Source organism: Flavobacterium sp. 2 (assembly GCF_049949195.1).
GTDB lineage: Bacteria > Bacteroidota > Bacteroidia > Flavobacteriales > Flavobacteriaceae > Flavobacterium.
On record NZ_CP188206.1, the window covers coordinates 4,902,072 to 5,132,757 of the forward strand.

The 230,686-nt window shown below is 34.2% G+C and carries 156 protein-coding genes (2 of these 156 only partly in view); 91 read left to right on the forward strand and 65 right to left on the reverse strand.

What is annotated here, in order from left to right:
* The 3 genes from ACNFIH_RS21330 to ACNFIH_RS21340 all read right to left on the reverse strand — a co-directional run.
* Positions 1-555 carry the 5' portion of a hypothetical protein gene (locus ACNFIH_RS21330; RefSeq protein WP_426484690.1) on the reverse strand. Its footprint begins 357 nt before the window's first position, so the window shows 555 of its 912 coding nt (coding positions 1-555); its start codon is at positions 553-555; its stop codon lies beyond the left edge, outside the window.
* Positions 556-994: 439 nt separating this feature from the next.
* Entirely contained in the window at positions 995-1,429 is a 435-nt protein-coding gene (locus ACNFIH_RS21335) for a DUF6526 family protein (protein WP_426484691.1), read from the reverse strand.
* Positions 1,430-1,685: 256 nt separating this feature from the next.
* Positions 1,686-2,180, reverse strand: a complete 495-nt coding sequence (locus ACNFIH_RS21340; RefSeq protein WP_426484692.1) for a DNA-deoxyinosine glycosylase — start codon at positions 2,178-2,180, stop codon at positions 1,686-1,688.
* Between the two features lie 196 nt (positions 2,181-2,376).
* Between ACNFIH_RS21340 and ACNFIH_RS21345 the strand changes: the two genes are divergently transcribed.
* Positions 2,377-3,384: a helix-turn-helix domain-containing protein gene (locus ACNFIH_RS21345; RefSeq protein WP_426484693.1), complete on the forward strand. Its 1,008-nt coding sequence runs from the start codon at positions 2,377-2,379 to the stop codon at positions 3,382-3,384.
* Between the two features lie 81 nt (positions 3,385-3,465).
* Here ACNFIH_RS21345 and ACNFIH_RS21350 read toward each other — a convergent pair whose 3' ends face one another.
* From ACNFIH_RS21350 to ACNFIH_RS21445, 20 genes are all read right to left on the reverse strand, one after another.
* The gene (locus ACNFIH_RS21350) at positions 3,466-4,665 is read right to left on the reverse strand and encodes an NAD(P)/FAD-dependent oxidoreductase (protein WP_426484694.1); all 1,200 of its coding nucleotides are present in this window, start codon (positions 4,663-4,665) and stop codon (positions 3,466-3,468) included.
* Positions 4,662-5,201: a low affinity iron permease family protein gene (locus ACNFIH_RS21355; RefSeq protein ID WP_426484695.1), complete on the reverse strand. Its 540-nt coding sequence runs from the start codon at positions 5,199-5,201 to the stop codon at positions 4,662-4,664. Before ACNFIH_RS21355 ends, ACNFIH_RS21350 begins: the two co-directional genes overlap by 4 nt.
* 7 nt (positions 5,202-5,208) lie before the next feature.
* On the reverse strand, positions 5,209-8,028 hold the full coding sequence (locus ACNFIH_RS21360) for an AsmA-like C-terminal region-containing protein (RefSeq protein ID WP_426484696.1): 2,820 nt from the start codon (positions 8,026-8,028) through the stop codon (positions 5,209-5,211).
* Between the two features lie 12 nt (positions 8,029-8,040).
* Positions 8,041-8,871 (reverse strand): MlaD family protein, encoded by an 831-nt coding sequence (locus tag ACNFIH_RS21365; protein ID WP_426484697.1) that lies wholly within the window; start codon positions 8,869-8,871, stop codon positions 8,041-8,043.
* Between the two features lie 22 nt (positions 8,872-8,893).
* Positions 8,894-9,673: an ABC transporter ATP-binding protein gene (locus tag ACNFIH_RS21370; protein ID WP_426484698.1), complete on the reverse strand. Its 780-nt coding sequence runs from the start codon at positions 9,671-9,673 to the stop codon at positions 8,894-8,896.
* A gap of 1 nt (position 9,674) precedes the next feature.
* Positions 9,675-10,433, reverse strand: a complete 759-nt coding sequence (locus ACNFIH_RS21375) for an MlaE family ABC transporter permease (protein ID WP_426484699.1) — start codon at positions 10,431-10,433, stop codon at positions 9,675-9,677.
* A gap of 262 nt (positions 10,434-10,695) precedes the next feature.
* Positions 10,696-12,966 (reverse strand): glycosyltransferase, encoded by a 2,271-nt coding sequence (locus ACNFIH_RS21380; protein WP_426484700.1) that lies wholly within the window; start codon positions 12,964-12,966, stop codon positions 10,696-10,698.
* The gene (locus ACNFIH_RS21385; RefSeq protein WP_426484701.1) at positions 12,947-14,026 is read right to left on the reverse strand and encodes a pesticidal protein Cry7Aa; all 1,080 of its coding nucleotides are present in this window, start codon (positions 14,024-14,026) and stop codon (positions 12,947-12,949) included. The genes ACNFIH_RS21380 and ACNFIH_RS21385 overlap by 20 nt, the downstream gene beginning before the upstream one ends.
* 510 nt (positions 14,027-14,536) lie before the next feature.
* Positions 14,537-15,004, reverse strand: coding sequence for a DUF1440 domain-containing protein (locus ACNFIH_RS21390; RefSeq protein WP_426484702.1), 468 nt, complete (start codon positions 15,002-15,004; stop codon positions 14,537-14,539).
* A gap of 34 nt (positions 15,005-15,038) precedes the next feature.
* Positions 15,039-15,548, reverse strand: coding sequence for a DinB family protein (locus tag ACNFIH_RS21395; RefSeq protein ID WP_426484703.1), 510 nt, complete (start codon positions 15,546-15,548; stop codon positions 15,039-15,041).
* Positions 15,549-15,568: 20 nt separating this feature from the next.
* Positions 15,569-15,943, reverse strand: coding sequence for a VOC family protein (locus ACNFIH_RS21400; protein WP_426484704.1), 375 nt, complete (start codon positions 15,941-15,943; stop codon positions 15,569-15,571).
* Between the two features lie 72 nt (positions 15,944-16,015).
* Positions 16,016-16,225: a hypothetical protein gene (locus ACNFIH_RS21405; RefSeq protein WP_426484705.1), complete on the reverse strand. Its 210-nt coding sequence runs from the start codon at positions 16,223-16,225 to the stop codon at positions 16,016-16,018.
* Between the two features lie 12 nt (positions 16,226-16,237).
* Positions 16,238-16,618: a DoxX family protein gene (locus ACNFIH_RS21410; RefSeq protein WP_035650975.1), complete on the reverse strand. Its 381-nt coding sequence runs from the start codon at positions 16,616-16,618 to the stop codon at positions 16,238-16,240.
* A gap of 258 nt (positions 16,619-16,876) precedes the next feature.
* Entirely contained in the window at positions 16,877-17,608 is a 732-nt protein-coding gene (locus ACNFIH_RS21415) for a GNAT family N-acetyltransferase (protein ID WP_426484706.1), read from the reverse strand.
* Between the two features lie 69 nt (positions 17,609-17,677).
* A complete protein-coding gene (locus ACNFIH_RS21420; RefSeq protein WP_426484707.1) occupies positions 17,678-18,283 on the reverse strand; it encodes a Crp/Fnr family transcriptional regulator in 606 nt (201 codons plus the stop codon).
* Positions 18,284-18,609: 326 nt separating this feature from the next.
* Entirely contained in the window at positions 18,610-20,028 is a 1,419-nt protein-coding gene (locus ACNFIH_RS21425; protein ID WP_426484708.1) for a TolC family protein, read from the reverse strand.
* Positions 20,029-20,152: 124 nt separating this feature from the next.
* Positions 20,153-23,317 (reverse strand): efflux RND transporter permease subunit, encoded by a 3,165-nt coding sequence (locus tag ACNFIH_RS21430; protein ID WP_426484709.1) that lies wholly within the window; start codon positions 23,315-23,317, stop codon positions 20,153-20,155.
* A gap of 10 nt (positions 23,318-23,327) precedes the next feature.
* On the reverse strand, positions 23,328-24,545 hold the full coding sequence (locus tag ACNFIH_RS21435) for an efflux RND transporter periplasmic adaptor subunit (protein ID WP_142452161.1): 1,218 nt from the start codon (positions 24,543-24,545) through the stop codon (positions 23,328-23,330).
* 248 nt (positions 24,546-24,793) lie between these two features.
* Entirely contained in the window at positions 24,794-25,387 is a 594-nt protein-coding gene (locus ACNFIH_RS21440; protein ID WP_035650984.1) for a TetR/AcrR family transcriptional regulator, read from the reverse strand.
* 314 nt (positions 25,388-25,701) lie between these two features.
* Positions 25,702-26,613 carry an SMP-30/gluconolactonase/LRE family protein gene (locus ACNFIH_RS21445; protein WP_426484710.1) on the reverse strand — a complete coding sequence of 304 codons (912 nt, stop codon included), beginning with the start codon at positions 26,611-26,613 and terminating at the stop codon, positions 25,702-25,704.
* A gap of 429 nt (positions 26,614-27,042) precedes the next feature.
* Between ACNFIH_RS21445 and ACNFIH_RS21450 the strand changes: the two genes are divergently transcribed.
* The 3 genes from ACNFIH_RS21450 (at position 27,043) to ACNFIH_RS21460 (ending at position 30,435) form a co-directional block, all read left to right on the forward strand.
* Complete coding sequence (locus tag ACNFIH_RS21450) at positions 27,043-28,461, forward strand: gluconokinase (protein ID WP_426484711.1); 1,419 nt, start codon at positions 27,043-27,045, stop codon at positions 28,459-28,461.
* Between the two features lie 267 nt (positions 28,462-28,728).
* Positions 28,729-29,172 (forward strand): cupin domain-containing protein, encoded by a 444-nt coding sequence (locus ACNFIH_RS21455; RefSeq protein WP_426484712.1) that lies wholly within the window; start codon positions 28,729-28,731, stop codon positions 29,170-29,172.
* 285 nt (positions 29,173-29,457) lie between these two features.
* On the forward strand, positions 29,458-30,435 hold the full coding sequence (locus ACNFIH_RS21460; RefSeq protein ID WP_426484713.1) for a 3-keto-disaccharide hydrolase: 978 nt from the start codon (positions 29,458-29,460) through the stop codon (positions 30,433-30,435).
* A 121-nt stretch (positions 30,436-30,556) separates the two neighbouring features.
* Here the strand turns inward: ACNFIH_RS21460 and ACNFIH_RS21465 are convergent, their stop codons facing one another.
* The 8 genes from ACNFIH_RS21465 to ACNFIH_RS21500 form a co-directional block, all read right to left on the reverse strand.
* Positions 30,557-30,901 (reverse strand): cupin domain-containing protein, encoded by a 345-nt coding sequence (locus tag ACNFIH_RS21465; protein WP_426484714.1) that lies wholly within the window; start codon positions 30,899-30,901, stop codon positions 30,557-30,559.
* A gap of 16 nt (positions 30,902-30,917) precedes the next feature.
* Positions 30,918-31,343: a DoxX family protein gene (locus tag ACNFIH_RS21470; RefSeq protein ID WP_426484715.1), complete on the reverse strand. Its 426-nt coding sequence runs from the start codon at positions 31,341-31,343 to the stop codon at positions 30,918-30,920.
* A 222-nt stretch (positions 31,344-31,565) separates the two neighbouring features.
* Complete coding sequence (locus tag ACNFIH_RS21475; RefSeq protein ID WP_426484716.1) at positions 31,566-32,360, reverse strand: helix-turn-helix domain-containing protein; 795 nt, start codon at positions 32,358-32,360, stop codon at positions 31,566-31,568.
* A 477-nt stretch (positions 32,361-32,837) separates the two neighbouring features.
* A complete protein-coding gene (locus tag ACNFIH_RS21480; RefSeq protein WP_426484717.1) occupies positions 32,838-33,821 on the reverse strand; it encodes a DUF2931 family protein in 984 nt (327 codons plus the stop codon).
* 67 nt (positions 33,822-33,888) lie between these two features.
* On the reverse strand, positions 33,889-35,538 hold the full coding sequence (locus tag ACNFIH_RS21485) for a T6SS phospholipase effector Tle1-like catalytic domain-containing protein (protein ID WP_426484718.1): 1,650 nt from the start codon (positions 35,536-35,538) through the stop codon (positions 33,889-33,891).
* Between the two features lie 390 nt (positions 35,539-35,928).
* Positions 35,929-37,017 carry an efflux RND transporter periplasmic adaptor subunit gene (locus tag ACNFIH_RS21490; RefSeq protein WP_426484719.1) on the reverse strand — a complete coding sequence of 363 codons (1,089 nt, stop codon included), beginning with the start codon at positions 37,015-37,017 and terminating at the stop codon, positions 35,929-35,931.
* On the reverse strand, positions 37,007-40,291 hold the full coding sequence (locus tag ACNFIH_RS21495; protein WP_426484720.1) for an efflux RND transporter permease subunit: 3,285 nt from the start codon (positions 40,289-40,291) through the stop codon (positions 37,007-37,009). Before ACNFIH_RS21495 ends, ACNFIH_RS21490 begins: the two co-directional genes overlap by 11 nt.
* 11 nt (positions 40,292-40,302) lie before the next feature.
* Complete coding sequence (locus ACNFIH_RS21500; protein ID WP_142452173.1) at positions 40,303-41,688, reverse strand: TolC family protein; 1,386 nt, start codon at positions 41,686-41,688, stop codon at positions 40,303-40,305.
* A gap of 164 nt (positions 41,689-41,852) precedes the next feature.
* On the opposite strand from ACNFIH_RS21500, the gene ACNFIH_RS21505 reads away from it, so the two are divergent.
* The 3 genes from ACNFIH_RS21505 (at position 41,853) to ACNFIH_RS21515 (ending at position 44,164) form a co-directional block, all read left to right on the forward strand.
* Positions 41,853-42,890 (forward strand): sensor histidine kinase, encoded by a 1,038-nt coding sequence (locus ACNFIH_RS21505; RefSeq protein ID WP_035651006.1) that lies wholly within the window; start codon positions 41,853-41,855, stop codon positions 42,888-42,890.
* Positions 42,890-43,588 carry a LytR/AlgR family response regulator transcription factor gene (locus tag ACNFIH_RS21510; protein ID WP_035651009.1) on the forward strand — a complete coding sequence of 233 codons (699 nt, stop codon included), beginning with the start codon at positions 42,890-42,892 and terminating at the stop codon, positions 43,586-43,588. Before ACNFIH_RS21505 ends, ACNFIH_RS21510 begins: the two co-directional genes overlap by 1 nt.
* Before the next feature lie 171 nt (positions 43,589-43,759).
* Positions 43,760-44,164 carry a hypothetical protein gene (locus tag ACNFIH_RS21515; protein WP_238568004.1) on the forward strand — a complete coding sequence of 135 codons (405 nt, stop codon included), beginning with the start codon at positions 43,760-43,762 and terminating at the stop codon, positions 44,162-44,164.
* Between the two features lie 140 nt (positions 44,165-44,304).
* Here the strand turns inward: ACNFIH_RS21515 and ACNFIH_RS21520 are convergent, their stop codons facing one another.
* From ACNFIH_RS21520 to ACNFIH_RS21545, 6 genes are all read right to left on the reverse strand, one after another.
* Positions 44,305-45,069, reverse strand: coding sequence for an SDR family oxidoreductase (locus ACNFIH_RS21520; protein ID WP_035651014.1), 765 nt, complete (start codon positions 45,067-45,069; stop codon positions 44,305-44,307).
* 139 nt (positions 45,070-45,208) lie between these two features.
* Complete coding sequence (locus ACNFIH_RS21525; RefSeq protein WP_426484721.1) at positions 45,209-45,931, reverse strand: SDR family oxidoreductase; 723 nt, start codon at positions 45,929-45,931, stop codon at positions 45,209-45,211.
* 168 nt (positions 45,932-46,099) lie between these two features.
* Complete coding sequence (locus ACNFIH_RS21530; protein WP_426484722.1) at positions 46,100-47,023, reverse strand: helix-turn-helix domain-containing protein; 924 nt, start codon at positions 47,021-47,023, stop codon at positions 46,100-46,102.
* A 93-nt stretch (positions 47,024-47,116) separates the two neighbouring features.
* Positions 47,117-47,680, reverse strand: coding sequence for a 2'-5' RNA ligase family protein (locus ACNFIH_RS21535; protein ID WP_426484723.1), 564 nt, complete (start codon positions 47,678-47,680; stop codon positions 47,117-47,119).
* Positions 47,681-47,705: 25 nt separating this feature from the next.
* Positions 47,706-48,020 (reverse strand): hypothetical protein, encoded by a 315-nt coding sequence (locus tag ACNFIH_RS21540; protein ID WP_142452182.1) that lies wholly within the window; start codon positions 48,018-48,020, stop codon positions 47,706-47,708.
* A 469-nt stretch (positions 48,021-48,489) separates the two neighbouring features.
* Positions 48,490-49,422: an alpha/beta hydrolase gene (locus tag ACNFIH_RS21545; protein ID WP_426484724.1), complete on the reverse strand. Its 933-nt coding sequence runs from the start codon at positions 49,420-49,422 to the stop codon at positions 48,490-48,492.
* Between the two features lie 375 nt (positions 49,423-49,797).
* Here ACNFIH_RS21545 and ACNFIH_RS21550 point away from each other — a divergent pair, with 375 nt between their 5' ends.
* The 9 genes from ACNFIH_RS21550 to ACNFIH_RS21590 all read left to right on the forward strand — a co-directional run bounded on the left by ACNFIH_RS21550 (position 49,798) and on the right by ACNFIH_RS21590 (position 61,101).
* On the forward strand, positions 49,798-51,393 hold the full coding sequence (locus tag ACNFIH_RS21550; protein ID WP_426484725.1) for an MFS transporter: 1,596 nt from the start codon (positions 49,798-49,800) through the stop codon (positions 51,391-51,393).
* 44 nt (positions 51,394-51,437) lie between these two features.
* Complete coding sequence (locus ACNFIH_RS21555) at positions 51,438-52,754, forward strand: MFS transporter (RefSeq protein ID WP_426484726.1); 1,317 nt, start codon at positions 51,438-51,440, stop codon at positions 52,752-52,754.
* Between the two features lie 100 nt (positions 52,755-52,854).
* Positions 52,855-53,694: a 5-dehydro-4-deoxy-D-glucuronate isomerase gene (kduI, locus tag ACNFIH_RS21560; RefSeq protein ID WP_426484727.1), complete on the forward strand. Its 840-nt coding sequence runs from the start codon at positions 52,855-52,857 to the stop codon at positions 53,692-53,694.
* 4 nt (positions 53,695-53,698) lie between these two features.
* On the forward strand, positions 53,699-54,490 hold the full coding sequence (locus tag ACNFIH_RS21565; RefSeq protein ID WP_426484728.1) for a gluconate 5-dehydrogenase: 792 nt from the start codon (positions 53,699-53,701) through the stop codon (positions 54,488-54,490).
* 25 nt (positions 54,491-54,515) lie between these two features.
* Positions 54,516-55,919 (forward strand): glucuronate isomerase, encoded by a 1,404-nt coding sequence (uxaC, locus tag ACNFIH_RS21570; RefSeq protein ID WP_426484729.1) that lies wholly within the window; start codon positions 54,516-54,518, stop codon positions 55,917-55,919.
* A 178-nt stretch (positions 55,920-56,097) separates the two neighbouring features.
* Positions 56,098-57,120, forward strand: coding sequence for a PfkB family carbohydrate kinase (locus ACNFIH_RS21575; protein ID WP_426484730.1), 1,023 nt, complete (start codon positions 56,098-56,100; stop codon positions 57,118-57,120).
* 9 nt (positions 57,121-57,129) lie between these two features.
* Positions 57,130-57,801, forward strand: coding sequence for a bifunctional 4-hydroxy-2-oxoglutarate aldolase/2-dehydro-3-deoxy-phosphogluconate aldolase (locus ACNFIH_RS21580; protein ID WP_426484731.1), 672 nt, complete (start codon positions 57,130-57,132; stop codon positions 57,799-57,801).
* A 213-nt stretch (positions 57,802-58,014) separates the two neighbouring features.
* Complete coding sequence (locus ACNFIH_RS21585; RefSeq protein WP_426484732.1) at positions 58,015-59,463, forward strand: tagaturonate reductase; 1,449 nt, start codon at positions 58,015-58,017, stop codon at positions 59,461-59,463.
* 18 nt (positions 59,464-59,481) lie between these two features.
* Complete coding sequence (locus ACNFIH_RS21590; RefSeq protein WP_426484733.1) at positions 59,482-61,101, forward strand: UxaA family hydrolase; 1,620 nt, start codon at positions 59,482-59,484, stop codon at positions 61,099-61,101.
* 269 nt (positions 61,102-61,370) lie between these two features.
* Here the strand turns inward: ACNFIH_RS21590 and ACNFIH_RS21595 are convergent, their stop codons facing one another.
* Positions 61,371-62,399: a LacI family DNA-binding transcriptional regulator gene (locus ACNFIH_RS21595; protein ID WP_426484734.1), complete on the reverse strand. Its 1,029-nt coding sequence runs from the start codon at positions 62,397-62,399 to the stop codon at positions 61,371-61,373.
* A gap of 287 nt (positions 62,400-62,686) precedes the next feature.
* On the opposite strand from ACNFIH_RS21595, the gene ACNFIH_RS21600 reads away from it, so the two are divergent.
* The 12 genes from ACNFIH_RS21600 to ACNFIH_RS21655 all read left to right on the forward strand — a co-directional run bounded on the left by ACNFIH_RS21600 (position 62,687) and on the right by ACNFIH_RS21655 (position 84,706).
* On the forward strand, positions 62,687-64,126 hold the full coding sequence (locus ACNFIH_RS21600; RefSeq protein WP_426484735.1) for a glycoside hydrolase family 28 protein: 1,440 nt from the start codon (positions 62,687-62,689) through the stop codon (positions 64,124-64,126).
* A gap of 211 nt (positions 64,127-64,337) precedes the next feature.
* Positions 64,338-65,273 (forward strand): alpha/beta hydrolase fold domain-containing protein, encoded by a 936-nt coding sequence (locus tag ACNFIH_RS21605; protein ID WP_426484736.1) that lies wholly within the window; start codon positions 64,338-64,340, stop codon positions 65,271-65,273.
* A 41-nt stretch (positions 65,274-65,314) separates the two neighbouring features.
* The gene (locus tag ACNFIH_RS21610) at positions 65,315-66,535 is read left to right on the forward strand and encodes a glycoside hydrolase family 88/105 protein (RefSeq protein ID WP_426484737.1); all 1,221 of its coding nucleotides are present in this window, start codon (positions 65,315-65,317) and stop codon (positions 66,533-66,535) included.
* Positions 66,536-66,705: 170 nt separating this feature from the next.
* The gene (locus tag ACNFIH_RS21615; protein WP_426484738.1) at positions 66,706-68,304 is read left to right on the forward strand and encodes a glycoside hydrolase family 43 protein; all 1,599 of its coding nucleotides are present in this window, start codon (positions 66,706-66,708) and stop codon (positions 68,302-68,304) included.
* Between the two features lie 212 nt (positions 68,305-68,516).
* A complete protein-coding gene (gene pelA / locus ACNFIH_RS21620) occupies positions 68,517-70,517 on the forward strand; it encodes a pectate lyase (RefSeq protein ID WP_426484739.1) in 2,001 nt (666 codons plus the stop codon).
* Between the two features lie 25 nt (positions 70,518-70,542).
* Entirely contained in the window at positions 70,543-71,892 is a 1,350-nt protein-coding gene (locus tag ACNFIH_RS21625; RefSeq protein ID WP_426484740.1) for a glycoside hydrolase family 28 protein, read from the forward strand.
* Positions 71,893-71,961: 69 nt separating this feature from the next.
* Positions 71,962-72,705 carry a rhamnogalacturonan acetylesterase gene (locus ACNFIH_RS21630; protein ID WP_426484741.1) on the forward strand — a complete coding sequence of 248 codons (744 nt, stop codon included), beginning with the start codon at positions 71,962-71,964 and terminating at the stop codon, positions 72,703-72,705.
* A gap of 452 nt (positions 72,706-73,157) precedes the next feature.
* The gene (locus ACNFIH_RS21635; protein WP_426484742.1) at positions 73,158-74,072 is read left to right on the forward strand and encodes a PorP/SprF family type IX secretion system membrane protein; all 915 of its coding nucleotides are present in this window, start codon (positions 73,158-73,160) and stop codon (positions 74,070-74,072) included.
* Between the two features lie 271 nt (positions 74,073-74,343).
* Positions 74,344-79,824 (forward strand): hypothetical protein, encoded by a 5,481-nt coding sequence (locus ACNFIH_RS21640; protein ID WP_426484743.1) that lies wholly within the window; start codon positions 74,344-74,346, stop codon positions 79,822-79,824.
* A gap of 606 nt (positions 79,825-80,430) precedes the next feature.
* On the forward strand, positions 80,431-81,756 hold the full coding sequence (locus ACNFIH_RS21645) for a gliding motility-associated C-terminal domain-containing protein (RefSeq protein WP_426484744.1): 1,326 nt from the start codon (positions 80,431-80,433) through the stop codon (positions 81,754-81,756).
* 34 nt (positions 81,757-81,790) lie between these two features.
* The gene (locus ACNFIH_RS21650) at positions 81,791-82,702 is read left to right on the forward strand and encodes a PorP/SprF family type IX secretion system membrane protein (RefSeq protein WP_426484745.1); all 912 of its coding nucleotides are present in this window, start codon (positions 81,791-81,793) and stop codon (positions 82,700-82,702) included.
* A 69-nt stretch (positions 82,703-82,771) separates the two neighbouring features.
* Complete coding sequence (locus tag ACNFIH_RS21655; protein WP_426484746.1) at positions 82,772-84,706, forward strand: OmpA family protein; 1,935 nt, start codon at positions 82,772-82,774, stop codon at positions 84,704-84,706.
* Between the two features lie 78 nt (positions 84,707-84,784).
* Here ACNFIH_RS21655 and ACNFIH_RS21660 read toward each other — a convergent pair whose 3' ends face one another.
* The 4 genes from ACNFIH_RS21660 to ACNFIH_RS21675 all read right to left on the reverse strand — a co-directional run bounded on the left by ACNFIH_RS21660 (position 84,785) and on the right by ACNFIH_RS21675 (position 89,617).
* Positions 84,785-85,777 carry a helix-turn-helix domain-containing protein gene (locus ACNFIH_RS21660; RefSeq protein ID WP_426484747.1) on the reverse strand — a complete coding sequence of 331 codons (993 nt, stop codon included), beginning with the start codon at positions 85,775-85,777 and terminating at the stop codon, positions 84,785-84,787.
* Positions 85,778-85,813: 36 nt separating this feature from the next.
* On the reverse strand, positions 85,814-86,794 hold the full coding sequence (locus ACNFIH_RS21665) for a helix-turn-helix domain-containing protein (RefSeq protein WP_426484748.1): 981 nt from the start codon (positions 86,792-86,794) through the stop codon (positions 85,814-85,816).
* 401 nt (positions 86,795-87,195) lie between these two features.
* On the reverse strand, positions 87,196-88,518 hold the full coding sequence (locus ACNFIH_RS21670; RefSeq protein ID WP_426484749.1) for a sigma-54-dependent transcriptional regulator: 1,323 nt from the start codon (positions 88,516-88,518) through the stop codon (positions 87,196-87,198).
* A gap of 7 nt (positions 88,519-88,525) precedes the next feature.
* Positions 88,526-89,617 carry a sensor histidine kinase gene (locus tag ACNFIH_RS21675; protein ID WP_426484750.1) on the reverse strand — a complete coding sequence of 364 codons (1,092 nt, stop codon included), beginning with the start codon at positions 89,615-89,617 and terminating at the stop codon, positions 88,526-88,528.
* A 386-nt stretch (positions 89,618-90,003) separates the two neighbouring features.
* On the opposite strand from ACNFIH_RS21675, the gene ACNFIH_RS21680 reads away from it, so the two are divergent.
* From ACNFIH_RS21680 to ACNFIH_RS21690, 3 genes are all read left to right on the forward strand, one after another.
* Positions 90,004-90,549 carry a YcxB family protein gene (locus ACNFIH_RS21680; protein ID WP_426484751.1) on the forward strand — a complete coding sequence of 182 codons (546 nt, stop codon included), beginning with the start codon at positions 90,004-90,006 and terminating at the stop codon, positions 90,547-90,549.
* A gap of 151 nt (positions 90,550-90,700) precedes the next feature.
* A complete protein-coding gene (locus ACNFIH_RS21685; RefSeq protein ID WP_426484752.1) occupies positions 90,701-91,246 on the forward strand; it encodes a hypothetical protein in 546 nt (181 codons plus the stop codon).
* A 213-nt stretch (positions 91,247-91,459) separates the two neighbouring features.
* Entirely contained in the window at positions 91,460-91,909 is a 450-nt protein-coding gene (locus ACNFIH_RS21690) for a hypothetical protein (protein ID WP_426484753.1), read from the forward strand.
* Between the two features lie 95 nt (positions 91,910-92,004).
* On the opposite strand, the gene ACNFIH_RS21695 is transcribed toward ACNFIH_RS21690, so the two are convergent.
* From ACNFIH_RS21695 to ACNFIH_RS21710, 4 genes are read right to left on the reverse strand one after another with little or no spacing between them, the layout of a single operon-like run.
* Entirely contained in the window at positions 92,005-93,810 is a 1,806-nt protein-coding gene (locus tag ACNFIH_RS21695; RefSeq protein ID WP_426484754.1) for a prolyl oligopeptidase family serine peptidase, read from the reverse strand.
* Positions 93,794-96,760: a glycoside hydrolase family 2 protein gene (locus ACNFIH_RS21700; RefSeq protein WP_426484755.1), complete on the reverse strand. Its 2,967-nt coding sequence runs from the start codon at positions 96,758-96,760 to the stop codon at positions 93,794-93,796. Before ACNFIH_RS21700 ends, ACNFIH_RS21695 begins: the two co-directional genes overlap by 17 nt.
* Entirely contained in the window at positions 96,760-97,884 is a 1,125-nt protein-coding gene (locus ACNFIH_RS21705) for a glycoside hydrolase family 88/105 protein (RefSeq protein ID WP_426484756.1), read from the reverse strand. The genes ACNFIH_RS21700 and ACNFIH_RS21705 overlap by 1 nt, the downstream gene beginning before the upstream one ends.
* A gap of 22 nt (positions 97,885-97,906) precedes the next feature.
* A complete protein-coding gene (locus tag ACNFIH_RS21710) occupies positions 97,907-100,705 on the reverse strand; it encodes a glycosyl hydrolase (protein WP_426484757.1) in 2,799 nt (932 codons plus the stop codon).
* Positions 100,706-101,153: 448 nt separating this feature from the next.
* On the opposite strand from ACNFIH_RS21710, the gene ACNFIH_RS21715 reads away from it, so the two are divergent.
* The 14 genes from ACNFIH_RS21715 (at position 101,154) to ACNFIH_RS21780 (ending at position 125,757) form a co-directional block, all read left to right on the forward strand.
* The gene (locus tag ACNFIH_RS21715; protein ID WP_426484758.1) at positions 101,154-104,309 is read left to right on the forward strand and encodes a SusC/RagA family TonB-linked outer membrane protein; all 3,156 of its coding nucleotides are present in this window, start codon (positions 101,154-101,156) and stop codon (positions 104,307-104,309) included.
* Between the two features lie 41 nt (positions 104,310-104,350).
* Positions 104,351-106,453: a RagB/SusD family nutrient uptake outer membrane protein gene (locus ACNFIH_RS21720; protein ID WP_426484759.1), complete on the forward strand. Its 2,103-nt coding sequence runs from the start codon at positions 104,351-104,353 to the stop codon at positions 106,451-106,453.
* 453 nt (positions 106,454-106,906) lie between these two features.
* On the forward strand, positions 106,907-110,026 hold the full coding sequence (locus ACNFIH_RS21725) for a SusC/RagA family TonB-linked outer membrane protein (protein ID WP_426484760.1): 3,120 nt from the start codon (positions 106,907-106,909) through the stop codon (positions 110,024-110,026).
* Between the two features lie 19 nt (positions 110,027-110,045).
* Positions 110,046-111,989: a RagB/SusD family nutrient uptake outer membrane protein gene (locus ACNFIH_RS21730; protein WP_426484761.1), complete on the forward strand. Its 1,944-nt coding sequence runs from the start codon at positions 110,046-110,048 to the stop codon at positions 111,987-111,989.
* 315 nt (positions 111,990-112,304) lie between these two features.
* Positions 112,305-113,843: a sialate O-acetylesterase gene (locus ACNFIH_RS21735; protein ID WP_426484762.1), complete on the forward strand. Its 1,539-nt coding sequence runs from the start codon at positions 112,305-112,307 to the stop codon at positions 113,841-113,843.
* A gap of 222 nt (positions 113,844-114,065) precedes the next feature.
* The gene (locus ACNFIH_RS21740) at positions 114,066-115,085 is read left to right on the forward strand and encodes a family 43 glycosylhydrolase (protein ID WP_426484763.1); all 1,020 of its coding nucleotides are present in this window, start codon (positions 114,066-114,068) and stop codon (positions 115,083-115,085) included.
* Between the two features lie 2 nt (positions 115,086-115,087).
* The gene (gene rhaM, locus ACNFIH_RS21745; protein ID WP_035651080.1) at positions 115,088-115,417 is read left to right on the forward strand and encodes an L-rhamnose mutarotase; all 330 of its coding nucleotides are present in this window, start codon (positions 115,088-115,090) and stop codon (positions 115,415-115,417) included.
* Between the two features lie 42 nt (positions 115,418-115,459).
* Positions 115,460-116,728 carry a DUF4861 domain-containing protein gene (locus tag ACNFIH_RS21750; protein WP_426484764.1) on the forward strand — a complete coding sequence of 423 codons (1,269 nt, stop codon included), beginning with the start codon at positions 115,460-115,462 and terminating at the stop codon, positions 116,726-116,728.
* Between the two features lie 30 nt (positions 116,729-116,758).
* Positions 116,759-118,108 carry a glycoside hydrolase family 88/105 protein gene (locus ACNFIH_RS21755; protein ID WP_426484765.1) on the forward strand — a complete coding sequence of 450 codons (1,350 nt, stop codon included), beginning with the start codon at positions 116,759-116,761 and terminating at the stop codon, positions 118,106-118,108.
* Positions 118,109-118,286: 178 nt separating this feature from the next.
* Positions 118,287-119,621 carry a hypothetical protein gene (locus ACNFIH_RS21760; RefSeq protein WP_426484766.1) on the forward strand — a complete coding sequence of 445 codons (1,335 nt, stop codon included), beginning with the start codon at positions 118,287-118,289 and terminating at the stop codon, positions 119,619-119,621.
* A gap of 80 nt (positions 119,622-119,701) precedes the next feature.
* Entirely contained in the window at positions 119,702-121,063 is a 1,362-nt protein-coding gene (locus tag ACNFIH_RS21765; RefSeq protein WP_426484767.1) for a family 43 glycosylhydrolase, read from the forward strand.
* Positions 121,064-121,245: 182 nt separating this feature from the next.
* Positions 121,246-122,574, forward strand: coding sequence for a rhamnogalacturonidase (locus ACNFIH_RS21770; RefSeq protein WP_426484768.1), 1,329 nt, complete (start codon positions 121,246-121,248; stop codon positions 122,572-122,574).
* Between the two features lie 341 nt (positions 122,575-122,915).
* Complete coding sequence (locus ACNFIH_RS21775; protein ID WP_426484769.1) at positions 122,916-125,357, forward strand: glycosyl hydrolase 115 family protein; 2,442 nt, start codon at positions 122,916-122,918, stop codon at positions 125,355-125,357.
* A 223-nt stretch (positions 125,358-125,580) separates the two neighbouring features.
* Entirely contained in the window at positions 125,581-125,757 is a 177-nt protein-coding gene (locus ACNFIH_RS21780) for a histone H1 (RefSeq protein WP_026729959.1), read from the forward strand.
* Between the two features lie 139 nt (positions 125,758-125,896).
* On the opposite strand, the gene ACNFIH_RS21785 is transcribed toward ACNFIH_RS21780, so the two are convergent.
* The 3 genes from ACNFIH_RS21785 to ACNFIH_RS21795 form a co-directional block, all read right to left on the reverse strand.
* Positions 125,897-127,405 (reverse strand): rhamnogalacturonan acetylesterase, encoded by a 1,509-nt coding sequence (locus ACNFIH_RS21785; RefSeq protein WP_426484770.1) that lies wholly within the window; start codon positions 127,403-127,405, stop codon positions 125,897-125,899.
* 182 nt (positions 127,406-127,587) lie between these two features.
* Positions 127,588-130,455, reverse strand: coding sequence for a glycoside hydrolase family 2 TIM barrel-domain containing protein (locus ACNFIH_RS21790; protein ID WP_426484771.1), 2,868 nt, complete (start codon positions 130,453-130,455; stop codon positions 127,588-127,590).
* Between the two features lie 21 nt (positions 130,456-130,476).
* Entirely contained in the window at positions 130,477-131,853 is a 1,377-nt protein-coding gene (locus tag ACNFIH_RS21795; RefSeq protein WP_426484772.1) for a rhamnogalacturonan acetylesterase, read from the reverse strand.
* Positions 131,854-132,106: 253 nt separating this feature from the next.
* On the opposite strand from ACNFIH_RS21795, the gene ACNFIH_RS21800 reads away from it, so the two are divergent.
* The 3 genes from ACNFIH_RS21800 to ACNFIH_RS21810 all read left to right on the forward strand — a co-directional run bounded on the left by ACNFIH_RS21800 (position 132,107) and on the right by ACNFIH_RS21810 (position 139,930).
* Positions 132,107-135,511 (forward strand): DUF4450 domain-containing protein, encoded by a 3,405-nt coding sequence (locus ACNFIH_RS21800; protein WP_426484773.1) that lies wholly within the window; start codon positions 132,107-132,109, stop codon positions 135,509-135,511.
* Positions 135,512-135,738: 227 nt separating this feature from the next.
* Complete coding sequence (locus tag ACNFIH_RS21805) at positions 135,739-137,865, forward strand: hypothetical protein (protein ID WP_426484774.1); 2,127 nt, start codon at positions 135,739-135,741, stop codon at positions 137,863-137,865.
* Positions 137,866-138,082: 217 nt separating this feature from the next.
* Entirely contained in the window at positions 138,083-139,930 is a 1,848-nt protein-coding gene (locus tag ACNFIH_RS21810; RefSeq protein ID WP_426484775.1) for a rhamnogalacturonan lyase, read from the forward strand.
* 263 nt (positions 139,931-140,193) lie between these two features.
* On the opposite strand, the gene ACNFIH_RS21815 is transcribed toward ACNFIH_RS21810, so the two are convergent.
* Positions 140,194-141,234 carry a GntR family transcriptional regulator gene (locus tag ACNFIH_RS21815; RefSeq protein ID WP_155102371.1) on the reverse strand — a complete coding sequence of 347 codons (1,041 nt, stop codon included), beginning with the start codon at positions 141,232-141,234 and terminating at the stop codon, positions 140,194-140,196.
* Between the two features lie 386 nt (positions 141,235-141,620).
* On the opposite strand from ACNFIH_RS21815, the gene rhaT reads away from it, so the two are divergent.
* The 9 genes from rhaT (at position 141,621) to ACNFIH_RS21860 (ending at position 152,778) form a co-directional block, all read left to right on the forward strand.
* Positions 141,621-142,691: an L-rhamnose/proton symporter RhaT gene (gene rhaT, locus ACNFIH_RS21820; RefSeq protein ID WP_426484776.1), complete on the forward strand. Its 1,071-nt coding sequence runs from the start codon at positions 141,621-141,623 to the stop codon at positions 142,689-142,691.
* Between the two features lie 26 nt (positions 142,692-142,717).
* Positions 142,718-144,859, forward strand: a complete 2,142-nt coding sequence (locus tag ACNFIH_RS21825) for a bifunctional aldolase/short-chain dehydrogenase (protein ID WP_426484777.1) — start codon at positions 142,718-142,720, stop codon at positions 144,857-144,859.
* A 180-nt stretch (positions 144,860-145,039) separates the two neighbouring features.
* Entirely contained in the window at positions 145,040-146,314 is a 1,275-nt protein-coding gene (locus ACNFIH_RS21830; protein ID WP_426484778.1) for a TIM barrel protein, read from the forward strand.
* A gap of 97 nt (positions 146,315-146,411) precedes the next feature.
* Positions 146,412-147,773, forward strand: a complete 1,362-nt coding sequence (locus tag ACNFIH_RS21835) for an FGGY-family carbohydrate kinase (RefSeq protein WP_426484779.1) — start codon at positions 146,412-146,414, stop codon at positions 147,771-147,773.
* Between the two features lie 123 nt (positions 147,774-147,896).
* Entirely contained in the window at positions 147,897-148,634 is a 738-nt protein-coding gene (locus ACNFIH_RS21840; RefSeq protein WP_426484780.1) for a (Fe-S)-binding protein, read from the forward strand.
* Positions 148,635-148,762: 128 nt separating this feature from the next.
* The gene (locus ACNFIH_RS21845; protein WP_426484781.1) at positions 148,763-150,133 is read left to right on the forward strand and encodes a glycoside hydrolase family 28 protein; all 1,371 of its coding nucleotides are present in this window, start codon (positions 148,763-148,765) and stop codon (positions 150,131-150,133) included.
* 39 nt (positions 150,134-150,172) lie between these two features.
* A complete protein-coding gene (locus tag ACNFIH_RS21850) occupies positions 150,173-151,576 on the forward strand; it encodes a lactate utilization protein B (protein WP_426484782.1) in 1,404 nt (467 codons plus the stop codon).
* Positions 151,566-152,153, forward strand: coding sequence for a LutC/YkgG family protein (locus ACNFIH_RS21855; protein WP_426484783.1), 588 nt, complete (start codon positions 151,566-151,568; stop codon positions 152,151-152,153). The genes ACNFIH_RS21850 and ACNFIH_RS21855 overlap by 11 nt, the downstream gene beginning before the upstream one ends.
* Before the next feature lie 181 nt (positions 152,154-152,334).
* Positions 152,335-152,778, forward strand: a complete 444-nt coding sequence (locus ACNFIH_RS21860; RefSeq protein ID WP_426484784.1) for a hypothetical protein — start codon at positions 152,335-152,337, stop codon at positions 152,776-152,778.
* A gap of 391 nt (positions 152,779-153,169) precedes the next feature.
* Here the strand turns inward: ACNFIH_RS21860 and ACNFIH_RS21865 are convergent, their stop codons facing one another.
* The gene (locus ACNFIH_RS21865) at positions 153,170-154,384 is read right to left on the reverse strand and encodes an MFS transporter (RefSeq protein ID WP_426484785.1); all 1,215 of its coding nucleotides are present in this window, start codon (positions 154,382-154,384) and stop codon (positions 153,170-153,172) included.
* 94 nt (positions 154,385-154,478) lie between these two features.
* Positions 154,479-155,060: a TetR/AcrR family transcriptional regulator gene (locus ACNFIH_RS21870; RefSeq protein ID WP_426484786.1), complete on the reverse strand. Its 582-nt coding sequence runs from the start codon at positions 155,058-155,060 to the stop codon at positions 154,479-154,481.
* A gap of 179 nt (positions 155,061-155,239) precedes the next feature.
* Here ACNFIH_RS21870 and ACNFIH_RS21875 point away from each other — a divergent pair, with 179 nt between their 5' ends.
* The 14 genes from ACNFIH_RS21875 to ACNFIH_RS21940 all read left to right on the forward strand — a co-directional run bounded on the left by ACNFIH_RS21875 (position 155,240) and on the right by ACNFIH_RS21940 (position 182,020).
* The gene (locus tag ACNFIH_RS21875; protein ID WP_426484787.1) at positions 155,240-155,812 is read left to right on the forward strand and encodes a hypothetical protein; all 573 of its coding nucleotides are present in this window, start codon (positions 155,240-155,242) and stop codon (positions 155,810-155,812) included.
* A 192-nt stretch (positions 155,813-156,004) separates the two neighbouring features.
* Entirely contained in the window at positions 156,005-156,571 is a 567-nt protein-coding gene (locus ACNFIH_RS21880; RefSeq protein WP_426484788.1) for a hypothetical protein, read from the forward strand.
* A gap of 889 nt (positions 156,572-157,460) precedes the next feature.
* On the forward strand, positions 157,461-161,501 hold the full coding sequence (locus tag ACNFIH_RS21885) for a two-component regulator propeller domain-containing protein (RefSeq protein ID WP_426484789.1): 4,041 nt from the start codon (positions 157,461-157,463) through the stop codon (positions 161,499-161,501).
* Positions 161,502-162,139: 638 nt separating this feature from the next.
* Entirely contained in the window at positions 162,140-163,537 is a 1,398-nt protein-coding gene (locus ACNFIH_RS21890) for a hypothetical protein (protein WP_426484790.1), read from the forward strand.
* Between the two features lie 42 nt (positions 163,538-163,579).
* Complete coding sequence (locus ACNFIH_RS21895) at positions 163,580-166,591, forward strand: SusC/RagA family TonB-linked outer membrane protein (protein ID WP_426484791.1); 3,012 nt, start codon at positions 163,580-163,582, stop codon at positions 166,589-166,591.
* 11 nt (positions 166,592-166,602) lie between these two features.
* Positions 166,603-168,204: a RagB/SusD family nutrient uptake outer membrane protein gene (locus ACNFIH_RS21900; protein WP_426484792.1), complete on the forward strand. Its 1,602-nt coding sequence runs from the start codon at positions 166,603-166,605 to the stop codon at positions 168,202-168,204.
* Between the two features lies 1 nt (position 168,205).
* Positions 168,206-169,843: a glycoside hydrolase gene (locus ACNFIH_RS21905; protein WP_426484793.1), complete on the forward strand. Its 1,638-nt coding sequence runs from the start codon at positions 168,206-168,208 to the stop codon at positions 169,841-169,843.
* Positions 169,844-170,051: 208 nt separating this feature from the next.
* Entirely contained in the window at positions 170,052-171,635 is a 1,584-nt protein-coding gene (locus tag ACNFIH_RS21910; RefSeq protein WP_426484794.1) for a glycoside hydrolase, read from the forward strand.
* 131 nt (positions 171,636-171,766) lie between these two features.
* On the forward strand, positions 171,767-174,187 hold the full coding sequence (locus ACNFIH_RS21915) for a sugar-binding domain-containing protein (protein WP_426484795.1): 2,421 nt from the start codon (positions 171,767-171,769) through the stop codon (positions 174,185-174,187).
* Between the two features lie 160 nt (positions 174,188-174,347).
* Positions 174,348-175,718: a glycoside hydrolase family 27 protein gene (locus ACNFIH_RS21920; RefSeq protein WP_426484796.1), complete on the forward strand. Its 1,371-nt coding sequence runs from the start codon at positions 174,348-174,350 to the stop codon at positions 175,716-175,718.
* Positions 175,718-178,279 carry an alpha-L-arabinofuranosidase C-terminal domain-containing protein gene (locus ACNFIH_RS21925; protein ID WP_426484797.1) on the forward strand — a complete coding sequence of 854 codons (2,562 nt, stop codon included), beginning with the start codon at positions 175,718-175,720 and terminating at the stop codon, positions 178,277-178,279. Before ACNFIH_RS21920 ends, ACNFIH_RS21925 begins: the two co-directional genes overlap by 1 nt.
* A 31-nt stretch (positions 178,280-178,310) precedes the next feature.
* The gene (locus tag ACNFIH_RS21930; RefSeq protein WP_426484798.1) at positions 178,311-180,248 is read left to right on the forward strand and encodes a family 43 glycosylhydrolase; all 1,938 of its coding nucleotides are present in this window, start codon (positions 178,311-178,313) and stop codon (positions 180,246-180,248) included.
* A gap of 189 nt (positions 180,249-180,437) precedes the next feature.
* Entirely contained in the window at positions 180,438-180,929 is a 492-nt protein-coding gene (locus tag ACNFIH_RS21935; RefSeq protein WP_426484799.1) for a hypothetical protein, read from the forward strand.
* Between the two features lie 62 nt (positions 180,930-180,991).
* Entirely contained in the window at positions 180,992-182,020 is a 1,029-nt protein-coding gene (locus tag ACNFIH_RS21940) for a hypothetical protein (RefSeq protein WP_426484800.1), read from the forward strand.
* Positions 182,021-182,083: 63 nt separating this feature from the next.
* On the opposite strand, the gene ACNFIH_RS21945 is transcribed toward ACNFIH_RS21940, so the two are convergent.
* Positions 182,084-182,416 carry a YegP family protein gene (locus tag ACNFIH_RS21945; protein WP_426484801.1) on the reverse strand — a complete coding sequence of 111 codons (333 nt, stop codon included), beginning with the start codon at positions 182,414-182,416 and terminating at the stop codon, positions 182,084-182,086.
* Between the two features lie 169 nt (positions 182,417-182,585).
* On the opposite strand from ACNFIH_RS21945, the gene ACNFIH_RS21950 reads away from it, so the two are divergent.
* The 3 genes from ACNFIH_RS21950 (at position 182,586) to ACNFIH_RS21960 (ending at position 184,932) form a co-directional block, all read left to right on the forward strand.
* Entirely contained in the window at positions 182,586-183,071 is a 486-nt protein-coding gene (locus tag ACNFIH_RS21950; RefSeq protein ID WP_426484802.1) for a copper resistance protein NlpE, read from the forward strand.
* A 138-nt stretch (positions 183,072-183,209) separates the two neighbouring features.
* The gene (locus tag ACNFIH_RS21955; RefSeq protein ID WP_426484803.1) at positions 183,210-184,334 is read left to right on the forward strand and encodes an XdhC family protein; all 1,125 of its coding nucleotides are present in this window, start codon (positions 183,210-183,212) and stop codon (positions 184,332-184,334) included.
* Positions 184,312-184,932: a nucleotidyltransferase family protein gene (locus ACNFIH_RS21960; protein WP_426484804.1), complete on the forward strand. Its 621-nt coding sequence runs from the start codon at positions 184,312-184,314 to the stop codon at positions 184,930-184,932. Before ACNFIH_RS21955 ends, ACNFIH_RS21960 begins: the two co-directional genes overlap by 23 nt.
* A gap of 99 nt (positions 184,933-185,031) precedes the next feature.
* Here the strand turns inward: ACNFIH_RS21960 and ACNFIH_RS21965 are convergent, their stop codons facing one another.
* Positions 185,032-186,168 (reverse strand): cysteine desulfurase family protein, encoded by a 1,137-nt coding sequence (locus ACNFIH_RS21965; protein ID WP_426484805.1) that lies wholly within the window; start codon positions 186,166-186,168, stop codon positions 185,032-185,034.
* A gap of 322 nt (positions 186,169-186,490) precedes the next feature.
* Between ACNFIH_RS21965 and ACNFIH_RS21970 the strand changes: the two genes are divergently transcribed.
* The 9 genes from ACNFIH_RS21970 to ACNFIH_RS22010 all read left to right on the forward strand — a co-directional run bounded on the left by ACNFIH_RS21970 (position 186,491) and on the right by ACNFIH_RS22010 (position 198,255).
* A complete protein-coding gene (locus ACNFIH_RS21970) occupies positions 186,491-187,129 on the forward strand; it encodes a (2Fe-2S)-binding protein (protein WP_426484806.1) in 639 nt (212 codons plus the stop codon).
* A complete protein-coding gene (locus ACNFIH_RS21975) occupies positions 187,126-188,106 on the forward strand; it encodes an FAD binding domain-containing protein (RefSeq protein WP_426484807.1) in 981 nt (326 codons plus the stop codon). The genes ACNFIH_RS21970 and ACNFIH_RS21975 overlap by 4 nt, the downstream gene beginning before the upstream one ends.
* Before the next feature lie 7 nt (positions 188,107-188,113).
* On the forward strand, positions 188,114-190,315 hold the full coding sequence (locus tag ACNFIH_RS21980; RefSeq protein ID WP_426484808.1) for a xanthine dehydrogenase family protein molybdopterin-binding subunit: 2,202 nt from the start codon (positions 188,114-188,116) through the stop codon (positions 190,313-190,315).
* A gap of 138 nt (positions 190,316-190,453) precedes the next feature.
* Complete coding sequence (locus tag ACNFIH_RS21985) at positions 190,454-190,945, forward strand: DUF4280 domain-containing protein (RefSeq protein WP_426484809.1); 492 nt, start codon at positions 190,454-190,456, stop codon at positions 190,943-190,945.
* 11 nt (positions 190,946-190,956) lie between these two features.
* Positions 190,957-193,413, forward strand: coding sequence for a glycoside hydrolase family 19 protein (locus tag ACNFIH_RS21990; RefSeq protein ID WP_426484810.1), 2,457 nt, complete (start codon positions 190,957-190,959; stop codon positions 193,411-193,413).
* Positions 193,410-194,573 (forward strand): tetratricopeptide repeat protein, encoded by a 1,164-nt coding sequence (locus ACNFIH_RS21995; protein ID WP_426484811.1) that lies wholly within the window; start codon positions 193,410-193,412, stop codon positions 194,571-194,573. Before ACNFIH_RS21990 ends, ACNFIH_RS21995 begins: the two co-directional genes overlap by 4 nt.
* Positions 194,574-194,682: 109 nt before the next feature.
* The gene (locus ACNFIH_RS22000) at positions 194,683-195,717 is read left to right on the forward strand and encodes a hypothetical protein (RefSeq protein WP_426484812.1); all 1,035 of its coding nucleotides are present in this window, start codon (positions 194,683-194,685) and stop codon (positions 195,715-195,717) included.
* 539 nt (positions 195,718-196,256) lie between these two features.
* Entirely contained in the window at positions 196,257-196,895 is a 639-nt protein-coding gene (locus ACNFIH_RS22005; RefSeq protein ID WP_426484813.1) for a hypothetical protein, read from the forward strand.
* 133 nt (positions 196,896-197,028) lie between these two features.
* Positions 197,029-198,255: an SH3 domain-containing protein gene (locus tag ACNFIH_RS22010; RefSeq protein WP_426484814.1), complete on the forward strand. Its 1,227-nt coding sequence runs from the start codon at positions 197,029-197,031 to the stop codon at positions 198,253-198,255.
* 153 nt (positions 198,256-198,408) lie between these two features.
* On the opposite strand, the gene ACNFIH_RS22015 is transcribed toward ACNFIH_RS22010, so the two are convergent.
* The 10 genes from ACNFIH_RS22015 to ACNFIH_RS22060 all read right to left on the reverse strand — a co-directional run bounded on the left by ACNFIH_RS22015 (position 198,409) and on the right by ACNFIH_RS22060 (position 214,493).
* Complete coding sequence (locus tag ACNFIH_RS22015; protein WP_035651182.1) at positions 198,409-198,972, reverse strand: DUF2911 domain-containing protein; 564 nt, start codon at positions 198,970-198,972, stop codon at positions 198,409-198,411.
* 95 nt (positions 198,973-199,067) lie between these two features.
* Positions 199,068-200,903, reverse strand: a complete 1,836-nt coding sequence (locus tag ACNFIH_RS22020) for a glycoside hydrolase family 2 protein (RefSeq protein WP_426484815.1) — start codon at positions 200,901-200,903, stop codon at positions 199,068-199,070.
* Between the two features lie 275 nt (positions 200,904-201,178).
* Positions 201,179-203,593 carry a glycoside hydrolase family 2 protein gene (locus tag ACNFIH_RS22025; protein ID WP_426484816.1) on the reverse strand — a complete coding sequence of 805 codons (2,415 nt, stop codon included), beginning with the start codon at positions 203,591-203,593 and terminating at the stop codon, positions 201,179-201,181.
* A gap of 99 nt (positions 203,594-203,692) precedes the next feature.
* Positions 203,693-204,871, reverse strand: coding sequence for a glycoside hydrolase family 88 protein (locus tag ACNFIH_RS22030; RefSeq protein ID WP_426484817.1), 1,179 nt, complete (start codon positions 204,869-204,871; stop codon positions 203,693-203,695).
* 396 nt (positions 204,872-205,267) lie between these two features.
* Positions 205,268-209,377 carry a two-component regulator propeller domain-containing protein gene (locus ACNFIH_RS22035; protein ID WP_426484818.1) on the reverse strand — a complete coding sequence of 1,370 codons (4,110 nt, stop codon included), beginning with the start codon at positions 209,375-209,377 and terminating at the stop codon, positions 205,268-205,270.
* 115 nt (positions 209,378-209,492) lie between these two features.
* On the reverse strand, positions 209,493-211,124 hold the full coding sequence (locus ACNFIH_RS22040; RefSeq protein WP_426484819.1) for a DUF4955 domain-containing protein: 1,632 nt from the start codon (positions 211,122-211,124) through the stop codon (positions 209,493-209,495).
* A 228-nt stretch (positions 211,125-211,352) separates the two neighbouring features.
* Positions 211,353-212,537 carry a mannonate dehydratase gene (uxuA, locus tag ACNFIH_RS22045; protein ID WP_426484820.1) on the reverse strand — a complete coding sequence of 395 codons (1,185 nt, stop codon included), beginning with the start codon at positions 212,535-212,537 and terminating at the stop codon, positions 211,353-211,355.
* 17 nt (positions 212,538-212,554) lie between these two features.
* Positions 212,555-213,367 carry an SDR family oxidoreductase gene (locus ACNFIH_RS22050; protein ID WP_035651201.1) on the reverse strand — a complete coding sequence of 271 codons (813 nt, stop codon included), beginning with the start codon at positions 213,365-213,367 and terminating at the stop codon, positions 212,555-212,557.
* Between the two features lie 8 nt (positions 213,368-213,375).
* Positions 213,376-214,041: a bifunctional 4-hydroxy-2-oxoglutarate aldolase/2-dehydro-3-deoxy-phosphogluconate aldolase gene (locus ACNFIH_RS22055; protein WP_426484821.1), complete on the reverse strand. Its 666-nt coding sequence runs from the start codon at positions 214,039-214,041 to the stop codon at positions 213,376-213,378.
* A 2-nt stretch (positions 214,042-214,043) separates the two neighbouring features.
* Positions 214,044-214,493: a YhcH/YjgK/YiaL family protein gene (locus ACNFIH_RS22060; RefSeq protein WP_426484822.1), complete on the reverse strand. Its 450-nt coding sequence runs from the start codon at positions 214,491-214,493 to the stop codon at positions 214,044-214,046.
* Positions 214,494-214,934: 441 nt separating this feature from the next.
* Between ACNFIH_RS22060 and ACNFIH_RS22065 the strand changes: the two genes are divergently transcribed.
* The gene (locus tag ACNFIH_RS22065; protein ID WP_426484823.1) at positions 214,935-216,056 is read left to right on the forward strand and encodes a LacI family DNA-binding transcriptional regulator; all 1,122 of its coding nucleotides are present in this window, start codon (positions 214,935-214,937) and stop codon (positions 216,054-216,056) included.
* 121 nt (positions 216,057-216,177) lie between these two features.
* Here ACNFIH_RS22065 and ACNFIH_RS22070 read toward each other — a convergent pair whose 3' ends face one another.
* Positions 216,178-217,347 carry a DUF4861 family protein gene (locus tag ACNFIH_RS22070; protein ID WP_426484824.1) on the reverse strand — a complete coding sequence of 390 codons (1,170 nt, stop codon included), beginning with the start codon at positions 217,345-217,347 and terminating at the stop codon, positions 216,178-216,180.
* Positions 217,348-217,677: 330 nt separating this feature from the next.
* On the opposite strand from ACNFIH_RS22070, the gene ACNFIH_RS22075 reads away from it, so the two are divergent.
* The 7 genes from ACNFIH_RS22075 to ACNFIH_RS22105 form a co-directional block, all read left to right on the forward strand.
* The gene (locus ACNFIH_RS22075) at positions 217,678-218,598 is read left to right on the forward strand and encodes a YybH family protein (RefSeq protein ID WP_426484825.1); all 921 of its coding nucleotides are present in this window, start codon (positions 217,678-217,680) and stop codon (positions 218,596-218,598) included.
* A 48-nt stretch (positions 218,599-218,646) separates the two neighbouring features.
* The gene (locus ACNFIH_RS22080) at positions 218,647-219,111 is read left to right on the forward strand and encodes an NUDIX domain-containing protein (RefSeq protein WP_035651217.1); all 465 of its coding nucleotides are present in this window, start codon (positions 218,647-218,649) and stop codon (positions 219,109-219,111) included.
* 93 nt (positions 219,112-219,204) lie between these two features.
* Entirely contained in the window at positions 219,205-219,852 is a 648-nt protein-coding gene (locus ACNFIH_RS22085; RefSeq protein WP_426484826.1) for an HAD family hydrolase, read from the forward strand.
* A 300-nt stretch (positions 219,853-220,152) separates the two neighbouring features.
* Positions 220,153-223,080 carry a triple tyrosine motif-containing protein gene (locus ACNFIH_RS22090; RefSeq protein WP_426484827.1) on the forward strand — a complete coding sequence of 976 codons (2,928 nt, stop codon included), beginning with the start codon at positions 220,153-220,155 and terminating at the stop codon, positions 223,078-223,080.
* Between the two features lie 208 nt (positions 223,081-223,288).
* Positions 223,289-227,245 carry a family 16 glycosylhydrolase gene (locus tag ACNFIH_RS22095; protein WP_426484828.1) on the forward strand — a complete coding sequence of 1,319 codons (3,957 nt, stop codon included), beginning with the start codon at positions 223,289-223,291 and terminating at the stop codon, positions 227,243-227,245.
* A 115-nt stretch (positions 227,246-227,360) separates the two neighbouring features.
* Entirely contained in the window at positions 227,361-230,018 is a 2,658-nt protein-coding gene (locus ACNFIH_RS22100) for a beta-1,3-glucanase family protein (protein WP_426484829.1), read from the forward strand.
* 181 nt (positions 230,019-230,199) lie between these two features.
* Positions 230,200-230,686: the beginning of a glycosyl hydrolase family 18 protein gene (locus ACNFIH_RS22105; RefSeq protein WP_426484830.1), read on the forward strand. The gene runs 1,154 nt beyond the window's last position; the window shows 487 of its 1,641 coding nt (coding positions 1-487); its start codon is at positions 230,200-230,202; its stop codon lies off the right edge, out of view.

Genomic DNA, 230,686 nt, shown 5'->3' on the forward strand with positions numbered 1-230,686 from the left:
CAGACCAACATCTATTAACATTACGTGAGCACCTATTAAGGCACCTATTTCATAAGTTGGTTTTGACACAAACGCGTAGCCATAATATATTCTAATAATCTGATTGTCAAAAAATGCTGAAACACGCCCATCAACTGGATAAGTATGATCACCAAATTCGATATCTTTTTGAAGGGTTTTTGTTGATGTTCTGTCTAAATAATAATATTCAGAACCTAGTCTTGATCTTCTTGAAATTCGCCACTCAAAAGCAGCAGCAAATGATTGGGTGTTTTTTTTAAAACCGAGATCTTTTTCAAAATCGATCATATTTCCAAAATTACCATTATTGCTTCCTACTTCAACTTGGGTATTATTTACAGGAAAAAATGCTCCGGCTGTAAATTTAAAACGTCTTGCATGCCAAGGCAAATCTTCGGGATCATAATTTTGAAAATCTTCGTCTGAATTATTGTGTACGGAAGGCAAAGTATCAGATGGAATTTCGGCGGTAATTTGTGCATTGGCTGAAAGACAAGAGAAGCAAACTATCATAAAACAAATTAATTTTTTCATCGGATTTAATTTTAGAGTTTTTGATAAATTTTTAACACTTAAAGTTAACAAAAAAAATCATTCATTTAATTTTTTACCGTTTAATATTTAGACAATTCTGTTGATTATCAGTTTGATAGCTTTTTATGGTTTGTAAAATCGAAAAATATCTCTTGAAAACGAGTGCCGCGTGAGGGATAGGAGTATGCTACCGAAGTAGCACGGATAGCCCGACAGCTTTTAAAAAAAGGCCTCAATACGCACAAAGCATATTAAGGCCTTTTTTTAAAAGGTGGCACGCCCTTATTGTATAAGTTATGAATTATGAATTATGAATTATGAATTATGAGTTATGAGTTATGAGTTATGAGTTATGAGTTATGAGTTATGAGTTATGAAATGTAAAATGATGACATATAGTGTGAATTCATAATTCATAATTCATAACTCATAACTAAAATTAAACTCTATCATAATCCGCTTTCCAGTGAATGATGGCTTTTTTGATGGCATCGCCGGTAAGGTTGTTTTTTAAAGCGTCTTCAAGCAAGGGCAAAAATTCATTGTCTGGCGCAAAACGAAGCGCGAAAATTTGATCATCAGTTAATTTGTATTCGAATTCTTCAAGTCTTTTTCCAGTTAAAGTGAAGTAACGGTAACGAAGTTCTAAGCGTACGATTCGGTTTTGCAAAATCAAGGCGTAATGCTGACGAAGCATGAAAGCCAGACAAAAAAGAAATATAAAGCAAACGCTTATAAATGACCAGATTAGCGCGTCGTTTGTATTGCAGGCAAAATAGATGCTGCATAGTAAAAAAACAGTTAGAATAGGATAATATACCAAATGATGAGGTGTGTAAAATCGTATGTGGTTGTAATAGGTTTGAACTTTCATAATTGTTGTTTTTGGTATTAATTAAAAAAACAAAGCTACCCTAAAAATTAGAATAGCTTTCTTTCTCAAAATAAACTAACATAACCAATGTTTCCTTTATACTTTAAACTTTTTAAAGTTTGTAATTCTATTTATTTGAAAAAAGCCTTCATTTCTGTCTTAAATCCTTGTTGCTATGGCTTTAATTTCTTGATAGTAAAATTAATACGTGTGGGATTTTTTTTGTTATACTTTAAGTTCAAATTGTTATAAAATTTCAACTATTGTTTTGTAAATCGGCAATAATTTTCCATTCGGATAATTTTGAGTCGAAAGTTTTTCCAGCATTGGCGGGACTTGTCGACGGAAGTGTGTAAAGTTGATAAGGATTTTTCAGATGTACGTATTTTTTGAAAAAGGCATGCGCTTTCTGGCCATTGAAAAGTATGGTTTTAATGTTTGGATGCTGTTTTAAAAAGCTTTCAAAATCGTTGGCAATTTCATTTTTAATGGCAGTGTCCAAACTTCCTATTCGTTCGCAGTATTGAAGAACGTCCCAAACTGCAATTTTATTTTTTTTAAGTATTTCTTTTCGGACTTCATAATCAGTGGAGAAATCTTCGTTTAGAATTATGAAAATGAATTTCCAGAAATTATTTTGTTTGTGCCCGTAATATTGATTTAGCTCTAATGATTTTGTACCAGGCATCGTTCCGAGAATCAGAATTTCAGAGTCGTTTGTTGATATTGGAGCGAATGAAAAGCTTTTCATTTTTTTTTTTGAATTAAGAAAATTTTTGTTTGAGTTAAATTTTTAATTCCGAAGTAATTATAAAACAAAACGCCAAAATTATATAACATTTTTGATCAATCGTTGACCGAACTTTGGAATATTGATTTATAAAACAAAAGAATTTGTTTTTTGCCTGAAATATGAAATAAAAATACCGAATCTAAATATAAGCAAAATGAAAATAGTTACCATACATACAGAGCAAATCCAAACAGTGTTTGAGGAATTAAATAATAATTTAGACGGAACAATAACTTTTGATTTCGATGAATATGCTTTAGAAATCAACAATAGTTTTGCTAAAGGAACTATAACGGGAGCTTCTTTCAACGATAATATTTCGTACGTTCAATTTGATATGACGTTTTCGACAGCGGTACGAATGGATTTTTTGAATGTAGTATCAACGCCTGTTTATTTTGCGTATTGTTCAAAAGGCGGTTTGTCACACAGTTTTGGAATTAATGGCGAAGAACGTAAGTTTCAGACTTTTCAAACTGCGATTTTGGCTTCAAATCAAAATCAGGATAATGTTTTGTTTTTTGAAAAAGATGTGAATACTAAACTGACTCTGATTATTGTAGGAACTGAGACAGAATCACATTTAATGCCTTCTTTGAATCAAAAAGTAAAAGAAACTTTTTTTGAAAATAATGCACTTCAGAACTTTTTTTATATGGGTTCATACAATTTAAAAATTGCTGAAAAAATCGAACAACTAAACGCTGTAACTCAAACCGGAATAGTTAGAAATTTGCTGAAAGAAGGAATTCTGAAAATTATTCTGGCAATGGAAATCCAACAACACAGCGACGATTTAAATGCTTTTCCGAAAGATGCAAATTGTCTGACTTTAAAAGAAATGGAAGAAATAAAAGAACTTTCAGAATTTATAAAATCAAGTCCAGAAGAACCATTTACGATAAAATCACTGAGTAAAAAATCGGGTTTATCGCCAAATAAACTTCAGGAAGGATTTAAAATGATTCACGACAGAACGGTTAATGATTACATCACGCACATGAGGGTTTTGAAAGCCGAAATTTTAATGCGTACATCTGATTTAAATATTTCTGAAATCGTATACTGCATTGGTTTTACGAGTAGAAGTTATTTCTCTAAAATCTTCAAACAAAAATTCAATTGTAGTCCAAAAGAATATAAGTTTAATTTAAGTTGCTAAGATACTAAGTTGCTAAGGTTCTAAGCTATATTGAAGCTGAGCTTAGAACCTTAGCAACTTAGAACCTCAGTACCTTTTTTCTCAACGCCCAAAGCGATAATATTCTAAATCCATATTGCTTTTATTATTTATCGAATCCAAAATTGAATTCATCCCGATGATGCTGAATGTGATTCCGTTGCCGCCAAAACCTAAAACGTAATGTTCGTTTTTTTTAGGATCTGGTTTTCCAAAGTAAGGCAAACCGTCTTTTGTTTCGCCGAATGTTCCCGCCCAGGAATAATCTAGTTTAAAATTAATGTTTGGAAATTTTCTTTTGAAAGAGCGCATCAAAAATTGTTCTTTTTTCGGAATTAATTTATCACGTTTTTTTGCGTCTAAAAATTCTTCATCACCTCCGCCTATAATCAATCTGTTGTCTGAAGTAGCTCTAAAATACAAATAAGGATTTGAAGTGTCCCATAAAATTGAGTTTTTGAAGACCGCAGGCAAATCAGGTAAACTTTCAGATGCAATGACATAAGTACTTTTTAAATCGACCACTTTTTCTTTTAGGGTTTCAGTGCTTTCATAACCAGAACAATGTATTATGTGCTCTGCCGTAATAAGATTTCCACTTTCAGTTTTAGCAATAGATTTGCCGCCATGATTACTTATCGATTCAATATTTGTGCGGTCAAAAATTTCCATTCCTTTGTCGCGGCAATAGATAAGTAAATCCTGCGCCAAATGATAAGGATCTACAACAGCGGCCGTTTTGGATTCTATACCCGCAATTGCTTTTAATCCCATTGTTTCTAATTCGGCTTTTCCAAGCCAGTTGACATCAAATCCGTGTTGTTTTCTAACCTTGAATTCATTTTTTAGAAAAGAAATATCTTTTTTAAGCGTACAGAAATAAATACTTTTTTTAAACTCAAATCCGCAGTCGCTTTGTATGGTGTCTATAATAGTTCGCAAATCAAAAATCGCTTTTTTCCCGTTTCTATAGCTGTTTATGGCACAATCAGCGCCACGCATTTTGATGAGTTCATGCAACGAAACATCAATTTCATACTGAAGCAATGCGGTGCTCGCGGCGGTGCTGCCATTACAAATATCGCGTCGGTCCACGAGAACAACCTTTTTTCCGTCATTAATCAGTTTATAAGCAATCAATGCGCCTGTAATCCCTCCACCAATAATCAGAATCGGGGTTTCGATATCTGAATTTAAAGAAGGATAACTTGCTTTCATTTCGTTTTTTAAAGGCCAAAAAGTTTCGGTTGAGCGTAGTTTCATTTTTTAGCGGTTTTTGAGGAAGTTGTCGAATTTGGTTTTTTTGCAGTTTTCGGTTTAAGCTTATTCTGCATTTTATTTTCGGTTCTATTTTTATTTTTTCGCGAATGTTGCTCATGTGCTTCAGCAATAGAATGGGATGTTCTTATGGTTTCATCTTTTTTGGCGAGCTCGCTTAACCTGCGATAATATTTTTGAACGATTTCCATTTCTTCTTCTGTCATGCTTTCAATATCAACCAAACTGTTGCTGGAAAATTCGCTTGACGCAACCAATTCATTAAGTTTTAACTGAATCGCCAGCGAATCTTTGTTTTGAGCTTTCTGAATTAGAAAAACCATCAAAAAAGTGATGATTGTGGTTCCGGTATTAATAACCAATTGCCAGGTTTCGGAATAATCGAAAAATGGCCCGGAAACTGCCCAGACTACAACAATTAAAAAAGCGATAATAAAGGCCGGAGTGCTTCCGGTGGCTTTGCAAACAGCACTTGCGAACTTTTCGAAAGCACTATTTTTATTTTGAGTTTTTGTTTTCATTAGAAATTTACTTTTTGGTTTTACTTACTTTTTCTTCCTTGATTACTTTGTTGTGTTTTTCATCATAAACAGCTTCATCAATTTTTTGTCCTGTTTTGCTGAAAATTTTAATTTTTGGATCTTCATGTGTTCCGGTGATGACAATTGGAAATCCAATTATTCCAAACGGCGGAAGTCCTAAACGCATTCTTAAATCCAATAAACCATCAAAACTCGTAGTACCTTTAATCGTTGGTCTAAAACTGGCAACGGAAAAAGTAAAAGGTTCTATAAATATTAAGTTATTGTCAATGGTAGAATTGATTTCGATTCCTTTCATATCTGGATTATCTAAACCTTTTTGTCCTGTTTTTGAGCTGATTCCATCAAATAATTTCAATCCTTTAACCTGAACATCACGTAAGTTTATGGTTCCACCACCTTCAAGTGATTCATAAATTGGCCCCATATTTCCGTTTAAATCGCCTTTCACTTTATAATCCACAGAAATAATTCCCTGCGCTTTTTCGGCAACGGTTACCATATCATGAAACATCGGAATTTCTTTGTACGCACGCTGAACGCTAAAATCTTTGGCCGTAAAATGAGCATCAAAATGTGCCGAAGTTGGTGATTCATCTTTATAAGAAGCATCAATTCCAAGGATACAGTCGATGATATTAAAAGTGGCTTTTTCTAAATAAAAACCTTCTTTTGCTATACCCACTTTTCCCGAAAGTTTGTTTAAAACCAATCCGTTGTATTCCACTTTATCGGCATTGGCGTTAAGCGAAACATTTAGGTTTTTAGGAACAATTACAACACCGCTCATTTTCGGATGATCTTCTTTAGCATATTCGACTTCAATATTTCGGTCTTTATTTTCGCCTTTTTCAAGTGCCATAAATTCATCAACATTAATCAGTTTTGATTTCATGTTGAAATTCCCGCTCAAAGTTCCGTGTGATTCAAGGAAATAGTTGATGGTGTTTAAAAGATATCCATTAATATCAAAATCTGATTTTCCATATGAAGCATTGAATTTCTCAAACCACATTTTTTCATTTTGAAAGCGGAAATTTCCTTGTTTGATGAAGAAAGCCTTCGGAAAAAGTTCTGATGTTGCTTTAATGTTTTTCAGCAAAAGTGTTCCTCGATTGTCCAACTTATCATATTGTCCGGTCGTCGCATAACTTTGTTTTCCTTTAAGTGAAAGATCAGCTTTTGCATAACCAGTAACGTCAATTCCTTTTTGAGAGAAAACCTGATAAATTCGGCCAACATTCAGCTCTCCTTTGATTTTTGCATTGTAAGCCAAATCATTAAAATCAGAAAGCGTTGCGTTTACATACATCGGATTTCCCTCAAAAACAAAGGATGCCGGCGCAACTGCCACAATTAAATCCTGATATGTTCCCGCTTTATTGAGCACATTGGCCACAAAAGTGATATCAGTAATTGGGTTAGGATAGGAGTCGGTTTTGAGCCAGCCGTTATGTAGTGCGATACCGCCAATGGTTTTTGGAAATAGTTTTTTTGAAGTGCTGAAATGGCCTTTAGCCTGAATATTAGTTTTTAAAATTCCTTTTAATTCAAGAGAATTCAAGCCTAATGCGGCGTCAACAACAGCGAGATCCAATGCGCCTTTTACGCTTGCATCAATCATCATTTCATTAAAACCTTTGCTGTGTAAGTAAGCATTGAAATAATCTTTTTCGCCTACTTTAAATTTAAAAGTTCGAAGATTGACCAATAATTGCTCCATGTCTAGTTCAGGCAAAATCGCATTCAGATCCATTTGAAAATCAGTCAGCGGAACAGGAGCATTTTTATAATTTACAGCGCCATTATCGATTTTTAGATTGAAAGCTAAATTTGGTTTTTGTTTTTTGGCGACATTGTAATTTCCTTTAAATGTGAAAAGCAAATCGCTTCGACCGGAAACTTCAGTTTTTTCCAGCCAGGTCAAATATTCCGGAGGCATTACAGATAATAAATCTTTTACGGTAGTATTTTCTGAAGCGGCTTTAATATTGATTTTATAGCCATCTTTTAAAATCGTAAAAAGCCCTGTAAATTTTAAGGGCAGTTTATTGATATGAAGTTCATTTTTTTGAAGAATAAACGAAAGAGCGTGCGTATTGATTCGGGTGATTAAATCGGCGCTGACATTTTTTCTTCGTAAATAGCCGGTCCGATCATAAAAGAAATCGAGATTGTCAATTTTTGCATTTGTATTTAAATCAAAAATATCTTCGCTCAGATTTCCTTTTCCGATATAATTAAAGCCTTTCGCATCAACTAAAATCTTCGCCGAACGATCATTGTATTTTACATGACAGTTTTTAAGATCAATTCTTTCTAACCGAATTGCAGTTCCTTCTTCAGGTGCATTTGGATCATTTTTTTCATCTTTTCGATCTTCTGGCGCGATATAAATATTGTAGTTGGCTTGTCCTTTTTGGTTGACCATTATATTAATTAAAGCATCAGTAACGTACAATTTGTTGATTTTAACTTCATTGTCAAAAATCAATCTTTTCAGGTTTATTCCAAATGCAACTTGTTCGGCTTTCAGTAAAGTATCATTGCTGAAAGGAGCTGATCCTGTCATCGATAAATCATCTAATGAAACAGTCAATGACGGAAAATGAGTAAAAAAAGAAAGTTTAGATTTCGAAAAATCCAATTTGGTATCTAAACGTTCATTGGCAATTTTTTTAACTTCAGAGGCAACTTTTCCAGGGAATAAAAGCGGAATCAAAAACAACAATAACAAAACTCCTGCTATGGTTATTCCTGTCCATTTTAAAATTTTAAGGCTTATATTTTTATACGAAGTTTTCATGGCGTAGAAATTTTATTGTTTTTTTTCAGGCTCTTTTTTAGCTTCTTCGGCTTTTTGTTTTTCCTGTTTTTCTTTTTCTTCTTTAGCTTTTTCTTGCTTTTCTTTTTCTTCTTTCGCAGCTTTTTCTTGCTGTTCTTCCTGCTTCTCTTTAATTTCTTCTTGCTTTTTAGCTTTTTCTTTCTCTTTTTTCTTGAAGTAGCCTCTAAAAAGGAAATTGCTTTTTGCAGCTTCCATATTTTCGCTGAAACCTTTAGTGCCACTTTCTAAATTTGAAAGCGTATTTGTAACACTATTTGCCATTTTATCATCTCTTACTAATCTTGCTAAAGCACCATTTCCGTTGTTCATACTGTGGCTGAAAATGGCTAATTCTTCAGAAATTACGCCAACATTATCAACGCTTTTTTTGACGCTTTTCATGATATCATTCATTTCTATACCATCAATTGATGCTATGGCGCCGTTGTCTTCAATGATTTTTGTTGATTTGGGACCTGGAGAAATTGTCAGTACTTTGTCGCCCATTAATCCGTCTGATCCAATGCTAGCGCGAGCATCGGTTTTTATGAATTTGCGTATTTCATCTTTTATAACCATTGAAACAACAACAGAAGAATCGTTTATAATTCTGATTTCTTCTACAGTCCCAATGTTGATTCCGGAAAAACGAACATTGTTCCCAACTTCTAAACCGCTTACCGTTTTAAATTTTGAGCTAATGTGAAAAGTTTGGCCAAATAGATTTTTTTGTTTTCCAATAAAATAAATGGCCATAATAAACAGTAGCAGACCAACTGATACAAACATTCCTAATTTCCAAGTATATCCAGATTCCTTTTCCATGATTTCTACAATTTATTTTGCTTTATTCAAAAAATGAGCGTACCCATTCGTCCTCGTCTTTTTCTAATTCTTCATAAGTTCCTTCAGCATGGATAACACCATCTTTTAAAACCATAATTCTGTCTGCAGTCATTTTGGCGCAGGCCATATCGTGCGTAATTATTATCGATGAAGTTTTTTGTTTGTGTTTTATATCCAGAATAAGTTCGCTTATTTCTCGCGACGTAATTGTGTCTAATCCTGTAGTCGGTTCATCGTATAGAATGATTTCCGGTTTTAAAATCAGTGTTCTTGCTAAACCAATTCTTTTTCGCATTCCGCCAGATAATTCGGCAGGCATTTTATCAATTGCATCGCCTAAACCAACACTGTCAAGGGCTTCTATAACTTCATTTTCAACTTCTTCTTCGGTTAAATCTCTTCTATGTGCACGTAATGTAAAAGCCAGATTTTCTCTAACCGACATTGAATCGTAAAGCGCACCGCTTTGAAATAAAAAACCAATTCGAACCCGCATTTTATTTAATTCTTCTTTTGAGAGATCCAGTAAATTTTCATCAAAAACAGTTATTTCGCCCTGATCAGGTTCAATCAAGCCCACAATACATTTTATTGTAACTGATTTTCCAGAACCAGAACGGCCTAAAATCACCAAATCTTCACCTTTATTGACGGTAAGATTCACGCCTTTCAGAACTTCGTTGTCTTTGCCAAAAGTTTTGCGCAGATTCTTGATCTCAATGATTGGAGTCTGTTTTTTCTCTTTTGATTTTGTGTCGATATTTTTCTTTTCCTTAATCATCTTAAAAAAATAAATCGGTTATCTGTACGGCCACCATATCAATAATAAATATGCTTAAAGAAGCTGTAACTACTGCTGAGTTTGCTGCTCGTCCCACACTTTCAGTTCCGTTTGCGGCATTAAATCCTTTAAAACAGCCAATCATTCCGATGAAAAAACCGAAGAAAAAAGTTTTGATTGTTGCCGGAATTACATCTAGAAATTCTAATGATTGTATAATCTGCGTTAAATAACGACGGAAAGTCACATCGCCATGAATATTGATTCCCGCATAACCGCCCACAATTCCAACCGCATCTGCAAAAAATACCAATATTGGAACCATTAACGTACAGGCTAAAATTCGCGTTACAACTAAATAATTATAAGGATTGATTGCCGAAACTTCCATAGCATCTATTTGTTCTGTCACTTTCATCGAACCAAGTTCAGCACCAATTCCGGATGAAATTTTTCCGGCACAAATTAGAGCCGTAATCACGGGTGCAATTTCACGAATCAAGGAAAGTGCAACCATTCCAGGAAGCCAGCTTTCGGCACCAAAAGTTACTAAAGTAGGTCTTGACTGAATGGTTAAAACCAAACCCATTATAAAACCTGTTATAGCAACCAAAGGCAATGATTTGTAACCAATGACATAACATTGTTTTAAGAACTCTTTTCCCTCATAGGGAGGAATTATAAGCTCCTTAAAAAAACGCGATGCAAACACGGTTGCATTTCCAATTTGTGCGAATGTATTTTTTAAGCTGAGAATCAAAATAATGTCGTTTTAGAGTTAAAACATATTGCAAATCAGTTTTTTAACAGTTTTATATGCCTTTTGTAATTATACATGAAAGTTACCCTAATACTTGTTAAAATCTTTTACACAACTTTTTTGGAAGCTTATATAATTTTCATTAGAATACAATAATTCGCTGGGAATGACGTTTTTGAGGCCTTAAAACAAAAAATCCCTTTCATTGAGAAAGGGATTTTAAGGGTTTAAAAAGAATTTTGGTCAGCTTTGCTGTTTGAATTTATGAGTTGATTGCGATTCCAGTTCTCGATTTCATAAGCGGAATAACTCGGGACTGCGACAAAGCTAATTTTTCCATTAATAATCTTGCCGTAAGAAAACATACAGTTGATTCTGCACCTTGATTTAAGTTAACATTTTCTTTTTCAAGTCCGTCATAACCACCACCGCTCACCGGATTGTACATAATTTGATTTAAATGATTTTTGCCTAAAAACCAGTTAAAGGCGGCTTTCATTTTCTTTTTGTAATGCGGTGTTTTAAAAGCGTTATAGAAAGTGTTTAATGTTTGAATTGTATATGTAACATCAATAGGCTGTTCTCCATATTCATGCGGTTCAGAACCTTTATGATGCCAGCTTTGATTTGAAATTGCTTTAAAATTGCCATTTGCAAATGTTTTAGAAATCAAGAAATCTAATGAGTCTAATGCTACTTTTTTGTAGACAGGTTTATTTGTGATTAAATAGGCATAAAGCATTGATTCTGGCAGAATTCCATTTCCGTATGTTAAATAATTTTCAAACCATTGCCACTCTTCAGTTGCTGTGTCTTCATAATTTGCCAGCAATTTTGCATTTAGTTTATTGATTATGGCTGCTACATATAAATTAGGAATTGCAGTGTGATACAAATACAAACCTTTAGTAGCAAATCCAATAGAACGTGGTGACTGAATAGTTTCTGCCCATTTTAATGAATTCAATAAACATTTTGTTGCTTTTTTAATAATAGCTTCCGGAAGCATATCTGAAAGAGAAACTACAGTTCCTAACGCCCAGATTGCTCTTGCATTCGAATCTTCTAAATTAACTTCGGCATTTTGTTCAATATGCTCTCGGTTTTCCTGATCGACATAATTGATGAAATCTCCTTTTGGTTTTTGACAACGCTGAATAAAATCTAAATAGATTAAAATATAAGGTAAATCATCTTTATCCTGAGTCAGTTTATAATGCATGCAAAAAGCAATTAATGCTCGTGCATTATCATCTAAAGTATAGCCTGAATCTAAATCGGGAACAGAAATTTTGCTGAACTGAATAATACCAAGTTCTGTAGTCAGTTTTTTAATATGATTCAAACGAATTTCAGGATAACTGTATTTGATTTCCGATGGATTTTCTATTAATTTTTTATAGGTATTAATGTGCGTAATGGCGGCATTTTCCCAAGAAGAAGCGCGCATTTTAGTAAACGATTGGATTCCCATTTCGTTTCTTAAATTTTCATCCGAAATCAGTTTTATTGCTGCTTCGGCAAATTGATCGACATTTCCAATATCAACTAATATTCCTGAATCTGGCGTTAAAACTTCTCTTGTATGCGGAATTTTTGAAGCAACAATCGGACAAGCACAGCTCATCGCATAAGCAAATGTGCCACTTACTGCCTGATTTGGATCTTTAGAAGTAAACATGTAAATATCTGTTGCTTTTAGATAATCTAAAAGTTCATCAGTATCTAAATATTGGTTAATGAAACGAACGTTGTTTTCAAGTTTTAAATCCGCAACAATTGCTTCAAGTTTATCTCGGTAAGTATCTACGCCATCTTTAATTAAATTTGGGTGCGTTTTTCCAATTATTAAGTAAAGCGCATTTGGTGCTTTTTCAATAATTTTTGGAAGCGCCTGCAATCCCGTTTCTATGTTTTTTCCTTCCCCTAAAAGGCCAAATGTAGAAAGCACTAATCGATCCTGAATATTTAATTTTTCTTTTGCCTGAGCTGGAGTTTCATAAACCACGATATGAGTTCCGTGTGGTACGTAGGTGATTATTTTTTCATCGATTTCATAATCCTCAATCAAAATTTCTTTTGATTTATTTGTCATTACAAAAACCGAATTGCTGTAACTCAATAGCAGTTTTACAAACGTTTTTAAATCATTATTCGGATTTGGAATTACACTATGAAAAGTAAAAGTAACCGGTTTTTTAATCGCATTTAAAAAGTCTAAAATATAATCTCCATAATTCCCTGAAAACAAACCAAATTCATGTTGAATATGAACTAATTTTACTGCTTCATCTTTATTGATTTCTTCAGCTGTTTTAGCATATTCCTCTCTGTTTTTTGTGTTTAAAGTAAATGCCTGTGTAGGTTTTTCTTTTGGTTTATCAACAAGCTCACATATTTCGCATTTGATTGATTTACCATAAACATCTGTGATTCCTTTAATTGTATCTTGTGTATAAGTTGCTATTCCACATTGAGTTGGAGGAAAAGTAGAAAGAAAAACTATTTTCGATTTATTTGATATCGTCTTCATGGGGATTCTGTTTTAATTCGGTTAATAAGTCGTTCAAGTTCAGTGAAGCCACCGCAATTTTGTCATCGGCAGCACCGTAATAAATATATAGAAGGTCATCAAAAATGGCTGTTCCGGTTGGAAAAACTACATAATTTACATAACCGTGTCGTTCGTAATGTTCTGAAGGCGTAATGATAGGTTTTGTCAATCTTGACAGCACTTTTGCCGGATTATTAAGATCCAATAAAGCAGCGCAGGCATGATATACCAAACCTTTTTCTCGTCTTTCAGCTGCATGATAAATCAGCAGCCAACCATCTTTGGTTTCAATTGGTGGGGCGCCTGGACCAATATGACTGGTTTCGTGGTCAAATTTTGGTTCCAGAATAATATGGTCTGGTAAGTTTTTGATGTATTCTTTCCAGAATTCAACTGTCAAGTCACTTTTTTTCTCAAAAGAGACAATCTGAATGGAAGGAAACAATCTGTGTAAAGCTATAAATTTTCCACCAATTTTCTTAGGAAAAAGGACTACATTTTTATCCCAAACAAACAAATTTTCCTTCATTGTTTCCGTTAGGGGATAATTTCTTGCTGTATTGAAAGCTAATATTCTTGCTATACTTGGGTTTTGTAAGTGTCTTCTAATCAGATTTGTAAAATCGTGTAAAATAAATTTAGGCGTTATTATTCCTTTTTTTTTGAACTTGATTAAATCTTTTGATGTTGCCAAAGCGCCACATGCATTTATTCCGTCGTATGTCACATACGTCATATAAAACGTATCATCAATTTTTGTAATTCTGGGGTCTTCGACGCCGTGGATTTCATAAATATATTCAGGAACAAAAATTGGCTCTGTATGGCGCTCCACTAATGTTTTTGGTCCCTCAAATCTGCAATATCCAATCGTTGAAAAGTTACCTCTTTTTGCAGCTCTGTAAAACATATGAATGTTATTTCCATCTTGATAAATAGCAGGATTTAAAACACCTAATTCTTCAAAAGAGCGTTCCGTTTTTTCTAAAATGATGCCATGTTTTGTAGCTGTAATGCTTTGAACCGTTGCTATTTCCATAGTACTAAAAAATTTTATCTAAAATTACTTTAGGAACTAAGCGACGATTAATCCAATCGATCAAAAAGTTAACTCAAAAACATTTGTGTGGGAATTTTGTAACAGCTATTCGTGAATTGTAAAACGTTTTGAGCGAGTATAGTAAAATCCTAATGCGTTAATAAAAAAACTTTTAGAGTTAATGAAAATCTGTTCAGAAATTACCTTTGAAAAATAATAAAAAGACTATGAAAATTTTATTAACAAATAAAATCATGAAGTATGACACATTGGACAGTTACTTTTGTTGTACTCGCTTTAATAGCGGGAATCTTGGGATTTGGGACAATGGGAAATGATCAATCCTTGTTTTGCCAGGCGCTGTTTATTGTATTTTCAATATTATGCTATATAACCGTAATAATTGGAAAGATAAAAATAACGCATTAAAAAAGTTGTAACTAGAAAACAAAAAAGCGAAACCTAAATTATTAGGTTTCGCTTTTTTTAATTTTATATTTTGTTGTCAAGCTATTGTCGAAATGATAGATATTTTTTGTGAAGGAAGGCTATCGGAATTCCAATGCAGCAGATCAAAATTATCATGGATAAGAATAACGGAAAATCTAAATGTTTTTCTGGCAAAACTGGAAATACAACCGGAAGAACTACAAGATTCATTATAATCCAAACAAAAATGCCGTAAACAATTCCAGATATTATTGTGTTTTTTTTCAAAAATGAAAAATAAGGGTAAACAGTAAAATAAAACCAAGTAAAGGTAAAAGCTATAAAATAATGCAATAATAACCCATATAATGCCATTTGTGAACCTCCAGAATAGGCTTCTTTTTTAAAGATACCGCTTGCAATGGATTGTAAAATTTTAACTCCGGTCGTTTTGTTGAGAATTCCGGCATAAATAGTAATTGCAGCAACAACGTCGAGAGTTCCGGTAATTAATCCTGTAATAAAAATTGCTCCGCTTTTTGATTTCATATAAATAGGTTTTGGTTGATTTGAAGCTTTGGAATTATATTTTGGTCAGCATTTTAAAAATAGAATTTAATTGGTGTGTATGTCTTTGCGTATGTACGAGTGCAAAATGAATCCATTCATAAATCGTGAAATTTTCAAAACCCGGAACATGAAAATCCAGACAAGTTTGGGTTAAATCATGCTTTTCAGTTTCCTCAAGCAAATCCGATTCTATTTTTAAGATGGATAAAGTTAATGAATTTTTATTGTAATCTTTTTTTTCGGGTATAAGAAACTCTGGAGAGCTCATTTTAGTATTAAAATTGAGAAAAATAGAATCCAATTGCGATACAAATTCATCATATTTTCGAATAGTTTTTTCTTTATTTCCCCCAAATAACTTTGGATAACCAGAACAGGCAAGTATAATATGTTGCGTTGTTTGTCCTGCGGTCCAGCCGTCTTTATAAGGAATTGTGTTAAATTCTTCTTCTGAAAAAGAAGAAACTATTTCGTTTAATTTTTTGAATGTTTCAACAATATTCTTTTGAACTTCGGTTTTCATATTATTGATTTTTAAGTTAATCAATTTACTGATGTAATCCACCAGACATTTCCAAACGGATCAGTTACGCCACAGGTTCTTCCATAATCCTGATTGCTTAATTCCATTAAAGAAGTGGCTCCGTTTTCTAAAGCTTTTTTATATGTTTCATCAGCATTTGGAACATAAACAAACAAGTTTGCATTTTGTTTCGCCCAGTCTGTTGTTTCATCGGTAATCATTATGGTGCTTCCGTTGAGTGTAATTTCGGCGTGCATAATGGTTCCGTCTTCGCGAAGGGATTTGGAACTGGTTTCAGCTGCTCCAAAGACATTTTTTGTGAAATCTATAAATTTAGATGCGCCTTGCAAAATTAAATAAGGCATTATCGTTTGGTGTTCTGCTGGAATATTCATTTTTTCAAAAAATTAAGTAAATTAAAATTACAATTTTATTTTTAATATTTTGTAATTCAGTTAATTATGAATTTAAAGAAGTGTTTCGCAATGGTATCCGCAGGAATTTAGAAGTTCAATTACGCTGGTATTGCAAATGGATGATGCTTGAATACGAAGAATTTTATCGCAATCTTCTAAATCAAAATTGATAATGCTGTTTGGAAAATGTTCAAGAAGTTTCCCCACAATCAAATTAGATTGTTCAACTTCCTGAACATTTGTTTTGAAAACCTCAATCATCACAACACAAGGTTATAAGGCTATATTTTTATAACGCTCAATTTTATGATAATAGATATATGAAATGGCTAAAATCAGTAAAATGATCAATGGGAAGAAACTTTGAAAGTTCACTCCATCAACTGCAAAATGGCTGATTGAAGCAAAGATAAAATCGAATCCGAATCCGGCGTATGCCCATTCTTTTACATTTTTTGGAACTTGAGGAATGACTAACGCTAAAACGCCCAATACTTTGAAAACGACTAAAGCATTTCCAAAATATTCCGGATAACCTAAATGTCTGATTCCTTCTTTCGCCAATTCAGTTTGCGAAGTAAGTGCGGGCATAACTCCTTCGAATAAGAAAATTAGAATTGTCGTTGTCCAAAAAATAATTTTTGCTTTTTTCATGTGGTTTTGTTTTTTAAATAGTTATTAGTTAATGTCTTACAAACTTAATAAACTTATTTTTCTCCGAAATACACATTTACGACTATTTTAGGGGCATTTGAGACAATTCAAAGGCTCAAAGGCTCAAAGTGACAAAGCTTCAGAGGCTTTTTATTGTTGTGTTAGAGTTTTATAATTAAAAAAACCTTTGTCAAAGTTTTAAACTTTGACAAAGGTCAATCATAAGTATATTGGAATTTGGATTTTAAAATTTGGAATTTACATATGTTGATAATTCGTAATCCTAAACAAATCTTCAAAACCTAATCTGCTGTAAATGTTTTTTCCTAAAGCTGATGCTTGTAATTGTGCATATTCGCAATCAGCTTCAATAGCTTCATTGATGGCAAATTTCATGATTTCTTCGGCAAAACCTTTTTTACGCATTTCTGGAATAACACCAACTCCGTGAATTCCCATGACATTTTCAGTTTGAAAAAGCGTAAGGGTTCCGATTGGTTTTTCTTCGAAATGAACGAGATAAAATTTTACATTTTGATAATTTGAAACCAATGTTTCTTTACTGATTACATAATTAAAAGATAACGGATAAATATCTGACCACGTTTTGGCATCTTCTTCCTTTAAAACTCTTTTGAAAGTAAGCTTGTTTTCAAGTTGAAATTTTTCATCCAATTTTAAAGCCATTGCTACAAGTTGGTTTCGAATTTCAAATCCGTTTTTCTCAAGAATTTCATTTGAATTACTTTCGAAAATATCCCAATACGGAATCACTAAACCTGGATTTTTTTCAATTGTTTCCAGAATTTGCGGAAGATTTTCTTCTGTAATATCTTCTCGAAACCATAATCGGTTTGGCCAGCCTGAGTTTTTTATTTGGCTAAATTCAAAAGGATCATTTTTATGGTAAGAAAGGAGCGGAGTAGCAACCGTTTTCCAAAGCGTTGTAAGATTGTCAATGTTATCTTTGATGCGTTTTATATTTTTCATTTTAATATCAAATTAATTATAAAACAAAGATAAACGGGCAATGTGAGGAAAGCCTTTACATATGTTGATTTACAAAACTTTTTCAAGATTTTTTCTAATTCGGCTTAATTGTGTTGGTGTAATGCCTAAATGCGAGGCAATATGCAATAATGGAACGCGATCTGCAATAGTGGGATGCTTCTCTAAGAAACTTAAATATCTTTCAGTTGCATTTTGCATAACCAGAGCAATCTCTCTTTGTTCTTTTTCAATAATCCAGTTTTTTTCCAAATAGGCAATATAGAAGGTTTTAAGATCATCATTTTCATTAATCAACTGGGTATATTTTTTGTAATCAAGAGTGATTAAAATACAATCTTCTAAAGCTTCGATCGTAAAGCTGGAAGGAGTTTGCAGTATTGATGAAACTTTAGAGCAGGCAAGTTTGTTTTCGAAAAAAAGGTTTTTGTTATAGAAATTTCCTTGTTCATCGGTAATAAAAGTTCGCAGAATTCCTTTTGCAATAAAATAAAGATTTTTGCAGATTTCCCCGTTTTCTAATACTATTTCCCCTTTTTTGATGGTCTGGAAATGTGTCAGGTTTTCAATCAATTTCCATGACTTTTCAGAAATAGGGGCATAACTTTCGAAGTATAGTTTTAGATTGTTGAGGTAATTCTGTTGATCAGATGTCATTTTATTTTTGCTTTTTCGATAGACTAAAATTAAACAAGTTTTTTGTTTGATGCAAGGTAGATTAATAGCTCTCGCAATCCCGATAGCTATCGGGAGGAAAGACGCAAAGTTATTTAAGTATTTATTTCACGCAGATTCTACGTGAAAAATAAACCTTTGCGACTTCGTGACTTTGCGAGAAATTCAAAAAAGCTTTTGCGTTCTTTGCGTATCCCGATAGCTATCGGGATTGCTCCCTTTACGGTTAAAAACAAAAAAACGCCATGAAACTAAAAAGTCTCACAGCGTTTTCATCTCAAAAAATAAATAATTAACGGGTATGGGTATTATTTCCAGCCGCCTCCGAGTGCACGATACAGTTCCGTATTGGCTGTTAATTGTTGTCTTTTTATGTCTGCTAATTCTAATTCGCTTTGTAATAAATTAGCCTGTGCAGTCAAAACTTCAAGATATTCTGCCATTCCGTTTTTGAAAAGCAGATTAGCATTTTTAATAGCTTGTTGCAGTGTTTTCACTTTTTCCTGAAGAAAAGTTTCCTGTTGTTGCAATTTTTCGTTTACAACCAAAGCATCAGCAACTTCGCTTACAGCAATCAAAACCGATTGTCTGAAATTTAAAACTGCTTTTTCTCTTTCGGCAACAGCGATATTATATTGCGTTTTTAATTTTTTATTGTTTAATAAAGGTTGAGTCAAACCTCCGGCAACGGTTCCAAACAAAGAAGCTGGAATTGTAAACCAACTGCTGGTTTCAAAAGAATTCACTCCGCCTTGCGCTGTAATTCTCAATGTCGGATATAAATCGGCTTTAGTGATTCCAACGTTTGCATTTGCAATTTTCAAAGCCAATTCAGCACTTTTAACATCAGGTCTTCTGCTTACTAATGAAGATGGAATTCCAACTGCATTGTTATTTTTAACCGGAACTGAACTTAAAAGAACTGTTCTTTGTTTTGATGTTGGAAACGAACCAGTTAAAACACTCAAAGCATTTTCCTGAATCGCAATATTTTGTTCCAATAACGGAATCAATTGCGCCGAGTTTAATTTCTGCGCTTCAGATTGCTGAATTGCCAATGATGTTGTTTGTCCAGCATCATATTTTAATTTGATGATGTTGGTTGTACTGTCATTTAATTTCAGATTTTGTCTTGCAATATCCAATTGTGCATCCAACATCAAAAGATTATAATATCCTCTTGAAACATTGGCAACTATATTTGTTTGCAAAGCTTTTTTCACTTCTTCAGACTGAAGATATCCAGCAAAAGCACCTTTTTTCTGATTTTTGATTTTCCCCCAAATATCAGCTTCCCAAGAAAGCGTTGCTCCAGCCGAATAATCATCGATATGTTTAGCACCCAAAGCCTGATTTAAGTTCATTCCCGTAAAACTATTATCTGAAGGATTGCTTGAACTTGCATTTACAGCTAAGTTAATCTGAGGAATATTTCCCCATTTTGACTGCGTGAATCGGTATTGTGCAATTTCAATGTTTTTAGTAGCAATCTGCAAATCATTATTTCTTGCGATGGCGCTGTCAATCAATTGAACAATATCTTTTTCGGTATAGAAATTTTTCCACTCCAAATCGCCAATACTTGCCGTATCTTTTGAAACAGCTGCATTCCTGAAATTCTCAGGAAATGCATCTTTTGGTGTTTCAATATCCTTTGATACCTTACAGGATATTAAGGTCGTGATCAGAATGGCGAAGACCACGATTTTGGTTATATGATTTTTCATTGTCTTTTTATTAGATTTCTGTACAAGTATCTTTTCTAGTTTCAAGATCTTTTGAGATTCTGTACGATATATAAGCGATGCCAACTATTATGGTCACCAAGATTGTCGTTATATAGTTTTCCATTTATTTTTCTTCGTTATGAATTACTGCTACTGGTTTTCCAGTAACTTTTTCTTGTAAATGTTGGAATACGATGAATAAAACCGGAATAATAAATAATCCGAGAATTACTCCAGAAAGCATTCCGCCCGCTGCTCCAATACTGATCGAATGATTTCCTTGAGCCGATGGTCCTTTGGCACTCATCATTGGCACTAAACCAACCACAAAGGCTAGGGAAGTCATGATAATTGGTCGCAAACGTAATTTTGCTGCGTCGATTGAAGCTCGTACTAAAGCTTGTCCTGATTTTCGTTTTTGGACCGCAAATTCCACAATCAAAATGGCATTTTTCGCTAGAAGTCCAATCAGCATGACAAGTGCAACCTGAACGTAAATATTGTTTTCGATTCCAGTTAAACCAATAGCTACGAATACTCCAAAAATACCTGCAGGGATTGATAAGATTACAGCCAATGGCAGAATATAACTTTCATACTGTGCGGCAAGTAAGAAATAGACGAATATCAAACACAGTAAGAAAATCGTTGCCGACTGTCCTCCAGAAGAAATCTCTTCGCGAGTTTGTCCTGAAAATTCATAACCATAACCTGCAGGCAATTGTTGTGCTGCAACTTCTTCAATTGCTTTAATAGCGTCTCCAGAACTAAATCCAGGTTTCGGAATCGCATTAATCGAAATTGAGTTGAATAAGTTGTAACGTGAAGCGGTTTCAGAACCATAAACACGAGTCAGTTTTACTAAAGTGTTTATCGGAACCATTTCGCCTGTTTTGTTTTTTACAAAAACTCTGTCAATTGATGATGGATCAGCTCTGTCAGCAATATCAGCCTGAACTACAACTCGGTAATATTTTCCGAATCTATTAAAATCGGAAGCCTGAGCACTACCAAAATAAGTCTGCATCGTTTGTAAAATGTCTTTTACATTTACGCCTAACTGATTTGCTTTTTCATCATTAATATCCAATTGTAATTGTGGATAATCGGCTTTGAAACTCGTAAATGCTACAGCAATTTCTGGACGTTTCATTAATTCTCCAATGAAATTCTGAGAAATTCCGCTGAATTTATCCAGTTTTCCTCCGGTTTTATCCTGAAGCACTAAATCTAAAGCTTCAACATTACTAAATCCAGGAACAGTCGGGAAACTGAAGACGAAGAAACTTCCGCCTGAAATACTACCCAATTTACCACGAACCTGATTCATGATTTCGTCGATGTTTTTCACTTCGCCTCGGTCTTCATTTGGTTTAAGCAATACGAAAACTACTGCTGAAGAAGGGCTTGTAGAATTTGTCAATAAGTTGAAACCTGAAATTGCGGTTACAAATCGTGATGCATCTAAACCTCTTAAAGTATTTTCTGCTTCCGTCATTACTTTTTGAGTTCCGTCAAGAGATGTTCCAGATGGCGTGTTTACTGCAATCGCAATAAATCCTTGATCTTCAGTTGGAATAAATCCTGCTGGAGTTGTTTTTACCAATATAACAGTTGCTATTGTAATTGCAGCTAATCCACCTAAACTCAACCATTTTTTTCTGATTAAGAATTTAATTCCGCCTACATAACGATTCGTAAGCGATTCAAAACTGCTATTGAAAGCGGTAAAAAATTTCTCTTTAAATCCTTTTTTCACATAAGGTGCATTTGCATCGTGAGCACCGTGATTATCTTTCAAAAATAATGCAGCAAGTGCCGGAGACAACGTCAAGGCATTAACAGCCGAAATTACAATTGCAATTGCCATAGTAAAGGCAAATTGACGATAGAAAACTCCTGTTGAGCCTTCCATAAAACCAACCGGCAGGAATACAGCAGCCATTACCAGCGTAATCGAGATAATAGCACCCGTTATTTCGTGCATTGCTTCATGTGTGGCTACTTTTGGAGATAAATGTTTATGCTCCATTTTCGCATGCACGGCTTCTACGACGACAATCGCGTCATCCACCACAATACCAATCGCTAGAATTAATGCGAAAAGCGTTAGAAGGTTGATCGAGAATCCGAATAACTGCATGAAGAAGAACGTTCCTAAAATTGCTACAGGTACAGCAATAGCCGGGATTAATGTTGATCTAAAATCCTGAAGGAAAATAAATACCACAATAAATACTAGTATAAAAGCTTCTAATAAAGTGTGCTCAACCTGTTCAATGGATTGATCCAGCGATACTTTTGTACTATAGAAAATATTATGTTTTATTCCTTTTGGGAAATCTTTAGAGGCTTTTTCCATCATTTTATTGATGGCAATCTGAATATCATTTGAGTTGGATCCCGCTAACTGAATAACTCCAATTACAACTCCTTTTTTACCATTTAAACGAGTCAAACTGTTATAAGAATAAGCACCTAATTCAACTCTTGCAACATCTTTTAAGTGAAGAACAGAACCATCAGGATTAGAGCGAATAGCGATATTTTCATAATCCTCTGGTTTGGTTAATTTTCCTTTGTATTTGATTACATATTCAAAAACTTCTTTGCTTCGTTCACCAAATTTACCCGGAGCAGCTTCCAAACTTTTATCCTGAATGGCGCTCATGATTTCGTTTGGCGTCACTTTATAAGTTGACATTTGCGTTGGATTTAACCAAACACGCATAGAATAATCTTTTACACCACCAAAAATACTGGCAGAACCAACACCTGGAATACGTTTTAATTCCGGAATAATATTAATCTGTGCATAATTGGCAACAAAAGTCTGATCGTATTTCGATTCATCTTCGGTATACATACCAATCGCCATGATGAAACTGTTTTGTTGTTTCGCCGTAATAACACCTTGTTGTACAACCTCTGCAGGAAGTTGGCTGGTTGCTTGAGCAACTCTGTTTTGAACGTTAACTGCAGCCTGGTCGGCATCTGTTCCTAATTTGAAGAAAACAGTGATAGCCAAACTACCGTCATTACTCGCGGTAGAACTCATGTAAGTCATGTTTTCTACACCATTTATAGATTCTTCCAAAGAAGGTGCAACAGAACGCAAAACAGTTTCTGCGTTTGCTCCCGGATATACCGCCGTTACCAAAACCGATGGAGGCGCAATATCAGGAAATTGCTGTAAAGGCAATTTAGTCAAGCCAAGTACTCCCAGAATTACCAATAAAATGGAAATAACGGTTGCCAGTACAGGCCTTTGTATAAATATTTTGAACATTGTCGTTTTATTATTTTTGATTAATTACTTGGGCAACTTTAGTTGATTTCTCAGGCTGAATAACCTGTCCTTCCTGAAGTTTGTCAATACCGCTCAAAACGATTTGATCTCCCGATTTTACACCATCTTTAATCAGATAGTTAACACCGCTTTTACCAGCAATCGTGATAGGCATTTTGCTTACTTTATTGTCTTTGCTTACAGTGAATACAAATATTTTATCCTGCATTTCAACCGTAGCCGATTGTGGTACTAAAATCGCATCGTCGTGCTGCACACCTAAACGGATTCTTCCTGTATTTCCAGAACGTAAAATTCCGTTTGCATTTGGGAAAGTTGCTCTTACCGTAATCGCTCCGGTAGTTTTGTCGAACTGACCGTCAACCATATCAATTTTTCCTGTTTGAGGATACGCATTGTTATCTGCCAAAACTAAAGTTACAGGAGGCAATTTTCTGATTTTATCGCCGATAGTATTTCCTGCATATTGTGCTTTGAAGTTGATGAAATCAGTTTCTCCAAGAGAGAAATAAGCAAAAACTTCATGAACATCTGATAGGTTTGTCAAAGGTTCAACATCTGTAGCTGAAACCAAACTTCCTTGTTTTTTAGGTAATCTTCCAATGTAGCCACTTACAGGAGCAGTTACTGTAGTATATCCTAAATTGATTCTAGCCGAACCCACCATTGCTTTTGCTTGTTCGATATTTGCAGCAGCAATTTTTTGTGAAGCTTTAGCCGTTTTTAATTGATAGTCTGAAACTACTTTATTTTGAACTAACGGAGTCAATTTGTCAACTTCTAAATTAGCGTTGATTAAAGCCGCTTCTGCTGCGTGAAGATTTGCTAAAGCATTATTCAATTGTTCGCGGAAAGGGCGTTCGTTTATTTTGAATAAAGTTTGACCTTTTGTTACATAAGCACCTTCGTCAACATAAACTCTTTCAAGGTTCCCGCTTACTTGCGGACGAATTTCAACGTCAACAGTACCTTGTATAGAAGCAGGATATTCAGCGTCAGTAGTTGTGTTAGCGCTTGTAATTGCTGCCACAGGTAAAACCGGTGGAGGCGGAGCAGCAGGCGTCTGATTTTTATCAGCACAGCTGCTTAGTACTAATGCCAGAATAAAGCTGGTTATAATTACATTTTTCATTTTCATATTGGTTTTAATTTGTTGGACATTCATTTGTTTTAAAATCTTTTGCATTCTGACATTCTCAGGATTCATAATTAATTTAATTAAATTATCTAACGTTGTTAAGTTTAAGTGCGCAATTTTCTTATTGTAAGCTGTTTTTTTTGATTCTGCTTTAAATCGGTATTAAATCATTTATCACTGTTAAGTAAAAGAGTAAAAAAAAGCTCTAATTACGTTAATTAAATTTTCTAACAGTGTTAAGTGAAACTTCTAAAAAAAAGGATTTTTAAATTGTCCTTAAATTATTTTACACTGTTAAGTGAAATTGAAATTTTTTTTTATTGTATTGATTTGATAATACCGCCAATAGCGTCTTTCAAAATTTGATTGTTGATACTTTCCAAAGCTCCATTTCTGTTGATGATGTTGATAGCAATCAAACCATGAATAATAGAAAAGAAAGTAAAATACTTTTGTTTAATAATTTCCGGATCCGGATTGCTGCTTTTCATGACTTCAGCAATAACTGCCGTGAACATCATATAAGGCGAATCTGAAAGCGAACATTGTTGCGAACAGCAGTTCATCTGAACACCAAACATTACCTGATACATTTCAGTATCTGTAAAGGCAAAATCCCAATACGCCATCCACATGGCTTCTAATTGTTCTTCTGGTTTTTCAAATTTTGCTTTCGCTTTTTCTAATTCTTTTGCCAGTTTAATAAACCCTTGACCAGTCAATTCAGTCAAGATAGCATCTTTATTAGAAAAGTATTCATAAATAATAGGGGCAGTATATTCAATTCTGTCAGCAATTTTGCGCATACTCAAACCATTCCAGCCGTCTTCTTTTACGATGTCATAAGCAGCCCCAAGAATGTTACTTCTTGTCTCTTCTTTTTGTCTTAAAATTCGATCTTTACTAGCCATTTTGATTTAGTATTAAATTGTTTAACACTGTTAGGCAAATGTATGGCAGTTTTTCTGATAATGAAATATTTTTATCATAATATTTTCTTATTGAATCATAGAGAGTATTAAAATACTAGAAAAATAAGGCATTTCGAAAGGTTTTGTGTTTTTGCAAAATTTCATTTTAAGCAAAATTGAAACCAAATTCGAATCAAATTAAGATGATTTTGAAGTTTTTTGATTCTGAAAAAAGTCTGATTTTCTCATTAACGAATAAAATTTCAATCAAAATTCTGATTATTGCTAAAAATAAACAAGAGAAATAGGAACGATTATTTCATTCCTCGAACATTCATTTCTATCGTATAAACACTTTTACTGGCAGTAATAAATAATGTTTTAAATTTTTTTCCTCCAAAACAAACATTAGCTGTCCAAGGTTCAGGAACATCAATATGGGCTATTTTTTCTCCTTTTGGATTGAATACGGTAAGTCCTTTTCCGCATAAATAAATATTCCCGAATTCATCTATTGTCATTCCATCTGAACCTGATTCAGTAAAAAGCATTTTTTTGCCTAAAGAACCATTACTTTCGATGGTATAAGAATACGTTTTATTTGCACCTATATCCGCTACGTATAAGGTTTTTCCATCCGAAGTTCCAATAATACCATTCGGTTTTACAAGGTCATTACCAACGTTGAAAATTTTGGATTTATCCGGAGATAAATAGTAAACACATTCTTTCTCAATTTCTTTGGAGGTATGTTTCCAATAATCCCTTTGGTAAAAAGGATCTGTAAAATAAATACCGCCTTTTGGGTCAACCCAAAGATCATTGGGACCATTAAGTCTTTTCCCTTCGAAGTTGTTTAATAGTACTGTATAATTTTTGTTCTGGTCAATTTTCCAAAGTTCATTTTTTTCATCGGCGCAAGCCAAAAGGTTGCCTGCGTGATCAAAATACAAACCGTTCGCCCTTCCCGCATTTTCCATAAAAACAGAAAGTTCGCCATTTACCGACCATTTCATGATTCTATTATTAGGCTGATCCGTAAAATAAATATTTCCTTTCTTGTCTGTTGCAGGGCCTTCCGTAAAACTGAATTGATCGGATAGTTTTGTGAGAACTGCGCCTTTTGCAATTAAATTATGGTTTTTTTGAGCGTATATAAAATTTGTAAAAGTTAAAGTAATAACAAATAAGAGAAGTGATTTTGTTTTAAGTTGGCGTTGATTCATTATAAAAAAGTTGCTTTTGAAGTGGTTTTAAAAGTAGTTTTTATTTCTGATATTCTGCAAAGTTGGGTTAAGATTCTTTTCAGGAACAGAAATTCCGTTTTCAAAAGAACGTTTAGTCCTGCTCTCCACTATATTCCCGATAAACAAAAACTACGGCTAAAAAGCCTTGTTTTTCTAAATCGGGAGATGCCGTTTCTCCCGATAGCTATCGGGAAGGGCTAGACGAGAAGGTCTCTTTTTCATAATTTTCCTAAGCAACTTTAAATGAATTTATTTAACATATTAAATTTGAAATGAGGACTTTTAACGTGTAGAAAGTGATAATTTTACGAGACAAATTCAAAAACAATTAATCAATAATTTAAGTATGTGGCGCTACACAGCGAAGCGATTCTGTTATACTTTAAATTTATAGATCAAATAAATAATATGGAAGCATTGTATATTGGCATTGACATAGGAACAACAGCCACAAAAGCCGTTTGTTTTGATAAACAGGGAAATGTGCTTCGACAAATTGCTAAGTCGTACGAAATGTATCATCCCAAGCCGGAATGGAGTATTCAAAAACCGCACGAAATTTTGCTAACCGTAAAGGAATGTATTAACGAGATTACAAACGGAATTCAGCCTCAATTTATCAGTTTTAGCTCGGCTATGCAAAGCGTTATTGCAATTGATGAAAATGGAAAACCACTGACAGATGCTATTTTATGGGCAGATAACAGAGCGACGGGAATTGCCGAAAAACTTAAAAATTCAGATCAGGGAAAACACTTTTATCAAAAAACTGGAATACCAATTCATCCTTTTTCTCCTTTGACAAAAATTGCCTGGTTCAAAGAATTTGACTCTGAACTATTTTCCAAAACCTATAAATTCATCAGTATAAAAGAATATGTTTGGCATTATTTTACTAATGAATATTATACAGACACTTCAATGGCGTCCGGAACTGGATTACTAAACATTCATACTTTAGATTGGGATGAGGAAGTCTTGGATTTCTTAAACATAAAGCCACATCAATTATCTAAAGTTTGCGAAGTCACACATCAATGCAAAGGAATTTCAGATGATTTTCTTTATATAATTGGCGGTGGTGATGGTGCGTTGGCCAATCTCGGAACAGGCGCCATGAACAAAAATTGTATTGCTTTAACTATTGGCACGAGCGGAGCAGTTCGAATGCCCATTGACAAACCGTATCTTGACGACCAAATGCGCACGCAGTGTTATCATTTAATGGATAATCAATATCTTACTTTAGGTGCGGTCAATAATGGTGCGATAATTTTACAATGGCTGAAAGAAACTTTACTAAGAACAGAAAAATCTTTAGAAGTTCTTGTTGAAGAAGCCGCAAAAATTCCTGCAGGTTCTGATGGACTGCTTTTTGTACCTTATTTATTGGGAGAACGAGCGCCAATCTGGGATGCCTCGGCTCAAGGAAGCCTTTTGGGAATGCAGATTACGCATACACAAGCGCACTTGGTACGAGCCACTTTAGAAGGAATTTTATTTGGATTGTTCCAAATCACAGAAATTTTAATTCCGGATCCCGATCATAGAAAAGAAACAAAAGTTATGGCCAGCGGCGGATTTGGTAAAAGCGAACTGTGGCTCCAAATGGTTGCTGATATTTTTCAGATGCAGGTTGAAACCTCGCAAACTATTGAAGGATCTTCCTGGGGTGCTGTTCTTATAGGTTTAAAATCACTCGGCGAGGAGATCACAATTGATAACAAAACAGGCCAAATCTATTTTCCTAATACGGAACATAAAAGTGTATATGAAGCTGCGTTCAATAAGTTTAAAAAAGTATATCCTTTACTGAAGGATTTTTAAGTACTAATATGAATTTGTATTAGAGCTTTAAAACATAAAAATTAATTATTGGTGTTGTAAAGCTAGTTGCGGACCCTTTTTAGAGGGAATTATGATGGAATTATTTCCATTATTAAACTGGACTGAAGTCCAGCTCTACAAAATAGCTCGAGCCTTTGGCTCTTTTTTTGACGGAATAAAATTCCGAAGGAATGATCCATATTGTAGGGCTGGACTTCAGTCCAGTTTAAACGAAACGGATTTTTTCGTAACATTACATCAAAAATAATGACACCAACAAGAATCATAAAAACCACATTAGCTGTTCTGTTTTTCCATCAGATTAGCTTTTCTCAAGAAGTAAAAAAAGAAACGACTTCAACAGAACCAAAATACACAATCGAAAACTGTGTCAATCACTTTGATTTAACCAAAGCCACCAAAACCAAAGTAGGCTATCAATATTGGTTTGCCGATAAAAATTTCACTCAGGAAAACACACTCAAAATGAGTATCGTTGAACCCGGAAAATCAACACACGCGCCGCATCACCATCCCGAAGAAGAGTTTTTCTACATCTTAGAAGGAACAGCCGAATTTTTCCTTGACGGAAAAACCGTTACAGCCGGACCAAATACCAGTTTTTACTGTCCGCCAAATGCTGAACACGGAATTAGTAATGCTGGAAAAACCGATTTAAAATATTTAGTTATTAAGAAGGATTTGAAGTAAATATATTGCAGATATAAATAAAAGTTTAAAAAGTAAATTTCATTTTTTCATAAAATAAAAAACAAAAATTCCGAAGGAATGATTCATATTGTAGAGCTGGACTTCAGTCCAGTTTAGATAATGATTTTTACAAAACAAATTTTCACGTTAATGCATTCGTTTTAAACTGGACTGAAGTCCAGCTCTACAAGATTGGCCGAGCCTTTGGCTCTTTTTTCAGTCTTAAAGATTTGACTGCAAATAGATTTCTTTTGAAAATTAATTATCTTTAATATCAAAAAAGATATGAACCAGAAAACCAAAACCACAGCATTTCCAAATTTCCGTAACCACATTTTGATAGTTGGCCTGTTATTCACTCTTTTTGCTAGCCAAATCAGCAACAATCTTTATGCAGTTGAAAAAGATACTTTAAAAGGCCATTGGGACATAACAATTGATGTTGACGGAAAATCTGCACCAGCCTGGCTTGAAATCAGACGATCGGGACCAAAAACACTCGTAGGACAATTTATGTGCGTAGTAGGCAGCGCCAGACCAATATCTGAAATTCATGTTCAGGATCGAAAATTTAGCTTTTCAATACCACCGCAATGGGAGAAAGGAAGCAACGATCTTCGTGTAGAAGGCGAAATTGAAGGTGAAAAAATATTCGGAACCTTGCAAACTGTTGATGGAAAAACCCAAACCTGGACTGGTGTTCGTTCGCCTGCACTTCGTCGCACTGCTGCACCTGTGTGGGGTAAACCGATTCATCTTCTCAATGGTAATTCAATCAAGGATTGGCATACTGAAGGAACGAATCAATGGACTATCGAAAATGGTATTTTGCGAAGTGCAAAATCGGGTGTTAATTTAGTGACCAACGAAAAATTTAATGATTTTAAACTTCATATAGAGTTTCGTATTCCAAAACACAGTAATAGCGGTGTGTATCTTCGCGGTCGTTATGAAGTACAGGTGACAGATGGCAAAGGAATGGAACCTGCTTTAGATCAAATGGGAGCAATTTATGGACTGCTGATTCCAAATGAAATGGTTGCCAAAGAAGCCGGCGAATGGAATACGTACGATATTACCTTGATTGGTAGAATGGTAACGGTTGTTGCCAATGGTAAAACAGTAATCAGCAATCAGAATATTCCCGGAATTACTGGCGGCGCTATAGACAGCAACGAGGCCGAGCCTGGACCTATATTCCTTCAGGGAGACCACGGACCTGTGGAGTATCGCAATATCATTATAACTCCAGCGAAAAATTAAAAACTTTAAAGAGGATTTAGGTAGAAATCAGGAGGCTTTTATTTCGTTTTGAAATTTTAAGATTATTTAAAAAAAACGCAAAGTCGGGAGACTTTGCGTTTTTTTTAATAACTCATTTTGTTTACTTCAAAATCTCAACCTCCTCAGGCACCATAAACAAAAGTGTGCAGCCAGTTCTGGAAAATACTGAATGCGTACTTCCAGGAGACATATACAAATAATCGCCTGCTTTTAGTTCGTCTTTTCCGGAGCGTACTTCGCCTTCAAGAACATAGATTTCTTCGCCGGCAGGATGCACGTGATTGGGATACGACGCGCCAGGTTCAAATTTTAAAAGAAAAGTAGGAGGTCGGTTGGTGGTTTTGTCGAAGCGTAATACTTTAGCATAAATTCCGTCTGTTTTTATGCCTTCTTCCTGAAGCGGTTTCCATTCTAATTCATTGCTTTTTGTGATTCTAGTTTCCATAATTTATTCAATTTAATTAGTTAATTTTTAAAAGGTATTCGTCTAAACTCCATCGATATTTGTCGGCGGTTGCTAAAAGAAAAGCAGCCATAGAAAAGACAAAAACCGAATAATCAAGAGGTTCTTTGATTCCGAAGGAATACGTCATTGCCAGCGCAAACAAAAAAGTTAGAATTGAAGCGCCAATAGCAGTTTTTCTTGTTTGATATCCAACCAACAATAAAACAGCAAATAATGATTCCAAGAAAGTGCTGAAGATTGCAATTGACGGAATAAAACTTTTAGGCAAAAAAGAATTGACTTGTTCGGCGTAAGCCAGAAAATTTTCCCATCCTGAAGATTGTTTCCCCAACAAACCCAACCGACTTAAAACGGCGGATAAAAATCCAACAGCCATTGCAATTCGTAAAAGCAAAGTGGCAAAATCCTGATATCTTTTCATAAACTATTTTATTAGTAATTAATCAGATACAAAGATCGGGCGGTGGTACTTTTTAAAGAATAGAGAATTCTGGAAAAAGCATGTAATTATGTGGGTGTATCATTAAATAGACCACAGATGGCACTGATTGAGCAGATTTACGCTGATAATTTTTTGCAGCAGCATGCAATAGAAAATCTGTGATAACCTGTTCAATCCGCGTTATCAGCGAGCCATTTTAAATCAAAGGCTAACCAATTTTTCTTTATAAGATTTTGGAGAAATATTAGTGTGCTTTTTGAAGAAGTTCGAAAAATAAAAAGGATCATTAAAACCCAAAGCATAAGCCGTTTCTTTAACCGATAGTTTCTCGTAAGTAAACAAACGTTTTGCTTCAGAAATAATCAATCCGAAGATGATATTTTGAGCGGTTTTATTGCAATGCAGTTTGGAGAGTTCATTCAATTTGGCTTCGGTAGTTCCAATTAAATTGGCAATTTCAGCAACCGAAAGGTTTTTGTCAAAATTCCCGCGAATCGCTTCCAGAAAATGAAGAAACAAAGCATCGGGTTTATAGATTTCTTCTCCGAGTTTTATTTTAGAACGATTGATTTCAATTAAAATCAATTGGATTCTGGAATGAATAGAGATGAGGTATTGATATGGTTTTTCTGCAATTTCCTGCTGAATAAGTTGTAGTGAATCAACAACCAATTTGTCGTCATCAACTTGAATTACTTCGTTCATTGCAAAATGACAGAACAAGCTGTTGTGAAAAATCAATTCAATATCATTATCATTTTTGCAGAAAAAATCATAAGTAAATTCAAGAACAAATCCGGTTGCTTTATTATTGTTTTTTATATAATGTATTTGACCAGAAGTTATGGTAATGACTGAATTTTTGGTAATAATATATTCATTTTCATCTACAGAAAGCGTCATTTCTCCCGATGTACAAAATAGAAGTACATATTTTAATACGCGTCTCGGATTTTGTAAATCTTCTGCTTGATCAAATGTTTTTATATCAATCATTTGTGATTCCGTTTTCTCAAAAATAGCGCTTTTTTATTTCAGATTTAAATTATTTATTACATAGTAATGCTGGCGCGAGCATCTCGCTCGTGCATACAGTCATGAACACACACTTTTTAGTAAACTTTAGTTTTCCAAATTTTAATTTTGTAGTTTGGTTGTAGCTGCTCTTTGCGTTCACGAGCGAGACGCTCGCGCCAGCAGGGGGGAAATCACACACGTTGATCGACAAAGATTGGCGACATACTTTGCGGAGTTTCTAGTGTGATCTCCCTTCGGTCGAAATGACAAACTAAACGTAATGACTCATTGCGTTCACGAGCGGGGGGCGGCTGAGTTTATTCTGTATTCGATAGCGCGGATTTGTAATCCGTGCCCGCAAAGATTGGTTATACCTGCATTATGTAAAACTGTTGCGAGCACGGATTGCAAATCCGCGCTATCGGGTATTCTGTTTTTAAAATTGTTATAAAAATTTTATTTATAAGATTCTTTAAATTCCCTGTCAGTTGTAAAAATTCTTTTACTAATCGTTTCTAAAGGCTTACCATTTAATGAAACTTCAAAATCTCTATTGTCAGCATCAATTTTTATTTGAATTTCATTGTCGTTATTATCTTGATTTTTAAACTCTTTATTGGTTTTCTCCCAATTAAAGAAAGCTCTTCCTTCGTATTTCTTCCCTTTACCAGTTTCCCAGAAAAAAGTAATAAGACTTGGAATAGCCCTTTCTTCTTTTTTAGGATGTAATACCATAGGTCTAAGCTTGCTTTCAAATTCAGCATTAAAATATTCTGTCAATACCCAGAAAAGCTTAAAGTTTTTATTTTCAGAAGTAATGATTGGTTTCCAAAAATATTTTATACGGTAGTTGTCCCATTTTTCTGGACTTGCATCTCGAATTAACGACATTTTTCTAACTTCTGGTCTTTTCATTGACCATGAAGCAAAAAGGTTAGCTTCTAAAGCCTGATCGTCTTGAACTCTTTCTGATTGGTAACGCCCAAGTTCTTTTTGAGTGCCACCAAAATTCAACCAAACGACCACCATTCCTTTTGGAGCAAAGCCGAAGATAAGATCATTAAATTCGTCATAAACTCTTTTTTGAGACGATTTTCTATCATAAATATATTCCTGAAGCTCTTCGTTGTTTTCTTCAATTTCTACATTTGAATAGAATCTTTTCGTCCAGTCTCTTATAGTGTCAATTGGAAAATCTGCATTTAAATGATAAAAGGCATCTTCATAACCTGCATAGTAAGTGATATCAGCGCCAATTGGAGTTCCATGTTGTGCTGTCCATACTTTGCGTGATTCTCCCCATTCACCAGAAGTACCACCATATGGTAATCCTGCCCTGACACCTTCAAGTGTCCTTATGCTGTCAGATACAAATTCAATTCTATATTTATTTTCGGGATGGGATATTTGTACGTGAAATTCAGGCAGTTCTTTTTTCATTTGGCAGTTTGTTAATGAATTAAATAAAATAATTAATAAAATAGAATCTAAAAGTTTATATCTGTTCTTACCCATGATGAATTTCTCTTTTTCTATATTGTTGTTCTAAGGCTCCTTCCTTTGATGGCGCCTGGCTTTCTCTTGATCCTAGACCAAATTGATTTGCTTTAACAGACCAATGCAGGTATTCGTTTCGTAGTGTCTTTAAATCTTCAAAATCAATATAATCTAAATAGGATATTTGTCTTAGTTCAGCCAAATATTTTTCAGAATCCCAGGAGTTTTGTTTCACATAACTATTGCGTAAATCATTGCAGGCTACCATATAGTTTAAAAGCTGATTGTATACGTTTTGTAAAAATGGGTCTTCAATTTCGTGCAGTTTTTTACTTAGGATATCATCATAAATAACTCCGAACTGTTTGGAGTAAAAGAACATTTTTTTGAGCGGGATTTTATCATAGGTGTTTCGCATTTTCCGTGAGCCTATTACACTGTAATAGGTATCTTCCATATGTTCAAATTTTTCTTTTTCCTTTTTTGTATTAATGAAGGATTGAGGAAATACCCCGGCTTTAATTTGATAATCCTTGTACCAGCCTTCCTTTATAACAATTTCTTTAAATTTGGCTACTTCTTCTTTAGAATTATGGATCATTTCATTGTAGAGTGACTCTTTTTTGTAATACAAAATGGCTGTTTCAAAAGCACGATCCTTATAAGAACCACCTATATCAGAGTGTACACCAGGCAGTGTATATTCAAGTCCGTTGATACCGGCACTGGTAATATCGGTCAAATCAAAATTTTCACGATATTCATCATTTGCTGCCAGCTGAAAAACAAAATGAGCTTTTTCTACTCCATCCAAATGCAAATCTTTAACATCGTTGCCATGATAAACTCCGTGTGAGGAAACGGTATCATATAATCCTACAAAATTGAATTTGATTTTTTTCGGTTTTATATCATTATTTAAAAGACAGGCAGCAAAATATCCATGTGCATGTACAAGAGGTTCATCTCTTTTTATTTTTATGTAGTCAGGATTTGTATCGCTTTCAAACGGAGGAACTGCATATGCATGTTCCCGATCTATCAATTGTAGTTTAGCAGGACTATTAGCGACATGCAAAAAATGTCTTGCTGCTGCGGCCCCACGACTAAACCCAAATACATTTACTTTTATTTCATCTATTTTTTTATCCCGATATTTTTTCTGTTTAAACTTTTTTCCAGCCTCGACACAAGCTTTTGTTACTTTAGCAACAATTCCACGGCTTCCTATGCCCATTGCCACGTCGGGTACAATGTCATCTTTTTTTAGATCCTCAGTAGCAATTCCTTCTATATAAACTGATACTTGATTAAAAACAGTAGTATCAATAGAATCATAACCGCGTGCTATATTGCTATAGTCATTAGTATAACTGTCATCTTCATGATTTGAAGTTTCATGGTCTTTTCCTACTTCAGTGTTCGTTTTATTGTTTTGTGTACCATCAAAGAAAATGTTTAAAGTGATATCTATTTCATTCGCCAATGAATCTGCAGGATGTAATGGCTCATAATCGTGATAAAAAATGCCATTTTCTTCTCCATGCCAAATGTTATGTTTAGCAGCATGGATGTTAAGATCTCCATTTGTTGCATGTATTTCTATATTACCAGTTGCAGTTATTGTGAGTTTTCCTTCAACTATTGTTGTTTTGCTCATAGCCTATAGTTTGGTTTTTATAAATTTTAACGTTGATTATTTGTTATGTTTTAGTAAGATCTTCTAAATTTTTATTTAAATAGAGTGGTAATAAATTTGGGTTATAGAAGTAAATATAGGTAGAGTGTTATCTTATAAATAGTTAGTATAAGACATAAAAATAACAGAATAGGCTTGAATTATGGGGTTATTATGAAGATATCAGTAATCATGTCTAAATTTTATGAACAACAGCATATAAAAAAGAGCGGCACTAAAAATAGTACCGCTCCCTTTTCAAAATAAATTTAATTTTGCATTTTAAAACCAAATCAAATTTTAAAATGCCGCATTCATAAATAAATGCGTACAGTTTTTGGGTAATCTACTAAAAAGAAGACTAAACGCAGGTTATTCGTTTATTATATCGCCTTCCTTAGTTTCTTCGCTGGCAATTTTTACCAGTTTATCTTTTAGAGTCAAATCACCGAAAATTTCAATTTTATCGTCGATTTCTCTTCCTTTTTTAATGTCAACTCTTGTGGCTTTGTGGTTTACCACTTTTACCACATAAATTCCTTCTGCAGAACTTACTACCGCTGATTTTGGCACTACAAATGTGCTGTCTTTCGCGTTAAGCGGTAATAAAACTTCGGCAACCATTCCTGGCAACAAATCGCCTTTTGTGTTGTGAACGTCCATTTCGACTCTTTCAGAACGTAATTTTAAATCCAAAGCGCCAGACATTCTTGTAATTGTTGCTTTAAAAGTTTCTGGCAATGATTTTACGTTGAAACTCATTTCGTCGCCTTGGCGCAAATATCCTGTGTACAATTCCGGAACCGAAACTGCTAAACGCAATTTGTTTTGCTCCTGAATTGTCAATAAAGGCAAATCAGAACCTTTTCCTGACGGACCAACAAATGTTCCTAAATTTACATTTCTAGCCGCTACAACACCGTCAAACGGCGCACGAATTTCTAAATAACCTCTTATAATCGAAATTTCTTTGTGCGCTGCAATCGCGGCTTGATATTGTGCGTAATCAGAGTTTTTCTTTCCGTTTGCCATTTCTAAATCATTTTTAGAAATAGTTCCTTCCACTTTGCTCGTTTCATACAAACGGTTGTACGTGCTTTTGCTGGTTGCATAAATAGCTTCCATCGATTTTAATCTCGATTCGGCTGCAGCCAATTGTGAACTGATTTCAGGCGCTTCCAAAACAATTAAAAGCTGCCCTTTTTTTACTTTGGAACCAATATCAACTTTTAAATCTTTTACGAAACTGCTCACTTTTGCATATAAATCTACTTGTTGAAAACCAGTTAATTCGGCTGGTAAACGCAATTCGGTAGTCAGTTTTTCTTTTTCTAAAAGAAAAGTTTCTGTTTTAGGTTCGATTTCTGCCGTAACAACTTCTTCTTTTTTAGAATTACAGCTGTTCAGGAAAAATAATGCTGAAAAAAACAGCGCGCTATATTTTATAATTTTAGTGTTCATTTTTTGGTTTTAAAGATGAGATATAATGGATGCTTTCTTCGTCTTCAGGATCTAAAGAAACAGATTGTGTTGTTGTTTTTTCTTGTGCCCACGCAAATATCTGCGGAAGGATTAAAAGTACGGCAAAAGTAGAAAATAATAATCCACCGATAACCGCTCTTCCTAACGGAGAAACCTGATCGCCTCCTTCGCCGTGTCCAATCGCCATTGGCAACATTCCCATAATCATCGCAACTGATGTCATGATAATCGGACGAAGACGCAATGCCGCAGCTTCACGTGCCGATTCTAATGCATTTCCGTTTCGCTTACGCAATTGCTCGGCATTGGTAACCAATAAAACCGCATTGGCAATCGAAACCCCAACCGACATGATGATTCCCATGTACGATTGTAAATTCAATGTTGAACCAGTCAAGGTCAGCATTATTAAGGCTCCCAAAACTACCGCCGGAACGGTTGTTAAAATTACCAGTGAAACTTTGAATGACTGGAAATTAGCGGCTAACATTAAGAAGATTACAAAAATGGCAACCAATAATCCTACTTGTAAACTGCTTAATGTTTCTTCCAATACTTTACTCAAACCGATTGGCGTAATGAATAACCCCCTAGGTAATTCTCCCAATGAATTTATAGTTGCAGCAACATCTTTTGACGCGGTCCCCAAATCGGTCTGGTTGATGTTTGCTGTAACGGTAATGTACGGCATTGCCCCTAAATTGTCATTTTCACCGCTGACAAAGCTTGGTGTAATTTTAGCAACGTCACTTAAAACTGGACGAAGAGAGTTTTTCAATACTGGAATTTCTCCAATATCGGTTTTGCTTTTCATTTTGTTCAATGGCACTTGCACCTGAACGTTATATGATAATCCGGCTCTTTCATCGACCCAAGTATTTTTCTCGGTATATCTTGATGATGAGGTTGAAGCCACAAGTGATCTCGAAATATCGTTCATATCAACGCCTAATTCGGCGGCACGAGTTCTGTCAATATCAATATTCATTGCTGGATAATGAATTGGCTGACCAATTTGAACGTCTCTGAAATAGGAAATTGCTTTTAGTTTTTCAACAATCTGATTGGCGTATAATTCATTTCTTTTTTTGTCTTTTCCTGCAATTCGAACTTCGATTGGAGTAGGAGAACCTTGGCTTAAAACTTTATCAGTCAATTCGATTGGTTCGAAAGAAAGTTTAGTATCAGGCAATACTTTTTTTAGTCTTGCTCTAAATTCATCTTTAAAGTCATCCATGTCTTCGTGATATTCTTTCAAACTCACTTGGAAAACTGCTTCGTGAGAACCTGCCATGAATAAATAAATTGGGTTGATTGAGAATAGAGAAGGGTGCTGGCCGACATAAACAGAGGAGATTCCGATATGTTCTTTCCCAACCATTTTTTCCAGTTCTTTCAAAACAATTCTCGCTTGTTCTTCTGTTCTTTCTAAACGCGTTCCGTCAACAGCGCGTATTCTCAATTGAAACTGACTTGAATTGGTTCTTGGGAAAACATCTTTTCCAATAAAAGTAATTAATAGAATAGCTAATGCCGTAGCAGAAATCAAATACGTAATACTTGTTATTTTTTTATGAACGAATAAACGATCCAGCAATTTCATAAAGCGGACTTTGAATCGCTCAAACGGACTTATTTTTCCGTTTTGATCGGTATCCAATCTTTCAACCATTACTTTTTTCTGCGTAATCAAATCTTGTTCAGATTCTGGCGTCAATCCGCAAGCGTTAAATTCTGCTTCATCATCTGTGATTTCAGGTGTATGTTCGTGTTTTTCATGTCCTTTCATCAACCAGTTTGCCATTACAGGAACAAATGTCTGAGATAATAAGAATGAAATTACCATTGAAAAACCAATTGCTAAAGCCAAAGGCAAAAACAACGCTCCTGGAATACCAACCATTGTAAATGCTGGTGCAAATACGGCCAAAATACAAAGCAAAATCAATAATTTAGGCAACGCAATTTCCTGACAGGCATCCCAAATGGCGAGTGCTTTTGGTTTTCCCATGTCAAGATGCTGGTGAATATTTTCAATTGTTACGGTACTTTCATCCACCAGAATACCAATTGCCAAAGCCAATCCTGATAATGACATCAAGTTGATTGTTTGACCGAATAATTTTAGGAATAAAACTCCAGAAATAATCGAAATCGGAATTGTCAAGATTACGATCAAAGCCGCACGACGGTCGCCAAGGAATAATAAAACCATTAATCCGGTTAAAACTGCTCCAATAATTCCTTCAGTAATCAAACTTTTTACCGAGTTGATTACATAAACAGATTGGTCAAATTCGTATGATAATTTTACGTCTTCAGGAAGTGTGCTCTGGATTTTTGGCAATTCAGCTTTTAATTTCTGAACCACATCCCAAGTCGAAGCATCTCCCGCTTTTGCAATACTGATGTAAACCGAACGTTTTCCGTTTACCAAGGCATAACCCGCAGTAATATCGGCACCGTCTTTTACAACTGCTACATCACCTAATTTTAGGTTTTGAACACTTCCTTTAAATAGCGGAATATTTTCAAAATCTTTAATTTCTTTAATCGTATTGTTGGTTGGCGTAATATAGTTTTTGTCGCCCATACGAACGTTTCCTGATGGCGCCGTCTGGTTATTTAAACGAATCGCCTCTACGATTTGATCTGGCGTCATATTGTGAGAACGCAATAAATCGGGATCTACGTTAATCTCAATAGTTCTTGGACTTCCTCCAAACGGAGCTGGAGATAATAAACCAGGAATTGAGGTAAATGAAGCACGAACATAAACGTTGGCCAAATCCTGCAATTCATTGTTTGATCTGATTTTACTGCTCAAAACCAATTGTCCGATTGGTAATGAAGAAGCATCAAAACGAATGATAAACGGAGGTTGTGTTCCTGGAGGGAAAACCGCCTGGATTCTGTTTGAAAGTGCACTCAACTCGGCAGCAGCCTGAGCCATATTTGTACCTTCGTAATAGGTTAATTTCATAATCATTAACCCTTGAATGTTTTTGGTTTCTACTGATTTTATACCATTCGAGAAAGGTAAAACATTCACGTAGTTTTTGGCAAAATAAGCTTCCATTTGGTCTGGCGTATAACCTCCAAACGGATGCGCAATATAAATTACCGGCAAGTTCATTTTTGGCAAAATATCTACCTTAATGTCCTTGATGGCACCAATTCCGAAGAAAAATAGACCCGCAACCAATACTAAGATGGAGATGGGCTTGCGGAGTGCAAAACGTATTAAATTCATTTGGCTTTTAATTAAAATTCATTTATAAATAAGTCAAAATTGCCCGTTGCAGCAACTTTCAGCAAAAACGACTGCCATACATTATTGTTGACGATATCACGGTCGATTTCGGCGCGGTTTAACGTAAACATGGTTTGAGTTAAATCGGTTAAATCAGTTAAGCCGTTTTTGTACAAAGTCGATTTCTGAATATAAGCACGTTGTGCGGCATTGACCTGAATTGGCGCTTCGGCATAATTTTCCAAAGTGATTTTTATTTTGTCCTCGGCAAAAGTCAACTGCGATTGCAATTCTCTGCTCGCCTGATTGTATTCTTCCTGCAAAGCCTGAGAAACAAATTTTTGAGACGTTACTTGTTTGTTGGCTCTAAAAGGCGTCGTCAAATTCCAAGTAATTCCAACTCCAACCAAATAATTAGAGCGATCCGGATTTACGCCATCCCAATAATTTCTACTGAAGTTTGACTGATCTACTGCATAACCTGTTTCAAAACCCGAGGCTCTGGTTTGTAAAACACCAAAAGCGCTCATCGTTGGATAATAAAAACGTTTGTATAATTTAACTTGTTGATTGCTGTAATCAATCTTCGTTTTATAAAATTGCAATAAAGGATGCAAACTATCAGTTGAAGCCGTTGATCTTAAAACCTCTTTCGGAATTTGATTTACGAATAAAGTATCTGCAATAAAATCCTGAGGCGCAACGCCCATTAAATCAACTAATTTATTGTTTTGTTCTTTTACAAAATTTCGCGCAAGATTCAAGGCGATTTTTGCTTTTGAAACTTCAGCAGTTGCTAAGGTCGAATCAACTCCAGCCAATAATCCGTTTTTAACTCGGGCAACAGCTGTCTTTTTGAAAACTTCTGCACGGCTTAAATTCTTTTGCTGTGAAATCAGTAACCTTTGGCTTGCCAATAAATTCAAATAAGCAGCCGAAATTTTAATTTTCTGCTGAAACATTTCCTGCTCTAAATCTTTTTCTTTTGCCTGAACATCAACTTTTGCTAAATTGATTTTTTCCTGAGTTTTTCCGAAAGTAAAAAAGTCCCAGTTCATGTTCACTAAATATAAAGCACCGAATGCAGAATTCCAGTTTTGTTCTGGTAATGCTGGTCCGGAAGAAGCTGTTCCTAAACCATTAAATCCGTAAAGCGCACCATTTTGGCCATTAATAGTTCCATAATCTTGTTGTGCGGATAAATTAAGATTAGGAAGATAATCACGTCGAGATTGTTTTAATGTCTCTTTTGAGGCACTGGCGTAATTGTTTTTTGCTTTGATCGAACCATAGTTTTCGAGACCTGTTTTTATTGCTTCTTTTAAAGACAAGGTTTGTGAATAACCATTTGAGGCTAAAATCAAGAAAAATAATAAAGTAATTTTTTTGAAATACATAAAACTCAAAGTGTGAAATTAAAGCGCAAATTTATTTCTCTTATGCTGATAAAGCTCAGGTTAAGTGATGTACTGCACTGATAAATGACCAATTCAATTTGTCATTTTTTGGAAAAAATAATTAAATATTTGTCCGTACTTTGTACACTATTTAAGTTTTAAAAATGAATAAAAAGATTGATAATATTTTGGATAACAAGTGGTGGCAGGAAATTGCTGTTGTCCTTTTTTCATTTACAATTTATACGTTAAAAAATGACTGGATGCTTTTCAGCTCCGTTACTTCCATTTTAATGGGGATTTTTTTCTATTTCATTTTGTACATGCATGCGCAGTTCAATCGGTTTTTTCTTCTTCCTATATTATTCAAAACCCAGCGTCCTTTAACTTATATTTTTCTGACTCTTTTCGGGGTTTTTGTGTTCTCTGTTATTTTGTATGAAATCACAATGCTGGATATGTTCAGTAATTGCCGTTTGTATCAGAATTCGCATCAAAGAAGTTATGTGTACCAATTGGCGAGTGTTTTAGGAACTTTGGTTTGTATTTTAAGTCCGATTATTGTTTTTAAATTCTACAGAATCCATAAAAGAAGAACTGACGAAACTTTGCTGTTTAATCAAATGCAGTTGAATTCCTTAAAAGGGCAATTGAATCCGCATTTTTTATTTAATACCTTTAATACGCTTTACGGAATCAGCTTGGAATTCCCCGATCGAACTCCAGATTTGATTATGAAAGTATCGCAATTAATGCGTTATCAGCTCGAAAGCAATAATAAACAATGCGTATCTTTAGAAGATGAATTGGAATTTATAAACAGTTATGTGCAGCTCGAAAAGGAACGAGTAGGTTATCGTTGTGATATTACTTTTGACAGTAAAGTGGATAATGAAAATGCCTATAAAATTTCGCCGATGCTATTGATTGCTTTTATTGAAAATGCGTTTAAGCATGGAACCTGTGCGATTGAAAAATGTTTTGTCCGAATTTTTATTACGGCTGAAAACGGATACCTTCATTTGCACGTTGTCAATTCAATTCCGACAAAAAAAACAGATGTGGTTTCGACTAAAATTGGTTTAAAAAACACCATCGAGCGTCTGAATTTAATTTATGGGAAAGACTATAAATTAGATATTCAGGATGAAAAAAATACCTATATAATTGATTTGAAATTGCAGTTGAAAAAGTTTTTATAATGAAAGAGCCAAAAAAATGTATAATTGTTGATGATGAGCCGGCGGCGCATTATGTTTTGGCGAATTATATCAAACAGAATCCGCAATTAGAATTGGTTTTTCAAGGATATAACGGAATTGAAGCAATGGATTATCTGCGTGAAAATCACGTCGATTTAATGTTTTTGGATATCAATATGCCTGAGATTTCAGGAATGGAATTATTAAAGATTATTCCAAATCATCCGAAGACAATTTTAACGACAGCTTATTCTGAATTTGCTTTAGAAAGTTACGATTACGGTGTAATTGATTATTTGCTGAAACCTATTTATTTTCCAAGATTTTTAAAAGCAGTTGACCGATTTTTCTCTACAGAAACATTAAAAGTAAAAGAAGAAGAAACTATTGTAAACTCAATAAGCGTTAAAGTCGATGGTTATTTTATTGATATAGAATTAGATCAACTTTTGTACGCACAGAGTTTTGGAAATTACGTTAAACTTCACACCATTAAGCGTACGTATCTGGCTTCAATAACTACGACTGAATTAGAGAAATGTTTGCCAGAAAAAAGCTTTATTCGAATTCATAAATCGTATATCGTTGCGCTTGATAAAATTGAAGAAACAGAAAAAGATTTTGTGGTCATCAAACACGAAAAATTACCAATTGGAATTACATATAAAAGAGAATTATCAGACCGTTTAAAAAGATAAGAAATTGTTGATAATTTTTTTGAAGGCCTTCATTTAATCTTCATTTAAAAGTAGTAATTTTAATACGATATTTCAAGGCTATTAATTTGTAAATGAGGAATTATGAGAAATTTTTTGCTGATTGTTCTTTTTTTATTCAATGGTTTTCTTTTTGCGCAAGAAGGCATAAACATGAAGAAAGTAATAACGCCTCCGGAAAAGGTACGATTTGCTTTTGAGAAAGAATATCCCGGAAAAACTGCGGTTTGGTCTGAAGAATATGTTGGCGATGATGATGACGAAGTTCGTTATGAAGCGAAATTCAATAAAGATAAAAACACAAAAGCAGTGGCAATTTATGATAATTCAGGAGTTTTGAAAGCGTTCCAACTTCAAATTCCTTTAAGTAAACTGCCAATTAATGCGCAGACTTATTTAAAGAAGAATTATTCGCCAAAAGCCATTAAAGAAATTGCGGTTGTTGTTGATGATAAAAATAAAACAACGTATGAAGTTGGAGTTACTAAAGACTCAAAATTTTATGATGTTGTTTTTGATAAAGATGGTGACTTTAATGTCTCTATCGAGAAAAATTGAAATATACTTGCTTACTAATTCAATATATTTAAAAAGGCAAACCCGGCAGTTTTTAACGACTGTCGGGTTTTGTTTTTTATAATGAGTTATGAGTTATGAGTTTGATAATTAACCATCAACCATGAACAATTAACCATTAATTAAAGCATCATTCCGCCTGAAGCTTCAATACGCTGTGCGTTTACCCAGCGTGCATCTTCGGTACATAAAAATGCAACAACGCCACCAATATCGTCTGGTAAACCAACTCTTCCTAAAGCAGTCACAGAAGCAATTTGTTGATTCATTTGTTCATTATCGCGAACAACGCCTCCGCCAAAATCAGTTTCGATGGCGCCTGGAGCCACAACATTTGCTCTGATTTTTCTTGCGCCCAATTCTTTTGCCTGATATTTGGTTAAAGTTTCAATCGCACCTTTCATAGAAGCGTAGGCTGCGTAACCAGGGAAAGAAAATCGTGCTAAACCAGTTGAAATATTTACAATTCCGCCACCGTCATTCATTACATTTAATGCTTTTTGGGTCAAGAAAAACGGACCTTTAAACTGAATATTAGTCAATTGATCAAACTCAGCTTCAGTTGTTCCAATGAATGAATTGTGAATCCCGATTCCTGCATTATTCACCAAAAAGTCAAATTTGTCCGTTTTGAAAGTATTTTTTAACGCGGTTTTTACTTCTTCAAAAAAAGAATCAAAAGTCCCAGAATCAGCAACATTCAATTGAAGTGAAGCTGCTTTTTGCCCTAAGTTTTCAATTTCTTTAACTACTGAATCAGCTTCTTCTTTTTTGCTGTTGTAAGTTATGATTACGTCGATTCCTTTTTTTGCAATTGCAATTGCCATATTTTTCCCTAAACCTCTGCTTCCTCCTGTAACCAGAGCTATTTTTGTATTTACTGCCATGTTTTTTTAATTGTTAATTATGAATTGTTAATTATGAATTGTTAATTGTGAATGGTTAATTGTGAATGGTTAATTGTGAATGGTGAAATGTCAAATGCTTTATCTTTTTAATTAACAATTTACCATTTATCATTTACCATTAATTATGCATTGCATTGAAATGATTTCTTAAATCTTCTGCGCTAGCGTTTAATCTTGTTTCGCTGGTTCCAAAAGTAAGTTCTGATCTTCCTTCTTTTAGTTGTTCAAAGATTGATTCAATAAAACTGCTTACGCTTGGGTGCGCGTCATGTAGACCAATTCCGCCTAAATCTGTGTTTAATGCTGGTGGAATAATTTCAATTACTTCGATATTTTTCGCTTTTAGCAAATGACGAAGTGAAAGTGTAAACGAGCGGAAAAATGCTTTTGTAGCCGAATAAACCGGAACTTTCGCAAAAGGAGAAAATGCCAATCCAGAAGTTACATTCATTACAGTTGTCAATGATTTCAACTGAATAAATAAAGACGTTAAATGTAATGGAGCTTCAATATTAGTGGTAAGCTCTGATTTCATACTTTCGTAGAACTCAGCATCTGTAACTGAAACCCATTTCTGAATTCCTGCATTATTGATTAAAACGTTTAAATCTGGATGATTTTCAGAAATCCATTCATAAAGTGCAATACGCTCTTTTTCTACAGATAAGTCACAAACTTTGGTAATAACTGAAGGAAATTTAGCTTTCACTTCATTTAAAACCGATTCTCTTCTTCCGCAAATTATAACAGTATTGTTTTCCTGAATAAATCGTTCGGCAAGCCCAAGCCCGATACCGCTTGCACCGCCTGTTATTAAAATTTTGTTGTTTGATAAATTCATCTTTTCGATCTTTTAAATTGATAAGACAAAGGTAGGAGTGAAGTAGATGTGGAGAATTGTAAATATCAAACCGATGTTTGCAAAATTCAAATCACGTATTAAATTTTTAATTTATAGATTTCAAACCTGAAACCTGAAACCTGAAACCTGAAACCTGAAACAAAACAATTAAGACCTAAAAGCCAAAGGCGTCAAAGAAGTTTGCTTTTTAAAAAAGTTAGAAAAATGCGCCAATTCTTCAAAACCAAGTGAATAAGCGATTTCAGAAATGTTCCAATCCGTTTGTTTTAAAAGGATTTTGGCTTCGTTGGTCAATCTTGAACTAATTAATTCGGTTGTGGTTTTTCCTGTATTTTCTTTTAAAACCTTATTTAAATGATTGACGTGAACGGATAATCGGGCTGCAAAATCTTTCGCAGTCCTTAATTCTAATTTCTGATGCGGAGATTCAATCGGGAATTGTCTCTCTAATAATTCGGCAAATAAAGAGGAAACTCGTGCTGCAGAATTATGTTTAGAATACAATGCCGTAATAGGTTGTAATTTTTGTCCAAAGTGAATTAATTCCGCAACATAATTTCGGATTAAATCGTATTTATAGATATAATCCGAATTGATTTCTTTTTGTATTTTATTGAAAATCAATTCAACTTCAGAAACTTCTTCGTCTGAAAGCTGAAAAATTGGATAACCATCTGAAGCAAAAATTGGAAGCTCATCTAAGTCAATTCCGCTTTTATTTTTGGATAAAAATTCACTGGTAAAAACACAAAATTGTCCACCTTGATTGGTGTCTTGCGGTAAATAGTTATACGGAATTTTTGGAGTGGCGAACAACAATCCCTGTTTTTCTATTTCAATTACTTTATCAGCATATTCAGCTTTGTTGTGACCTCTAATAAGACTTATTTTGTAATAAGCTCTTCTGTCATAAGGCATTCCAGGTTTTCCTTTCATACGTTCCAGAAGCTCTTTAATATCAAAAACATTAAAATGACCAATTTCTTTTTGGATATCATTTGGCAACAATGAATTTGGTTCAACGCTTGAGCCTTCAGTAATGTCTTTATAAAATGAATCTAGAGATTTCATATTGTTATGAATTGTAAAATTCAAATATACGAAAAATATAAGTTTGTTTTTTTTAGTTTTAAGTTTCAGGTTTCAAGTTTCCTTTTTTTGTGGTTAAAAAAGACTTCCCTGAACAAATTCAAGTTCTGGATTATTACCAAAGGGAATTGTGTCAATTACAAAAAACTGTTTTACTATGGGATCAAATTCTCTTAAAACAATTTCGTTGCATTCAAATTGAAGATCAATTGTGGTAAAAAGTTCAGAAGCTATTTTAAGGTTTTCTGGAGTTAATCTTCTTCCAATAGATAAATGCGGCTCATCACTTTTTTTTAGCTTTAAAGATTTCAAAGTTTCATGAATCTTTTTCATGATGGGTTTTAGATTGTTTTTTGAATCTTCAGTTGGAGCAATAAAAAAAGCACCACTGTTTTCAAAGCTTGAAAAATGATTTAGACTTACTTGAAAAGGAGTAAATGTGTCACAAGTTTTTAAAAGTTTTTTGGTGTAAATGCTAAGTTGTGATTCCTCGATTGTGAATTCGCAAATTGTAATATGTGCTACAGAATTGCAACTGTTGTACCATTTGATTTTACTTCTTAAAAAATCCTTCATTGTCTTGATAGCATCAATAACTTCTGGTGAAGGATGAAATACAACAGAATATGTTTTCTCCATTTTTAAGGCTTTGGTTTGAACAAATTTAAAGTTTTCCCTTTAAATATAATCGATGCATAATTTCAGATTTCAATAAACCGCTTCCACCGCCAAAATGCTCAATTACTTCAACATTTGGTTGTTGTTTTAGGCAAAATGAAGTAAATTCTTTTTCGACATGGTCTTCGATTCCAGAACTTAAAAGAACAATATCAATTTTATGATTTTGAAAATATTCCTGTGCTTCTTTTTCATTGTTAAAAGCAACAGCATTCCAATTTTCATCTGCATTTACTAATCGAAGCAAAATAGCTAAAATGGCTTCGTTTTTTCCGAGCAATAAGAATTCAAGCGTTTTCATAGTATTTCAGTTTTCAAAGCAAATTTATTGGTTAAATCGTGATTCCAACTTAATCTAGAATAAGAAATAATGTAAAGAAAAAGTTAAGTTTTGTATTTTTTTTGAATTTTTATAAGTTAAAATTTAAAACGTTAGTTCTTTGTTTTCAGTGTTTTAAATAAAATACGAATGTTAAAAATAAAAATATTTTTTTAGAATGAGGAAAACCGTAATGTTTTAGCAAATCATGAAAGTAAATTTGTCGCATAGAAATAGAGATTTATGGTGTTTTTGCCTTTTTTAATCATCATTTAAAGATTTCTATTGATTGTTACTAGTTTTTGGAGAAACACAGTAAGTTGAAATTTGACACATTCATTTGATCGTGGGTACTTGTATAAATTTGCAAGATAAATACAAGAAGTCAAAATTTTTATCGGGTTTTTAGATTTGGTTACACGTTAGCTGAATTTAAAAACCCTTTTTTTATTTAATAATATCCATGACTTTTAAGCCATTCTTCGCAGTCTTTTGTCCAGTTTTTGCTGGTATCTTTAATGCCTAAGCCAAAGCCGTGACCGCCATTTTCATATAAATGTAATTCTGATGTAACATTATTTTTTTTGAGTGCTAGATAATAATTAATACTATTTTCGGGTAAAACGGCTGTATCATCGGTAGCATGAACTAAAAAAGTCGGAGGCGTTTGTTGTGTCACTTTTTTATCATTGGAAAAAGAATCAATTATTTCCTGTGATGGATTATTTCCCAATAAATTGGTTTGTGAACCTTTGTGTGTGATGTTATTTTCCATAGAAATAACGGGATAAATTAAAAGAGAAAAATCTGGACGCGCACTTATTTTTGAAACAGATTCATATGTTTTCTCATCATAATGTGTTGCCAAAGTTGAAGCTAAATGTCCGCCAGCCGAAAACCCAATTGTACCAATTTTATTGCTGTCGATATTCCATTTTGCTGCATTTTCACGCACATAGCGAATAGCTTCCTGAGCATCTTGCAACGGACCAATATTTTTGTTTTTCATAATTAAATCGCTTGGTAAACGATACTTTAAAACAAAGGCAGTAATGCCTAAACTATTCAGCCAGTTTGCGACTTTTGTTCCTTCTTTATCCATTGAAAGGTGCGAATATCCTCCACCTGGGAAAATAATTATAGCGGTCTGATTTGGTTTTACATCTTTTGGAATAAAAATACTTAGAGTTGGTATTGTAACAAAACTTGTGCTTTGAAGGATCCCATCTTTTATAGTTTGCTTTTCCTGGTAATCTGCAGAAATAATTTCATCTGGGATTTTACTCCATAAAGGAATTATTTGGTTTTGGGCCTGCAGTTGACAAATAGTTAATGTAAACAAAGTGAGCAGGATGAATGGTTTTTGATAAAAAATGGCTTTCATTTTTTTTGATTTAGAATGTAATAGTTTGATATAGTTTACGGTAAGGAAAAACAACGTAAGAATAGGGGCAAATATTCATTTTTGCTTCAGGACAATTTTCGTACTTTAAACGGATGAATTTAGCACTTTGATATTTAACAAATATATTGTTTAATATGTAATATTGTGGTATTTTTTTTATTCGATATGTTTATTTATTCGAATAAAATAATTTTTTATATAATTTATTTGGATTATAAAGATTAAAAACTATATTTGTGCAATCGATTACATTAATTTGTTTTATTTGTATTAAATCCTTGTTTTTTAGTGCTTTTAAATTCGAATTGAGAGATAAAACTAACTAACTAAAAAACATAAATTTTTATACTAACCATGAGCCAAAAAGATTCAGTTACTACCAGCCAAAGCAGCAAATCAATAGGGAAATATCGATGGAGCATTTGTGGATTGCTATTTTTTGCCACAACAATCAATTATTTAGATCGTCAAGTTCTTTCTTTAACCTGGAAAGATTCTATTGCTCCAGAATTTCACTGGACAAATAGTGATTATGGAGATATAACTGCTTTGTTTTCGATATTTTACGCTGTTTCATTATTATTTGCTGGTCGATTTGTAGATTGGTTAGATACAAAGAAGGGGTTTTTGTGGGCAATTGGAGTTTGGTCTATAGGAGCTTGTCTTCATGCTTTTTGTGGTATTGCTACTTCTGGAATAATTACAGGAGATTGGTTTGTGGGCTTTCATGGATCAAAAGAAATAATAAGTACTGTTCAGGATACTGCCTTGGTAATTAATGTAAGTGTTACTTTATTCATTTTTGCACGTTTTGTTCTGGCTGTCGGAGAAGCAGGAAACTTCCCAGCTGCTATTAAAACTACGGCAGAATATTTTCCAAAAAAAGACAGAGCTTTTGCAACTAGTATCTTTAATGCTGGCGCAACGGTTGGGGCTTTGGCGGCGCCAGTTACAATTCCTTTTATAGCTAAAGCTTTTGGCTGGGAAATGGCTTTTATTATCATTGGAGCTTTAGGATTTATTTGGATGGGATTCTGGATATTTATGTATGATAAACCAGAAAAGCATAAAAATGTATCTGCTGAGGAATTGGCTTATATTCAGCAAGATGATATCGCTGAAAGTAAATTAGAAGGTTTTGTTCCAGAAACTTCTTCAAAGGTTTCTTTTAAAGAATGTTTTAAATACAAACAAACATGGGCTTTTGCATTTGGTAAATTCATGACTGATGGTGTTTGGTGGTTCTTTTTATTCTGGACTCCGGCTTATTTGAGTTCAGTTTATGGAATGGATTCTGCACAGGCAGCTTGGCCATTGTTTGTTCTTTATGCTATTACGTTGTTGTCAATTATCGGAGGGTGGTTGCCGACTTATTTTGTAGAAAAAAAAGGTATGAATCCATATGAAGGAAGGATGAGAGCGATGCTTATTTTTGCCTTTTTCCCTTTATTAGCTTTAGCTGCTCAGCCTTTAGGTTATATTAGTTATTGGGTGCCGGTTATCATTATCGGAATCGCAGGTGCAGCACATCAGTCGTGGTCAGCAAATATTTTTACTACAGTTGGAGATATGTTTCCAAAGAAAGCAATCGCAACGATTACAGGTATTGGAGGATTAGCAGGAGGAATTGGTTCGACAATTATAAACAAAGGATCTGGCGTATTATTTGATTTTACGCAAAGAAATTGGAGTACTATAAATGGTCAGCCATTATTGGAAAAATATCCGCAATTTCAAAATGCAGTTACAGAAAAGGCTTTTTTGGCTGAAAAAGGAGCAGGAAATTTAGAAGAGTTCTTAAAGTTACTAACAACAGAAGGACAAAATGTTGTAAATGGAATAAACACTGGATATATGATTATTTTTTCAATCTGTGCTGTTTGTTATTTGGCAGGCTGGTTAGTAATGAAATCATTGGTTCCAAAATATAGCCCAATTAAAGATCTTTAAAAAGATTTATACTGACTAACCAACCAACTTAAACCAAACCAACCATGAATCAAGCTAATGCAGCAATAGGAAAATACCGCTGGACTATTTGTAGTTTAGTTTTTTTTGCAACGACTGTCAATTATTTAGACAGAAATGTAATAAGTTACCTTAGGCCTTTTTTAGCAGAAGCTTTTCATTGGACGCCAGAACAAGAGGTTATTGATTATTCGAATATTGAACTTGCATTTAAAATTGCATATGCTCTGGGAATGCTGGTTGCAGGTGGAATCATTGATAAATTGGGTACAAAATTAGGTTATGCAATTGCAACAGGATTATGGAGTTTAGCAGCAATTGGCCATGCATTGGCAACTGGAACGGGAGGTTTTTTAATAGCGAGAGTATTTTTAGGAATTACAGAAGCAGGAAATTTTCCGGCAGCGATAAAAGCAACAGCTGAATGGTTTCCACAGAAAGAAAGGGCTCTTGCAACAGGGATTTTTAATTCAGGAAGTAATATTGGGGCAATCATTGTACCGCTTACAGTTCCTCATATTGCAGAAAAATACGGTTGGCAATGGGCTTTTATCTTAACAGGGATTGTTGGTTTTGTTTGGCTTTTATTATGGTTTTTATTGTATGAAGTGCCTCAAAAACAAAAGCGTTTGTCTCAGGCTGAATTAGAATATATTACTTCAGATCAAGTTGAAGTTGCTGAAGAGAATTCAACGGAAAAAGTTTCATGGATAAAACTCTTATCATTTCGTCAGACATGGGCTTTCGCAATTGGAAAACTGCTAACAGACCCAGTTTGGTGGTTTTATTTATTCTGGCTTCCTGACTTTTTAATGAAACAATACAAACTAACTGCAACTGAAATTATTTGGCCTTGTGCACTTGTATATATGATTGGAAGTGTTGGAAGTATTGGCGGTGGCTGGCTTCCGTTAAAATTAATAAATAATAATTGGCCGGCTTATAAAGCTCGTAAAACAAGTATGTTGCTCTATGCGTTTGCAGTTTTGCCGGTTTTATTTTCGCAATATCTTGGAACGATAAATATGTGGTGGGCAATTTTAGTTATTGGTTTGGCAGTTTCTGCACATCAGGCATGGAGTGCCAATATTTTTACTACAGTTTCGGATATGTTTCCAAAAAAAGCCACAGCATCTGTTACAGGAATGGGAGGGATGTTTGGTGCGCTAGGCGGTATATTGCTGACCTTGCTGGTTCAAAAAAACATGTTCGTTTATTATACTAAAATTGGTAAAATTGAAACGGGATATTTCATTATGTTCTGCATTTGCGGATTCTCTTATTTATTAGCGTGGCTCATCATGCATATATTGGTTCCGAAAATGAAAAAAGTAGAATTATAAAGAAAAAACAACGCTAAGTGAAATATTTTTTTGGTTTCAATTATGGTATTTCAATATAAAAAATTAAATTTGTGCAATCGATTACATTAATTTAGAAATTATGACAAAATATAGTTCAAGATACGCATCAAGCCCCGAAGCAGTAAAAAAATATGATACACAACAATTGAGAGAAGAATTCTTAATTGACGACTTAATGCAAGAAGATGAAGTGGTGTTGGTTTATTCTCATTACGATAGATATATTGCTGGATCGGCAGTTCCTGTAAAAGGAGATTTGGCTCTGGAAACAATTGATCCGTTGAAAGCGCCTTATTTTTTAGAAAGAAGAGAATTAGGTATTATTAATGTTGGTGGAAGCGGTTCTGTTGTTGTTGAAGGAACAACTTATGAGTTAGGTTTTAAAGATGCTTTGTATATTGGAAGTGGAAATAAAGAAGTGATTTTCAAAAGTGCTGATGCTAATAATCCAGCTAAGTTTTATCTTAATTCGGCGCCAGCTCATACAACTTATCCAACGGTAAAAGTAAGTTTAGCTGAAGCAAACAAATTAAACTTAGGTGCAGTAGAAACGGCAAATCACCGTACAGTAAATCAAATGATTATTGGAAGCGTGGTTACAACTTGCCAATTGCAGATGGGAATGACGGAATTAAATACAGGAAGTGTTTGGAATACAATGCCGGCGCACGTACACGATCGCAGAATGGAAGTTTATTTCTATTTAGATATTCCAGAAAATCAAGCAGTTTGTCACTTTATGGGACAGCCACAAGAAACAAGACATATCTGGATGAATAATCATCAAGCCGTTATTTCTCCACCTTGGTCAATTCACTCTGGTTCAGGAACTAGTAATTATACTTTTATCTGGGGAATGGCAGGTGAGAATTTAGATTACGGAGATATGGATGTTTGTAAAATCACAGATTTAAGATAAGAAAATGACAAATTTATTTGATATACAAGGAAAAGTTGCCCTTATCACAGGAAGTACACACGGACTGGGTATGGCAATGGCAAAAGGATTAGGTCAAGCGGGAGCGACAATTGTGGTGAACGGAAATTCTTCTCAAGAAAAAATTGACAATGCGGTTAATGAATTAAAAAGTGAAGGAATAAATGCTGTAGGATATAAATTCAATGTAACCGAAGAAAAAGAAGTTGCAGAAGCAGTTCAAAAAATCGAAAAGGAAGTTGGACCAATCGCTATCTTAATCAACAACGCCGGAATCATTAAAAGAATTCCGCTTCTAGAAATGGAAGTTGCTGATTTCAGAGAAGTAATTGATATTGATTTGGTAAGCCCGTTTATTGTTTCGAAGCATGTTGCAAAAGGTATGATCGAAAGAAGACAAGGGAAAATAATCAACATTTGCTCAATGATGAGTGAATTGGGAAGAAATACAGTTTCTGCTTACGCTGCTGCAAAAGGTGGTTTGAAAATGCTGACTAAAAATATGGCAACAGAATGGGCAAAATACAATGTTCAGATCAACGGAATTGGACCAGGTTATTTTGCTACAGAACAAACAAAACCGATTAGAGTTGACGGACATCCGTTTAATGATTTTATCATCAGCAGAACTCCGGCAGCAAAATGGGGTGATCCAAGTGATTTGGCTGGAGCAGCAATATTTTTGTCTTCAAAAGCAAGTGATTTTGTAAACGGTCACATTTTATACGTTGATGGTGGTATTCTTGCTACTATCGGGAAACCATCAAACGAAGAATAATTCTCAATTTTTACTTAAGAAAGACATGAGCGCGAATACATTCATAAACGATAATTTTTTACTAGAAAATAAATTTGCTGAAGAATTATATCATAATTATTCTAAAAACCAGCCAATTATTGATTACCACAATCACTTAAATCCGCAGTTTATTGCTGAAGACAAAATCTTTGACAACATAACTCAGGTTTGGATTAACGGAGATCACTACAAATGGCGTGCAATGCGTACATTAGGAATCAACGAGCAATTTGTTACTGGAAATGGTTCAGATAAAGATAAATTCTTAAACTGGGGAAAAACAGTTCCGTACACAATGCGTAATCCTTTGTATCACTGGACGCATTTAGAATTGGCTCGTTATTTTGATATTTATGACCTTTTGAATGAAAAATCGGCTGAGAAAATTTATATCGAAACGTCTGAAAAAATAAATTCGCAAGCATACAGCACGCAAAATCTTCTTAAAAAAGTAAATGCTGAATTGGTTTGTACAACTGAAGATCCAATCGACAATTTGGAGTTTCATAAAAAACTGATTCAAAATCCAATTGGAACTAAAATGAGTACAGCTTTCAGACCTGATAAAGCGATTTTAATTTCAAATGACGGATATAACGCCTATGTAGATACTTTAGGAGAAGTATCTGGCATCGCGATTGAAACTTATACTGATTTACGCGCAGCACTGAGAAAAAGAATTGAATTCTTTAATGCAAATGGATGTAAATTAAGTGATCATGGACTTGATCAAATTTATTTTGAAAATTTCACTGAAAATGAAGTGAGCGCAATTTTCAAAAAGAAAAGAGAAAACGGAGAATTATCTCCAGAAGAAGCATTGAAATTCCAAAGTGCTGTTTTATTATTCTTATCTGAAACATATCATGAATTTGGATGGGTACAGCAGTTTCATTTAGGTGCTTTAAGAAACAATAATGCGCGTATGCACAGAATTTTAGGCCCAGATACTGGATGGGATTCTATTGGAGATTATCCGCAGGCGCAAAAATTGTCTAGCTTTTTAAATGCGTTAGACAGCAAAGATAAATTATCAAAAACGATAATCTACAATCTAAATCCTGCTGACAATGAAGTAATGGCGACGATGATCGGAAATTTCAATGACGGAAGCGTTCGTGGAAAAGTACAATTTGGTTCAGGATGGTGGTTTTTAGATCAGAAAGACGGAATGACTAAACAGTTGAACGCGCTTTCAAACATGGGCTTAATTAGCTGTTTTGTTGGAATGTTGACCGATTCTAGAAGTTTTTTGTCGTTCCCAAGACATGAATATTTCAGACGTATTTTATGTAATCTTCTTGGAGACGAAATCAAACGCGGAGAGCTTCCAAATGATATGGAATGGATTGGAAAACTAGTTTCTGATATTTCATATAACAATGCTAAAGAATATTTCAAATTTTAAAAAGTTTTTTGAACCATTAAGATATTAAGGAAATTAAGTTTTGAGCTTAAAATTAATTTTTAAGAATAAAAGATAATGAAGCAGAAATGCTTAATAAACTTAATTTTTTAAGTATAGAATTTAAAAATAAAAACTTAATTTCCTTAATATCTTAATGGTAAATAATAAAAAATATAATATGAGTAGAGTAGTTTCATTTGGAGAAATTATGCTTCGTCTATCGACAGAAAGACATTTGCGTTTTTCGCAATCTACAGCATTTGGTGCTACGTACGGAGGCGGAGAATTTAATGTAGCTGTTTCTTTAGCAAATTATGGCGTGAATGCAGAATTCGTTACAAGATTACCGGAAAATGAAATTGGTTTTTCGGCATTAAAAGAAATCCGAAAAATGAATGTCGAGTCTAAAAACATTGTTTACGGAGGAGAACGTTTAGGGATTTATTTTCTTGAAACAGGTGCAGGAACTCGCGGAAGTAATGTAGTTTACGATCGTGCGCACAGTTCGATGGCAACTATTCAAAAAGGAAATATTGACTGGGATAAAGTTTTAGAAGGTGCCGAATGGTTTCATTGGAGTGGTATAACACCAGCTATTTCTGAAAGTGCCGCCGAAGCTTGTTTAGAAGCGATTAAAGTCGCACACAAAAAAGGAATTATGATTTCCTGTGATTTAAACTACAGATCAAAATTGTGGCAGTATGGCAAAACGCCAAGTGAAGTAATGCCAGAAATGCTGAAATACAGCAATGTTATATTGGGGGATATTGATACGGCCTATTTTATGTTAGGAATTCCTAAAGTAAATCCGAATTATCAAGACGAAAAAACACTTCCAGTGGTATATGATAAATTGTTCGAATTGATTCCGAGCTTAAAAGTTGCAGCAACGACACTTCGTTATTCTGTCAGCGCTTCACACCAAAGAATTGGTGGAATTTTATATGACGGTAAAGCAATTTACAGCGCTGCAGTTAAAGAAGTAACGCCTGTAGTTGACCGTGTAGGAAGCGGAGATGCTTTTATGGGCGGTTTAATTTATGGTTTACTGCAATATCAAAATAATAATCAAAGAGCTTTGGATTTTGCTGTTGCTGCTTGTTGCTTAAAACATACAATTGCAGGTGATTATAACTTGGTAACATTAAAAGAAGTTGAAAATATGATTGATGGCGATGGTTCGGCATTAGTTTCAAGATAAAAAATAAAAATGGCAAAATATTCAAGAATTGAAGTAGCACAGCAAATGAAAGAAAACGGAATGGTTCCGCTATTTTTTCATTCTGATATAGAATTAAGCAAAAAAGTACTGAAAGCTTGTTACGATGGAGGCTCACGTTTAATGGAATTTACAAGTAGAGGTGATTTTGCTCATGAAGTTTTCGGTGCCTTAAATAAATATGCTTTGGCAGAATTGCCAGGAATGATGCTTGGCGTTGGTTCAATAACAGATGCAGCTTCAGCTTCACTTTATATGAGTTTGGGCGCAAATTTTATTGTAACTCCAGTTTTTAGAGAAGATATTGCAATTGCTTGTAATCGTCGTAAGGTATTGTGGTCACCAGGCTGCGGTACACTTACTGAAATTGCAAGAGCAGAAGAATTAGGTTGTGAAATTGTAAAGTTATTTCCAGCTGATATTTACGGACCAGAGTTTATCAAAGCGATAAAAGGACCATGTCCATGGACGAACATTATGCCAACGGGAGGTGTTTATCCAACGGTTGAAAGTTTGAGTTCATGGCTGAATGCCGGTGCAACTTGTGTTGGTTTAGGTTCGCAGTTAATTTCAAAAGATATATTGGATAAACAAGATTTTGACGGTTTACAGGCTAAAGTAAGTCAGGTTTTGGAGATCATTAAAAATATTAAAAATAAATAGGGAATAATCATACCAGTTCCTTATTTGGCATGCGGTTTTTTTTAGAGTTTTAGATGTTGTAATTGAACATTACGCTTGCAAAATAAATCTTGTCACTCCTCACAGCAGGATTTATTTTACTCTTTCAGGTGTAATGTTTCTTTTACAATATAGAGCCGAGAAAAAATGAATAAGGTATTGAATGGTTATTTATAACGCTCAAATGAATTTATAATGGAAAAAATTAACAGATCAAATACGGAGTTTTCACATAGACTTCCGATAAAAATAGTGCAGTTTGGAGAAGGAAATTTCTTGAGAGCTTTTGTAGAATATGCTTTTCAGGAATTAAACAAAAAAGCAGATTTCAATGCTGGAATTGCAGTTGTACAGCCTATTGACAGAGGATTAGTGAACATGATTAATGATCAGGATGGTCTGTATACTTTATTCATGAAAGGCGTTAAAAAAGGTGAGGAAATTCAGGAAAAAGAATTAATTACTAATATTGTAAAAGCGGTTGATCCTTATGCTTCTTTTCAGGAATTTTTGGCTTTAGCCAAAGAAGAAGAATTAGAATTTATTATCTCTAATACTACTGAAGCTGGAATCGAATATATCGAGTCTGATAAACCATCTATGCAACCTCCAGTTTCTTTTCCTGCAAAATTAACTGTACTTTTGCATGAAAGATTTAAACATTTCAATGGTGATAAATCTAAGGCTTTGACAATTATTCCTTGTGAATTAATTAATTATAATTCAGATACTTTAAAGGAAATTGTTTTGAAATATAGCAATGATTGGAATCTTGGAGAAGATTTTAAATCATGGCTAACTAACGATTGTTCTTTTCATAATACTTTAGTTGACAGAATTGTTCCGGGGTATCCAAAAGACCAAATCGAAGAATACAACAGTCAGCTTCTTTATAAAGATGATTTGATTGTAAGTGCTGAAAGTTTCTTTTTATGGGTAATTGAAGGTGATGATAAATTAAAAGCAAAACTTCCGTTTGAAAAAACAGATTTAGATGTAAAAATTGTGGCTGATATGCAGCCGTACCGTACGCGTAAAGTTAGAATTTTGAATGGTGCACATACTGCAATGGTGCCGTTTTCATTGCTTTACGGAAATGAAACTGTAAAAGAAACTGTTGATAATGCCTTTACAGGCAAGTTTGTAAACAAAGCAGTTTTTGATGAAATTAATGAAACTTTAAACATGGATAAAGAAGAACTAGCTAGTTTTTCTGAAGAAATATTAGATCGTTTCAGAAACCCATTTATTAAGCATTTATTATCTTCAATTGCTTTAAATTCTATTTCTAAATTTAAAGTTCGTGTATTACCAAGTTTAACGGGTTATGTTGATGTTCATCATAAATTGCCTGCTCATTTAACTTTTGCATTTGCGTGTTTAATTCGTTTTTATAAAGGTACTTGGAAAGGTGAAAGCTTGCCAGTTCAAGACAGTGAGGATATTGTTTCGTTCTTTAACGGACTTTGGACATCAGATGATTATAATAAAATAGCGAGATTGACTTTGCAAAATAAAAATTTCTGGGATGAAGATTTGACTGAAATTCCTTCTCTTACCGAATCGATTGCAAAAGCTTTAGAAGAAATTGATGCAAATGGTGTGGAGCAAGGCTTCATCAATTTTCAAAAACAATTAAATTAAGAATTACATACAATAGTTATGGCAACTCAAAAAAAATTAATAAAAGTCAACCCGGCAGATAACGTAATTGTCGCTTTAACCGATTTGGTACAAAACGAACAAATTATGTTTGAAGGATCCACTGTCTCGCCAACAACTGATGTTAAAGCAAAACATAAAATCACTGAGAAAGATTTTGCAATTGGTGATGATATTATAATGTACGGCGTTTTGGTTGGAAAAGCTGCTAGACCTATAAAAAAAGGAGAAGTAATTACCACCGAAAATGTTAAACATCAAAGTGAAAAAGTTTTTGGTAAAAACGGAAATTTAGGTTGGACTCCACCAAATGTAGATCGTTGGAAAGACAAAACTTTCAACGGATACCACCGTACTGATGGACAGGTTGGAACCAAAAACGTTTGGTTGTTTTTTCCATTGGTTTTTTGCGAAAACAAAAATATCGAAAAACTGAAAGATATTTTTGAAAACGAATTAATGCCCAAAAAAGAAGTTTCTTATAAAAATTTGTTACGCTCTTTAATTGAAGAAAAAAGCGTAGAAGAAGTTTCGAATAAAAATTTAAATGAAAATCTTTTAGATAATGTCGAAGTAAAATTCATCAATCATCAAGGTGGTTGTGGAGGGATTCGACAAGATTCAGAATTGTTGGCAAAACTGCTTGCAGGATATGTGAACAACCCAAATGTTGCAGGTGCAACTGTTTTAAGTTTAGGTTGCCAAAATTTGCAAGTTGATATTTTTAAAAAGGCATTGAAAGAAATGAGTCCGAATAGTGATAAAGAAATTTTGATCTATGAGCAACAACAAATTGGAACTACTGATCAAATGTTTCAAATGGTGATTAAAGATTCTTATGAAGCCATTAAAAGAGCCAACAAAATTGAACGCAAACCTGCTCCTCTTTCAAAGCTAAGTATTGGTTTAGAATGTGGAGGGTCTGATGGATTTTCAGGAATTTCTGCTAATCCGGCATTAGGAGTTGTTTCAGATATTTTTGCAGCTTTGGGAGGGAAAACAATTTTGGCAGAGTTTCCAGAATTATGTGGCGTTGAGCAAGAATTGATGAATAGATGTGTGGACGAAGAAAAAGCAGATAAGTTTTTAACTCTAATGAAAGCTTTTGAAAAATCAGTTGTAGATGCAGGTTCAGGGTTTGATATGAATCCATCTCCGGGAAACATCAAAGACGGATTAATTACAGATGCAATGAAATCTGCTGGTGCAGCTAAAAAAGGTGGAACTTCACCTGTTGTAGATGTTTTAGATTACGGAGAATATATTTCAAAACCAGGATTAAATCTTTTAAATACGCCAGGAAATGACGCAGAATGTACCACAGGATTGGTTGGATCGGGCGCAACAGTTGTTTTATTTACCACAGGTTTAGGAAATCCGATGGGAAATCCGATTGCACCCGTTGTAAAAATTTCTTCGAACACGGCATTAATTAATAGAATGTCTGATATTATCGATGTAAATGCCGGAACGGTGATTACTGGTGAAAAAACCATTACCGAGGTTGGAGCAGAAATAGTAGATTACATTATAGAATTGGCGAGCGGAAATGTGGAAACAAAAGCAGACCAGTTGAAACAAGATGTATTTATTCCTTGGAAAAGAGGAGTTTCTTTATAAGATAAAAAAAAGACACATACATGTAGAGACGCACAGCAGTGCGTCTCTTTTTTTTGTCATTTCGACCGAAGGGAGAAATCACACTAGAAACTCCATTTGCATTGTCGCCAATCTTTGTCGATTTTCTAGTGTGATTTCTCCCTTCAGTCGAAATGACAACAAAAAAGCAGTTCTTTTAGAACTGCTTTTTTGCTAAACTGTAGTTATATAACTAAACTGTAGTTATATAACTAAACTGTAGTTATATAACTTATATGGTATAAAAAAAATTAAGAATTGCTTCTTGAAGAAGACTTGCGAATATGCAATTCCGGAGCAAGAACTACCTTTTTCTCAATTTTGATTGTCTCTGTTTTGTCTACTTGTTCTAAGAAAACTCGGGCTGACATTTTACCCATTTCAAGAGGCGATTGATCAACAGAAGTAATCGATAATTCCATAAACTTAGTAAAAGGTTCGTTACTGAAACCCGCAACACAAAACTCTTTAGGAATGCTGATATTTCTTTCTTTAAGCTCTTGAATCGCTCCCAAAGCAGCAAAATCACTGGCAGAAAATAAAGCATCGGGAGGAGTGTCTAACGCTAATAAAGTATCAATTGCTTCTTTTCCGGCATCAACACTACTCTTTGTATGAATTACATATTCTTCTTTAAAAGTCATGCCATTGTCTAATAAGGCTTGCTTATAGCCTAAAAACCTGTTTTTAAAAATCTCAAGAGACTGATCTCCTGAAAAATGTGCAATTGCACGGCATCCTTCATTTATTAAATGTTTGGTGGCAACATATCCTCCTTTAAAATCATTAATAGTGACAGAACTTACACCATCTATATGTTTGCTTCGGTCAAAAAAGATTAATGGTACATTTTTTTCTAAAACATAATGAAAAGCACCGTCGTTTTCATCGGTAACATCAGTAACCGACATCATAATACCATCAACTTGTGCATCGATTAAAGTATAAAGATTTTCATTTTCCCTTTTTGGACTTTCGTGCGTCTGGCAAATGATAACCTGATAACCATGTGGATGAAGTTCTTCTTCAATTCCTCTAATGACAGATGCGAAAAAGTTGCTGTCAATACGAGGAACAATAACACCGATATTATTGCTTCTTCCGCTTTTTAATGCTAAAGCAAGTTTGTTTTGCTTATAGTTCATTGATGCAGCGGTTTTAATAACCAGTTCCCTTGTGCTTTCCTTTATTTTTGGATTATTATTTAAAGCTCTGGAAACAGTGGCAGCAGTGATATTCAATTTCTTGGCAATATCATAAATCGTTATTTTTTCGCTCATTCAAAAAGGTTTTCAGAATTAATTTAAGACAAAAATACATTTTTTTTATATATCTCAATATTTTTTGTTATCGATTACATAATTAATAACTAAAACGTTTGCAGCACTACAATGATAAAAAATTATGCTTTTTTTTAGCATAACTGTAATTATATTTGCAAATAAAAATTAAATATATAAATTATTTCTAAATAAATTTGTTCTGTAGAAACAAATTTTATACTTTCGTGTAATCGATTACATAATACATGGCTATTTGCTGGCTTAAATTATAAATTACTGCGTAAATGATTACAAATAAGAATATACCGTTAAAAACAATCTCCTTTCTTGGAGTATTTTCTTTGTTTTTGCTATCATGCGGAAAACAAGTTTCAGCCGTTTCTGAAACTGATCCATGGAAAAAGATGGAATTAATTATAAAAAGTATACCGGAAACGCACTTTACAAATAAGACTTATAATATTGACGATTTTGGAGCTGTTGCAGACGGAAAAACGATGAATACGCTTGCATTTGAAAAAGCAATTAAAGAATGCTCAGCAAATGGAGGTGGAAGAGTTGTAGTTCCAAACGGAAAATACTTAACTGGGCCAATTCATTTAGAAAGCAATGTGAATTTGCATTTAGAAGATCAGGCAGAAATTCTTTTTAGTACAAATCCCAAAGATTATCCTTTGATTCATACTTCGTGGGAAGGAACAGAATTAATGAATCATTCACCGCTGATTTATGCAAAAAATAAAACCAATGTTGCCATAACAGGAAAAGGAACCTTGAACGGTCAGGCTAACAATACTAATTGGTGGCCTTGGTGTGGAAGTAAAAGATATGGTTGGGACAAAGGACAGCCATCGCAGCATGATCCATTGAATCGTGATAATTTGGTTGAAATGGCTGAAAAAAATGTTCCGGTTGCAGAACGTGTTTTTGGCGAAGGACATTATTTGCGCCCAAATTTTATTGAGTTTTTCGAATGCAATACAGTTTTAGTAAAAGATATCACCGTCGTTAATGCTCCATTTTGGATTTTGCATCCGCTAAAATCGAATAATGTAATTATTGATGGCGTTACAGTAAACAGCCATGGACCGAATAACGACGGCTGTGATCCTGAATATTCTCAAAATGTAATTATTAAAAACTGCACTTTCAATACTGGTGATGATTGCATAGCAATTAAATCGGGTAGAGATGCAGATGGAAGACGAGTTGGAATTCCGAGTAAAAATATTATTGTTCAAAATTGTAAAATGATTGATGGTCATGGCGGAGTTGTTATGGGAAGCGAAATTACAGCTGGAGTAAACAATGTCTATGTTGAAAATTGTGTGATGGATAGTCCGGAATTGGATCGTGCCATAAGAATCAAAACAAATTCGAAACGCGGTGGAACGACAGAAGATATTTATGTTAGAAATATTGAAGTTGGGACTGTAAAAGAATGTGTTTTGAGAGTGACAATGTTTTATGATATATACGGCAGTCAAGTTGGGAATTATATTCCAGCAATTAAAAATATAAGCCTTGAAAATGTCAAGGTTAAAAATGGCGGAAAATTTGGGATTTTGGCCGATGGCTACAAAGAATCTCCAATTGAAAACATAACATTTAAAGATGTTACAATCGCAAAAGTAGATTCTGTTTATTCTCTGAAAAATGTGAAAAAGGTAAATTTTATAAATACCTACATCAACGGAAAAAAAATGGAATCCATTAAAAATTAAACCACTTAATTATACTTTATAACCAAACCAATTTGTAAACTTTCAATAATTATCAAATGAAATAAAAAGCAGTTTTGTTTTTTTATTTTTCGAAAATCTTGGTTAGTAATGATTTGATAATTTTTTCGAAAGTTGTTTTTTGAAGTTGTTAAAAAAGGAGTTTGGTCAAGTACCGAACTCCTTTCTTAACTAAAAAAATAGAAGCTTAGAAATGAAAAAGAAAATATTGTTTTTATTACTGCTTTTAAATGCTGTGACGGCTCAGAGCCAATACAGTATAGATACTTCATATACGGTTAAAAGTACTTACAATAAATTGATTAAAAAGTATCCTTTTATCACAATCGCGACTGAAAAAAAGGATCAAAAGGTTAGCAGGATTAATGATCTTGTTTATAATCAAATAGAGAAAAGAGCTTTGCATTTAGATGCTTATTTTAATACTTCAAAAAAAGCAAATCCGGCTGTAATTATGATACATGGCGGTGGTTGGAGATCTGGAAATAAAAGTCAAATGCAAATTATGGCGCAGGAAATTGCAGCAAAAGGATATTCATGTTTTCCGGTTGAGTACAGATTATCTTTAGAAGCAAAATATCCAGATGCGGTTTATGATGTAAAAAATGCCATAAAGTTCATAAAAGATAATGCGAAAAAATTCCATGTTGATCCCAATAAGATAGCAGTTTTAGGATGTTCTTCAGGCGGTCAAATGGCGGCTTTGATTGGTACAACAAACAACAATACAGCTTTTGAAGATTCAGTTTTTAAAAGTAAATCTTCTTCAAAAGTAAATGCCATTATTAATGTTGATGGAATTCTGGCTTTTAAGCATCCAGAATCTCAAGAAGGAGAAATGGCATCGTTTTGGTTAAAAGGAACTTATGAAGAAAATCCTGAAAACTGGAAAAACGCTTCAGCTCTAACTCATACAGATAAAAATACGCCTCCAGTTCTTTTCATAAACAGCAGTTTTGATAGATTTCATGCCGGAAGAGATGATATGATTGCGATTCTAAATCAGAATAACATTTATAATGAAGTAAAAACTATTAAAGATTCTCCACATTCATTTTGGTTTTTTCAGCCTTGGTTTGATGAGATGATGAATTATACAATACCATTTTTAGACAAAATATTTAAATAATAATAAAACGAATGATAGCAAAAATTAAAATATATTTTAAAATGGAAAATAATAGAAAACTTAAATATTTAGCCTCGACAGCAATGGCTTGTTTTATGCTTTTTACAAGCTCTAAAGCAATTTCGCAAGAAACAATTGCCAAAGATATTGTGATTTCAAAAAACGCAAAATGGTCAGATAAAATGGCTTTGACTTTGATGAAGCGCCATCCAGAAGCATATATGATTGATGATTCAAAAGCGCCGAAATGGGATTATGTACACGGTTTGGTTTTGCATGGTTTTGAAGAACTTTATAAAAAAAATCCAGATCCAAGATATCCAATTTATGTAAAAGGATATGTTGATGCATTAGTTCAAAATGACGGAACGATTAAGTCGTATGAATTAGATAAATATAATATTGACATGGTTGTTTCTGGCCGTCTGCTTTTTAATATTTATGAAACAACAAAAGAAGAAAAATATTTAAAAGCGATGCAACTTCTTCGCAAACAATTATCAGAACAACCAAGAACACCAGAAGGCGGATTTTGGCATAAAAACATTTATCCAAACCAAATGTGGCTTGATGGTTTATATATGGGTGAACCATTTTATGCACAATATACGGTTACTTTTGAGAACGGAAAATATTTAGATGATGTTGCAAAACAATTCGAAGAAATACAGCTTCACGCTACAGATCTAAAAACAGGATTATTATACCACGGCTGGGATTCAAGCAAAAAAATGCCATGGGCAAACAAAGACACTGGAAACTCTCCAAACTTTTGGTCAAGAGCTTTAGGATGGTACGTTATGGCACTTGTTGATGTTTTAGATTATTTCCCAAAAGAGCATCCAAAACACAAAGAATTAGTTGGATATCTTAATAATGCTTCAGCAAGTATCGCAAAATTTCAGGATAAATCTGGTTTATGGTATCAAGTGACTGATAAAGGAAATAAAGAAGGAAATTATCTTGAAGCTTCTGGATCTTCAATGTTTGCTTATGCTTTTGCAAAGGGAGCAAATAAAGGTTATTTGCCAGCAAAATTTAAAAAAATCGCCAATAAAGCTTTCGACGGATTAACTACAAAATTAATAAAAGTTGATGCCGATGGTGGTATTACTTTGACTCAGGCTTGCCAGGTTGCTGGTTTGGGAGGAACCCCTTACAGAGATGGTTCTTATGAATATTACGTGAAAGAGAAAAAGAAAGAGAATGATCCAAAAGCAACCGGACCATTTATTTTAGCAGCTTTAGAGTTAAATAGATAATACAAAACAATCAGTTTTTTAATAATAAGGAGCTGTTTCCCGCTTTCGCCTATATCTTTTTGTCCCGCTATCGCGGAACAAAAAGGATACCGGCTCTATCGGGGCTAGGGCTTTCGGTTTCAAAAGAAAGTTTTTGAATTCAAAAGATGCATCAAAAAATCATATTAAAAATGAAAAATATAAAATTCCTCTTTCTTTTATTATCGGCCATGTCTGCGCAGCAAAATTTTTCGCAGGTTTGGATACCTGACAATGGAGACGGAACTTATACAAACCCAATAATTCATGCTGATTATTCAGATCCAGATGTAGTAAGGGCAGGAGATGATTTTTATATGACGGCATCGTCGTTCAATTGTATTCCCGGATTGCCAATTTTACATTCTAAAGATTTGGTAAACTGGAAAATTATTGGGCATGCGCTTATCAAACAAACGCCAACAGAAACTTTTGATAAAGTACAGCATGGAAACGGTGTTTGGGCGCCAAGCATAAATTTTCATAACAATGAATTTTATATTTATTACCCTGATCCAGATTTCGGAATTTACATGATTAAGGCCCAAAAAGCAGAAGGCCCTTGGTCAGAACCGGTTTTAGTTAAAGCCGGAACAGGACTTATAGATCCGAGTCCGCTGTGGGATGACGACGGCAAAGTTTATTTAGTTCATGCTTTTGCCGGAAGCCGTGCAAAAATTAAAAGTTTGCTCGTAGTTTGCAGCATGAATGCCGAAGGAACAGCTACAAACAATGATGAAGTCATGGTGATTGACGGTCATGATGGAGAAGGAACAATTGAAGGCCCAAAGTTTTATAAGCGAAACAATTATTATTACATTTTTGCGCCAGCAGGAGGAGTTTCTACAGGTTGGCAGACGGTTTTAAGATCAAAAAATGTTTTTGGCCCGTATGAGAAGAAAAAAGTTTTAGAACAAGGCAAAACCAATATAAACGGTCCACATCAAGGAGCATGGGTGCAGACGCAAACCGGTGAAGATTGGTTTATACATTTTCAGGATAAAGGTGCTTACGGGAGAATAGTTCATTTACAGCCAATGAAATGGGAAAATGATTGGCCAGTTATGGGGCAGGATTTTGATAAAAATGGAATTGGCGAACCCGTAACGACTTTTAAAAAACCGAATGTAGGAAAAAAATATCCTATTGAAACTCCAGCAGAATCAGATGAGTTTAATTTGCCAAAATTAGGCTTGCAATGGCAATGGCAGGCAAATGCTCAAAATAATTGGGGTTTTCCAACAAGTTTAGGTTATTTAAGTTTGTACTGTGTTCCAACAATTAAAGACAGTAAGAAAATTTTTGAAGCGCCAAATTTGCTTCTTCAAAAATTCCCTGCGGAAGAATTCACCGCAAAGACAAAAATAACTTTCAACACAAGATTAAATGGCGAAACAACCGGTTTGATCATTATGGGATTAGATTACAGTTATTTGAATTTAAAAAATGATAATGGTAAATTGTATTTGAATCAGAAAACAGGAACTTTTGATAAGAAAATTGAGGAGACGGAAACAAATCCAGTTTTGATTCCGAACAATACAATTTATTTGAGAGTCAAAATTAAAAAAGGAGGAATCTGCAGTTTTTATTATAGTTTGGATGATAAAAAATATCAAGCAATAGGAAATGATTTTATTTCAAAAGAAGGAAAATGGATTGGCGCTAAAGTTGGTCTTTTTGCCTTGAGTGAAAAAATTACAAATGATTCAGGAAATGTTGCGGTCGATTGGTTTCGAGTAACAAAATAAAAAAGTGTTAAAATGCATTTTTTTCGAATTTTCAAAAAAATGACCTACATAAATTGTTTTTAAGAAAGAAACTAAAAAAAGTAATACCAGAATATATTTTGTAAGAAAAAGATTTCTTAAAATATATTTAAAATGTTTTTTGGAATTTTTTGTTCTTCAAAAATCAATATTTCGGCGTTGAAAATAAATAATAAGAGTTAAAACAGATTAAAATGATTCAACTAAAAAAAATAGCGGTACTTTTTGTGTTAGGTTTTAGCATTGCGCTAAATGCTCAAAATACGTTTAAAAACTGGCCTGATATTATTCGTAAAAATGAATCATCTTGGTTTGGTTCAGAGGAGGCAAAAAAAATTGCCGAAAACGTTTTGCTTTATCAGAGAAATATTGGCGGATGGCCAAAAAATATTCAGATGCAGAATGAACTTTCTCCAGCTCAGAAAAAAGATTTAATTGCTCTTAAAAAAACAGCTGTAGAAACCACAACTGATAATGGTGCTACGTGTCAGGAAATGCTTTTTATGTCCAGAATGTATGCTCAGATAAAAGATGAACGTTATAAAGAATCATTTTTAAAAGGAATAAATTATTTATTAGAAGCACAATATGCAAACGGCGGCTGGCCTCAGTTTTATCCATTAAAAAAAGGATATTATACCCATATTACTTACAATGATGATTCGATGGTAAACATTTTGAATGTTATGAAACAAATTAGTGAAGAAACTGATTTTTATAGCATTAAACCATCAAAAGAAATTATTGAAAAATGCAAAAAAGCATTTGATAAAGGAATTGACTGTATTTTGAAAACACAATACAAACAAAATGGTGTTTTAACGGCTTGGTGCGCACAGCATGATGAGATTACTCTTGCTCCTGCAAATGCAAGAGCATTTGAATTAGCTTCATTAAGCGGCTATGAATCTACAAAAATAGTATTACTTTTAATGTCAATTGAAAAGCCTTCAAGAGAAATTGTTACCGCAGTAAAAAGCGCTGTAGCTTGGTTTGAAAAGACAAAAATCACAAATTTAGAAGAAAAGAGAATTTTAAACGACGAAGGAAAAATTATAGATAAAAAGATGATTCCAGCCACAAATGCTGGGCCAATTTGGGCAAGATTTATGGATTTAGAAACTAATGAACCGTTCTTTTGCGATCGCGACGGAATCAGGAAAAAATCGTTAGATCAAATTGGTTCTGAAAGGAGAAATGGCTATTCCTGGTATTCTGACGCACCAAAAGAAGTACTAAAAAAATATCCTGCTTGGGCAATTAAAAACGGAACAAAAGTTTTTTCGGCAGATAAAAAAAATGTTACACTGATTACCGTAGCACAAGATGGTTCAGGAGATTTTACTAAAATTCAGGATGCCGTTTATGCTTGTCCGGCCTTTCCTTATGAAAGAGTAACCATTGCGGTAAAAAACGGAATTTATAATGAAAAAGTCCGAATTCCTGAGTGGAATACAAATGTGATGCTGCAAGGTGAAAGCAAAGAAAAAACCATTATTACTTTTGATGATAATTTTTCGAAAATCAACTTAGGACGTAACAGCACTTTTTATACTTATACTGTTTTGGTAGAAGGAGATGATTTTTCTGCATCAAATCTTACGATTAAAAATGCTTCCGGTGATAATGGCCAAGGAATTGCTTTATCAGTTGTTGCCAATCGTGCCAAAATTTCAAACTGCAATATTCTTGGAAATCAGGATACTTTATATTTATCGGGAAAACAAGCAAATCAATATTTTGTAAATTGTTATATCGAGGGCACAACAGATTTTATTTTTGGAAGTGCAACTGCCTTTTTTGAAAATTGTGAAATTCACAGCATAAAAAATTCCTATATAACTGCCGCTTCAACGCCTGAAGGAACTCCTTTCGGGTTTGTTTTTAAAAATTGCAAATTAACTGCTGAACCATCTGCAGATGCGGTTTATTTAGGAAGACCTTGGCGTATTTATGCTAAAACTGTTTTCTTGAATTGTGAACTGGGTAGACATATTAAGCCAGAAGGTTGGGAAAATTGGTCAAAACCTGAAGCTGAAAAAAAAGCTTTTTATGCCGAATACAATTGTAGTGGTGAAGGATTTCAGCCAACAAAAAGAGTTCCCTGGGCGCATCAATTAAATAAAAATGAAGTTGACAGATATACATTGGAAAATATTTTGAAAGATGATATGCCAAATTGGTATTCAAAATAAAAATCCAATTTAAAATACAATTGCGATGAAGTTAAAATACCTTGTTTTTTTCCTGATTTCAACATTTTCCTTTGCTCAAAACAGCGAATTTCCATCTACAAAAGTAGATTCGATTGTGAAAAGAATTCAGTTGCCAGTTATTCCGTATTATCAGATTAATGTCCTAAAACTTGGAGCAAAAGGAGATTCAGTTACAAACAATAAATCTTTTTTTGATAAAGCAATGTCATTATGCAAAAAGAATAATGGTGGAACTATTATTGTACCAAAAGGAATTTATAAAATTAACGGCCCAATTCATTTTGTCAGCAATGTTAATCTTAAAATAGAAAAAGGGGCAAAAATAAAATTCAGTGATAACCCGAAAGATTATCTTCCAATGGTTTTAACAAGTTGGGAGGGTACAATGTTGTATAATTATAGTCCGCTTATTTATGCTTATGAATGTTCAAATATTGCAATTACAGGCGAAGGAACTATTGATGGTGAAGGAGGAAATATTTGGAAAAGTTATAAAGCAAAAGAAGAAGTAGGCAAAAATAGAAGTCGTGAAATGAATCATAATAATGTCGCATTAAATGATAGAGAGTTTGGTGAAGGCTACTTTTTGCGTCCGCAAATGATTCAATTTTTTAATTGCAAAAATGTATTAGTTGAAAATATCAGAATTGAGAATTCCCCATTTTGGTGCCTACACTTGTTAAAGTCGCAAAGTATTACAATTCGTGGAATAAGTTATAAATCCTTAAATTATAATAACGACGGTATTGACCCGGAATATTCTAAAAATATTTTAATTGAAAATGTAACTTTTAATAACGGTGATGATAATGTAGCTGTCAAAGCAGGTAGAGATCATGAAGGGCGTGCAAATGCAGCAACACCAAGCGAAAATATTATAATCAGGAACTGTAACTTTAAAGGACTTCACGGTGTTGTGATAGGCAGTGAAATGTCGGCTGGAGTTCAAAATGTATTTGTAGAGAATTGCAAAACGATTGGTTATTTAAAAAGAGGTATTTACTTGAAGACAAATGCAGACAGAGGAGGTTTTATCAAAAATGTTTTCGTTCGAAATATTCAGTTGGATGAAGTAGAAGATTGTCTTTATATAACAGCCAATTATCATGGAGAAGGAAGCGGTTTTCAATCGGATATTTCAAATGTGCATTTCTCTGATATTACTTGTAATAAAGCATCAGAAAGCGGAATCGTAATTCAGGGATTTCCAAATAAAAAAATTAGAAACATATCTTTAAAGAATATCGAAATTAAATCAGCTAAAAATGCATTATCAAACGAAAACGCTGAAAATGTTTTAATGACAGATGTTTTCATTGGAAAAAAAGCAACAGTGCCAACGGCAGCAAAATAAGTTTTAAAGACGTTAAGATTCTAAGGTACTGAAATCCTCACATGCTGGCGATAATTAAAAATAACAAAAATGAAAAAATATCTTCTTATAGCATTCCTAATCACATCGGTAAGTTTTGGACAAAAATCAACGCTTTATTGCATTGGCGATTCAACAATGGCAAATAAAAAAGATCCAGATCGTAATCCAGAACATGGCTGGGCTCAGGTTCTGCAATCTTTTTTTAAGGATGATATCAAAGTTGTAAATAAAGCAGTAAACGGTCGAAGCTCTAAAAGTTTTATTAACGAAAAACGCTGGGATTCTATTTATAAAAAACTTAAAAAAGGAGATTATGTTTTTATAGAATTTGGACATAACGATGAAAAAATTGAAGATTCCACTCGCTACACAAATCCGCATACTGCTTATCGATATAACTTAATTAAATTTATTAATGAAAGTAGGGAAAAAGGAGCGACCCCAATTTTATTGACATCAATTGCCAGACGTAATTTTAACGAGAAAGGTGTTTTGGTACCTACACACGGTGATTACCCATTAGAAACTCGATTGGTTGCTCAAGAATATAAAGTACCTTTCATAGATTTAGAATATTATACAGAACTGTTGGAACAATCATATGGCCCAGAAAAATCAAAATTGCTCCATTTGCATTTTAAAGCTGGAGAAGTTCCTTATTATAAGGATGATAAAAATGATGATACCCATCTCTCTTTATTGGGTGCAAATAAAATTGCGCAAATTGTAATAAATCAGATTAAAACTTTAAAAGATTCCTCTCTCATTACACTTCAAAAAGGAATAAAATAATATTCCGTTCTTCTTTTTTGTAAAAATCAATAAATTATCCTTTGTAATTTATTGATTTTCAGTAATTTTGATAGATGTTCGGATTTTTATTCTGAATTGTATATTTCTATCTGCTCCTAAATTAACTGCTTTTTTTAAAGCAGTTGGATGTATTCTATTATAAGCCCTATGAGTTTATATCTTCATGAAACAAGTATCTCACATATTTGTTTCATTATTAATTGCCTTTATTTTCATTTTAGTTTCGAATAATCAAAAGATGCCTTCAAAGTCATTTGATGGGTGATTTTTTTAAGGCCTAAATTTTACTATTTATGGCTTTTATATTTGTTGTATATGCAGACCCCATTGTAATAAAACCTATTGTTGTGTTATTATAAAGCTTCTGATCCATTTAAAAGTGCTTAATGGACAAAGACGGGGCACTTTTCAGATAATTCTAAACAGCAATTATGAATCAAAAAATACTTCTAATTTTGATTTCGTTATGTTTTTTTCCATGTTTTGCCCAACAGCAATCGCAGTATACACAGTATATGTACAATACGATGAGCATTAATCCGGGCTACATAGGAACACGCGGTGTGCCAAGTGTATTCGGGCTCTATAGAGCACAATGGGTAGGATTAGAAGGTGCTCCTGAAACGGCAAATTTTTCAATTCAGAGTCCTATCGCACAAAATGGGCAAGGTGTTGGGCTGTCTATTATTAATGAACAGATTGGACCTTCTACAGAAACCATATTTTCAATTGGTTATTCACGCCCCATACAACTTTCAGAATCAATCACAATGTCTTTAGGTGTTAGTGGATCAATTGATTTCTTGCAAGTTGACTTCAATAAACTAAATGTTTATGACCCTGACGATCCATACTTTACAGGAGTTCTGAGTGAGGTTTCCCCTAATATAGGTGCAGGTGTTTACTTTCATTCTGATAAATGGTATTTTGGTTTGTCTATTCCTCAAATCTTAGAAACTAAATTTTATGATGATGTTAAAATATCAGTTGCATCACAAAAAATGCATTTTTATGTGATAGGCGGATACGTTTTTAAATTGAATGAAAATATTCAGTTTAAACCGGCTACAATGGTTAAGGCAGTAAACGGCGCACCCCTTGCCGTAGATGTTTCTGCTAGTTTTCTTTTTATGGATAAATTAACACTCGGAATAGCCTATAGATGGGATGCAGTAGTAAGTGGAATGGCTGGGTTTCAAATCAGCCAAAGTCTTAATATAGGATATGCTTACGATTATGATGTAACTAATATTGGAAATTATAATGGTGGCTCTCATGAAATTTTTCTTCGTTTTGACTTGTCTGGCAGAACTAAATATAGAATAATCTCACCAAGATTTTTTTAATCAAGGGCCTTATAAGTTTATTTATTCCAAAAGCATATCTAGAATGGTTTTTCTGATAAGTGATAAAGATGTTCTTTTCTCTTTTATATTATTTTAATTATTGATAATAAGTGGTTTAGAAGATAAAAACCATATATACCCTAATCTATAAGTTTTAAAACTTTTGCAGGTAGAAATAAATCTATTTTCAAAAGAACTTTGCACCTTCAAATTTAGATGTTTGAATTCTAAAGACTTAAGAAAAAAAGTAAACACATAATAATTAAATGTTATGAAAAATAGATTACTCCCTTTGTTTGTTGTTTTAGGATCCTATTCAGCTTATTCACAGGTTGGTGTTGGAACAATAAAACCAAATGCATCTGCTCAGTTAGAGGTAACTGCAAAGGATACTGATCCTTTTAAGAAAGGTATTTTAATACCTAGGGTTAGTTTGACAAGTAGTAAAGATGTTACTACTGTTATGAAAAGCGATGACCCTAATCAACAGCCTTATGTAAATAGTTTATTAGTTTTTAATACGGCAACAATTGCGGATATTAAACCAGGATACTACTATTGGTATGTTGATAAATGGAGAAGAATTGCGGTTTCTGGTGAAGATGGTTCAGGAACAGGTAAAGATGGAAGAAGTATTACTTCTGCAGTTGTAGATCCTGTAAATGGAAATTTGATTATTACATACAGCGACGGAACAACTGAAAATGCAGGTACTGTAAAAGGAGCTGATGGAAAAAATGGAACAAACGGAGTTGACGGAAAAAGTATTGCTACTACTGTAATTGATTCAACTACTGGAAATTTAATTATTACTTATACAGACGGTACAACTTCAAATGCAGGAGGTGTAAAAGGTGCTGATGGAGCTAATGGAACAAATGGAGTAGATGGAAAAGATTTCAAATATACCGATTTCACTCCAGAGCAATTAGCCGGTCTTAAAGGAGAAGCTGGGACTAACGGAACAAACGGAGTTGACGGAAAAAGTATTGCTTCTACTATAATTGATCCAAGTACTGGAAATTTAATTATTACTTATACAGACGGTACAACTTCAAATGCAGGAGTTGTAAAAGGCGCTGATGGAACAAACGGAAAAGATGGAGTTGATGGAAAAAGCATTGCTTCCACTTCGGTTGATCCAACCACTGGAAATTTGATTATTACTTATACAGATGGAACATCCTCAAATGCAGGAGTTGTAAAAGGAGCTGACGGTACTAATGGAACAAATGGAGTTGATGGAAAAAGCGTTGCTTCTACTTTAGTCGATCCAACTACCGGAAATCTCATTATAACTTATACAGACGGTACAACTTCAAATGCAGGAGTTGTAAAAGGAGCTGACGGAAGCAATGGAAAAGATGGAGTTGATGGAAAGAGTATCGCTTCTACTTCAGTTGATCCAAGTACTGGAAATTTAATTATTACTTATACAGACGGTACAACTTCAAATGCAGGAGTTGTAAAAGGCGCTGATGGAACAAACGGAGTTGATGGAAAAGATTTCAAATACACTGATTTTACTCCAGAACAGTTAGCAGGCCTTAAAGGAGAAACTGGGACTAATGGAACAAACGGAGTTGATGGAAAAGATTTCAAATACACCGATTTCACCCCAGAGCAGTTAGCAGGTCTTAAAGGAGAAACTGGAGCAGCTGGAATGAACGGAGTTGATGGAAAAGATTTCAAATACACCGATTTCACCCCAGAGCAGTTAGCAGGTCTTAAAGGAGAAACTGGAGCAGCTGGAACGAACGGAGTTGATGGAAAAGATTTCAAATACACCGATTTCACACCAGAGCAGTTAGCAGGTCTTAAAGGAGAAACTGGAGCAACTGGAATGAACGGAGTTGATGGAAAAGATTTCAAATACACAGATTTTACACCAGAGCAATTAGCAGGTCTTAAAGGAGAAACTGGAGCTGCAGGTACTAACGGTACAAATGGAGTTGATGGGAAAGATTTCAAATACACTGATTTCACCCCAGAGCAGTTAGCGGGTCTTAAAGGAGAAACTGGAGCAGCTGGAACGAACGGAGTTGATGGAAAAGATTTCAAATACACCGATTTCACACCAGAGCAGTTAGCGGGTCTTAAAGGAGAAACTGGAGCAGCTGGAACGAACGGAGTTGATGGAAAAGATTTCAAATACACCGATTTCACACCAGAGCAGTTAGCAGGTCTTAAAGGAGAAACTGGAGCAGCTGGAACGAACGGAGTTGATGGGAAAGATTTCAAATACACAGATTTCACACCAGAGCAGTTAGCGGGTCTTAAAGGAGAAACCGGAGCTGCAGGTACTAACGGTACAAATGGGGTTGATGGAAAAGATTTTAAATACACCGATTTCACCCCAGAGCAGTTAGCAGGTCTTAAAGGAGCTGATGGAAACAATGGAGTTGACGGAAAAGATTTCAAATATACTGATTTCACGCCAGAGCAATTAGCTGGTCTTAAAGGAGAAGCTGGGACTAACGGAACAAACGGAGTTGACGGAAAAAGTATTGCTTCTACTATAATTGATCCAAGTACTGGAAATTTAATTATTACTTATACAGACGGTACAACTTCAAATGCAGGAGTTGTAAAAGGCGCTGATGGAACAAACGGAGTTGATGGAAAAGATTTCAAATACACCGATTTCACCCCAGAGCAGTTAGCAGGTCTTAAAGGAGCTGATGGAAACAATGGAGTTGACGGAAAAGATTTCAAATATACTGATTTCACGCCAGAGCAGTTAGCGGGTCTTAAAGGAGAAACTGGAGCAGCTGGAACGAACGGAGTTGATGGGAAAGATTTCAAATACACAGATTTCACACCAGAGCAGTTAGCAGGTCTGAAAGGGGCTGATGGAACTAATGGAACAAACGGAGTTGATGGAAAAGATTTCAAATACACAGATTTCACACCAGAGCAGTTAGCAGGTCTTAAAGGAGAAACTGGAGCAGCTGGAACGAACGGAGTTGATGGGAAAGATTTCAAATACACAGATTTTACACCAGAGCAATTAGCTGGTCTTAAAGGAGAAACTGGAGCAGCTGGAACGAACGGAGTTGATGGGAAAGATTTCAAATACACAGATTTCACACCAGAGCAGTTAGCAGGTCTTAAAGGGGCTGATGGAACTAATGGAACAAACGGAGTTGATGGAAAAGATTTCAAATACACAGATTTTACTCCAGAGCAGTTAGCAGGTCTTAAAGGAGAAACTGGAGCAGCTGGAACGAACGGAGTTGATGGAAAAGATTTCAAATACACAGATTTTACACCAGAGCAATTAGCAGGTCTTAAAGGAGAAACTGGAGCAGCTGGAACGAACGGAGTTGATGGGAAAGATTTCAAATACACAGATTTCACACCAGAGCAGTTAGCAGGTCTTAAAGGGGCTGATGGAACTAATGGAACAAATGGAGTTGATGGAAAAGATTTCAAATACACAGATTTCACACCAGAGCAATTAGCGGGTCTTAAAGGAGAAACTGGAGCAGCTGGAACGAACGGAGTTGATGGAAAAGATTTCAAATACACCGATTTCACACCAGAGCAGTTAGCAGGTCTTAAAGGAGAAACTGGAGCAGCTGGAACGAACGGAGTTGATGGGAAAGATTTCAAATACACAGATTTCACACCAGAGCAGTTAGCGGGTCTTAAAGGAGAAACTGGGGCAGCTGGAACGAACGGAGTTGATGGAAAAGATTTCAAATACACCGATTTCACACCAGAGCAGTTAGCAGGTCTTAAAGGGGCTGATGGAACTAATGGAACAAATGGAGTTGATGGAAAAGATTTCAAATACACCGATTTCACACCAGAGCAGTTAGCAGGTCTTAAAGGAGAAACTGGAGCAGCTGGAACGAACGGAGTTGATGGGAAAGATTTCAAATACACAGATTTCACACCAGAGCAATTAGCGGGTCTTAAAGGAGAAACTGGAGCAGCTGGAACGAACGGAGTTGATGGAAAAGATTTCAAATACACCGATTTCACACCAGAGCAGTTAGCAGGTCTTAAAGGAGAAACTGGAGCAGCTGGAACGAACGGAGTTGATGGGAAAGATTTCAAATACACAGATTTCACACCAGAGCAGTTAGCGGGTCTTAAAGGAGAAACTGGGGCAGCTGGAACGAACGGAGTTGATGGAAAAGATTTCAAATACACCGATTTCACACCAGAGCAGTTAGCGGGTCTTAAAGGAGAAACCGGAGCTGCAGGTACTAACGGTACAAATGGGGTTGATGGAAAAGATTTTAAATACACCGATTTCACCCCAGAGCAGTTAGCAGGTCTTAAAGGAGCTGATGGAAACAATGGAGTTGACGGAAAAGATTTCAAATATACTGATTTCACGCCAGAGCAATTAGCTGGTCTTAAAGGAGAAGCTGGAGCAAAAGGAGACCAGGGAGAAAAAGGAGATCAAGGTATCCAAGGAGTTGCCGGAGCAAAAGGAGACCAGGGAGAAAAAGGAGATCAAGGTATCCAAGGAGTTGCCGGAGCAAAAGGAGACCAGGGAGAAAAAGGAGATCAAGGTATCCAAGGAGTTGCCGGAGCAAAAGGAGACCAGGGAGAAAAAGGAGATCAAGGTATCCAAGGAGTTGCTGGAGCAAAAGGAGACCAGGGAGAAAAAGGAGATCAAGGTATCCAAGGAGTTGCCGGAGCAAAAGGAGACCAGGGAGCAAAAGGAGATCAAGGTATCCAAGGAGTTGCCGGAGCAAAAGGAGACCAGGGAGCAAAAGGAGATCAAGGTATCCAAGGAGTTGCCGGAGCAAAAGGTGACCAGGGAGAAAAGGGAGATCAAGGTATCCAAGGAGTTGCCGGAGCAAAAGGAGACCAGGGAGAAAAGGGAGATCAAGGTATCCAAGGAGTTGCCGGAGCAAAAGGTGACCAGGGAGAAAAGGGAGATCAAGGTATCCAAGGAGTTGCCGGAGCAAAAGGAGACCAGGGAGAAAAAGGAGATCAAGGTATCCAAGGAGTTGCCGGAGCAAAAGGAGACCAGGGAGAAAAAGGAGATCAAGGTATCCAAGGAGTTGCCGGAGCAAAAGGAGACCAGGGAGAAAAGGGAGATCAAGGTATCCAAGGAGTTGCCGGAGCAAAAGGTGACCAGGGAGAAAAGGGAGATCAAGGTATCCAAGGAGTTGCCGGAGCAAAAGGAGACCAGGGAGAAAAGGGAGATCAAGGTATCCAAGGAGTTGCCGGAGCAAAAGGAGACCAGGGAGAAAAAGGAGATCAAGGTATCCAAGGAGTTGCCGGAGCAAAAGGAGACCAGGGAGAAAAAGGAGATCAAGGTATCCAAGGAGTTGCCGGAGCAAAAGGAGACCAGGGAGAAAAAGGAGATCAAGGTATCCAAGGAGTTGCCGGAGCAAAAGGTGACCAGGGAGAAAAAGGAGATCAAGGTATCCAAGGAGTTGCCGGAGCGCAAGGTCCACAAGGTGTAGCAGGAATTGGAGGTAAAACAACAGCAGGTACAAATGTCAGTATAACTGGGGTCGGAACTGATGCTAGTCCTTATGTTGTAAATGCAATTGGCCCTGTACAGCAAATTGATGAATTTACTGCATCTGCAAATCAAACAGCTTTTGCATTATCAGGAACGCCTTCGACCTTATCTAAAGCGAAATTGTATATCAATGGTGTTAGAATTGATAATGATGCAGTTTCTGTTAGCGGAAGCACTCTAACATATACTGCTTCTAAAAATGGGTCTTATAACTTGATGGCAGGTGATAATATAATGATTGATTATTCAAAATAATCTCTAAAATATAGAAAGAAGTAACACGCTCTTTGGTTTTAAAGAGCGTGTAGACTTCAATTATTTTATTGTGCTTTGACTTATTTTTAATATAGATAAGATTTGTAGAAGTAATGTTAATTATTTGTCATTAATACCTTTACATAAAATTTAGAACAGTTTTTAAAGATGTTATTTACTTATTGATTTTATTTGTAGTTGCTACAAAACAAAAAAAGTAAAATAATTTTTCGGGTAATTATACATAAAAAAAGAGGGAGATAAACTCCCTCTTTTTTTATGTATAACTCATAATCAAATTGATGTAAAAAGATTGCGTAGTAGTTAATTTATTGATTATAAATATCTTAATATAAAATTCTAAAAACTTTTATAGATAAAAATAGAGATTATTGTGTTAGAATTTTGCAGCGTAAAATGAAAAATGTTAAAGTTTATGAATTTTAGAGTTTCATTACTATCTGATTTTGATAGCTAACTTAAGGTGAAAAGTGTTTTTATCTTATTGTGTTAGACAAAAGACTTTGAGAGGCTATCTGACTTTTAATCGCGAGGTAATTTTGCACCATAATTTTGTAATGTGATTTTGCACAAAAAAAAATAGAAATGAAAAATAATATTTTATATAAAGTAAGTAATCAAAGAGATATCAGTCGTTTTCTAAAAAACAGATCGATTTATAGTTTTTGTTTTTTAGTTGTTTTACTTATTTCTCAAAAGAGTCATGCCCAGTTTGTAAATCAAGGACAGGTTATTGTAAATGATGAAACAATATTCTCTGTTTATGAGGATTACCAAAACACGGATTCTGGCGTATTTACAAATGATGGTCAGGTTTATATTTTTAAAAACTGGAACAACGATGGTGTGGTGAATTTTACCAATGTTACTAGTGGAGGAAAAACTTTTTTTAATGGTTTAGAAGGACAGTTTATTGAAGGTAAAAATCAGTCGGATTTTCAAAATGTTCAATTTAAAAATGCTTTCGAAAATGCTCCTTTTTATTTAGGAACTAAAATTTCGGTTAATAAAAAAGCAGAATTTGTTGATGGAATTGTAAATGGAGTTGATTTACCAGGTGCTTTAGTGGTTTTTAATGAAAACGCTATACATGAAAAAGTTGGAGATCACTCATTTGTTGATGGAAAGGTTCAAAAAAAAGGAACTGCACAGTTTCAATTTCCTATAGGATCAGATAAATACTACAGGCCTTCAGAACATCGCGCAGGAAGAGAAAACAGTATTTATACAACGCAATATTTTTATAAAAATTCTGATTTCGATGGACAGCATTCTCATGAAAGTAAAGATCCAACAATTCTTGAAATTAATGATAAAGAATATTGGGAAGTAAAACAAAATCAAGGTACAGAAAAAATTGTTTTAAGTCTTACACTTGATCATGATACCACTCCATATCAATTTTTTGATCAAAAACCAGGTACCAAATTGGCTATCGTACGTTGGGATGAAACAAAAAACATTTGGGTAAATGAAAGTGGAGAACTTAGTAATACTATCAATGATGAAGCTTATTCTAATTTATTAACCTCAAAAGTTACCGGAGTAAGTGGTTATGGTTTGTTTACAATGGCATTGGTTAAGAATACTGAGGATATCGATAGTGATGGTTTAGTTATATATAATGCTGTTTCTCCAAATGGTGATGGCTTGAATGATACTTTTCGTATTAAGGGAATAGAGAGTTTCCCAGATAATACAGTAGAGATTTATAATAGATGGGGTGTAAAAGTTTATGATGCAAAAGGATATAATGAAACTAATGTAATGTTTGCGGGATATTCAGATGGACGTGCTACAATTAATAGAAATGAAAAATTGCCTACAGGTACTTACTTCTACATATTGAAATATAATAATGGCGAAAAAGTGAAAGAGAAAGCAGGGTACTTATATATAAATAATCAATAATTCTAAGATTTAAGAATTACTAAATAGTTAAGTAATGAAAAATATATATCATATAGTAATAATATTGCTAGCAGGGGTTTTCAGTGCTTCTGCTCAACAAGAATCTCAGTATTCGCAGTATATGTATAACACAATGACTTTTAACCCTGGCTATACAGGTTCAAGAGAGATTCCAACTGCGATGGCATTATACAGAACTCAATGGGTAGGTCTGGAAGGAGCACCTAAAACAATGAATTTCTCTATTCAGAGTCCAATAAGTGAACGTTCGGGTTTAGGTATAAATGTTGTAAGTGACCAAATTGGACCTGTTAAAAATACTGGAGCAATGCTGAATTATTCTTATACAATTTTAGGCAGTACAGATGTAAAATATTCATTTGGTGTTGCTGGAGGTTTTGATAATTTTAATGTTGATTACAACAGATTGAAACCTGAAAATCAAGATCCTTATATGACAGGACAGATTTCGCAGTTTTCTCCGAACGTTGGAGCAGGTTTTTATGTGCATTCATATAATTGGTATGTTGGTTTATCAGCTCCAAAATTACTGAAAACATCTTATTATGACGATGTTAAAGAAACTACTTATTCTCAAGCTTCACATTTTTATTTGATAGGAGGCTATGTGTTTGATCTTAATCCCTACCTGAAATTTAAGCCGGCAGCTTTGTTAAAAGCGGTTTCCGGTGCACCATTAGCAGTTGATGTTTCGGCGAACTTTTTAATCAACGAAAAACTTACTCTTGGAGCTGCCTATCGTTGGGATGCTTCTTTAAGCGCTTTGGTTGGTTTTCAGGTTACCGATGGAATTCAGGTTGGATATGGATATGATTATGATACGACAAATCTTGGGAATTATAATCGCGGGTCTCATGAGCTTTTTTTAAGATTTGATTTAATCAACAAATCTAAATCAAGAATAGTGACCCCAAGATTCTTCTAATAACAATTAATACAAAATATTATGTGTAAAAAATTAAATAGAGCTTTTATTTTTCTAATGGTTTGTATTGTGAACATTAGCCTTGCAGGAGCCCAAGATAAAAGACTTGAAAAAGCAAATGCTGCTTATAGTAAATTTGCTTTTATTGAAGCGATCAAGTTGTATGAAGCGCAAATTAGTAAAGGCAATACGACTATGGAAGTTTACACTAAACTAGGCGACAGCTATTATTATAACGGAAATTATGCGCAAGCGGCAAATGCATATTCTCATATTATGAATTCTTCAAATAGTGTAAATTCCGAATATTATTTTAGATATGCTCAGGCATTAAACAGCAGCCAGAATTATAAAAGAGCAGAAGCTGTTATGAAAGAATATTACAAAAGAGCCGGGAAAATTGATAGCAGTGACAAATGGAACGAATCTAAACTCTTAGCAGCAATTAAAGAACAGTCCGGGCGTTATACAATTAATCCTTCAACTGAGGTAAACACACCTTTTTCTGATTTTGGGACAGCATTTTATGGTAAGGACAAAGTGATTTATGCTTCGGCTAAAGATACTGGAGTGATCATAAAACGAAAACACAATTGGAACGAAAAATCTTTTTTAAAATTATATTCGGCTGATATTGCAGTTGATGGCGGACTACAAAATCCGGTTGTAATAAAAGGGAATGTAAATACAAAATACCATCAAAGTACACCGGCAATCACAAAAGACGGCAAAACGATGTATTTTACCCGAAATAATTATACTGATGGAAAGTTAGAAACAGACAAAGAGGGAACATCATATCTTAATATTTATGTCGCTGAAAATGTTAAAGGAGAATGGACGAATATAAAAAAATTAGCTTATCCGATAAACAGTGACGGTTTTTCTTCTGCACATCCTGCTTTAAGTGCTGATGAATCTGAGCTTTATTTTGTATCAGATCGAAATAATAAATTTGGTAATTCAGATATTTATGTAGCAAGCCTTAAAAAAGGAGGTTTTGTTGGTAATGATGTAAAAAAACTTGGAGATGAGATTAATACTTTAGGGAGAGAAAGTTATCCTTTTGTAGACGCAGCAGGAGTGTTATATTTTTCTTCAGATGGGCATCCGGGACTTGGAGGTCTGGATGTATTTGCTGCGATTAAAGATGGAGATGGTAAATATCACGTTGTAAATCTTGGTGAAGAAATTAATAGCAATGCCGATGATTTTGGTTATATTATTCAGGAAGATACTAAAAAAGGGTATTTTTCATCAAATAGAACAGGAAACGATGATATCTATAGCTTCACAGAACATAAACCAGTAGTATTTGATTTTAATATTAATCCTGTGGTATTTGGAACATTAAAATATATATCAGGGCCTCCAATTGAAGGTATAGCGGTCGAAATATATAATTCTGAAAATGTATTAGTAAATACTATTTACAGTAATATAGATGGTAAATATACTGCTGATTTAGAGCCGTACAAGGAATATAAGTTAGTATATAAAAAGAAAGGATTAACGGAAAAAACACAAATTGCACCACAGTTTAAGCCTGCTGAAAAACGTGAATATTCTTTTGAATTTAGTAATGAATTGGAAGTGATTGTTAATGGTGAAACCAAAGAGATTACTGATGGAAGTGATTTGAATCATATATTAAATCTGAATCCTATTTATTTTGACTATAACGGGTTTAAAATCAGAGAATCTTCTAAAGTTGAGTTAGATAAAGTTGTAGCGTTATTAAAAGAGAGACCGAGCCTTTTATTGACAGTAAATTCTCATACGGATAGTAGAGGACGTGATGAATTTAATATGAAATTATCTGAAAACAGAGCTAAATCCACGGTAGATTACATCGTAGCGCACGGAATTGATGCTAGCAGAGTTTCTGGAAAAGGTTACGGTGAAACACGTTTAATTAATAGATGTTCAAATGGAGTAAATTGTACTGAGGCAGAGCATCAGTTAAACAGACGTTCAGAATTCATTATTCATATTGATAAGTAAATAGATAATCAAAATTAAATAAAAAAGGATATACAATCATGTATATCCTTTTTTATTTACGATTAGAAAAATGAAAGTTTAACGTGATTTTTTTTGAAGGTCATCAATTGGCTTATGGTTAAAAAGCTCAAAGTATTTAGAGGTAAAATAACTTAATTTGCTATATGATAACTCATACATTACTTCGGTTAGAGAGTTGTACTGTCCGCTTCTTAGCAGCTCTCTTGCAAGACTCATTTTTTCTTTAATAAAAAAGTTGTTTGGTGTTGTATTAAAGCATTTTTTAAATGCCGATTTATATTTTGACTCTGACATTCCAGCCATTGAAGCTAAAAATATTACGGATGGAAATGGTCCATATAGATTTGCCAACATATAATTTTTTGTTTTGTTAATTGAATCGTTTTCAGCGTGCGTTAATCTATTATTGTCACTATCAGAATCGTTAAACTTGCTAAAAAAGTTACCTAAAAGTTTTAAAGATATTCCTTTTAACAGTGATTCAAAATACAAATCGTAAATCGACATGTCTTTAATAGATTGAATTAATAAGGTACTATTGCTGTCAGTGCTGCCATAATGGTAGAAAACTTCTTCACCTGGATATATCTTTTTCTTTGGATTTTCGTTCAAACTGTTTCTTGCTATAAAATCATGTAGCAATTTTTTGTGTACCAGTATTCTTATAGCAATAGTTCTACGGTTTATTGCTGGTTTGAAGGAACTCTCAATTTGATTATCAATAATGGCAAGTTCTAATTTATCATATGCGCCAATTTTATAATCTTCATTGTTAATTTTAATAAGATTGGTATATTCACTCAAATCAAAGTGAAAGATATATAAGTCGTTGTCTGAGGGCTGTCTGCAAATTTTTATCTCATTTTTGACTACTGCATTCATGAATACTACCGAAATATTAGGCATGATTTGTGTAAAATAGGAGTGTCCTTCAGCAATTTCGGGTGGAAAAATGATTATTTTGTTGTCAATGATTTCGGCATTAAGTTGCTTAACAAAATCATGTTGCCACTCAGGTGTTAAACTATAGTAATGAAATATTTTTTTCATATGATATTATTCTTTTAGAATATTAAAAAGCAATTATTATAAATCTCTTACAAAAGATTTAGGTGATAGCCCGAAATGTTCTTTGAATTTTGAAGCAAAATAGGAATTGTTAGTAAAATTTAGTTTGTCTGAAATCTGAGAAATACTAAGCTGTTTTTTTTCTAATAGTTCTTTTGCGAGAAGTAATTTATTTTGAGAAAAGAAAGCATTAGGGCTAGTTCCTGTAATTTTGTTAAACAGGTTTTTAAATTTGGATTCAGACATGTTTGCTTTTTCAGCAAGAAATTTAATACTAGGAAATTGTTCGAAAATATTTTCAATCAGATATGTTTGGGTGGCAATGATGCTTTTTAAATCGTCTTGATTGACCGTTTGAATGATGATACGTTTACTTGCTATTTTTTTTAAATAATTTGAAATCAGTAAATGAACCGTGCCTGTTAAATTCAGATCAAATATTGGGCCTCCAACTTTCTTTTTTCTTAAATCATTCAAAATGTGGAAACTGTCGCTACTCATTCGGTCAAATCGTACTATCGTATTTTTTGCAGGATCTATTAATTGATTGATATTAGGGAAAACAATATCATGTTGTTTAGCGTATGATTCAATAATATCTTTTCTAATAAATATTACCAGGGCAAAAGTTTTGCTCCCTTTTGTTACATGATAGTCTGATTCGAGAGTTCCGTCAATAACAGATAAATTGTATTGCCATCTACTGACATCATATACAAAATTATGAGTTGATACTATAGCTTCTCCTTCTGTAAGATTGTAGTAATAGCCAACAAAGTTCGGATTAGTATTTTTTTGAATTAGATGCAGGTTTTTTTTATATTCTACATCTATATAATAAGCGACAATTCCATCTTGGCATTGCAAGAAATAACGAGTTCCGGTTTGTATATCTTCAGGAACAATAATAAAATTTCCTTCAACTTTTCCTCCAAATTGGTGGGCTAAATTTTCTACCCAATCTAAATCTGCGCTATAGAAATGTTCAATTGTTTTCACAGTGTAGTTATTTTGCATGTTAAAGTTAAGTATTTTTCTGTTAATTTGCTGATAATTAAGTTGTTTTAGTGTTTTTGTTTAAAAAAAAACATGGTTTAATTGTTAATTTGCTGGAATTTCATTTTTAAAATTCCCCATAAGTTTCAAATTATAAAACTTATTTTGTTATTTATTTGCCTTATTGGTAGGCAAAGAATGTGCCTGATACTTGTACTTTTATAAAGTAGCCTGATAGTCAAGTAGTTATTTTCTATTAGGTTTTATCTGTAGCTTTTTTTCAATAGGAATTTATCCCTATATAGGGATAAATTCCTCATTTTTCAATACCGTTGTTTATGTTTTTAAAATGGAAAAAGGAGATTAATCTCCTTTTAATTCTATTTTTTTTTTTAGAAATGAAGTTATTTTAGAATTTTTTGATTCAGTGTTTTACGATCTATTTTTAAAATTTTTGCCGCTTTAGTTTTATTATTGTCAACGGCATTTAAAATTTTTACAATGTGTTCTTTTTCAGATTCTTTTAATGATTTAAGAAAATCAGTTTGTTGCGGAATATGATATTTTAGATAATCAGGAACGTGCTGAAGTGTTATTACTTCATCGCTCATGATAATCATTCTCTGTATTATATTCTCAAGTTCTCTTACGTTGCCAGGCCAGGAATGGCGTAATAATACATTTGAAACCTTGTCGTCCATTTTAATTTCAGGTTTGTTGTATTCTGTTGCATATTTTTTAATAAAGCTTTTTGCAAGTAATAAAATATCTTCAGGTTTGTCACGCAAAGGTGTTGTATGAATGTTTATAACATTAATACGATAATATAAATCTTCCCGAAAAGTGCCTTTTGTAACCATTTCAGTTAGATTATTATTTGTAGCACAAATTATTCGAACATTTATTTTTTCGCTATTTGTACTGCCAATGCGTGTAATTTCCTTTTCCTGAATGACTCTTAAAAGCCGGGTTTGAACTGTCATTGAAGCATTCCCGATTTCGTCCAGAAAAATTGTCCCTCCTGAAGCAGCCTGAAACAAACCAATTTTTGATTCGGAGGCGCCAGTAAAGGCACCTTTTACATATCCAAATAATTCAGATTCTAATAAATTTTCAGGAAGCCCTCCACAATTAACGGCTATGAAAGGCATTTTTGCTAATGTGCCCTCATAGTGAATCGCTTTGGCAATAAGTTCTTTGCCTGTACCGCTTTCGCCCTCTATTAAAACACTTACTTTATTATCTTGAACTCGTTTTATTACATCGATTAGATTTTTGAATTGTGAAGATCGACCAATTATTCCGGCATAGCTTTCTTGTTCTGTATTTGAAAAATAATCGGATGCTATTTTTACATTTTTTTCAAGAGAACTTTTAATAGCATTAGATAGTTCATTTGAAGTAAAAGGCTTTATAAGATAATCTAATGCACCTGATTTTATTGCATTTACAGCACTGTCAATCGTAGACACTCCACTTACTACTAATTTTGCTGCGTTTGGAAAATGCTCTTCAGTATATTTTAGTAATTCTATGCCATTTATTTCAGGCATGTTTAAATCTGTTATTAATAAATCTATAGAATGACTTTTTAGAACTTCAATCGCTTCATTAACTGAAGAAGCCTTGTAAGTATTATAATTTAATGCTTTTACAGTACGCTGAAAAAGGTTCAGCATTTCGTAATTATCATCTACAATAAGTATATTTTTTTTTTTGAAATTCATTTTGATATTAGCTGATAGGTAAACGTATTATAAAAATTGTGCCTTTTGGAAAATTGTTCTTTACGGTTATTTCGCCATGATGATTTTTTACAATTCCATGAACAACACTAAGTCCTAAACCAGACCCATTTTTTGAAGTTTTTGTTGTAAAAAATGGATCGAAAATTTTTTGCTTTATTTCTTCAGGTATCCCATGGCCTTGATCTTCTATTTTTACGAAAATATTTTCAGCATCATTTTCAATAATGGTTTTAATTGTGCTCTTTTCTGGAGAAGCATGAATGGCATTAATTAATAAATTAAAAAGAAGCTGTGTTATTTGAACGGCATCAATTTTTGCCTCTGAAATAGTGTTGTTGAAATACAACTCGCTTTTTATTTCTTTTTTCTGAAAATTTTGTTTTAGAATAGATAAAGTAAAAGTTACAATCGGATTGAATTTTTGAGTTTTTGACATAGGAGGCATTTCGCATGAAAAAAACATTAATTTCTTTACAATTTCGCGTGTATAAATCACTGAATTAATAATTGTTGAAATATCTGAATCGATCTCAGGATTATTGTTTGTGATTTTGATCAATTCAGCATAACCTAATATATTTCCAAGTGGATTGTTAAGGTCATGTGCAATCCCGGCAATTGTTTCGCTGAGAATAGCCAAGCGATCGATATGTTCAAGTGTTGTTCTTAAAGATGCTTCCTTTTCTAAAATCTGAAATTTCTCCATATAAGCCTCAATTTCGTGAGCAACCATATCTAGAAGTTTTTGTTCATCAGGAAGAAAATGATTTTGTTTAAATTTCTCTGATGGATAATGAACTTTTATAAATCCTGACTCTGCATAGGGAAGTTTGATAAAACTGACCTGAAATACACTGTTTTCCGGAACTGTTGTTGTTGTAAAATGATAATTTCCAGCCTGAATCTCAACTATTGCATCTTTACTAAATTGCCATGCCTTTTTGATGCTGTGAATTGCTTTTTTTAGAACTTTTTCTTCAAATAAATTCGACTTAGAAATTGTTTTAGAAATTTCATATAAACAAGTTAATTCCTTGATTCTTTCTTTGAGTTTTTTTTCGATCTTTTCGGCTTTCATTTTAAAGGAAATTAACTGTAAATAATTTTAAACGCGGCCAAAAGTAAATAAAAAACAAACAAATAATTATAAAGATTTGTTATAGTTAACTATTTGAAAATAAAATAAATAGAACGTTGTTTTTGTGCCTTAATCTGTTGTTTTTATGTCTTATTGGAGTCATTTTCAAAACGGTTTTTGGTATAAAAAAAACAGGTGTTTTAAATAAATTGATTAAAACATGCAATAAGGAGTTTTTGTAGCTTTTTTATTAAAATAAAAAGATGTCTTATTTTAATATATTAATGACTTAATAGCTTCGTTGGTCAATCAGTGTTAGATTAATTTTGTCTGTTCATTTAAAATGAAAGAAACAAAAAATCTAAAAAATTAATTTGATCTTAAATATGAGCGATTCTCATTTTTCTCTTGAATTCGAATTAAATGCCACTGAAATACGAAAGCTAAATAAAATGTATTTTAAAAATTTATGGGAAGGAAGAATTCGGATTCTTTCAGGCATGATTTTAATCGGTGCCATTTTTTTTAATTTTTTTTATTTAGACAGAAACAGTGATTATATTATATGGATCATTAGAAACCTAATCTTTATTATACTCTTTTTACTGTTTCAGTATTCATTTGTAAATACTATCTGCAGTCTCATTTTTCAACTGATCAAGAAGCTTCTGAAGTTTGACAAATTTATTTCAAAATATAAATTAAATTTTAATAGTTCCATTATACATATCCATTCGCCTTTAGGGGAAATAAGTCATAAATGGAGTCAAATTGAAAAAGCAATTTTGACCAAAGACTTTTTTCTTCTCTATGTAAAAGAGCGAAATGGATACATAATTTCAATATCTAATAAATGTGCAAAAAACAGGAATATGAAAGAGTTGATTGCCTTTGTTGAAGATAAAGTGACACCTATCACTAAAATTTGCTAAAAAAATATTTTGATTTTAGAAAATACTATTAAAACTCTGACTCTTTATTTTTTCATTGCCTTAAAATCTATTTTACAACTAACGATAATTGTAAGCTCTCAGATGTTTTAAAAACAAATTTGCATGTGAAAAGAAGAATAACAATAATTAAATGAATACAATTTTTTTTGATACGAGAAATTACCTTATTGACAAAAAAAGAAAAAGTTCTGGTAATCAAGTTAGGATTTATAACGATAGGCGCGAGTGCATTGGTTTTATTGCGCAAGGAAAGACTGCTTTACAAAAAAATAAAGGACTGAACATTTTTTCTGCTGTATTTGAAATACGAAATGCAGATGGAGTTTTGAAAGTGTCATTATCTCGCTGCCGACCTATTTTCTGTTCAAAAATTATTATCAAAGATGCCGATGGAAAAAAAGTAGGAAGTATTGAGCAGCAGTTTTCCTTTTTTAAGCGCAATCTTAAGGTATTGAATGCCTCTAATGAAGTTATAGCAGTAATTTATGGTAATAAAAAAAATCTATGTTTTACTATTGTTAATATTAGCGAAAATGAAATTGGAGAAATAAAGCGAAGAGAAGATTCAATTAGGTCAAGTGGTACATATGATATAATAATCGATGAAATTTGCACCAGTTTTGAAGATAAAATAGCTATTTTATCTAGTGCTCTTGCTATTAATATGGTTTTCTAGATAGTTCTTATAAAATCATGAAATTTACTTTTCATGATTTATCCTAATTATTAATATAAAGCTTAAAGTAGTTGTTTTTTGTCTTATCGTGTAAATAACAATAATTTCCTGTGTTTAACTTTGTAAAGTTATTTAAGTGTTTGATTGTTAATTAAATGAAAGCTTTTTTAATGGCTTTGAAATTATCAAATAATAACAAAATTTTATTGAATTATGAAGAAGGAAAAAGTTTTAGTACGCGATAATAAAGGCATCTTTTTAAAAATGTTTAAAAGAAAATTCAAAAATGAGTTCGATTTTTCAGAAGAATCTTTTTTGTTTAATAATGAAAAAGACTTAATTAAATATGATCGTTCAATATTCGTTGTTTATGAAAAAAACGAATTATTAGAATTTTTAAAGATGGATAAAAAAGGGCGAAATGTTTTGGTTTGCCTGTTCAATAAACAGTTATATAGTAGTTTATCTTTTTTAGATGAAATTAACAATTTAATTGTTTTGGATAATGAAAAAACAAGACCTGAGATAATTAGTGAGCTAAAACAGCATCTTACCGAAAATTCAAAATCTAAAGATAAAAATAAGGAAGAGAACTTTTTTAACAGTTCTATTTTTCAAACCCAATTTAATAACTTTTATAAAGGACTATTTTTTTTGATGTAATTAAAAAAATACAAAAAATTATATTAATTCATTTTTTTTAAAGCAGGATATATGTTGCTCAATATCCTGCTTTTTTATTTTCAAATAAATAAATGTTATTCTTTTTTCAGCGCATTGATTTCTTCTGAAGAAACTTTTATAACTGTTCCATGACGTGTTCCTATCGGAAAAATTACTTGCTCTGAAATATCTTCCCAGCCTTTTGAAGTTTCTTTAACAGCTCCATATTTTTTTTGGGTGTATTTATCAAAATAAACAATCCAATTGTTGTCTATTTTTACTGCTGTGGGGCCTTCTGCCCAGTAATCACCGGTAATGGCTTTGCTTGCTGAACTATATGGGCCGGTCAAATTTTTGCTGAATGCAATTTTGATATTTTTCTGAACTGGGTTTCGTGTTTCATCTTTTAAATACATAACAAATTGCTGACCTTGCTTTACAATTGTAGCATCAATTACATTAAAACCAGGTTCGTATAGTAATTTAGTTTTTGCAAATTTTTTAAAATCCTTGGTTGTGGTATAATAAATTCGATGATTATATCCTTTTTCTTCCTCTAATTTTGTTTCCAAAAATTTACCTTCGATTGTAGAAGCCCAATAAATCATATATTCTTTTGATTTTTCATCATAAGTAATTTCTGGTGCCCAGGTATTTCTAGCTTTTTCTTCGTAAGCCATTACAGGAATAAATTCTTGTTTTGACCAATGAATTAAATCTTTTGAAGAAGCGTATCCAATGCCTTTATCAGTCCAGCTAACCGTCCAGACCATATGATATAAACCATCTCCGCCTTTGATAACGCATGGATCTCGCATTAATTTGTCTTTTCCTACTTCTGGCGTTAAAAATGAAGTGTCGTTTTTTAAGGCATTCCATTTATAGCCATCTTCGCTGTAAGCCATATGTAATCCGTCTTCACCATTTCCTTTAAAATAGGTGAATACATAACCATCTGGTTTTAAAGTGTAATTGTTTGCTGTTAGCCATTTTTCGCAGTCTTTTGGCCAGTTTGCATTTGTTCCTTTTACACCTAATCCAAAACCATGTCCTCCGTTTTCATATAAGTGCATTTCTGCCAGAACTTTTTCTTTTTTCAGTGCTAAATAGTAATTAATACTGTTTTCAACAGGAACAGCTTTGTCATCTGTTGCATGAACTAAAAATGTTTTTGGTGTCTCGTTAGTTACTTGCTTTTCATTTGAATACTTTTCGGTTAATTCAGAGTTGGAACTTTTTCCTAGTAAGTTATCTTTAGAACCTTGATGTGTAATGCCTTCCTGCATGGAAATTACAGGATAAATTAAAATAGAAAAATTTGGTTTGGCACTGGTTGTATCTAAAGGGGTATAAACTTTATCATTATAATGTGTTGACAATGTAGAAGCTAAATGGCCTCCCGCAGAGAATCCCATGATCCCAATTTTATTTGGATTCAGTTTCCATTTTGAAGCATTTCTTCTAACAAGTCTTACTGCTTGTTGCGCATCTTGAAGTGGAGCAACGGTTTTGTTTTTCATGATTAAATCGCTTGGCAGTCTGTATTTCAAGACAAAAGCATTTATTCCTAAACTATTAAACCATTCGGCAACTTTATAGCCTTCTTTATTTATTGCAAGCATTCCGTAACCGCCTCCGGGGCAAATAATAACAGATGTTCCGTTTGATTTTTCTGGATCTGCTAAATAAACAGTTAGAGTTGGCAACGTTACTTTTCTAACTCCTTCTGAAAGTTCGTTTTTGTGATCTACTTCTTCAGAATATTCTTTTGATACAATTTCATCTGGAATTTTATCCCATAACGGAATTTCTTTTTTCTGCGAAAGCGCCGTAATTGTCAGTAATAAAGAAATGAAAAGCAATGAAGCTTTCAGACGGCTTAAATTATTTGATTTTTTCATAAAATTCTATTTCAACAATGCGTAATTGACCGGCTGCATCGACCGATGTTTTATCTTTATATAAATCTAATTCTTTTGTTGGATCTACTTCAACTATTTTAGAAAATCCATCCTTTTCGGTATTGGCACCAATTAATTCAATTGTGATTTTTTCGGCTAAAATTGGTTCCAGCGGAATCGTAATATATCCTAAACTTTGCGTTGTATTTCCTTTAAAAACTTCTTTTCCATCAGCCAAAATTCGGATTGGATAAATTTTAGTTCTCCAGCCTGTAAATTTTATAACAGCTTCATTTACAAGTGAAGGTTTTGAAAGCGTGTAAGTTATAGATCCTGTAACAATGTTTCCATCATTTCTCCATTCCGTTAATTCGTTGTCGTCATAACTTTTGTATGTATCATTATTATTTGAAGGAGAAATGGCATTTAAGATATTTACCGGAATTCTTTTTTGTGTATATGATGGTGTTTTTGGAGTTGGTCCGCGTTCTAAATTTGAAGGAAGATTTTTTCCAGGCAATTCTTCAGAAAGGCCATTTACAGAATTTACATCTTTAGTTTCAAACGATAATTCTGCTGATTTTAATCCGTCAGATTTTGCTGAAATATTTATTTTTCCGGCTTTCGCCAAAGATTGAATCAAAACACGATTAACGCCATTTTCAACTGGAATTTCTTTAGATAGAATATAATTTTTTGGACCTTGAGCAATACCGCCAAGCCAAGTTGCTGGACCGCTCACCGAAAATGAAATCATATTATTACTTATTGGACAGCGATTTCCATCTTTGTCAATTACTTCAACATCAATTAATGCAGTATCAGCACCATCAGCAATCATTCCTTGCGGTTGGGTAATTAATTTTAATTTGATTTGAGATGGTTCTCCCGCAGTTCTTTTTTCACCTTGACTTAAAATACTTCCATTTTCATCGTAACCAACCGCTTTTATTGTACCCGATTTCCAAGCAATATTTCCGAAAGTAAATAAAAATTCACTGCTTCTTTTTCCAAAACCTTGGGAAATTTCGTTTACAAAAAGTTCCACTTTTGGAGCAGTTGAAACTACATAGATATTCTTTACAACATTGTCAGTATAATCCCAATGTCCAAGAATATGAGTTCGCTGTTTTTCAATATCAACCCAGCCATCCCACATAACTTGGTGGGCCCAGTAACCATCTTTTGGAATACGCATGGCATCAACTTCACCGCTGGTTCTGTAGTTTGATTCGCCTCGATGATGTGTATTTGAATCAGAGAAAATAATATTTACACCTCCAGAGTTTACTCTTTTTCCGGTTCCGGGTCTTTCTCTGTAATAATCATACCAACGAACTACATTTTCAATAGCATGACGGTCTTGATTGTGATTATAATCTGATGCTGAAGCGCCGCGATATAAAGGTCCGTCGCCTTCTTTATGAAATGGAGGTGAAAATTCGTCCCAATATTTACGCATACCTTCGTCTCTTGAATATTCGGTTGCCCATAATGGTTTTCGTGCACTTTTGTTGATATATAGCATTTCCCCACCATATTCAGCTTCTTGGCTGTCCAGCATTTCGCGAGAACCAATTGCTCGCCCACCAAAAGGATCATAAGTATCTCTTAGGCTTTTCATTTCGTGCATGTGAGCTTCGCTGATTGATTCGTTGCCACTTTCATAAAAAATAATACTCGGATTATTTCTGTTGTAAATAATAGCATCACGCATCAGGTTTACACGTTGTTTCCATGTATCGCCTTGTGCATCTTTTTCGGCATCACCTGCTGGCATCGCTTGTAATAATCCAACTCTGTCGCAGGATTCAATATCTTGTTTCCATGGTGTAACGTGCATCCAACGAACTAAATTCCCATTTCCTTCGACGATTAATTTATTGCTTAAATCGCTCATCCAAGCAGGAACTGACATTCCAATTGCAGGCCATTCGTTGCTGGTTCTTTGCGCGTATCCTTTTACTTGTAAAACTCTGTCATTTAACCAAAATTGACCTTCGGCGAAAGCTGTTTTTCTAAAACCGGTTTTAGTTGAAACTTCGTCAACAATTTTTCCATCGATTTTTAAAATGGTTTTTACGGTGTATAAGTAACCGTATCCCCAACTCCAGAAATGAAGATTCTTTATTAAAGAATTAGCTTTTAAAATTTTAGTTTCATTCGGAGCAATTGTTGTTTTTTCTCCAGAAAAAGACGCAATTTTTTTGCCTTCTAAATCTTCTACAATTACATCATATTCAACTGTTTTTGCAGATTCAAATTCGTTACGGATTTCAGTTTCGGCATTGACAACAGCACTTTCTGTCTGAATATTAATTTTAGAAGGATAAATATAAACTCCAGTAGTTTTTAGATTGGAATAGAGTGGAAGTGTCTGATATAATTTGCTGGTTATATGAAGAAAAACATTTTTTGGAATTCCGCCATAATTAGCATTAAAGTTGATGTTATTCCATTGATAAGGAGCTCCAGTTGCCTGTTCTTTGTATTTCCAGTCATTGTCAATTCGTAGAGCAACAATATTTTCTTGTGGAAAAGGCTTAATTAAATTTGAAATATCAAAACCAAAAGCCATTACGCCATTTTCATGCATTCCAACTTTTTGTCCATTAATGTAAATGATTCCGGCTTGTCTAATTCCTTCAAATTCTAAAAAGATTTTTTGGTCTTTGATTCCTTTTGGGAGTTTAAATTTTTTTCTGTACCAAACAATTCCGGTAGTAAGATGTTCAATATCTTTTTCAAAAGCTTCATCCTGATTGTAAGCGTGTGGGAGTGTGATTTTTTTCCACGAATTATCATTAAAACCAAGAGACTCTGCATTTTTAGAGTCTCCTGTTTTTAGTTTCCACTCTGAATTGAAGTTGTATTTTTCTCTCTTAAATTCCTGAGAAAATATCGCGGTTTTAAAAAGAATTAAAACAAGAAATAAGAGCGTTTTTTTCATTATTTCATTTTATAGATTTCTGAACCTGCAAGTAAAAAACAACCTAAACCATAATCTTCAAAATCAGGAAATTTATCGTATGAAAGTGGCTGGCCATCTTTAGGTTCTTTTCCTGTTGATTGTAAAAAGCCTAAAGCACCATTAGTATGCAAACTTTCTTTTATTATTGCATCCCAAGCTTTTTGGACAACTGGCAAATACGTTTCTTTTTTCAAAATACCACTATTGATTCCATATGCCATTCCGTAAACGAATAAAGCCGTTCCGGAAGTTTCTTTTTCACCAAAATTTGTTGGGTCATGTAAACTTACATTCCAGAATCCATCAGCTCTTTGAATTGGCACTAAAGCTGCAGCCATCGCTTTTAAATCTTTTACATATTGCTCTCTGTGTGGTGCATTTTCAGGAATAATGGTAAGTACTTTTGCTAATGCACCAATAACCCATCCATTTCCACGACTCCAATAACAATCTTTACCATTTGGCTCTTTGTAAGGAGGATCGAAATCGGCATCACGCCACCATAAACCATCTTTTGGGTTAAATAATCCGTTATCGCCGTGTTTGTTTCTCGAGTACATGTACATTTGGTACATTTTTTCGAAATAACGATTGTCTTTTTCTAAAACGCCCAATTTAGCAAAAACCGGCATTCCCATTTGAATGGCATCAATCCAAGACCAATCGTCTAATTGAGGCGTGTTCAAAAGCATATTAATATTTGCTTTTGTGTTTTTTAGTTTCTTAGCATCTGGCTCTAAATTGTACAAGTCGATGTAAGTCTGCGCAGCACAGTAATTATCTGCATTACGAGTTGTGTTGCCTCCATTAAATCCCCATTTGTGGAATTCTGACCATGAATAGGCATAATCATAATAAGCTTCTTTTGGGAAAATTTCATGTAACGCCATTAACCCTTCATAATAAACACCACGTGTCCAAATATTACTTGGGCGCTCTTTGTTTGTAATAATTGTTTTTCCTGTTTCGGGCCATTTTTGCATAAAATAATCATTGGCTAAAATCATTTGTTTTAGAACTAATTTTTTATCAAATGGCTGTTGCGCGCTTATTGTACACGTATACAAAAAGCATATTGAGAAGAATAGGGATAATTTTTTCATTTTTTGTATTCTTAGTTAATAGTTAGTTTTGCTGTTTTAATGGCGTGATTGTGATCGGTCCTAAAAGTCCTGACGGTATTGGAGCCCATTTTGTAGCGTCGAATTTTTTATAATCTTTGTCAACCATGTTGATTTCATAAAAAATCTTCCATTCTTCGCCTTTTAATTCTTTGTTGCGAATTCGGTTTGCTGAAAGATTCGTAACCTGAATTTTCAAGATATTTTTTCCAGATTTTAATTTGCCGATATTTAATTGATAAGGAACAGACCATGCTGTGCCAATGAATTCATCATTTAACCAAACTTTTGCGCTTTCGCGGACATCGCCTAAGTTTAAACTCCAATTTTCAGTTTTAGCATTTGGATTGTTAAATTCCAAAGTATAAGTTGCTGATCCAGAAAAAGCTTCGGCTTCAGGACTTAATTTTGTCCAAGATTCTAAATTTGAAATAGTCGCACTTGGAGGTAATTGAGGCCCGCCTTTATCAAAGTTGATTTTCCAGTTTCCTTTTAATGGAATAGCTTCAGCAGTTGGTTCATAGTAATTCCATTTTTTCTGCGAAGCTGTATTTTCAGTCTTTAAAAAATAAGATTCTCCCGGAGCAATTTTAATTTTTACCAATGTTGTATTGGCGGATTTTTGTACAATGGCATTTCCAAATTCTCTTGTAAGCGGATTTAGAATAACTACTTCTTTATTTCCAGCTTGAATTGGGATAAATCCATCGATTGTTTTAGTGGTGTGATTAACTAAATAATATATTTTTTCACCATCTACATTTCGTCTTGTAAATTTTAAACCTGTATTTACAAGCGTTTCAGGATAGATCTGAGCGCTTTCTAAAGTTTTTAAAACATCTGAAGTTGGTTTTACCAATTCATTGTTTGCAGTTAAAAGAGTTTGAAGTTGTTTTTCCTGATTTTTATAATCATTAAAACCGGGAATAGATTCCGGAAGATTTTCGAAAATGATATTTGCTCCCGCTTTTTTCAATTCAATCAATTTCTGCAAAGTTGCAAGAGGCATTTTTTGCGTGGGAGGAATTACTAAAGCTTTAAAAGTTGTACCATTAAGACTAATTTTTCCGTCGATTACTTTTGCATCGGCAATAAAATTATCAGAGATAAAATCTACGCCATAACCTTGATTCATTAGTTTTTTGGTAGAAGCATAGAAAGAAGTCGGATGAAGCCATTCCTGAAGTGAATGTATTTTGAATTCAAAAAATAAAGTTCCTTTTTGATATTTGTCCCAAGTATCAAAAATTGGCCAATAAAGCAGAATCTCATTATCTGATTTTCCTTGCTGCAACATGGATTGACAGTTTGCAATATAAGAGAATAGAGAAGGAGCATCTTCCCAAATACTATTATTTGAATTGAAATTTACCGAAGCATAAAACTGCCATCCCGGCCAAGTTGCTCTGTCTGGCGAATAAGTAGAACCATGAAGAAAAATATGATTGATTCCGCTCAACATTAAATCCTCAGCTTCTGGCTTGCATTGTGATAAAGCAGCTTTGAAATGTTCGCGAAGCCACGTAAAAGTCTCAGATGAAACTAGATTTTTCCCTGAAATATGTGCCGCCGATGATGAAAATTTAAGCATTACCGGATCAGCATCTCCTTCACGAATATCTTCTTTTTCTCTTCTAAATCCAGGAATATCAAAAGGCATCGAACCAAAAGTTTCACATTCTGGAATATCTGCAGCAGCGTATAAATCAATCAGATTTCCTGGAGATCCATGCGCCTGAAGTTTTGTTTTGAAATTTTTCGAATGCGCCCATTCTGTCCATGGTTTATCGAATTTGTTCAATAATAAATCACCAATTGTTTGGCGATAATCGCTTCTAATTCGGTTACCTATTTCACTATCTGTTTCATTCAATAATATAGGCAATTCTTTTTTTAAATCATAACCGCGCAGTTTTTGAAATTCTTCGAAAAATTTAGGCGTAAAATCAGTGCCATAAACTTCATAACTGTCATTAAAAATGGCTCTTATTTTGCCTTCGCGACCTTTAAAAGCATTATTAAACGGAACTACATAAGCGTCTAATGCTTCTGTTGAATAATGATCTAGAGTAAAACCGCTTCCGCCAGGCGCTGCTCTTTTTACTTGTTGTCCTGTTTTTCCGCTAAAAACAGCATACAAAGTATAATCTGTTTTTTTTGCTTTCCATTTCAGTTTATTAGGTTCAGTTTGGTTCGGAATTTCAACAGCTTTTCCGTCAATGCCTTTGTCCTTTATTTTGGTTTGATTTTTTTTAAGCAGATCGGTCAAATTGATATACGAGCCATCATTTCCATAAGCTACTACATATAATAATTCGGCAGGATTTTTTTCTTTTTTGTTTTCAACAGTAATATTTCGGTCAAATATTTCGTCTTTTTTTAGCGGATATTTTTCAATAATCAGTTTTGTTGCAGCATTTGCAACCGTTACATGCGATCCTCCATATGGCCATCCTGTTCCCAAAACCATATCAACTTGCATGTGCAGACTGTCTGCTACATGAACTGTATAGTCGAGCATTTCCATCCATTTTGGAGATAGATAATCAATGAAATTATTTTCTTCGCCTTTTACACCATATATAGGAGTAATTTCTACACCACCAATTCCTGCATTATGAAAATCTGAGAGTCTTTTTTTTAAGTTTGGCTTATCTACAGCGCTTCCCATCCACCACCAGCGCGCCCATGGCTGATTTATATTAGTAGATTTTGGCCAAGGTGATTTTGTTTCCTGAGCTGAAGAATTCAAAACCCAGCAAAGGGACAAGAGGATAAGACAATTTGATGTGGTTATTTTCATTGGTTAAGGTTCAATAGTTTTATAAAACGGTTACTAAATTACTTACTTCATAATAAGTATAGAGATATATAATAGTAACTTTTTATTGGTTGTAATAAGGTAAAAGTAGTAGCAGAAACTCAATTTGCTATCCTGTAGCGTCCTGTTTTCTATCATTTTATTAAAAATCAAAAGAGTAATAATTTGTCATATTTTTTTCTCAATTCATATTTTTAGGTCGGAAATACTATGAATTACAAAAAAAATATTAAAGAAAATTTCGGATAATTTATTTGTAGATTATACACTTATTCACCCTTGTAAATCAGACAGTTGAAGTTTTTTTGAGTTAATAAAAACATAAAATTAATTATAAGAACCTGAAAGTTAACAGGATACTACAGGATGCTGTGCCCCCTTGTTCTAAATAAATTTGGATGAACTAATTAATTAACCAAATTTAACTTTTATGAAAAACAAATTTAGTCTTTTGCTGATTTTGGTCATGTTTGCGCTGTTGCAGACAGCAGGTTATGCGCAGAACAAAGTGGTTAAAGGTACAATCACTGATGCGGCAGGTCTGCCAATACCAGGGGCAAATGTACTTATTAAAGGAACAAAACAGGGAACAAGTACTGATTTTGATGGTAAATACTCTATCAATGCAAGTACTGGACAAGTATTAGTATACTCGTCTACTGGTTCAAAATCTGTTGAAAGAACAGTTAGTACTTCTTCAGAAATTAATGTAAAACTTGTTGAAGAAGTATCTCAACTTAATGAGATTGTTGTTGTTGGTTATGGAACTGCGAAAAAATCAGACGTAACAGGATCAGTTTCAACTATAAATGCGCAGCAATTAATGAACAGACCTGTTTCAAGTGCAACTGAAGCACTACAGGGTAAAATTGCCGGAGTTGATATTACTACAAACGAGCGTCCGGGATCTCTTGGTACAGTACGTATTCGTGGTAATAGATCTTTGACAGCAAGTAATGATCCTTTATATGTTGTTGATGGTGTGCCGTTAATGTCTGCATCTGCAATTGAAACATTAAATCCAAGAGATATTGAATCGATGGATATTCTTAAAGATGCTTCAGCAACAGCTATTTACGGATCGCGTGGTGCAAATGGTGTTATCATTGTAACAACTAAACAAGGAAAATCAGGCAGATTTACTTTAAATTATGCTGGTACAGTGACTACTTCTGATATTGTTGACAGATCACCGTCAATGAGCGCATCTGATTTTATTACTTTCAGACGTTGGGCTGCATACAATCTTGATCCAGCTAAATATGCTAATCCAGCGACTCCAACTCTTGCAAATGATAAATTGATTTTTGACAGTGCATTAGATGGTCAAACGTCAAGAGACAATGTATTAAGAGGATGGGCAAGTGGTACTTGGGATGCTTCTAAAGTAATTAACACTAACTGGACTGATTATGTAACGCAGACAGGAGTTAGTACAGAGCATGTTATTAGCGCTAGTGGTGGTTCTGAAAAAGTAAATACGTATGGTTCTGTTGGTTATTTAGATAATCAAGGTACTCAAAAAGGGCAGTGGTACAAACGTTATACTGCAAAATTAACTTCAAATATTACTCCAGTTGATTGGTTTAAAATGACTGCTTCTTTTAATGTTTCATGGAGCGAGCAAGATTATGGTATGTCAACTTTAAGTGCAAGAAGCGGTACATCTCCAGATGCTATTTATGGTGCAGCGAAACAAATCTATAATATTGCTGTTCCTTATGATGCAAACGGTAATACAATTATTAATCCGGGTGGTGAATCAGGTGTTTATACGATCATGGATGAGTGGGAGAAAAGTACACAGCAATCGCAAACAATGCGTGTTTTAGGTAATTTTTCTGCTAATTTAGATTTTGGAAAAATGACAAGATCATTAGAAGGTCTTACCTATAAATTAAATTTCGGACCTGATTTCCGTAGTTGGAGAGAAGGTGTTTATGTTGACGGAACATCATCATTAAAAATTAATGCAAATGGTAGTGCAGGTACTAATTTTGCTCGCCTTTCAAACCGTCGTGATCTTTCTTGGACTGTAGATAATATTATTAACTACGACCGTACATTTGCTGCTAAGCATAAAGTTGGTTTGACTTTATTACAAACTGCATCATCTTGGAATATTGAAAATTCTGCTATGAGTGCAAATAATATCCCTAAACCTTCATTTTTATGGAATGCAATGGGTTCAGTAGATGCTACAAATGCTGCTAATAATGCACGTATGAGTTCAGGTATTACAGAACGTGCAATTAGTTCTTATATGGCTCGTGCAAATTATGGTTATGACAATCGCTATTTGTTAACAGTTTCAGGACGTTGGGATGGAGTTACGCAATTATCTGAAGGACACAAATGGGATTTCTTCCCTTCTGCAGCATTAGCTTGGCGTCTTAATAACGAAGAATTCTTAAAAAATGTTGATTGGATTAAAAACTTAAAACTTCGTTTAGGTGTTGGTACTTCTGGTAACTCTTCAGTTAATCCTTATGGAACTTTAGGAAATATTAGCCAAATATTCCTTCCTTTTAATGGTCAGAGCAATGCTATTGGTTTTACTACAAACGAGCCTTATTATACAGATACTCAAACAGGAATGCCTAATAAAAATTTAGGTTGGGAAAAAACGACTCAATACAATCTTGGTGTTGATTTTAGTTTCTTAAACAACAGAATCAGTGGTACTATTGATGCTTACAAATCAGATACTAAAGATTTATTATTAAGAGTAGATATACCACCAGTATCAGGTTATCCATACATTGTTTCGAATATTGGTCAAACAAAAAATCATGGAGTTGAGGTAACGCTTAATCTTATTCCTATTCAAACTGCTACAGGATTTACATGGGAAACTAATTTAAATGGTGCGTGGCAGAAAGATGAAATTGTTGGATTAGCAAATGGTGCGCAAGACATGGTAAGTAACTCATGGTTTATTGGTCAGTCTATCGCTGTTCGTTACGGATATGATAATAATGGTCTTTGGCAAAATACTCCAGAAGATGTTGCTGAAATGGCTAAATGGAATGCTAACGGTTATAAATTTACACCAGGTAACGTAAGACCTAAAGATCAAAATGGTGATTACAAAATGGATGGTACAGACCGTGTAGTTATAGGAAACAGTAATCCTTACTATACAATGGGATGGAATAACAACTTTACTTATAAAGGATTTGATTTAGGAATAAACCTTTACGGACGTGCCGGATATACTGCTTCTTTAGGAGGTGAAGCTTTAACTGCACATGCAAATCAGCGTGAAACAGATTACTGGACTCCAGATAATCCAGATGCTGAATTCCAAAAACCAATTTTAGGTCAGGCAACTTCAGGTTCTGCAGATCCATTTTCTGGACTTCTTGGTTTCCAAAAAGCATCGTTTGTAAAAATTCGTAATATTTCTTTGGGTTATAATTTATCTAAAGACGTTGCAAATAAAATTGGATTGGCAAATATGAAATTTTATGTTCAGGCTGTAAATCCAGGAAGTATTTATCAATCTTTAGATTGGTATGATTTTGACACGGAGAAAACGTATTACAACCGCAGTTTTGTTATGGGAGTTGAAGTTGGGTTTTAATAAGTTGTTGCGAATTGAAGTATAACAATAAAAGTAAAAAAATGAATAATATAAAAAATATAGGAATTGGTCTTTTATTAACAGCGGGGATATTTTTCACTTCGTGTTCGAAAGACTTTCTGGACGAAGAACAAACAAATGCTTATTCGACAGCTTATTTTGATACACCTGAAGGTCTTCAGGCGCTAACGGTATCTCTTTATGGTAATATTCGCTGGCATTTTGGTTTCGAATGGTCGTATGGAAATACTTTGTATGGTACAGATGAGTTTACCAATGCAAATGACCTTACTAACGAAATGTGGAATACCTATGATAACCGTTTTGGACCAGTAGGTGCATCAGCTGCAACAGGAGCGGCTAACGGAAATGCAACTAATCCAAACGCGCTTTGGGATGAGATGTATTATGGTATTGCATCTTGTAATACGATTATTGCTAAAGCAGAAAAAGTAATTACAGATACAAAAATTAGAAACCGTTGTTTAGCTCATGCTTATTTTTTAAGAGGGTATAACTATTACAGACTTGTTGCGCAATATGGAGGTGTTGTTCTTCAAACTACACCTATTGAAGGAGTTGTTCGTAATTATGAGCGTGCTTCAGAAGAGAAATGTTGGGAACAAGTAATATCTGATTTCCGTCAGGCTTACAGTCTTTTTGAAGGTGAAGTTTTTACTTACGGTAAAGGTGTTACCTGGACAAAAGCAACTGCTGCACACTTTTTAGCAAAATCGCTATTATTCCGTGCGTCTGAGCGTAATGATGCTTGGAATGCTTCTTACAAAGATGCTGATCTTAAGGAAGCAATCGATGCTTGTTCATATGCAATTACAGCTCGTGGGCCATTGACTCCTAATTACAGCGATTTATATGCAAACTGGACAGGAGTTGACTGCCCTAATGAGCAACTTAATGAAATTTTAATGGCTGCAGGGCACAATGCTGATGCTGCTACAGTTGGTCGTTTTGGAAACCGTACGTATAGTTATTTCGCTCCTCAGTTTTCTAGTTTTTCTGGAGGATGGGTAAGACGTGGTGTTTGGATTGGAAGTATGGATTTTCAGCGTTGTCGTCCTACAGAATACACATATGGTGTGTTTGATCACGTAAATGATGCACGTATGTGGAAAACTTTTAGAACTGTTTATGGTGCAAATACTGTAATTGCTCCTAATCCGTCAGGGGTAAAAGTTGGAGATCCTGGTATTGTGATGATCTTGAATACTAAAAATGACAATACTTATGACGGTGCTAAATTTGGTGCGAGTGTTCAGGCTCCAACTTGGACAGATGCAGCGGGTCGTTTACCAGAATGGAATACAGGAGCAAGACAAACTGCTACTACTGGAACTTTAGCAGTTAAAAAAGGACAATATGTACCTAACTCTTCGGTGTTGTATCAAAATGGAGTTTATGTAGCACCTACATTTAAAAACCAGCCAATTTGTAACTTCTTTGCTGGTATCAATAAAACAGAATGTGGATCTCGTACTGCTGAAAGAGGTGATTCACACCGTGATGTAATTATGGCTCGTCTTGCTGAAACTTATTTAATACGTGCAGAATGCTATGTTCGTCTTAGCCAGTATGGAAATGCAATGCAGGATATCAACGTAGTAAGAGCAAGAGCACAATGGAAAGCAGGAGAAAATAGATCTTATTATAATGATGGTTCTCAAGCGTTTAAAACGAATCCTTTAAATACAGGAACTTCAGCTACAGCCTTTACAGCCTCAAATTTAGATATGAATACTTATTATTTGTCTAATCCAACAATTCCTGTTACAACAGCAGCATCTGATTTGACATTGAAATCTTTCCCTAATAATTTACCTGCGGAAGATGAAGCTGTTATGGCTAAAGTTGGTGCTTCGACAGATAAAGAACGTGCTATAAACTTTATTCTTAATGAGTCTACTCGTGAGCTTTTAGGAGAATGGCAACGTTGGGAAACACTTTCTCGTACTGGAATGCTTATCAAACGTGCAAAAGCATTTAATGCTGAAGCGGCACCTAATATTAAAGTTGGTAAACACGAACTTCGTCCAATTCCTCAAACTTTTATTGATGGATTATTAAACGATGATGGTTCTAATTTATCAGCTGCACAAAAAGCAGCTTGGCAGAATCCAGGTTACTAAAATCTTTTTACTTTTTGTTTTTGAAAGCCGTCTCATTATGAGGCGGCTTTTTTTTGTGTTTTTAAAGTGAAAATGATACTAGTAAATCATGAAAATAAACGGATCATAAAATATTTTTAGAAAAAAAATGCAATCGATTACATTGGTTTGAAAAAAATATCATAATTTTCGGATATTAATTTCACATTCAATAAAAATTTTTGAATAAAATTATGGTATGTGAAAAAATAATAACGTTTCGTTTTTATATTCCTATTTAGAAGCCTTTTATTCAATTTTCCTTTGAAAATCAAGTGTTTGAAGGATTTTATGGTTAAAAAAATCTTAAATAATTTTTGTAAAACTCTGTAAGTTAGAATAGTTATAAATTATTTTGCAGGATACTACAGGACAGTGCGAGATTAACTTCTAAATAAATTTGAGTAACTAATTAATTAACCAAATTTAACTTTTATGAAAAACAAATTGAGTGTGCTGCTGTTGATAGCCATGATTGCATTATTCCATGCATCTGGATACGCGCAGAACAAAGTAGTCAAAGGTACCATTAAAGATGCTACAGGATTGCCAATTCCGGGTGTCAATGTACTCATCAAAGGAAGCCAGAATGGAGTGAGTACCGATCTGGATGGAAGTTACTCTATTAATGCGGCTTCTGGAAACATTCTTGTTTACAGTTTTATCGGTTTTAAAAAACAAGAAATTACTGTTGGCGCTGCAACTGTTTACAATGTTGTGCTGAAAGAAGAGGACAATTCTCTTGAGGAGGTAGTCGTAGTAGGTTACGGTACAAAAAAGAAAAAGGATCTTACTGGATCAATTGTGAGCGTAAATGCTGAAGAAATCGCATCAAGACCGGTAGTTAATGCCGTACAGGCTATGCAGGGAAAAGCTGCGGGTGTAGATGTTTCTTCAAATGAACGTCCGGGAACTGTTGGAAATATTACTATTCGTGGAGCTCGTTCTATTTCTGCTTCAAATGCACCGCTTTATGTAGTTGATGGTATTCCTCTAAATTCAAGATTGGTTACTGATGCTTCTACAGGTAAAATTAGTGTTGATGCCAATTCTGGAGGTATCGACTTCTTAAATCCAACTGATATTGAAACAATCGACGTTTTAAAAGATGCTTCTGCAACGGCAATTTATGGTTCACGTGGAGCAAACGGAGTTATTATCGTTACGACAAAAAAAGGTAAAAACGGAAAATTTACGTTGAATTATGATACTTCTCTTATGACAGAAACGATTCACGAAAATGCCCCAATGATGTCTGCAGGAGAATATATTGAATTCCGCCGTTGGGGAAGATATTACTCTAATCCATCTGCTTTTCCAAAAGGAGATGCACCTACAATAGAAAATGATAAGTTAATTTTCCTTGCTTCTGCCGATCCGGCTGCATGGGCAAACATCGAGAAAGGATGGGCTGGCGGAACTTGGGATGGTTCTAAAGTTGCGACTACAGACTGGACAAAATTTGTAACCCGTACAGGAATCACACAACAGCATACTATTGGTGTAAGCGGTGGAACTGAAAAAATGAAAGGTTACGGTTCTTTTGGATATTTAGATAACACAGGAACTTTATTTGGACAAAGTTATGTGCGTTACAGCGGAACTGCCAATGTTGATATTACACCAACAAAATGGTTTTCTATGGGTGTGAGTCTTAATACAAGTTATGGTATAAATGAATATGGGCAATCAAACGTAGGTAGAACTGCCGTTACAAGTTCAACAGGAATTTATGCAACAGCACGTACAAACCTTCCTTACGCAGTTCCTTATGACAGCAACGGAAACCGAATTGACAGTCCAGGTGGAGATTCAACGATCAGAACTCCTGTTGATGAATATAAATTGTCTCAAGATCAGCGTATAACTTTGCGTGCTTTTGGTAGTTTGTATGCTCAGTTTGATTTGGGAGCAATTTCTTCAAAACTTGACGGTTTAAAATACCGTATCAATTTTGGTCCTGATCTTACATCATTCCGTGATGGTGTTTATTTGGATGGTAAATCGGCTATTCGTTCAGGAACTAGTTTTGCTTCTCTAGCTAAAGAACAAACAATTTCATATACATTGGATAACTTGATTTTCTACAACAAAACATTCGGGAATCACAGTTTTGGAGGTACATTATTAATGAGCCAGACGGAGTATCATAATGAAAACAGTTCAATGTCTGCAAATGATATTAAAAACCCTGAAAACAAATGGAACGCTCTGAATCCTGCGAATGTTACTCTTGCTGGATATTCTTCTGGTCTTACTGATACAGGTTTATTGTCATACATGGGTAGGGTAAATTATACGTATGCTGATAAATATTTGTTTACTGCTTCTGGCCGTTATGACGGAGCTTCGCAATTAGCGGCAGCAAACAGATGGGCATTTTTCCCGAGTGCTTCAGCTGCATGGATATTAAACAAAGAAAAATTCTTAGAAAATGTTTCTTGGGTTAATCAATTAAAATTGAGAGTGGGTTACGGTGAAACTGGTAATGCTGCAGTTCCTGCATATGCAACACAACCTCCATTAGTTGGGATTGTTTATCCTAATGGATCGGGTGTTGTAAACAATACATCTTTAGGAAATGTTGATTTGGGTTGGGAACAAACGGCTCAATTTAACTACGGTATTGATTTCGCATTATTCAGTAATAGAGTTTCCGGTGCTTTGGATTATTTTACAAGCAGAACAACTGATTTGTTATTAAAAAGCAGTGTACCAACGGTTATCGGGGTTAAAGATACTTACCAAAACGTTGGAGAAACAGAAGGAAAAGGTGTCGAACTTACTTTGAGCACGGTAAACGTTACAACAAAAGATTTTGAGTGGACTACTAACATCAGTGCTTCTTATCAGCAAAATAAAATTGTATCGCTTCAAAACGGAAAATTTGACGACATCAACAATAACTTATTTATTGGAGATTCTCAAAATGTAATTTACGGTTTCGAATCAAACGGAATCTGGAAGCCAGAGGACGCTGTCGAAATGGCCAAATTTAATGCAGTTATGGGGCCAAATACTTTCACTTTTGGTAATGCAAGACCAGTTGACCAAAATGGCGATTATAAAATTGATGCAAATAATGACCGTGTTATTATTGGTTCAAAAGATCCGAAATATATTTTTGGTATGACAAATACTTTCAGCTACAAAAATTTCGAATTATCATTCTTTGTATATGGACGTATGGGCTATTTGTATGATACTTTAGGTGAAAATGAAGGTGCAAAAGGAAGCCAGAGATCTATTAATTATTATACAGATAATAATACAAATGCAGAATATCAAAAACCTATTTATTCAGCAGGTACAGGAGATCCTTATTACCCAATTTTAGGATATCGCAATGGGGCATTTTTGAAAATGAGAAATATTTCTTTAGGATATCATTTTGATAAAGAATTAGTACAGAGCCTTGGACTTTCTAAATTGAGAATTTATTGTCAGGCTACTAATCCGGGTATGATTTTTACAAAAGTAAAATGGACTGATTTGGATACGCAGACAACGGCTTCAAACAGAGGTATAACTTTAGGGTTAAATGTAGAATTCTAAATAATTAAAAAACATCATTATGAAAAATTATAAAAAACTATATATCAACTTAATGCTTGTTGCAGCGCTGACTTTAGGAAGTTCTTGCAGCAAAGATTTTCTTGACGAAGAGTTGACAACGGCTTACAGTTCAGATTATTATAAAACTGAGGCTGGAATTCAGGCTTTGGCAGTGGGAACTTATTATCAGGTATTTGCAGCAGAATTTCAAGGCGAAGTACCACTTACTGCAACAGAATCTGGAACAGATGAATTTCACGCTGGAGGTGACCCTTCAAACTGGATTTGGAATTCTTACTCCTCAGGTTTTAAAGCTTTCGTAACAGTTTCTAATGCGAACACTGTTGCAGCAAATACACACTGGGATAATTTATATATCGGAATTGGAAATGCTAATACATTAATTGAATCGGCAACTAATATTGTTTCCACAAATGATGCAATCAAAAAAACGGCATTAGGCGAAGGTTATTTTTTAAGAGCTTTTAGTTATCTTCAATTGGTAAGTCAATACGGAGCTGTTCCTTTAAAATTAAAAACAAGTTCTACAGTTGAATTAGAATTCACAAGAGCTGCGCCGCAGGAAGTTTTAGCTCAGGTAATTGCCGATTTTACTCAGGCTTACAATTTATTAGGAAATGCTGGTGCTCCGGCAAAAATCACTAAAGATGCCGCAGCACATTATTTGGCAAAAGCATATTTAACTCGTGCTAGTGAAATTAACGATAGCTGGAATGGAACTACAAAAACGGCCGATTTACAGCAAGTTGTTGCTTTATCTGATGAGGTAATTTCGCGTCACCCATTAGCAGCTAATTATGATAATTTATGGTCATACACAACTGCTGATGGTGCTAACGAAAAACTTCCGGAGTTAATTTTATCTGCACAATTTAATGCGAGTACATTAACAACTGGAGGAAATCAGCAGCATTTATATTTCCTTTCTACTTACGACCAATTGCCCCAAATGAAGCGTAACCTTGCCGGCGGAAGACCTTTTAGCCGTTTGGCTCCAACTTATTTTGTATATGATGCTTTTGATCATGTAAATGATTCTCGTTTCTGGAAAAGTTTCCAAACAAAAAGTATTGTCAATAATGCATCTGGTGCTGTTTATAAAAATGGCGATTTAGGTATTATGTATGTTGTAAATACAGCTGCAGATACTCGTTTTGCCAAAACTAAAAATACAGATGTCATAATTTATCCAAAAACAGGAAAAACAATTCCGAGTGTTTATGTGGCTTATGCTGCTGATAAAGTAGGCTTAATGGCCGATGTGAGATTTCCGTCTTTAAGTAAATATATGGACGGAAACAGAATCGATTTGAGTAATATTAAAGGATCTCGTGATATTACATTGGCGCGTTCTGGAGAAACTTACTTAATGGCGGCTGAAGCAAAAATCCGTTTGGCAAAAGCCGGCGGAGCTACATTTGCAGATGCATTGCCTTATATTAATGCAGTTCGTGCCCGTGCTGCTTACAAAGCTGGAGAAAACCGTGCAGCTTACGCCGATGGTTCAGCTGCCTATACAACTACAGGTCAGGCAGGAATTCCAATTTCTTATATTCCTGAAAACTCGTATTATGAGTCAAATAATATTGCGGTTGCAACAACTGCAACAAGCTTAGCAATTAGTAGTATTACTGCATTGCCAGCAGAAGATATGGCTGTAATTGCAAAATTAGGATACGGAACTGATTATGACAGAATGTTGTGTTTGGTACTTAATGAGCGTACTAGAGAATTGTGCGGAGAATTTCACCGTTGGGAAGATTTAAGCCGTACTAAAACATTAGTTGCCAGAGCAAAAGCGTATAATATTGAAGCTGCTGCAAATATTCAGGAATACCATAATTTGCGTCCAATTCCGCAGACTTTCCTTGATGGAGTTTACGCAAGCGGAAAACCTTTGACTGCAGAACAAAAAGCTGCTATGCAAAATCCAGGGTATTAATATCAAACTTATTTTTTGGTTTTTTATGTTAGGAACCGTCTCAATTTTTGAGGCGGTTTTTTTTTATTATATAGCAGGGTACAACAGGATAGTTTTCAGTTATTTAATATTTAAATTTGATTATCATTTTAAGGATATTGGTTTTCGTTAATATGGTAATGGTAAAATTAAGTGGTTTTGATTTTACAAAGGCAGTAACTTCATGTTGCTGCCTTTTTTGTTTTTACAATTCTTTAGTAAAACAGGGAAGCACAGGATACCGATATCGTTTTAGTACTTTATCTTTAAAGTTTTAGTATTAAAATTATATTCCGAATGATTTATTTAAAGAAATTGTTGTTATTATTCATCGTTTTAGGATTAAAACTGACGGCTGTTGGTCAGGTAAAACTGCCTGCGTTAGTTGGTGATAATATGGTTTTACAGCAAAATTCAAAAGTGAATTTATGGGGATGGGCTTCTCCAAACGAAAAAATCAAAATCCAATTAGGCTGGCAAAATAATCCTGTAGAAATTACTGCAAATCCTGACGGAACATGGAAAACAGCAGTCAGTACACCAGTAGGAAGCGAAAAACAATATGATATTACAATCGAAGCTTCAAATAAAATCATTCTTAAAAATATTTTAATTGGAGAAGTCTGGATTTGCTCTGGACAATCTAATATGTATTTTCCTGTTGGAAAAGAAGAAGGAACTTGGAAAACGGGAGTAAAAAATTATGAAGAAGAAATTCAGAATGCAAATTTTCCAGCAATCCGATTATTTACCGTTCAGACAAAAGCGTCTCAAAAACCTTTAGACGATGTTACAGGAAATTGGAATGTTTGTTCTCCTTCAACAATTAAATCTTTTTCTGCTGTAGCTTATTTCTTCGGCAGGGATTTGTACCAAAATTTAAAAGTTCCAATCGGATTAATTTCAACTTCTTGGGGCGGAACAAAAGCAGAGGCATGGACTGCACAAACTGTTCTAGAAAGCAATCCAGATTTTCTTGCAATTTTGGAACAAGATGCAAAAAATGAAAAATTATTTCAGGAGAAATTAGAAACGTATTATGCTGATTTGAAAAAAGAAAGACTTGCAAACAATAATGATATTTCGAAATCTCAGCTTAAAAAGCCAAAAAAAGAAGAAAATAAAACCTCTTATGTTTTATACAATGCAATGTTGCATCCGGTAACTAATTATACAATGAAAGGTGTAATTTGGTATCAAGGTGAAAGCAATGCAGAAAAGGCATTTTTGTACAGAAGTCTTTTTCCGACAATGGTAAAAAGTTGGAGAAGCGAATGGAATCAAGGCGATTTTCCGTTTTATTTTGTTCAGATTGCACCACACAAAGGACAAAATCCTTACATCAGAGAAGCACAATTAATGTCCTCAAAAGTAATTCCAAACAGCGGAATGGTTGTTACAACCGATATTGGAAATGCTGAAAATATTCATCCAATTGACAAACAAACTGTTGGTTATCGTTTGGCATTAATTGCAAAAGCAAAAACTTATGGAGAAACTAAACTAGTATATTCTGGACCAACTTACAATCATATGGAAATCAAAAAACAGCAAATTAAATTGTTTTTTGACGACGTTCAAAACGGATTTAAAAAGAACAATGAAGATTTTAAAGAGTTTGAAATCGCAGGAAACGACAAAGTATTTTATCCGGCAACAGCCAAAATTGACAAAAAGACAATTATAGTTTCTTCGCCAAATGTAAAAGAACCAGTTGCAGTTCGTTTTGCATGGAAAGCAGTTCCAGAACCAAATTTATTCAATGTTGAAAATTTGCCCGCATCACCTTTTAGGACAGATGATTGGGTAATAGAAAATGAAAAGAAAAATAATTGAGAAATAGTTTTGCACGCATAGTTTGTCATTCCGAGGAACGAGGAATCACACAAGTGACTAACAGGAAGTAATAAGTACAGTTTGTCATTCCGAGGAACGAGGAATCTCCACGAGAAGCTCTACAAAGATTGGACTTTCGTTGCGGAGTTACTCGCGAAGATTTCTCCTTCGTCGAAATGACAAGATTCAGCAATAAATGACAAAAAAACAACAAAAAAATAAATGAAAATTAAACCAAAACATCTTTTTATAATCCTAATAACTGCATTGCTCAGCCTAACAATGACAGCACAAAAAGACATTCAAAAAGATCAAAAACATATTGCTCCAAAACCATTATTCCGCGATCCAATTTATGACGGAGCCGCCGATCCAACGATTATTTGGAACAAAAAAGAGAAAAAATGGTTTATGTTTTATACCAATCGAAGAGCAAAAGATTCAACAGCAAAAGGAATTACATGGGTGCATGGAACAAAAATTGGTGTTGCAACTTCTGAAGATGGCGCAAGATGGACCTATAAAGATACTTGCAATATCAATTATAAATTAAAAGATGTAACCTATTGGGCACCAGATGTCATTAAATACAAAAATAAATATCATATGTATTTGACAATTGTTCCCGGAATTTTCAATGATTGGTATCATCCACGTTCGATAATTCATTTGACAAGTAGTAACTTAATGGATTGGAATTTTGAATCGGAATTAAAATTGGCTTCGGAACGCTGTATTGATGCTTCGGTTTTTCAATTGCCAAACGGAACCTGGAGAATGTTTTACAATAATGAAAATGATGGAAAATCAATTTATTACGCAGATAGTAAAGATCTATACAATTGGACCGACAGCGGAACGAAAATTGTAAAAGATAGAGGAGAAGGCCCAAAAGTTTTTGTTTGGAAAGGGAAAAACTGGATGGTAACAGATTCTTGGAGAGGTTTGAATATTTATTCTTCTGAAGATTTTTTAAATTGGAAACGCCAGGAAAAGAATATTCTTCAAACTCCCGGAACTGGTGAAGATGACAAGGTAATTGGCGGGCATCCGGATGTAATTGTAAATGGCGATCGAGCGTATATTTTTTATTTCACACATCCCGGTAGAACTCCAGAAAATAAAGGAGTTGAAAGTTATGAAACGAAAAGAAGTTCCATTCAAATAGCAGAATTGCAATATATAAATGGCGAAATTATCTGTAATAGAGATGAGCCTGTTCAAATAAATTTAAAGCATTAAAAATGGCAAATAAAAACACAATCCGAAACGCTTTCAAAATGAAATTAAAATCTGGTTTTGAAGCGGAATACAAAAAAAGACACGACGAAATCTGGCCAGAATTATCGGCTTTGCTTTCAGAAACTGGAATACAGGATTACAGTATTTTTTTAGATGAAGAAACACTGATACTTTTTGCGGTGCAGAAAATCAGTTCAGATTTTGATTTCGACTATTTGCCAAATCATCCAATAGTAAAAAAATGGTGGGCATATATGGGCGATATTATGGATACAAATCCTGATAATTCACCAATTTCGGTTTCATTAAAAGAGGTTTTTCATTTGGATTAAACCTTAAACTTTAAACAAAGAAAACCTGAAACAAAAAGAAAAATGAAAACAAAATATTATTTATCAATAGCTTTTGCAACAGCAATTTTAGCAAGTTGCAATGCACAAAAAGTTACTTTAAAAAACGCATCTGATATAGTAGTGCCACAAAAAGCAATCAGCATAAAAAGAAACCAAATTGCATCAAAATATGTCGCAAATAGTTTTCCTATTCTGATTAGTAAAAATGATACAATTCCGGCACAATTGAACGATTTGGACGGAGATGGAAAATGGGACGAACTTTTCTTGGTAACTGATTTTGCCGCTAACGAAAAGAAAATAGCAATATTAACATGGTCTTTGAAAGATCCTAAATTTCCAATAAAAACAAGTGCAAGATTCGGAAAAAGAGAAGCTAAAGATTTACCGGTTCAGCCAGCAACAGAGGAAGTTTTAATGGCGAATCAGGTGCATAAAAAACTAGGTTTTCAAAAATATCAAACTGACGGGCCAACTTGGGAAAATGATAAAGTAGGTTTCAGACATTATTTAGATGGAAGAAATTCAAAAGACGTATTCGGAAAAAAAATCCCTGCCATTACACCAGAAAATGTTGGAATAAACAGCAAAGGAGCTGTTGAAGACAATTATCACGTAATGTACGATTGGGGAAGAGATATTTTTCCTGTTGGGAATTCTGCAGGTTTGGGCGGTTACGCTTTATTGATAAATGACAAAATCAATCGTCTTGGAATTTTGACAAACGATACTTTAAACAATGTCGAAAAAACAACTTTCAAAATTGTAAGCGAAGGTCCAGTTAATTCGGTTTTAAGTTATAAATATCAAAACTGGAAAGCTTCTGGAAACGATTATCAAGTTCAGGAAACGACGTCTATCTGGCCGGGAATGTACGGTTATGAAAACACAGTTTCTATCAGCGGACTTAAAGGTGGAGAAACTTTTCTGGCAGCAATTTCAAACATCAATAATAAAAATCCGCTTCAAGTTGTCGAAGCTGGTGATTGGGTTTGTTTTATTCAGCATGATAATTTGACCTACAATCGCGAATGGATTTTAGGAACTGCAATTTTGGTCCCGAAGAAACTCTACAAAGGTTATATCGAAGCACCAAAAACAGGTCAGTTAACAGATTCTTATCTGGCAAAATTATCAATAGAAAACAATAAAAAAATCAGTTACTATGCCATTGCGGGCTGGGAATTGAGTGCAGATAAAAACTTTAAAGATTCAGCTTATTTCAGCAATTATGTAACCACTTTGGCAAAACAGCTTTCTGCCAAAATAACGGTTGAAATCAGTAAATAAAACAAAATGTAAACTAACACACTAACCATTATGAACTATAAATCAACCATTTTAGCAATGTTCGTTTTTGCATCAATTACAAATGCGAACGCACAAAAAACAGATGCGACAGCACCATTGCATTTAATGCAACCTGATTATCCAACGCCATATGTGATTCCGCAGAAAGAAGATATAAAAGTGGTTTTGGACAGGGTTTATAATTTTTTAGATAAAAATTCGGCTTCAAAAATTATCGATGCAAACACGAAAGCCGTTATTACAGATTATAAAAAAAGCAATCAGGATATTGTTTTTGAACCAGGTGCTTTCAGATTGACAAGCTATGAATGGGGTGTTACGTACGCCGGAATGCTTTTAGCTTCTAAAGCAACAGGCGAAAAATATTACGCTGATTATTCCAATAAAAGAATACAGCTGATTGCAGACATTGCCGAAAATTACAACGAAAAAAACATCAAAGATAAAGACATGCTTAAAACGCTTCATCCTGAAGCATTAGATTTTGCCGGAGCTCTTTGTGCAGCTTTTATTAAAGCCAAAAAAGAAGGTTTGAAAGCCAATATTGATCCTTTGGTAAACAACTACATCGACTTTATCAGCAATAAACAATTCAGATTAAAAGACGGAACATTAGCAAGAAACAGACCACAGGATAATACACTTTGGTTAGATGATATGTTTATGAGTGTTCCTGCATTGGCACAAATGGGAAGTTACACCGGAAACACAAAATATTATGATGATGCAGTAAAACAAGTAAATCAGTTTTCTGAAAGAATGTTCAACAGCCAAAAAGGAATCTACATGCACGGCTGGGTTGAATCAATGACAGTTCATCCTCAGTTTCATTGGGCGAGAGCAAATGGATGGGCAGTTATGACAATGGTGGAATTGTTAGAAGTTTTACCAAAAAATCATCCAGGTTATAATCAAGTTTTAACTCAATTGCAAAAACACATTGCTGGATTGGTTCAGTATCAGGACGGAACTGGTTTTTGGCACCAATTATTAGACAGAAATGATTCCTATTTGGAAACTTCGGCAACTGCTATTTATGCGTATTCAATTGCCAGAGCTATAAATCGCGGTTATGTTGATAAAATGACGTATGCACCAGCTGTTTTATTAGCATGGAATGCGGTTGCAACAAAAGTAAATGATAAAGGTCAAGTTGAAGGAACTTGCGTCGGAACCGGAATGGGATTTGATCCTGCATTTTATTACTATCGCCCTGTAAATGTTTTTGCTGCTCACGGTTACGGTCCGGTTTTATTGGCTGGAGCCGAAGTGATTATGCTTTTAAAAGACAGTCAGTTTCAAATAAACGACAGCTCTATACAATTAAAAATCGAAGGGAAAGATAATCTGCATAAATAAGTTAGGAGTTATTAATTATGAGTTATGAGTTTTGAATGCACTTGTAACGCTCTGTTTGTCATCCTTCCTTCGTCAGGGTGACAAAAAAACTTTGCGCCTCCGCGCCTTTGCGAGATTAATTGACAAACTAATTCAAAAAGAAAAACTCAGCGTCTTCGCAGTAAAACACCACCAACGTATGAAATCAACAATAAATATACTTTTCTTATTAATCGGTACGATTGCTTTTGCGCAGATAGGAAAACGATTTCCATCAGAAAAAAAGATAATAAAAGATCCTGTTACAGGTGTCGATTTAATCTTTTTAACAACAAAATCAGCTGGAGATTCGAAAACCTATCCAACACATCCGCAATGGACATCTGATGGTGAATGGCTTATTTTTAGAACCAAAAGAGCCAATGGAGAAGCAATGGCAGTGAACGAAAAATCAGGTGTAATGGTTCAGGTTACCGAAGGAGGTTATACCGGAACGTTATGCATGGCGCAAAAATCAATGAAATTGTATTTTATGCGAAAAGGCGATGGCGATAAAATGCAGATTATGGAAGTGAATTTGGAAGCCGTTTTTGCAGATAGTGAAAAAGGAAAAATGAAACCTGTTTCAGCTTACGAGCGTGTTTGCGGAACTACAAATCCGGAAATGGGCGCTTCGGGAGATATGGCTTTGGATGCGAATGAAGATCGTGTTTATTTCAGAATTGGAAAAGAAGAAGCTGCAAGACATTTGGATCCGAATGTAAAAATTGAAAAGAGTTTTGGAGCAAGAAATATGGGCGCAGGACCGGGTGGAATCAGCAGTATGAATATTAAAACCGGTGAAGTGAAACATGTAGTTTCAGTGCCGTTTCAAGTAGGACATATACAATCCAATATCTGGAATCCAGGCGAATTGGTTTTTTGTTGGGAAACGGGCGGAAAATCTCCACAAAGAACTTGGACAGTAATGGCTGATGGTTCAGGCTTACGACCTTTGTATCCTGAATCTGACTATGAATGGGTAACGCACGAAGTCGTAATTTCTAAAGATGAGGTGGCAATGGCGATTATGGGACATCGAAAAATTGATATTCAAAAAGAAGCTCCAGTTGAAGTGACTTCTAGTACCGACGTTCGAAATCCTCAAAATCCAGGTCAGGAAAGCAATTGGGGAAATTCTGGAACACGTGAAAAACCTACAGGTTTAGCAATTGTAAATTTAAGAACCCGCGAAATGATTATCGCCGGTCAAACAAAAAGCGGAAGCGGTTTATGGCATGTTCACGGTTCTTCTGACGGAAGATGGGCTGTTGGAGATGATTTCTCTAGAAGTTTATATTTAATTGACAGAAAAACAAATGAAATGATGATGCTGACAACCGGACATAAAGAAACAGCAGCAGATCACGTTCACCCAACTTTCAATAGAGACGGAACAAAAATTGAAATTCAGTCGGCAATGCTTTCTGAGGATAATAGAACGTTGAATATTTGTATTGTAAATGTTCCGAAAGAATGGCTGAAAAGAAAGTGATTAGTAAAAAGTGAAAAGTAATTAGTAAAATGTTTAAAAAGAATTATTCAGTTTTGTGTCGCTTAATTTTCATTGTTTTTATGAGTAATGTGGCGGTTTCTTTTGCGCAAGAATCAGGAAAAATGGATGCCATTTATTCTGGCGTTCCTTGGCTTGACCAAAACGGAAATATTGTAAGCGCGCACGGAGCCAACATTATAAAAGAAAAAGATACATTTTATTTATTTGGAGAAGCACACAGCGATACTAGCAATGCATTTGCGGGTTTTAATTGTTATTCTTCAAAAGATCTTTATAATTGGAAATTTGAGCGACAGGCGCTTCCTGTACAAGAATCTGGAAAATTGGGGCCAAATCGTGTTGGTGAACGAGTAAAAGTGATGAAATGCCCAAAAACCAATGAATTTGTAATGTACATGCACGCCGATACTTTAACGTATAAAGATCAGTTTGTGGGTTATGCTGTTTCAAAAAATATTGAAGGTCCGTACACATTTAAAGGTCCGCTTTTATTTGACGGAAAGCCTATAAAAAAATGGGATATGGGAACTTTTCAGGATACTGATAATTCGGGATATATTCTGGTTCATGGTGGTGAAATTTACAAATTAAGTGATGATTATAAATCGGTTACAGAAAAAGTAAATGAAAATATCACAACCGGATTTGAATCGCCAACAATGCTGAAAAAAGATAATTTGTATTATTTTATCGGTTCGCATTTGACAAGTTGGGAGAAAAATGATAATTATTATTACACCTCAAATTCGATTAAAGGCCCTTGGGAATTTCAAGGTTTGATTGCACCAAAGGAAACACTTACGTGGAATTCACAGTCGACATTTGTTTTGCCAATTCAAGGTTCTAAAGAAACGACATACATGTTCATGGGCGATCGTTGGTCATTTCCTAAACAGGCATCTTCGGCAACTTATGTTTGGCAGCCATTGACAATTTCTGGAAAGTCACTTTCAATTCCGGTTTATCAGGAAACTTGGCAAATTGATTTGGTGAGCGGAATTGCATCTGTGCCAAAAAACACAAATAAATTTCTAAAAAACAGCAATAAAGAAATTAAATATTCCGGCAATTGGAGTCATTCAGATAAAGAAAGCAAATCAGATGATAAGAATGCTTCGTTTTCGATTAAATTCAAAGGCCAGCAAATTGGTTTTTCAAGTTTTGTGGGAAGTGAAAATGGTTATGCTAAAGTTGTTTTGACAGATGAAAAAGGAAAAGTTATAACCACAGCAATTATCGATTTATACAGTAAAAATGTAACAGAAACAGCAGTTTATAAATCTCCAATATTAAAGAAAGATAATTATACTTTGACGATTTCAGGAACTGGGGAGAGACCAAATTGGTCCGATAAAAGAAAGTCAAATTACGGAAGTACAGGATATTATATTTCTGTTGCTCAGATTGAAATAAAGAAATAATATGATTATTTGTAATATACTAAATCATTTTTTTCGCCACAGATTAAAAGGATTAACACAGATTAAAACAAATAGAATTAGATTTATAAAAAATCCTTAAAATCTTTTTAATCTGTGGCCTTAAAAGAAATTTAGTTCGCTAATTGTACAGCCAATAAAAAATAAAATAAAAACAGCTTATAATGAAAAAGTTTTTCACTTTAGTTTTATGTGTTTTGGGAATTTCCCAAAGCTCATTTTCACAAAAATATGCAAACGATAAATTTCCTGATGGAACCGAAATTCCGGTTTGGTTTAAAACGTATACTAAACTCCAATTGAAAGATTTAGGAAAAAAATATATCATTACAGATTTTGGAGTAAGTAAAGACAGCACAAAACTTCAAACAGTTGCTATTCAGAAAGTGATAGATAAAGCGGCAGCAAATGGCGGAGGCGTAATCATAATCCCAAAAGGGGTTTACTTGAGCGGTGCTCTGTTTTTTAAGCCAAAAACGACTTTATACATCAGCGAAGGTGGTGTTTTAAAAGGTTCCGATGATATTTCAAATTATCCAATTATGCCGTCAAGAATGGAAGGCCAAAATCTGGATTATTTTCCGGCTTTGGTAAATGCTTACGGCGTTGATAATTTTTCGATTTCAGGAAAAGGAACAATAAATGGTAACGGAAGAAAATATTGGGATGCTTTCTGGGCGCGCCGAAAAGAAAATCCGAAATGTACTAATCTTGAAGTTTCAAGACCACGATTGGTTTTTGTTTGGAATTCAAACAATGTGCAATTTCAGGACGTAAAATTCATTAATTCAGGTTTTTGGACAAATCATTTTTACAAATGCAATAACATAAAAATACTGGATACTTATATTTATTCTCCACATCAAAAAGGCGATGCTCCAAGTACAGATGCAATTGATCTTGATATTTGTAGCAATGTATTGATAAAAGGATCTAATATGTCTGTAAATGATGATGCGATTGCGCTAAAAGGAGGTAAAGGACCTTACGCAGATCAAGATAAAAACAATGGGGCAAACACCAATATTATTATTGAGGACTGTAAGTTTGGATATTGTCATTCGGCTTTAACTAATGGAAGCGAGGCGATTCATAACCGAAACATAATTATGCGCAATTGCGAAGTTGATGGGCCGTCAATATTATTACATCTTAAAATGAGACCTGATACCCCGCAACTTTATGAATATATCAGACTTGAAGACATTAAAGGGCAAACCAAAAACGGTTTGGCTATTTTGGCATGGAAACAGTTTTTTGATTTAAAAGGTCGTCCTGATGTTCCATTATCATACGGAGATAACGTTACTTTAAAAAATATTGATCTTAAATGCGAAATGTTTTATAAAGTAGAAAACGACCCAAATGTACGTTTGTCAAACTTCACTTTCGAAAACTTAAATATTGAATCTGCCAAAGCGGACATTGATAAAAGTTTGATTAAGAATGTGACTTTTAAAAATGTTTATGTGAATAAGAAGGCTTTTGAATAGGTTCAAAGGTTCAGAGTTGCAAAGGTTCAAAAGGTTTTCTGTAGAGGCGCACAGCAGTGCGTCTAACACAAAGTAACCATAAAGTTTGTCATTCCGAGGAACGAGGACACGAGCGTTAGCGAATTGGCGAAGCAATCTTCAGAAGTAGCTCTACAAAGTAAGTCACCAATCTTTGTCGATTTTTATAGTTTTAATTCTCTGTTTTGTCATCCTGAGGAACGAAGGATCACACTAGAAGCTCCACATAGAAACCCCCAAATCTTTGTCGAATAACATGTGAGATCCTTCGTTCCTCAGGATGACAAGTTTGTGTAAAGCCTTCGTGGCAAAAAAATATTGCAATGAAAAAAATACTGTTATTAATTTTCTCGATTTTATCCATAAATGGTTTCTGCCAAAAGAAAAACACAAGCGATTTTTTAATTGCAGATAAAAACAATGCAGGAAATATCTTCATCGATAAAAACACAGATCCATTAATTATTTGGGCGGTAAATGAATTAGCAGATGACGTTCAAGAATTAAGTGGAAAACGACCAGAAATACTTCAAGCTAATTCATTTTCTAAAAACGGAATTTATATTGGAGAAGTTTCAAATACACTTTTTAAAACAAGAAAAGAGCAAAAAGAACTTTCGAATCAATGGGAAAAATTTTCTATCCAAAAGGAAAAAGAAAATCTAATAATTGCTGGTTCTGATGTACGCGGAACCGTTTATGCAATTTTCGAAATATCGGAACGTCTAGGAATTTCCCCTTGGAAATGGTGGGCAGATGTACATCCAATAAAACAAGAAAAACTTTCTTTAAAACTTTCAGGTAAAAATATAATTACATCGCCTTCGGTTCAATATCGTGGTATTTTTTTAAATGATGAAGATTGGGCGTTACAGCCTTGGGCAGCTAAAACATTTGAGCCAGAAACGGGTGATATTGGTCCGAAAACTTACGAGAAAATCTTTCAATTACTATTGCGTTTAAAAGCCAATACAATTTGGCCAGCGATGCATCCGTCAACAAAAGGATTTTTTACGATTGCCGGAAATAAAGAAATGGCGCAAAAATATCATATCGTAATTGGTTCTTCTCACGCCGAACCAATGCTTCGAAATAATGTTGACGAATGGAAACCAAAAATCTACGGCGATTACAATTATTTTACGAATAAAACCCAAGTTAATAAATATTGGCAGGATCGTTTAGATGAATTAAAATCGGCTCAAAATGAAACGATTATGACGCTTGGAATGCGAGGCGTTCATGACAGTAAAATGGAAGGAGCAAAGGATTTAAACGAATCGATTTCAATGGTTGAAAAGATTATCGTGAACCAGCGTGAAATGCTTTCAAATACTTTCAAAAAGCCTTTAGCAGATATTCCGCAAGCTTTCGTTCCGTATAAAGAAGTTTTAGAATTATACGATAACGGACTAAAAGTTCCGAGTGATATAACCTTAGTTTGGCCCGATGATAATTACGGATATATTCGCCGTTTGAGTAATGATGAAGAACAAAAAAGAGCAGGAGGAAGCGGTGTTTATTATCACATCAGTTATTGGGGAAGACCGCACGATTATCTTTGGCTGAGCACGATGCAACCTGGTTTGATTTGGTACGAAATGAATAAAGCCTATCAAAACGGAGCAAAAAAAATGTGGATCGTAAATGTAGGCGATATAAAGCCTGCCGAATATGATACGGAACTTTTCCTAGATATGGCTTGGAACATCAATTCTATTAAATCGGACGGACTTAATCAATATTTGAAAGATTGGGCTTCAAGAGAATTTTCTCCGAAAATAAGCGCTGAAATAAGTGCGGTTTTTGAGGAATATTATCGTTTGGCATTTCTTAGAAAACCAGAATATATGGGCTGGAGCCAAACAGAACCAACAACGCAAGTAAAACTATCTGATTTTTCAGAGAAGGAAATTTGGAATAGAATAAAAGCTTATGATAAACTTATTGAAAAAGTAGGCAGTCTTTCAGCCTTTATTCCGCAGGAGCGAAAAGATGCTTGGTTTCAATTGGCTGTTTATCCTGTAAAAGGAGCCGCTTACATGAATCATAAGTTCTTATACTGGAATTTGGCAACAATTGCTTCAGATGAAAAAGAAAAGGCAAAATATGAACTTTTAGCTTCAGAATCTTTCCATAAAATTGAAGCGCTTACAGATTTTTACAATACGAAATTAAGCGACGGAAAATGGAATAAAATGATGTCGATGCATCCTAGAAATCTTCCTGTTTTTGATTCGGTTAAAAAGCCAGAATCAATTGTAAAAGTGCAAAAGGAAACGACAAACCGAATTGCAATTCAAGCCAATACATTTGTTTCGCAAAAAGGTTTTAAAAATTACAATTGGAAAACAATCAACGGATTAGGATATAGTAACAACGCTATAACTTTATTTCCATTGAAACAACAGTATTTCAAAACAGAAAAACCTTTTATAATTTATGAATTTGAAATTATGACTGCTGGAGAATATGAAATAGAAGTTCGTTTGCTGCCAACGCACGCTAATAATTTCGATCATGAAATTGGTGTTCAATTGGATAAAACTGTCTTACAAAATTTTAAAACAAATACAAAAGACAGAGATAAAACCTGGAAAGAAAATGTTTTACGAAACAGCGCCATTGTAAAACTTCCTGCATCGAATTTAGAGAAGGGAAAACACATAATCAAAGTTGAGGTGAATCAGACAGGCATTGTGCTAGATCAGTTGGCAGTTTATCCGTCAAGCGAAGGAAGTTCCTACGAAATACCATTAAAATAAGCATTAAATGATGATTATGAAGCAGTAACAGTTGAGAAAAGGAGAAAAAAATAAAAAAAAATAATTTTTTAAATTTTTGTAATCTGTTGATATAGAGATTTAAAGAAAACAGGTTAAATAATTATTAACTCAAATAGCCAAAACAGTTATAATTTTAACATTAATCGTGCGTTATAGTTCCAGCAAACTTTTATTTTTGCGCCTTAATTTAACAAGTATAAGCATGAAAGATCTATTAGTAAAAATCAACGCCGAAATTGACACATTTAAAGCAGAAGCTGAATCTTTAACTGAAAAAGGTATCAAAGCTGCTGGACCAAGAGCTAGAAAAGCTACTTTAGAAATTGAAAAACTTTTGAAAGAGTTCAGAAAAGTTTCTATCGAAGAATCAAAAAAATAATACGCTTCGTATTTCAAAAACAAAAACCTCGCTTATGTAATGTAAGCGAGGTTTTTTTTAGTTATGAATTATGAATTATGAATTATAAGTTGATTTTGACTTTGTATTTAACTCATAATTCATAACTTATAATTCATAATTATTTCGGGGTTTCAATATAATCTTTCAAATTACAGTCTTTTATTTTTTTTAGGCTTTCTGCGACGGTGAGTGCATTAAATGCAGCACCTTCTGCGCCTGTATGTGTATGATCTTTTGGGAAAAAGGCTTTTACTTTTTCTTTTCCTAAAGCTTCATATTTTAAAGCGACAATATCATTTAAATCGATAAAAGGAACTTTTTCTTTTTCTGCTGCTATTTTTGACCAAATTACATACGTATCGGTTCTACGTTCGGCTTTTTCATTTGGCCATTCGTTTCTTGGCGTCAAACTTAAAACAATCGGAATTGCGCCTTTTTCTTTCGCTTCTCTGATAAATTTCTCCATATACCACCCAAAAGTATGTACGATTTCTTTTGAGCCGTCTGGACGCGTTACTTCTTGTGTTTCATCACCATTTCCTTTTAGCGAACCTCTGAATTTTTCTTTGTCAATATCGCCCGCGTCATTATGTCCAAATTGAATAATAACAAAATTTCCTGGCTGAAGTTGATTTTTTACTTCGTCCCAAAGACCTTCGTAAACAAAAGTTCTGGTGCTTCGTCCACCTCTGGCTTTATTGATTACTTCAATTCTCGTTGTGTCACAATATTGCGGAAACGGAACTCCCCATCCAACAGCATCCGGATTATTGTTATTATTGGCCATTGTTGAATCACCTATTAAAAACAATTTTTTCTTTGGCGGAAGCGCAATTTTTGGGTTTGGTAAAATGTAATTTTTCAAAGAATTTTTGCTCGCTTTCAATTCATTGATAATAACTGAAGCCGAAAGCACTGCGCCTTTTGCCGATGTATGCGTATGATCTTTTTTGTAGAAATAAGTTCCGGTCACTTTTGCTTCGCCGAATTTCTCCATTTCTATAGCCATTTTTTCATTCAAATTGATGAACGTAACTTTTTCCTTTTCAGCAATTTGTTTGGTCCATAAACCATATGATTTATCGTTTCTCGGAACTTTTCCTTCCTTCCAATCGTTTCTTGGAATTGGCGAACAAATTATCGGAATTGCGCCTTTTGATTTGGCTTCGCGAACTACTTTTTGAATATACCAGCCGTAGCTGTGAACAGTTTCGTGTTTTTTGGTAATTAAATTGTCAATTTCCTGTGATTCATTTCCAATTCCTTTTATTGTGCCGCGCGCGCGAAGAGTATCGTTCAAAGGCCCGTCATCATTATGTCCAAACTGAATCAAAACATAATCGCCTTTTTTAAGTTTGTTCAAAACCTCAATCCATAAACCTTTATCCTGAAAAGTTCTGCTGCTGGTTCCGCCTAAAGCATGATTTTCGATATTGACTTTTGTAGTATCTAAAAACTGCCCGATATAATCGCCCCAGCCCCAAAGTCCACCTACGCCGTCACCTTTACCGTTCTTTACAGTTGAATCACCAACCATATAAACAGTTGGTTTGTTGTTTTGATTGGATGTAAAATTGAAAAATAATACTGCTAAAATTAAAGCAGAGAGTATTTTAAATGTTTTCATATTTTGAATTGTGAATTGTGTGTATTTATTTAACCGCAAAGTTCGCAAAGCCATACGCGAAGTGCGCAAAGCTTTGCGAACTTTGTTTTTTTCTCAGCACAAATTGATAAATCTTAGCGTGCTTTGCGGTTAAAAATGATATAGTTTTTCAACGTGAAACTTGAAACAAAGAAAACCTGAAACTAAATCTTATCTCTAAAATCAAACCATAAATTCATCTTAATCCCGTCGTCACCGCTTTTAATTCTGATGTTTGTTGGCTGACTTTGTGGTCCTTGTTGCTCTAAAGGTTTGAAATCTCTCATTGCCGGAATTTCATACATAAATGAAATATCACCTTCTGGAAATGCAGGCTGTGGATTACTTCCTGGGAAACCATTTTTAGGCAAATCAGGCGTAAATAATCTCAAGAATAAATTATCAGATTCACTGAAAACTTTAAATGATGAAGCGCCCGCTTTTAAGTTTGCTCCCAATAAATTAGCATGATAACCTTTAAATTCTGGATAAACTAAGTTTTCAAAACTTTCTCCTGTAATCGTATTGTTATAGTCTTTCTCCCAAATACCGTAAGTTGTTCCTTTAATTCTGTTTTTCCAAACGTGGTAAGGACCTCTTCCAAACCATTTGATTCCAGTCACTTCTTTTTCAGGAAAACTGAAAGTGATTCCAAATGAATTGATTTTATCCTCGAAAAAAGCACCGTCGAATCCGTCTGCACCGTTTGCTCTTTCGTTTTTCAAAACAATCATTTCCATTTTAAATCTTCCATCAGCTTCCATAGTCCATTTGATAGAAGATATTCCTCCAGCGTATGAAACTGTACAAATCGCTTTATCGCCTTCTTGAGAAACCTGAATATCTTTTAATTTCGCTTTCATTCCAATTGGACGCGGACCATTTGTCAACGGAATTGTTGAAGTTGCATTTTTAACCGAGGTAATTTCTCCGTTTTCTGAACTTAAAACAACAGTTACATCGCCTCCTTTTAAAGTAACTTCAGTTCCTGTTTTCACAGCCAATGCTTTTTCTTTTGTATTTTGAACTGCTAAAAATTTATTCGCATAAAATAAAGCTTTGTGAATAGGCCATGTCCAAGTATAAATTTCTTTTCCAAATTGATCGTAAGCCGAAATCGATAAAACATCACCTTCAGCAAAATTACTCAGAACAGCAAATTGAATTTTGCGTGTTTCTCCCGGATCAATACTCGGAATCTCGATTTTTCCTCCACTTATTTCTTTGGCAGTTCCAGTCGTATAAAGCACATTTTTATCGGATTGTAATACTTTGAATTCCATTTTGCACGTATTCAAATTACTGAAAAGATAGTCGTTTTTGATTAAGAAAGTACCATCAAAACCTTCTGTAACTTGTTTTGGCGTAAACTGAATTGGTGCCCAAACTTCTTTTACTGTATAATAACTTCCTTCTCTTTCGCGGTGCGGACCTAAAATTCCGTCTGCAGCTAAAGAACCTTTTGAATCGAATTTTGCATCTCCTTTCCAATCAGAGCGAAAAACAGCTTCGTCCAACATCGCCCACATAAATCCTCCTGCAAAAAGCGGACTTTCTTTGTAACGATTCCAGAAATCTTCTAGTGCGGCGCCATGCCCGTTATCATACGTTCCGTGCATAAATTCCGTTGGGAAAAATACATTTTCACCGGCATTAAAACGGTGCATTCCTGTTAGGTAAGTCGGGTAGTGGTGTGTGTCCCAGCCATTAAAATCAGCCCAAGGGTGAATCACGATTCTCTTTTGAGGATCAAGATCTGCGAAGACTTTATCAGTATCATAATTCCATCCACCTTCATTTCCATTATCCCAAATAATCACAGAGGCATGATTAACATCGCGCGTAATCATTTCAGTTGCTAATTTTTTCCCAGTTTCAGTATCATAAGAATTTTGCCATCCTGCCAATTCATTCAAAACAAAAAGACCAAGTGAATCGCAAACTTCTAAGAAGTGCGTATCCGGAGGATAATGCCCACGAACCGCATTCATATTCATATCTTTGATTAATTTTCCGTCCAGTTCGCTGATGCGTTTGCTGGTGCTTCTTCCGCCTTCTGGCCAAAATGAGTGACGGTTAATTCCTTTCATAATGATTTTGGTACCATTAAGATAAATTCCGTCTTGTTTTTTAAATTCTAAAGTTCTGAAACCAATTCGTTTGTCGTATTGATGAACTGCTGTTCCGTTTTGTTTTAAAACCAATTGCAAGTCATATAAATTTGGATTTTCAGGGTTCCAAGGTTTAATGTTTTTCCATTGTGCAGCAATCGTTTCTTTTGTAGATTTCGCTTTAAGCGGAAAAGTAAAAGTCTGGAAATTTTCTCCGTTTAAACCTTTTAAAGTAGCTTCTAAAGTAGCGTTTTTAGAAACATTTTTCAAATTCAAATCAACTATAATTGAACCATCCATTTTAGGGTTTACGGCAATATTTTCAATATGTGTTTTTGGTGAAACTTCCAACCAAACCGGACGATAGATTCCGCCAAATAACCACCAATCTGCTCTTCTTTCAGCCGCATTTACCGATTTGTTAGCCGATTGTTTCCAAACATGAACTTCTAAAGTATTTTTAGATCCGTATTTTAATAAAGAAGAAATGTCATATTTAAATTCATAAAAACCACCTTGATGAATCGCTCCGGCCAGTTTTCCGTTTACTTTCACTTCAGTATCCGTCATCGCACCGCCAAATGCAATCAAAACATCTTTGCCTTTATAATCTGCCGGAACTTCAAATTCATATTTGTACAAACCTTCTTCTTTGCTTGGCTCTTTTTGGTTCAATTCTTTGTACCAGCGGCCATAAGTATATTCGCCAAAACCTTCTAATTCCCATTGTGACGGAACGTTTATTTTGGACCAAGTTTTACTGTTGTTTCCATCGGTACAATAAAAATCCCATTGCACAGGATGCTCAAAATCTTTTCCAGACAAATAGACTTTTTCAGTTTGTTGTGCATGGCTGTTTTGGGTCAGAAAAAGCGAAAATGCAAGAATAGATAGATTTTGGATAGTGTTTTTTAGTAGCATAGTAAAGTGATTCTTTGATGGTTAATTACCATCTGGTTTAACAATTTCAAATCGGGCGCTCATAGGTAAAGTCCAGCTTGAAATGAAATTTGGTTTCTTCGGATTATAATCGGGTGTTTCTTTTTTGATGTGTTTTTTTAGCGGAATATCAAGTTCACGAATTCCCTTTAAAAGACAAAGAGCAATTTCGTTGGCTCCAAATCCATTAAAATGCGTATTGTCATCTAATGCTTTTTCTTGTCCCGGAAAAGTATTGGCAGGATATTGTACAAAAGCTTTTCTTGAAGGTTCGTCGCCCCAAGCTTCATACAATTCGGTTGTCATTTTTGTAACATCAATTAAAGCGATATTGTTTTTTTGTGCAACTGCTCTCATTGCAGCAGGAAATTCGCCATGTGTTTCTTTTAAAGTTCCATTTTCATTGAAAAATCGACGCTGTGTTGGTGTAACCAAAACCGGAATCGCACCTTTTTCTTTAGCCGAATTTACAAACTCAGCCAATAAAGTCGAATAAGATCCAAAAGCACCATTGCCTTCGCCTTTTATTTTTTCGTCATTATGACCAAATTCCACAAATAGATAATCTCCTTTTTTGATTTCAGAAAGTATTTTTTTCAAACGATTTGCTCCTTTAAATGAACTTAATGAAGAACCAGAATAAGCATAATTTGCAACCACAATATTTTGATCAAAGTAATTGGTAATAAACTGTCCCCAAGAGGCCCACGGTTCAACATCTTGATCTGTAACGGTTGAATCTCCTGCGAGATAAACGACAGTTAAATTGTCTTTTCTAGTTATTTTAATACTTTGAATTGAAACTTCTCCAAGAAATTCAAGCGTCAGTTTATGGTCCCAGTTTAAAATTTCTTTTTCACGATCTTTTAAAATTATATTCGTTTGATCGTCTATTTTGATATTTCGGACATTAACATTAAAAGTCTGAGTGATTTTTTGTCCTTTTTTTACAGCAAATTCGTTAAGCATTAATCGTCTTGATTCTGCTTTTATGGTCACTTTTGAATCTTTTTCGGTACTTCCTATAGTAACTTCAACTTGATAATTTCCTTCAGGAACGGCAACTGAAAAGTAAACAGGTTTTGCAATCGAGAAAGAATTCGTATTGATTTTTACATTTGAAGCCGAGTTAAAATCAAACCCAAAACCTTTTGTATCATTATAAACTAATGCATTGTTTATTAAAATGTTTTTTTTGTTTTTTGATTGATTTCCAAAAACAAAAAGCTGTGATGCTGTATTATTTTTCACACTGTCATTTTTATTTTCTGAAGAAGAATAAACAGCATTATTGACAGGCAAATTAGAATTCATTGCAAAGAACTGATTCGGCATTGCCAAACAAATAACCATCGATAAGAAAGTACTGATTTTTACCAATTTTTTGAGATTTTAATTTTTTTATTTTCAAACTTAATGGTTCATTTTTGATATAGTATCCTGTACTATGATGTTAAAAAGAATTTAAAAATGCTAAAAATTAATATACTTTTTATATTTCGTAAATCAGGAAGGTACAGGATAGTATACCACAAAAAAACAAAGAAATTGCATCATAATTATTGAATTGATAAAAAAAGTCTATTTTAATTTTATTTAATTCTTATTTAGATTTTGCCATTTTTACTACTTTATGAAAACAAAAAAATATTCTTTTACAACGCTTTTAAGTTTGCTTTTTTTATTTCCTGTCTTGACTTTTGGACAAAATAAAGAAGTGCGTAAACTGCATTATGCGCCAGAAGAAAATAGTTTTGTTTTAAAAAACGGAACTCGAAAATTCAATCGTGCTTTATACGGTTCGAATACCGGATTTCGAGTTGAAACTGGAGATTTGCCAGAATTTGCAATGTACATGCCGGGAATGGGAGGAAATTTTAAACTCGGAATTGCAAACGGAAAAGAAAGCAAATGGATTACCGAAGCTTCTAAAATTGATACAAGATACGTTTTGGGTACAATGCATTATACAATTGAAGATGCAATTTTAGGAAAAGGAAAATTATTTGTCGATGTTGTCGCTTTAAAAGAAAAAGAAGGTTTTATTGTAAAAGTTTATGGGAATTCAGTTTCTAAAAACATTAATATTATCTGGGCTTTTGGTGGCGCAACGGGAAAGAAATTCAGCCGTGACGGCGACATTGGCGCTGATCCCGAATCCGTATTTTATTTACAGCCTGATTATTGTCTTGGCAATAAATATACTTTTCAAAAAGAGTCTTTTTTACTCGAATATGGTTCTGAAAGCAACAAACAAAAAACCGGAAATAATAAAAGTTTAACTGGTTTTTTCCCAGAATCGAAAGTGCTTTTGGCGAATGCAAAAAATCAAAATTCGCCTTTAGAATTGTATAATTCAAGTGTAGAAAATTTGCCGGTTATTTCAGGAAAAACAAACAGTATTTCTGAAAAAGCAATGTATTGGCTTTTTTCTCCAGAAGAAATAAAAACGGCCGTTTCTCAAAAAGAAATGGCACAGCTTTATGAGAAATCAGTTCAAGAAACGCAGGTTTTAGCGAATAGAGTAAAAGTCAAAACTCCCAATCCTTATATTAATAATTTAGGTTTCGCTCTTTCAATTGCTTCTGACGGAATTTGGGAAAACCCAGCATATCTACATGGTGCAATCGCATGGAGAATGTACTTGAACGCATGGCGTGGCGCTTATACCGCAGATCCTTTAGGATGGCACGACAGAGCAAAAACACATTTTACAAGTTACAGCAATTCGCAGGTAACATCGCCTGAAAACGGTCCGATTGTTTTTGATGAAGAAAGAAATCTGGCACGTCAAAAAGAAGAAATAGGAACTTCAATGTTCAGTAGTGGTTACATTTCCCGAAATCCAAATAAAAATACAGTTGCGCATCATTATGATATGAATTTGGTTTTTATAGATCAAATGCTTCGTCATTTTAAATGGACGGGTGATATTGCTTTTTTGAAGGAAATGTGGCCTACAATTGAAAGACATTTGAATTGGGAAAAAAGAAACTTTGATCCTGACAACGACGGACTTTACGACGCTTACGCTACAATTTGGGCAAGCGATGCTTTGCAATACAGCGGTGGCGCCGTAATTCATTCTTCAGCATATAATTATTATGCGAATAAAACGGTCGCTGAACTGGCAAGAAAAATTCAAAAAGATCCAACTCCTTACGAAAAGGAAGCAGAGAAAATTTTAAAAGCTTCAAATGAACAGCTTTGGCTTTCTAAAAAAGGAATTTTTGCCGAATATAAAGATGCTTTAGGAAACCGATTATTGCATGATTCGCCGGGAATTTGGAGCATTTATCACACGATAGATTCAGAATTGTCAAATCCTTTTGAGAGTTACCAAATGCTGAATTATGTAAATAATCAGATTCCGCATATTCCAGTTACAGCTGAGGGATTGGATAAAAAAGACCTTTATGTAATTAGTACAACAAATTGGCAACCGTATACTTGGTCAATCAATAATGTGGCTTTGGCCGAGCAATTGCATACTTCGTTGGCTTTTTGGCAAGGCGGGCAATCGGAAAAAGCATTTAAAATGTGGGAAAGTGTTTTGATCGAAAGTTTATATTTAGGCGCTTCACCAGGCGGTTTTGAACAGCTTTTGTACCAAGATAAAATGCGTGGCGAATTGTATCGTGATTTTGCAGACCCAATCGGAATGGCATCTCGAACTTTGGTCGAAGGACTTTTTGGAATCAAACCTGATGCAGTTGCGGAAGTTTTGACTATTCAGCCCGGTTTTCCTAAAGAATGGAACGAAGCTTTTTTAGAAGTTCCTGATATTTCGATTGCTTTCAACAGAAAAAATAGACAAGACAATTATCAGATCGAAAATCATTTTGCACCAAAAATGAATTTGAAATTAATTCTGAATGCCTATTTCGATGGAATTGAAAACATTACAGTAAACGGAAAAAGTGTTTCGTGGAAAGCGATTCCGGAAAGCATTGGAAATCCTAAAATTAGTATTGAAGTTCCTTATAATAAAGTTTATGAAATCGTAATTAATTGGAAAGCAGGAACTTTGACAACGATGATTACTAAAGATTCATATAATTCTGGCGATGCTTTAAATATTCTTATTGGAAAAGGAGAAATTATTTCAGTTTATGATCCGCAAGCTATTTTGGGCGAAATTGTAAAATCAGAAAGAACTTTTCAATCGACTGTAAACGGCGAAGGAAATAAAACATTTTTTATACAATTAAAACAAGGTGATTTTTCTTGGTGGAAACCAATTGAATTTACTTTAAAAGCCAAAAAAGTACCAGAGGAAGTTACAAACTGGGATGTTCCGTTGGAGAAATCACAGCGTGCCGAAACCATTTCGCTTTCTTCTTATTTCAATGCAAAAGTTACGGACATTTTTACAAATGAATATTTATCTCCAAGACCGCAGACAGTGACTTTACAGCTTCCAAAACAAGGAATTGGAAATTGGTGTTATCCAAATATTTCGGTAAAAATTGATGACAAAGGTTTGCGCGAAAAAGCCAAACAAACTGGCGAAATCAAAACGTCAAACGGAATTCCGTTCAAAACACCTTCGGAAGAAAATCAGAAAAATATAATCTTTACTTCGATGTGGGATAATTATCCGAAAAGTGTTGATATTCCGCTTGGCGGAAAAGCTTCACATGCTTATTTTATGCTTGCCGGAAGTACAAACCCAATGCAAAGCCGAATCACAAACGGAGAAATTACAGTTAATTACAGCGACGGAACTTCTGAAATTTTAGCATTGAAAAACCCAGAAAACTGGTGGCCAATTGAACAGGATTATTTTATAGACGGCCTTGCTTTTACAACTGATGCTCCAAAACCGCCAAGAGTGTATTTAAAAACCGGAGAAATTTCGAGAGATTTTAAAGATTTCACAGTGATAAAAGGATTTACAAATTATGGCGTTGACGGTGGAGCAGGAACAATTTTGGATTTGTCATTGGATAAAAATAAAACATTAAAAAGTTTGACACTTAAAACAATTGCCAATGATGTGGTGATTGGTTTGATGAGTGTTACTTTAATTAGATAATGTGTCAATTTGATGATTAGATAATTGTTAAATGTAAAATGAGAAAAATTAAATGTGAAAGACTATTTCATTTTTTATAACATACTATTGTCATCCCGAGGAACGAGGGATCACACTCGAAACTCCGCAAAGAAAGTCACCAATCTTTGTCGAGCTGCTAGTGTGATTTCTCCTTCGTCGAAATGACAAAACTATGTGAGTTTAAGCGATCAAAAAATAACCAAAACATGAAAAAATATCAATTAATTACTTTATTTCTGTTTGCGATTTCGGTGTCAGCGCAACAGAAAATCGATCGAAAAGCATTAGTAAATCGTCATAATGTTCAAATAACGAGTATCGATACTTTAGCTTCTTTGACTGTTGGAAACGGTGCTTTTGCCTTTACTGTCGATGCAACGGGATTGCAGACTTTTCCGAAAACCTATCAAAACGGAATTCCATTAGGAACTGAGTCAGAGTGGGGATGGGACAGTTATAAAAACACAGAGAATTTTAAGTTTTCTGAGACTTTAAAAGACTACCAACAATACGGAAGAAATATTTCGTATACGGTTCAGATCAAAGAGCCTAAAAGGAAAGTCGATGCGATAAATTGGTTCAGACAGAATCCGCATTTAGTGCAATTGGGAAATTTAGGTTTTGAAATTTTGAAGAAAGACGGAAGTCAGGCAAAACCATCAGATATTAAATCAATTTCTCAAAAACTGAATTTATGGACGGGTGAAATTGAAAGTTATTTTGAAGTTGAAGGAACTTCGGTAACGGTTTTAACAGCTTCGCATCAAGAAAAAGATGCAATTGGCGTAAAAGTAAAATCAGATTTATTACAGCAAAAACGCTTAAAAATCAGTTTGAGAATTCCATTTCCAACTGGAGATTGGGCAGATTTCGGAACCAAATATGAAGGAACACAAAATTATACAAGCACATTAAAACAAAAATCAAAAACAGAAGCTGTTGTAACACATGTAATGGACAGTATTTCATACAACGTTGATTTAACTTGGAAAGGAAATGCGCAAATTAAAAAAGCTGGAAATCATTATTTTGTGGTTGAAGCTTCAAATACAAATACGTTAGAATTGAGTTGTCTTTTTGCTTTGGCAGATAATAAAATTCAAAATTCATCTTTTGCAGAAATAGAAAACAGTAGTGTAAAAGGTTGGGAAAATTTCTGGAAAAGTGGCGCAGCAGTTGATTTTTCTGGAAGTACAGATCCACGTGCGAATGAGTTGGAACGAAGAGTAATTCTTTCGCAATATTTGACAAAAGTACAATGTACAGGAAAAGTACCGCCTCAAGAAACCGGATTGACGTATAACAGCTGGTATGGAAAACCGCATTTAGAAATGCACTGGTGGCATGGTGTTCATTTTGCACTTTGGAATAGATCAGAATTATTAGAAAAAAGCCTTCCGTGGTATCAAAAAGTTTTTGATAAAGCAAAAAATATTGCCAAAAGACAAGGATTTGAAGGTGCAAGATGGCAAAAAATGACTGATCCTGATGGAAATGAAAGTCCGTCATCTGTAGGTTCATTTCTGATTTGGCAACAACCACATTTTATTACATATGCGGAATTGATTTATCGCGCAAAACCAACAGCTATAGTCTTGAAAAAATACAGCGAGCGTGTTTTTGCAACCGCTGATTTTATGGCTTCGTTTGCAAATTATGATGCTAAAAACGATCGTTATGTTTTAGGCCCGGGCGTCATTCCGGCGCAAGAACGCTTTAAGGCGATGGAAACTTTTAATCCAACTTATGAATTGGCTTATTGGAACTGGGCTTTGAAAACGGCAATTTCATGGAAGCATGGGTTAAACCAGAAAGTACCTGAAAAATGGGAAACCGTTTTGGCTAAATTATCAAAACTTCCAGTTTCTGGTGACGTTTATTTGGCTACAGAAAGCGCAACAGATTCGTATACTAATCCAGAATTCAAAACCGATCATCCATCGGTTTTAGGAACTTTCGGAATGCTTCCTGAAACTTCTTTATTGGATAAAAAAATCATGAAAAATACGTTTGACTTGGTTTGGAAAACTTGGTCTTGGGATAAAACTTGGGGTTGGGATTTCCCAATGACGGCAATGTCTGCTGCACGATTAAATATGCCAGAAAAAGCTATTGATGCCTTGTTTATGAATGTGACCACAAATACCTATTTAAAAAACGGACATAATTATCAGGCCGAAAGATTAACGTTATATCTGCCAGGAAATGGTGGATTGTTGACTGCTGTTGCCATGATGTGCGCAGGCTGGGACGGAACAACAGAAGAAAATCCGGGTTTCCCAAAAGACGGAACTTGGAAAGTACAAAGCGAAGGATTTATGAAGATGTTTTGATTTTTTTAGAGGTTCTGAGATGCTAAGGTTCTAAGTTGCTAAGGTTTTTAGCCTAGTTTGTCATTCCGAGGAACGAGGAATCTCCGTAAGAAACTCCATAGAGTAAATCATCAATCTTTGTCGAGCTACTCACGGAGATTCCTCGTTCCTCGGAATGACAAGAACACTTAATACAAATCTGGATGAAAATTTACAATCAAAATAAAAATAACCAATTATGAAAAAAATAATTCTATTAACTATATCACTTTTATCGGTTTCCATTTTTGCACAAAGGCAAATGGAAAACCTTGATCGTGGTGTTATTGCCATAAAAGACAAAAGTCAGTTTTTTATAGGCTGGCGCGTTTTAGGAACCGATCCTGATAATCTTGCTTTTAATTTATACCGAAAAAGCGGTACTAAAAAAGCAGTTAAATTAAATGACAAACCAATTTCGGGAGCGACAAATTTTCTTGACACAAAAGCAAATGCTCAGGAAGAAAATACTTGGTTTGTAAAAACAGTTTTGAAAGGAAAAGAATCAGATGCAAAAGGAAGTTTTACGATTCCGGCTTCAAGTTCTGATAAAGATTATTTGTCAATTTCGTTAAAACAAATTGAAGGATATACGGCAAATGATCTTTCGGTTGGTGATTTAGACGGTGACGGAAAATACGATTTAATCGTGCATATGACAGGAAAAGCGCATGACAATTCGCATACAGGAATTACAGATCCGCCTATATTTCAGGCTTATACTTTGGATGGGAAATTTTTATGGCAGATTAATTTAGGAAAAAACATTCGCGAAGGCGCGCATTACACACAGTTTATGGTGTATGATTTGGATGGCGATGGAATTGCAGAATTGGTTTGCAAAACTGCCGACGGAACAACCGATAGTCAGAATAATGTTGTTGGCGATGCTTCAAAAGATTGGGTTGACCGTGATCCGAATTCGGGAACTTATGGGAAAATTTTGAAAGGACCAGAATATCTTTCTGTTTTTGATGGAAAAACCGGAAAGCTGGTTACAACGGTTGATTATATTGCCGAAAGAGGTGATCTTGCCGGTTGGGGCGGACATGGAGGAAGCGGAGGAAATGATACAAAAGGTAATAGAATTGATCGTTTTACGGCTTGTGTTGCTTATTTAGATGGCGTTCATCCGAGTGTAGTGATGTGTCGTGGCTATTACGGAAGAACGGTTTTAGCTGCTTGGGATTTTAAAAACGGCAAACTGACTTCGAGATGGGTTTTTGACAGCAAAGATTCCGAAAATCCGTATTCTGGAATGGGAAATCATAATCTTACCGTTGCTGATGTGGATAATGATGGAAAAGATGAAATAATCTACGGATCAATGTGTGTTGATGATAACGGAAAAGGTTTATATACAACGGGTTTCAGACACGGAGATGCTATTCATGTTTCTGATTTAGATCTTGATCTTCCAGGATTGGAAGTCTTTGGAATTCATGAAATTGAAAACGGTACGACAGGTCCGGGAGTTACAATTTTTGCCGCAAAAGACGGAAAAGTTTTATTTACAGGTTCTATAAATGAAGATGTTGGAAGAGGCGTTGCAGATAATATTGATCCAGAGTTGAAAGGCGCTCAATTTTGGTATTCAGGCTCTCCTGATTTATACGATATGAAAGGAAAAGTGGTTGGAAAAGCACCAAACTCAATTAACTTTTTAATTTATTGGGATGGCGATACTTCAAGAGAATTATTGGATTCTAATCATATTGACAAATACAATAAAGGAAGATTGTTTACCGCAACAGGAGCAGTTTCAAATAACGGCACAAAATCGACTCCGGCGCTTTCTGCAGATATTCTAGGTGATTGGCGTGAAGAACTGATTTTAAGATCAGAAGACAATAAAGAATTGAGGATTTATTCAACCACAATTCCAACGAATGTAAGACAATATACTTTAATGCACGATCCGCAATATAGATTGAGTATTGCTTGGCAAAATGTAGGATATAATCAGCCTCCGCATACGAGTTTTTATATGGGTAAAGACATGAAACCAGCGCCAAAACCGAATATTTCTTTGGTAGTTAAGAGATAGGTTTCTTTTAGGTGCTAAGATTCTAAGATGCTAAGGTTCTAAGGTTTTTTTACAAGAGGTTTTATTGTAGAGACGCACAGCAGTGCGTCTTTCGTATTTTATGAACGTATGATTTGTCATTTCGAGGAACGAGAAATCACACTAGAAACTCTACAAAGACTGGCGAAAATCTGTGTCGATAAACGAGTGTGATTTCTCGTTCCTCGAAATGACAAACGATGCTAAAAAAACTTAGAACCTTAGCATCTTAGAACCTTAGCCCCTTAGATCGAATTCCTATCAATAAAATTAAAAGGCACTTTCACTTCTCCTTTTTCTTTATTTAAAATCATTCGGGCGGCTGTTTCGCCCATTACGTTGAAATCGGTTGACATAACGGTGATGCCTAATAATTCTTTTAAAGGCGTGTCGTTGTATGAGATTACGCCAATTTCTTTTCCTAAGATATATTCTTCATCGCGAATCTGTTTCATTAAATTCACTAAATCCGATTCTTCGATGGTAATAAACAAATCGCCTTTTTTCAGAATCATATCATCATAAACTTCACTCAGAATCTCAAAATTGATTTCGTGTTCCACACAAAATTTTCTGAATCCATGTAAAATTCTTCTCGGATAAGGATAAACCGCTTTTTCAGGATAAACCAAAATAAGCCTTTTGTATTTGGTGATTTTCGATAAACCTTCTTTTAGCGCATTATAAATATCATTCTCAAAATCCTGATAAATTTTGATGATTTCACCTTCCATTCCGAGTTTGATATTGTCCATAATGACCAATTTCTCTTTCGGAATGCGTTCGATCGCTTTTACAACTTCATCAGTAAAACTCAAATGTTTCAATTCATCAGTTTTAAAGTGCGTTGTAATGACATAATAATCATAAGCGCCTTCAAATTTGTCAAGAAGATTCAAAAATAAAGTTTCATCACAATGATAAATATGAAGATCAGTATGCGCGTTTGCACCAACAGTATTGATAAAAGAACTGTAGGTTTTCATTTTATACGCACTCAATTTATTGAACAGAAAAAGCACATTTACCTTTGATTCCAGTTTTGTTCGGGTAATATAATAGCCTTTTCCTCTGATAGAAGAAATGATTTTTCGCTCTTTTAATATGTTATAGGCCTTTTCGACAGTATCGCGAGACATATAAAACTCCTCACTGAAACTGTTAATAGAAGGTATTTTTTGATTTATTTTTAGATTTCCGTTGGCAATATTCTGTAAAATTGAATCTACAATCTGCTTGTATTTTGGAACCCTTGAATCTTCATCAATTTTAATAAGTTTAATCATTTTGCAGGTATTGAAAATTATGCTGAAAAATTTACGAGCATAATTCTGAATTAAAATTTGGATATAAGCTTTACTTAAAAATCCGATAAAGTGCTGTAATTGCTACTTTTCTCACAAAGAGAAAGAATTAAATAAGGCTAATTTTATGTTTTTGGAGATTTTCATAATTATTACAAATTGATGATATAATAATTACGAAATCGATTGCTAAAATAGAAATTTTAAATTTATTTTTCTACTTAAAAACCATTCTTCTTCGCAATATTCTTTGGTTTTAACATAATTCCTAAAATCATAAAGGATAGTACAGGACAGTTTTCTTTTTTACATTCTCTTATTTTACAAAACCAGATTAACTATCAATAACCACAAACTAAAATTATTAAATGGAATCATTACTCGGTATTATTTTTCACTCCATTGGAGGTTTCTCTTCGGGCAGTTTTTATATGCCATTCAAGAAAGTAAAAAATTGGGCATGGGAAAGCTATTGGCTTATTGGAGGTTTTTTCTCTTGGCTTATTGTGCCACCGGTTGCTGCTTATTTGACTATTCCAAATTTTACTGAAATTATTGCGAATGCTGCTCCACAAGTTAAAGCATTGGCATTTACAATGGGATTGATTTGGGGAGTAGGAGGACTTACTTATGGCCTTGGTGTTCGCTATTTAGGAATGTCATTAGGAAACTCAATTACTTTAGGTTTCTGTTCTGCTTTTGGCGCTTTGATTCCACCAATTTACTATAATTTCAATGCAGTAGAAGGCAAAGAATCAATCAGTGATATGTTTGCGAATTCAGGCGGACAAATGGTTTTGGCCGGAGTATTAATATGTATTATCGGTATCGCAATTTTAGGAAAGGCAGGAATGCTGAAAGAAAAGGATTTTGCAACAGGCCATGAAGATAAAGACAAAGATTTTAGTCTGGTAAAAGGACTTATTATTGCTATAGTATCAGGTATTTTAAGTTCGTTTTTTAACTTCGGAATTGAAGCTGCAAAACCAATGGCTAATGTTGCCAATGAGGCTTGGAAATTAGCAAATCCTAATCAAGGCGAATTTTTGTTCCAGAATAATGTAAGTTATATCATTATACTTTGGGGCGGATTAACGACCAATTTTATTTGGTGTTTATACCTTAATTTCAAAAACAAAACTTTTTCAGATTATACAAATACAAAAACGCCAATTGCTAAAAACGTCTTGTTTTCTGCAATTGCCGGAACAATGTGGTTTTTGCAGTTTTTCTTTTATGGTATGGGGGAAAGCAAATTAGGAAATGGCGCAAGTTCTTGGATTTTGCACATGTCGACCATCATTTTGACAGCCAATTTCTGGGGATTCTATCTGAAAGAATGGACAGGAGTTTCTAAAAAAACAATGAGAACTTTTGCGTGGGGAATTGGTGTAATCATGCTTTCGATTGTTTTAGTCGGAATCGGAAATTCATTATAAAAATCAACTAAAATCAAATCAACCAAATGTCGAATATAAATACAACTAATATGAATTTTAAGCACGTAAGCTATCTTTGGGATGACGCTAAAGCAAAAGAACTAGCTGGTGATGAAGTAGCGCTTTTTATTTATCGCTCTAACTTACTTGGAGCCGATTTAAGATTGACAAACTACGGAGGTGGAAACACGTCGGTAAAAATTACAGATAAAGATCCATTAACAGGCGAAAGCTCTGAAGTAATGTGGATTAAAGGTTCTGGTGGAGATATCGGAACATTGACAAAATCAGGATGTGCGGCACTTTATTTAGACAGATTGCGCAATCTTGAAAATGTCTACAGAGGAATTGAGTTTGAAGATGAAATGGTAGAATTATTCAACCACTGTATTTTTGATTTAGCTTCAAAAGCGCCTTCAATTGATACGCCTTTGCACGGTTTCTTGCCTTTCAAACACATCGATCACTTGCATCCAGATGCTGCAATTGCAATCGCTGCTGCAAAAGACGGAAAACAAATTACTGAAGAATTATTTGATGGCGAAATTGGCTGGGTTGGTTGGCAACGTCCTGGTTTTGACCTTGGACTTCAGTTAAGAAGCTGTTTGGAAGAAGCTGAGAAAAAAGGAAAAAAACTTCGCGGCATCATGTTAGGTTCTCATGGTTTATTTACTTGGGGAGACACTGCATACGAAAGTTATATTAATACGCTGGAAGTAATCGAAAAATGCGCTGAATACTTAGAAAGCAATTACGGAAAAAAACGCCCAGTTTTTGGAGGTAAAAAAATCGAAAGTCTTTCAGAAGCGGATCGTAAATTAAAAGCAGCAAAAGTAGCTCCAATTTTAAGAGGTTTCTGTTCATCAGAGCGCCAAATGATTGGACATTATACAGATGATGCAAGAGTTTTGGAATTCATTAATTCTAATGATCTTTCAAAATTAGCGCCACTTGGAACTTCTTGTCCGGATCACTTTTTAAGAACTAAAATTAGTCCGCTTGTTTTAGCATTAGATCCAAACGAAGATTTGTCTGATGTTGATGCAATTAAAGCAAAATTAACGCCAGCATTTGAAGCGTATCGTGCAATGTACAAAGACTATTACAATGCATGCAAAAAATCAAATTCACCAGCAATGCGTGACCCAAATCCGGTTGTGATTTTATATCCAGGAGTTGGTATGTTCACTTTTGCAAAAGATAAAACAATGGCGCGTTTGGCGTCAGAATATTATATTAATGCTGTAAACGTAATGAAAGGCGCTGAAGCAGTTTCAGAATATACTTCATTACCGCACCAAGAAGCATTTGATATCGAATATTGGTTATTGGAAGAAGCTAAATTACAGCGTATGCCGAAACCAAAAGCATTGTCAGGAAGAGTAGCTGTTATTACAGGTTCTGCTGGCGGAATTGGTAAAGCTATCGCGAAGAAATTTGCTCAGGAAGGTGCTTGTGTGGTAATCAATGATATTAATGAAGAGCGTTTAGAATCGGCTACAGCGGAGTTTGTGAAATTGTTTGGTAAAGATGCTGTTTCAAGTACTTTATTAAATGTTACAGATCCTAATAGTACTGAAAAAGCATTCGATGAGGCTTCTTTGGCTTTTGGAGGTGCAGATATTGTAGTAAATAATGCAGGAATCAGTATTTCTAAATCTATTGCTGAACATACTTTAGAAGAGTGGGACAGATTATATGATATTTTGGTAAAAGGACAATTTATTGTTTCTAAAGCTGGAATCGAAGTAATGCGCAAACAAGGTTTTGGTGGAGATATCGTAAATATTGTTTCTAAAAATGCAGTGGTAGCGGGTCCAAATAATCCTGGATACGGTTCTGCAAAAGCAGCTCAAGCACATTTAACACGTTTGATGGCGGCTGAACTTGGAGCTGATAAAATTCGTGTAAACACAGTAAATCCTGATGCGGTAATTTCAGATTCAAATATTTGGTCTGGCGGATGGGCAGAAGGACGCGCAAAAGCATACGGAATCACGGTTGAAGAATTGCCGGCTTACTATGCAAAACGTACATTATTAAATGAAATTATATTGCCAGATGATATCGCAAATGCGTGTTTTGCTTTCGTTGGCGGTTTATTAGGTAAATCTACAGGAAACGCTCTAAACGTTGATGGCGGTGTCGGAATGGGCTTTTACAGATAGATTGTTTAGTTTTTTTAAGTTTAAAACAAAGGTGGTTTTTTGTAATCTAACGTTCGGAAATTTTCGAGCGTTAGATTTTTTTAAAATTTAAAGATAAAAAAACGCAATAAAATAATTAAGATTAACCAAGAGCGCAATCGATATAATGTGTTACATTGTGCGCTATTAAAATAAAATGCTATGTTAATTGAATCAAACAATATTGCATCTCATAACGAGGGATTGCTGAAAAAACATCAAAATAAATTTGCTTTTACAGCATCAGAAATAGAAAATGCAGAATCGATTATTCAAAAATTAATTGATTTTCAAATCGCAATTCCGTCTTGGGCTTTAGGAACCGGAGGAACAAGATTTGGACGTTTTGCAGGTGGAGGAGAACCTCGTTCTTTAGAAGAAAAAATTGAAGATGTAGGTTTGCTTCATAAATTAAACAATGCTTCGGGCGCGATTTCGCTTCATATTCCGTGGGATATTCCAACAGATTATAATGCAATCAAAACGTTAGCAGCACAGCACGGATTAAAGTTTGATGCCATGAACTCGAACACTTTTCAAGATCAGGCAAGTGCAGAACATACGTACAGATATGGTTCATTGCAAAACGTAAACAAAGCAGTTCGCAAACAAGCAATTGCTCACAATATCGAAGTTATTAAACATGGAATTGAATTAGGATCTGATTCATTAACAGTTTGGTTGGCTGACGGATCTAACTTTCCGGGACAATTAAACTTTCGTAAAGCTTACCAAAATACATTAGAAAGTTTAGAGGAAATCTACGATGCATTACCTTCAAACTGGAAATTATTCTTAGAATACAAATGTGCTGAACCCAACTTTTACTCTACAACTGTTGCTGATTGGGGACAATCGTATTCATACGTTCAAAAATTAGGTGATAAAGCAAAAACACTAGTTGATTTAGGTCATCATTTGCCAAATGCAAACATTGAGCAAATTGTTTCTATTTTGCTTATGGACAATAAATTAGGAGGTTTCCACTTTAACGATTCAAAATACGGAGATGACGATTTAACTGCTGGAGCTTTAAAACCTTACCAGTTATTTTTGATTTTCAATGAATTAGTTGAAGGAATGGATGCAAGAGGAATGAACCACGCCAAAGATTTAGGCTGGATGATTGATGCTTCTCACAATATCAAAGATCCTTTAGAAGATTTATTGCAATCTGTAGAAGCGATTATGATTGCGTATGCACAAGCACTTTCAGTTGACAGAAAAGCTTTAGAGCAGGCTCAGGCAGAAAATGACGTAGTAAAAGCACAAGAAATCCTTCAAAATGCGTTCCGTACAGATGTTCGTGCGTTAGTTGCTGAGGCTCGTCTACGTTCTGGAGCTGCTTTAAATCCAGTTGAATTATATCGTTCTCTTGCCGTTAGAAGCAATTTGATTGGCGAAAGAGGATTAAAAACAATGGCAACGGGATTGTAATAATTATGAGTTATGAATTATGAGTTATTAGTTTAAAAAACAAAAAGACTTAGACAATAATTCATAATTCATAACTCAAAACTCATAACTAAAAAAAATGAATGTAGTTGCAATTTTTGATATTGGTAAAACAAACAAAAAGGTTTTTTTATTTGATGAAAATTATAAGATTGTTTGGGAAAAATCAGTAAATCTTGATGAAACCACAGATGAAGATGGTTTTCCTTGTGAAGATATTGATGTTCTGAAAAACTGGATACTCGATCGATTATCAGAAATAAAAGAGCTGACCAGCTATGTTTTAAAAGCAATCAATTTTAGTACATATGGCGCTAGTTTTGTGTACATTGACGAAAACGGAAAAGTTTTAACTCCTCTGTATAATTATTTAAAAGATTATCCAGAGGAATTAAAAAAAGGGTTTTACAATAAATATAAAGGTGAAGAGAAATTTGCTGTCAAAACGGCTTCTCCGGTTTTAGGAAGCTTGAATTCTGGAATGCAGATTTACAGACTTAAAAAAGAAAAACCAGAGCTTTTTGAAAAAGTCAAATTCTGCCTTCATTTACCGCAATATTTGAGTTTTCTATTGACAAATGAGGCTTTCGCCGATATTACAAGCATTGGCTGTCATACGAATCTTTGGAATTTTAAAAAGATGAAGTATCACAAATGGCTTGAGAACGAAGGCATTTCAGATAAAATTCCGCCTTTGCATTACGGAAAAGATGTTTTGAAAAAAGAAAATGATCTCGCAATTGGAGTTGGTCTTCATGACAGTTCATCGGCAATAATTCCTTATACGATTAATTTTACAGAGCCTTTTGTTTTATTATCGACAGGAACTTGGAGTATTTCGCTGAATCCTTTCAATAATAAACCGTTGACTTTTGATGAATTGCAGCAGGATTGTTTGTGCTATATGCAATACACTGAAAAACCAGTAAAAGCAGCGCGATTATTTTCGGGCAACGAACATGAAGTCCAAGCTAAAAGACTTGCCGCTCATTTTAATGTTCCGTTTGACAGTTTCAAAGATGTTTATTTTAATAAAAAGATTGTAGCGACTTTGCGATCGCTTAATTTTCAGATTATTTATCCAAAGAAATACGATTTTGATATTCTGAAAGAATGTCCGTTTCAAACAAGAGATCTTTCTTTGTTTAAGGACTATGAAACGGCTTATCATCAATTGATGCTGGATTTGGTTGAACAACAAGTTTTTTCGACTAACTTAGTGATACACAATAGTCCGGTTAAGAAGATTTTTGTTGATGGAGGTTTCAGCAAGAATTCTATTTTTATGAATCTTCTAGCAGAAGCATATCCAGATATTGAGGTTTATGCGGCATCGATGGCGCAGGCGAGTGCATTAGGTGCAGCGCTAGCAATCCATGAAAACTGGAACCCAAAACCAATTCAAAATGATTTAATCGATTTGAAGTTTTATAAGCATTAGAATTTATGGCCACAGATTAAAGACTTAATAAAGATTTTTGTTTCTCGCAGATTTGGCAGATTGTGCAGAAAAAAAATCTGTTTAATCTGCTAAATCTGCGGGCTAAAAACAAAATAATAAAAAATGAAAATCGGACTTTTTATACCGTGTTATGTCGATCAGTTTTACCCAAAAGTTGGAATAGCAACCTATGAGCTTTTGCAAAAATTAGGCTGTGATGTTCATTTTCCGATGGGCCAAACTTGTTGTGGCCAGCCAATGGCAAACAGCGGTTACGAACATTTAACGAAAGGCTGTAACGCAAATTTTATCGCGAGTTTTGCAGGATTTGATTACATTGTTTGCCCTTCCGGAAGCTGTGTTTTACACGTAAAAGATCATTTGCACGATGAAAAATTAGAAGTTGTAGCTTCAGAAATGCGCAAAAAAGTTTTTGAACTGACTGAGTTTATTACCGATATTCTGAAAATTGATCACATACAAGGAAACTTTCCATACAAAGTTGGAATGCATCAAAGTTGTCACGGTCAGCGTGGTTTAAAGCTTTCGCAAATGACCGAATTAAACGCACCATTTTTCTCAAAACCAGAACAATTGCTTCATAACATAAAAGGCCTGGATTTAGTTTCTTTATCCAGAAAAGACGAATGCTGTGGTTTTGGCGGAACTTTCTGTGTTACAGAAGAAGCCGTTTCTGTAAAAATGGGACAAGACCGAATCAAGGATCATGAAAATCATAATGTAGATTATATTACAGGCGGCGATATGTCGTGTTTGATGCATTTAGAAGGAATTTTGAAAAGACAAAACAGCCGAGTAAAAACCATTCATATTGCCGAAATATTAAATACTATGGCATAAAAATATAGACCACGGATTTTACGGATTAAACCGATTTTCGCTGGTTTAATTTTATCAGTTGATTAAAAAAAAATCTGTGCAAACCGGTTTAATCCGCAAAATCTGTGTGCCATTATAAAAACATTACCATGAAAAAAATATCAATTTGTTTCATCCTGTTTCTTTCAATCCTCTTTTTATCATTTAAAAAAGATCCGTCTTCTGTGACGCAAACAGAAGTTGTGGTAAAAGCACCTTTTGAAATGCCGGCAATTAAGATTCCGAATTTCAGCAAATGCAAGGAATATTCGATAGTTGATTTTGGAGCTGTTAAAGGAGATAAAAACAAAACTTCTGAAGCGATTTCAAAAGCGATTTCAAAAGCCAATAAAGCAGGAGGAGGAATTGTGGTAATTCCCGAAGGCGAATGGCTGACTAAGAAAATTCATTTTAAAAGCAATGTAAATCTGCATTTGAATAAAGGTGCCGTTTTGCTTTTTTCCGAAGATCCAAAAGATTATCTGCCTGCAGTTCGTTCCACTTGGGAAGGTTATGAATGCTATAATTATTCACCACTGATTTATGCCTACCAATGTAAAAATATTGCCATTACCGGCGAAGGTGAATTAAAAGCTAAAATGGATGTTTGGACCAAATGGTTTGCGCGTCCAAAAGCACATATGGAAAGTCTAAAAAGATTATACTATTTGGCTTCTTATAAAAAACCTGTGGAAGAAAGACAAATGGTAAATGATACGGCAAATTTGCGTCCGCATTTTATTCAGTTTAATCGTTGCCAAAATGTTTTAATGGATGGCATTAAGATAACGAATAGTCCATTTTGGACGATTCATCCGTTTTTATCAAAAGATGTAGTAATTAGAAATCTTCAAGTATATGCGCACGGACATAACAACGATGGTGTTGATCCCGAGATGTCTCAAAATGTATTGATCGAAAATTGTGTTTTTGACCAAGGAGATGACGCAATCGCGATTAAATCGGGATGTGGTATCGATGCTTGGAATCTAAATACGCCTTCAAAAAATATTGTAATGCGCAATTGTACCGTGAAAAACGGTCATCAGTTAGTAGCAATTGGAAGTGAACTTTCGGGCGGCATCGAAAATGTTTTTATTGATAATTGCACTGTAGTGGACGGCGCAAAACTAAATCATCTTTTGTACATTAAAACCAATGAAAGAAGAGGCGGTTTTGTAAACAATATTTATATGACGAACATCACATCGGGTAAAATTGACGCTGGAATTCTAGGTATAGAAACCGATGTTTTATATCAATGGCGTGATTTAGTTCCAACAATTGAACGACGTTTGACGCCAATAAAAAATGTTCATCTAGAAAATATTAAAGCAACCAATGTGAAGTTTATTTCGAGAATTCAAGCTCAGAAAGAACTTCCGGTAGAAAATATTTTTCTGACGAATGTAACTGCTGATAATGTTCAGGGAGAGAAATCAATTCATGAAAACGTAGTGAATTTTGTCAGTAAAAATTAAATAGTAAAACCAATCTCGTTATAATAAACTTTTTAAAAGATGTCTTCAAAAAAGATAATAGAACACAGTGAAGCAGCGGCACGTTTTAACAAAGATGTGGAGCGCGTAAACTGGCATGATGAAACGCTTTGGTTTGTCCGTGAAAAGCGTGATAAATCGGCGCATCAAATTCAGGATTGGGAATTACTGCGTGAAACAGCTTCTAAAATCAAGAATAATGTCCTTTCTAATATTCATGATTATTTAATTGAATTTGAAGCAAATGCACAAAAAAACGGAATAAAAGTGCATTGGGCCGCCGATGCAAAAGAACATAACGAAATTGTGCATTCTATTTTGGTAAAACACGATGTAAAGCAAATGGTGAAATCAAAATCAATGCTTACAGAAGAATGCCATTTGAATGAATATTTAGCTGAAAATGGTGTTGAAGTTATCGATTCCGATTTAGGAGAATATATTGTACAGCTTCGAAAAGAACCGCCGAGTCATATTGTTTTGCCGGCAATTCACCTTAAAAAAGAAGATGTGAGTGAAACTTTTCATGAGCATTTAGGTACAGAAAAAGGAAACTTTGATCCGCAATATTTAACTGAATCAGCGCGACAACAGCTTCGGGATACGTTTTTAACCCGAAAAGCAGCTTTAACCGGAGTTAATTTCGCTATTGCAGAAACAGGAGAAATTGTGGTTTGTACAAATGAAGGAAATGCTGATATGGGCGCACATTTAGCCGATGTTCACATTGCCTGCATGGGTTTTGAAAAATTGATTCCGAAAAGAGAACATTTAGGCGTTTTCTTGAGATTATTAGCAAGAAGTGCCACAGGACAACCCATTACCACTTTTTCAAGTCATTTTAAAAAGCCAAGAGACGGCAAGGAAATTCATATTGTAATTGTCGATAACGGCCGTAGCACGCAATTAGGAAGAGAAGATTTTAGAAATTCATTAAAATGCATTCGCTGCGGAGCGTGTATGAATACGTGTCCAGTGTACAGAAGAAGCGGTGGACATAGTTATCATAATGCGGTTGCGGGACCAATTGGCTCTATTTTAGCACCAAATCTCGACATGAGTAAAAATGCCGATTTGCCTTTTGCTAGTACGCTTTGCGGTTCATGTACCAATGTTTGTCCGGTAAAAATTGATATTCATGATCAGCTTTATAAATGGCGTCAGGTTTTGGTTAAAGAAGGGCATACGCCAACTTCAAAAACCATTGCAATGAAAACAATGGCGACAGTATTGGCGAATCCTACGGTTTTTAATATCGCTGGAAAATCGGGCCGATTTGTAATGAAAAATGCTCCAGGCTTAGTTAACAACAAAATGAACAAATGGTACGATCAGCGCGAAATGCCTGCCGTTCCGGAAGAATCATTCAGAGAGTGGTACAAGAAAAATTCAAGAGAAGCAAAAGAGAAAAACAATGAGCAGTAAAGCCGATATATTAAATAAAATAAAACAGAATCAGCCCGATTCTGTAACCGCTTTGCCAGATTTAAAAGTTTTAGGTTCTGAACAATTCGATGTTTTAGAAACCTATAAAACGGTGCTGAAAAACATTGGAGGAAACACTGTTGAAGTTTCAAATTATGAAGATATAATTTCATATATCAAAGAGCATTATAATATTGAAAAACGTATTGTTACAACACTTTCTGAGCTTTCAGAAATTGCATCTTTAGACTGGACAAATGACGATCCGCATTCGCTTAAAGATGTTGAATTGACTGTTATAAAAACACATTTTGGTGTGGCCGAAAACAGCGCGCTTTGGGTAACGGATGATATTTTAGGACAACGTGTTTCGCCTTTTATAGCGCAGTATCTGGCTATTATTGTAAATAAAGAAAACATATATCCAACAATGCATCAGGCATATGAAAAAATAGGAAATCAGGAATACGGTTTCGGAACTTTTATCGCCGGACCTTCAAAAACGGCTGATATTGAACAGTCTTTAGTTTTAGGTGCGCATGGCGCGAGAAGTTTGATTGTTTTTTTATTGGGGTAAAATTTTAGCTTCAAAATATACTAAACTGTGTAAAGGTCTTTTTGGCTTTTATGCAGTTTTTTTGTTTATTTGATTTAGAATTTTCTCTGAAACTTGTCTTGTGCACGAGCGAGACGCTCGCGCCAGCTGGGGTTATTCAAGGAGGAATTTCGGGATATAAAACAGTAACAAAACAATAAAAATGATTTATAAATTAAGTTTATCAGTGATATTACTAAATCTTTTATTAATCGGCATAGCATTCAATTGTTTATTTTATTTTTCAGCTAAAAATTTTAATTATGTAGTTTATTTTATTTCTTTTATTATTATTGTTGGATTAGAAGTTTTAGTATTTTTCTTAAAACCATTTTTATACAAAATAGTTATACTTGAAAATTCAATCTGTTTCTATTATAGAAAATTTTTAATAAGTAGTTATGTTGAAAAATTTAAGCACGAAGAACTTAGTTTCTCATATAAAATTGAAAAAGGAGCAAGAGGAAGTGAAGCTGAAGAATTGAGATTTTACATCAATGGAAAGAAAATAACAGGAATAGGAGGGATTTTTGATGGTTGGAAGCAAGAAACTTTAGATAATATAATTGAAGAATTTGAAAACTTAAATATAAATGAAATAGAATAAATGAAAATAAAAAATAAAATATTGATTCTAGTAATTGGTTCTGTAATTGGCATATTCTATTCACTTTACCTGCTCTATAGCAAAAAGGGATACTTAAATACAAGTGATTATATAGCTTTTAGTATTACCTCTTTATTTGTAATAGGATTGGATTATTATTTTATTAACAAATGGAAAAAAGAAGAGATAGAGTAAAAATTCAAAAAATAAATTTAAAAGCCATTCCATAACGGAGTGGCTTTACTTTTTATAGAATAAGTATGTTTCGTGAATTCGTATTTAATTGTCAATATTCCTAGTTGCCAAAGGTTGTAGAATTATTTTTAAATCTAATTCGTGAATTCGTGGCGATTTTTTTTAGAACAATCCATTTAAATTGAAATGAAGATTGTTATTTTTTAATCACTTCAACAGCCAAGCTTTTTGCTCTGTATTTATTAAAAGTTATAAAAATAATAGTTACAATTACAAGCAGAGCGAAATCTGCAACGCCTAATAATAATTGCGTTTTTACTTTAAATAAATTGGCAAATCCGTAGCTGAATATTGAACTGATCATGTACATTACACCGCCTGTAAGTCCGCTTGCGATTCCGGCATTTTTTGAGAAACGGCTTAGACAATAGCCATAAATAATATTGAAAATAAATCCGCCTGCAATATGAATTCCGATAATAAAACCAATTAAAGTATAAAGACTGCTTCCGAAAGAAGAGGTGAAAATCATCAGTAAAACCAAAGTAATCTGAACCCCAAATGCAATACTTACTTTTTGTGCCAAAGGTTTTTTAATCATCGATTTTGCAATAATACCGCCCGTCATTAATGAAAAACCAGAAAGCAAAGAACTATATCCCGTAGTAATCGCCGAATATCCTAAAACACGTTCAATAATAAACGGACTAGATAAACTGTAAACGACAACCATTCCAAACGAAATTCCGATAATAACCAAACCTAAAGTAAAATCAGCCGTTTGAAGCATTCCTTTGTACGTTTGCGCAATCAATTTTAATTTAAATGGATGATAATGTTTTAATGATTCTCCACTGTAAATAAGTTCCAAAATCAGAAAAACCAAAGATAATCCGCCAAGGAAATAAAAGTTAGATCTCCATCCAAAACTGTTTTGCAGATAACCACCTAAAAAAGGCGCCATAATAGGAGCACAGGCCCAAATGATGGAAAACATACTAATGTAGCTTTTTAGTTTCTCGCCGGTAAATAAGTCAACAAAGTAAGCGCGTTTTCCTACTACGATAAGCGCAATCGTAATTCCCTGAATAATTCGCATGGCATAAATGACATAAATATTGGGAACTAATGCAATCACAAAACTGGTAATTGAAAACAAAGCGAGTGAAGCTAAACTGATTTTATAACGCCCAAAACTATCTAAAATACTTCCAATAAAAAATTGGCTTATACCAACACTAAACATAAATAAAACCAGCGAAAGCTGTACCGCCGAAGCCGAAACATGTAAATCATTTGCCATTGCAGGCAAAGAAGGTAAATAAATATCTGTAGCAAAGCCAGATAGTGGAATCAATGCCAAGGCTAGTATAGTACTAAATCCCTTGTGGTTTTCTTGTAAAATTCTCATTTTGTTATTTTTTAATTGTTTTTGTTGTGTTTCAATTGAAACTTATATAATTTGAATTAGACCGAACGGTCTAAAAAATAATAAAAAAAATATGTTATCGAACATATCTTTTAAATTCCTCTTTTATGCTTTCTAAAACGATTAGCATTTGTGTGTGATCACCGCTTATTTTTTCGCATAAAATGGCACCTTCAATCATGGCAAAAGTTTTAATGCTAAACTGTTGCGAATTAATTTCTGCCTGCAATTCATTATTGTTTATTCCGTCTTCAACTATGGTATAAAATCTTTTTTGAGCTGACTGAATTGCTTTTTTTACATATTCTTTCACCGTTGGATTCGTGTCATCTGCATCAACTCCGAAGTTTAAAATTGGACAACCATCAACCATTGTTTCGTCATTTGCATATACATCCAGTAAATTGAAAAGCTTTTCTTGTGCCGTTTTGCCTTTTGAAACTGCAGTATCTAATTTGTTTGCCAGTTGCGCTCTCAAATAAATAAATGATTCGATGCAAATTTCTTCCTTGCTTTCAAAGTTGCCATAAATACCGCCTTTTGCAAGCTTTGTAGCTTCCATAATATCAGTGATTGAAGTGCCCGCCATGCCTTTTTTATTGATAATTGGCGCCGATGCTTCTATGATAAATTGTCTGGTTCTTTCTGCTTTGCTCATGATAATCTCATTTTGACGTGACAAATTTAGACCGAACGGTCTAAATTTGCAATAACTTTAACTTTTTATTTTAGAATAGAGCCCGTTTAATAAAAATTATTTCTGTTCTTGTCATCATGATTTTTAATTTATATTTGTTTACATAGATGTTATTTTGAAACAAATTTCAATAAAGAAAAATGGGATTAATTTATAAAGTCGAAGATAAGGAGCTCTTAAAAACAAGAAATGAGATTTTCAAAGAAGTAGGAATTCCTGCTTTAATGACAAATGGTTTTGAACCAGATTCTTATAAAACTTCATGGCATGGTGAATATGATAAAAGTAGTCGTGGATACATCTATCAATTCTCGAGAATCTCGCAAGAAAAATATCTTGAGCGAATTGAAATTTCAATTATTAGTGGTGAAAAATGGATTAAGATTTTTCTAAACATTTTCGAAATAAAACCAAATTTAAGTTCGTTGTCTCTTTTGAAGGATTTTGACGGTCTTAAATTTAGCGGATTAGCATTTCGTTTAACTAGAATTCGATTACGAAGCGATGACTATAAAGGTCCGCCAATATTTTATATGTTGTTTTTACCAGAGCATAAATTAGGGAGCTTTTATACTAAAAGAGGATATAATAAAGAAGCAGAAAAGTTAAGGAAATTAATAAAATCAGACATGGAAAATGTAGATGGTTTTATAGAAAGATGGCATCAATTATTTTTCCCAGTTAAAATAGATTGGGAAGGGAATCTTAAATAAAATCTTAAAATGTAAACTATGGCACGAGCGAGACGCTCGCGCTAGCAGGGATAGCATAATAGTAGAATTTAATAAAAATTTTCCTTTTATTAATCGCATTAAAGAATAAAAATTATCTGTTCTTGTGTCATGATTTTTAATTTATATTTGTTCAAATAGATATTATTTAGATACAAAATTTAATAAATAAAAATGGGATTAATTTACAAAGTTGAAGATGCAGCGCTTTTAAAAACAAGAAATGAAATTTTCAAAGAAGCCGGAATTCCTGCTTTGTTAGCAAATGGTTTTATGGCAAATCCCTATCAAACCTCATTAAATGGGGAATTAAATAGAAATAATCGCGGATATAACTATCAGTTTTCCAGATTATCCCAAGAAAAATATTTGGAAAGAATTGAAGTTTTAATCAACAATTATGACAAATCAATTCAGATTTTCGTAAATGTTTTTGATGTGAAATCGAATTTAGATGCTTTCCCTGCTTTAAGTGATTTAGCGGGTGCAGATTTTAGTCAGTTAGCATTTAGATTAACAAGAATGAGGTTAAGAGATAATTATATAGGTCCGTCATTATTTAATAAGCTGTTTTTTCCAGCGCATGAATTAGGGGCATTTTATACTGAGAGAGGCTTCAATAAAAAAGCAGAAAAATTAAAGAAACTGATAAAATCTGATATAGAAAACTTGGATGGTTTTATAGAGAAATGGAAGAGATTGTTTTCTCCGATGGAAATTGAATTGAAAAGGGAATTTTAAGTAAAATCTTAAAATGTAAACTATGGCACGAGCGAGACGCTCGCGCTAGCAGGAGGTATTTCCCCAGCTCCCCGAAGTGTTCAACTGATAATGTTTAAAAAGATATATGACAAAACTAATTATTCGTTTTTTTCTAATATTGACAGCAAGTGTTGTTTTATTTAAGTTTAATTATTTGGCTAATTATGATTTAATAATCGAATTTTTGTTAATCATTGGTTTAATTTTAAACTATAGAAAAAATGAAAATACTGCTGAAGTTCTTTCTAATTATTTTTATTGGCCTATAATGATGTTTGTAATTTTTTTGCATATTAAGATTAGTTTTTTCAGTTTTATTGATGCTTTTATAATTCTTTTAGGCCTTAAAACGTTTGTTTTATTTTTGAATTATTTCAAATATAAAAAAGTAGCTGTTGTTAGTTCATATTTAAGCAAGATTTGGATTTTTACTTTTTATTTGTATTTAACTGAAATCATGCTTAATAGCACTCATGGCTTTAAAAGTTTATTTTATATTATCGGAATAATTTCATCAATTGAAACGATCTTTATTATTTTAAAAAATAGAGAATGGAAATTAAATTGTATTAGTGTCTGGTAATTTGAAGACAATATTGGGTTGCCTATTTTGTGGGCACAAATTGCAAATCTGCGCTAACGATTGTGAGTAAATCTGCGTTAACGATTGATGATAGATCTGCGCGATTAGTAAAAGATACAAACAAAAATCATTTTATAAGCAAACCTTTACTAAAACCAAAAACGTAAGATTTACTCTTACACATCAGCCATAAAATCAAAATTTTATGAATTGATTTTTGCAAAATACCTATAAATAAGCTTATAATTGTGCTTTCTACACAAATTCACAAAAAAGCATACTATTTTGAAGTATTTTGTTCTGCATTTTATACTCCTGTTTGGTTTCACTTCGCTGAGTTTTGCGCAGGATAATCCGGTGAAATTTCTTGATATTTCTGACGGTTTGTCGAACAATTCCGTGATGACTATTTTTCAGGACAGCGACGGTTATCTTTGGTTTGGAACTTATGACGGACTAAATCGTTATGACGGTTATAATTTTAAAGTTTTTAGAAACCGAATCAACGATAAAAAATCACTTTCCTTTAATGCCATTTACAATATCGAAGGCGATTCTCGAAAAAACATTTGGGTTGGAGGCGCAAACGGAATCAGCATTTACAATAAAGTAACGACTACATTTCAGCCGGCTGAATATCTTTCATCGAATAAAAAGAAAATCTTAAACGGCATTATTCATCAGATGCGCTCCGTTTCTGAGAATCTGTTTTTGGTTGCTTCGCAGAGTTTAGGTTTGGTTAGTTTTGAAAATGGTTCATTTGTAGGGAAACAAATTCCGCTTATTGTTTTGGGTAATAAAATCAGCATCAATAATTATGATGCGATTGCGATTCAGGAAGATAAAAAAAATAAACATTCGTGGGTTTACGTGCGCAATGTCGGAATTTGTAGTTATAGTTATTCGTCTAAAAACTTAAAAGCCGTTTTCTCGCTTTCAAAAGAAGTCAAAGCAATGAAATTAGCTTCTGACGGAAATCTTTGGTTGGGAACAGATGAAGGGCTTTTTCTGTTCAACACAAAAACAGGAATTATTTCAGACAATTATTTTCCAAATAAATGCAGTGTAACTGATCTTTTGGTCGACAAGAAAAAAGAGCTCTGGATTACGACAGACGGTTGCGGTATTTATAAAGTCATCGGAACAACTAAAAAAGCGATTCCGTTTAATAATGTAAACGATAATCAACTGGCAAAAAGCAATTCGGTTTGGAGTTTGTATGAAGATAAAGACGGAAACATATGGTTTGGTTCTTTGCGCGGTGGTATCAGTATGCTGAGCAATTCGCCAAAGTATTTTAAAAACATTCGATACAATGCCAAAGATCCTGCTGAAAATTTCATTTTGTCTTTCTGTGAAGATGAAAAAAAGAATCTTTGGGTAGGAACTGACGGCGCGGGATTAAAATACTGGAACCGAAAAAACAACTCGTATATCAATTACGGAAATAAACTTTCAAGTCCGTTTATTACCGGAATTGTTCGGGATAATAATAACGAAATCTGGCTTTCGACCTGGGCGGGCGGTGTCAATAAAATTAATCCGCAGAACAATTCGGTTACGCAATATTCTTGTTTTAATCCTTTTACGAAACAAATCGAAAAGAATATTTGGTTTGTTTACAAAGATTCGAAAGCAAATATTTGGGCGAGTGCGACAAATGAAGGTTCGCTGTATTTTTTCGATAGAGCAAAAAACAGTTTCGAGCTTTTTGACAAATCAGTTACAAATTTGCAATGTTTGACGGAAACCAGCGATGGAAAACTTTGGGGTGGAAATTATACCAATTTGTTTTCGATCGAAAAAAATACAAGAAAAATCAATAAAGTTTCGATTGGAAATCCAATTCGCTGCATTCACGAAGACAAAGACAAAAATCTCTGGTTGGGAACTCAGGAGGGCGGACTTTTATTATTTGACCGAAAGAAAAATACGTTTAAAAGGCTGACAACAGATGATGGTTTGCCGTCAAATACGATTTTAAGACTACTCGAAGATAAGGAAGGAAATCTTTGGATGAGTACATATAATGGAGTCTGTAGATTTGATAAAAAGAGACAAACGTTTCGCAATTTCTCTGTAAATGATGGTTTGCAGAGCAATCAGTTTAGTTTTAATGCCGGAATTGAATTATCGACAGGCGAGTTTCTTTTTGGTGGAATAAACGGCTTCAACATCTTTTTTCCAGAAGCGATCAAAGGATTCAATCAAAAGAATAATTTATTGCTGAGTGATTTTTCTGTGAATAATCAATCCATAGAAGAAAGTAAAGTCGAAGTTACAAATGACGATTCGACCAAAATGAAAGAAGTAAGTTTAGATTATGATCAAACGGCTTTGTCATTAGAATTTGTAGCAATTGATTATAACAATGCCGATAAAATAAATTATGCCTATTTCCTTGAAGGCTGGGACGAACAATGGAATTATGTGGGGCAGGCCCGAAAAGCAAATTATTCAAGACTGCCGGAGGGAAAATATACGTTTAAAGTAAAAACCACAAATTCAAAAGGTGGCTGGAATAAAGAAGTTAGTCTTATTTCAATTGAAGTTTTACCGCCTTGGTACAGAACCTGGTGGGCATATACCTTGTATTTGCTCGGGATAGCAGCTGCACTTTTTGTTTATCTGGATTACGAAAAAAATAAAGAAGCGCTAAAATATAAGGTCAAAATCGCCGAACTAGAAAGCAAGAAAGAAAAAGAAATTGCCGAGAAACAATCGTCAATGTTTACGTATATCTCGCATGAATTCAGAACGCCGCTTTCGCTGATTATAAATCCGCTGAAAAAAGCAGTTCAGAAAGAACGTGTCGAAAACGGATCTTCGGGCAGTGATTTGGCTATTGCGCATCGTAATGCGAGACGTTTATTGAGTTTGGTTGATCAGCTTTTGCTTTTCAGAAAAGCTGAAAATGATGCCGATTCGCTTAGATTATCGCCTATAAATGTCAATAAACTTTGCAATGAAGTCTATCAATGTTTTGTAATTCAAGCAAAAGACAAAAACATTAATTACAATTTCGATATTCCTGAAAATGAAATTGAGATTATTGGCGATTATGAAAAAATCGAAATTTCGCTTTTTAACTTAATGTCGAATGCTTTTAAATATACTCCAATTGGAGGTGAAATTAATTTGAAATTAACCGAAACTAATTCGGATGTTGAAATGGAAATTTCAGACAGCGGAGAAGGAATCGATAAAGCAGATATTGAGGTCATATTCGAGAAATTCAGACAAATTAATTCGAAAGTTTCTATAAGTACTGGTTTTGGAATCGGACTTTTTATCGTGAAATATTTTGTAGACAAACACAAAGGAAAAGTAAGTTGCAGCAGTGAAATTGGAAAAGGAAGTATTTTTAAACTGACATTTTTAAAAGGAAGCAGTCATTTTGAAAATGCTGTTATTACAAATGATATTCAGCAAAGAAGTCAGCTTTTTGACGAACTGAATATTGATGATACTGAAGAAAATACTTCGGTTAATACTCCGATTTCAGAAACTGATTTTCAAACCGTAATGCTGACTGAAAAACGAACTATTTTAATTATTGACGATAATGATGATATCAGAAATTATCTGATCAAATTGTTTTCAGAAAATTATATGGTTTACAGCGCTGAGAATGGAGAAGAAGGTTTGAAATTGACCAAAAAACATATGCCTGATTTGGTTATTAGCGATATTACAATGGAGCAAATGGACGGTCTTGAGCTTTGCCGAAAGATTAAGGAAAGCAATGATTTGTCTCATATTCCGGTTATTTTATTGACAGCTTCAAAAAATCCAGAAACACATTTACAAGGAATCAACGATGGTGCCGATGATTATATCATGAAACCTTTTGATGATGATATTCTCGTTGCGCGCGTAGAATCGTTATTAAAAAACAGAAGCAATCTTCGTACTTATTTTCTGGACAGTATTACATTAAAAGAAAATACACAGAAAGTTCCGGTCGAATATCAATTTATACTGAAAAAGTGTATTGATATTGTTGAAGCCAATATTCATAAAAAAGATTTTACCATTAAAACTTTTGCCCAGGAAATGGGAATGAGCCACAGAACGCTTTATACTAAAATCAAGATTATTTCCGGACAAACTTTAAATGCTTTTATACGATCACTCCGGATTCGAAGAGCGGCGATGTTAATGCTGACCGAAGACATGAATATTGCACAGGCAAGTGCCGAAGTTGGTTTTGAAGATCCTAAATATTTTAGACAACAGTTTGTAAAACTTTTTGGAATGACGCCTTCAGATTATATTAAAAAATATAAGAGCTCTTTCAACTCTGATTTGAATATTATCAGTTAAAATCCTTTTTCAGACTTTACATTTTCTTAAAGACTTAATTGCATTTTGCAAATGGGAGTGCATTTTTTTGAAAAATTTCAAACGTTTTAGTCTTAAAGTAAGGAATATTTCAACAATTGCAGATTCCTTAAAAATATAGGATTATTTTTTAATAGTCTGTAAATTTTAATCATTTATAATAGTTAATTACAATTTTGACCTCCTTTTTTTTCCATTTTACCCCTCCTTAGAAGTGTGATTTAAACATTTCTTTGCATCTGTAGTAATCAATTAAGTTGTATTACTGTAGAATTATTAAGTGTTATTTTTTTGATAAGTTTTTAATCAGTTTAAAGAATTGAGCCTTCTTTAAAATAAGATTGTAAGAGTTGGTTTTACGTATTACTTATCTGGCCCGCGGCAAAAATCGCGGGTCAAAAAAAATAAAGCTTTACTGTTTTAGAAAAAGAAAAAAAAAGGAAATATTAATCAAACTTTACTAACATGACAAAAACCAAACCACCGATTTTTCATTGTCTGTTTCCGTCTCCAAAAAGGAAAAGACAATCTAGATCTTCAAAAGTGAGTCCGACTCATTTATTTAAACAATCACTTTACGCTTAAAAAGAACAAACTAACCTAACCTTAAAATTAAAGAAATGAAAAAGAATAAATTTTTATTTTTTCTTGCCCTTTTTGCCGTTTTGTTTACAGGATGTCAAAGTAACGATTCAGATTTCGCTCCATCTGATGATCCTACGGTAGTGATAGCTACAAAAGAGATTTATGGCGCGCCAAATAGAAAATTCGAAATCAAAGCGGCGCTTGCTGATGATTTAGGATTAAAAAGTGTAGAAATCCAAATTCCGGAATTATCACTTGATAAAGTAATTTCGTTTGCAACAGATCCTTTGTTGAAAACATACGATCTAAGCTACTTTTTTGAAGTTCCGGCAAACAGAGGAACTTCTGAAGCTTTCAAAATAAAATTGACTATTACAGATGTTTCTGGAAATATTGTAAATGAGGAAATCAACCTTCGTTTAGACGGAGAATTTGCTGCACCATCTATTACTATGGTTTCTCCAAAAGAAGGAGCTGTAATTTTATTGTCAACTAGTAATCAAATGCCAGTAAATTTTGTGGTAAACGACGATTCAGGTATTGATTTTGTACAAATTAAATGTGCTGCTTTAGGAATTGATGAAACTGTTCAATTAACGGGTTCGCCTCAATCTTATACCTTCAATAAAACGTATACATTGCCAGTAACAGCTGCAGATTATGTTTTGACAATTACTGCGAAAGACAAATTTGCTATTCCGAACACTGGATCTTTGAATGTAAATATTGTGGCTACAAACGAGTATCCGGCAATCTATTTATGCGATCAGCCAAAAGGCACTAACCTGACTACTGATGCAGTTGGAGTTCCGATGTATTTCCACGAGAAAAGCGGACAGGATTTTGAATTCAAATATTACGCAGATAAAGACAATAAAGAAGTTTATTTCTTAGGTCAGGAATCAGATTTTGCCCCACATTGTTTTGGTTTGAATGCTGCAGGAGAATTAGCAGATGATGTTGCTTCGGCACCAATTATTTTGCCAACAAAAGGATATTATAAAATCAAAGTAAATCCAAATACTCTAAAATACACAGTTGAGAAATATACGCCAACAAGCAAAGTTTGGGCTGATATTGCCAACGGATTATGGCATGATGATGCTGCATTAAGAAAACCTTTCGTAAGTGTTTGCGGTGGCGGAATTAAAGATGCAAACTGGGATACTTGGAATGCATGGGTTATGACTGGATTGCACTTAAGCAATAATTCGGCAAATCCTTATCAATTAGTTGGTGAATACACTTTAACCGGAACTATGGAGGCAACTTTTACAGGCCAATGGTGGGATCCTTCTTGGAGATTAATCAAAAACGGAATCTGTACAATGTCGCCGGGAGAGAACGGAAATGCTAAATATCCAGCTGCTGCGGGAGTTTACAAAGTAGTTCTTGATACTGAGTTAGAAAGAGTATTTATCACAAAAAAATAGTTACGGCCTTCTTGTAACATTTAATTAATAAAACAGCTTAATATGAAATTTAAATATATAGGATTTTTTATTGCCCTGATGTGTACTGCTGTATCATTTGGACAAATAAAAATAACAGGTACTGTTAAGGATAAAGGTGCAGTGCCAATTCCGGGTGTTAATATCGTTGTAAAAGGAGCTTCAACTAACACGTCAACAGATTTTGATGGAAAGTTCGCAATTGAGGTTCCGAATAAAAATGCGCAAATTGAATTGTCTTTTGTTGGTTTTGCCAATAAAATAGTTCCAGTTAGTGATAAAACTAATTTTGATATTGTTTTAGAAGAATCAAGTCAGGCATTAGATGAAATTGTAGTTGTAGGTTATGCTGCGGTAAAAAAGAGCGACGTAACGAGTTCTATTTCTTCTGTAAAAGGAAAAGAATTGCAAACAATGACAGTAGGAAACGTAACAGAATCACTTCAGGGAAAAGTTTCTGGAGTACAAGTTGTAGGCGCTGGAGGTCCGGGTGCACAACCAAGAGTATTGATTCGTGGTATTTCTACAGTAAACTTAAGCACAGATCCGCTTTATGTAGTTGACGGAATTCCGATGGGAACAAGTATCAATTTCTTGAGCAATAACGAAATTGAATCGATGGAAGTTTTAAAAGATGCTTCTGCAAGTGCAATTTACGGTTCACGTGCATCAAACGGGGTTATCTTGATTACAACTAAAAAAGGAAAAGTTGGAAAAACAAGATTCAATTTTGATACAAGTTCAGGAATGCAGTTTATGAATAATCCGTATCATATGGCTGATGCACAAAGCTATGCAACAATTATGAACACGGCTTATAATAATTCTGGTTATTCAGATTATTTGCCAAATCCTTCTCAATACCAAGGAAAAACTACAGATTGGTGGAATGCCGGAATTAGAAAAGCAAGTCCAGTTGTGAATGCTTCTCTTGGAGTTACAGGAGGTTCTGAAAAACATACTTTCGCAATCAGCTTAAACTACTACAATTCTGAATCTATGTACGAAGTAGGAGGTTGGGAAAGAATTACAATGAGAATCGCAAATGACTTTAAATTCTCTGATAAATTCTCAGCAGGAATTACATTAAACCCGCGTTACGAAACGTATGGTTCTCCAGGAAACTGGGCAGATTTTGACAAAATTGATCCAATTACACCAATTTACAAACCAGCAGATCAATTAAACGGAACTGAAAACGAATACAGCATTTATGCACGTTCTCCTTCGTATATCTGGAATCCGGTTGCAGCTGTAAAACGTTATGATGATTTTACAGATCAATACAACTTGAATACAAATGGTTATTTGCAATATGCACCAATCAAAGGTTTGGTAATTCGTTCACAAGCTTCTATTGAAGTAGGTGACAAAGTAAGGAATAGATTCAGCCCTGACTTTGTGATTGATGCTGCACACGAAAAAGCGGAAATCAATAGTGTTGAAAAATGGAATACTACTAATGTCGATTGGACTTGGCAAAATACAATCACGTACACTAAAACATTTGCTGAAAAACATAATGCCTCTTTAATGATTGGTAACACTATGGAAGAGTATAATGGAAATGATCTTTGGGGTTACGGAGAAGGAATTCCTAACAACTCTGATTCTATGAGAGAATTAAATGCTGCAACAAAAAACCGCAACAGTGGAGGTAATAGCTGGTCAAGTTCATTAATGTCTTATATTTCTCGTTTTTCTTATAACTATGACGGAAAATATTATTTCACAGGTACTTTCAGACGTGATGGTTCTTCAAAATTCATGGAAAACAACAAATGGGCAAACTTCCCTTCTGCATCGGTTTCTTGGAGAATTTTGAATGAAGATTTTATGGAATCGACAAAAGATGTTTTAAGTGATTTAAGATTTAGAGCAGGTTGGGGTAAAGTAGGAAATCAAAACTTACCAAGCGCAGTTTATCAATCTAATATCGGAACAGGTTTTTACCCAATCGGAAGTGATATTGCTGATACTTCTTATCCTTCTACAATGGCAAATAAAGACATTAAATGGGAAACTGTTGAAGATGTTTCTTTCGGACTTGATTTCGGATTATGGAAAAACAAGCTTTCTGGATCTTTAGAATATTACCAAAAGAAAACAAACGATATGTTGTTCTTAAAACAATTTCCAACATATAGTGGTTTTCCTGCATATTCTACAATGTGGACAAACGTTGGTTCTATGAAATCAAATGGTGTTGATTTGTTAGTTTCTTATAAAGACAAAAAAGGAGATTTCTCATACGGTGTAGATGTAACTTTCACAACTGTAAATGTGAAGATGATAAATTTATCTACTGACGGAGAAAAATTATACGGTTCAAGCAACAGAACTTTGACTGTTGAAGGTAATGAGCCAGGCTATTTTTACGGATATGTTGCTGATGGTTTGTTCCAAAATCAAACAGAATTAAACTCTCACACAGACGAGCACGGAACAAAATTACAGCCTTATGCGCAAGTTGGAGACGTTCGTTTTAAAGATATTAACGGTGACGGAAAATTAGACGATAAAGACAGAACAAAAATTGGTTCTCCTTGGGCTGATTACAACGTAGGTCTTAATTTGACTTTCGCTTACAAAAATTTTGATTTAGTAGCGAATTTCTATTCAAGTATTGGAAATGATTTGATCAACCAAAATATTTCAGATTTATACAATGGTGCAAGTTTAACAAATAAAGTTAACGGATTAGATCAAATGGCTTGGCATGGAGAAGGAACTTCAAATTATGTTCCTCGTTTGTCAAAAGATGATAACAACGAAAACTTTACAAAATTCTCTTCATTATATGTTGAAGACGGATCTTATGTACGTATGAAAAACCTTCAGGTTGGTTATTCTTTCTACAATAAATTCGGATTAGATAAACTAAGACTTTCGTTATCAGGTCAGAATTTATGGACTTGGACAAATTATACAGGAGTTGATCCTGAAGTAGGAGGCGGAGTTTTAGGATCAGGTTTTGGAGGATGGAATTATCCAGTTCAGCCAACAATCCTGATGGGTCTTAATGTAGCATTTTAATAAAAACGATCATGAAAAAAATAATAGTATCATTAATCACTTTTTCTCTATTAGCAGTTTCTTGCAGCGATTTTATTGAAAAAGAAGAAAGAGGAACACAAACCTTAGAAAATTATTTTCAGACAGCACAAGAGTGTGAAAATTATGCAAACGAGTTAACACGCAGATTATTAATTCCGAATGACTGGTGGACTTTAGTTGCGCCAAGAGTAACCAACGAAATGTCAACAGATGATGCCTGGATGGGTAACACAGGACAGGACAGCGGTGCGCACAGACCATCTTCGCAATACATCATTACACCTGACAATATGGGTGATATGAATAGTATTTATACGGCGCATTTTTACACGATTCAATCGGCTAATCTTGGTTTGGAGAAAATGGCTGCATCGCCACTTACTGAAGCTCAAAAAAATCAGTACATGGGAGAATCTCTTTTCGTAAGAGCCTATTGCTACTATGAGCTTGTAAACCTTTTTGGAGGAGTTCCGGTATATACAAAATCGCTTGGAACTGGCGATTTGACTTTAAAGCGTAATTCAGCAGCAGAGGTTTATGCACAAATTGAAGCCGATCTTAAAGAATCTGCTGCAAAATTAGAAACGATTCCGGTTAACAGACAAGGAAGAGTTAACAAATGGGCTGCTTATGCTTTATTGGCACGTGTGTCTTTGTTTCAGGAAAAATGGGCTGAGGCAAAACAATACTCAAATAAAGTTATTACTGAAGGACCTTATGCTCTTGAAGCTGATTTCTTGAATATCTGGAACGTAAATAATCATAACGGAGTGGAGTCAATTCTTGAAGCACAGTCTTCATCAGTTCAGGATAAAAGTTTAGGTTCTATGCTTCCTACTTTAGCAGGAGCAAGGGGAGAAGACAAAAAGAATTTCCCAAGCAACGATGCAGCTGACGTTCTTGACGGTTGGGGATGGTGTATGCCAACAAGTGATTTAGAAAATGCTTATTTATCTGAAAATGACGTAATCCGTCGTAGAAGCACAATTACTAAATGGGGTGAAGCTGCTTATGGTGATGAGGTTTTAAACCCAACGCATAAATTCAGTTTGAATGATAATAAATCAGGACGTATTTGCCGTAAATATTATATTCCAATTGCAACGCGTCGTTCATTAGATAAAAAAGATGGTCACTTGCCATTAAACATTCCATTGATTCGTTTGGCAGAAATGTATTTGACAAGAGCTGAAGCAAGCTATCATACTAGCGGAGATGCTTTGGCAGACATCAACATCATCAGAGCACGTGTAAAATTAGATCCAAAAACAGGACTTTCGGGACCAACTTTATTGAGACAAATCTATAAAGAGCGTCGTTTAGAATTAGCTTTTGAAGGTTTACGTCTTTACGATATTCGTCGTGAAAAAGATCCAACAACTGGAAGACCAGTTATCGAATCTATAATGGGACCAAACGGAACTTTTGTGAAATACAACTTGAGTTCAACAGATCCTTACGAAACGACAAACTTAAGAGAACCTCAGGATAAAGGAATCAATTTTAATCCTGCGAAAAACTTATTATGGCCAATTCCTCAGTTAGAAATTGACTTGAGCGGCGGTTTAATCACACAAAATCCTGGTTATTAAAATGAGGTTTAATAGTCAAAATAAAGTAAGTCTGCTGTGTGCAGGCTTGCTTTTCGCTAGCTTACTTTTTGTGGGTTGCGACTCTGAAAAATCGGATAATTCAGGTTCTGAAAATTCGGTTGCCGAATTAAACGTGAATTTAGATATGAATCTTCAGACTATGGAAAGTTTTGGAGCTTCTGATGCTTGGCAGACTAATTTTATTGGAAAAAATTGGCCTTCGGATAAAAGAAATAAAATAGCCGATTTATTATTCAGTAAAGAAGTTGATGCTAATGGAAATCCAAAAGGAATCGGACTATCATTATGGCGTTTTAACCTTGGAGCTGGAAGTACAGAACAAGGCGACGCAAGTGATATTACCGATGAATGGAGACGCACAGAATGTTTTACGACAGATGGTGTAAGTTACAATATGAATAAACAAGCCGGACAGGTTTGGTTTATGAAAGCAGCCAAAGAACGTGGTGTTGAAAAATTATTGGCTTTCGCCAATAGCGCACCTGTTTACTTGACACAAAACGGAAAAGCGCACGCGAGCATTAAAGAATTTTATAATTTGAAAGATGGGAAAATGCCAGAATTGGCTGATTTCTGGGTAAATTCTTTGGACAAATTAAAAACAGAACACGGTTTGACAATCGATTATGTGAGTCCGTTTAACGAACCACAGTACGAATGGGATGGTTCTGCACAAGAAGGTTCTCCGGCGACAAACGCTAATATTTACAGTTTTGTAAATATTTTGTCTCCAAAATTGCAAGCTAAAGGGCTTGCCGCTCAAATTGTAGTTGGAGAAGCAGGAGCTTATGAGCCACTTTATAAAACGGTTTCTGGAAAAGAAAGCAGATCAAATCAAATTGATTATTTCTTTGGAGCAAATTCAACTAAAAAGATTTCTGGATTGAGCAATGTTAAGAAAACTATTTCTGGACATAGTTACTGGCAAGCTTGGCCTTTGAGCGAAATGGTTTCGTCAAGACAACAAGCTGCTTCAAGAATTCAGTCGGTTGGCGGAGTAAGTTTATGGTCTTCTGAATATTGTGTTTTAGAAAGTCCAGGAACAGCTGAATTACCAGGTGGAGCAGGAGCAGGAAGAGATTTAGGAATGCCGCTTGCACTTTGGACTGCACGTATTATCAGTACTGATATTGCTCTTGGAGGCGTAACTTCTTGGCAATGGTGGACAGCAATCAGCCGTGGTGACTATAAAGATGGGTTGATCCATGTTGATGACAACGCAAGCAACGGAGCTGGAAATGCTGATTATTGCAAAAACGACGGTTATATCAGAGATTCAAAAACATTATGGGCATTTGGAAACTTTTCATTTTTCGTAAAACCGGGAATGGTAAGAGTTCAAATCCCAAGTGTTGACAATGCAACTGCTTTAAATGATGTAATGGTAACGGCTTATAAAGATGCAGCTACTAAAAAACTCGTAATCGTTGCGGTAAACATCAGCAAATCGGCGAAAGCCTATAAATTGAATCTTGCGGGAGGAGCTTTGGCTGATAATAAACTAACTCCGTACACAACTTCTGAAACTTTAAGCTTGAAGAAAGGAGCCGCTGTTGATGCGGGAAGTTTAGAAATTCCGTCTAGGTCAGTAGTGACTTTTGTGGGAACGTATAAATAAGGTTCAAAGGGACAATCCCGATAGCTATCGGGACAAAAGACAAAGGTTTTACCACAATCTTGTCATTCCGAGGAACGAGGAATCTCCACGAGTAGCTCGCCAAAGATTGGAGATTTAGATTACGGAGTTACTTGCGAAGATTCCTCGTTCCTCGGAATGACAAACAAGACGATAAAAAAATACGTCAACAAGAAAATAAAAGAATTAAATGAAAAAAGTATATATCTCACTTTTTCTGGTAATGAGTTCGTTGTCATTTGCGCAACGAACTGCCATTATCAGTACAGATAAAGTTGTTCAGACGATGGACGGTTTTGGAGGTTCTGATGCGTGGAGAACTCAGTTTGTGGGAAAAAATTGGCCAGAACAAAAAAAGAATGCCATTGCCGATTTGCTTTTCAGTAAAGAAATCGATGCGCAGGGAAATCCAAAAGGAATTGGGCTTTCGATCTGGAGATTCAATCTTGGTGCCGGAAGTACAGAACAAGGTGAAAACAGCAAAGTTTCAGATGAATGGAGAAGAAGCGAATGTTTTTTAAATGCTGATGGAACTTACGATTTCTCTAAACAAGAAGGACAAAGATGGTTTTTACAGGCAGCTAAAAAACGTGGTGTCGAAAAATTCCTGATTTTTACAAACAGTCCGCCGGTTTTTATGACCAATAACGGATTGTCTTTTGCTTCTCAAAAGAATAAACTGAATCTAAAAGATGGTGCAATTCCGAAATTTGCCGATTTCTTAGTTCAAAGTATTCAGGGATTGGAGAAAAAAGAAGGAATAAAATTCGATTACGTGAGTCCAATCAATGAACCGCAATGGGAATGGATGCCAAAACATGGCGATACAAACAGTCAGGAAGGAACTCCGGCAACGAATGAGGAAATTTATGATTTGACCAAATCACTTTCAGAAAAACTGAAAGCTAACAAAATGAATACTGAAATTGTAATTGCTGAAGCGGCTCAGATTGATTATTTGTATGAAAATGTAAATAAAGAAAATCGCGATAATCAAATTGATTTTTTCTTTGGAAAAACTAAAACGAATGTTTCAAAATTCTCCAATGTAAAAAATGTTATTTTAGGGCATAGTTACTTTACGACTTGGCCAGTTGAAAGACAAGTTTTAAGCAGAAAATTAATTGCTGCGGAAATAAAAAGAAATCCGGGTTTAAAATATTGGCAATCTGAATATTGTATCTTAGAGAATCCGGGAGAAAATGAAATTCCGGGCGGTTCTGGCGGAGGAAGAGATTTAGGAATGCAGACAGCATTATTTGTAGCTCGTTTGATTCATAATGATATTGCTGTTGCAAACGCCGCTTCTTGGCAATGGTGGACATCAATAACGAGAGTCGATTATAAAGACGGTTTGATTTATTTGGATGACGGAAAAAGTAAAGGCGGAACGGAGCCGAATTATGTTAGAAATGATGGAGAATTTCACGATTCAAAACTGCTTTGGGCTTTAGGAAATTATTCACTTTTTGTGCGTCCGGGAATGCAAAGAGTTGATGTTCCAAATCAAAACGAATTAGATGCAGCAAATGATGTAATGCTAACAGCATACAAAGATGTTCAAAATAAAAAATTAATTGTAGTTGCCGTAAATTGCGGAAAATCAGCGCAAAAATACAAGTTCGATTTATCAAAAGGAACTTTAAAAAATAATGAATTTACGCCTTACATCACATCTGAAACTTCAAATTTAAAAAGAAGCGATATTCAGAAAATTGATAACTTAGAGATTCCTGCAAAATCAGTTGTGACGTTTGTGGGAGAGTTTCAATAAAGATAAAATTAGTTTTAAGTTTCAGGTTTCACGTTTGAAATAACCTGAAACTTGAAACCTGAAACACAAAAATATATTAATAGAAAAGCTTAGAAACTTAGAATCTTAGCAACTTAGAACCTTAAAAAGAAATGTTTACAAAAAAAATCATTTTACCAGTTTTACTCTTTTCGTGTCTGTCAGCGAGCAGTCAAGTATCGTTTGGAGATTCGAAGAAAATCAATGACAATTGGAAGTTCAATCTTCAGGAAACGCCAGATGCAAAAAACACAACATTTGATGACAGCAAATGGCAAAATGTAAATGTGCCTCACGACTGGAGCGTAAAAGGACAATTGAGTCCAACTTTAGCGAGCTGTCAAGGTTATTTGCCGGGCGGAATTGCTTGGTACAGAAAATCAATCAATATTCCGCAAAGCAAATCAGGTGAGAAAGTGTATTTGTATTTTGAAGGAGTTTACAACAGAAGCGAAGTTTTCATCAACGGACATTCATTAGGAAAACGTCCAAACGGATATATTTCTTTCGCTTATGATGCAACAGAATTCGTAAAATTCGGTGGAGAAAATACTATTTCTGTTCGCGTTGACCACAGCCAAAGTGCTGATTCTAGATGGTACACAGGTTCAGGGATTTACAGAAACGTTTGGGTAGTTTATGCAAATCCGGTGCATATTTCACAATGGGGCGTTTATGCGTATCCAGAAATAAAAAAAGGAGCAGGAACTTTGAATGTTGAGGTTGATGTTGAGAACGGTTCTTCTGCAAAATCATCTTTGACAGTTGTAAACGAATTGTTTTCAAAAGATGGAAAATCAGTAGCAAAGGCTTCTTCAAAAATTGAAGTTGCGGCTAAACAAAGCGGAAAAATTTCGGCTAAAATAAATGTCAAAAATCCGCAATTATGGGATTTAGATAACCCGAATTTATACGAACTGAAAACTACAGTTTTAAAAGACGGAAAAGAAATCGACAAAACTGTAACTAAAACTGGTTTTAGAGATTTCACTTTCGATCCAAATAATGGTTTTGCGCTTAACGGAAAATGGATGAAAATGAAAGGTGTTTGTTTACACCACGATGCAGGAGTTTTAGGTTCGGCAGTTCCAAGAGAAGTTTGGAAAACAAGATTAAAAACGTTGAAAGAAATTGGCGTAAATGCGATCCGTACAAGTCATAATCCACAAGCGCCAGATTTCTATGAACTTTGCGATGAATTAGGGATATTGGTTTTAAACGAAGCTTATGACGAATGGGAATTCCCAAAACGTAAATGGCTTGAAGGTTGGAACTACGGAACTCCAGGTTTCCAAGGGTCTTTCGATATTTTTGCAGAGTATGCAGAAAAAGATCTAGAAGATTTTGTTCGTCGTGATAGAAATCACCTTTCAGTATTCGGATGGAGTATTGGTAACGAAGTAGATTATCCAAATGATCCATATTCACACCCAGTTTTGGATAAAGGAAAAGACGGTTTTGGACAAGCGGCTTATGGAGGTTATAAACCAGACGCACCAGATGCAATGCGTCTTGGAGCAATCGCAAAACGTTTAGTTGCAGCAGTTAAAAAATACGATAAATCGCGTCCTACAACAGCTGGTTTAGCTGGTGTTGCCATGTCGAATGAGACGGAATATCCAGGAGCGTTAGATATTACAGGATATAATTATACAGAAAGTAAATATCAGTCAGATCACGCAAAATACCCAAAAAGAGTTATTTACGGAAGTGAGAACGTTCACGATATGGAACCTTGGTTAGCGGTAAAAAACAACAAGCATATCTTCGGTCAGTTTTTATGGACAGGAATTGATTATTTAGGAGAATCGGGAAGATGGCCTTCAAGAGGATTTTATTCTGGATTAGTTGATTTTGCGGGCGTAATCAAACCTCGCGGTTATTTCCGTCAGTCATTATGGTCAGATAAACCGATGGCATACGTTGGAACTTATCCGTTAACAAATGACAAAGATGTTTCTAAAGATGCTTGGGCAATTTGGAATTACGAAGCTGGGCAAAAAATCCGCGTAGTTTGTTATACAAATGCTGCAAAAGCACGTTTAGAATTGAACGGAAAAGTAGTTGGAGAAACGAAATCATACGACGAAAAAACCGGAATTATTTATTGGGATATTCCATTTGCTTCAGGAAAATTAGAGGCAATTGGTTTAGATGCAAATGATAAAGAAGTGAGCCGTTATGTGATCAATTCGACACAACAGCCGGTTGAATTAACAATTGCTGAAAAAGACATCACAATCAGCAAAGATAAAGGTGTGGCAAAAATCATGGTTCAGGTAAAAGATCAAAATGGTCTTCCAGTTATGCTTTCAGATAATGAAGTGACTTGTAAAATTAGTGGGCCAGGAATTTTATTAGGACTTGAAGCTGGAAACAACAGCGACATGACCGATTATACAGACAATGTACAAAGAGTTTTTCACGGACATATTGCAGCTTACATTCAGGCAACTGGTGAGGCGCAGCCTATCAAAGTTACGTTTACAAGTCAATGGTTAAAACCTGTAGAAGTGACGATTAACGTGAAATAAAGGCATTTTCTAAGTTAGAGAATTATTAGTTAGTTATTTTAATTTTTCAATTAACCTGTCTGTATTTTTGGTTTACAGGCAGGTTAATTGCATTTTACGAATAAAGTTTATTATATTTGAAGTGTAAATTTTACATTTATTAACATCTAACCACATTATAATGAAAATTAAGAATAGAATTACTCTGGTTTTAGGAGTTGTTTTTGTATCAATTTGTGCTAATGCTCAGACCAAAACATTTGGAAAAGAAGAATTTAAACAATGGGCACAAACACCTCCAATGGGATGGAACAGCTGGGATTGTTACGGACCAACTGTAGAAGAACACGAAGTAAAAGCCAATGCCGATTATATGGCAAAAGAGCTTAAAAAATATGGATGGGAATACATTGTAGTTGATATCAGATGGTTTGTTGAAAATGACAAAGCGGGCGGTTACAATCAGACAGATCCGCGTTATGTGATGGATAAATTCGGGAGATATTTGCCGGCAGTAAACCGTTTTCCTTCTGCAAAAGATGGACAAGGTTTTAAGCCTTTAGCAGATTATGTTCATAAAAAAGGATTGAAATTCGGAATTCACATCATGCGTGGTGTTCCTAAAAAAGCGGTTGAAGAAAAAATGCTAATTAAAGGTGCAAACGGAATTACAGCTGATCAAATTTATTCGACAGCTTTGCAATGCGAATGGTTGAGAGACAATTACACTGTTGTGGCTGACAAACCGGGAGCACAAGAATATTATGATTCTATTTTCGAATTGTACGCACAATGGGGCGTAGATTTTATTAAAATCGATGATTTGTCAAGACCGTATCACGAAGGCGAAATCAACTTGATTAGAAATGCAATCAACAAATGCGGACGCAAAATTGTTTTGAGTACTTCTCCGGGCGAAACGCCAATTTCTGCAGCGCCTCACGTAACAACACATGCTAATATGTGGAGAATGGTTGACGACGTTTGGGACACTTGGCCACACATCACACATTTAATGGATGTTGCTCAAAAATGGTATCCATACATTGCGCCGGGAACATGGCCAGATTGCGATATGATTCCGCTAGGACGTATTTCAGTACGCGGAGAACGTGGTGAAGACCGAATGACGCGTTTGACAAAAGACGAACAATATACTTTAATTACCTTCTTTAATATTTTTAAATCGCCTTTGTTTTTTGGTGGAGATTTGCCAAGCAATGATGCCTTTACTTTATCATTATTGACTAATAAAGATGTGGTAAAAATGCACAATGAAAGCACGGCAGTAAAACAACTTTTCCAGAAAGATGGAAAAATTGCTGTAACTTCAAAAAATGCCAAAGACGGAAGTGTTTATTTGGCATTGTTCAATATTTCTGATGTTGCAGCTCAAAATGTTTCAGTAAATCTTGCTGATCTTGGTTTTACAGGCTCAGTTGAAGTTTTGAATATGTGGACAGGTGAAAAATCAAAAATTTCTTCTAAAGAAATTGGTACAGTTTTAAAAGCGCATGCTTCTGTTTTATATCAATTAAAAGGTAAAAAATAATGATGCGATTTTTTAAAAATAGTCTTTTAGCATTAGTATTGCTTTTTTCAGTCCTTTTTATATTGTCGGGATTTGGCTTAAAGCCGAAAACAGAAAAACCGGACAAAGTATATTTATTTGCCTATTCGACTTTAAAAAATAATGGAAAAAACGGACTTCACTTTGCATGGAGTACGGACCAGAAAAACTGGTTTTCAATTGGTCCGGAATATAGTTTTCTGAAATCTGATTTTGGAAGCTGGGGACCAACAGGAAAAAGCATGTCAGAGCCTTTTATGGTTAGAGACAATGCAGGGATTTTTCATTGTTTTTGGAGTGTAAAAGACAATGTTTTTGCACATTCAGAAAGCAAGGATTTAGTAAATTGGGGAAGACAAAATTACATTCAGGGAATGAAGAATTTTGTTGGAAAAGGTGAAGATAAATCGGTGATTACAAATGTTCAGATCAGTCAGAAAGACGGTCAATATTTAGTTCATTTCAGCGAAAGCGGAAAAAATTATGTCAGTGCGACAAAAGACTTTAAAAATTATAGTCCATCAACAATTGATGCTAATTCTTCTTTGAAATTAAGAAGTGAAATTACGATTCAAGGCGAAGTTGTTCAGGGAAGTTTGTTTCATGTTGATTGGAGTTTGGTTGACAATATGATTCGAAATATGGAATCGGCTAAATTCAGAGAGAAACAAGATAATTCTTCTCCAAAAAGCGATAGTTTGCTTTTTGTCGGATTAAAACCTGTAAAAGCTCAGATTTCAATAAATGGTCAGCAGTCAAAAAAAATCAGCAATATGCTCACAGGCGTTTTTTTTGAAGATATCAATTACGCTGCTGATGGTGGTTTGTATGGAGAATTGATCCAAAATCGTGATTTCGAATATGCGCTTCACGACAAAAAAGAAAGAGACGAAAAATGGAACGCAACAATGGCGTGGAGCGGTGATTTTAAAATTGCCAAAGAAAATCCAATTCATCAAAACAATCCAAATTATGCAGTAATTTCTAAAGGGAGTATCAATAATTCTGGTTTTGATGGAATTGCTTTGAAAGCCAATGAAAAATACGATTTTAGTGTTTTTGTAAAAGGCTCAAAAGCTATTGTTCGTTTGAAATCGGCAAGTGGAGAAACTTTGGCGGAAGCCATATTGACTCCGTCAGCAACTTGGAAGAAAATAAATGTAGTTTTAAAATCTTCAAAAACAGTTAAAGATGCACATTTAGAAATCAGTACAAATAGGGAAACTGCAGTTGATATGGTTTCGCTTTTTCCGCAGAAAACATTCAAAAACCGTAAAAACGGACTTCGTTTGGATCTTGCTGAAGCAATTGCAGATATGCACCCAAAATTCGTTAGATTCCCAGGCGGATGCGTGGCACACGGCGATGGATTGCATAATATTTACAAATGGAAAAACACGATTGGCCCATTGGAAAGCAGAATTCCAATGCGCAACATTTGGGGTTATCATCAATCAATGGGATTGGGGTATTTTGAATATTTTCAGTTTTGCGAAGACTTAGGCGCTGAAGCTGTTCCGGTTTTAGCGGCGGGAGTTCCGTGCCAAAATTCATCTGACGGAGGTTCTGGACAGCAATTCGGAATTCCGATGGAAGATATGGAAGAATATGTTCAGGATGTTTTAGATTTAATCGAATATGCCAATGGAAGTATAAATACCGTTTGGGGTAAAAAACGTGCAGAAGCTGGACATCCAAAACCTTTCAATTTAAAATATATCGGAATCGGAAATGAAGATTTAATCAGCGATGTTTTTGAAGAACGTTATAGAATGATTGTAAAAGCAGTTCAGCAAAAATATCCTGAAATTATTGTGATTGGAACTGTTGGGCCATTTTTTGAAGGAACAGATTACAATGAAGGCTGGAAAATTGCCGATGATTTGAAATTGCCAATTGTTGATGAACATTATTATCAAACACCCGGTTGGTTCATTAACAATCAGAATTTTTATGATGGTTACGACCGCTCGAAATCTAAAGTTTATTTGGGCGAATATGCTTCGCGCGGTAATAAATTTTACAATGCTTTGGCGGAAGCCTTATATTTAACTGGCGTTGAACGAAATGGAGACGTTGTTGAAATGGCTTCTTATGCACCGTTATTGGCAAAAGAAAAGCATACGCAATGGAATCCAGATTTGATTTATTTCAACAATGATGAAGTAAAACCAACAGTAAACTATTTTGTACAAAAGCTTTACGGACAGAATCCAGGAAACCAATATATCGAAAGTACAGTAAAATTATCTGATTCAAATTCAGAAGTTAATAAACGTATTGGAGTTTCTGTTGTAAAAGATAATGCTTCAGGAGATTTGATTATCAAGTTAGTAAATGTGCTTCCGGTTGCGGTTACGCCTTCAATAGAAACAACAAATTTACCATTGACAGAAACGGCTGATTATAGTGTATTGACAGGTACGCCAGAAAATACAACAGCAAGACCTACAACACAAAAGTTGACGGTTAAAGAAGCTTTTTCAAAAGAATTGCCTCCATATTCGTTTGCAGTAATTCGTATTAAAACAAATAAGCTTTAATATTAAAGCAGAAAACAAAAGGAATAAAAGAATGAAAAAATTAAAATTTAGCCTTGTTGCACTAGCGTCATTTTTTAGTGTTTTGCAAGCTCAGAATAATCAAAAAGGAACACCGCCTGTTATTGCCGAAAAAGATTTAACAGCCTATTTATTTGTTTATTTCACAGGAAATAAAGTCGAAGAAGAAGCAGTCCGTTACGCCGTAAGTGCCGATGGATATCACTATTATCATTTAAATGACAATAAACCCGTTTTAGACAGCAAAGTAATCAGTTCAACCGGAGGCGTTCGTGATCCGCATATTTTGCGTGGCGACGATGGCAAAACTTTTTATATGGTTTTGACCGATATGACTTCGTCAAAAGGCTGGGATAGTAATCGTGCGATGATTTTATTAAAAAGCACGGATTTGGTAAACTGGACAAGCAATGTTGTCAATATTCAGACTGCATTTTCGGGAAATGAAAACCTAAAACGCGTTTGGGCGCCACAGACTATTTATGATGCAAAAGCCGGAAAGTATCTAATTTACTTTAGTCTGCAATACGCTGGCGGCCCAGACAAAATTTACTACGCTTATGCAAATAAAGATTTTACAGCTTTAGAAAGTGCACCAAAATTATTGTTTGTTCCAAAATCAGAAAGAGCTTGTATCGATGGTGATATTATTGAAAAAGATGGCGTGTATCATCTTTTTTATAAAACCGAAGGCGGAAAAGCAGGAATTAAAGTTGCTACAACAACTGATTTGACTTCTGGAAATTGGACTGAAAATGATAATTATCTGCAACAAACAAACGACGGTGTTGAAGGATCAAGTGTTTTCAAACTAAACAATTCTGACGATTATATTTTGATGTATGACGTTTATACAAAAGGAAGATATCAGTTTACAAAAAGCAAAGATTTAGAGAATTTCACCGTTATCGATAATGACATTTCAATGGATTTTAATCCGCGTCACGGAACTATTTTACCTATTACACGTTCTGAATTGAAACGTTTGACTGCAAAATGGGGAACGCCTGAGAAACTCCCAAAAGTAAATAATAATCCGGTTCTAGAAGGTTATTATGCTGATCCTGAGATTCTGTATTCCAACAAAACCAAAAAATATTATATCTACCCAACAAGCGATGGTTTTGATGGTTGGTCAGGATATTATTTTAAAACCTTTTCATCAGATAATTTAACTGATTGGAAAGACGAAGGAATTATCATCGATCTTAAAAAAGATGTGACTTGGGCAAACAGAAATGCATGGGCGCCTTGTATTGTGGAGAAAAAGATAAAAGGAAAATACAAGTATTTCTATTATTTCACAGCAGCTCAAAAAATTGGCGTGGCTTCTTCAGATAACCCAGAGGGGCCATTTACAGACAGTGGAAAAGCTTTAGTAAGTTCGCGTCCAGAAGGAATAAAAGGTGGTCAAGAGATTGATCCAGATGTTTTTACAGATCCAAAAACTGGAAAAAGCTATTTGTACTGGGGCAACGGATACATGGCTGTAGCCGAATTAAATGATGACATGATTTCACTTAAAGAAGGAAGCACAAAAGTGATTAAAGTGGACAAAACTTTCCGCGAAGGAACTTATATATTTTACAGAAAAGGAACATATTATTTTCTATGGAGCGAAGACGATACGAGAAGCCCGAATTATAAAGTGAGATACGGAACTTCAAAATCACCGCTTGGACCAATTGAAATTCCGCAAAACAATATTGTAATTCAGGGAATTCCAGATCAGGGAATTTATGCAACAGGACATAATTCGGTTTTACAAATTCCAAATAAAGATGAATGGTATATTACGTATCACCGTTTTTCATATCCAACTGGAATTAAAATGGGTGAGGCCGGAGGTTTTCACCGCGAAGTTTGTATGGATAAATTAGAGTTCAATGCTGATGGAAGTATTAAGCAGGTTGTTCCGACGCATTCTGGAATTTCTGCTTTGAAAAAATAATATCTAAAGTTTTAATTTTATAAAGAAGCTGTTTTTACAATGTAGAAACAGCTTTTTTATTTTTAAAATAAAATTTAACAAAATGAGGTTTTACGTAAAGACAAATTAATTTTAAATAGCATCTTTACTTCATTCAAAAAAACAATTTAAAACTTGTAAAAGCATTTATAAAAAAAAATAAGCAGAACTATGATTAATAAATTTAAAAGGATTTTTGGCAACGGAATAGCTTATGGGATTTACTATTTTTTGTTGTGCCATCTTATTGGATTTATTGGTAATATGCCAGCTAAAAGTGTTCTTAAAGTTTCTATTCCAGTTGCTTTAATAACTTTACTGATTAATGGACTTATTTATAGCCGATTTACAAAAAGAGAAAAGCTACTAAAAGCGATTACTTTTCAGGAAGCTGATGTTGTTAATTCTAAATTGGAAGGTATTGCCAATCATCAGGTTGAAGATGATTTAGTTTCTGGAAAATTATGTATTACAGAAGAGGAACTGATTTTTATTAGTTCCAATAAAAAAGAATACAGATGGTCATTAACTTCATTTGCATCATTTCATTTTTATCCAACGATTTTTAATAAAGGAGGCGAGTTTGTCATTAAAGATCAAAATGGTCGCCGGATTATGTTCGAAGTCGATTATATAAAATCATGGAAAAACTTACTTTCTTGATTTAAGGCAATACAAAAAATCAATATTGTCATTTAGCTGTTAAAATTTGTAAACACAAAAACATGAAAATAAAACTTTACACAATTCTATTTCTATCTTTTTCCTTGTTTAGTTTTGGTCAAGAAGACTTAAAAATTAAAAATGAAATAGCGGCTTTTTTTGCAAAAGCTGATAAAAAAAATCTCCAAAGTGTACTTCCGTTTGAAGTAAATAATAAAGTGGGTTTAATAGATGCCGTAACCAAAAAAGTATTGCTTAATCCTATTAAAAATTTTCAAGTAAATACATTATTTAATCCTGTAATGACAGGTTATTATAAAGATCATGAATTTGCTGTTGATTCTAAGAATTTTAAAATAACGCTGAAAAAATCGCCAACTAGCAGTCCTGATTTAGTTCCCACAATGGCTGAGCCCAAACGAGAAAAACCAGATCCAAAGATTTCTTATGATACTAATTTTAAAGGATTCTCTGTAGATGAATTTGGAAATTTGAAGACATATGCAAGAATTTATAAAGGAGATATTTTTCTGAATCTCGACCCTTTTAAATACAAGGGAAAATATTATGCGATTGCAGGAAAAAAAATGGCTGATGGCAAAACTTATTTTGGCATAATTGATACTGACGGAAATACACAGCCAAACTTTGATTTTGTTTACAGCCAATTATCTTTTAATGAATTTGCGAAGAGTGAGGATGACATTTGGTTTATTGCGAACGCCTCTATAAATTATTCTTGTGAGGTATTGCTTGAAAGTGCATTTTTTATTAATATGGAAGGAAAGGAAAAACTTAGAGGGGAAATGCCGAATTATCCTAGTTCAGATATTTTTGGATTGAATGCTAATTGTTCAGGATGCATAAAATATAGTAGTGTTTTGGATATTGAAAAAATGGATTGGATCATTAAACCACAATCAAAAATAAAAATCAGATGGATGGACTATACTTCTAAAACCGTTTTAGACATTAAAAAGGCTAGTGATAGAAATAAAGCTAAAATCTATATTAAAGTATTTGGAGGTGGTTTGACTTATTATATGGATTTAGATTTGAAGACTAAATATCTACCAGCAAATATCAAATAATAACTGTAGAATGGGCATAAAAAAACGAGGCTAATAGGCCTCGTTCTTATTTTATATTAGATTTTAAGCTGTCTGATCATCAGTTTCAGCCTCAGGAGCATTTTTCTTTACAGATTCGATTCCGTTTTCTCTTGCGGCAACACTTTCGTACATTTCGCTAGATCCAATAATTTGTCCGTTGCTGGCTTTTAAATTAAAATACGGTTTTCCATTGCTTGACTCTTTTCTGTCGTAGCGGCCATCATCTTGTGAATTTGTTTTCACAGATTCGATTCCGTTAGTAGCGGCAGCTTTAGTAGTATAACCTTCACTTGCTAAAATTGTCTGGCCATTTCCAGCTTTTAAATTGAATTGAAATTCTCCGTTGGTTCTTTTAGTAATCACAAATTTTCCCATGTAGCTTTTTATTAAGGTTAGGTAATATTTTTTTTGCTAATTATAAAAATACAAAACTTCATCATATAATTGATATTGTAAGAAAAAATAATCGTTTAGGATTTGTTAAGTAATTTTCTTAAAAGTAGGAAAATATTGTATATTTGAAAGAATGCTAAAATTTAAGGTTATGAAAAATGGATTCATTTTAATGCTGATTGCAATACAGCTGATTTCTTGTCATTCTAAGGTAAAACAAGAAGAAAATAAAATAATTGCTTTAGATTCAGTAAATGCTAAGATCGAGGAAAAATCGAAAGAAAATGTACTAGTTTATGAAGGAACACTTCCTTGTGCAGACTGCAGCGGTATCCAGACTGTTCTTAAAATTGATTTAGGAAACGGAACGATGGAAGCACAAAAGTTTGAGATTTCAAGTGTTTATAAAGGAAAATCGCCTGAAAAAGAGTTTGTAGAAAAAGGCAATTTTAACACGGAACGTGGTTTAGAAAACGACCCAAACGGAACAATTTTTATTTTAAATTGGGATAAACCTACCGAAAAACAAATGTATTATGGCTATTTGAGTACAGATAAATCAAAAATTTATATGCTCGACCGCGATAAAAAAATCATTAAATCGGAGTTGAATTATTCTTTGGAATTAAAAAAATAAAACACTCTAAAAATACTTTCTTAAATAAGAGATATTATAAACTTAAATGATTTTCCTGCTTTTAAGTTTATAATATTTTTTACTTTTAGGCTGTTAAAGAATCATCAGAAGTTTGTTTTACTGATGAACAATTATTTTATGAAAGAAATCAGCGAAATTTTAAACGCTTATTCAGAAGCAAATGCAGCAGGAAAAAAAACAGCTTTGGCAACGGTAGTCAAAGTTGAAGGTTCATCATATCGCCAGCCGGGTGCCCGTATGTTGGTTACTGAAGATGGTTTGCTAACTGGGGCTATAAGCGGAGGCTGTCTGGAAGGCGATGCATTGCGAAAAGCACTCCTTTCCATCAATCAAAAACAAAATAAATTAGTTACTTATAATACGAGTAATGAAGACGATGCCGAAATTGGCCTCCAGTTGGGATGTAACGGAATTGTACATATTTTGTTTGAATACATTAATGACGAATTGGAAAACAACCCAATCCAACTTTTGAGTCAATTAAAAGCGGAAAGAAAAGAAGCGGTTGTGGTTACAATTTTTTCATTGAACAAAAGAGCAATTCAGATAGGAACAAGCTTGTTTTTTAGAAAAGACAGTCCGACATTACATCATCATAATAATGTATTGAATTTGATTTCGGATGCCAAGGAAGTCCTCGAAACTAAAATAACATCTATAAAAAAACTGCAGGAAGGCACAGATGACGAAGCTTTAATCGAATATATAAATCCGCCAGTTTCGCTAGTAATTGCCGGTGCAGGAAATGATGTACAGCCATTAGTAAAAATGGCAACTTTATTGGGTTGGGAAGTAACCATTGGAGATGGACGGAGTGCTCACGCTACAAAAAAACGTTTTCCAAAGGCAAATCAGGTTTTGGTTGTAAAACCATATGATTTTTTAGATACCATTACAATTGATGATCAAACGTATTTTGTTTTAATGACGCATAACTACAAATATGACTTGGCAGTTTTAAGATTATTATTGAATACAGATTGTCGTTATATTGGAATTCTCGGGCCAAAATCAAAACTGAACCGAATGCTTGATGATCTTCAAATGGAAGGAATTAATGTAAACGAAGAACAGCTAAAAAGAATTCATAGTCCAGTTGGACTTGATATTGGTGCTGAAACTTCTGAAGAAATAGCTTTGTCGATTGTTTCTGAAATCAAAGCTTTTGCTTCGGGAAAAACAGGGACTTCCTTAAAATATAAGTCAGGGAAAATACACGATGAAATTCATTATGGAGCATAAAAATCAAAATAAAACAGGCATTGTAATTTTGGCTGCTGGAAATTCTTCAAGATTAGGACAGCCAAAACAACTTTTAGGCTACAAAGATTCTACGCTTTTAAAAAATACAATTGCAGAAGCATCTTTAGTTCCAAATGCAAAAATTATTGTGGTTACTGGCGCAAATAATCAATTGATTGAAGAAGAGCTTGATCCGTCAAAAATAAAAATAAGTTTCAATCCAAATTGGGAATCTGGAATGGCGTCATCAATTGTGAATGGACTTCAAAAATTATTGATTTTATATCCTGATTATGAAAATTGCATTTTTGCAGTGTGTGATCAGCCTTATGTTTCGAGTTTGATTTTTGAAAATTTGATTCAGGAACATAATAAAACCGGGAAAGGAATTGTAGCTTCGGCTTATTCGGAAACATTAGGAACGCCGGTTCTTTTTCATAAAAACTACTTTGCTGAATTATTGGAATTAAAAGGACAAGAAGGTGCAAAAAAAATAATCAGTAAATTTTCAGATGAGGTAGTTTCTATTTTGTTTGAAAAAGGAAATATTGATATCGATACTGAAGACGATTATAATAAATTGATGTCTGAGTTTTGAGTTTTCTCCCGCACATTCAGCAGATTAAATAGATTATTTATTAAAAGTATCTATGCCAATCTGAACAATCTGCAAGAGCCTATAACTTTTTGAAAAAATCTATTGGCTTAACTGTTGAACTAAAGTCAAAACACGTTCAATAGTTTCTTCGATTTCTTCTGAGGTTGTAAATTTTCCTAAACTGAAACGAATAGAACTCAAAGCATTTTCATCAGATAATCCTAAAGCTTTCAAAACATGCGATGGCTCTGATGTAACTGCCGAGCAAGAAGAACCATTAGAAACCGAAATATTTCCCAAAGCCAAAATCAACTGTTCTGAATTTACTCCCGGAAAACAGATATTTAAAGTGTTGTAAATTCGGTCAGTAAAACTTCCGTTTATAAAAGAACCTTTAAATTGCAATAAACCAGCTTCTAGTTTATTTTTTAATTCTTCAATTCGTTTTTTATTGTCATTCATTTCGGTCAAAGCGATTTCGCTAGCTTTACCTAAACCGATAATTCCCGGAACATTTAGTGTACCGCTTCGTAATTTTCGCTGTTGATCGCCGCCGTGTAATTGTGGGACGAGTTTAATTTTGGCTTTCGCCGAAATATAAAGCGCGCCAATGCCTTTTGGTCCATAAAATTTATGTGCCGAAAAAGGCAAAAGATCAATTCCAAGCGCCTGAACATCAATTTGAATTTTTCCTACTGTCTGAGTTGCATCACACATAAAAAGAGCACCTTTAGAATGCACGATTTTAGATATTTCTCCAATATTTTGAAGAACGCCAGTTTCATTATTAGCCATCATGACGCAGACTAATACTGTTTTATCAGTAATATTTTGATTTAAAATTTCAAGATCTAAAATACCATTAGCAGCCACAGGCAAATAAGTAACTTCAAAACCGATGGATTCCATAAACTCACAAGTTTTTAAAACCGCTTTGTGCTCTGTTGCGACAGTAGCAATATGTTTTCGTTTGTGATTTGCCAAACCTTTTATAGCCAGATTGATTGATTCTGTTGCTCCAGAAGTAAAAATGATTTCATCTTCCTGAGCACCAATAAGATTTGCAGTTTGCCATGCAGCATTTTCAACAGCTTCGTTTACAGTTAGCCCCGCAAGATGATTACTTGTGGCATTTGCGTAAGAATGCGTAAAATAAGGAAGCATTGCATTCAAAACTCGTTCATCTACACGTGTTGTAGCATTATTATCAAGATAGATGATTGGCTGTTGCGACATAATTTTAGGTTGATCTTGTAAAAATAAAAAAATAAATCTGCTGTTCCTGTTTTTTTAACCGCAAAGAACGCAAGGTTTTTTACTTAGTGATTTGCAAAATCGCAAAGTTCGCAAAGCTCTATCCATAAAGCTTTGCGAACTTTGCGTTTATTTAACATTAGGAAGATCAAAATAACTTTGCGTGCTTTGCGGTTAAGCCACACCACGAAATTGTAATTATTCTAAATAAAGCTAATGTTTGAATTTTATAATTTTTTGTGGCGTAAGATTGTTAAATTTGTTAGAATAACTAAGATGTTTTGCTAATTTAAAAATAGACTAAATGGCTTCTAAAAAAACAAATCAGAGTAAAGAAACTGAGGAAAATTCAAGTTCCCGCCGTGACTTTATAAAAAAATCAGGACTTCTTACCGCTCTCGCTTTTACGCCGCCTTCATTGGTTATGGCATCTGAGAATAAATGGGATGAAAAAATAGCTGAATATTTAGAAACTGTTCCGCTTTCTATTGAAGTAAATGGTAAAAAACATAATCTTAATATCGAGCCCAGAACTACTTTGCTCGATTTACTAAGAGAACAATTACATCTGACAGGAACTAAAAAGGGCTGCGACCACGGTCAATGCGGTGCTTGTACCGTACACATAAACGGAACCCGAATTTTATCCTGTTTGACTTTGGCAACTATGCAACAAAATGCTCAGGTTACTACAATCGAAGGACTTTCGAAAGGGAAAAAACTGCATCCAATGCAGGAAGCTTTCATCAAACATGATGGTTTCCAGTGTGGGTATTGTACGCCTGGTCAAATCATGTCAGGAATTGCCTGTATTAAAGAAGGGCATGCTAACAGCAGAGAAGAAATTAGAGAATATATGAGCGGAAACATTTGTAGATGTGGTGCTTATCATAATATTGTTGATGCAATTACAGAAGTTAAGGAAGGAGGGATGCTGTCATGAAAAATTTCCAAATAATTAAGGCTCTATCATCTAATTCGGCGGTTTCGAGCATCAGCAAAGAAAATTCGGCGATGTTTATTGCAGGAGGAACAAATCTTGTTGATTTGATGAAAAAAAATATCGCCGCACCTGATAAATTGGTCGATATTACAGCTTTGGATTTAAAAAAAATAGAATTCTTAAGCGGAAAAGTATCAATTGGTGCATTGGCAAAAAATAGTCAGGTTGCAGAGGATAAAGCAATAAAAGAAAAACATCCTTTATTGGCTTTAGCTTTAGCTGCAGGAGCATCGCAGCAAATTAGACATATGGCAACTGTAGGTGGAAATATGTTGCAACGCACGCGCTGTTCGTATTTTTATAATACTGATATGCCTTGCAATAAAAGAGTTCCAAAAAGCGGATGCGGTGCAATTGGCGGTTCAAACAGAATGGCAGCAATTTTTGGCGCTTCTGAAAGTTGTATTGCAGTTCACCCAAGCGATATGTGTGTGGCTTTGGCAGCACTGGACGCAACAGTTTTAGTAGAAGGCCCAAAAGGAAAAAGACAAATCAAATTTACTGATTTTCACCGTTTGCCAGGAAATACGCCTGAAAAAGACAATACACTTTTAGATAAAGAATTGATAACTTCAATTGAAATTCCAGATAATAATTTCAATAAAAATGTACATTATTTAAAAGTGCGAGACAGAACGAGTTATGCTTTTGCATTAGTTTCTGTTGCTGCAGCTTTGGATATTCAAAACAATACTATTAGTAGTGCACGTTTGGCAATGGGCGGTGTAGCACATAAACCTTGGAGATTGACGGAAGCGGAAGAATTTCTGAAAGGAAAAACGATTTCTGAAACTACTTTTAGACAAGCAGCAAATTTGGCAATGAAAGGTGCAAAAAGTTATGGGGATAATGATTTCAAATTGACTCTTGGACCAAATGCCATTGTAGAAGCATTAACTATAGCATCATCTAAATAATTGAATTATGAGCAAGACAAGTAATATTAATAGAGTAGATGGGTTTGCTAAAGTAACAGGTTCCGCTACTTATTCGGCGGAATATAAAACAGACGGGGTTGTTTATGCCTGTTTGGTCGGAAGCACAATTGCGAAAGGAAAAATAAAAAGCATTGATACTAAAAAAGCAGAATGGGCTCCGGGAGTTTTGGCTGTAATTACACATTTGAATGTGGATAAACCATCTGGATATCAAAAAGCAAAAGACAAACATAATTTTGGACAGCCACTGCAGATTTTTAAAGACGATTCTATATTGTATTACGATCAGCCAATTGCACTTGTAATTGCTGATACTTTTGAGCGTATGCAATATGCAGCAAGTTTAATTAAGGCAGATTATCTTAAAGAAGAACACTCAACTGAACTTAAAAAAGCAGCCGATAAAGAAAAGAAAGTCGAAACGGACAAAGGCAATGATTATCACCGTGGAGAACACGACGGTTATAAAAATGCTGAGGTTGTTTTAGAAACCGAATATACGATTCCGACGGAAGTTCATAATCCAATGGAATTAGCCAATATAATTGCAAAATGGGAAGGAAATAAACCAATTTTATATACCAAAAGTCAAGGTGTTGAAGGAACGCGCAGAAGTGTAGCAGGAGTTTTTGATGTTCCTGCGGAAGATGTTGAGGTGCATGCAGAATATATTGGAGGCGCATTTGGAATGGGATTACACACCTGGCCGTATGAAATTGCGGCTTTAATTGGTGCAAAAAAATTAAATCGCCCAGTGAAATTAGTTTTGCATCGCGAACAAATGTTTACGAATGTTGGTTTCAGACCTTATACCATTCAGAAAATGGGTCTTGGTGCTACGAAAGATGGAAAACTCACAGGTTTGACGCATGAAGCCGTTGCCATGACTTCAAGTTATGAAGATTTCATGGAAGGAACGGTAAACATGTCCCGATTTATTTATGATTGTGCCAATGTTTCAACACGTTATCGCATTGTGCCTTTGGATACTTGTACGCCAATCTGGATGCGTGGTCCGGGTGAGGCGACGGGTTCATTTGCATTAGAATGTGCGATGGACGAAATGGCTTATAAACTAGATTTGGATCCAATAGAATTTCGTAAACGTAATTATGCCGAAAAAGATTTGGAGCAAAATAAACCTTGGAGCAGTAAATATCTTTTAGAATGCTATGAAGGCGGAATGGAACGCATTGGTTGGAAAAACCGTAAAAACAAACCTGGATCAGTTCGTGAAGGTGAATGGTTAGTCGGATACGGAATGGGAACTGGAACTTTTGGCTGTTATAGAAGTCCAACTTCAGTAAAAGCAAAATTTTCGGCTGATGGAAATTTAATACTTCAGTGCAGTGTGAATGATATGGGGCCAGGAACGGCAACGATGATGACAGCTATTGGTGCAGAAATTATGGGAATGCCAGTTGAAAATATAATTATAGAAATGGGTAAAAGTGGTTTGCCGAAAGGACCAACACAAGGAGGATCGGCGACGACTTCATCTGTGGGTTCTGCGGTGCATGATTCTTGTAATTTATTAGTCAGCAAAATACTTGGTTTAGCTAACGAAACTCCAATTTTTAAAGGAACTCCTATTGCAGATTTGACTTTTACCAATGGCGTAATTTCTTCAAAAAACAATTCAAAAACCGTTTCTTTGGCTTCGTTATTGGCTGCAAATAAATTAGAAGATTTTGCAGTAGAAAACCAATCTAAAGGAAATGAAGAAGCTAAAAAATATTCAATTTATTCGTTTTCTGTCCACTTTGTAAAAGTTTTAGTGAATCCGAATATTGGAAAAATAAGATTAGCTCATGTAGTTTCTTGTGCTGACATTGGAACTGTAATTAGTCAAAAAACGTCAGCTGGACAAATGTTCGGTGGAGCTGTTGGTGGAATCGGAATGGGATTAATGGAAGCTTTAGAAATTGATCATCGTTTCGGTCGTCCAATTAATAATAATTTCGCCGATTATCATGTTCCTGTAAATGCTGATATTGAAAAACAGGAAGTCTTTTTCGTCAATAAAAAAGATCCAATCAGTAATCCAATGGGAACAAAAGGTTTGGGAGAAACCGCTTTAGTCGGAATGGCGCCTGCAATTGCAAATGCCGTTTTTAACGCAACAGGAAAGCGTGTACGAGATTTGCCAATTACATTGGATAAGATTATTGAAACTGCCAAGGTTTAGGAAATAATATATTTATAAAATTAAAAAACCGTCTGATTATTTCAGACGGTTTTTTTTATGCTTTAAAACTAAATTGAAAGAAAAATATTATATTTTATATTTTGTAAGAAAATTATTTTAATTTAGGTAAAAAAAATTATGAGCGGAAAACATGTAGTAGTTCAAGGTGCAACGCTAAAATGTAAGTTTAGTGAAAAGCCTCAAACGGATATTTTAAAAGTAAAATCACAAAATAAACATTTTGCAAATGACAAAGATGCATCAAAAAAGCTAATTGCAACCACAAAAGAAATAGGACAAACTTTAGAGAAAAACACCTTTGGTAATTGTAAACTGCAGCCTACCGGAAGTAGTTACAAACCTTGCCAGGCTGTAATAAATCAATGGAGTGCTTTCTACGAAAAAGTGACCCTAAGTAATCAGGGTAAAATATTAGTTGAAGACAGTAAAGCAACCTGTCCAATTGGAGGGCCAGACTGCATAAGCGTTGTGAAACATGGGCAGAAGGTGGAGATAAGCAAGCAAAATATCAAAAATGCAAGCGAGCTTTTGAGTAATCAGATAAATCCGTTGGTTAATATGGCTGAATTTAAAGAGAGTTTAGAAGATCACGATTCAATTTGTAAATAAATAAAAGTACTATGTCAGATTTTAAAATAATAGGAAATCCAAATCCTGTAGTTGGAGTTCTTGAGATATATACTGTAAGTGATTTTTTTGAGAAAATTCAGAACAGTCCTTTTAGTGAAGAAAATAGTTTTTCTTATAATCCTGTTTATTGGGAAGTGTATGTTTTAGAATTTGGTAAATGGCGAAAAACAAAAGAGAATGATAAAAGAGGAAATAAGGTTTCTTATACTTTTTTGGAAAAAAGCCTGACAAGAAATGGTATTCGTATTTTGGCACGAAAAGGCGATAAAGTAGCTCGACTCGATATAAAGCCACTTTCTGCACAACCAAAAATAGATCATATCGAACTATTAGATAAAAACGGTGCCAAAATAAAAGGACGTTTATCATACGGACAAACTGTTAAAGCAAGGGTATTTTGTTTTAATATGGAAAGACGCAGTGTATCGGTTACCATGTGGGAAGATGATGTAAAAGGTGCCGGGCATAATAAAGCCAATGAAAAAAACTTTATAGAAACACTTTCTGGAATTGTGAAATTCGGAAAGGCGGATATTGATTTTCTTTTAAAACCAAGCTTTGCAAAAATTGCTGAAAGAAGAGGTCACGAAAAAGATAAAAGTCATGAGTTTTATGTAACCGCAGAGTACAAAGATGGCAAAATAGCCAGTAATAATATCAATGTAAATGCGCTTGAAACACCAGTTGCTCCCTACAAAGGAAAAACAACTCCGCATCAGCCTGTTAAAAACAAGACCACAGACCAGAAACCTATAAATGATTCACAAAAACCTAACGTGCCAACTGCTACAAAAACAGTGAAGGGTAAAATTAATGCTGTACATATTACAGATATAGCAGGGAATCAGATTAAAGGTGTGTTTAAAGAAAAACAGATTAAAGTCTGGATAAATTCGACAGGATTAACAGGAAAAGAAGTTCGCCTTAAATTATACGATGACGATTTGGTCAGCAATGACTTGTTGTTAACTGATAATTTCACTATTAAATCCGACCTTCATATAGTAACGGTACCATTAGATATTATACCTAGAAGTCTAGGCGGAAGCAATTGGGCTGAAGGGAACGAGCAGGAATTATTTACTGAAATCGAAGTTTTGCAAACTCATGATTTTATTAAAAGTGCAATCGTTGATGTTGATGCTACTGTTTTTAAGCAGGATCCTGTTGAAACAACTAATAAGGTTTTGAAGGTTGATGTTGAGGATAAAAAGGAAAAGAAACCGGAATCAAAAGGAAAATGTTATTGTAACAGAGATATAACTGCGGATGAACTTAGTAAAATGGTAAAAAACATTAGAGATAATACCTTCTACGATGGGAAAACAATAACTTTTTTTCATAGTGATAAATTATTCTATTTATATTCAAATGTTCCAAAATCAGACAGAACATTTGAAAAATTTGCCGAAGCTATAAACAAAGCATTTAAGAAATATGAAATAACAACATGCGCAAGAAAAATACATTTTCTTGCAAATATGTATGTCGAAACAATGTATTTTACTGCAACCCGTGAAGGAAAAGGAACTTCTGGTTTTAGATATGATCCTTATAGAGGAAGAGGATTTCAACATTTGACTTGGGAAGACAATTATAAAAAATATAAAAAAGAAACTGGAATAGATATAATCAGTGATTATGAAAAGGTCGCAGATGATTTAAATATTTCCGCAGATACAGGTGCTTGGTATTGGAAAAAAACTGGAATAAACGAGTACGCTGATAAAGACAGCATTTTTGATACTTCTAGACTAATTAACTATCCAGGAGCAACAAAAAGTTCATCAATAAATGGTTATAAAGATAGAGAAATAGCATGGAGAGAATTGAAAAAGATATTTAAATTTCCTTTTGATTGTGTAAGCAAAAAGAGCATAAATATTACCTCAGATAACTGTCCAAAATGCAAAGTTAGCCATTATGACTTAACCGACAAAGTAGAATGGCAAACTCAATTTGACTCAAAATGGGGTGGTATTGATGCACAAAATGTAGCTTGTAAAAAAACTTGTGATGATATATTAAATAAGCAAGGATTGACTTCAACATCTCCTACAAATAAATTTCAGACTGCATTAGAAAATAGTAACCATACTTTATTAGTAATAAATACTGAAGAGTCTAAAAGAGGAATTAAATATTTGGATTTGCAATTAAAAGAAGGAAATCCGGTTCAGGTCGGAGTAAATCATGCCTTAAATTATAAAGGAGGAAAATTAAATGAGGGAACAACCGACCATTTTGTAGTAATCATTGGAAAATCATGTGAAAATGGAAAAGTATATTACAGATTTTACGATGTAGGCACTCGTAATAAAAGTAAAGGAACAAGCAGTGATAATCGCCTTTATCTCGACACTTCAAATTATTCATTAAAAGGAAAAACCGCTTATACAAATCATATTTATACAGTTACACAAATAAGAAATAACAAAAAAGGATGAAAAAATTAGTATTAATTATATTTTTATTAAGCATAGTAATATGCTGTAAATCTCTAGATAGCAACGAAGATTATGTAGGAACTTGGCAAGAAGTTCAGCAAAAAAATAATGAATTTGCAATAGTAGATTGTGGTTATGATGGAGAAAGCATAAAGGTTTCCAACGATTCAATTTTTGAAAAAGGAATAATGGAAGATTCAAATTCTAAAATTGATCATGTAAAACAAGACGAAGCTAGAACAACTTTATTTATCGATAAATTAGAAAAGTCTTACTATAGATTTATTTGGGTAGATAAAAAGAAAGGAATATCAAAATGGGAAATTCAAAATAATGAAAACACTAAAATTGTTAGATATTTTATTAATAATTTGAATCTGAAAAATATAAGGATTGTAAAAGGGACAAAAACAGATTGCATTACAAGTGATGATGTTGGAGATACTGTTAATGATTCTCTTGTCATCAAAAATGAAAACATAACTCTTCTTATTGAAGATGACAATTGTATATCGCTAGAAGGTAAAAAAGGAAGTTTACTTTTTGAAAGATGTTTTGAAAATTGTATTGTTAAAATTAGGCATAATTCAAGCAAAGGAATTCCATTAACGTTTATAAGTGGGCAAAATTCAATGGACATTGATTTTCTAAAAAAAGAAAATAATTGGTTTTCTAATTCAATAACCTATTATAGAAGTTCATCAAGTGGCGAAGAAAAAGTAGTTCAACAAATAGCGGTATCAATTAAAGATTTTGATTTTAATAATATTGTTGAACAATTTAGCAAAACAACTAATAAAAGCACTGTTTCACTTTATGACATCTCTAATAAGGAAAAATTAATGCAACTCGATATTTATAAGATTGCAGATATTTTAAAAGCTTACCCGATTTCGAATAAAAATATTACTATTTATAATGATGGTGCATATAATTTAATTGAAGGCGGAAATTTTAATGAAGCCAGAATAATCCTTTTAGATATTGTAAACTTTTCTCCAGATAGAGTTGTCGCTTATTTAAATTTAGGAGATGCACAATGGGGATTTGATGACAATGAAAATGCAAAAAAATCGTATCTAAAATACATTTCATTAATGAAATCTCAAGGCAAAGATTTGAATAAAATACCGAAAAGAGTTTATGAGAGAATTAAATAAATGATATAACCCTCGCGCGGACGAGCGAGACGCTCGCGCCAGCAGGGGGGAACTTCTGGGTTAATTAAAAGAAGAAAAGCAGAAATTAACATGTTTAAAAATAACGTATATGATTCTAAACACTAAATCTTTAAAAGTTTTAATTTATATATTAATACTTTTTGTAAATATTAGCTGTAAGACTAATGATGAAAAAATAGATAAAAATATTACAATATCTGAAGATGTAAATAAAGTTGCGGACAATAATAATTTAAAGTCGGAGGATACGTCTTTTAAAGGAGAAAGTTATGTTTTTTATAAAGCTTACTACTTTCAAGCAAATGCTAATGATATACCTGAATTTTCAGAAAATCAGATTATTAGTAAATTCAAAAAAATAAATATAAAGCTGTCAAAGGATACAATATCAATTGATAACGTAAAATCATATTACAGTATTGAAAAGAAGAATTCTAGAAAATTCTTTACTAAAGAGTATTTATATGCGTATTATGTAGATGCATTTAAAAACGGTTTTAACATTGATGTAAAAGATACAGTTAGTTACATTAATCTGGACATAGAAAACAATGACAAAAGTCCTTTTGTCGATTATTTTTTGGAAGCAGGAGATGCTGTTTTTATGAATAGTTGTTTATTTCTCAATTTTGGGAGATACATTATTTGTTTTAAGAGTGATCAAAATAAAGTAGAATTAGATAATAACTATTGTGGGCTTCCTTTTGATTTAGAACAAAAAGATAAGCTTGCTAATTCAAATAAAGAAAAGTTCTCAAAAGTATATCCTAAATTAAAAGATGATAAGTTTTTAGAAATTAAAAAAATTATTTCGGAAAGTTCAGAAGGAGACAATGCAGATGAAATATTTCAAATTAATAATGGAGGACTAGCATTTGATTCATTTTTATATTGTATTTATGGAGATTCAGATTCACAAACTTTAATTAATATCAAAAATGATAAAATAATTGCAAAAGAAGCAATTGGTTATGCTATGCCTGAGAACGAAACTTATCAGTCTTTTGTAATTAATAAAGATCTAACAATAGATGTTTATGATATAAATTATAATTCACTATCTAAAAAGTTTTTAGAGAGACATCAAATTAAGCAGGATGGTTCTATTGTTAAAATAAGATAGCCTTAAATCAAAAGAAAATACTTGATAAATTGAAAAGAAAAGCGTCAGATAACAAGAATATTTCATTCTCACTATTTGATGCTTTTCTTAAAAATAATGGATGAATATATATATTAAAACATTTGCCCCCTTTGCTGGCGCGAGCGTCTCGCTTGTGATAATAACATTCGGTTTGAAATATTTTGTAGTTAATTATTAGTTTTATTTAGATTATATGCACGAGCGAGACGCTCGCGCCAGCTGGGGGAAAAAGGTGATCTAAGATATTTGTCTAAAAATAAAAAAGGTGAGACGACAATATTGCAAGATAGTCATTTTGATGTTTTTAATCAGAATAAGTTCAATGATGCGCTCTATAGTTTTGGATGGGGAAGACTTGAAGAAATGTATTCAGAGTATTTTAGTTGTAATGGAAATATTAATTATTTACTTAATCATACAAAACATATGAAGAAAGATGGACCTAAAGGCTATAGACATTATCATCATTTACATTTGTCAGGATTTGATCATTCACTAATAAAAATAATTAAAGAATAATGAAAAACACAATACTAATTATCAGTTTCATCTTGTTCTCATGTAAACATGGGAATAAGACTGATAACATGCAAAATAATCAAAAGATATTAAAGACTGAGATTATTAAATATAGTGATGAAGAATTAAAAGAAATATTTCTTCCATATTGTTTGAAAATTGACACAATACCTAAAAACAATTATTATCAAACGAATTTAGAGACTTTTTTGAGTTATCATAATTTTGTAAAAAGCAATTTAGAAAAAAGCAATGGAATGTTTCATAAAAACACGCAAGATTTTGTTTCAGATAAGCAAGCTAATTATATGCACTATCCTTATGAGGGTAAGGCATTTGTAATTTCTAAGTTAAAAATTAACGATAATATCACAGCTATATTCTATGCTTATTTATTCGATTCTGAAATGATTCAACCAAGAATAGAAATACAAACTTTTGACAATAATAAAAAAAACATAGATAATCTCATAATTGCTTCTACATTCAACAGTGAGTGCAGTGGTTACCGTGATTTTTGCATTAGTCAAGATAAAATAATTTCAATTAATAATTATTACTATTGTGATGATAATGAATATAAAAATCAGTATAAATATAAAATAAGTGAGAATGGGCAATTTTTGTTTTCAGAATAGAAATTATCTTAACTGGCGTAATGGTCTCACTCATGATAAGTTGGGATTTTAATAACGCTTGATTTAGATTATTATGCACGAGCGGGGAATAAGAAAGCAATCGATAATGCCAAAATAATAATAACCCAGAAATATGAATAAGTATATTTTGATATTGCTCTTATTAATTAGTTGTAGAAATTCTTCACAAGAGAATAAAAATGTAATTAATATTAAAAAAGCATATAATGAAAAAAATGAGATTGAATTTTTAAATCAATTCCCTGATAAATTTGAAACTTTAAATGAATATTTTGGATGGAATAATTTAACTGATAAGCCAAATGCTTTATACAATGATGCTAATAAATATATAGATTATTGGTTTTCTTTGCTATTAAAGAAAGAATATAGGCAATACGAAAAAAACATAACAAGTATTTGTTGTGGTGGCAAATGGGATGCGGATGCGATTAATTATTTCCAAGATAAGTCAATAAATTATTTTTTGAAAAATAAAAGAATGGAGTTGCTGAATTCTTTAAGTGAAAGAGAAGCTAAATCAGTTCTGTTTTTCCTTTTCGATTCACCTCATCCAGAAATGCATAATGAGTTGTTTTTAAAGTTGAACACAAAAAATAAAATTATTGTAAAGAATCTATTTGCAAATAATTTAAAAGGTGATGAAGATGTTAAATATACTATCACCTTTTATGAGAAAAATGACGATTACATTATCAAAACATTGGATATAAATGGAGATGATATTCTTGATAAGGTTATAAGTAGTGCACCTTATAAGGGAAACGAATTGATACTTTTTTTAGGGGATGGAAAAGATTACATTTTTTCTATAAAGACAATTAATTTTTCTGAAGACGGAGGAAATATCGTTTATGATATTGTAAATAATCCTAACACAAAAAAAGGCTTATTAATAAAAACAAAGTTTCCGGATAGAGGATTTTCTGAAAATGATTATTTTATAATATATGAAAATAAAAATTGGGTACTTAAAAATATAGTTTATAAAACACTAACCGACCAAAGTAAAAACGCTATAGAATATTATTGTGATGTATTCCAATATATTAATCTTAAGGAAACAAATATTGAAAGCAAATTAATTTCTATACCTGATGAGTCTGAGAGAGCTAAAAAATGCATAACAAGAAAAAGTAATTTACAAAAATACAGTATTGTAGATTCAGATGGTTATACAAACCTAAGGAAAGAGAAAAATTCATCATCTGAGATTTTGCAAAAAATAATTACAGGATCAGAAGTGCAAGTTTTAAGCAATTCTGGAGATTGGTGGTTCGTGCAAACGAAGGAAGGCAGGAGAGGATATGTATTCAAGACAAAAATAAAGGTAGACTAGTCTATTGGTTTTGAATAAACTTTTATCGAATGTATTTGTAACGTCACGATATTAAGAATTTATTCTAGAATTATAATATCTGTGAAAATTTTAAGAAATAAAAAAAAGAGACATTGAAAAATGTCTCTTTTTTTTATCTGTAAAACGATTAAATTATTTAACCGTAATAGGCAATTCAACAGTTGTTTTATCCCATCCAATAACTAAATTAGCCACATTACCTTGAGTTGTAAAAGCAATAGATAAAGCTTCAATAACATCAGAAACTGGTTTAACAGGAACTGAAACTCTTACAACGTCTTTGCTTTCATCATAAGCATATCCGCCCCATAAATCCAATTCTTTATTGATAATGATGGTCCATTTGTCTTTTTCTGGAATAGCAAATAAACTGTAATATCCAGCAGGGATTTTTTTACCGCCGATTGTTACATCTTTGTAGAATTTGATTTCTGTATTTTCGTTAGCACCAACTCTCCATACTTCGCCAAATTTTACAATATCACCAAAAATAGTTCTTCCTTTTACAGAAGGTCTTGAGTAAAGAACTTTGACAACTGGGTTTGGAGTATCTGTTTTTTTGAATTTAACAGATCTGTTTGGGAAATAAGAAATATCAGCCGGACTTGCATCAAGCGGAGCAAATTTCACCACATCTTGTGCCTGAACTGTAAAAGCAGCAAACAATGTAACTGCCAGTAAATAAATTTTTTTCATAAGGTTACAATTTTTAGAATAACTACAAAGTAAGTTAATAATTAAGAAAAATCATGAAATTACTATTTGTTTTTTGTTAATGAATTGATAACGGTTTATTTGCCCAAAGAATAATTCAATTGTTCTTTTTTCTTCTGTGAGTACCAATCCTGCATGATGTAAAAAGCTTTCTTCTTTTCCCCTTCGTTTGAGATTAAGCCTTTACGGTTGTATCCGTCCTGAATACCTGGTAATAATCTTTTTGGTGATCTGAAATCCACCAAAATCCAAGGGCTTGTACCACTTAAATGCGGAATTTTCTCAATCATTTTCAAATTCTGAATGTATAGATATTCCTGATATTCCTCAGTCCAACGCTCATTTTTTTCTCCGTGGAAACCTGCTTTTGCATCGCCTCCAAATTCAGAAACAACTACAGGCTTGTTATAAGGCGTTTTCCAAAGATTCTTTTCTGCATCTTCAAGTTTGCCACCATACCAACCTAAATATTGATTGAAGGCGATAATGTCAAGCGATTCGCCAATTTTATCATCAATTACTCCAAAACCGTCTACATGACGTGTAAGTAAAGCGGCGCTGATTAATCTTGTATTATCTAGTGATTTTGTGTGCGTTGCTAAATTCTGGATAAAAGTATTTCTGGCGTCAGAAACGGGAGTTTCATTGGCCATCGACCAAATAATAATACTCGCTCTGTTTTTATCTCGGGTAATTGCCGCTGTTAATTGATCTTGGGCATTTTGATACGTATTTTTATTAGCAAAATCCACAGTCCAGTAAACCGGAATTTCCTCCCAAACCATTAATCCCAATTTATCAGCTTCTCTAATAATGTTTTCGTTATGTGGATAATGCGCCAAACGAACATAATTACAGCCTAATTCTTTTGCCCAATTCAATAAGCGCAAAGCATCTTCTTGCGAATTTGCGCGTCCGCCTTTTGCATTTTCTTCGTGAATTGAAATTCCTCTTAAAAAGATTTGTTTTCCGTTTAACAGAATTTTGTCTTCGTGAGTTGCAATAGTTCTGAAACCAATTTTATCGTTTAATTTTTGTCCGTTAAAATCAATCGTTACATCGTATAATTTCGGATTTTCAGGCGACCAATACGAGATTTTTTTAGCAGGAATTTCAAAATTTAAAATTCCGTCAGCAGCAACTTTTCCTTTATAATTGATTTTTAATTCAGGAATTGAAATAGAAACTGCATTTTGTGCGATATCTAAATTATTGATTTTGATGAAACCCGAAATACTATTTGCATTCCCTTTCTTAAGTTGAATATTATAATCTTCTATAAATGAAGCTTCTTCCTCAATCAAAGTCACATCGCGTGTGATTCCACCATAATTCCACCAATCTGTGTTTACGGTTGGAACATCTTCTTTATGGCGTGTATTATCAACTTTTATGACCAAATAATTGCCATTTGGTTTTACAATCGAAGTAACTTCATAATTAAACGGAGTAAAACCGCCTTCATGTGTTCCTAGTTTTTTTCCGTTTAAATAAACATCAGCTTTATAATTTATAGCTCCTATATATAAAAACAGACGTTTTTTATCTTTTAAATTATAATCGAAAGATTTCTTGAACCATACATTTCCTTCATAATATTTTAGTTCAGGAACTTGTGAATTCCAATCGCTGGGAATGGTAATTGTTGCCGATTTATCAAAATCATATTCTACCAATTCTTGTTTATTGACAGCATGATAATTACTATAAAATGCCGATTTTGGTGCTTTTTCCTGTTTGTCATATTGATCTAAATGGAAACTGTAAAATCCGGTTTGATAAGGGTCGATAATGTAATTCCAAACTCCGTTTAAAGAAGTTGTATTTCGGTTTGGAACGTTTGAAATTAGGTTTTGTTGTGCAAAAGTAAACAGTGTTGTGGTTAAGAGTACTGCGGTTAATAGTTTTTTCATTTTAATTTGTTTTTTTATTTTTTGCAGAATGCTAAAGTTTATTGTTTCACGCAGATTTGGCAGATTTAGCAGATTGATTTTTTAGAAATTTTGTCATTTCGAGGAACGAGAAATCTCCACGAGAAACTCCACAATAAGAATCTAAGCTTTGTAGAGCTACTTGTGGAGATTTGCTTCGCCTGTTCGCTATCGCTCGGGTCTCGTTCCTCGAAATGACAAACCACATTTTAAATCAGAACAACGAAAAAAATGGTAAATCTGCGTGAAATAAAATCTTAATTCACGGGAATCTTCAAATATTCCCCTTTAAAACTTTGGTTGAGTGCCGTCATTTCGATTGGGTTGCCTGAACCATCTGGAATTACTTCAATCGAAGCTTTTCCGTTTGCCATTTTGATAGATTCACTTCCCGTTGGTGTTCCTTGATTTTTCAAAGTTTTTCCGCCTTTTAGGCATTGGAAATAAACACTCGCTTCATAGTCAAGACAGCGTAAATTATTGTTGTCAATCGCAATTGCAGTTACAAGATAATTTCCGTTTTTCAGTTTTTCTGAAGACAATTGGAGTGAAGTTGCGGCTTCATTTTTCTTAAAGCGATAATTCACTTTTAAAGTATCAGAAACCGTTATTCCTTCTTTATTTTTTCCAATGGCAATCAGAATGTTCTCTCCTTTTTTGAAATTCACATCCCAAGTAAGTCCATTTGCAGGATAAAGAGCAAGATTGCGTTGTTTTTCGCCCAATGACTTTCTGTCGTGATATAAAGTTACTTTCTCGCAATTACTGAAAACATTAATTGTTCTTGGCGTATTTTCAGGACCTTGACGTTCTGTCCATGTATGCGATTCAATGTAAGTAAAAGGTTTTTTAGCCCAATAGCTTTTAAAAACGTAATAAGCATCTTTCGGATTTCCATTTCGATCGGTAAGCCCTTTTTGATTCATATACGGAATATCATCTTCCGGACGGAGCGGCGTTGCAAAATCCTTGAATGCCCATTGAATATTTCCCACAAAATTTGGGTCATTCTCGGATATATGCAAATGCCAGTCAAACAAATCAACAATGTAATTTTCGCTCCAATCACCAATTTGCGCAATATTGGCAATTTTAGTTTGTACAATAGCTTCTTCCCAGCCTTCGGCTTTAATTACATTCTCACCATTAACAGGGTTTTCACTATGACGGCCAACGTGGCTGTCTCCACCATATTCGGCGTGAATAAAATGTTTGTATTCTTTTTTGTAAACATCAATTGCTTTTTGATAGCTTTTGTAGCTTCCTGAGTACCAGCCTGACCAGATAGAAGGGGAGAAGACATCAACAATATGTGAGCCTTCATAATATTTTCTAATTGCCGTTTTTCTTGTTGGATCAAGTTTATGGGCAATATCATTTAATTCGGTTAAAAAAGCATTTGTTTTTTCCGGATTATCGCCATCAGGAAAATCTGGAAGCCAGTTCATTTCGTTTCCTAAAGACCAAATTATAATGCTAGGATGATTGTAATTTTGATTGATAATTTCAGCCAGCATGTTTTTGGCATTGGTTTTCCAAACCTCATTTCCAATTCCGCCACGGCACCAAGGCAATTCGTCCCAAACCAATAAACCTAATTCATCACAAGCTTTATAAACTTCCGGATCTTGAGGATAATGTGCTAAACGAACGAAATTTGCACCCATTTCTTTAATCGATTCCATATCAGCGCGATGTTGTGCATTTGTCATAGCGGCACCAACTCCGGCTTGTTCTTCATGACGATGTGTTCCTCGAAGAAGCAAACGTTTTCCGTTAAGGAAAAACGGTCCGTGATCTTTAAATTCAAACCATCTAAATCCAACTTTTTCTGTAACGCTATCTTTTACTTGATTTTTTTCAGATAAAGAAGCAGTTAGTTTATACAAATTTGGATTATCTGTATCCCAAAGTTCTGGTTTTTTGATGTTTTCGAAAGTGATTGTTGAAGTTTTATCCGAAACTGAAATTGTTTTGCTAGCAACTTTTTTTCCTTTCGGAGTTTTTAAAGTAATCGTCAATGATAAATCTTTTGAGTTATCTGGGTTTACAATTGAAGAAACAATTTGTACTGAAGCCTTTTTAGCTGAAACTTCTGGAGTTGTAATTTTTAGATTTTCAATATGGTTTTTGTATTTCGAAACCAACCAGACATCGCGCGTAATTCCGCCATAAATATAGAAATCACTTTTTTGAGATGGAATAATTTCGATATCATAACTATTATCAACACGAACAAAAATATCATTATTTCCTTCTTTAATAAGATTCGTAATATCAATTGAAAATCCAATATAACCGCCAATATGAGATCCGGCTTCTTTGCCGTTTACATATACTTTTGTAGTAATATTTGAACCTTCGAAATACAAGGAATAACGCTGATTTTTATCAATCTGCGGAATATTTAATTTTTTTTGATACCAGCTGGCGTCACGTCTGTAGCCCGGATATAAGTCGGTTGCATCTTCAGCATTCCAGGTATGAGGTAAATTTAAAGAAACCCAGTTTTGATTTTTTTGAGCTTCGTTCAAGTTTGAAGTATGGTTTTCTAAATAAAGCCAATTGTCATTAATATTCATCTTTGTCTGAGCAAAACTGCTGCTCAGACAAATCTGAAAAAAAACAAAAAGCGCAAAATTTGAAAATGTATTGTTATAGTATTTTTTCATAAATTAAAAAGGTTCAGAGGTTCAAAGGCTCAGAGGCTCAAAGGCAAAGGATGAAAACCTCTGTCACTTTGTACCTTTGTAACTTTGCACCTTAGATTATTACTTTCTTCTGAGTAATGCTTCCAGAAAATAATAATCAGCGTAAATTATAGGTTCGTCAATTTCATCGTGTTTTGGCCAGTTACCTGTGCTGTGATCGAGTAGGAAAGGAGCTTTAATAGTTGAGTTTAAAATATATTTATCAGATTGTACCGAAGTCATTAATTTATCGGCGAAAGCCAAATAACTTTTATTTTTGGTGTAACCGTACAATTCATATAATCCTGATGCCATGACCATTGCCGCAGAAACATCTCGCGCAGCATTTGGAATGCTAGGATCTTTAAAATCCCAATACGGAATTCCGTCTTCTGGCAGGTTTTTATTTGTCATAAAAAACTTTGCAGTTGCTTCGGCTTGTTTTAAGTAAGAAGGATCTTTTGTATATCGGTATGACATCGTAAATCCATAAACCGCCCAACCTTGACCGCGAGCCCAAACCGAATCATCGTTATAACCCTGAAGTGTAGTTTTCTTTCTGACATTGCCCGTTTTCGGATCGTAATCAATAACGTGGTAACAGCTGCTGTCTTCTCTAAATTGATTTTTTAAAGTTGTGTTGGCATGCTGAATCGCAACGTCACGATATTTTGGATTTCCAGATAACTTAGAAGCTTCGAAAAGCAATTCCAAATTCATCATATTGTCAATAATAACTGGGAAATCCCAGATTTCTTTATTGAAGTCCCACGAACGAATCGAACCTACTTTTGGATCAAATCTTGTGCATAAAGTTTCGGCGCCTTTAATAATTACATCTGCATATTCTTTTTTGTTTTCGACTTTAAGCGCTTCTCCAAAACTGCAATACACTTTAAAACCTACATCGTGAGAATTACGGTTGACACTTTCTTTTTTGCTGAAAGCGGTCCATTTTTGAGCTTGTTCTTTGTATTTAGAATCGCCGGTAAGTCGGTATAATTGCCAAAGATTTCCGGCAAAAAAACCGCTTGTCCAGTCTCTCGACGGCACTTTATGTATTTCATTAGTTTTGACATTCATGCTGCGAGGCATCGACAGAGAATCGACAGGATAATCGAGCAACATTTTATAACGTGTATCCAACAGTGTTTTTGTCGTTGGAGAGACAATTGTTTTTTGAGACTTAATTCCGGATTTGCATGCCGTTGTCAGCGATGCAAACCCTAGAATCAAAGAAATGAAACTAACTTTATTCATATTTACTAATTAATCATTTTTAAAAAACCACAATTACTTGGTTTTAAATTTGGGTTTGGGATCATTTCTATTTTTTTATTAAATGTAATTAAACTATATAAGTTCTTGCGTTTCTATGTGTCAAAAACACACATATCAAAAACACATCATGTGTAGAATTTGATTTTTTGGTTGGTGAACATTCATTTTTTGGTTTTAAGGTTAAGGTTAGATAAAATAGAAAAGCAAAAGACTCATTCCGATTATGATCACGACAAATAAGATTTGAAGAAATAAATAGTTCGGTATTTTGATTTTCATATGGCAAATGTAGATGCCGAAAACGATATAGAAATACAAAAAAGGGTATCTAAAAATACAGATACCCTTTTTTAAGCCCTTAAAACAGTGGGATTGCTAAATTACAACAGTAGTTTTGTAAAATTTATCAGCATATTGTGATGGCGTTTCGCCGTACTTTTTCTGGAAGCATTTACTGAAATATTTCGGATTATTGAAGCCCACTTTATAGCTGATTTCAGAAACAGTTAACTTGTCTTGTTCCAATAATTGAGCGGCACGTTTTAATCGAATTTCATGAATAAATTCGTTTGGTGTGCAATTTGTCCAGGCTTTGATTTTTAAAAACAGCATGGTTCGACTGACACCTAATTCGGCACAGAAGTAAGGAACATCAAATTGTTCATTCGAAATATTCTCTTCAACAATTTTAAATGCTTTTTTCAACAATTCTTCATCTATTGAAGAAACTGTAATCTCTGACGGAATAAAATTATCTTCACTTGAAAATTTGATTTTTAAACGCTCGGTTGTATTCAAAAGATTTTTGACACGAAGTTTAAATTCCATTAAATTGAATGGTTTACTGATATAATCATCGGCACCACTTTCAAGCCCTTCGAATTTATAAACCAATGAAGATCTCGAAGTCAGTAAAATAACCGGGATATGACTGGTTTTAATGTTTTCTTTTATTTTAGCACACAATTCAGTTCCAACCATTTCAGGCATAATAACGTCGCTGATAATCAAATTTGGTACAAATTTTAAAGCTTTGTCCAAAGCAATTTTACCATTTTCTGCTTCAATAATATTGTAATCTTTTTTGAGCAGGTTCTTCATGAACTTTCTCAAAACTTTATGATCTTCAACAATTAAAATGGTTTGTTTTTCTTCGTTTACGATTAAATCTTCAATATCTTCATTTTCTATCGCTTCAGAAGGTTCAAGTTGAGCGTTGTATTGTTCAATATCATCACTGATTTTAAAATCAGAAATAATTTCGCTGTCCAAAAGATGTTCACGTCCAAGGGGTAAAGTCACTTTGAAAATAACACCACCAGTTGGTTTGTTTGTAACATCGATTTTTCCTTTGTGAAGCTCAACAATGTTTTTTACAATCGAAAGCCCGATTCCAGTTCCTTTATTATAATTTTTCTGAACTTGGTTATGTGTCGGAACTTCAAAAAACAAATCAAAAATCTTATCGATATGTTCCTCGGAAATTCCAACTCCCGAATCTTCAACGGCTATAAAAAGATGCTGCTGATCGTGATTGATTTTAACATTAATAGAACCGCCTTTTGGAGTATATCTAAAAGCGTTCGAAATCAAATTATAGAAAACACGTTCGAGTTTGTATCGGTCAAAATACACCAGCATTTCTTCGTTTTCAGCTTCAAATGTGTAATCGTAGCCTCCATCTTTGGCATATTCTATAAAAGACAAAAAGATTTCTTTGGTAAATTTTACAATATTTCCATTTGCCGATTCCAGTGCAACCTGATGATTTTCCAGCTTTCTGAAATCCATTAAACGATTGATTAAGCCTAAAAGATGATTCGCGCTTCCTTCTATAACTAAAAGCTTTTTGTACATTTCATTGGTTCCGTTATAATCGGCTAATATTTGTTGCAACGGCCCTAAAATTAACGTTAAAGGTGTTCTGAATTCATGTGAAATGTTAGTAAAGAAATCCAATTTTAATTTGTTGTTTTCCTCAATTCGCTGTGTTTCCAGATATTCCAGTTCGAGTTTTTGCTTTAATCTGGCTTTTGATTTCATAATCCAGATCAAACCATATAATCCTAAACCAATTATAATTCCGTATAACAAAAATGCCCAAATACTGCGCCACGGAGCCGGATTTACAATAACGGTCAAAGTGGTTGGATTTTTGTTCCAAACGCCGTCATTATTCGCACCGCGGACTTCAAATGTATAAGTTCCTGGATTTTGAATAGCAAAATTGGCCTCGCTGTTTTTGGTTATCGTCCAGTTGTTTTCCAGTCCGGTTAAACGATAGCTATATTGGTTCTTTTTTGATCGAATGTAATTTGGAATCGCAAAACTGATTGAGAAATTAGCTTTGTCATAATCCAAAGTAATGGTTTTGGTATATCCAATGCTTTTTTCTAAAATGCCTAAAGAATCATTTGGGTTTGTCGTTTTATTTTTGATTTTCAAATCAGTAATCAAAACCTGAGGCGCGTATAGATTTTTAGAAATTTTTCGGGAGTCAAAATAAGTTGCTCCTGAAGGGCTTCCGAAATAAAATGTATTGCCATCAAGTTTTAAAGCTGCATTATCATTAAACTCATTATTTGCAATACCGTCTTTTTGATCATAACCGACAACTGTTTTTCTGGTTGTGCTGTATTTTAAAATTCCCTGATTACTGCTAATCCAAAGGTTTTTATCATCATCTTCCAAAATAGAATGGATGGATGTAACAACCATATTTCCAATTTTCAGGTTGATTCTGTTGAATTTTTTTCCATCAAAATAATGCAATCCTTTTGCTTTTGTTCCTACCCAGATTTTATTTTGAGAATCCTGAAACAAGGTCAAAATATCATCTCCGGATAAAGAAACATCATCATAAAAGTAATGTTTTACAACATATTTATTGGTTTGGAAATTGTTAAGTCCAATAAGATTCAGTCCGCTCAGAGTTCCTACCCAAAGCCTTTTTTGTTTGTCAACAAAGACTGTTCGCACATAATTATTGGTTAGATAATTTGCCTTTGTAGTATCATTTCTAATAAATTGAAAATCTTTTGAAACAGTATTATAGCGAACTAATCCTTTGCTAAAAGTACCCATCCATAATACGCCGTTTCCTTCTGTTTTGATGGAATAAACTCCGACATCTTTTAGCGAATCCTTTAATTGAGGTGAAATTCTGTTGCTTTCAATACTTTTAGTCTGGGTATTATAAGCTGAAATTCCTTTCGAGAAAGTTCCCATCCACAAAATATTATTTTCTGCAACGCACATTGATTTAATATCATTTATTGGCGTTTGTCCAATTTTATTATTCAGGTAACTCGTAGTTTCTGTATTTTTATTGTAAACGGTGATGCCGCCACCTTCAGAACCAAAATAAATATTCTGATTTTTGTCGGCTACAATCGAACTTACTACATCATAACTCATCGGAATCTTTTTCGAATTCTGATCGTAATTGAGGAAATTTACGCTCGAAATATCCCACATATTTACGCCTTTGTAATAACAACCAATCCAAACAGAACCTTTTTTATCGATGAAAATTGATTTTACTTTTTCGATTCCGCTGTTATGATTACTATTGCTGTAACTATTGTTATTGTTTATCTTTTGAATGCTCTTATCTTCTCCTAAAATATAAATTCCGTCATAAGCACCAATCCAGATCGAGCCTTTGCGGTCAATAGCCAAAGCACGAATTTCATTGTTGATTTCTTTGCGTTTTTCCTCAGGTAAAAAGGAAACAAAGCTGTTTGTTGATGGGTTAAATTTTAAAAGCCCTTTGTTTTTTGTTCCAACCCAAATATTATTGAAACGATCTTCAGCAATTGCTGACACATTCAATACATCAATATTATTTAAAGGATAATTTTTAAAAGAAAATTTTCCATTTTTTCTACCTGTAAATAAACACACTCCTTTTGTCGTTCCAATCCAGACCTTGCCTTTTTTAGTTTTAAAAATGCTCAGAATATTATTGCTTGGAATTGATGCAATATCAGTAGCAGAATGAACAGCAGAGGAAAATTGCCCTGTTTTTTTGTTATAAACAGATAATCCTTTTGAGGTTCCAAACCACATTTCATCGCCGATTTTCTTTATACACCAAATGGTATTGCTATTTATGGTATGATTGGTCTTGTCATTTAAGTATCGCTTGAAAGTATTACTAACGGGATCATAACAGTTCAGACCATTATAAGTTCCAATCCATAGTTTTCCGGAATTATCTTCTTCAATAGCTAAAATATCATTACTGATAGACGTTTTATTGGCAACATCATTCCTAAAAATGGTGAATCGACTTCCGTCATATTTATTGAGACCGTCGCGTGTACCAAACCACATCTGTCCAAATTTATCCTGATGTATGGCAATAACAGAATTCTGGGAAAGTCCGTCAGTGGTTGAAAAATTTTTAAGTCGGTATTTATTTTGGGAAAACAAATTTCCTGAAATAAAAAGTAAAACTAGAAAGACGCTCGTGTATTTCATAGCATTTATTTTTTTGGTTAGAGTTATATTCAAGGTGCAAAGAGTCAAAGTTGCAAAGGGACAAAGATTTCACAGAGAAAAGCCTCTGAACCTTTGTAGCTTTGGGCCTTTGTTCCTATTTCATGCGTTTACTTAATTGATAATCGTATAATGATGGAATTTTTTCAATTGGCTTATTTAAAAACTCTATATACGGATCTACATCATATTTGATTTCAAATTTTGTATTTCCGTGTACACCGATAATTCTGGCGAAAGCGCCGTCTTTCATTCCGTATAGTAAAACCGGTTTTGATTGATCTGGATTCTCAACCTGAACATTCAGATTCCAAAAAGTACTGTAAGGTCCGTGCGAAGGTTTCCAATATTCTGCTCCGCCGCCGCCAAATATGGCATAACTATTATTCTTGCCTGCTTTGAAGTGAACTGTAATATTGTCAAATAGATTTTGATGATTGGCTCCCGAATGCTGATCTAAAACCGGATCTTTAAAAATCTCACAATTTTGATACACATTTTTAGTAGCAAACGTGTTAAAACTTAACGGATGAACGGCCGAATTATAAATTTTAAGATTCTTAACCAAAATATTATGAACACCTCCCAAAGTCACCGTGTAGTGTGCTAAATGTGTTCCATCTGTAATAATATCCTGAATCGTAGTATTTGCTACTTCTTCGGCTAAAATACCGCTATCAGCATTGGTTATTTTGACATCTTTAACCCAACTATTGAAAAGGCGAGTCAGGAAAATCCCATTATTTCCCGGTTCAACATGATGTGCAACTCTCGGAATATCTGGAAAAGTAAAACGAAGATGTTCAATTCCAACTTCATTTAAATGTTTCCATTCGACTAATTGCGCCTGATAACTTGGTTTTATCGAAATAGTCAACGGCGTTTTTAAAGTAATTTTTGTACCAGAAATTTTAGTGATTTCAACTTGTTGACGAACAATCGGAAGTTTTGGAAAATTCCAATGATGTGAACCTGGTTTTACTTGGGCTCCTTGGTATAAATCTTTAATGATTTCGCCGTTTTCGCCGTCTTTATTAAACAACTGCAATTCGACAATATCACCAACTTTTAAGCCTTTTACATCTGAAACGGTAATGATATGTTCGCCCATTTTTCCTGAACTAACTTTCGCCAAAGGATTAGATTGTGGTTCATATTTATCCAAATACGATTTTACGCGCTCGCCCGGAACCTGCGTCCAGATAAAACCGCCAGACCATGCATATTGCGAAAAAGGCAAATCAATATTGTTTTCTGGTTCGCGCTGCCTTTTGTCTAAAGTCGTAAGATATTCACGAAGTTCAGCCAAAGCATCTGAATCTTTAAGATACATCATCGGCCTTGGGCAGTAGATTTCGGTTCCGTTTTCAGTAGAACCAGCTCCGCGAAGCACAAAATTACTTCTTTCGATATAAAGAATTTCGCTGAGAATAATTCTTCCTGCAGGCAATTGAAGAATTACATTTCCTTCAACGGCATTAGCTGCTTTGAAAGCTTTCAAAAGTGCTTTTGAATCATCTAATTCATCATTAGCTTTTACTCCAAAATCAATGGCATTAATTACTTTTCCATTAGCTTCAGGAATTTGGCTTTCGCCGAAATGATAGCCAGCATAGCTAAAATCCGGAAGATAATTGGTTTTTGGAGAAGTAATAATGGTAGGTAATTCCTGCGCCAATATTGTGTTCATAAAGAGTCCACAGGATATAACAATGGCTTGGCGAATCATGGTTTTGTGGTTTTGGTTAGTTAGTTTTTTTGTTTTTTGCTCCGAAGAGACTATGGTTTTTAGTCTAGTTTGTCATTCCGAGGAACGAGGAATCTCCACGAGTAACTCGACAAAGATTGACGATTTAGCTTGCAGAGCTACTTGCGGAGATTCCTCGTTCCTCGGAATGACAAACAAGATCTTTAAAATCTGTTTGAAACATAAATTTTCGCGTTGTAGCAAAAACTTTTATAAGGATTTTTTGATTCCCAATTCAAGTCCTCGTAGTTCTGCAAGTCCTCTTAAACGACCAATTGCAGAATATCCAGGATTTGTTTTTTTCTTCAAATCATCCAGCATTTGGTGTCCGTGATCCGGACGCATTGGCAATTTGCTGTTATTTCTTTTTTCAACTTCGAGAATCGCTTTTACAACTTCATACATGTCAACATCGCCTTCAAGATGATTCGCTTCGTAGAAACTTCCTTCTTCGTCACGTTGTGTGCTTCTTAAGTGAATAAAATTCATTTTATCGCCATGACGTCTTACGATTCCAGGTAAATCATTATCAGCGCGAACGCCGTATGAACCTGTACACATCGTAAATCCGTTTGATTTTGAAGGAGCCGCATTCATTAATTCGATTAAATCTTCTTCTGTACTAACAACTCTCGGCAAACCTAAAATCGGGTAGGGAGGATCATCAGGATGAATCGCCATCAAAACGCCTTTGCTTTCGGCAACCGGAATAATTTCTTTTAGAAAATGAAAAAGATTATTCTTTAAAGCTTGTCTGTCAATATGATTGTAAGCGCTCAAAGTCACTAAGAAATCTTCAACACTATAAGCTTCTTCAGCTCCCGGAAGTCCTGCCAGAATATTTTGTTGTAATTTGACTTTATCTTCTGCAGTCATGGCTTCAAAATAGCTTTTTGCTTTTTGAATTTGTTCTGCCGAATATTCGTTTTCTGCTCCTGGTCTTTTCAAAATATACAATTCAAAAGCAGCAAAAGCATTAATGTCAAAACGAAGCGCTTTAGAGCCATCTTCAACGGTATAAGACAAATCGGTTCTTGACCAATCTAAAACCGGCATGAAGTTATAACAAACGCATTTGATGCCGCATAAAGCTAAATTTCGAATGCTTTCTTTATAGTTTTCAATATATTCCAGATATTTTCCAGTTTGTTTTTTGATATCTTCATGAACCGGAATACTTTCTACAACCGACCAAGTCAAACCAGAAGCGCCTTTTTTAGGATCGCCGTCTTCGTGTTCGATTTCAACTTTTCGTTTAATAATTTCTTCAATGCTCCAAACTTGTCCATTTGGAATATGATGCAATGCAGTTACAATTCCGGTTGCTCCGGTTTGTTTGATATCTTGTAAAGAAACAGGGTCATTTGGTCCGAACCAGCGTAATGTTTGTTCCATTTTCGTGTTTTAAAAAATTAAATACTCGTAGCGGCAAAACCACCGTCTACTTTTAATACTGTTCCCGTTACGAATTTTGACATATCACTGCACAAGTATAAAAGTGCACCGTCAATATCTTCAGGTTTTCCAAATCTTCCCATTGGAGTTTGTCCGATGATTTTTTCACCTCTTGGCGTTAAATTTCCTTCTGGAGTAAGCAGTAAAGCGCGGTTTTGTTCACCAATAAAAAATCCAGGTGAAATAGCATTGACACGAATTCCCTCGCCGTATTTTGAAGCTAGTTCAACCGCCATCCACTGTGTGAAATTATCAATAGCCGCTTTTGAAGCCGAGTAACCTACAACTCTTGTAAGAGGTCTTTGCGCCGATGCTGATGAAATATTGATGATGTTTCCTGATTTCTGTTTAGCAAAAAGTGCTGAAAATACTTGTGACGGCAACATTGTTCCGATGATATTCAAATCAATAACTTGCTGTAAATCTTCGGTTTTCATGTCATAAACCGCTTGATCTGGCTGGATTGTTGCGCCTGGCATATTTCCCCCGGCAGCATTGATCAAAATATCCAGGCGACCATATTTTTCAACAATATAATCTCTTACTTTTTCTACTTCTTCTTTATTCAAAACATTGGCCTGAACTGCAAAAGCCTGACCGCCGTTTTTTTCTATATGTTGTACTGTATTTTCGGCTTTTTGAAGCGATTGCGATACAATCCCAACGATTACGCCTTGTTTAGCCAAAACGTTTGCAAAGTTGCTTCCTAATACGCCGGCACCACCTGTTATAAGTGCAATTTTTCCTTTTAAATTAAATATTGAATCCATATAAATTATTATAGTTTTCTATAAGTCTGAATGATATCTATGACTTTTTCAGTTTCGTTTTTGATTGCGGCATAATCGCCTTCGTTCATGCGTTTTTTAGTAATCAGTTTGCTTCCCATTCCTACTGCAGATACTCCGGCAGAAAACCAACTGTGTATACTCGCTGATGTGGTATCAACACCTCCTGTCACCATAAAAGTTAGATTTGGAAAAACGTCTTTGATGCTGCTCATAAAATCTGGTCCAAGAATGTTTCCTGGAAAAAGTTTTATAAATAAAGAACCGGCATTTTCTGCAGCAATAATTTCGGTTGGTGTCATACAGCCTGGAGCGTAGAAGGCATTTTTACTTTTCAGAAAAGCGGCAACTTCAGGAACAAAACCCGGACTTATGAAAAAGTCTGCACCAGCATCGTGAAAATCTTTGGCTTGTGATTCATTTTTTATTGTACCGATTCCTAAAAGCATTTCCGGCATTTCAATATTTCTGATTTCCACCATTTTTTTGAAATTCACTAAAGCTTCAGAACCGCGGTTTGTATATTCGACTGCTCTTATGCCAGCACTGTACAAAGCACGAAGCACTTCAATACTCACATTTTCATCTGTATTGAAATACAAAGGAAGCATGCCTTGCTGCGAAATGATTTCTATTGATTCTGGAATTGATTTCATAACTAAATTTTTACTTTAAAAACTAGCTTTTTCAATGAACCATCACCAATCATAGCAGCGTGAACATCCTCTGGAAATAAAATAGTAAATTGTTTTTCCTGCAATTGAAAAAACATGTCGGGTTTGTCATGAAAAAAGCGAACATCTTTTTCATCACTATAATCTCCATTTGGACTTACACATTTTTCTCTCGGTTTCCATGCATAAGTTTCCGGACCTTTTACTACAATTTGTATGTCAATGTTTTTGTCGTGACATTCAAAACCTTTGATGCTCTCTTCTTTGGTCGTTCCTTCGCCAGCAATTACGATTACTTTTAATCCTTCAGTAATTTCCAAAACGCCTTCTTCCAATTTGCTGATGTCATTTTGCGCTACAAAATCAAAAGCTTTTTTAAAGTTTGGATGCAAATCGTAATATTTTGCGGCATTGTGTAATGAATCTACTATCATTTTATTTGGTTTTATATTTTGTGTTTTTTGAATAATCCTCCTTTGTCAGAAGCACTAGGAAAAAAATCCCGTTTTACTGTTAAATCAAAAATTTGCACCTTAGTTATTATTGTTATGAAAATATTTAGATTTTTAATTTAAATAATTACATTTAAATAACTGGTTTTTAGTTGTTTGTTGTTTGTTTTTCTGTTTTGTGTCAGGTTTTGATTTTTACCCTATATAACTGATTGAAATAGTTTGTCTTATCTTTTTATTTTACTTAAATCTTTTGTTTAATTTGTTGAATTAAAATAATTGATTATTAGTTGAATAGTGTTTTGTATTTTTTTAAATGGATTTTAATTTTTTAAACAATTAGATTTTAAAAAAAAATACAAAATTATATTGTTGTTTTTATTGTTTGTGTATTTTTGCGTGTACGCACACGGTGTTTTGCAAATGTATATAAAAAGAGATGTAAAACAACTTATATTTGATAAAAAAAATAATAATTTTATACAGCTAATCCATTCTTTTAACCTAAATATCAGAAATATCATAACAATTAAAAAAATAGCAGAACTTGCTAATGTATCGCCAGGAACGGTTGACAGGATTATTCATAATCGCGGGCAGGTTGCACAGGAAAATGTAGATCGAGTTAATGCTATTATTGAAGAGTATGGCTATAAACGCAATATTTTAGCGAGCAATCTGGCATTGAACAAGAAGTTTCATTTTGCTGTTTTTTTGCCCAAATATGAAAATTTGGAATATTGGAAAAGTCAGATTTCAGGTGTAGAAAAAGCGGCAGAAGAGTTTGGAAAATTTGGCGTTGTGCTGGATTATTTTTTCTATGATTTTAACAAAGAATCTTTTCAAAAGCAAATTAAAAAAGTAATTGATTTTGACTGCGACGGATTACTTTTCGCTCCAATTTTTTATGAAGATTCTGTTCGGTTTTTGAATGAATATCAAAAAAAACAGATTCCAATTGTTATGATCGATTCGAATATTTCTGAAGAAAGCGAACATGCTTATGTCGGTCAGAATGCTTTTCAAAGCGGTTATCTTGCAGGAAGACTGATTAGTTTTGCTGTAAAAAATGAAAGAAAGGTTTTGGTTTTTAAAATAACAAGAGAAATTGAAAGTACATCAGTTTATCTTCAACGAATCGATGGATTTTATTCTTATTTTAAAGATCATGATGAATTGACCAATTTCAGTTTTTCTGAAATTACAGTTAAAGATTCAGGTACAGATCAACTGTGTATGGAAATGTTTAAAGACATTCACAGTGTTTTTGTACCCAATTCAAGAGCTTATATTGTAGCCCGATTTTTAGAAAAAAATAATATCAAAGGTGTCCGAATTATTGGATTCGATTTATTGAAAGAAAATATCGAATATCTGAATAAAGGTATAATTGATTTCCTAATTAATCAAAGACCAGAGGAGCAAGGCTATATGGGAATCAATTATTTGTACAAAAAACTAGTACTTCAGGAAGAAACAGAATCAACAAATTATATTCCGTTGGAAATTATTTTAAAAGAGAATTATTTCCCGAATAAAAACTAATGGTTTTGTCCACGGATTATGCGGATTTTAACAGATTATCACAGGTTATTTTTCACTCAACAATGAATATTAAAATCTGTGTCAACCGGTTAAAATCCGCATAATCCGTGGCCAAATAAAATTACTTCTTTACCTTAACAGCAAGCGGATTATTTATTTTCTCAGCAAAAGAAGTCAAGTAATTTTCCCATTCTTGTTTGGTTTGAAACGGACTTCCTTTTTTCCACCCAAAACCAGTGTAGTAGATTGCTTTTCCGTTTTTAACAGCGATATTTCCGTACAAATTGCTTAATTCTTTTTCATCTGTCACGTGATTATCAAAGCTTGTCATGGCATTTTTTGGAGCTACTAATCCCATTCCGATTTCTGAATCGTCGATTGGTTCCCAATAACTCAGCCAGCCATTTTTTAAGTTAGTTCCAATAGTTCCTTTTTTCTCGTGAAGTGTTATTCCGACAGCAATAGTTGTAGTTCCAGTAACTGATGTTTCGTAACGAGAAAGATAACTTCCGTAATCTAAACTGATTAATTTAGATTCGGTTATTTTGTTCCCTTTCGCATCCCAATCGGCATAAGTCAAAATAAAACTCGTTCTGATTGGTCCCGTAGTAATGGTTTTCCAGCTGACAAAATTCTTCGAAAAATAATATTTTCCGTCCACATTTACGGCAATTCCGCCAATTCCACGACTATCGCCAACCTGAAAATTATCTAAACCTTCGCCAGTATCTTTATGATAAGTTCCTTTTCCTGTAGTCATTTTATCGTACCATTTGTTGATGATTGGGTAATCGACTCTTTTTAGCCAAGCGTCTATACCGCTTGTCAAAGCACCTCCAGAAACTTTATTTTCGACCATTTTTTGCGCCACAGGACCATACGCTCTAAAAGCAACTTTGTTGTTTTCCCATGCATAATCATCTATTCTTTCGGGTACAAATCTAGAATAACAGCTTGCAACTTGCGAAGCATTCGGATTGGTTCCTACTAAAATTTCAAAATCCTGTTTTGACTTCGCTTTAATTTTTGGTTGAAATAAAAGCACATCCATCGCTCCATCTCCATTATTATCAACTGTTTGGGTTTCTAGAAATGAATTGGAACTTTTATCCTTTATAGTGTAATTTTCAAGTTTAGCATCGGTAGGCAATCCAAGTATTTTTTTAGTTAATTCGACTGTTTCAAATTCTCGATCAACTTTAAGCGAATTGGTAATTGTAATGGTTTTGTTTTGAGAATGCATGGCAAAAGTGCTTGCCAAAAGAGTAGTTAGTAAAAGATGCTTTTTCACAATTTGTAATTTAATTTTTTAGGAAATTAGTTTGATAGTATTTTATAAAAGTACAAATTCTAAAACAACTGTAAATACGGAATTGGGGTAATTCTGTACAGAAACCAGGAAATGAGTTTTTCAAAATGAATGTCAAAACTATAGAACCAGATATTTTAATTCAAAAGTATGAAGAATGTTATTTCAAAGTTAATTCAGTAAAATGGTTCGAGGTAAAAAGTTTCGGAAATAAATCAATGCACTATATCTCTAAGATTGTTTAATGAATTGATTTGCAGTTTTTTAAATTTCTTTTTCTACTTTTAATAATCCATTTAATATTGTAAAAGCATGAAAAAGAGATATTTATCAATAATATTGTTTTCAGTTTTTGTGAACCTACAAGGACAAATCATTAAAAATACGGAACAATTAAAAGAAAAGCTCATAGCAATAAATAATCAGTTTGAAGATTCTTTTTTGCGTAATGACAGCAGTATTATTATCAAATACTATGATGATAAACAATCTGTATGCATGCCCGAATATCACAAAGCTTTATATACTAAAGAAGATATAAAATCCTATTATGAGCAATGGTTTTCTAATTTTAAAATAAACGCTTATAAAAAGGTTATTTATGAAGTTAAACAGATTGATAACTACACAATTGAAATTGGAACTTTCAATATTAATTCGGCAAATAAAAAAGGTGAAGCATTAGTTTACGATGGGAAATATTTGAATGTCTGGAAAATTGAAAAAAATGTAAAACTAACTTTGATATCAGAAATCTGGGGAGCAGATAAAGCAATTGACGGTTCTAATTTTTCATTTATAAAAACAAATTCTAATGAGATTCCAAAACCACAAATTGAAAAATCTTTAGAAAACGAAGTCAATAAACGAAACCAACGTATTGCCGAACTTGTAACAAATAGAGAAGGCGAGAAACATGCAGATGAATTTTTTACAAAAGATGCTATTTACCTAACTTACGATTCTCCAATGTTCATTGGAATGGAAAATATCAAGCCTTATTTTGTAGAACACGAGAAACCAAATGGAGTTTCTATTGATTCGATATCCATAAAAGCTAGCAGAATGATTCCGCTTAATAATTTTGTTATCGAATATGGTTATTATTATGTCGATGTTTCGTGGGATAATAAAAAGGGAAGAGCTATTGTGACCGGAAAAAGCACAAATATCTGGAAAAGAGACGAAAACGGAATTTTAATGCTCTATCGCCAAATGGTAAACCATAATTAAATTGTTGATATTCAAATAGAATCACGATATTTATGTAAAACAAATTAGATGAAACAGAGCGCCGGAATATTATTGTATAAATTCGTTGATAAAACTACTTTTTTCTTTTTGGTACATCCAGGCGGTCCGTTTTGGAAAAACAAAGATTTAGAAAGCTGGTCGATTCCAAAAGGTGAATTTACTGAAGATGAAGATCCCCTTGATGCAGCAATTCGCGAGTTTAAAGAAGAAACCGGTTTTGAAGTCGATGGTGATTTTATAAAACTGGAATATGTAAAACTTAAATCGGGTAAAATTGTTCATGCTTGGGCGGTAGAATTTGACCTTGATGAGACTTTAATAAAAAGCAATGATTTTGAAATGGAATGGCCACCAAAATCTGGAAAATTAGAAAGTTTTCCCGAAGTTGACAAAGGCGAATGGTTTCAAACTGCCGAAGCTTTAAAGAAAATAAATCCCGCACAAGCTGATTTCATTGTTCAAATGATTTCCAAAATTTCAGCTTCACTTTAAAAAAACATTCTCGATTTACAGGATAATTTTCGTAATTTACATTTTGTCGTTTGATTGGTTTATCAAACAATTTTAAAAATGTAAATAAAAAGTATGGAAGTTAAATATATAATTTTCGATTGTGACGGAGTTTTAGTAGATACAGAAAAAATTGGCAATGGAATATTGCTAGAAATGGCTTCAGAACATGGTTTTGATATGAAAATTGAAGATGCCTACCGCAATTTCAATGGACGAAATTTAAAAGATTGTTTTCGACATATCGAAGAAGCAATCGACCAAAAACTTCCAGAAAATTTTGAAACCGAATACCGCAAAAAAAGTTTTGAAGCTTTTAAAACACAAGTAAAACCAATGGAAGGTGTTGTTGAATTTATCAGAAATATCGAAAAATTAAAAATTCCGTATTGCGTAGCTTCCAGCGGTCCGGTTGAAAAAATAAGACTGAATCTTGAAGTGGCAGGTTTATTGGATAAATTCGAAAACAAAATATTTAGTTCCTATCAAATAAACAGTTGGAAACCAGAACCAGGAATATTTTTGTACGCTGCTAAAGAAATGGGTTTTGATGTGAAAGACTGTATCGTTCTGGAAGATAGCAAAGCTGGAGTAAAGGCTGGAATTAGTGGTGGATTCAAAGTGTACGGTTTTGCAAATGGTTTTAATAATGAAGATTTAGAAAAAGAAGGAGCAGTTCTTTTTAATAGTTATGAAGAGTTGAGCGAGTTGCTTAGAGTTTAATTTTTGTTCAAGTTTGAGGTTTTGCAAGACGGGTCCTCGACTTAGTTCCTAATATTAGAGTTTAAATTTTATCTTACAATTACAAAATTGTTTGATTAAAATGTAATTTGTTGCATTAAAATAAATTTTTATATATTTGAATTTCGACATTCTCTTTTTTAGTTTGATAATAATGAATAATTGTTATTAATACATTTAAAATTGAATGTGTTTTGCCTAAAGAAAAATGACTTTTCCCAAAGAGTTATTTTGAAGTTGTGATTCCAAAAATCACAAAATAACCTACAGACAGAAACAAAAATGACGAAATTTATAAGAATTTTAATTTTATCAATATTGCTCATTTCTCCAGTTTTAAATGCGCAGATTAAAAAAATTGGTGTTCCTTTTATAATTAATTATAATCCGAAAACTTATAAAGCAGCTTCCGAAAACTGGGATGTTCTGCAGGATTCTAAAGGAATGATGTTTTTTGCCAATCATTTCGGAATTATGCAGTTTGACGGCGTTCGTTGGAGCATCGTTACACAACCGGAAAATAAGAGTATGGTTCGCTCGCTTGCCATCGATAAAAAAGATAAAATGTATGTTGGCGCGCAGGGCGATTTTGGTTATGCAATTCAATTGCCAAACGGACAGTATCAATATACATCTTTAGTAAAATTACTTCCGGAATCAGCTCGAAATTTTGGAGATGTTATACATACCGTTATCCGAAATAATGAAGTGATTTTTTTCTCTTATGAAGAAATTTTTATCTACAACAATAATAAAATCAAGGTTTTAAAGTCTAAAGAAAAATTTGATGATTTCTTCGAAGTCAATAAAGAAATCTATGTTTCGCATAATACCAAAGGTTTATTGAAATTAAAAGGTGATAAATTAATTTCGGTTACAAATGGAGAGAAGTTTGCTGGAATGAAAATCAGGAAAATGTTTGAAACTCAAAATGGTCTTTTACTTTTTACGCAAAAAAACGGACTTTTTACTTTTAAAGACAATCAGGTAAAACCATTTTTAAGCGAAGCGGACAATTTATTAAAGCAAAATCAGATCTCGGTTGCGGTTGAACTTTCTGATGGATATTTCGGAATTGGAACCCGACAATCAGGGTTGATAGTTATAGATAGTTCGGGACATTTGATTCAGCATATTGATAAGCAAATGGGACTTCAGAATGATTATGTAACGAATCTTAAGGTTGATAAAGAAGGCAATTTATGGGTTACACTCAAAGAAGGAATTTCGCAAATTCAGATTTCTTCGCCATTGTCCAGAGTTTTAGATACTTCAAATTCAGAAACCAAAATTTACTGCAGTCAGATTTATCAAAACAAATTATATATCGCCACAGATAACGGTTTGTTTTGGATGGATTGGCAGTCTTATAAAAACGGCAAACATGAAAACGCGAACTTTCAGCACGTTTCTGGAATGTTTGAAAATGTTTGGAATATTAGCGTTTTTGGAAATTCGCTTTTGGCTTTTGAAAAAAATGGAATCTTTGAAGTTTCCGGTAATTCAGCAAAATTACTGGCAAAAGTTGATGGCGCTTGGAAAGGAATATTAGTTCCGAATCATCCTGATTTATTGCTTGTTGGCGGTTATAACGGAATGTATATTCTTAAAAAAATAAATAATTCCTGGGTTTATCAAAATAAAATAAAAGGTTTTGAAGAAAGCAGTCGAGTTATCGAAACGGATAAAAACGGCGATTTCTGGATTGCCCACGGATACAAAGGAATTTATAAAATTCAGTTTAATAAAACATTCGATGCCGTTTCAAAAGTTGAGTTTTACAATGATAAAAATGGTTTCCCGTCGAGTTTGTTTTTGAATACTTTTAAAATTGATAATCAGATTCTTTTTGGAACTACAAAAGGAGTTTACAAACAAGATGTTCATTCGAAGAAAATGATTCCTGAACCTATTTTTAAAAAATATCTAGGTTTAGAAAATCATATTCGATTATTAAAGCCTGATTATCAAAATAATATATGGTACATTTCTGGAGAAAATACCGGGAAAATGACAAAAAAGTCAAACGGAAGTTTTGAAGTTGAAGAACTTCCTTTTAGAAAACTTCGTTACTTATATGTTCCTGGGTTTGAAAATATTCAAACGACAACCAGTGGTGATGTATTTTTTGGAACACAAGATGGCTTAATTCATTATAATGTCATTAAAAACAAGAAATACAAAACGAAATATAAAGCAGTAATTTCAGAAGTGAAATGTATTTTTCCGAAAGACAGTTTGATATTTTCAAGCCGTTATGATGTGCTTCCGAATAAAACAAAAGATGCAGGAGAAAAAATCTCACCTATTTTATCGCATTCTAATAACGCATTGCATTTTTCTTTTTCATCACTTTTTTATGACGAAGCAGATGCAACAAAATACGAATACTGGTTGGAAGGTTTTGAACCGAAATGGTCAGATTACAGTTTACAAACTGAGAAAGAATATACCAACTTACCTGAAAATGAATATGTTTTTCACGTAAGGGCAAAAAACATTTATGATGTGGTAAGCGAAGAAGCGGTTTTTAGTTTTGAGGTTTTACCGCCTTGGTACAGAACAATCTGGGCTTATATTTTGTATTTTCTACTTTATTGTCTAGTCATTTATTTGATCATTAAATATCAAAAATTTGTGGCTGAAGGTGATCGTCAGCAATTGATTCTGAATCAGGAAAAAGAATTATTGCGAGCCCGTGCTGAACTTAACGAACAGAGATTGAATATGGAACAGGAAAATATGGCTATTGTTCGGGAAAATCTTGAAACAACGATTAATCTTAAGAATGCCAAAGTTGCTTCGAATACCGTGAATCTTATTCATTTAAATGAAATTCTGCTTTCGATAAAAGAACTGATCGGACAGATGGACAAGAATAACGATCCAAATGTGAACTTTAGTTTATTGACCAAAATAAACAAACTAATCGATCACGAATTGCAGGGTGACAAGCATTGGAACGAATTTGAAGAAATCTTCAATCAGCTGCATGATAATTTTATGCAGAGGATGAAAACAACTTATCCGGAACTGACTCCGCGCGATATGCGATTGTGTGCTTACTTGAGAATGAACTTTAATACAAAAGAAATTGCTCCGCTTTTAGGAATTTCTGTTCGTGGAGTTGAAGATACCCGATATAGAATTCGAAAAAAATTGCAACTTCCTTCGGATGCAAATATCACAGAATTCATTCTAAATTTTTAATTTTTTATTATGATGTAAAATCCTAAGTAGTTTTACGCGTTTTTTCTTCATTTTTTTTTAAATCACCGTAGTCAAACCGTACTCAAAAATGTAAGTCTAGCCTGATTTATTTGTTAATATTGTCGGATTATTATTAAGATAATGACCTGTTTACTGCAAAATGGGTTTTTATTACGGTAATAAGCTTTACTAACAAAAAACTAAAAAAATGAAACAAAATGACTCTTTTTTCGGCCGACCACCGAAAGATAATTTCTATTATTTTAAACAATTTTTGGCCATAGCTATATTTGTGCTTTTGCCATTTTTAAAAGTTCAGGCGCAATGTAAAACATTGGTTTGGTCTGATGAATTTAACGGTACTACTGTCGATTTAACCAAATGGCAGAGTATTTCAGGAAACGGATGTCCTTCGCTTTGCGGATTCGGAAATGCTGAAGCGCAACGTTACGATCCAAATCAGGCAACAATTGTAAAAGAAGGAACAAACAGTTACTTAAACATTGAGGCTAAATACCAACCAAACGGATCATTTCCTGATCAGCCTTATGCTTCTTCAAAATTAACTACAGAAGGAAAGTATTCCCTTAAATACGGTAGAGTCGAAGCTCGTATGAAGTTATCAAACGGGCAAGGTGCATGGCCTGCGTTCTGGATGCTTCCCGTTAACGGAAACTGGCCGTATACTGGTGAAATTGATATTATGGAAGCCAAACACAGAAATCCACAATCTGTAGACGGAACGATTCATTATGACGGAAACGGATATCATTTTACAGGAAGAAGTTATAGTTCTCCAACCGATTTATCTTCAGATTTTCACATTTATGCGGTAGAATGGGGACCAAACTTTATAAAATGGTATGTTGATGATGTTTTATTTCACACCGCAACTCCAAATACTACAGTAAACGGCGGATGGCCATTTAATGATAGTCAGTTTTATATCATTTTAAATCTTGCTGTAGGTAGTGCAGGAACGCCTTACACAAGTGTAAATGGTGCGGGTGTTGCGCCAATTCCTGGAGATTTTCCGGCAAAATTGCAGGTAGATTACGTTCGTGTTTATGACGGAAGTTATAAATATGGCGTTACAGGAGATGCAAAAGTGTATCAAAATGAAACTAGCAAAACATATTCTATTAATGCTATTGCAGGTGCAAGCTACAACTGGACTGTTCCTTCGGGAGCTACAATTACGGCTGGACAGGGAACAAATGCTGTAACAGTAAATTGGGGAACTGCAGGCGGAGATGTTTCGGTAACGACAACAACTTCTGGTTGTACTGCAAATACTTATAAATTGGCTGTAACGACTGAAGCTGCAATTCCGGTAGAGAAAATTCAGGAAGATTTTCAAACAAACAGAAATGTTGTTTACGGAAATAAAACGGGAGTTTTGACAGAAGCAATTGCCAATCCATCTGCAACCGGAATTAATACTTCGACTTTGGTTGGAAGATATGTTCGTAATTCTTCTGAATTATACGATGTTTTCAATATCAAAAATATCGTAATCAGTAATGCAAATGATTATGTGTCAGGAAGAAAAAGAATCTCTTTTGATTTGTATACTTCGGCACCGGTTGGAACAAAAATTTCTATGCAGTTAGAAAATAGCAATGTGACAACGGCAACTAATTATCCGTCAGGAAGACATAGCGGTTATAAAGCGACTACAACAGTTCAGAATAAATGGGAAACGATTGAATTTGAATTTGAAAAAATTATCGATCCAAACACAAGCGCTTTGACAATCAATAATGTGGCTTTACTTTTTGAATCCAATTCAAATTCTGGAGCAACGTATTATTTTGATAATTTGTTGACAAGAGCTACACCAGAAAAACCAATTGTTGCCACAGATGTATTGCAGAATTATGACGGCATCAATAAAATTATAAAAGGAACTACGACGGGAACTTATACAGTTGTAGCAAATCCGGGCTCAAATTCTGTTAACTCGTCTGCAAATGTGGCGAGATACGTTCGAAATGTAACAGAACAATACGACGTACTTTTCTTTAATACACAAACTTCAATTGAAGATGCTGGTTTATTCAAAAACCAAACCAATAAAATCATGATTGATGTTTATACAACGGCTCCGGTTGGAACAGTTGTAAGTATGAATTTTGAAAATAGTGCGACTTCGCTTCCGGCAAATTATCCAACGGGAAGAAATAGTAATTATGTAGCGATTACAACGAAACAAAATCAATGGGAAACGTTGACTTTCTATTACAATTCAAGTCCAGATGCAGGAACTTCGAATTTAGCGATTAACCAAATGGTTTTATTATTCAATTCAGGTTCTTACACAAGCGATACGTATTATATTGATAATATCAGAATTGGAGCAACAAAACTTCCGGATACTTATACGCCTGGGGTTGTTTACGAAGATTATCAAACGATTCACAATATTACATTTAGAGATGCTATCGGAACTTATACTGCGAACGTAGCAAATCCGAGTGCAACGGGAATTAATACATCTTCAAACGTTGGACGATATGTTCGTAAATCAACTGAATTATATGACAACTTCTCCTTCAATACGACTTTAACCAATATTGGAGATTTTAAAGCCGGAACTAAAAAATTCGCCATGGATGTTTATACATCGGCTCCGGTTGGATCAATTATTTCATGGCAGGCAGAAAGCAGTGCCTCAGTTCCGTCAAATTATCCGGTAGGAAGACATAGTATTTATCAGGGAGTTGTAAAACAAACGAATACTTGGCATACGGTAACTTTTACGTATGTAAGTACGCCAGATGCTTCGACTGCAGATAATGAAGTAAACCGTTTTGTTTTCTTATACGAGCCGGGAACAAATTCTGGAAACACGTATTATTTTGATAATCTTAGAGCTTTAAACTTAGTTTCTACAGAAACTCCGGTTGGATTGCCTTCGCCGTGGGTTAGTACAGATTTAGGTGCGGTAACACCAGCGGGAGAAGCGACGCATTCTAGCGGAACTTTCACAATAAAAGGTTCAGGAACTGATATTTGGGAAACAAGTGATCAATTTCAATTTGTTAACCAATCCATTACGGGCGATGCAGAAATTATTGCCAAAGTAAATTCGCTTACTAATACAAATACTTATGCAAAAGCTGGAGTTATGTTTCGCGAAACGCTTACACCAACTTCCAAACATGCGATGACCGATGTGACACCAGCTGCAGGAGTTGAATTTTTATCAAGAAATGCTACGTCAGGAGTAACTGTAGCCGATGTTGTAGCGGGAACTGCACCAAAATGGGTTCGTGTGGTTCGTTCAGGAAATGTATTTACGTCTTACACTTCTGATAATGGAACAACTTGGACACAGCTTGGAACTCCAAAAACAATTACAATGGCTAATACCATTTATGTTGGAATGGCGGTTACGTCTCACGCAAATGGAACTTTAGGAACAGGAGTTTTCAGCGATGTTATTGTTCGAAATATTACACCAAATACGAATGTGAATTTAGCTTTAGCTAAAACTGCAACAGCTTCTACAGAAGAAAATCCAACTTTATCGGCAGGTAAAGCGACTGACGGGGACGGAACAGTTTCAAGATGGGCGAGTTCTTTTGCTAATGCTACAGAATGGATTTATGTTGATTTAGGAAGTAATTATAACTTGAATCGTGTGGTTTTAAAATGGGAAGCAGCTTTTGCAACACAATACAAAGTACAGCTTTCTACAGATAATGTTTTCACCGAAAATGAAACTATCAATACACAAACAGCAAGCGATGGAGGAACTGATGATTTAACTATAAGCGGAACCGGAAGATACCTTCGTATTTTATGTACAACAAAAGCTTTGGCTCCTTACGGATATTCATTGTATGAAATTGAAGCCTACGGATCTGCTTCTGCCGCTAAAAAAGCGAATGTTGTAGTTGAAGAAAGTGCGCCTGAAAATGTTGTTTTTGCAATCTATCCAAATCCTGCAAGCGACTATATTCAGGTTGCAATTCCTGAAAATTTAGACAACAAAATCATCACGATTTATGACAATTCAGGAACGTTGATTCTTCAGAATAAACCAGAAAAAGAAGCAAATGAAAGCATAATTGATTTGAGCCGACTGAGAGAAGGAATTTATATTCTGAATTTCAAATCAGATCAAAAAAGCTGGAGTAAAAAGCTAATTAAGAAATAATTAAAAATAAGTTGGGTGTGATGATCCTAAATAGTTACACCCAATTTTTTACACATTTTATTTTCTCATTCTTACTAATTAGAAACAAATTTTTATTAATCAAAAAATCTAAACAATGAGAAATTTTAAGTTACAAAAGAAGTTTTTTTTAGCAGTAATGCTGACATTCCTATCTGTTTTAATGTACGGACAAGGCGCTATTCCTTTTACAATTAGTAATAATTCAACTTTCGCCGACAGCGATTTGTATGTAGCGATTGTTGGAATTGATTACACAACCGGAAACCATGTTTGGGTAAATGCCAAAACAAGCCAGGTTTTACCAATGAGCGCTTCTTATAACACAGTTACAGGACCAACTTATGGCGGAAATACCGGACCGGGACAAAACTCAAAATATGCAGCGTGTTTTACAAAGCTGAGTGAAATTCCGAATAAAACCTTTACACTGCCTTTAATTGCAGGCTGTAGAGTTTTTATTTCTAAAGGTTCTCAGTTGTATTTTTACTTTTTTGGTGCAAACGGCGCTCCGTCGGGGTATGCTTCGCCAAATCCGCAGAATGCAACAGATCCGAATCAGGGAATTTTGTATGAAATGATCGAATTGACTAACAATCAATATGGTTTCTTCGGAAATCCAACACGTGTAGATTCCTATAAATATCCAATGGGATTAGAATTATTTGGAGCAAATGGTTACCAAAAAAGAGTTGGAGATTTAAAAAAACATGCTGATATCGTTGCTGCTTTTAAAGCCAATGTTCCGGCAGAATTTCAAGGTTGCGTAAACGATGCAACAGGCGAAATTACAGCGCCGTCTAAAACACCAGCTTATGCACCAGGAGGACCATACGAAAACTATTTAAAATCTTATATCGATGCGATTTGGAACAAATACAAAAATGAAGATTTAATATTTTATGCCGGAGATGCCGGAGTTTTTAAAGGAAGAGTTATTGGCGAACAGCTAGAAATGGTTGGACAATCTGGAGGATTTGTTGGCCGTACAGGAAGAGTTCAATACAGACCAAGTACTCAGGAAGTTCTTGAAGGAAAAGGTGTTTTGGATAGAAGATTGGTCGACGGAGATTTAGATCTTGTGATTCAGGCACAATTAACAGCGGCAATTAATCGACATGTTGTAAATGTTACAACAACAAATCCTGGCCAGCAAAACTGGTACGATGCTTCAAAATTTTATCAGGTAAACCCAACAAACCATTATTCTAAATTCTGGCATTTACCGGGAATTAATGTTGATAACCTGGCTTATGGTTTTGCTTATGATGATGTTGCTGATCAGTCACCATCGCTTCATTCGCCACAGCCAACAAAAGTAATTGCTTCTTTTGGAGGTTATGCAGGAACAGTTCCTTCTGTGCCGGCTTCGACAGATGTAATTACAGTTTATAAAGATTGTAACTACACAGGTTTCTCTGGCGGATTAACAATTGGAGATTATAACTTGGCTCGTTTAAACACTTTAGGCGTTTTAAATGATGATATTTCGTCACTTAAAATCACTCAGGGTTATCAGGCAATTTTATATCAGGATGATAATTTTACTGGAGCTTCAACTGTAATTAATTCTGATAATTCTTGTTTAAATACAACTTGGAATGATAAAGTAACTTCTATCAGAGTTATTGCAAACGGAACGACAACTTTAGGAAACCAAACTTTCTTTTTACAAAATAGAAACAGCGGTTTATACATGGATGTTTGGAATTCAAGTATGGCAAATGCTGCGGGAATCAATCAAGGTGCATTGAATTCTGGTAATAACCAAAAATTTGTATTTACGCATTTAGGTGATGGATTGTATAAAATTATTGCGAATCACAGCGGACAATCTTTAGATATCAACAATTTCAATAAAGCAAACGGAGCGCGTTTAGAGCAATATCCATACAATGCAACTACAAATCAGCAGTTTGTATTGGTTTCAACTGGAGACGGATATTACAAAATAGTGGCAAGACACAGCGGAAGAATTGTTGAAGTTGCCGGAGCAAGTACAGCTTCTGGAGCCATTATTCAGCAATGGGATAACAACAATCAAACTTGCGGACAATGGAAATTAGTTCCGGCGACAAGTTCTCAAACTTCAGTTTTAATTCAGGCCGAAGATTATTCAGCAATGAGCGGCATTCAGGTTGAAGCTACAACAGATACTGGTGGAGGTTCAAATGTTGGTTACACAGAAACTGGCGATTGGTTAGCGTATAACAGCATCAATTTCCCAACAACAGGTTCTTATTTAATTGAATACCGAGTGGCAAGTGCTGTGACTGGAGGAAGATTATCTTCTGATTTAAATGCGGGAGCAATTCTTTTAGGAAATGTTGATATTCCAAATACTGGAGGATGGCAAAACTGGCAGACAGTTTCTCAAACGGTAAATGTAAATGCTGGAACTTATAATTTCGGAATCTACATTCAAAATACCGGAATGAACATCAACTGGATTAAAATTACTAAAGTTGGTGCGGGCGCTGCGGCAAAAACTGCTTTAGCGAAAACTCCAGAAGAAGAAGCTCCGGTAGAAACAGTTTTAAATGTTTATCCAAGCCCGGTTGAAAATACACTTTATGTAACTACAGATCTTTCTGGAGGAAGTGTAAAAATTGTCGATTCACAAACGGGATCTACTGTTGCATCTCAAAAAATCAATAATAACAGTTTTGATGTTTCGCATTTGAGACAAGGAATCTATTTTATTGTTTTTGAAAAAGATGGCAAACAAACGATCAAACGTTTCATAAAAAAATAGTTTTAAAAACCTGATTTCTGGCTTTAGATTTTTAGATAATAATCAGGTAGTGTTAGTTCTACGAAATCAGATTGCATCAACAGTCAAATCTAAAATCTAAAGTCTGAAATCTAAAATAAAAAAATAACTCAATAACCGTCCCCAATATTTACGAGTTTATTAATCTATTAAAACAATTATTATGAAAAACAATTACCGAAGAATGCTGCAGAAATGCATGATTATTTTATTGTTAGGCTTTTTTAATTTGGCTGTAGCTCAGCAGAAAAAAGTTATTGCTTACATTCCAAACTGGATAGACTTGAACGCCTTTTCAAGTACAATTCAGTACAGTAAATTAACGCATATCAATATTGCGTTCGAAAATCCTGATGCCAATGGATATTTGACTTTTAATTCCGGAAGCAATGCTATCATCAATGCCGCACATGCACAAAACATTAAAGTTTTTGTTTCCCTTGGAGGAGGTTCTGTTTCAGAAGGAGGCGCCATTCGAGACAATTATTTTAATCTCATTACACCAGCAAACCGAACGGCTTTTATCCAAAAACTCTATGATTATGTTGTGGCGCACAACTTTGATGGAATCGATGTAGATTTAGAAGGTCCGGCCATCAATGGTGATTACGGCGGATTTGTTATTGCTTTGGCGAATAAATTGCATGCCA

Bases quoted from the DNA above. Each gene is read 5' to 3' on its own strand.
- ACNFIH_RS21980 (WP_426484808.1), top strand. From the start codon at position 188,114: ATGAGCAAGACAAGTAATATTAATAGAGTAGATGGGTTTGCTAAAGTA.
- ACNFIH_RS21935 (WP_426484799.1), top strand. From the start codon at position 180,438: ATGATTAATAAATTTAAAAGGATTTTTGGCAACGGAATAGCTTATGGG.
- ACNFIH_RS21360 (WP_426484696.1), bottom strand. From the start codon at position 8,028: ATGAAAACTTCGTATAAAAATATAAGCCTTAAAATTTTAAAATGGACA.
- ACNFIH_RS21430 (WP_426484709.1), bottom strand. From the start codon at position 23,317: ATGTTCAAAATATTTATACAAAGGCCTGTACTGGCAACCGTTATTTCC.
- ACNFIH_RS21690 (WP_426484753.1), top strand. From the start codon at position 91,460: ATGAAGAAGGAAAAAGTTTTAGTACGCGATAATAAAGGCATCTTTTTA.
- ACNFIH_RS21855 (WP_426484783.1), top strand. From the start codon at position 151,566: ATGAGCAGTAAAGCCGATATATTAAATAAAATAAAACAGAATCAGCCC.
- ACNFIH_RS21530 (WP_426484722.1), bottom strand. From the start codon at position 47,023: ATGAAATCTCTAGATTCATTTTATAAAGACATTACTGAAGGCTCAAGC.
- ACNFIH_RS21880 (WP_426484788.1), top strand. From the start codon at position 156,005: ATGGGATTAATTTACAAAGTTGAAGATGCAGCGCTTTTAAAAACAAGA.
- ACNFIH_RS21555 (WP_426484726.1), top strand. From the start codon at position 51,438: ATGAATCAAGCTAATGCAGCAATAGGAAAATACCGCTGGACTATTTGT.
- ACNFIH_RS21770 (WP_426484768.1), top strand. From the start codon at position 121,246: ATGAAAAAGTTTTTCACTTTAGTTTTATGTGTTTTGGGAATTTCCCAA.
- ACNFIH_RS21905 (WP_426484793.1), top strand. From the start codon at position 168,206: ATGAGGTTTAATAGTCAAAATAAAGTAAGTCTGCTGTGTGCAGGCTTG.
- rhaM (WP_035651080.1), top strand. From the start codon at position 115,088: ATGGCAAATAAAAACACAATCCGAAACGCTTTCAAAATGAAATTAAAA.
- ACNFIH_RS21850 (WP_426484782.1), top strand. From the start codon at position 150,173: ATGTCTTCAAAAAAGATAATAGAACACAGTGAAGCAGCGGCACGTTTT.
- ACNFIH_RS21335 (WP_426484691.1), bottom strand. From the start codon at position 1,429: ATGAAAGTTCAAACCTATTACAACCACATACGATTTTACACACCTCAT.
- ACNFIH_RS21765 (WP_426484767.1), top strand. From the start codon at position 119,702: ATGAGTAATGTGGCGGTTTCTTTTGCGCAAGAATCAGGAAAAATGGAT.
- ACNFIH_RS21915 (WP_426484795.1), top strand. From the start codon at position 171,767: ATGTTTACAAAAAAAATCATTTTACCAGTTTTACTCTTTTCGTGTCTG.
- ACNFIH_RS21865 (WP_426484785.1), bottom strand. From the start codon at position 154,384: ATGAGAATTTTACAAGAAAACCACAAGGGATTTAGTACTATACTAGCC.
- ACNFIH_RS21750 (WP_426484764.1), top strand. From the start codon at position 115,460: ATGAAAACAAAATATTATTTATCAATAGCTTTTGCAACAGCAATTTTA.
- ACNFIH_RS21645 (WP_426484744.1), top strand. From the start codon at position 80,431: ATGAAAAATAATATTTTATATAAAGTAAGTAATCAAAGAGATATCAGT.
- ACNFIH_RS21810 (WP_426484775.1), top strand. From the start codon at position 138,083: ATGAAAAAAATAATTCTATTAACTATATCACTTTTATCGGTTTCCATT.
- ACNFIH_RS21480 (WP_426484717.1), bottom strand. From the start codon at position 33,821: ATGAAAAAAGAACTGCCTGAATTTCACGTACAAATATCCCATCCCGAA.
- ACNFIH_RS21340 (WP_426484692.1), bottom strand. From the start codon at position 2,180: ATGAAAAGCTTTTCATTCGCTCCAATATCAACAAACGACTCTGAAATT.
- ACNFIH_RS21845 (WP_426484781.1), top strand. From the start codon at position 148,763: ATGAAAAAAATATCAATTTGTTTCATCCTGTTTCTTTCAATCCTCTTT.
- ACNFIH_RS21680 (WP_426484751.1), top strand. From the start codon at position 90,004: ATGAGCGATTCTCATTTTTCTCTTGAATTCGAATTAAATGCCACTGAA.
- ACNFIH_RS21730 (WP_426484761.1), top strand. From the start codon at position 110,046: ATGAAAAATTATAAAAAACTATATATCAACTTAATGCTTGTTGCAGCG.
- ACNFIH_RS21595 (WP_426484734.1), bottom strand. From the start codon at position 62,399: ATGAGCGAAAAAATAACGATTTATGATATTGCCAAGAAATTGAATATC.
- ACNFIH_RS22010 (WP_426484814.1), top strand. From the start codon at position 197,029: ATGAATAAGTATATTTTGATATTGCTCTTATTAATTAGTTGTAGAAAT.
- ACNFIH_RS21600 (WP_426484735.1), top strand. From the start codon at position 62,687: ATGATTACAAATAAGAATATACCGTTAAAAACAATCTCCTTTCTTGGA.
- ACNFIH_RS21775 (WP_426484769.1), top strand. From the start codon at position 122,916: ATGAAAAAAATACTGTTATTAATTTTCTCGATTTTATCCATAAATGGT.
- ACNFIH_RS21525 (WP_426484721.1), bottom strand. From the start codon at position 45,931: ATGAATTTATCAAACAACAAAATTTTAATAACAGGCGGTGCAAGCGGT.
- kduI (WP_426484727.1), top strand. From the start codon at position 52,855: ATGACAAAATATAGTTCAAGATACGCATCAAGCCCCGAAGCAGTAAAA.
- ACNFIH_RS22020 (WP_426484815.1), bottom strand. From the start codon at position 200,903: ATGAAAAAACTATTAACCGCAGTACTCTTAACCACAACACTGTTTACT.
- ACNFIH_RS21400 (WP_426484704.1), bottom strand. From the start codon at position 15,943: ATGAATATTCCAGCAGAACACCAAACGATAATGCCTTATTTAATTTTG.
- ACNFIH_RS21505 (WP_035651006.1), top strand. From the start codon at position 41,853: ATGAATAAAAAGATTGATAATATTTTGGATAACAAGTGGTGGCAGGAA.
- ACNFIH_RS22000 (WP_426484812.1), top strand. From the start codon at position 194,683: ATGATTCTAAACACTAAATCTTTAAAAGTTTTAATTTATATATTAATA.
- ACNFIH_RS21640 (WP_426484743.1), top strand. From the start codon at position 74,344: ATGAAAAATAGATTACTCCCTTTGTTTGTTGTTTTAGGATCCTATTCA.
- ACNFIH_RS21540 (WP_142452182.1), bottom strand. From the start codon at position 48,020: ATGAAAACGCTTGAATTCTTATTGCTCGGAAAAAACGAAGCCATTTTA.
- ACNFIH_RS21580 (WP_426484731.1), top strand. From the start codon at position 57,130: ATGGCAAAATATTCAAGAATTGAAGTAGCACAGCAAATGAAAGAAAAC.
- ACNFIH_RS21715 (WP_426484758.1), top strand. From the start codon at position 101,154: ATGAAAAACAAATTTAGTCTTTTGCTGATTTTGGTCATGTTTGCGCTG.
- ACNFIH_RS21900 (WP_426484792.1), top strand. From the start codon at position 166,603: ATGAAAAAAATAATAGTATCATTAATCACTTTTTCTCTATTAGCAGTT.
- ACNFIH_RS21755 (WP_426484765.1), top strand. From the start codon at position 116,759: ATGAACTATAAATCAACCATTTTAGCAATGTTCGTTTTTGCATCAATT.
- ACNFIH_RS21890 (WP_426484790.1), top strand. From the start codon at position 162,140: ATGAAAAAGAATAAATTTTTATTTTTTCTTGCCCTTTTTGCCGTTTTG.
- ACNFIH_RS21785 (WP_426484770.1), bottom strand. From the start codon at position 127,405: ATGAAAACATTTAAAATACTCTCTGCTTTAATTTTAGCAGTATTATTT.
- ACNFIH_RS22060 (WP_426484822.1), bottom strand. From the start codon at position 214,493: ATGATAGTAGATTCATTACACAATGCCGCAAAATATTACGATTTGCAT.
- ACNFIH_RS21930 (WP_426484798.1), top strand. From the start codon at position 178,311: ATGAAAAAATTAAAATTTAGCCTTGTTGCACTAGCGTCATTTTTTAGT.
- ACNFIH_RS21425 (WP_426484708.1), bottom strand. From the start codon at position 20,028: ATGAAAAATCATATAACCAAAATCGTGGTCTTCGCCATTCTGATCACG.
- ACNFIH_RS21565 (WP_426484728.1), top strand. From the start codon at position 53,699: ATGACAAATTTATTTGATATACAAGGAAAAGTTGCCCTTATCACAGGA.
- ACNFIH_RS22090 (WP_426484827.1), top strand. From the start codon at position 220,153: ATGACGAAATTTATAAGAATTTTAATTTTATCAATATTGCTCATTTCT.
- ACNFIH_RS21625 (WP_426484740.1), top strand. From the start codon at position 70,543: ATGAAGTTAAAATACCTTGTTTTTTTCCTGATTTCAACATTTTCCTTT.
- ACNFIH_RS21700 (WP_426484755.1), bottom strand. From the start codon at position 96,760: ATGAAAAAAACGCTCTTATTTCTTGTTTTAATTCTTTTTAAAACCGCG.
- ACNFIH_RS21660 (WP_426484747.1), bottom strand. From the start codon at position 85,777: ATGAAAAAAATATTTCATTACTATAGTTTAACACCTGAGTGGCAACAT.
- ACNFIH_RS21805 (WP_426484774.1), top strand. From the start codon at position 135,739: ATGAAAAAATATCAATTAATTACTTTATTTCTGTTTGCGATTTCGGTG.
- ACNFIH_RS21870 (WP_426484786.1), bottom strand. From the start codon at position 155,060: ATGAGCAAAGCAGAAAGAACCAGACAATTTATCATAGAAGCATCGGCG.
- ACNFIH_RS21585 (WP_426484732.1), top strand. From the start codon at position 58,015: ATGGAAAAAATTAACAGATCAAATACGGAGTTTTCACATAGACTTCCG.
- ACNFIH_RS21705 (WP_426484756.1), bottom strand. From the start codon at position 97,884: ATGAAAAAATTATCCCTATTCTTCTCAATATGCTTTTTGTATACGTGT.
- ACNFIH_RS21605 (WP_426484736.1), top strand. From the start codon at position 64,338: ATGAAAAAGAAAATATTGTTTTTATTACTGCTTTTAAATGCTGTGACG.
- ACNFIH_RS21965 (WP_426484805.1), bottom strand. From the start codon at position 186,168: ATGTCGCAACAGCCAATCATCTATCTTGATAATAATGCTACAACACGT.
- ACNFIH_RS21370 (WP_426484698.1), bottom strand. From the start codon at position 9,673: ATGATTAAGGAAAAGAAAAATATCGACACAAAATCAAAAGAGAAAAAA.
- ACNFIH_RS22100 (WP_426484829.1), top strand. From the start codon at position 227,361: ATGAGAAATTTTAAGTTACAAAAGAAGTTTTTTTTAGCAGTAATGCTG.
- ACNFIH_RS21840 (WP_426484780.1), top strand. From the start codon at position 147,897: ATGAAAATCGGACTTTTTATACCGTGTTATGTCGATCAGTTTTACCCA.
- ACNFIH_RS21345 (WP_426484693.1), top strand. From the start codon at position 2,377: ATGAAAATAGTTACCATACATACAGAGCAAATCCAAACAGTGTTTGAG.
- ACNFIH_RS21395 (WP_426484703.1), bottom strand. From the start codon at position 15,548: ATGAAAACCGAAGTTCAAAAGAATATTGTTGAAACATTCAAAAAATTA.
- ACNFIH_RS21910 (WP_426484794.1), top strand. From the start codon at position 170,052: ATGAAAAAAGTATATATCTCACTTTTTCTGGTAATGAGTTCGTTGTCA.
- ACNFIH_RS21760 (WP_426484766.1), top strand. From the start codon at position 118,287: ATGAAATCAACAATAAATATACTTTTCTTATTAATCGGTACGATTGCT.
- ACNFIH_RS21460 (WP_426484713.1), top strand. From the start codon at position 29,458: ATGAACCAGAAAACCAAAACCACAGCATTTCCAAATTTCCGTAACCAC.
- ACNFIH_RS22030 (WP_426484817.1), bottom strand. From the start codon at position 204,871: ATGAATAAAGTTAGTTTCATTTCTTTGATTCTAGGGTTTGCATCGCTG.
- ACNFIH_RS21365 (WP_426484697.1), bottom strand. From the start codon at position 8,871: ATGGAAAAGGAATCTGGATATACTTGGAAATTAGGAATGTTTGTATCA.
- uxuA (WP_426484820.1), bottom strand. From the start codon at position 212,537: ATGGAACAAACATTACGCTGGTTCGGACCAAATGACCCTGTTTCTTTA.
- ACNFIH_RS21970 (WP_426484806.1), top strand. From the start codon at position 186,491: ATGGCTTCTAAAAAAACAAATCAGAGTAAAGAAACTGAGGAAAATTCA.
- ACNFIH_RS21955 (WP_426484803.1), top strand. From the start codon at position 183,210: ATGAAAGAAATCAGCGAAATTTTAAACGCTTATTCAGAAGCAAATGCA.
- ACNFIH_RS21500 (WP_142452173.1), bottom strand. From the start codon at position 41,688: ATGTATTTCAAAAAAATTACTTTATTATTTTTCTTGATTTTAGCCTCA.
- ACNFIH_RS22075 (WP_426484825.1), top strand. From the start codon at position 217,678: ATGAAAAAGAGATATTTATCAATAATATTGTTTTCAGTTTTTGTGAAC.
- ACNFIH_RS21355 (WP_426484695.1), bottom strand. From the start codon at position 5,201: ATGAAAACAAAAACTCAAAATAAAAATAGTGCTTTCGAAAAGTTCGCA.
- ACNFIH_RS21520 (WP_035651014.1), bottom strand. From the start codon at position 45,069: ATGGCAGTAAATACAAAAATAGCTCTGGTTACAGGAGGAAGCAGAGGT.
- ACNFIH_RS21990 (WP_426484810.1), top strand. From the start codon at position 190,957: ATGTCAGATTTTAAAATAATAGGAAATCCAAATCCTGTAGTTGGAGTT.
- ACNFIH_RS21920 (WP_426484796.1), top strand. From the start codon at position 174,348: ATGAAAATTAAGAATAGAATTACTCTGGTTTTAGGAGTTGTTTTTGTA.
- pelA (WP_426484739.1), top strand. From the start codon at position 68,517: ATGATTCAACTAAAAAAAATAGCGGTACTTTTTGTGTTAGGTTTTAGC.
- ACNFIH_RS21550 (WP_426484725.1), top strand. From the start codon at position 49,798: ATGAGCCAAAAAGATTCAGTTACTACCAGCCAAAGCAGCAAATCAATA.
- ACNFIH_RS22065 (WP_426484823.1), top strand. From the start codon at position 214,935: ATGTATATAAAAAGAGATGTAAAACAACTTATATTTGATAAAAAAAAT.
- ACNFIH_RS21945 (WP_426484801.1), bottom strand. From the start codon at position 182,416: ATGGGAAAATTTGTGATTACTAAAAGAACCAACGGAGAATTTCAATTC.
- ACNFIH_RS21495 (WP_426484720.1), bottom strand. From the start codon at position 40,291: ATGAATTTAATACGTTTTGCACTCCGCAAGCCCATCTCCATCTTAGTA.
- ACNFIH_RS21830 (WP_426484778.1), top strand. From the start codon at position 145,040: ATGTTAATTGAATCAAACAATATTGCATCTCATAACGAGGGATTGCTG.
- ACNFIH_RS21735 (WP_426484762.1), top strand. From the start codon at position 112,305: ATGATTTATTTAAAGAAATTGTTGTTATTATTCATCGTTTTAGGATTA.
- ACNFIH_RS21450 (WP_426484711.1), top strand. From the start codon at position 27,043: ATGGAAGCATTGTATATTGGCATTGACATAGGAACAACAGCCACAAAA.
- ACNFIH_RS22085 (WP_426484826.1), top strand. From the start codon at position 219,205: ATGGAAGTTAAATATATAATTTTCGATTGTGACGGAGTTTTAGTAGAT.
- ACNFIH_RS21410 (WP_035650975.1), bottom strand. From the start codon at position 16,618: ATGAAAAAAGCAAAAATTATTTTTTGGACAACGACAATTCTAATTTTC.
- ACNFIH_RS22055 (WP_426484821.1), bottom strand. From the start codon at position 214,041: ATGAAATCAATTCCAGAATCAATAGAAATCATTTCGCAGCAAGGCATG.
- ACNFIH_RS22095 (WP_426484828.1), top strand. From the start codon at position 223,289: ATGAAACAAAATGACTCTTTTTTCGGCCGACCACCGAAAGATAATTTC.
- ACNFIH_RS21975 (WP_426484807.1), top strand. From the start codon at position 187,126: ATGAAAAATTTCCAAATAATTAAGGCTCTATCATCTAATTCGGCGGTT.
- ACNFIH_RS21825 (WP_426484777.1), top strand. From the start codon at position 142,718: ATGTCGAATATAAATACAACTAATATGAATTTTAAGCACGTAAGCTAT.
- ACNFIH_RS21390 (WP_426484702.1), bottom strand. From the start codon at position 15,004: ATGAAATCAAAAAGCGGAGCAATTTTTATTACAGGATTAATTACCGGA.
- ACNFIH_RS21490 (WP_426484719.1), bottom strand. From the start codon at position 37,017: ATGAACACTAAAATTATAAAATATAGCGCGCTGTTTTTTTCAGCATTA.
- ACNFIH_RS21590 (WP_426484733.1), top strand. From the start codon at position 59,482: ATGGCAACTCAAAAAAAATTAATAAAAGTCAACCCGGCAGATAACGTA.
- ACNFIH_RS21535 (WP_426484723.1), bottom strand. From the start codon at position 47,680: ATGGAGAAAACATATTCTGTTGTATTTCATCCTTCACCAGAAGTTATT.
- ACNFIH_RS21445 (WP_426484710.1), bottom strand. From the start codon at position 26,613: ATGAATCAACGCCAACTTAAAACAAAATCACTTCTCTTATTTGTTATT.
- ACNFIH_RS21380 (WP_426484700.1), bottom strand. From the start codon at position 12,966: ATGAAGACGATATCAAATAAATCGAAAATAGTTTTTCTTTCTACTTTT.
- ACNFIH_RS21610 (WP_426484737.1), top strand. From the start codon at position 65,315: ATGGAAAATAATAGAAAACTTAAATATTTAGCCTCGACAGCAATGGCT.
- ACNFIH_RS21685 (WP_426484752.1), top strand. From the start codon at position 90,701: ATGAATACAATTTTTTTTGATACGAGAAATTACCTTATTGACAAAAAA.
- ACNFIH_RS22050 (WP_035651201.1), bottom strand. From the start codon at position 213,367: ATGGATTCAATATTTAATTTAAAAGGAAAAATTGCACTTATAACAGGT.
- ACNFIH_RS21925 (WP_426484797.1), top strand. From the start codon at position 175,718: ATGATGCGATTTTTTAAAAATAGTCTTTTAGCATTAGTATTGCTTTTT.
- ACNFIH_RS21405 (WP_426484705.1), bottom strand. From the start codon at position 16,225: ATGATTGAGGTTTTCAAAACAAATGTTCAGGAAGTTGAACAATCTAAT.
- ACNFIH_RS21800 (WP_426484773.1), top strand. From the start codon at position 132,107: ATGAAAACAAAAAAATATTCTTTTACAACGCTTTTAAGTTTGCTTTTT.
- ACNFIH_RS21860 (WP_426484784.1), top strand. From the start codon at position 152,335: ATGATTTATAAATTAAGTTTATCAGTGATATTACTAAATCTTTTATTA.
- ACNFIH_RS21350 (WP_426484694.1), bottom strand. From the start codon at position 4,665: ATGAAACTACGCTCAACCGAAACTTTTTGGCCTTTAAAAAACGAAATG.
- ACNFIH_RS21440 (WP_035650984.1), bottom strand. From the start codon at position 25,387: ATGGCTAGTAAAGATCGAATTTTAAGACAAAAAGAAGAGACAAGAAGT.
- uxaC (WP_426484729.1), top strand. From the start codon at position 54,516: ATGAGCGCGAATACATTCATAAACGATAATTTTTTACTAGAAAATAAA.
- ACNFIH_RS21720 (WP_426484759.1), top strand. From the start codon at position 104,351: ATGAATAATATAAAAAATATAGGAATTGGTCTTTTATTAACAGCGGGG.
- ACNFIH_RS21995 (WP_426484811.1), top strand. From the start codon at position 193,410: ATGAAAAAATTAGTATTAATTATATTTTTATTAAGCATAGTAATATGC.
- ACNFIH_RS21670 (WP_426484749.1), bottom strand. From the start codon at position 88,518: ATGAATTTCAAAAAAAAAAATATACTTATTGTAGATGATAATTACGAA.
- ACNFIH_RS21875 (WP_426484787.1), top strand. From the start codon at position 155,240: ATGGGATTAATTTATAAAGTCGAAGATAAGGAGCTCTTAAAAACAAGA.
- ACNFIH_RS21470 (WP_426484715.1), bottom strand. From the start codon at position 31,343: ATGAAAAGATATCAGGATTTTGCCACTTTGCTTTTACGAATTGCAATG.
- ACNFIH_RS21675 (WP_426484750.1), bottom strand. From the start codon at position 89,617: ATGAAAGCCGAAAAGATCGAAAAAAAACTCAAAGAAAGAATCAAGGAA.
- ACNFIH_RS21960 (WP_426484804.1), top strand. From the start codon at position 184,312: ATGAAATTCATTATGGAGCATAAAAATCAAAATAAAACAGGCATTGTA.
- ACNFIH_RS21940 (WP_426484800.1), top strand. From the start codon at position 180,992: ATGAAAATAAAACTTTACACAATTCTATTTCTATCTTTTTCCTTGTTT.
- ACNFIH_RS21385 (WP_426484701.1), bottom strand. From the start codon at position 14,026: ATGGAAATAGCAACGGTTCAAAGCATTACAGCTACAAAACATGGCATC.
- ACNFIH_RS21710 (WP_426484757.1), bottom strand. From the start codon at position 100,705: ATGAAAATAACCACATCAAATTGTCTTATCCTCTTGTCCCTTTGCTGG.
- ACNFIH_RS21615 (WP_426484738.1), top strand. From the start codon at position 66,706: ATGAAAAATATAAAATTCCTCTTTCTTTTATTATCGGCCATGTCTGCG.
- ACNFIH_RS21465 (WP_426484714.1), bottom strand. From the start codon at position 30,901: ATGGAAACTAGAATCACAAAAAGCAATGAATTAGAATGGAAACCGCTT.
- ACNFIH_RS21790 (WP_426484771.1), bottom strand. From the start codon at position 130,455: ATGCTACTAAAAAACACTATCCAAAATCTATCTATTCTTGCATTTTCG.
- ACNFIH_RS21695 (WP_426484754.1), bottom strand. From the start codon at position 93,810: ATGAAAAAATCAAATAATTTAAGCCGTCTGAAAGCTTCATTGCTTTTC.
- ACNFIH_RS21435 (WP_142452161.1), bottom strand. From the start codon at position 24,545: ATGAATCCTGAGAATGTCAGAATGCAAAAGATTTTAAAACAAATGAAT.
- ACNFIH_RS21815 (WP_155102371.1), bottom strand. From the start codon at position 141,234: ATGATTAAACTTATTAAAATTGATGAAGATTCAAGGGTTCCAAAATAC.
- ACNFIH_RS21485 (WP_426484718.1), bottom strand. From the start codon at position 35,538: ATGAGCAAAACAACAATAGTTGAAGGAAAACTCACAATAACTGCAACT.
- ACNFIH_RS22080 (WP_035651217.1), top strand. From the start codon at position 218,647: ATGAAACAGAGCGCCGGAATATTATTGTATAAATTCGTTGATAAAACT.
- ACNFIH_RS21515 (WP_238568004.1), top strand. From the start codon at position 43,760: ATGAAGAAAGTAATAACGCCTCCGGAAAAGGTACGATTTGCTTTTGAG.
- ACNFIH_RS21650 (WP_426484745.1), top strand. From the start codon at position 81,791: ATGAAAAATATATATCATATAGTAATAATATTGCTAGCAGGGGTTTTC.
- ACNFIH_RS22035 (WP_426484818.1), bottom strand. From the start codon at position 209,377: ATGAAATACACGAGCGTCTTTCTAGTTTTACTTTTTATTTCAGGAAAT.
- ACNFIH_RS22015 (WP_035651182.1), bottom strand. From the start codon at position 198,972: ATGAAAAAAATTTATTTACTGGCAGTTACATTGTTTGCTGCTTTTACA.
- ACNFIH_RS22025 (WP_426484816.1), bottom strand. From the start codon at position 203,593: ATGAAAAAATACTATAACAATACATTTTCAAATTTTGCGCTTTTTGTT.
- ACNFIH_RS21630 (WP_426484741.1), top strand. From the start codon at position 71,962: ATGAAAAAATATCTTCTTATAGCATTCCTAATCACATCGGTAAGTTTT.
- ACNFIH_RS21420 (WP_426484707.1), bottom strand. From the start codon at position 18,283: ATGACATCTGATCAACAGAATTACCTCAACAATCTAAAACTATACTTC.
- ACNFIH_RS21635 (WP_426484742.1), top strand. From the start codon at position 73,158: ATGAATCAAAAAATACTTCTAATTTTGATTTCGTTATGTTTTTTTCCA.
- ACNFIH_RS22040 (WP_426484819.1), bottom strand. From the start codon at position 211,124: ATGATTCGCCAAGCCATTGTTATATCCTGTGGACTCTTTATGAACACA.
- ACNFIH_RS21780 (WP_026729959.1), top strand. From the start codon at position 125,581: ATGAAAGATCTATTAGTAAAAATCAACGCCGAAATTGACACATTTAAA.
- ACNFIH_RS21725 (WP_426484760.1), top strand. From the start codon at position 106,907: ATGAAAAACAAATTGAGTGTGCTGCTGTTGATAGCCATGATTGCATTA.
- rhaT (WP_426484776.1), top strand. From the start codon at position 141,621: ATGGAATCATTACTCGGTATTATTTTTCACTCCATTGGAGGTTTCTCT.
- ACNFIH_RS21740 (WP_426484763.1), top strand. From the start codon at position 114,066: ATGAAAATTAAACCAAAACATCTTTTTATAATCCTAATAACTGCATTG.
- ACNFIH_RS21950 (WP_426484802.1), top strand. From the start codon at position 182,586: ATGAAAAATGGATTCATTTTAATGCTGATTGCAATACAGCTGATTTCT.
- ACNFIH_RS21575 (WP_426484730.1), top strand. From the start codon at position 56,098: ATGAGTAGAGTAGTTTCATTTGGAGAAATTATGCTTCGTCTATCGACA.
- ACNFIH_RS21545 (WP_426484724.1), bottom strand. From the start codon at position 49,422: ATGAAAGCCATTTTTTATCAAAAACCATTCATCCTGCTCACTTTGTTT.
- ACNFIH_RS21415 (WP_426484706.1), bottom strand. From the start codon at position 17,608: ATGAAAAATATAAAACGCATCAAAGATAACATTGACAATCTTACAACG.
- ACNFIH_RS21455 (WP_426484712.1), top strand. From the start codon at position 28,729: ATGACACCAACAAGAATCATAAAAACCACATTAGCTGTTCTGTTTTTC.
- ACNFIH_RS21510 (WP_035651009.1), top strand. From the start codon at position 42,890: ATGAAAGAGCCAAAAAAATGTATAATTGTTGATGATGAGCCGGCGGCG.
- ACNFIH_RS21475 (WP_426484716.1), bottom strand. From the start codon at position 32,360: ATGATTGATATAAAAACATTTGATCAAGCAGAAGATTTACAAAATCCG.
- ACNFIH_RS21835 (WP_426484779.1), top strand. From the start codon at position 146,412: ATGAATGTAGTTGCAATTTTTGATATTGGTAAAACAAACAAAAAGGTT.
- ACNFIH_RS21895 (WP_426484791.1), top strand. From the start codon at position 163,580: ATGAAATTTAAATATATAGGATTTTTTATTGCCCTGATGTGTACTGCT.
- ACNFIH_RS22005 (WP_426484813.1), top strand. From the start codon at position 196,257: ATGAAAAACACAATACTAATTATCAGTTTCATCTTGTTCTCATGTAAA.
- ACNFIH_RS21985 (WP_426484809.1), top strand. From the start codon at position 190,454: ATGAGCGGAAAACATGTAGTAGTTCAAGGTGCAACGCTAAAATGTAAG.